At 38.1% G+C, this 230686-nt stretch carries 215 protein-coding genes and 9 pseudogenes (2 of these 224 running past the window's edge); 199 read left to right on the top strand and 25 right to left on the bottom strand.

From position 1 onward, the window contains the following. Positions 1–321, top strand: the final stretch of a protein-coding gene (locus C7E02_RS07920) for a diguanylate cyclase domain-containing protein (protein ID WP_105309257.1). It extends 1722 nt beyond the left edge of the window; only the last 321 of its 2043 coding nucleotides appear in the window; its start codon lies off the left edge, out of view; the stop codon is at positions 319–321. A 299-nt stretch (positions 322–620) separates the two neighbouring features. Here C7E02_RS07920 and C7E02_RS07915 read toward each other — a convergent pair whose 3' ends face one another. After that, positions 621–1895 (bottom strand): dihydroorotase, encoded by a 1275-nt coding sequence (locus C7E02_RS07915; protein ID WP_105309256.1) that lies wholly within the window; start codon positions 1893–1895, stop codon positions 621–623. Between the two features lie 356 nt (positions 1896–2251). On the opposite strand from C7E02_RS07915, the gene C7E02_RS07910 reads away from it, so the two are divergent. Beyond that, positions 2252–2785: a DUF3877 family protein gene (locus tag C7E02_RS07910; protein WP_105309255.1), complete on the top strand. Its 534-nt coding sequence runs from the start codon at positions 2252–2254 to the stop codon at positions 2783–2785. 12 nt (positions 2786–2797) lie between these two features. Here the strand turns inward: C7E02_RS07910 and C7E02_RS07905 are convergent, their stop codons facing one another. From C7E02_RS07905 to C7E02_RS07895, 3 genes are all read right to left on the bottom strand, one after another. Continuing rightward, positions 2798–3898 carry a uroporphyrinogen decarboxylase family protein gene (locus C7E02_RS07905; RefSeq protein WP_105309254.1) on the bottom strand — a complete coding sequence of 367 codons (1101 nt, stop codon included), beginning with the start codon at positions 3896–3898 and terminating at the stop codon, positions 2798–2800. Positions 3899–3919: 21 nt separating this feature from the next. Continuing rightward, positions 3920–5245: a Na+/H+ antiporter NhaC family protein gene (locus C7E02_RS07900; RefSeq protein ID WP_005340129.1), complete on the bottom strand. Its 1326-nt coding sequence runs from the start codon at positions 5243–5245 to the stop codon at positions 3920–3922. 297 nt (positions 5246–5542) lie between these two features. Further along, positions 5543–6283, bottom strand: a complete 741-nt coding sequence (locus tag C7E02_RS07895; RefSeq protein ID WP_005340116.1) for a GTP pyrophosphokinase — start codon at positions 6281–6283, stop codon at positions 5543–5545. Positions 6284–6624: 341 nt separating this feature from the next. Here C7E02_RS07895 and C7E02_RS07890 point away from each other — a divergent pair, with 341 nt between their 5' ends. The 51 genes and pseudogenes from C7E02_RS07890 (at position 6625) to C7E02_RS19385 (ending at position 67151) form a co-directional block, all read left to right on the top strand. Then, positions 6625–7206, top strand: a complete 582-nt coding sequence (locus tag C7E02_RS07890) for a M48 family metallopeptidase (protein WP_005340114.1) — start codon at positions 6625–6627, stop codon at positions 7204–7206. 149 nt (positions 7207–7355) lie between these two features. Next, positions 7356–8453 (top strand): sugar kinase, encoded by a 1098-nt coding sequence (locus tag C7E02_RS07885; RefSeq protein ID WP_105309253.1) that lies wholly within the window; start codon positions 7356–7358, stop codon positions 8451–8453. A 40-nt stretch (positions 8454–8493) separates the two neighbouring features. Beyond that, positions 8494–9888, top strand: coding sequence for an MATE family efflux transporter (locus C7E02_RS07880; RefSeq protein WP_105309252.1), 1395 nt, complete (start codon positions 8494–8496; stop codon positions 9886–9888). 35 nt (positions 9889–9923) lie between these two features. Further along, on the top strand, positions 9924–11408 hold the full coding sequence (locus tag C7E02_RS07875) for a DUF512 domain-containing protein (RefSeq protein WP_105309251.1): 1485 nt from the start codon (positions 9924–9926) through the stop codon (positions 11406–11408). 124 nt (positions 11409–11532) lie between these two features. Next, the gene (locus C7E02_RS07870) at positions 11533–12873 is read left to right on the top strand and encodes a uracil-xanthine permease family protein (RefSeq protein ID WP_105309250.1); all 1341 of its coding nucleotides are present in this window, start codon (positions 11533–11535) and stop codon (positions 12871–12873) included. Positions 12874–12994: 121 nt separating this feature from the next. Then, the gene (rsmH, locus tag C7E02_RS07865; RefSeq protein ID WP_005335670.1) at positions 12995–14071 is read left to right on the top strand and encodes a 16S rRNA (cytosine(1402)-N(4))-methyltransferase RsmH; all 1077 of its coding nucleotides are present in this window, start codon (positions 12995–12997) and stop codon (positions 14069–14071) included. Between the two features lie 95 nt (positions 14072–14166). After that, complete coding sequence (locus C7E02_RS07860; RefSeq protein WP_105309249.1) at positions 14167–15183, top strand: tRNA dihydrouridine synthase; 1017 nt, start codon at positions 14167–14169, stop codon at positions 15181–15183. Between the two features lie 110 nt (positions 15184–15293). Further along, positions 15294–16199: a CPBP family intramembrane glutamic endopeptidase gene (locus tag C7E02_RS07855; RefSeq protein ID WP_005340101.1), complete on the top strand. Its 906-nt coding sequence runs from the start codon at positions 15294–15296 to the stop codon at positions 16197–16199. 136 nt (positions 16200–16335) lie between these two features. Further along, on the top strand, positions 16336–20874 hold the full coding sequence (gene gltB / locus C7E02_RS07850) for a glutamate synthase large subunit (RefSeq protein ID WP_022278763.1): 4539 nt from the start codon (positions 16336–16338) through the stop codon (positions 20872–20874). Between the two features lie 12 nt (positions 20875–20886). Beyond that, the gene (locus C7E02_RS07845; protein WP_005340097.1) at positions 20887–22386 is read left to right on the top strand and encodes a glutamate synthase subunit beta; all 1500 of its coding nucleotides are present in this window, start codon (positions 20887–20889) and stop codon (positions 22384–22386) included. Positions 22387–22585: 199 nt separating this feature from the next. After that, the gene (locus tag C7E02_RS07840; RefSeq protein ID WP_005340091.1) at positions 22586–23719 is read left to right on the top strand and encodes a coiled-coil domain-containing protein; all 1134 of its coding nucleotides are present in this window, start codon (positions 22586–22588) and stop codon (positions 23717–23719) included. Between the two features lie 237 nt (positions 23720–23956). Beyond that, positions 23957–25054, top strand: coding sequence for a coiled-coil domain-containing protein (locus C7E02_RS07835; protein ID WP_105309248.1), 1098 nt, complete (start codon positions 23957–23959; stop codon positions 25052–25054). Between the two features lie 413 nt (positions 25055–25467). Continuing rightward, complete coding sequence (rpsB, locus tag C7E02_RS07830; RefSeq protein WP_022278765.1) at positions 25468–26217, top strand: 30S ribosomal protein S2; 750 nt, start codon at positions 25468–25470, stop codon at positions 26215–26217. Positions 26218–26267: 50 nt separating this feature from the next. Continuing rightward, positions 26268–27203, top strand: coding sequence for a translation elongation factor Ts (tsf, locus tag C7E02_RS07825; protein ID WP_105309247.1), 936 nt, complete (start codon positions 26268–26270; stop codon positions 27201–27203). A 424-nt stretch (positions 27204–27627) separates the two neighbouring features. Beyond that, positions 27628–28398: a hypothetical protein gene (locus C7E02_RS07820; RefSeq protein ID WP_005340077.1), complete on the top strand. Its 771-nt coding sequence runs from the start codon at positions 27628–27630 to the stop codon at positions 28396–28398. Between the two features lie 118 nt (positions 28399–28516). Then, entirely contained in the window at positions 28517–29344 is an 828-nt protein-coding gene (locus tag C7E02_RS07815; RefSeq protein WP_105309246.1) for a ParA family protein, read from the top strand. Then, on the top strand, positions 29298–30233 hold the full coding sequence (locus C7E02_RS07810; RefSeq protein ID WP_005340073.1) for a ParB/RepB/Spo0J family partition protein: 936 nt from the start codon (positions 29298–29300) through the stop codon (positions 30231–30233). The genes C7E02_RS07815 and C7E02_RS07810 overlap by 47 nt, the downstream gene beginning before the upstream one ends. A gap of 271 nt (positions 30234–30504) precedes the next feature. Continuing rightward, positions 30505–33579, top strand: coding sequence for a VaFE repeat-containing surface-anchored protein (locus C7E02_RS07805; protein ID WP_105309245.1), 3075 nt, complete (start codon positions 30505–30507; stop codon positions 33577–33579). A 62-nt stretch (positions 33580–33641) separates the two neighbouring features. Beyond that, the gene (locus tag C7E02_RS07800) at positions 33642–33848 is read left to right on the top strand and encodes a hypothetical protein (protein ID WP_005340071.1); all 207 of its coding nucleotides are present in this window, start codon (positions 33642–33644) and stop codon (positions 33846–33848) included. After that, a complete protein-coding gene (locus tag C7E02_RS07795; RefSeq protein ID WP_005340070.1) occupies positions 33845–34186 on the top strand; it encodes an LPD28 domain-containing protein in 342 nt (113 codons plus the stop codon). Before C7E02_RS07800 ends, C7E02_RS07795 begins: the two co-directional genes overlap by 4 nt. A gap of 822 nt (positions 34187–35008) precedes the next feature. Beyond that, on the top strand, positions 35009–35407 hold the full coding sequence (locus tag C7E02_RS20450) for a TnpV protein (RefSeq protein ID WP_319017411.1): 399 nt from the start codon (positions 35009–35011) through the stop codon (positions 35405–35407). 586 nt (positions 35408–35993) lie between these two features. Next, positions 35994–37277, top strand: coding sequence for a group II intron reverse transcriptase/maturase (gene ltrA, locus C7E02_RS07785; RefSeq protein ID WP_029731837.1), 1284 nt, complete (start codon positions 35994–35996; stop codon positions 37275–37277). Between the two features lie 83 nt (positions 37278–37360). Then, positions 37361–42493: pseudogene (locus C7E02_RS07780) on the top strand (DUF6908 domain-containing protein); the annotation flags it as partial. After that, positions 42474–42848 carry a TnpV protein gene (locus tag C7E02_RS07775; RefSeq protein ID WP_105309244.1) on the top strand — a complete coding sequence of 125 codons (375 nt, stop codon included), beginning with the start codon at positions 42474–42476 and terminating at the stop codon, positions 42846–42848. The pseudogene C7E02_RS07780 and the gene C7E02_RS07775, both read left to right, overlap by 20 nt. A 365-nt stretch (positions 42849–43213) precedes the next feature. Continuing rightward, complete coding sequence (tet(O), locus tag C7E02_RS07770; RefSeq protein ID WP_105309243.1) at positions 43214–45133, top strand: tetracycline resistance ribosomal protection protein Tet(O); 1920 nt, start codon at positions 43214–43216, stop codon at positions 45131–45133. 51 nt (positions 45134–45184) lie between these two features. Then, positions 45185–45358 carry a cysteine-rich KTR domain-containing protein gene (locus C7E02_RS07765; protein WP_002779755.1) on the top strand — a complete coding sequence of 58 codons (174 nt, stop codon included), beginning with the start codon at positions 45185–45187 and terminating at the stop codon, positions 45356–45358. Positions 45359–45846: 488 nt separating this feature from the next. After that, positions 45847–46356 carry a sigma-70 family RNA polymerase sigma factor gene (locus C7E02_RS07750; RefSeq protein ID WP_105309242.1) on the top strand — a complete coding sequence of 170 codons (510 nt, stop codon included), beginning with the start codon at positions 45847–45849 and terminating at the stop codon, positions 46354–46356. A 95-nt stretch (positions 46357–46451) separates the two neighbouring features. Next, on the top strand, positions 46452–46877 hold the full coding sequence (locus C7E02_RS07745) for a sigma-70 family RNA polymerase sigma factor (protein ID WP_105309241.1): 426 nt from the start codon (positions 46452–46454) through the stop codon (positions 46875–46877). An 84-nt stretch (positions 46878–46961) separates the two neighbouring features. After that, positions 46962–47435 carry an RNA polymerase sigma factor gene (locus tag C7E02_RS07740; RefSeq protein WP_105309240.1) on the top strand — a complete coding sequence of 158 codons (474 nt, stop codon included), beginning with the start codon at positions 46962–46964 and terminating at the stop codon, positions 47433–47435. Between the two features lie 153 nt (positions 47436–47588). Beyond that, positions 47589–48620 (top strand): AAA family ATPase, encoded by a 1032-nt coding sequence (locus C7E02_RS07735; protein WP_105309239.1) that lies wholly within the window; start codon positions 47589–47591, stop codon positions 48618–48620. A gap of 437 nt (positions 48621–49057) precedes the next feature. Next, entirely contained in the window at positions 49058–50023 is a 966-nt protein-coding gene (gene mobV, locus C7E02_RS07725; protein ID WP_105309237.1) for a MobV family relaxase, read from the top strand. Positions 50024–50030: 7 nt separating this feature from the next. After that, positions 50031–50885: a ParB/RepB/Spo0J family partition protein gene (locus C7E02_RS07720; RefSeq protein WP_105309236.1), complete on the top strand. Its 855-nt coding sequence runs from the start codon at positions 50031–50033 to the stop codon at positions 50883–50885. A gap of 76 nt (positions 50886–50961) precedes the next feature. Beyond that, positions 50962–51192 carry a YdbC family protein gene (locus tag C7E02_RS07715; RefSeq protein WP_105309235.1) on the top strand — a complete coding sequence of 77 codons (231 nt, stop codon included), beginning with the start codon at positions 50962–50964 and terminating at the stop codon, positions 51190–51192. A 70-nt stretch (positions 51193–51262) separates the two neighbouring features. Next, a complete protein-coding gene (locus C7E02_RS07710) occupies positions 51263–51454 on the top strand; it encodes a stage II sporulation protein R (protein ID WP_105309234.1) in 192 nt (63 codons plus the stop codon). A 54-nt stretch (positions 51455–51508) separates the two neighbouring features. After that, positions 51509–53512 (top strand): recombinase family protein, encoded by a 2004-nt coding sequence (locus C7E02_RS07705; protein ID WP_242978773.1) that lies wholly within the window; start codon positions 51509–51511, stop codon positions 53510–53512. Further along, positions 53509–54303 carry a hypothetical protein gene (locus C7E02_RS07700; protein ID WP_105309233.1) on the top strand — a complete coding sequence of 265 codons (795 nt, stop codon included), beginning with the start codon at positions 53509–53511 and terminating at the stop codon, positions 54301–54303. Before C7E02_RS07705 ends, C7E02_RS07700 begins: the two co-directional genes overlap by 4 nt. A gap of 157 nt (positions 54304–54460) precedes the next feature. Continuing rightward, entirely contained in the window at positions 54461–55273 is an 813-nt protein-coding gene (locus C7E02_RS07695; RefSeq protein ID WP_005340068.1) for a PD-(D/E)XK nuclease family transposase, read from the top strand. A 170-nt stretch (positions 55274–55443) separates the two neighbouring features. Beyond that, positions 55444–57084, top strand: a complete 1641-nt coding sequence (locus C7E02_RS07690) for a P-loop NTPase fold protein (RefSeq protein WP_005340067.1) — start codon at positions 55444–55446, stop codon at positions 57082–57084. Between the two features lie 121 nt (positions 57085–57205). Then, on the top strand, positions 57206–58192 hold the full coding sequence (locus C7E02_RS07685) for a DUF3991 and TOPRIM domain-containing protein (protein ID WP_105309232.1): 987 nt from the start codon (positions 57206–57208) through the stop codon (positions 58190–58192). 25 nt (positions 58193–58217) lie between these two features. Beyond that, the gene (locus C7E02_RS07680) at positions 58218–58529 is read left to right on the top strand and encodes a hypothetical protein (RefSeq protein WP_105309231.1); all 312 of its coding nucleotides are present in this window, start codon (positions 58218–58220) and stop codon (positions 58527–58529) included. A gap of 195 nt (positions 58530–58724) precedes the next feature. Beyond that, a complete protein-coding gene (locus C7E02_RS07675) occupies positions 58725–58817 on the top strand; it encodes a DUF3789 domain-containing protein (RefSeq protein WP_005343171.1) in 93 nt (30 codons plus the stop codon). A 117-nt stretch (positions 58818–58934) separates the two neighbouring features. Beyond that, positions 58935–59906 (top strand): DUF5688 family protein, encoded by a 972-nt coding sequence (locus C7E02_RS07670; RefSeq protein ID WP_105309230.1) that lies wholly within the window; start codon positions 58935–58937, stop codon positions 59904–59906. Continuing rightward, on the top strand, positions 59903–60241 hold the full coding sequence (locus tag C7E02_RS07665; protein ID WP_005342533.1) for a plasmid mobilization protein: 339 nt from the start codon (positions 59903–59905) through the stop codon (positions 60239–60241). The genes C7E02_RS07670 and C7E02_RS07665 overlap by 4 nt, the downstream gene beginning before the upstream one ends. Continuing rightward, entirely contained in the window at positions 60232–61674 is a 1443-nt protein-coding gene (locus tag C7E02_RS07660) for a relaxase/mobilization nuclease domain-containing protein (RefSeq protein ID WP_105309229.1), read from the top strand. The genes C7E02_RS07665 and C7E02_RS07660 overlap by 10 nt, the downstream gene beginning before the upstream one ends. Beyond that, entirely contained in the window at positions 61649–62533 is an 885-nt protein-coding gene (locus tag C7E02_RS07655) for a PcfB family protein (RefSeq protein WP_005342530.1), read from the top strand. The genes C7E02_RS07660 and C7E02_RS07655 overlap by 26 nt, the downstream gene beginning before the upstream one ends. Positions 62534–62538: 5 nt before the next feature. Further along, positions 62539–63513 carry a hypothetical protein gene (locus tag C7E02_RS07650; RefSeq protein ID WP_005342526.1) on the top strand — a complete coding sequence of 325 codons (975 nt, stop codon included), beginning with the start codon at positions 62539–62541 and terminating at the stop codon, positions 63511–63513. Between the two features lie 27 nt (positions 63514–63540). Further along, positions 63541–63744 carry a hypothetical protein gene (locus tag C7E02_RS07645; protein WP_005342524.1) on the top strand — a complete coding sequence of 68 codons (204 nt, stop codon included), beginning with the start codon at positions 63541–63543 and terminating at the stop codon, positions 63742–63744. Beyond that, positions 63731–65527 carry a VirD4-like conjugal transfer protein, CD1115 family gene (locus tag C7E02_RS07640; protein WP_105309228.1) on the top strand — a complete coding sequence of 599 codons (1797 nt, stop codon included), beginning with the start codon at positions 63731–63733 and terminating at the stop codon, positions 65525–65527. Before C7E02_RS07645 ends, C7E02_RS07640 begins: the two co-directional genes overlap by 14 nt. Positions 65528–65557: 30 nt before the next feature. Next, entirely contained in the window at positions 65558–65923 is a 366-nt protein-coding gene (locus C7E02_RS07635) for a hypothetical protein (RefSeq protein WP_005342521.1), read from the top strand. Positions 65924–66008: 85 nt separating this feature from the next. Next, positions 66009–66845 (top strand): hypothetical protein, encoded by an 837-nt coding sequence (locus C7E02_RS07630; RefSeq protein ID WP_005342520.1) that lies wholly within the window; start codon positions 66009–66011, stop codon positions 66843–66845. A 63-nt stretch (positions 66846–66908) separates the two neighbouring features. Then, on the top strand, positions 66909–67151 hold the full coding sequence (locus C7E02_RS19385) for a hypothetical protein (RefSeq protein WP_195657790.1): 243 nt from the start codon (positions 66909–66911) through the stop codon (positions 67149–67151). An 85-nt stretch (positions 67152–67236) separates the two neighbouring features. Here the strand turns inward: C7E02_RS19385 and C7E02_RS07620 are convergent, their stop codons facing one another. Then, positions 67237–67617, bottom strand: a complete 381-nt coding sequence (locus tag C7E02_RS07620) for a hypothetical protein (protein WP_005342515.1) — start codon at positions 67615–67617, stop codon at positions 67237–67239. 80 nt (positions 67618–67697) lie between these two features. On the opposite strand from C7E02_RS07620, the gene C7E02_RS07615 reads away from it, so the two are divergent. From C7E02_RS07615 to C7E02_RS07600, 4 genes are all read left to right on the top strand, one after another. Continuing rightward, complete coding sequence (locus tag C7E02_RS07615) at positions 67698–68090, top strand: PrgI family protein (protein WP_005342510.1); 393 nt, start codon at positions 67698–67700, stop codon at positions 68088–68090. Continuing rightward, entirely contained in the window at positions 68071–70410 is a 2340-nt protein-coding gene (locus C7E02_RS07610; RefSeq protein WP_005342509.1) for a VirB4-like conjugal transfer ATPase, CD1110 family, read from the top strand. Before C7E02_RS07615 ends, C7E02_RS07610 begins: the two co-directional genes overlap by 20 nt. 82 nt (positions 70411–70492) lie before the next feature. Further along, a complete protein-coding gene (locus C7E02_RS07605; protein WP_105309819.1) occupies positions 70493–70900 on the top strand; it encodes a DUF6075 family protein in 408 nt (135 codons plus the stop codon). Between the two features lie 25 nt (positions 70901–70925). Continuing rightward, a complete protein-coding gene (locus C7E02_RS07600) occupies positions 70926–72647 on the top strand; it encodes a lysozyme family protein (RefSeq protein ID WP_105309227.1) in 1722 nt (573 codons plus the stop codon). Between the two features lie 188 nt (positions 72648–72835). Here the strand turns inward: C7E02_RS07600 and C7E02_RS07595 are convergent, their stop codons facing one another. The 4 genes from C7E02_RS07595 to C7E02_RS07580 form a co-directional block, all read right to left on the bottom strand. After that, positions 72836–73801, bottom strand: coding sequence for a CPBP family intramembrane glutamic endopeptidase (locus C7E02_RS07595; protein ID WP_005342505.1), 966 nt, complete (start codon positions 73799–73801; stop codon positions 72836–72838). A gap of 210 nt (positions 73802–74011) precedes the next feature. Next, positions 74012–75205 carry a site-specific integrase gene (locus C7E02_RS07590; RefSeq protein ID WP_021391141.1) on the bottom strand — a complete coding sequence of 398 codons (1194 nt, stop codon included), beginning with the start codon at positions 75203–75205 and terminating at the stop codon, positions 74012–74014. 78 nt (positions 75206–75283) lie between these two features. Next, positions 75284–75490 (bottom strand): excisionase, encoded by a 207-nt coding sequence (locus C7E02_RS07585; RefSeq protein WP_032518109.1) that lies wholly within the window; start codon positions 75488–75490, stop codon positions 75284–75286. After that, complete coding sequence (locus tag C7E02_RS07580; RefSeq protein ID WP_021391143.1) at positions 75483–76625, bottom strand: XRE family transcriptional regulator; 1143 nt, start codon at positions 76623–76625, stop codon at positions 75483–75485. Before C7E02_RS07580 ends, C7E02_RS07585 begins: the two co-directional genes overlap by 8 nt. 526 nt (positions 76626–77151) lie before the next feature. Between C7E02_RS07580 and C7E02_RS07575 the strand changes: the two genes are divergently transcribed. From C7E02_RS07575 to C7E02_RS07550, 5 genes are all read left to right on the top strand, one after another. Continuing rightward, on the top strand, positions 77152–77772 hold the full coding sequence (locus C7E02_RS07575; RefSeq protein ID WP_010727155.1) for a helix-turn-helix domain-containing protein: 621 nt from the start codon (positions 77152–77154) through the stop codon (positions 77770–77772). Between the two features lie 341 nt (positions 77773–78113). Further along, entirely contained in the window at positions 78114–78749 is a 636-nt protein-coding gene (locus tag C7E02_RS07565; RefSeq protein WP_022278536.1) for a TetR/AcrR family transcriptional regulator, read from the top strand. 106 nt (positions 78750–78855) lie between these two features. Next, positions 78856–80094, top strand: coding sequence for a macrolide efflux MFS transporter Mef(H) (gene mef(H) / locus C7E02_RS07560; RefSeq protein ID WP_022278535.1), 1239 nt, complete (start codon positions 78856–78858; stop codon positions 80092–80094). 226 nt (positions 80095–80320) lie between these two features. Continuing rightward, positions 80321–80740 (top strand): sigma factor-like helix-turn-helix DNA-binding protein, encoded by a 420-nt coding sequence (locus C7E02_RS07555; protein WP_022278534.1) that lies wholly within the window; start codon positions 80321–80323, stop codon positions 80738–80740. Positions 80741–80744: 4 nt separating this feature from the next. After that, complete coding sequence (locus tag C7E02_RS07550) at positions 80745–80984, top strand: helix-turn-helix domain-containing protein (protein ID WP_008788617.1); 240 nt, start codon at positions 80745–80747, stop codon at positions 80982–80984. Positions 80985–81444: 460 nt separating this feature from the next. Here C7E02_RS07550 and C7E02_RS07545 read toward each other — a convergent pair whose 3' ends face one another. Together C7E02_RS07545 and C7E02_RS07540 are read right to left on the bottom strand one after the other, a co-directional pair. Beyond that, on the bottom strand, positions 81445–83223 hold the full coding sequence (locus C7E02_RS07545) for an ATP-binding cassette domain-containing protein (RefSeq protein WP_105309226.1): 1779 nt from the start codon (positions 83221–83223) through the stop codon (positions 81445–81447). Continuing rightward, a complete protein-coding gene (locus C7E02_RS07540; RefSeq protein ID WP_278336555.1) occupies positions 83198–85645 on the bottom strand; it encodes a lantibiotic dehydratase in 2448 nt (815 codons plus the stop codon). The genes C7E02_RS07545 and C7E02_RS07540 overlap by 26 nt, the downstream gene beginning before the upstream one ends. Before the next feature lie 66 nt (positions 85646–85711). Here C7E02_RS07540 and C7E02_RS07535 point away from each other — a divergent pair, with 66 nt between their 5' ends. Together C7E02_RS07535 and C7E02_RS07530 are read left to right on the top strand one after the other, a co-directional pair. Beyond that, the gene (locus C7E02_RS07535) at positions 85712–86917 is read left to right on the top strand and encodes a lanthionine synthetase LanC family protein (protein WP_278336547.1); all 1206 of its coding nucleotides are present in this window, start codon (positions 85712–85714) and stop codon (positions 86915–86917) included. A 61-nt stretch (positions 86918–86978) separates the two neighbouring features. Then, complete coding sequence (locus C7E02_RS07530) at positions 86979–88283, top strand: lanthionine synthetase LanC family protein (RefSeq protein ID WP_105309223.1); 1305 nt, start codon at positions 86979–86981, stop codon at positions 88281–88283. Between the two features lie 165 nt (positions 88284–88448). On the opposite strand, the pseudogene C7E02_RS20445 reads toward C7E02_RS07530, so the two are convergent. From C7E02_RS20445 to C7E02_RS19185, 3 genes and pseudogenes are all read right to left on the bottom strand, one after another. Next, positions 88449–88610, bottom strand: a pseudogene (locus C7E02_RS20445) (IS256 family transposase); the annotation flags it as partial. Positions 88611–88697: 87 nt separating this feature from the next. Then, positions 88698–89126 carry an IS66 family transposase gene (locus C7E02_RS20440; RefSeq protein ID WP_242978854.1) on the bottom strand — a complete coding sequence of 143 codons (429 nt, stop codon included), beginning with the start codon at positions 89124–89126 and terminating at the stop codon, positions 88698–88700. A 51-nt stretch (positions 89127–89177) separates the two neighbouring features. Continuing rightward, entirely contained in the window at positions 89178–89381 is a 204-nt protein-coding gene (locus tag C7E02_RS19185; RefSeq protein WP_005341598.1) for a hypothetical protein, read from the bottom strand. Between the two features lie 373 nt (positions 89382–89754). Here C7E02_RS19185 and C7E02_RS07515 point away from each other — a divergent pair, with 373 nt between their 5' ends. From C7E02_RS07515 to C7E02_RS07420, 21 genes and pseudogenes are all read left to right on the top strand, one after another. Continuing rightward, positions 89755–89979, top strand: a complete 225-nt coding sequence (locus tag C7E02_RS07515; RefSeq protein WP_158682995.1) for a hypothetical protein — start codon at positions 89755–89757, stop codon at positions 89977–89979. A gap of 204 nt (positions 89980–90183) precedes the next feature. Continuing rightward, the gene (locus tag C7E02_RS07510; protein WP_005341600.1) at positions 90184–90912 is read left to right on the top strand and encodes a flavodoxin family protein; all 729 of its coding nucleotides are present in this window, start codon (positions 90184–90186) and stop codon (positions 90910–90912) included. 79 nt (positions 90913–90991) lie between these two features. Continuing rightward, positions 90992–91333 carry a helix-turn-helix domain-containing protein gene (locus C7E02_RS07505; protein WP_005341602.1) on the top strand — a complete coding sequence of 114 codons (342 nt, stop codon included), beginning with the start codon at positions 90992–90994 and terminating at the stop codon, positions 91331–91333. A 1-nt stretch (position 91334) separates the two neighbouring features. Next, positions 91335–92066, top strand: coding sequence for a LytR/AlgR family response regulator transcription factor (locus tag C7E02_RS07500; protein ID WP_105309221.1), 732 nt, complete (start codon positions 91335–91337; stop codon positions 92064–92066). A gap of 77 nt (positions 92067–92143) precedes the next feature. Next, complete coding sequence (locus C7E02_RS07495; protein WP_158682993.1) at positions 92144–93343, top strand: sensor histidine kinase; 1200 nt, start codon at positions 92144–92146, stop codon at positions 93341–93343. A gap of 531 nt (positions 93344–93874) precedes the next feature. Continuing rightward, positions 93875–94021, top strand: a complete 147-nt coding sequence (locus C7E02_RS07490) for a cyclic lactone autoinducer peptide (RefSeq protein WP_005341607.1) — start codon at positions 93875–93877, stop codon at positions 94019–94021. Further along, positions 94018–94578 carry an accessory gene regulator B family protein gene (locus C7E02_RS07485; protein WP_005341609.1) on the top strand — a complete coding sequence of 187 codons (561 nt, stop codon included), beginning with the start codon at positions 94018–94020 and terminating at the stop codon, positions 94576–94578. Before C7E02_RS07490 ends, C7E02_RS07485 begins: the two co-directional genes overlap by 4 nt. 585 nt (positions 94579–95163) lie before the next feature. Further along, positions 95164–95634 (top strand): RNA polymerase sigma factor, encoded by a 471-nt coding sequence (locus C7E02_RS07480; protein WP_005341610.1) that lies wholly within the window; start codon positions 95164–95166, stop codon positions 95632–95634. 588 nt (positions 95635–96222) lie between these two features. Further along, positions 96223–96744: a type II toxin-antitoxin system PemK/MazF family toxin gene (locus C7E02_RS07475; RefSeq protein WP_044912293.1), complete on the top strand. Its 522-nt coding sequence runs from the start codon at positions 96223–96225 to the stop codon at positions 96742–96744. Positions 96745–96753: 9 nt separating this feature from the next. Then, complete coding sequence (locus C7E02_RS07470) at positions 96754–96936, top strand: excisionase (protein ID WP_005341614.1); 183 nt, start codon at positions 96754–96756, stop codon at positions 96934–96936. A 100-nt stretch (positions 96937–97036) separates the two neighbouring features. Next, complete coding sequence (locus tag C7E02_RS07465; protein WP_005341615.1) at positions 97037–98284, top strand: tyrosine-type recombinase/integrase; 1248 nt, start codon at positions 97037–97039, stop codon at positions 98282–98284. Between the two features lie 645 nt (positions 98285–98929). Continuing rightward, the gene (locus C7E02_RS07460; RefSeq protein ID WP_105309220.1) at positions 98930–99220 is read left to right on the top strand and encodes a hypothetical protein; all 291 of its coding nucleotides are present in this window, start codon (positions 98930–98932) and stop codon (positions 99218–99220) included. Between the two features lie 718 nt (positions 99221–99938). Next, positions 99939–100502, top strand: a complete 564-nt coding sequence (locus tag C7E02_RS07450) for a DNA topoisomerase (protein ID WP_330406797.1) — start codon at positions 99939–99941, stop codon at positions 100500–100502. Positions 100503–100532: 30 nt separating this feature from the next. Beyond that, complete coding sequence (locus C7E02_RS19695) at positions 100533–100916, top strand: recombinase family protein (RefSeq protein ID WP_242978772.1); 384 nt, start codon at positions 100533–100535, stop codon at positions 100914–100916. 22 nt (positions 100917–100938) lie between these two features. Beyond that, positions 100939–101397, top strand: a pseudogene (locus C7E02_RS20195) (recombinase family protein); the annotation flags it as partial. A gap of 39 nt (positions 101398–101436) precedes the next feature. Continuing rightward, complete coding sequence (locus C7E02_RS19685; protein WP_242978852.1) at positions 101437–102237, top strand: DUF4368 domain-containing protein; 801 nt, start codon at positions 101437–101439, stop codon at positions 102235–102237. Between the two features lie 22 nt (positions 102238–102259). Next, a complete protein-coding gene (locus C7E02_RS07440) occupies positions 102260–102532 on the top strand; it encodes a hypothetical protein (RefSeq protein ID WP_005341623.1) in 273 nt (90 codons plus the stop codon). Positions 102533–102830: 298 nt separating this feature from the next. Then, on the top strand, positions 102831–103349 hold the full coding sequence (locus tag C7E02_RS07435) for an RNA polymerase sigma factor (protein ID WP_055215998.1): 519 nt from the start codon (positions 102831–102833) through the stop codon (positions 103347–103349). Next, on the top strand, positions 103339–104100 hold the full coding sequence (locus tag C7E02_RS07430; protein WP_105309219.1) for a hypothetical protein: 762 nt from the start codon (positions 103339–103341) through the stop codon (positions 104098–104100). The genes C7E02_RS07435 and C7E02_RS07430 overlap by 11 nt, the downstream gene beginning before the upstream one ends. Then, positions 104084–104959 carry an ABC transporter ATP-binding protein gene (locus C7E02_RS07425; protein WP_105309218.1) on the top strand — a complete coding sequence of 292 codons (876 nt, stop codon included), beginning with the start codon at positions 104084–104086 and terminating at the stop codon, positions 104957–104959. The genes C7E02_RS07430 and C7E02_RS07425 overlap by 17 nt, the downstream gene beginning before the upstream one ends. Before the next feature lies 1 nt (position 104960). Then, entirely contained in the window at positions 104961–106172 is a 1212-nt protein-coding gene (locus C7E02_RS07420) for an ABC transporter permease subunit (protein WP_105309217.1), read from the top strand. Positions 106173–106458: 286 nt separating this feature from the next. Here C7E02_RS07420 and C7E02_RS07410 read toward each other — a convergent pair whose 3' ends face one another. Together C7E02_RS07410 and C7E02_RS07405 are read right to left on the bottom strand one after the other, a co-directional pair. After that, the gene (locus tag C7E02_RS07410; RefSeq protein WP_105309216.1) at positions 106459–107139 is read right to left on the bottom strand and encodes an ExeA family protein; all 681 of its coding nucleotides are present in this window, start codon (positions 107137–107139) and stop codon (positions 106459–106461) included. Further along, on the bottom strand, positions 107129–107392 hold the full coding sequence (locus tag C7E02_RS07405) for a Mu transposase C-terminal domain-containing protein (protein ID WP_005341633.1): 264 nt from the start codon (positions 107390–107392) through the stop codon (positions 107129–107131). The genes C7E02_RS07410 and C7E02_RS07405 overlap by 11 nt, the downstream gene beginning before the upstream one ends. Positions 107393–107537: 145 nt before the next feature. Between C7E02_RS07405 and C7E02_RS07400 the strand changes: the two are divergent. The 4 genes and pseudogenes from C7E02_RS07400 to C7E02_RS07385 all read left to right on the top strand — a co-directional run. Then, positions 107538–108426: pseudogene (locus C7E02_RS07400) on the top strand (UDP-glucose--hexose-1-phosphate uridylyltransferase); the annotation flags it as partial. Beyond that, positions 108420–109126: pseudogene (locus C7E02_RS07395) on the top strand (helix-turn-helix transcriptional regulator); the annotation flags it as partial. The pseudogenes C7E02_RS07400 and C7E02_RS07395, both read left to right, overlap by 7 nt. 204 nt (positions 109127–109330) lie before the next feature. Further along, the gene (locus C7E02_RS07390; protein ID WP_105309214.1) at positions 109331–109519 is read left to right on the top strand and encodes a hypothetical protein; all 189 of its coding nucleotides are present in this window, start codon (positions 109331–109333) and stop codon (positions 109517–109519) included. Positions 109520–109625: 106 nt separating this feature from the next. Next, positions 109626–110366 (top strand): peptidylprolyl isomerase, encoded by a 741-nt coding sequence (locus C7E02_RS07385; RefSeq protein ID WP_181975539.1) that lies wholly within the window; start codon positions 109626–109628, stop codon positions 110364–110366. 68 nt (positions 110367–110434) lie between these two features. Here the strand turns inward: C7E02_RS07385 and C7E02_RS07380 are convergent, their stop codons facing one another. Further along, positions 110435–111619, bottom strand: a complete 1185-nt coding sequence (locus tag C7E02_RS07380; protein ID WP_105309212.1) for an SLC13 family permease — start codon at positions 111617–111619, stop codon at positions 110435–110437. Between the two features lie 97 nt (positions 111620–111716). Here C7E02_RS07380 and C7E02_RS20435 point away from each other — a divergent pair, with 97 nt between their 5' ends. The 14 genes and pseudogenes from C7E02_RS20435 (at position 111717) to C7E02_RS07310 (ending at position 120343) form a co-directional block, all read left to right on the top strand. Continuing rightward, the gene (locus C7E02_RS20435) at positions 111717–111854 is read left to right on the top strand and encodes a DUF3791 domain-containing protein (protein WP_081472185.1); all 138 of its coding nucleotides are present in this window, start codon (positions 111717–111719) and stop codon (positions 111852–111854) included. A gap of 143 nt (positions 111855–111997) precedes the next feature. Continuing rightward, positions 111998–112261: a PrgI family protein gene (locus tag C7E02_RS07370; RefSeq protein ID WP_081472186.1), complete on the top strand. Its 264-nt coding sequence runs from the start codon at positions 111998–112000 to the stop codon at positions 112259–112261. After that, positions 112170–112538 carry a hypothetical protein gene (locus C7E02_RS20660; RefSeq protein WP_442873152.1) on the top strand — a complete coding sequence of 123 codons (369 nt, stop codon included), beginning with the start codon at positions 112170–112172 and terminating at the stop codon, positions 112536–112538. Before C7E02_RS07370 ends, C7E02_RS20660 begins: the two co-directional genes overlap by 92 nt. Before the next feature lie 45 nt (positions 112539–112583). Continuing rightward, positions 112584–113021 carry a hypothetical protein gene (locus C7E02_RS20655; RefSeq protein ID WP_442873149.1) on the top strand — a complete coding sequence of 146 codons (438 nt, stop codon included), beginning with the start codon at positions 112584–112586 and terminating at the stop codon, positions 113019–113021. A gap of 175 nt (positions 113022–113196) precedes the next feature. After that, positions 113197–113460 (top strand): type II toxin-antitoxin system prevent-host-death family antitoxin, encoded by a 264-nt coding sequence (locus C7E02_RS07360; RefSeq protein WP_005341650.1) that lies wholly within the window; start codon positions 113197–113199, stop codon positions 113458–113460. Further along, the gene (locus C7E02_RS07355; protein ID WP_105309211.1) at positions 113453–113755 is read left to right on the top strand and encodes a type II toxin-antitoxin system RelE/ParE family toxin; all 303 of its coding nucleotides are present in this window, start codon (positions 113453–113455) and stop codon (positions 113753–113755) included. Before C7E02_RS07360 ends, C7E02_RS07355 begins: the two co-directional genes overlap by 8 nt. Positions 113756–113942: 187 nt before the next feature. Next, positions 113943–114413, top strand: coding sequence for a JAB domain-containing protein (locus C7E02_RS07350; RefSeq protein WP_005341654.1), 471 nt, complete (start codon positions 113943–113945; stop codon positions 114411–114413). A 188-nt stretch (positions 114414–114601) separates the two neighbouring features. After that, a complete protein-coding gene (locus C7E02_RS20070) occupies positions 114602–114736 on the top strand; it encodes a hypothetical protein (protein ID WP_278336546.1) in 135 nt (44 codons plus the stop codon). Next, entirely contained in the window at positions 114708–114956 is a 249-nt protein-coding gene (locus C7E02_RS07340) for a hypothetical protein (protein ID WP_105309209.1), read from the top strand. Before C7E02_RS20070 ends, C7E02_RS07340 begins: the two co-directional genes overlap by 29 nt. Positions 114957–115323: 367 nt before the next feature. Beyond that, positions 115324–115437, top strand: a pseudogene (locus C7E02_RS07330) (PrgI family protein); the annotation flags it as partial. A 131-nt stretch (positions 115438–115568) separates the two neighbouring features. Then, positions 115569–115682, top strand: a pseudogene (locus tag C7E02_RS20650) (lysozyme family protein); the annotation flags it as partial. Between the two features lie 119 nt (positions 115683–115801). After that, positions 115802–117913: a penicillin-binding transpeptidase domain-containing protein gene (locus tag C7E02_RS07320; RefSeq protein WP_105309207.1), complete on the top strand. Its 2112-nt coding sequence runs from the start codon at positions 115802–115804 to the stop codon at positions 117911–117913. Beyond that, on the top strand, positions 117903–119102 hold the full coding sequence (locus tag C7E02_RS07315; RefSeq protein WP_242978771.1) for a DUF6070 family protein: 1200 nt from the start codon (positions 117903–117905) through the stop codon (positions 119100–119102). Before C7E02_RS07320 ends, C7E02_RS07315 begins: the two co-directional genes overlap by 11 nt. Before the next feature lie 8 nt (positions 119103–119110). After that, positions 119111–120343, top strand: a complete 1233-nt coding sequence (locus C7E02_RS07310) for a DUF6070 family protein (RefSeq protein WP_105309206.1) — start codon at positions 119111–119113, stop codon at positions 120341–120343. A 64-nt stretch (positions 120344–120407) separates the two neighbouring features. Here C7E02_RS07310 and C7E02_RS07305 read toward each other — a convergent pair whose 3' ends face one another. Together C7E02_RS07305 and C7E02_RS07300 are read right to left on the bottom strand one after the other, a co-directional pair. Further along, positions 120408–122207 (bottom strand): BlaR1 family beta-lactam sensor/signal transducer, encoded by a 1800-nt coding sequence (locus C7E02_RS07305; RefSeq protein ID WP_105309205.1) that lies wholly within the window; start codon positions 122205–122207, stop codon positions 120408–120410. 18 nt (positions 122208–122225) lie between these two features. Next, the gene (locus C7E02_RS07300) at positions 122226–122594 is read right to left on the bottom strand and encodes a BlaI/MecI/CopY family transcriptional regulator (protein WP_005341664.1); all 369 of its coding nucleotides are present in this window, start codon (positions 122592–122594) and stop codon (positions 122226–122228) included. 225 nt (positions 122595–122819) lie between these two features. Here C7E02_RS07300 and C7E02_RS07295 point away from each other — a divergent pair. From C7E02_RS07295 to C7E02_RS07175, 27 genes and pseudogenes are all read left to right on the top strand, one after another. After that, a pseudogene (locus tag C7E02_RS07295) lies at positions 122820–123089 on the top strand (DEAD/DEAH box helicase family protein); the annotation flags it as partial. 158 nt (positions 123090–123247) lie between these two features. Further along, complete coding sequence (locus C7E02_RS07290; protein WP_105309204.1) at positions 123248–124072, top strand: DUF2971 domain-containing protein; 825 nt, start codon at positions 123248–123250, stop codon at positions 124070–124072. Between the two features lie 93 nt (positions 124073–124165). Then, positions 124166–126700, top strand: a complete 2535-nt coding sequence (locus tag C7E02_RS07285; protein ID WP_105309203.1) for a DEAD/DEAH box helicase — start codon at positions 124166–124168, stop codon at positions 126698–126700. Between the two features lie 176 nt (positions 126701–126876). Then, complete coding sequence (locus tag C7E02_RS07280; protein ID WP_105309202.1) at positions 126877–127704, top strand: ParA family protein; 828 nt, start codon at positions 126877–126879, stop codon at positions 127702–127704. After that, entirely contained in the window at positions 127682–128593 is a 912-nt protein-coding gene (locus tag C7E02_RS07275; RefSeq protein ID WP_330406796.1) for a ParB/RepB/Spo0J family partition protein, read from the top strand. Before C7E02_RS07280 ends, C7E02_RS07275 begins: the two co-directional genes overlap by 23 nt. Before the next feature lie 264 nt (positions 128594–128857). Further along, positions 128858–131926 (top strand): VaFE repeat-containing surface-anchored protein, encoded by a 3069-nt coding sequence (locus tag C7E02_RS07270; protein WP_105309200.1) that lies wholly within the window; start codon positions 128858–128860, stop codon positions 131924–131926. After that, on the top strand, positions 131898–132212 hold the full coding sequence (locus C7E02_RS07265) for a hypothetical protein (protein ID WP_105309199.1): 315 nt from the start codon (positions 131898–131900) through the stop codon (positions 132210–132212). Before C7E02_RS07270 ends, C7E02_RS07265 begins: the two co-directional genes overlap by 29 nt. Next, complete coding sequence (locus tag C7E02_RS20065; protein WP_278336545.1) at positions 132196–132321, top strand: hypothetical protein; 126 nt, start codon at positions 132196–132198, stop codon at positions 132319–132321. Before C7E02_RS07265 ends, C7E02_RS20065 begins: the two co-directional genes overlap by 17 nt. Continuing rightward, positions 132311–132784: a JAB domain-containing protein gene (locus C7E02_RS07260; protein ID WP_021740723.1), complete on the top strand. Its 474-nt coding sequence runs from the start codon at positions 132311–132313 to the stop codon at positions 132782–132784. Before C7E02_RS20065 ends, C7E02_RS07260 begins: the two co-directional genes overlap by 11 nt. Positions 132785–133016: 232 nt before the next feature. Beyond that, positions 133017–134372 carry an AAA family ATPase gene (locus C7E02_RS07255; RefSeq protein WP_105309198.1) on the top strand — a complete coding sequence of 452 codons (1356 nt, stop codon included), beginning with the start codon at positions 133017–133019 and terminating at the stop codon, positions 134370–134372. 2 nt (positions 134373–134374) lie between these two features. Beyond that, positions 134375–135076: an RloB family protein gene (locus C7E02_RS07250; protein ID WP_105309197.1), complete on the top strand. Its 702-nt coding sequence runs from the start codon at positions 134375–134377 to the stop codon at positions 135074–135076. An 86-nt stretch (positions 135077–135162) separates the two neighbouring features. Next, a complete protein-coding gene (locus C7E02_RS07245) occupies positions 135163–135588 on the top strand; it encodes a TIR domain-containing protein (protein WP_105309196.1) in 426 nt (141 codons plus the stop codon). Between the two features lies 1 nt (position 135589). Beyond that, the gene (locus C7E02_RS07240) at positions 135590–136243 is read left to right on the top strand and encodes a hypothetical protein (protein ID WP_105309195.1); all 654 of its coding nucleotides are present in this window, start codon (positions 135590–135592) and stop codon (positions 136241–136243) included. A 6-nt stretch (positions 136244–136249) separates the two neighbouring features. Continuing rightward, positions 136250–136507: a TIR domain-containing protein gene (locus tag C7E02_RS19680; protein ID WP_242978770.1), complete on the top strand. Its 258-nt coding sequence runs from the start codon at positions 136250–136252 to the stop codon at positions 136505–136507. Beyond that, positions 136470–136682, top strand: coding sequence for a hypothetical protein (locus C7E02_RS19675; RefSeq protein ID WP_242978769.1), 213 nt, complete (start codon positions 136470–136472; stop codon positions 136680–136682). The genes C7E02_RS19680 and C7E02_RS19675 overlap by 38 nt, the downstream gene beginning before the upstream one ends. Positions 136683–136798: 116 nt before the next feature. Beyond that, positions 136799–137785, top strand: a complete 987-nt coding sequence (locus C7E02_RS07230) for a DUF3991 and TOPRIM domain-containing protein (RefSeq protein ID WP_105309194.1) — start codon at positions 136799–136801, stop codon at positions 137783–137785. A 15-nt stretch (positions 137786–137800) separates the two neighbouring features. Next, complete coding sequence (locus tag C7E02_RS07225) at positions 137801–138112, top strand: hypothetical protein (protein WP_105309814.1); 312 nt, start codon at positions 137801–137803, stop codon at positions 138110–138112. 168 nt (positions 138113–138280) lie between these two features. Then, on the top strand, positions 138281–138388 hold the full coding sequence (locus tag C7E02_RS07220; RefSeq protein ID WP_006426179.1) for a DUF3789 domain-containing protein: 108 nt from the start codon (positions 138281–138283) through the stop codon (positions 138386–138388). Positions 138389–138508: 120 nt separating this feature from the next. Next, the gene (locus C7E02_RS07215) at positions 138509–139495 is read left to right on the top strand and encodes a DUF5688 family protein (protein WP_105309193.1); all 987 of its coding nucleotides are present in this window, start codon (positions 138509–138511) and stop codon (positions 139493–139495) included. Further along, positions 139492–139830 carry a plasmid mobilization protein gene (locus C7E02_RS07210; protein WP_021740716.1) on the top strand — a complete coding sequence of 113 codons (339 nt, stop codon included), beginning with the start codon at positions 139492–139494 and terminating at the stop codon, positions 139828–139830. The genes C7E02_RS07215 and C7E02_RS07210 overlap by 4 nt, the downstream gene beginning before the upstream one ends. Further along, entirely contained in the window at positions 139821–141266 is a 1446-nt protein-coding gene (locus C7E02_RS07205; RefSeq protein ID WP_105309192.1) for a relaxase/mobilization nuclease domain-containing protein, read from the top strand. The genes C7E02_RS07210 and C7E02_RS07205 overlap by 10 nt, the downstream gene beginning before the upstream one ends. Continuing rightward, entirely contained in the window at positions 141241–142260 is a 1020-nt protein-coding gene (locus C7E02_RS07200; RefSeq protein WP_330406748.1) for a DUF3801 domain-containing protein, read from the top strand. The genes C7E02_RS07205 and C7E02_RS07200 overlap by 26 nt, the downstream gene beginning before the upstream one ends. A gap of 5 nt (positions 142261–142265) precedes the next feature. After that, entirely contained in the window at positions 142266–143270 is a 1005-nt protein-coding gene (locus C7E02_RS07195; RefSeq protein ID WP_105309191.1) for a hypothetical protein, read from the top strand. A 26-nt stretch (positions 143271–143296) separates the two neighbouring features. Continuing rightward, positions 143297–143500 carry a hypothetical protein gene (locus tag C7E02_RS07190; RefSeq protein ID WP_105309190.1) on the top strand — a complete coding sequence of 68 codons (204 nt, stop codon included), beginning with the start codon at positions 143297–143299 and terminating at the stop codon, positions 143498–143500. Beyond that, positions 143487–145283 (top strand): VirD4-like conjugal transfer protein, CD1115 family, encoded by a 1797-nt coding sequence (locus C7E02_RS07185; protein WP_105309189.1) that lies wholly within the window; start codon positions 143487–143489, stop codon positions 145281–145283. Before C7E02_RS07190 ends, C7E02_RS07185 begins: the two co-directional genes overlap by 14 nt. Positions 145284–145315: 32 nt before the next feature. Continuing rightward, positions 145316–145681 (top strand): hypothetical protein, encoded by a 366-nt coding sequence (locus tag C7E02_RS07180; RefSeq protein ID WP_055171589.1) that lies wholly within the window; start codon positions 145316–145318, stop codon positions 145679–145681. 85 nt (positions 145682–145766) lie between these two features. Beyond that, positions 145767–146603, top strand: coding sequence for a hypothetical protein (locus C7E02_RS07175; protein ID WP_105309188.1), 837 nt, complete (start codon positions 145767–145769; stop codon positions 146601–146603). Positions 146604–146631: 28 nt separating this feature from the next. Here C7E02_RS07175 and C7E02_RS07170 read toward each other — a convergent pair whose 3' ends face one another. Continuing rightward, on the bottom strand, positions 146632–147012 hold the full coding sequence (locus C7E02_RS07170; protein WP_105309187.1) for a hypothetical protein: 381 nt from the start codon (positions 147010–147012) through the stop codon (positions 146632–146634). 81 nt (positions 147013–147093) lie between these two features. Here C7E02_RS07170 and C7E02_RS07165 point away from each other — a divergent pair, with 81 nt between their 5' ends. The 4 genes from C7E02_RS07165 to C7E02_RS07150 all read left to right on the top strand — a co-directional run bounded on the left by C7E02_RS07165 (position 147094) and on the right by C7E02_RS07150 (position 152188). Further along, positions 147094–147486 (top strand): PrgI family protein, encoded by a 393-nt coding sequence (locus C7E02_RS07165; protein ID WP_105309186.1) that lies wholly within the window; start codon positions 147094–147096, stop codon positions 147484–147486. Continuing rightward, positions 147467–149806 carry a VirB4-like conjugal transfer ATPase, CD1110 family gene (locus C7E02_RS07160; protein ID WP_105309185.1) on the top strand — a complete coding sequence of 780 codons (2340 nt, stop codon included), beginning with the start codon at positions 147467–147469 and terminating at the stop codon, positions 149804–149806. Before C7E02_RS07165 ends, C7E02_RS07160 begins: the two co-directional genes overlap by 20 nt. 89 nt (positions 149807–149895) lie before the next feature. Then, positions 149896–150303, top strand: a complete 408-nt coding sequence (locus C7E02_RS07155) for a DUF6075 family protein (protein ID WP_105309184.1) — start codon at positions 149896–149898, stop codon at positions 150301–150303. Between the two features lie 25 nt (positions 150304–150328). Next, on the top strand, positions 150329–152188 hold the full coding sequence (locus C7E02_RS07150) for a lysozyme family protein (protein ID WP_105309183.1): 1860 nt from the start codon (positions 150329–150331) through the stop codon (positions 152186–152188). Between the two features lie 104 nt (positions 152189–152292). Here the strand turns inward: C7E02_RS07150 and C7E02_RS07145 are convergent, their stop codons facing one another. Continuing rightward, entirely contained in the window at positions 152293–152649 is a 357-nt protein-coding gene (locus tag C7E02_RS07145; protein WP_105309182.1) for a helix-turn-helix domain-containing protein, read from the bottom strand. A gap of 164 nt (positions 152650–152813) precedes the next feature. Between C7E02_RS07145 and C7E02_RS07140 the strand changes: the two are divergent. From C7E02_RS07140 to C7E02_RS07020, 23 genes and pseudogenes are all read left to right on the top strand, one after another. Next, positions 152814–153000 (top strand): annotated as a pseudogene (locus C7E02_RS07140) (helix-turn-helix domain-containing protein). Further along, entirely contained in the window at positions 152997–153659 is a 663-nt protein-coding gene (locus tag C7E02_RS07135) for a response regulator transcription factor (RefSeq protein ID WP_005337964.1), read from the top strand. The pseudogene C7E02_RS07140 and the gene C7E02_RS07135 overlap by 4 nt, the downstream one beginning before the upstream one ends. 81 nt (positions 153660–153740) lie before the next feature. Beyond that, the gene (locus C7E02_RS07130) at positions 153741–154655 is read left to right on the top strand and encodes an ATP-binding cassette domain-containing protein (RefSeq protein ID WP_105309181.1); all 915 of its coding nucleotides are present in this window, start codon (positions 153741–153743) and stop codon (positions 154653–154655) included. After that, positions 154648–155436: an ABC transporter permease subunit gene (locus C7E02_RS07125; RefSeq protein ID WP_105309180.1), complete on the top strand. Its 789-nt coding sequence runs from the start codon at positions 154648–154650 to the stop codon at positions 155434–155436. Before C7E02_RS07130 ends, C7E02_RS07125 begins: the two co-directional genes overlap by 8 nt. Positions 155437–155449: 13 nt before the next feature. After that, positions 155450–156340, top strand: a complete 891-nt coding sequence (locus C7E02_RS07120) for a sensor histidine kinase (protein ID WP_105309179.1) — start codon at positions 155450–155452, stop codon at positions 156338–156340. A 428-nt stretch (positions 156341–156768) separates the two neighbouring features. Further along, on the top strand, positions 156769–157239 hold the full coding sequence (locus tag C7E02_RS07110) for an RNA polymerase sigma factor (protein WP_064786979.1): 471 nt from the start codon (positions 156769–156771) through the stop codon (positions 157237–157239). A gap of 593 nt (positions 157240–157832) precedes the next feature. Further along, positions 157833–158354, top strand: coding sequence for a type II toxin-antitoxin system PemK/MazF family toxin (locus tag C7E02_RS07105; protein WP_105309177.1), 522 nt, complete (start codon positions 157833–157835; stop codon positions 158352–158354). 150 nt (positions 158355–158504) lie between these two features. Beyond that, complete coding sequence (locus C7E02_RS07100; RefSeq protein WP_005337954.1) at positions 158505–158732, top strand: helix-turn-helix domain-containing protein; 228 nt, start codon at positions 158505–158507, stop codon at positions 158730–158732. Next, positions 158729–159946, top strand: coding sequence for a site-specific integrase (locus C7E02_RS07095; protein ID WP_105309176.1), 1218 nt, complete (start codon positions 158729–158731; stop codon positions 159944–159946). The genes C7E02_RS07100 and C7E02_RS07095 overlap by 4 nt, the downstream gene beginning before the upstream one ends. A 2-nt stretch (positions 159947–159948) precedes the next feature. Further along, positions 159949–161196 carry a tyrosine-type recombinase/integrase gene (locus C7E02_RS07090; RefSeq protein ID WP_105309175.1) on the top strand — a complete coding sequence of 416 codons (1248 nt, stop codon included), beginning with the start codon at positions 159949–159951 and terminating at the stop codon, positions 161194–161196. A 355-nt stretch (positions 161197–161551) separates the two neighbouring features. Continuing rightward, entirely contained in the window at positions 161552–163531 is a 1980-nt protein-coding gene (gene uvrB / locus C7E02_RS07080; RefSeq protein ID WP_105309173.1) for an excinuclease ABC subunit UvrB, read from the top strand. Between the two features lie 247 nt (positions 163532–163778). Continuing rightward, positions 163779–166622, top strand: coding sequence for an excinuclease ABC subunit UvrA (gene uvrA / locus C7E02_RS07075; RefSeq protein WP_105309172.1), 2844 nt, complete (start codon positions 163779–163781; stop codon positions 166620–166622). 101 nt (positions 166623–166723) lie between these two features. Further along, entirely contained in the window at positions 166724–167722 is a 999-nt protein-coding gene (locus tag C7E02_RS07070; protein ID WP_005337949.1) for a rod shape-determining protein, read from the top strand. 30 nt (positions 167723–167752) lie between these two features. Next, on the top strand, positions 167753–169984 hold the full coding sequence (gene recD2 / locus C7E02_RS07065) for an SF1B family DNA helicase RecD2 (protein WP_029732383.1): 2232 nt from the start codon (positions 167753–167755) through the stop codon (positions 169982–169984). A gap of 95 nt (positions 169985–170079) precedes the next feature. Next, a complete protein-coding gene (locus C7E02_RS07060) occupies positions 170080–170784 on the top strand; it encodes a ComF family protein (RefSeq protein WP_330371135.1) in 705 nt (234 codons plus the stop codon). 57 nt (positions 170785–170841) lie between these two features. Next, positions 170842–171237 carry a hypothetical protein gene (locus C7E02_RS07055; RefSeq protein ID WP_029732381.1) on the top strand — a complete coding sequence of 132 codons (396 nt, stop codon included), beginning with the start codon at positions 170842–170844 and terminating at the stop codon, positions 171235–171237. Then, a complete protein-coding gene (locus C7E02_RS07050; RefSeq protein ID WP_105309171.1) occupies positions 171237–172355 on the top strand; it encodes a hypothetical protein in 1119 nt (372 codons plus the stop codon). Before C7E02_RS07055 ends, C7E02_RS07050 begins: the two co-directional genes overlap by 1 nt. A gap of 67 nt (positions 172356–172422) precedes the next feature. Next, entirely contained in the window at positions 172423–173295 is an 873-nt protein-coding gene (cdaA, locus tag C7E02_RS07045; RefSeq protein ID WP_005330488.1) for a diadenylate cyclase CdaA, read from the top strand. Further along, complete coding sequence (locus tag C7E02_RS07040) at positions 173273–174511, top strand: CdaR family protein (protein ID WP_105309170.1); 1239 nt, start codon at positions 173273–173275, stop codon at positions 174509–174511. The genes cdaA and C7E02_RS07040 overlap by 23 nt, the downstream gene beginning before the upstream one ends. Before the next feature lie 11 nt (positions 174512–174522). Then, positions 174523–174786: an HPr family phosphocarrier protein gene (locus C7E02_RS07035; RefSeq protein WP_005337938.1), complete on the top strand. Its 264-nt coding sequence runs from the start codon at positions 174523–174525 to the stop codon at positions 174784–174786. Between the two features lie 4 nt (positions 174787–174790). Continuing rightward, entirely contained in the window at positions 174791–176323 is a 1533-nt protein-coding gene (locus C7E02_RS07030; RefSeq protein ID WP_105309169.1) for an amino acid adenylation domain-containing protein, read from the top strand. After that, the gene (locus C7E02_RS07025; protein ID WP_105309168.1) at positions 176292–177515 is read left to right on the top strand and encodes an alanine racemase; all 1224 of its coding nucleotides are present in this window, start codon (positions 176292–176294) and stop codon (positions 177513–177515) included. Before C7E02_RS07030 ends, C7E02_RS07025 begins: the two co-directional genes overlap by 32 nt. A gap of 17 nt (positions 177516–177532) precedes the next feature. Then, a complete protein-coding gene (locus C7E02_RS07020) occupies positions 177533–177760 on the top strand; it encodes an acyl carrier protein (protein WP_005330499.1) in 228 nt (75 codons plus the stop codon). Positions 177761–177856: 96 nt separating this feature from the next. Here the strand turns inward: C7E02_RS07020 and C7E02_RS07015 are convergent, their stop codons facing one another. Next, on the bottom strand, positions 177857–178237 hold the full coding sequence (locus C7E02_RS07015; protein ID WP_005330501.1) for a sporulation initiation factor Spo0A C-terminal domain-containing protein: 381 nt from the start codon (positions 178235–178237) through the stop codon (positions 177857–177859). A gap of 92 nt (positions 178238–178329) precedes the next feature. Here C7E02_RS07015 and C7E02_RS07010 point away from each other — a divergent pair, with 92 nt between their 5' ends. The 4 genes from C7E02_RS07010 to C7E02_RS06995 all read left to right on the top strand — a co-directional run bounded on the left by C7E02_RS07010 (position 178330) and on the right by C7E02_RS06995 (position 181755). Further along, positions 178330–178734, top strand: a complete 405-nt coding sequence (locus C7E02_RS07010) for a helix-turn-helix domain-containing protein (protein ID WP_242978768.1) — start codon at positions 178330–178332, stop codon at positions 178732–178734. A 146-nt stretch (positions 178735–178880) separates the two neighbouring features. Next, positions 178881–179228, top strand: a complete 348-nt coding sequence (locus C7E02_RS20430; RefSeq protein ID WP_105309167.1) for a GBS Bsp-like repeat-containing protein — start codon at positions 178881–178883, stop codon at positions 179226–179228. Positions 179229–179231: 3 nt separating this feature from the next. Then, on the top strand, positions 179232–179642 hold the full coding sequence (locus tag C7E02_RS07000) for a GtrA family protein (RefSeq protein WP_005331747.1): 411 nt from the start codon (positions 179232–179234) through the stop codon (positions 179640–179642). A 205-nt stretch (positions 179643–179847) separates the two neighbouring features. Next, positions 179848–181755 (top strand): L,D-transpeptidase family protein, encoded by a 1908-nt coding sequence (locus C7E02_RS06995; RefSeq protein ID WP_105309166.1) that lies wholly within the window; start codon positions 179848–179850, stop codon positions 181753–181755. A 68-nt stretch (positions 181756–181823) separates the two neighbouring features. On the opposite strand, the gene C7E02_RS06990 is transcribed toward C7E02_RS06995, so the two are convergent. From C7E02_RS06990 to C7E02_RS06980, 3 genes are read right to left on the bottom strand one after another with little or no spacing between them, the layout of a single operon-like run. Beyond that, positions 181824–183344, bottom strand: a complete 1521-nt coding sequence (locus C7E02_RS06990; protein WP_105309165.1) for a BCCT family transporter — start codon at positions 183342–183344, stop codon at positions 181824–181826. Then, positions 183345–184181 carry an NTP transferase domain-containing protein gene (locus C7E02_RS06985; protein ID WP_242978767.1) on the bottom strand — a complete coding sequence of 279 codons (837 nt, stop codon included), beginning with the start codon at positions 184179–184181 and terminating at the stop codon, positions 183345–183347. It abuts the gene before it with no gap. A 10-nt stretch (positions 184182–184191) separates the two neighbouring features. Next, a complete protein-coding gene (locus C7E02_RS06980) occupies positions 184192–185955 on the bottom strand; it encodes an NTP transferase domain-containing protein (protein WP_105309163.1) in 1764 nt (587 codons plus the stop codon). 362 nt (positions 185956–186317) lie between these two features. On the opposite strand from C7E02_RS06980, the gene C7E02_RS20060 reads away from it, so the two are divergent. The 38 genes from C7E02_RS20060 to C7E02_RS06795 all read left to right on the top strand — a co-directional run. After that, a complete protein-coding gene (locus C7E02_RS20060; protein WP_278336544.1) occupies positions 186318–186449 on the top strand; it encodes a hypothetical protein in 132 nt (43 codons plus the stop codon). Beyond that, positions 186446–187621 (top strand): hypothetical protein, encoded by a 1176-nt coding sequence (locus C7E02_RS06970; protein WP_330406795.1) that lies wholly within the window; start codon positions 186446–186448, stop codon positions 187619–187621. Before C7E02_RS20060 ends, C7E02_RS06970 begins: the two co-directional genes overlap by 4 nt. Then, a complete protein-coding gene (locus tag C7E02_RS06965; protein ID WP_105309160.1) occupies positions 187578–191030 on the top strand; it encodes an N-acetylmuramoyl-L-alanine amidase in 3453 nt (1150 codons plus the stop codon). The genes C7E02_RS06970 and C7E02_RS06965 overlap by 44 nt, the downstream gene beginning before the upstream one ends. Positions 191031–191223: 193 nt before the next feature. Then, positions 191224–193845, top strand: a complete 2622-nt coding sequence (locus C7E02_RS06960; RefSeq protein ID WP_242978836.1) for a hypothetical protein — start codon at positions 191224–191226, stop codon at positions 193843–193845. Between the two features lie 129 nt (positions 193846–193974). After that, positions 193975–194358, top strand: coding sequence for an ISAs1 family transposase (locus C7E02_RS06955; RefSeq protein WP_105309158.1), 384 nt, complete (start codon positions 193975–193977; stop codon positions 194356–194358). After that, positions 194351–194773 (top strand): ISAs1 family transposase, encoded by a 423-nt coding sequence (locus tag C7E02_RS20645; RefSeq protein WP_158683041.1) that lies wholly within the window; start codon positions 194351–194353, stop codon positions 194771–194773. The genes C7E02_RS06955 and C7E02_RS20645 overlap by 8 nt, the downstream gene beginning before the upstream one ends. A gap of 158 nt (positions 194774–194931) precedes the next feature. Beyond that, entirely contained in the window at positions 194932–195792 is an 861-nt protein-coding gene (locus C7E02_RS06945; protein ID WP_105309156.1) for a LicD family protein, read from the top strand. A gap of 30 nt (positions 195793–195822) precedes the next feature. Further along, entirely contained in the window at positions 195823–196257 is a 435-nt protein-coding gene (locus tag C7E02_RS06940) for a glycosyltransferase (protein ID WP_105309155.1), read from the top strand. A 73-nt stretch (positions 196258–196330) separates the two neighbouring features. Next, entirely contained in the window at positions 196331–196759 is a 429-nt protein-coding gene (locus C7E02_RS06935) for a hypothetical protein (protein ID WP_105309154.1), read from the top strand. Continuing rightward, on the top strand, positions 196759–198036 hold the full coding sequence (locus C7E02_RS06930) for a lipopolysaccharide biosynthesis protein (protein ID WP_105309153.1): 1278 nt from the start codon (positions 196759–196761) through the stop codon (positions 198034–198036). The genes C7E02_RS06935 and C7E02_RS06930 overlap by 1 nt, the downstream gene beginning before the upstream one ends. A gap of 18 nt (positions 198037–198054) precedes the next feature. Further along, positions 198055–199197 (top strand): glycosyltransferase family 4 protein, encoded by a 1143-nt coding sequence (locus C7E02_RS06925; RefSeq protein ID WP_105309152.1) that lies wholly within the window; start codon positions 198055–198057, stop codon positions 199195–199197. A 2-nt stretch (positions 199198–199199) separates the two neighbouring features. Continuing rightward, on the top strand, positions 199200–199892 hold the full coding sequence (locus C7E02_RS06920) for a glycosyltransferase family 2 protein (RefSeq protein WP_105309151.1): 693 nt from the start codon (positions 199200–199202) through the stop codon (positions 199890–199892). A gap of 3 nt (positions 199893–199895) precedes the next feature. Then, complete coding sequence (locus C7E02_RS06915; protein WP_105309150.1) at positions 199896–200246, top strand: DUF2304 domain-containing protein; 351 nt, start codon at positions 199896–199898, stop codon at positions 200244–200246. Between the two features lie 192 nt (positions 200247–200438). Further along, complete coding sequence (locus tag C7E02_RS06910) at positions 200439–202805, top strand: DUF2142 domain-containing protein (RefSeq protein WP_105309149.1); 2367 nt, start codon at positions 200439–200441, stop codon at positions 202803–202805. 25 nt (positions 202806–202830) lie between these two features. Beyond that, positions 202831–203931: an acyltransferase family protein gene (locus tag C7E02_RS06905; protein ID WP_105309148.1), complete on the top strand. Its 1101-nt coding sequence runs from the start codon at positions 202831–202833 to the stop codon at positions 203929–203931. A 20-nt stretch (positions 203932–203951) separates the two neighbouring features. Beyond that, positions 203952–207368 (top strand): glycosyltransferase, encoded by a 3417-nt coding sequence (locus C7E02_RS06900; RefSeq protein WP_105309147.1) that lies wholly within the window; start codon positions 203952–203954, stop codon positions 207366–207368. 19 nt (positions 207369–207387) lie between these two features. Beyond that, positions 207388–208344 carry an acyltransferase gene (locus tag C7E02_RS06895; RefSeq protein WP_158682989.1) on the top strand — a complete coding sequence of 319 codons (957 nt, stop codon included), beginning with the start codon at positions 207388–207390 and terminating at the stop codon, positions 208342–208344. Between the two features lie 69 nt (positions 208345–208413). Further along, positions 208414–210120 (top strand): glycosyltransferase family 2 protein, encoded by a 1707-nt coding sequence (locus C7E02_RS06890; RefSeq protein ID WP_158682987.1) that lies wholly within the window; start codon positions 208414–208416, stop codon positions 210118–210120. An 8-nt stretch (positions 210121–210128) separates the two neighbouring features. Next, on the top strand, positions 210129–212303 hold the full coding sequence (locus C7E02_RS06885) for a glycosyltransferase (protein ID WP_105309144.1): 2175 nt from the start codon (positions 210129–210131) through the stop codon (positions 212301–212303). Between the two features lie 83 nt (positions 212304–212386). Continuing rightward, positions 212387–213163 (top strand): ABC transporter permease, encoded by a 777-nt coding sequence (locus C7E02_RS06880; protein WP_105309143.1) that lies wholly within the window; start codon positions 212387–212389, stop codon positions 213161–213163. An 11-nt stretch (positions 213164–213174) separates the two neighbouring features. Then, positions 213175–213909: an ABC transporter ATP-binding protein gene (locus C7E02_RS06875; RefSeq protein ID WP_105309142.1), complete on the top strand. Its 735-nt coding sequence runs from the start codon at positions 213175–213177 to the stop codon at positions 213907–213909. Positions 213910–213925: 16 nt separating this feature from the next. Beyond that, positions 213926–214531 carry a hypothetical protein gene (locus C7E02_RS06870; RefSeq protein WP_105309141.1) on the top strand — a complete coding sequence of 202 codons (606 nt, stop codon included), beginning with the start codon at positions 213926–213928 and terminating at the stop codon, positions 214529–214531. A 47-nt stretch (positions 214532–214578) separates the two neighbouring features. Further along, entirely contained in the window at positions 214579–216180 is a 1602-nt protein-coding gene (locus C7E02_RS06865) for a glycosyltransferase family 2 protein (RefSeq protein ID WP_105309812.1), read from the top strand. 4 nt (positions 216181–216184) lie between these two features. Further along, a complete protein-coding gene (locus C7E02_RS06860; protein WP_105309140.1) occupies positions 216185–216790 on the top strand; it encodes a GerMN domain-containing protein in 606 nt (201 codons plus the stop codon). Positions 216791–216948: 158 nt separating this feature from the next. Next, complete coding sequence (locus C7E02_RS06855; protein ID WP_105309139.1) at positions 216949–217908, top strand: glycosyltransferase family 2 protein; 960 nt, start codon at positions 216949–216951, stop codon at positions 217906–217908. A 57-nt stretch (positions 217909–217965) separates the two neighbouring features. After that, a complete protein-coding gene (locus C7E02_RS06850; protein WP_105309138.1) occupies positions 217966–219507 on the top strand; it encodes a hypothetical protein in 1542 nt (513 codons plus the stop codon). A gap of 197 nt (positions 219508–219704) precedes the next feature. Continuing rightward, positions 219705–220838 (top strand): acyltransferase, encoded by a 1134-nt coding sequence (locus tag C7E02_RS06845; RefSeq protein ID WP_105309137.1) that lies wholly within the window; start codon positions 219705–219707, stop codon positions 220836–220838. Positions 220839–220947: 109 nt separating this feature from the next. Further along, a complete protein-coding gene (locus tag C7E02_RS06840) occupies positions 220948–221208 on the top strand; it encodes an AAA family ATPase (protein WP_330406794.1) in 261 nt (86 codons plus the stop codon). A gap of 53 nt (positions 221209–221261) precedes the next feature. Continuing rightward, positions 221262–221408, top strand: a complete 147-nt coding sequence (locus tag C7E02_RS19180) for a hypothetical protein (protein ID WP_158682985.1) — start codon at positions 221262–221264, stop codon at positions 221406–221408. A gap of 18 nt (positions 221409–221426) precedes the next feature. Continuing rightward, positions 221427–222611 (top strand): MerR family transcriptional regulator, encoded by a 1185-nt coding sequence (locus C7E02_RS06835; RefSeq protein WP_105309136.1) that lies wholly within the window; start codon positions 221427–221429, stop codon positions 222609–222611. Positions 222612–222689: 78 nt separating this feature from the next. Further along, complete coding sequence (locus C7E02_RS06830) at positions 222690–223985, top strand: AAA family ATPase (RefSeq protein ID WP_105309135.1); 1296 nt, start codon at positions 222690–222692, stop codon at positions 223983–223985. A gap of 23 nt (positions 223986–224008) precedes the next feature. Beyond that, entirely contained in the window at positions 224009–224434 is a 426-nt protein-coding gene (locus tag C7E02_RS06825) for a hypothetical protein (RefSeq protein ID WP_105309134.1), read from the top strand. Between the two features lie 170 nt (positions 224435–224604). Further along, the gene (rfbA, locus tag C7E02_RS06820) at positions 224605–225501 is read left to right on the top strand and encodes a glucose-1-phosphate thymidylyltransferase RfbA (RefSeq protein WP_005331718.1); all 897 of its coding nucleotides are present in this window, start codon (positions 224605–224607) and stop codon (positions 225499–225501) included. Between the two features lie 68 nt (positions 225502–225569). Then, a complete protein-coding gene (gene rfbB / locus C7E02_RS06815; RefSeq protein ID WP_005331716.1) occupies positions 225570–226601 on the top strand; it encodes a dTDP-glucose 4,6-dehydratase in 1032 nt (343 codons plus the stop codon). Then, positions 226601–227551 (top strand): dTDP-4-dehydrorhamnose reductase, encoded by a 951-nt coding sequence (gene rfbD, locus C7E02_RS06810; RefSeq protein WP_105309133.1) that lies wholly within the window; start codon positions 226601–226603, stop codon positions 227549–227551. Before rfbB ends, rfbD begins: the two co-directional genes overlap by 1 nt. A gap of 137 nt (positions 227552–227688) precedes the next feature. Further along, complete coding sequence (gene rfbC, locus C7E02_RS06805) at positions 227689–228297, top strand: dTDP-4-dehydrorhamnose 3,5-epimerase (RefSeq protein ID WP_105309132.1); 609 nt, start codon at positions 227689–227691, stop codon at positions 228295–228297. Between the two features lie 16 nt (positions 228298–228313). Continuing rightward, positions 228314–229846 (top strand): MBOAT family O-acyltransferase, encoded by a 1533-nt coding sequence (locus C7E02_RS06800; RefSeq protein WP_105309131.1) that lies wholly within the window; start codon positions 228314–228316, stop codon positions 229844–229846. Next, a protein-coding gene (locus tag C7E02_RS06795) for a hypothetical protein (protein ID WP_105309130.1) crosses the window boundary here: on the top strand, positions 229833–230686 show its 5' portion. The gene runs 118 nt beyond the window's last position; only the first 854 of its 972 coding nucleotides appear in the window; the start codon lies at positions 229833–229835; its stop codon lies off the right edge, out of view. The genes C7E02_RS06800 and C7E02_RS06795 overlap by 14 nt, the downstream gene beginning before the upstream one ends.

Raw genomic sequence — 230686 nt, 5'->3', positions numbered from 1 at the left:
TATCCGGATGGGCTTGTGGGAGAGGAAATTCCAATTTCTGCTCAGGTCGTATCACTGGCGGATGCCTATGATGCGTTGATCAGTGACCGTGTGTACAAGAAAGCTTATTCTCATGAACAGGCTGTGAAGATGATTCTGAATGGAGAATGTGGTGCGTTTAATCCGGTTCTTTTGGAATGTCTGACCGATATTCAGGATCATTTGAAAGAAGTTGTGAATTCGGACTTTGTAGATAATTTTGATGCGGAAGATAACATAGAGCTGGCGGGCAGCCATCGTTCAGAAACAGAGAATATTTCTGTGTGGGGGGCAAATTGCTAAAGCACTTGATGGAAGATATTTAATATCAAAGTGATTATCTCAGTCGAGAAGACTCCAACCTCTTCAGGTGGTGAGTAATAGCAAATTTGTCTCAGTGGGAGTTAGGTCTCCGACTGAGATAAACGCTCCGCGAGGATGCGCAGTGATTCTGATAGGAATATGTCAGCTTCTCTGACCAGAATCACGCGCCAAGTCTCACGGACGTTCGACTTGAATAAAAAGACAGGATAGAGAACTTTTTGTGTAAGTATGGAAGTTCTTTTTCCTGTCTTTTGACTTTTATGAAGTGATTATTTACATTATTTATCAGAATAAACAGTTTTACCGCCACAGATCGTATATTTTATTTTTCCGAAAAGTTCCTGTCCGGTAAACGGGGTATTGCAGGATTTGGAAGCGTAATCGCCAGGTTTCCAGCATTCTTCCGGATCAAAGATAACCAGATCGGCAGCAGCACTTTCTTTGATCTGTCCGTATGGTAGATGGTAAAGCTTTGCCGGATTGACAGTCATTTTTTCCAGAAGTTGTAACAGAGTCAGGTGCCCAGGTCTTACAAGACTTGTGATGCCAAGTGCAAGAGAAGTCTCAAGACCAGTGATTCCGCTTGGTGCTTCTGTAAGAGGTTTATTCTTTTCTTCCATGCTATGTGGAGCATGATCGGTGGCAATGAGGTCAATGGTTCCGTCTGCAAGACCTTCGATGATCTGCTGGCGGTCCTTTGCGGTGCGAAGTGGCGGATTCATTTTGGCTAGCGTTCCGTAAGTCAGAAGTGCCTCATCAGTCAGAGTAAAATGATGCGGTGTTGCTTCTGCGTGAATTTTAGCACCGAGGGCTTTAAAAGTGCGGACCATTTCTACAGAGACACCAGAGCTGATATGCTGGATAACAACATCTGCGCCGGAGCGAAGTGCCAGAAGACAGTCACGGGCAACCAACGATTCCTCGGCAATGGACGGGGAACCATAGACGCCAAGCTTTTCAGATACAGTACCGTGATTGATTCCATTATTCTGAATAAAAGAAGGATCTTCCTCATGGAGACTTACAGGTACACCTAATTTTGCGGCATGTTCCATAGCACGGTAACAGAAATCAGCGTCCAAGAGAGGGATTCCGTCATCAGTGAACCCGCATGCACCGGCATTTTTCATAGCCTCCATGTCGACAGCTTCTTTTCCTTTCAGAGAGCAGGAAATGGCAGCTGCCTGGAAGATACGGATGTCTTCATTTTTCTCGCGGTCGATCAGATCTTTGAGCACAGGGAGACTGTCAACGACCGGTGAAGTATTTGCCATGCAGATGACACTTGTAAATCCGCCTTTTGCAGCAGCAAGTGCACCGGTATGAAGATCTTCCTTATAAGTAAATCCCGGATCGCGGAAATGTACATGAGTATCAATCAGTCCCGGAGCAACGACAAGTCCTGTGGCGTCCAGGACTTCGGTATCATTTGAAACTTGATCTGTATCAATGTTTTTTTCTATTTTCAGAATTGTTCCATTTTCAATCGCAAGATCCATCTTTTCGGAAAGTCCCAAAGCCGGATCAACGACGAGTCCATTTTTTATAATCATAAGAATTATTATCCTCCTGTCATGTATGAATTTCGTATCATTCCCGACATATTTTCAAATGTAATAAATGAGTTTACAGGCATCATATGGGATGTCCTGGCAACATGGAATACCGGGAATATTTCTGTAAATTAGTATAAGGGATAGACAGGGGCCATGTCAAACTTCATGGAAATAATTGCAGTTCATCCTGAAATGTTATAGAAAGAATGGTACAATACAGGTGGATGTAGTATAATGAGCCGGGATTGTGGAAGTGCGAAATGTTCCGTTAGTATCATTTATATACGAAGAAAGCAGGCAGGAACAACTATGTGTCTGATAAGAAATAAAGCAGTAAAAAGGAGATTGGTAGGATGGAATATAAACGTTTGGAACAGAGCCTGATTGATATTGTAAAGGAAGAGCAGGCAAAGCTGGGATATAGAAAAGAAGATGTAAGATTATATTATCCACTCAGCACGCTGAATCATTTCTTTGATACTGAGGATACAGTGGAGGAGATGGCAGAGAGACTGACACATTTACCGGAAGATATGAAAGCAAGACTTGGAGAAATTGCTGTAACACATAAAAAAGATCGTTTCTGCTTCCATATTCCGGAGCAGGGAAGTGAGTATGTGCATGAGCATACCGCTGAAAATGAATTTATCAAAGAACTGATTGAACTGGTGAGAGAACATGGCTGCACGAAGAAAAAGATTCTGGAATTGTTTGGTCAGTACAATGAAAACACAATCACAGAAGAGATGAATAACGGAGAGTTTGATTTCTATGTGAGATTTCCAGAGGGAAGTGAGGACAGATACTATTATTGCTTTAAAGATGAAGGCTGTCATATCATTTATCACAGATTCCTGCCGGAAGATTATGCAGATTTTGAATTTTAAAAGGATGGAGGATTAATCCTCCATCCTTAATAAATCCCGATTGATCGGATAATGCCCGAAGATACGGGCTGCATCCATAAGTGCAGTCATATTTTCTTCTGGTGTGAACATCGGAGTCTGGCATCCGGATGTCAGCACGAAACCTTTCGGGGAGTCATAAGCTTTCCGGATACTTTCTCTGGATGCGCGAAGAACATCGTAAGGAGTTCCAAGACGCATGACTTCTACAGGAGGGACATTTCCCTGAATGCACATATATGGTCCGAGGATTTCCTTGGCTTCTGCCATATCCTCGACATTGTCCGGACCAAATGTACCGATTCCGGTCGGAATAAGGAGTTCCCATAATTTACGGCTTGTACCACAGATATGAAGACCGCATCCCCCACCCTGGCTTTTGATAAAGTCTACATTCTTTTGGAAAAATGGAAGTGAAAATTTCTCATATTGTTTCACACGAAGAAGAGAGGTGGAGCTTACCGGATCTGCAAATCCAATTCCTACGCCCATGTCCAGGAGTCTTTGGATGTAACGGTTATTATTTTCTGTAATGATGTCCATCATTTGAAGGACTTTATCCGGTTGTTTTACCATACCTTTCAGAAGATTTTCTGTTCCAACAAGCATTGAGGCAACGGTAAATGGTCCAGTGACAGTCCCGCTCACAGGGACTTTGTCTCCAAGTCTTTCTTTGACCATTTTCAGACCTTTTAAAATAATAGGAAGGCGTCCGTCTTCATCTACATTTATCAGTTTTAATTTGTCTACTTCATCCAGACTTGAAATGGCAGGAGTCTCAAGCTGGGCAATGTTGTAATCAGAATATTTGATTTTTGATCCCATAGCCTCTGCCATGCCGCGCAAGGTTGTGGACAGGCCGGCTCCGTCAGAGTGGAACTTATTATAAATATATTCCTCGAGTTCACACATTTTCTCGGCAGAAAAGTAATATTCCGGAAGAGTACAGCCAATCAGGGGAGCCAATGTCTCCCCTGAATCTATGCAGCACATAATCCGGTCTACGTCTTTTCCTTCATTCAGCAATTTGTTACGTTCAATTGCGGTCAGTTCATCTTTTGGAACTTTCAGACCTTTTAAGTACTGTTCTATCATATTTTTTTATAACCTCACATATTAGTTTGTTGCTTTTTTCATATCTACACCTTTTGCAAAGAAGATGGACAGGATTGCAAATGCCATCAGGATGAACTGATACCAGCACTGCGTGATTACCTGGAACGGGCTGTTCAGATTCTCCATAAGAGCGCAGGCAAATAAAATCTGTGCACCATATGGCAGGATTCCCTGGAAAGCACAGGCAAAGATGTCGAGAAGGGAGGCGGTACGTTTTGGATCCACACCGTATTCTTTGCTGATATCTTTTGCAATTGTACTGTCGATCAGGATTGCAACTGTGTTATTGGCTGTTGCAATGTTAGTCAGAGAAGTCATGACAGCGATGCCGAGCTCTGCAGTCTGACGGTTCTTGATAACTTTGCTGATTTTCTGAAGAAGCCATTCTAAGCCGCCTTCTTTTTCTACCATTTTAGCAAGACCACCTGTGATCATAGATAACAGGAAGATTTCGAACATTCCGGAAAAGCCGTTATAAACATTGTTGGCAAGTTCCAGTGCGGAAAAGCTTCCGGTTGCAAGACCGATAGCACCGGAGAACAGGATTCCGCCAGTCAGAACTGCGAATACATTGACACCGAGCAGTGATGCAACCAGTACGAAGATGTATGGCAGAACTTTTATAATATTGTAAGAGTACTCCTGTACTGCAGGTAAAGTTTCCGGACGACCGAAAATCAGTAATAAAACAAATGTTACAAGTGCAGCAGGAAGAGCGATCTTAAAGTTGGCACGGAATTTGTCTTTCATCTCTACATCCTGTGTTCGTGTGGCAGCGATGGTTGTATCGGAAATCATGGATAAGTTATCTCCAAACATAGATCCACCGATCGTAGCACCTACCACGAGGAACTGATTGAGTCCACCGGCCTGTGCAAGTCCAAGTGCAATTGGTGTTACAGCAGTAACCGTTCCAACAGAAGTTCCTGTTGAGATGGAAATGAATGATGATATCACGAAAACACCTGCAGCGATGAACTGTGGAGGAATGAAAGTCATACCCAGATTTACAACGGAGTCAACACCGCCCATTGCGGAAGAAACAGATGTAAATGCTCCGGCAAACAAGAAGACCATACACATGATCATGATATTTTCTTCTCCACAACCGTGAAGGAAAACAGATAACTTGTCATCAAATTTTCCCTTGAACATAGCAAAAGCAACAATAATACCGATAAATGAAGCAATTGGAGTAGGCAGCTGATAGAATGCCATCTCAACACCCATTGCATTCAAGGTAATTCCTGTGGCCAGGTAAACCCCTACAAATACTGCGAAAGGAATGAGAGCCAGACCGTTCGCTTTTTTCTGATTTGGTTCCATTTTATAATTCTCCTTTAAAATAACCTTATTTTGTTGTTGTTTAAAAAAGTAGTCTTGATCAAAACGTGTTTTTCTAATGCAAGGCATATTGTACAGGGAAAAGTAAAAAATATCAAATAGATTTGTGTAATAATACTAGATAACATATTGGTGATATTAATAAATATTATATTTAGATATAGGATAAAACTATAATTGAAGGGATGGATGAATAGTATTTGAACAATTAAATGGTGTTGGGGGCAAAACCCCCAACTATGATATAAAGGTAATCGGAATCATTTGGAGAAATCAAGTCTAAATCATCTCTCCGAGAAATGGGATTTTTTCTTCTTTTGGTACATTTTTTGAGATAACATCACGGACATTCTGCATACGGCGGTCGAGGTCGGCGCTGATTTCGGCACATTCCAGCATCTCATTCTGGAGATAGAGAGCTTTGTCTTCCGGAATATTTTTTTTATAGCGGATCTTGTGTTCCAGACTTGCCCAGAAATCCATGGCTATGGTTCGAAGCTGAACTTCTACAGTAACCATGCGCTTTTCGTCCTGAAGAAAGATTGGCACGCTGATAATCAGATGAAGACTTCGATATCCGCCCGGTTTTGGGTTTTTTATGTAATCCTTTTTTTCAATCAGTGTGATGTCATCCTGATTTAACAGGCAGTCGGCAAGCATGTAGATGTCATCAGGAAAAGAACAGACGACGCGTACTCCGGCAATATCGTGAATACTCTCTTCAATAGAAGAGAGTGTCAGAGGGATTTCTTTCCGGCGGACTTTTTTTATAAGGCTCTCCCAGGATTTGACACGGGATTTGATGTCTTCAATCGGGTTGCGGTCGTATTCCAGAGAATACTGATGATCCAGAACACGGAATTTTGTCTCTACTTCCATAATTGCGCAGGCATAGTAAGAGAGCAGTTTGTCCATTGGTTTTTTGTTCTGCTGTATAAAATCAATAAACTCATCCGACATCAGATTGTTGCGGATGAATTCTTCTTTTCTTTTTTCAATGAGTTTTTCTATAGGTCTCAAAATCTTAGTGCTCCTTTCTTTTATCAATACAGCATACATAATTCCAAAATTATGTATGTAGCTAGCCGGCAGGATTTCAGAGGTGCGCAGTAGAAGTATGTCATGCAATTGCATGACGCGCACCTCGCAGCAAGAATGCCAAGGCATTCTTGAATGGATTTTTACAATCCCATCAGGCATCATAATCATACCATGATATGAAAAGATAATCTATCCTACAATTGTTAATTAATGTCAGATTTGGTATGATTATGAGAAGAAAAAGAGAACCTTATCTTAATAATAAAAGGAAGACGATAGATGTGTTGTGTGATTGTGACACTGATATATGGTGGTGAATTATGGATCAAATGAAAATATATAGGGTAGAACAGAAAAATGAAGAACCGGTAGAGGTACAGATCATCCGCTCATCCAGACGTTCGATGGGACTTCAGGTGAAAGCAGATGGGACGGTCTGTGCCAGAGTTCCGATGCAGGTGATGGATTATGCTGTGCAGGAATTTATTGAGGGACATGCAGAATGGATATTTAAGAAGAGAAAACTGGTTCTTTCAAAAGACAACCGCCCGGATATTGTGTATCTTCCGGAAGTGACAGAAGAAAGCGATAGAGAGCGTATACAGACATTTATAGAAGAAAAGGTATCGCATTACGCATCTGTTATGGGTGTCAGTTATGGACGGATCACTATGCGGAATCAGAAGACCAGGTGGGGAAGCTGCAGCAGTGAAGGAAATCTCAATTTTAATTGCAGACTGTTGTTTGTGCCGGACCGGATCGTGGATTATGTAGTGATCCATGAGCTGGCACACCGCAGATTTATGAATCATTCGAAAGCATTCTGGAAAGAAGTGGAGAAGTATATGCCGGATTACAAAGAGCGGAAGAAACTGCTGTCAAGATTTGCTATAAAGCATTAATTTTTATAGAAATTCACGGTTTTTGCAGGTTTTCCCTACTTTCGAGTATTTCGTGCTGGATTTTCCAGAGTGTTGATTGTATAATAGTACCGATGGTGATATATGGATTACTTATAACTTTAATAATTTAATCCTAGGAGGAAATGAAAATGAATCTGAATTTAAGACCAAAAGAGGAGTGCCAGTTTGACGCAGTATCATTAGGTGAGGTTATGCTTCGTCTTGATCCGGGTGAGGGAAGAATCCGTACAGCAAGAAACTTTCGTGCATGGGAAGGCGGCGGAGAGTACAACGTTGTCCGCGGACTTAGAAGATGCTTCGGTATGAAGACTGCAGTTATCACAGCATTTGCTGATAACGAAGTTGGCAAACTGATGGAGGACTTTATTCTTCAGGGTGGAGTAGATACATCTTTAATTAACTGGAAGAAGACAGACGGAATCGGACGTATCTGCAGAAATGGTATCAACTTTACAGAGCGTGGATTTGGTATCCGTGGTGCAGTAGGATGCTCTGACCGTGCGAATACAGCAATCGCTCAGGCAACAGCGGAAGATTTTGATTTTGATTATATCTTTGGTGAGCTTGGAGTTCGCTGGTTACATACAGGCGGAATCTATGCGGCTCTTTCCGAGCAGTCATGTGAGACTGTACTTGCAGCTATCAAGGCAGCTAAGAAGTATGGAACAATCGTATCTTACGATCTGAACTACCGTCCTTCTATGTGGAGTGCAATCGGTGGACAGGAGAAAGCTCAGAAAGTGAACAAAGAGATCGCAAAATATGTAGACGTTATGATCGGTAACGAGGAAGACTTTACAGCATGCCTCGGATTTGAGATTGAGGGTAACGACAAAGATCTCAAGCAGCTTAATCTTGACGGATACAAGAAGATGATCAATGAAGCAGCTAAGACATACCCGAACTTCAAAGCTGTTGCAACAACTCTTCGTGAGGTTAAGACAGCTACAGTGAACGACTGGAGCGCTATCTGCTGGGCAGATGGAGAAATCCACAAAGCAAAAGACTACAAGGGACTTGAGATCATGGACCGTGTAGGTGGAGGAGACTCTTTCGCATCAGGACTTATCTATGGACTGATGACAACAGAGGATGCAGAGCTTGCAGTTAACTACGGAGCAGCTCACGGAGCACTTGCTATGACAACACCTGGAGACACAACTATGGCCAGCAAGAAAGAAGTAGAAGCTATCATGGGTGGTGCAGGAGCACGAGTTCAGAGATAGTTCATACACTGGTTTTAGCAGAAAGAGTAAATGTTATTCTATGAGGGAATTGACGAAGGGCAGTCCGGCAAAGGTCATAATGACCTTTGCCCTGCCCATTATTTTTGGAAATCTTTTACAACAATTATATAATCTGGCAGATGGTAAAATTGTCAGCACTTATGTAGGGACACAGGCATTTGCAGCAGTTGGTGCAACAGCAGTTATTGCGAATCTGATTATTGGTTTTGTGAATGGAGTGACCCAGGGATTTGGAATTCCGATATCCAGATGTTTTGGAGCAGGAGATTATAAGAATATGCGACGTTATGTGGCAGGAAGTTTTATTATGACAGTTGCAATGACGCTGATTCTTACAGTAGGTGCGCTTCTTGGGATAGAAGGACTTTTGCATATATTGGACACACCGGCAGATATTATGGAAGAGGCACTTCAATATATCCGCATTATTATTATGGGGACAGCATTCATTTCTCTTTACAATTACAGTGCCAATATATTGAGAGCGGTCGGAGAAAGCCGGATTCCGCTTTTATGCCTTGTAGTTGCAGTCATTTTGAACATTTTTCTGGATATTCTTTTTGTGCATACATTTTCCATGGGACTTCGCGGTGCAGCGCATGCGACCAATATTGCCCAGTGTATTGCAGGAGTTCTGTGTATGGCGTACTTGCTTTTTAGGTTCCGGGAACTTGTGCCAAAGGGGCAGGAATGGCAGGTACAGAGAAGAAAGTATCAGGAGATGACCGTATTTGGAATTTCACTTGGTATGATGTCCTGTTTTGTGAGTATCGGTACCGTGATTTTCCAGACTGCAGTAAACAGACTTGGTACGAAGATTGTGACGGCGCATATTGCGGCAAGAAGAATTGAGGAACTGACCAATGTTCCGATGCTGTGTACAGGCATGGCTATGACGACTTATGCCAGCCAGAATCTGGGGGCAGGAGAATATGACCGGATAAAAAAGGGAATCCATCAGGCATTTGTGATCGTACTTGTGCAGGGAGTTATATTTACCACATTTTGCTGGATATTTGGACACCTATTGATTCGTTGGATCACAAGCAGTAATGATACCTATATTTTGGATACGGCATACCGTTATCTGACAAGAAATACGTCATTTTATTTTGTACTTGGACCACTGTTTGTATTGCGTTGTTCTCTTCAGGGGCTGGAACATAAAGTCATTCCGGTGGCGTCCAGTATTCTGGAACTTGTGTTGAAAATAGTATCCACGATCTGGATCGTGCCAGTTTTGGGATACACTGGAGTTATCTATACAGAGCCGATTATCTGGATTTTTATGACATTGATGCTGATTGGCGGATATGTAAGGGCTCTGAAGCAGATCAACGAAGCAGAGCACATAAAAAGTGCAAGAAATGCGAAAGCTGAAAATGAAAAGATAAACGTTGATAACAGATTATAAATGATAAATAACGAAGAAAGGAGGATGGAATCCATATGAAGAAGGTAGAACATTTGATTAAGGAAGTCTATCCGGGCTCCATCGCAGAAGAATTGGAGATTGAACCGGGAGATGTACTGCTGTCGATCAATGATCAGTCAATTGAAGATGTGTTTGATTATCGTTATATGATAAAGGACGAATATATAGAAGTGCTTATTCGCAAACCGGATGGAGAAGAATGGGCTCTGGAAATCGACAAGGATTACGATGACGATCTTGGCATCGAATTCGAGAATCAGTTGATGAGTGATTACAAATCATGCAGCAATAAATGCATTTTTTGTTTTATTGATCAGATGCCGCCGAATATGCGAGAGACCTTATATTTTAAAGATGATGATTCCAGACTTTCTTTCTTACAGGGGAATTATATTACGCTGACTAATATGAAAGAAAAGGACGTAGACCGCATTATCAAGATGCAGCTGGCGCCGATCAACATTTCCGTGCAGACTACGAACCCGGAACTTCGCTGTAAAATGCTGAATAACCGATTTGCAGGAGAAAAGTTGAAATTTTTAGATCGGCTTTATGAAGGTCATGTGGAGATGAATGGTCAGATCGTGTGTTGTAAAGGTGTGAATGACGGAAAAGAGCTGGAACGCACGATGGACGATCTGTCAAAATATCTTCCGTTTATGCGCAGTGTCTCTGTTGTGCCTGCGGGTATCACGAAGTACAGAGACAATCTTTATCCGCTGGAACTTTTTACGAAAGAAGAGGCTGGAGAGATTATTGATATGATCGAGAGCCGTCAGAAAAAATATTATGAAGAATATGGACTTCATTTTATGCATGCAAGCGATGAATGGTATATTACCGCTGGACGTGATTTCCCGGAAGAAGAGCGGTATGACGGATATATCCAGTTGGAAAATGGTGTCGGTATGATGCGGCTTTTCATTACAGAATTCACGGAAGCGCTTGAGCAGGTGAAAAGCAATCCTGGATATCTCAAAATGCGTGAAGAAGTGAAGCGCACGGTCACAATCGCGACCGGAAAATTGACTTACGCAACCATTTGTTCATTTGCAGAGCGTATGATGGAGGCATTTCCGGGACTTCAGATCCATGTATTTGCCATAAGGAATGATTTCTTTGGTGAGACAATTACCGTATCCGGACTGATTACCGGACAGGATCTGACTGCTCAGATAAAAGAGTACCAGGAGAATAGTAGGAAACATTTTGTGGGAAAGATCTCTGATGCGAAGAAATTTGTGGATAACATAGGAAGTGCTGATAAAAATGTGCATGGATTAGGAGAAGATCTCATTATTCCATGTAACATGCTTCGTACCGGAGAAAGGGTATTTTTGGATGACTGGACTGTGGAAGACGTGGAACAGAAGCTCGGAATGCGGCTTATTCCAATAGAATCTGGTGGAGGAGATTTTGTTGAGGCAATTCTGAATCCGGAATATAGTATGGAGCGTACCAATGATAATTTTGTCTATGTAAAGGCGTATGACAGATAATGTAATTGAAAAATAAGTATGACTAAAAAATAACATTAAAAAAAGTAATGAGCCAGAGGGTGCCCAAATAGAAGCGTTGCATTATATAATATATGAGTTGAAAAAATGACTCAGGAGGAAAAGAATGAATACAAAAGAAGCAAAACAGTCTGTTCAGATGGACAAAGCATTGTTTGATTTTTACGGGAAGCCTTCCATTGGACAATCACTGCCGCTTGCGATACAGCACGTACTGGCTATGATCGTCGGCTGCGTAACGCCTTCTATTATCGTGGCAGGCGTAGCAGGTCTTTCACAGGAAGATTCTGTGATTCTTATTCAGGCAGCACTTGTGATGTCTGCATTGACGACATTGATTCAGTTATTTTCGTTTATTAAGACAAAATGGTTCACTATCGGAGCAGGACTTCCGGTCATGATGGGAATCAGTTTCGCATATGTGCCAAGTATGCAGGCAATTGCTGCGGATTTTGATATTGCAACGATTCTTGGAGCGCAGATTGTTGGTGGTATCATTGCACTTTTAGTGGGATTAAATATTAAGAGGATCCGCAAGTTCTTCCCGCCACTTATTACCGGTACGGTAGTGTTTTCTATTGGATTATCTTTGTATCCGACCGCGATCAATTATATGGCTGGAGGAGCCAGCAGTGAAAATTACGGTTCATGGAAGAACTGGCTCGTAGCAATTATTACATTGATTATTGTAACGACACTTAATCATTTTGGAAAAGGTATCTGGAAACTGGCATCTATCTTAATTGGAATTATTGGTGGATATATTGTAGCACTTTGTTTTGGAATGGTAGATTTTTCTTCCGTTGCACAAGCGGCAATCTTCCAGCTTCCGAAGCCGATGCATTTTGGAATTAAGTTTGAGCCTTCATCTTGCGTAGCACTTGGTATTTTGTTTGCTATTAACTCTGTGCAGGCAATTGGAGATTTCTCTGCAACTACAACAGGTTCTATGGATCGTATGCCGACAGATACGGAATTATCCGGTGGTATTGTAGGCTATGGAATCAGCAATATTTTTTGCGCATTTTTTGGTGGACTTCCGACAGCAACTTACAGCCAGAATGTAGGTATTGTGTCTACAACAAAAGTTATCAGCCGCAGAGTGCTTGGAATTGCTGCTGCGATTCTGATGGCGGCCGGATTGATCCCGAAATTTTCATCAATACTGACTACGATTCCTTATTGCGTGCTGGGAGGTGCAACAATTTCTGTATTTGCATCAATTGCAATGACAGGTATGAAGCTGATTACAACAGAGCCGATGGATTTCCGCAATACAACAGTTGTTGGACTTGCAGTTGCAGTCGGCATGGGTGTGACTCAGGCAAGTGCATCACTGGCACAGTTCCCGGACTGGGTAATGACTATATTTGGAAAATCACCGGTAGTTCTTGCAACTATCGTAGCGATTGTGTTAAACTTAACTCTGCCAAAAGCAAAGAAGTAGATTTTGAGTTTGTTGGACGGGGGTTTTTAAAAGAGGGTAACCCTTTTTTGAAGACCCCCGTTTTGTAATGTTTGACTTGAATGATTTTAGGGAAAGTAACAGTTTGTTGGAGAATGTGAATATGGAAGAACAAAAAAGCGGACAAGAATCAGGAAAACAGGGGCAAAAGCCTCATAAGAGAAGAAAGCGTTATTCCGGGACGCATCCGAAAAAGTATGAAGAAAAATATAAGGAATTAAATCCTGAAAAATATGGGGATACGATTGAAAAAGTCATAGGAAAGGGCAGCACTCCGGCAGGTATGCATATTTCCATTTGTGTGCAGGAGATTCTGGATTTTCTGGACATCAAACCGGGACAGCATGGACTGGATGCAACACTTGGCTATGGAGGACACACAAGAAAGATGTTGGAAAAGCTGGAAGGACATGGTCACATTTATGGTCTTGACGTAGATCCGATTGAGTCCGAGAAGACAAAAAAGAGACTGCGTGATCTTGGATATGGAGAAGATATTTTGACTGTGAAATTATGCAATTTTGCAGACATTGACAAAGTGGCAGAAGAACATGGAAAGTTTGACTTTGTACTGGCAGATCTTGGTGTATCCTCTATGCAGATCGATAACCCGGAACGCGGTTTTACTTACAAATTTGACGGACCTTTGGACCTGCGCATGAACCCACAAAAAGGAGAAAGCGCGGCACAGCGTTTGAAAAGCATGGACGCAGAAGAAATAGAAGGAATGCTGGTGGAAAACTCTGATGAACCATACGCAGCAGAGATAACAGAAGTGCTGATGAATTGGAGAAAACACGGGAAATCTCCGGAAACTACAACAGAATTAAAAGAAGCAATCGAAGAAGCTCTGACATTTCTTCCGGAGAAAGAGAAAAAAGAGGCAGTCAAGAAATCATGTCAGAGAACATTCCAGGCACTTCGCATCGACGTGAATCAGGAATTTGAAGTGTTATATGCATTCTTAGATAAACTGCCACAAGTCATGAACCCAGGTGGAAGAATTGCAATCCTGACCTTTCATTCCGGGGAAGACAGACTTGTGAAACGAGCTTTTAAAGAAGGAAAAAAAGCAGGAATTTACAGCGAAATCTGTAAAGACGTGATTCGTCCATCAGCACAGGAATGCGCAAGAAATCCACGCGCAAAATGCACGAAAATGAGATGGGCAATTATTTAACAAAGGACGTAGTGAAATGTTAAAGTACTACGTCCCCATCATTGATTTGCGGTGTCGCCTTTGTGCATTGTGAATAAAAATGGGAAGGATTTTTTATGAAGTATTACCTTGCTCCGCTTGAGGGGATTACAACTTATATATATCGTCGGGCTTATCATCAGCATTTTGCACCGATGGATAAATATTTTACGCCCTTTCTGGTACCACATACGAAGAAGGGGTTCAGTATGAAGGAGAAGAATGATGTGATGCCAGAGCACAGTCCGGGCATGAATCTTGTGCCACAGATTATGAGTAATCAGGCGGAGTCATTTTTACATACGGTTGAGAAACTGAAGGTCTATGGCTATGAAAAGGTGAATCTGAATCTGGGCTGCCCTTCAAAGACAGTTGTGTCTAAAGGGCGTGGTTCTGGATTTCTTGCAGATCCGGACGGATTGGACCGGTTTTTGGATGAGATTTTTAAAAAATGTGATGTGAAAATTTCTATTAAGACAAGAATTGGAAAAGATGATCCGGAAGAATTTGCGCGGCTTCTTGATATTTACAATCAGTATCCGGTAGAGGAACTGATTATTCATCCGCGGGTACAGAAGGATTTTTATAAAAATCAACCGAATCTTGGCGCGTTTCATGATGCGGTGGAGGAAAGTAAGATTCCGCTTTGCTATAACGGAGATATTTTTACGCCAGAAAGTTATGAAGAGATGAAACGGGAATTTCCGAAGGTAGATACCTTTATGCTTGGAAGAGGGATTTTAATGAATCCGGCTCTGCTTGATCTGATCCGTATGAGAGAAAAAACAGATGTGAAAAAGACAACTGATATAGATGTGACTGAGTGGAAAAAAGAAGAAACGTTACGAAAAATGCAGAGTGCAGACAGATATAAAAAGGAAATCCATGCATTTCTTGAACAGATTAAATGTGATTATCTGGAAGTGGGAATGGGTGAGAAAAATACGTTATTTAAGTTAAAAGAGCTGTGGGCATATATGGGACAGAACGCTCCGGAAGCGAAGAAGGCGCTGAAAAGGATCCGGAAATCTCAGAGTATGGCAGATTACGACAGTGCCAGCCGGGAAGCGTTGGAAGATTTCATACTTTTTTAATTGCATATGCTGTAGAAAAGAAGTACAATTAACATCGTGCCGAATAGAGGAGTTTTCGGTGAAGGTACAATGAAAAGTGGATCAGCAGCAAAAGGAAAGGAAGTAAATAGATGGAACAGAAAACAAGAGGCGGGAGAGGCTTCTGGTATATCTGGGGATCTGTGCTTATCAAACTGGGAATTGCATATCTTGTATATATGGCGGCGGTATCACTTCTTGCAGGCGTACATCTGATGCAGATGACAGGTGGAGATGCAGATGCGATGATGCAGATTGCGCAGAGTACAGCACAGTCCGGCAAATTATATGATCAGATCACAAATGAGCTAATGAACTGGGCTGTTTATATTGAGGGCGTGGCAGCGCTGATTACGATTCCAGTCATGTTATTTTTATTTCACAGAGACAGCAGAAAAGAAAAAGAGCTTGGGATTGTAACGGAAAAAGCGTCAATTTGGAAATATATTGCAATTATAGTGATGTTTGCAGTTATGGCACTTGGGCTTAATAATCTGATATTTTTAAGTAATCTGTCAGCAGCGAGTGAAACTTATTCCGATACAATGCAGACTTTATACGGACAGGGATTTGCAGTGCAGATTCTCGTGCTTGGAATTTTGATGCCGACATGTGAAGAACTGGTGTACAGAGGACTTGTCTATAAAAGATTACGTTATACTTCACCGTTTTGGGCAGCGGCTTTGTATTCATCACTCGTATTTGCATTTACCCATGGCAATCTTGTCCAGGGACTTTATGGTTTTATCATGGGCATGATGTTCTGTTATGTGTATGAAAAATATGGTTCTGTGAAAGCACCGATACTTGCGCATATTACAGCGAATATCCTGTCAGTGGTTGGAACGCAGTTCCAATGGTTCGACTGGTTGTTCAAAGATCCGATGCGTGTCGGAATTTCAACAGTGTTATGTGCATTTATTACATCAAGTATTTATGTTATGATTCAGAGATTGAACACAGATACAACTAAAAATAATAGCCAAAACGAGGGGTAGTTATCAGACTACTCCTTTTGCAATCGTAAAACGTCTAATTATCTGACAATTTAAAAAGAAGTTTTTATTTACAAATTTGAAAAATGGGTGTATAGTAGGAAAAAATAAAAAAAATGTAAGAAAGGACTCAGATATTATGAACGGGCAACAGCGACAGAAAAATGCTGGCTTGTATCGTCCTTCGTTTGAACACGATAACTGTGGTATTGGAGCAATCGTCAATATCAAGGGCCAGAAAAGTCACGATACCGTGGCGAATGCATTAAAGATTGTGGAACAATTAGAACATAGAGCGGGCAAAGATGCCGAAGGTAAGACAGGTGATGGAGTAGGAATTCTGTTACAGATTTCTCACAAGTTTTTCACCAAAGTCTGTAAACCTTTCGGCATCTTTTTAGGTTCTGAGAGAGATTACGGCGTAGGTATGTTTTTCTTCCCTCAGGACGAACTGAAAAGAAATCAGGCAAAGAATATCTTTGAAGTGATTGTGGAAAAAGAAGGAATGGAATTCCTGGGCTGGCGAGAAGTACCGGTACATCCGGATGTGCTTGGAAGTCGTGCAGTAGAGTGTATGCCATGCATCATGCAGGGATTTATCAAGCGGCCGGAAAAGGTTGAAAAAGGAATTGACTTCGACAGACGTCTGTATGTGGTACGCCGTGTCTTTGAGCAGAGCAGCGATGATACTTATGTAGCTTCACTGTCAAGCAGAACGATTGCTTATAAGGGAATGTTTCTGGTAGATCAGTTACGTCTCTTTTTTGCAGATCTTCAGGATAAGGATTATGAATCTGCCATTGCACTGGTTCATTCCAGATTCAGTACGAACACGAATCCAAGCTGGGAGAGAGCACATCCGAACCGTTTTATTGTACACAACGGCGAGATTAATACAATCCGTGGTAACCGGGATAAGATGCAGGCAAGAGAGGAAAATATGGAATCTGAAGCTTTAAAAGGAGAACTTCACAAAGTCCTTCCGGCAATCAATGCCACAGGTTCTGACTCCGCTATGCTTGACAATGCCATTGAATTTATGGTCATGAGTGGCATGGAACTTCCGCTGGCAGTTATGATTTCTATTCCGGAGCCGTGGGCAAATAATAAGAGCATGTCCCAGAAGAAGAAAGATTTCTATCAGTACTATGCAACAATGATGGAACCATGGGATGGTCCGGCGTCAATTCTGTTCAGTGATGGAGATTGTATGGGAGCAGTTCTTGATAGAAACGGACTTCGTCCGTCCAGATATTACATTACAGATGATGATCAGTTGATTTTATCATCTGAGGTCGGAGTTATGGATATTGCACCAGAGAAAATCATAGTAAAAGAAAGACTTCGTCCAGGTAAAATGCTTCTGGTCGATACGGTTCAGGGACGTGTCATCGGAGACGAAGAGCTGAAAGAAATGTATGCGGACAGACAGCCTTATGGTGAGTGGCTGGACAGCAATTTGATTGAGCTTAAGAATCTGAAAATTCCGAATCAGTTAGTACCGACCTACAAACCAGAGGATCTTAAGAGACTTCAGAAAGCATTTGGTTATTCTTATGAGGAAGTAGAAACTTCTATCAAAAATATGGCACTCAACGGTGGAGAAGGAACTGCTGCCATGGGTATTGATATACCACTTGCGGTACTTTCGGATAAGCATCAGAACCTGTTCAATTATTTTAAACAGTTATTTGCACAAGTTACGAATCCGCCGATTGACGCAATCCGTGAGGAAGTGGTAACATCCACGACTGTATACATCGGAGCAGACGGAAATCTTCTGGAAGAAAAAGCAGAAAACTGCAAGATGCTCAAGGTCAATAATCCGATCCTTACAAATGTTGACCTTCTGAAGATTAAGAACATGAAACAGGATGGATTCAAAATTGCAGAGATTCCGACTATTTATTATAAAAATTCCAGTCTGGAAAAAGCAATGGATTACCTGTTTATCGAAGTAGATCGTGCAATCCGTGACGGAGCGAATATTTTGATCCTTTCTGACCGTGGTGTTGACGAGTATCATGTGGCTATGCCGTCACTTCTGGCATTGTCCGGACTGCAACAGCATCTGGTGCGCACGAAGAAGAGAACTTCCGTTGCAATCATTCTTGAGACTGGAGAGCCAAGAGAAGTACATCATTTTGCGACATTACTTGGATATGGAGCATGCGCAGTCAATCCATATCTTGCACATGAGACAATCCGTCAGCTTATTGATACAGGTATGCTGCAGAAAGATTATTACGCTGCAGTTGATGATTACAATCACGGAATCTTAAGCGGCATTGTAAAAATTGCTTCTAAAATGGGTATTTCCACAATTCAGTCTTATCAGGGAGCAAAGATTTTCGAGGCCATTGGATTAAAAGAAGAATTTATTAACAGATATTTTACAGATACAGTCAGCCGTGTTGGCGGCATCGGTATTGAGGAGATTGCACAGGATTATCTGGCAAGACATTCTCAGGCATTTGATCCACTTGGACTGGAAGTAGATCTGACACTGGACAGTCTCGGACAACACAAATCCAGAAGCTGTGGCGAGGAACATCTGTACAATCCACGTACGATTCATATGCTTCAACAGTCTACAAGACTTGGCAATTATGAAATGTTTAAGCAGTACACAGATATGGTAAATGAAGAAGGTGCCCACATTAATCTGCGAGGTCAGCTTGATTTTAATTATCCGAAGAAAGGTATTCCGATTGAAGAAGTAGAGAGTGTGGATGAAATCGTTCAGCGATTCAAGACAGGTGCTATGTCCTACGGATCCATTTCCAAGGAGGCACATGAGACGCTTGCAATCGCCATGAACCGTCTGCATGGTAAATCCAACAGTGGTGAAGGCGGTGAAGAAATCGAGCGTCTGGATACAGAAAAATGTTCTGCAATTAAGCAAGTCGCTTCCGGACGATTTGGTGTAACGAGCAGATATCTTGTCAGCGCAAAAGAGATTCAGATTAAAATGGCACAGGGTGCAAAACCAGGAGAAGGTGGACATCTTCCAGGAGGAAAGGTCTATCCGTGGATTGCCAAGACAAGACATTCTACGCCAGGTGTCAGCCTGATTTCACCACCACCGCATCACGATATTTACTCTATCGAGGATCTGGCACAGCTCATTTATGACTGTAAAAATGCAAATAAAGACGCAAGGATTTCCGTAAAACTTGTATCTGAAGCAGGTGTTGGAACTGTCGCAGCCGGTGTTGCAAAAGCAGGAGCCGGACTGATCCTGATCTCTGGATATGACGGAGGAACCGGAGCGGCGGCTAAGAGTTCTATCCACAATGCAGGACTTCCTTGGGAGCTTGGACTTGCGGAAACACATCAGACATTGATCCAAAATGGACTGCGTGAACGTGTCCGTATTGAGACAGATGGAAAATTGATGAGTGGTCGTGACGTGGCAATTGCAGCAATCCTTGGAGCAGAAGAATTTGGATTTGCGACAGCACCACTTGTAACTATGGGATGCGTTATGATGCGGGTATGTAATTTGGATACATGTCCGGTTGGTGTGGCAACACAGAATCCGGAACTTCGCAAGAACTTCCGCGGAAAACCGGAATACGTCATCAACTTTATGAGATTCATCGCACAGAATCTGCGCGAATATATGGCAAAATTAGGTGTTCGTACGATTGATGAACTGGTTGGAAGGACTGACCTTCTGAAAGTCAAAGAAGTGCCGACATCTGATCGTGCAGCAACACTGGATTTAAGTCAGATCCTGCAAAACCCTTATGAGGGAACAAAGACACCAATGACTTATAATCCAAAGAAGATTTATGATTTCGAACTGGAGAAGACTCTGGACGAAAGAGTCCTTGTAAAAGAACTGCTTCCGGCACTTGAAAAGCATCAGAAGAGAAGCCTGGAAGTCGATGTCACGAACACCAACCGTACATTTGGAACAATTTTCGGATCAGAAATTACAAGAAGATATCCGGAAGGCGTAGAGGAAGACAGTTATGTGATCAAATGTACCGGAGCAGGCGGTCAATCATTTGGTGCATTTATTCCAAAGGGTCTGACACTGGAACTTGTAGGAGACGGCAATGATTATTTTGGTAAAGGTCTTTCAGGCGGAAAACTGATCGTGTATCCACCGAAGGGTGTTACATTTAAACACGAAGAGAATATTATAATAGGAAATGTTGCACTTTACGGAGCAACCAGTGGTAAAGCTTTTATCAATGGTGTGGCAGGTGAGCGTTTTGCAGTCCGAAACTCTGGCGCAAAAGCAGTTGTAGAAGGTGTTGGTGATCATGGATGTGAGTACATGACCGGCGGATGCGTTGTTGTTCTTGGCAAGACTGGAAAGAACTTTGCAGCCGGAATGAGCGGCGGTGTCGCTTATGTACTGGATCTGAACAGTGATCTTTATAAGAATATTAATAAGCAGATGGTAAATATTGAACGAGTAACTTCGAAGTTTGAAATCAACGAGTTGAAAGAAATGATCGAAGAGCATGTGGCTTATACGAATTCTGAGAGCGGAAAAGAAATTCTGGATCACTTTACCGATTATCTGCCGAAATTTAAGAAAATCATTCCGATTGATTACGAGAAAATGCTTTCTACTATCGTTCAGATGGAAGAACAGGGCATGAGCAGTGAGCAAGCTAGAATTGAAGCATTTTACGCAATTAAAGAAGGAAGAAGATAGGGGGCGGACAACGTGGGAAAACCAACAGGATTTATGGAATATGAAAGACAGGATAAGCCGGCAGAGTCACCGAAGGAGCGAATCAAGCATTTCCGCGAATTCCACACACCTTTGTCAAAAGAAGAACAGGAGCGCCAAGGTGCAAGATGTATGGCGTGTGGCGTTCCGTTCTGCCAGGCAGGACAGATGATTATGGGGATGGCAAGTGGCTGCCCTCTCCATAACCTGGTGCCGGAGTGGAATGATCTGATTTACCACGGCAACTGGGAAGAGGCTTATTATAGGTTAAAAAAGACGAATAATTTTCCGGAATTCACTTCCAGGGTATGTCCTGCACTTTGTGAGGCAGCATGTACATGTGGACTCAACGGAAATGCAGTATCATCAAAAGCGAATGAGTACAGTATTATTGAAAATGCTTACGAAAAAGGATACGCTGCGGCAAGACCGGTGAAAGTCAGAACCGGAAAGAAAGTAGCTGTTGTGGGATCAGGACCGTCTGGACTTGCTGTGGCAGATATGCTGAACCGCAGAGGACATAGCGTGACAGTGTTTGAACGGGAAGACAAAGTCGGAGGACTTCTTCGTTACGGAATTCCAAACATGAAACTGGAAAAACAGTATATTGACCGTAAGGTAAATATTATGGAAGAAGAAGGAATTACGTTTGTAACAAATTGCAATATTGGTAAAGACAAAAAAGCTTCTTCTATATTAAAAGAGTTTGACCGTGTAGTTCTCTGCTGTGGAGCTTCTCATCCAAGAGATATTAAAGCACCGGGACGGGACGCAAAAGGAATTTATTTTGCAGTCGATTTCCTGAAGTCCACGACAAAAGCATTGTGGGCAAATGATATGAAACTGGTGGATGGCACATACATTTCTGCAAAGGGAAAACACGTTATCGTTATTGGCGGAGGTGATACGGGAAATGACTGTATCGGAACTTCTATGAGACATGGCGCAAAATCTGTTCTTCAAGTAGAAATGATGCCCAAAGCACCAGACACTCGTGCAGATAACAACCCGTGGCCGGAGTGGCCAAAAGTCTGCAAAACAGACTATGGCCAGGAAGAAGCAGCGGCAGTCTTCGGACATGATCCGCGTGTATATCAGACAACGGTCAAAGAGTTCATCAAAGATAAGGAAGGAAATCTCTGCAAGGTCACACTTGTGAAGCTGGAGCCGAAGAAAGACGAGAAAACCGGACGCATGATGATGACTGAGATACCGGGAACTGAGTATACAGTACAGGCAGATCTTGTACTTATTGCAGCAGGATTTCTTGGAAGTGAAGAATATGTGACAAAAGCATTTGGCGTGGAAGTCAATGCGCGTACAAATGTGGCAACACCGGCAGGTGAGTATCATACAAATGTGGAGCGGGTGTTCACAGCGGGAGATATGCACAGAGGTCAGTCACTGGTTGTATGGGCAATCCGCGAAGGAAGAGAAGCCGCACAGGAAATCGATGTCAGCCTGATGGGATATACGAATATGAATGTACAGTAACAAAATAAGTATCGGGTGAGAACTTCAAACAAGCTTGATTTCTCACCCCATATTTATTTTCCTGCATGGCTTGACTGATCCAAATGTTACAAAAATGTTAAAAAATATTGCAAATATGTACTGACTCATGTATAATAACATCTAGATGTAGTAGCAAAACTATATAAAATTGTATACATTTGAGTGAGGAAGTTTTTATATGAATAAATTTGGAAGAAGAATACTGACAGCATTAATTACGAGCAGTTTAGTAGTTACACCGGTTTTGGCAGCACCTTCAGTAGATGATCTTCAGAAGAGTAAGGCATCAGCGCAAAGTGAAGTGAACTCACTTCAGTCACAGCTTCAGAGTATTGTAAGTAAGATTACTCAATTGGAAGCTGATCTTACAACAAAGGGTGAAGAGATTATTCAGGCGCAGGCAGATCTGGAGCAGGCACAGGAAGACGAGAAGACACAGTATGCGGCTATGAAGCTTCGCATCAAGTATATGTATGAGGCTGGTGATGCAACAGCGCTTGAATCACTGGTAAGCTCAGAAGATTTTTCGGATCTGTTAAGTAAAGCTGAGTATGTTCAAAGTGTACATGGATATGATCGCGACAAGCTGGAAGAATATGTTGCAACTAAGCAGAAGATTGCTGATCTGAAGGAACAGCTTGAGACAGAGCAGTCACAGCTTGAGAGCATGCAGACAGAATATGAGACAGAAGAGTCTAATCTGACAACTCTGATTGATTCAAAACAGGCAGAAGTAGCAGATCTTGATTCACAGATTCAGGAAGCGGCAGAGAAGGCGGCGAAAGAAGAGGAAGAGCGTCAGAAGAAAGCAGAAGAGGAAAGACAGAAACAACTTCAGGCAGCATCTCAGAATAGTACAACAACGAATAGTAATTCTGGCAACTCCAATAGTTCAAGCAGCTCCAATAGTAATAAAGGCAACAGCAGCTCGAATCCAAGCAGTTCCAGTAACAAAGGAAACAGCAGTTCATCATCAAGCAGCAGTTCTGGTAGTTACGTATCCGGAAGTACAGTATCCCGTGCATATTCAGCACTTGGAAAACCGTATGTATGGGGAGCGGCAGGACCGAATTCTTTCGATTGTTCCGGACTTGTAAGTTTCTGTCTGACAGGAAGATATTCACATACATATAGCTCCAGTGATTTCGTTGGATTGACTAAGGTAAGTAATCCACAGCCAGGAGATATTTGTGTAAGAGTTGGGCATGTAGGTGTTTATATAGGTGGAGGTCAGATGATTCATGCACCACACACAGGAGATGTAGTGAAAATATCTGCAGTACCATCTAATATGTGGTACGTTCGTCCATAAAGTATATAAGAAAATGAATAATTTAATGCCAGTTTTTTTTGAAAGGACTGGCATTTGTCATATACAAGATCATATCTAGACATATTTGATGGAATTGTATCTGAAATGGTAAAAAAATGAACACAAAATGATAAAGATTGCGTCAAATTTGTAGCGGGTTGCGTAAACTATGAAAAATGTGTATAATAACGATGGGGCGTTTTCGAAAGAAAAATAATTAAAAGAGGGAAGATGAATATGAACAAAATAGGTAAGAGAATTCTGGCGGCGGCAGTTGCCAGTTCTGTACTTGTGACACCGGTTTTTGCAGATCCATCTGTTGACGATTTGAAAAAGAGCAAAGAGTCCGCACAGAATGAAGTAAGTTCACTCCAGACACAGCTTAATACAGTAGTGGGAAAGATTACGGAGCTGGAGTCTCAACTTAGCAGTAAAGGTGAAGAGATTATTCAGGCACAGTCAGATCTGGAAGATGCCGAGGCAGAAGAACAGAAACAGTATGCAGATATGAAGGTTCGTATTAAGTATATGTACGAAGCTGGTGATCAGAGTGCTGTAGAAAGCTTAGTTGGTTCAGAGGATTTCTCTGATATGGTCAACAAAGCGGAATATGTAAGTAATGTACATAATTACGACAGACAGAAATTACAGGAGTACGTAGAGACAAAGCAGAAGATTTCTGATCTGAAAGATCAATTGGAAGAAGAACAGTCACAGCTTGAAAGTATGCAGACAGAGTATGAGTCACAGGAGTCGAAACTTGATAACCTGATCGCATCTAAGCAGGCAGAGGTGTCTGATCTGGATCAGCAGATCGAAGAAGCTGAGCGTAAGGCGGCGGAAGAAGAGCTGAAGAGACAGCAGGAAGAAGCAGCAAGACAGGCAGCGGCAGCAGAAACAGCAAGACAGCAGGCTGCATCGAACAGGAATAATTCTTCCAGCTCATCAAGCAATAGCTCAAGTAATAGCAATAAGGGAAATAGTTCCAATAAAGGAACAAGCAACAATGCTCCAAGTTATGTATCAGGAGACGCAGTGTCCCGTGCGTATTCTGCACTTGGAAAACCGTATGTATGGGGAGCGACAGGACCGAATTCCTTTGACTGTTCAGGTCTTGTAGGTTTCTGCCTGACAGGTAGATATTCACGTTCCTGCACATCAGCGTCATTGAATGCCCTTCCGACAGTGAGTAACCCACAGCCTGGAGATGTGTGTGTAAGATCCGGACACTGTGGAATTTACATTGGAAATGGTCAGATGATCCATGCACCACATACAGGTGATGTAGTAAAAGTAGCAAGTGTCCCTTCTAATATGAGAATCGTACGTCCTTAATAAAAGAATATTGAATTTATTTGCCAGGATTTCTTTTGAATCCTGGCATTTTTAATATCATGATGCCAGTGGGAGTGCAAAGCACGGAACAATCCGCAGGAATCATAGTTGGGGCTTTTGCCCCCAACATCTTTAGAAAATTACAATTTCCATGATATAAAAACTCCGAGGCATTCTTGAATTGAGTCATATTTGAACCATAGGTGAGTCACATTTGAAAATATAAAATATACAAAAATCTAATATGATGTTTTTGAAAAACCCTTGCATTCGCAAGGGTTTTATGATATCATTTTAAGGTCGCAAAAAAGCACGCACATGGCTGTCTGAGACGGTGCCAGTCAAAAGAAAGAGACTGGTTTCAAGGACGTATACCGGTGCGGAAGTAAAAAAACCAATTGGAGGAAAGAAACATGAGCGTTATTTCAATGAAGCAGCTTTTAGAAGCAGGTGTTCACTTTGGACATCAGACAAGAAGATGGAACCCTAAGATGGCTCCTTACATCTACACAGAGAGAAATGGTATCTATATCATCGACTTACAGAAATCTGTAGGAAAAGTTGATGAGGCTTACTATGCAGTATCTGATATTGCAGCACAGGGCGGAACAATCCTTTTCGTAGGAACAAAGAAACAGGCTCAGGATGCAATCAAAGTAGAAGCAGAGCGCTGCGGAATGTATTATGTAAATGAGAGATGGCTTGGAGGAATGCTTACAAACTTCAAGACAATCAAGAGCAGAATTGCCCGTCTCAAAGAGATTGAGAGAATGTCTGAGGATGGAACATTTGATGTACTGCCTAAGAAAGAAGTTATCCAGATCAAAAAAGAGTGGGAGAAACTTGAGAAGAACCTTGGCGGAATCAAAGAGATGAAGAAAATCCCGGATGCTATCTTCGTAGTAGATCCTAAGAAAGAGAGAATCTGTGTTCAGGAGGCTCACACACTTGGAATTCCACTTATCGGTATCGCTGATACAAACTGTGATCCAGAAGAGCTTGACTATGTTATCCCAGGAAATGACGATGCAATCCGTGCAGTAAAATTGATCGTTTCTAAGATGGCAGATGCTGTTATCGAAGCTAATCAGGGCGAGGCTGGCGCTGACGTATACGAGGAAGCTGAAGCAGCTGAAGAAGTAGCAGAGGCAACAGAAGAGTAAGAACCAGATAATATTGATTAATTACATTAATTAATTGGAGGACAAAAAAGATGGCAGTTACAGCTAGTATGGTAAAAGAATTAAGAGAGATGACCGGAGCAGGAATGATGGACTGCAAAAAGGCACTTTCTGCAACAGATGGTGATTTTGACAAAGCTATTGAATTCCTTCGTGAGAAGGGACTTGCTACTGCTGAGAAGAAAGCAGGAAGAATTGCCGCTGAAGGACTTGTAGCAACAACTATCAAAGATGGTGATAAAGTTGCAGCAATCGTAGAAGTTAATGCTGAGACAGACTTCGTAGCAAAGAATGAAGTATTCCAGACATTTGTTAAAGAAGTTGTTGAGCAGGCAGCAGACACAGATGCAGCTGATATCGATGCATTCAAGGCTGAGAAATGGGCACTTGATACATCTATGACAGTAGATGAGAAACTTGCAGCTATGATCGCTAAGATTGGTGAGAACATGAACATCAGAAGATTTGAGAAAATCGTATCTGAGGATGGAATCGTTGTATCTTACATCCACGCAGCAGGAAAGATCGGCGTTTTAGTAGAAGCTAAGACAGAGAGCAATGACGAGAGAGTTAAAGAGGCTCTTAAGAACGTTGCTATGCAGGTAGCAGCTCTGAATCCGAAGTATGTATCTACTGATGATGTACCGGAAGAGTACAAAGAGCACGAGAAAGAGATTCTTATCGCTCAGGCTAAGAATGATCCTAAGAATGCTAACAAGCCAGAGAACATCATCGAGAAGATGATTACTGGACGTCTTGCAAAAGAGCTCAAAGAGATCTGCCTGTTAGAGCAGGAGTATGTAAAAGCTGAGAACAAAGAGACAGTTGCTAAGTATCTTGAGATGGTATCCAAAGAAGTTGGAACACCTGTAGAGCTTAAGAGATTCGTTCGTTTCGAGACTGGTGAAGGTCTTGAGAAAAAGAATGAGGACTTTGCAGCAGAAGTTGCAGCTCAGATGAACGCATAATCTTACAGTTCGCATAAGAATTTGAACCGTATGATTATCATGTAAATCAACGAAAAACCTTGAATTTCCTATGAAAATGGGATAATTCAAGGTTTTTTTGCGTATTGGGGAATAAATTTTGACTTATCGTAAATTATCGCTATTTATGCATGGAATTGGGTAAAAGTTGGGGAGTGAGTTGGGGAATTTCAATTCCCCAACTGGAGTATGAAACTTTGCCTCATTCTTCTGAAATAAAAGGGCGAAGATTGCTTGTTTTATTTTATTGGGGGATAGCGTAGTTCCCCAACTTTTGGTGTATGATAATATGAGATGTCTTAACATTTTGTAAGTTGTTATGAAAATATTTTTCAATTGATGAAATTAAATATACAGATTATAATAGAGATAGATGAAAACTATTTGTAGTAGAAATGGAGAAAAAATGAAATATAAAATTATTGCTGTTAATAATGATACAACAATTAAAACAATTGTAGCTGAAATATCGGAGGAAGAATATGAAACTATTATGTCTAATATAAAACAACTTCAAATATCTATGTTGAGTAAAGATTATTATGTTGTAGTTAGAGATAATATAAAAGAGTTACTTGCGTTTTTGCCTACAATAAAGATGCAAGATAAGTATTCAATTGATACAATTAATCGATATACATACAATGTATTAGGCACTTTTTATGCATGGATTGAATATTATGAAAGCCATTATAAAAAAATTTTTGAACCCATTAAGAAAAAATATTATGATAAATATTTTGAGTATCGAATGATGTATAATCTTCGGATTTATATGACTCATTGTGAAATGGCGATTACAAAAATAGAGTTTTGGCCTGGAAAATTGGAAATGTATATATATATTGAACCAGAAAATTTGTTACAAAATTCGAGCAGATTGCAAAAAAAGATTATTACAGAGTTGCAGAAAATGCGTGATGATAATGAAAAAATTGATTTATATGAATTAATGTTAGGATTTGAAAAAATATTTACATCTATGCATAAAGAACTTTTAAAAGCATTAGAACCAGAATTACAAAACGTATTAAATGAAATAAATCCATATCTTCAATTTACATCTGAAGGAAAAGCAAAATTATGTTATATATATGAAAAAGAAACGGATAAGAGAGTATATTCATTAACGGCATTTATAGGAGCTTTTATAAATAAAATGTGTAATCCATATTAAATGTACATAGCCGATTGGTTCACTAAGAATCAGTCGGTTTTTCTATGCCCACTTTTATACATAGCCAGTCCCGTAAAAAGGATTGGCTATTAAATTTTTCGAGGAAGGAGGAAACCATATGACCAAGTGTAAAGTAATCGCCCTTGCAAATCAGAAGGGAGGAACCGCAAAGACTACAACTACATTAAATCTTGGAATTGGTCTTGCACATCAGGGGCGAAAAGTATTATTGGTTGATGCTGATCCACAGGGAGATTTAACAACTGCATTGGGTTGGACGAATGCAGACAGTCTTCCGATTACACTGGAAACGCAAATGAAGAAGATATTACAAGACGAACCATTTGTGTATAATGAAGGCATTTTGCATCATAAAGAAGGAGTAGATATTGTTCCGACCAACATTGAGTTATCGGGTATGGAAATATCACTGGTAAATGCCATGAGCAGAGAGCAGACATTAAAGCTGTATCTGGCAAATTTGAAAAAAGATTATGATTATATCCTGATTGATTGTATGCCTAGTCTTGGTATGCTGACAATCAATGCATTAGCTGCCGCAGACAGTGTAATTGTTCCAGTGCAGGCTCATTATCTTCCACTAAAGGGCATGACACAGTTAATGAAAACAATTGGTAAGGTACAAAGACAGCTAAATCCTAATCTGAAGATTGATGGAGTATTGCTGACACTTGCAGATATGCGGACAAAACTTGCAAAGACAACAGAGGATAGCCTTAGAGAGAATTATGGAAAGCATATTCGGATTTTCAAAACGATTATTCCAGTGGCTATCACAGCAGCAGAAAGCAGTGCAGCAGGACAGAGCATTTATGAGTATGACAAGAATGGAACTGTTGCAAAGGCATATGCAGAATTTACGAGGGAGGTGATTCAATGTGGCGAAAAGCAGAGAAATAAACATGAATCTTCCCTCAGCCGATGACCTTTTTACCACTCAGGAAGAAAGGGACCATAAGAATCAGGAATATGTAAAAAATATTTCTCTTTTTGAGATTACTGATTTTCCTAATCACCCATTTAAGGTAAGAATGGATGCTAAGATGGTGGAGACTATCGAAAGTGTTCGTGAACATGGTGTATTGGTTCCTGCTCTTGTCAGAGAGAAGCCAACAGGTGGGTATGAAATGATTTCTGGACACCGTAGAAAAATGGCAAGTGAACTGGCAGGGTTAGAAAATATCCCTTGTATTGTAAGAAATCTCAGTGATGACGAAGCAGTTATTGTCATGGTTGACAGCAATCTTCAAAGGGAAGAAATATTACCATCAGAAAAAGCATTTGCTTACAAAATGAAGTTAGATGTCATGAAAAGACAGGGACAAAGAACTGATTTAACTTCGTCGCCATTGGCGACAAAGTTGAAAGGGAAACGTTCTGATGAATTATTGGGTGAGGAGGTTGGAGAAAGTAAAGACCAAATAAGAAGATATATTCGATTAACCTACTTGATACCGGAAATTCTTGATATGGTCGATAACAAGAAAATTGCCATGCGTCCGGCGGTGGAGCTGTCTTATTTGCCAAAAGAAGAACAGGAGATATTGTACGATACCATGGAATCGGAAGATTGCACTCCAAGTCATGCACAGGCAATCAAAATACGCAAATTTTCAGCAGAAGGTAGATTGAATGAAGATGTGTTACTGTCGATTATGGCAGAAGAGAAGCCAAATCAGGTAGAGCAGTGGAAAATCCCGAAGAACCGACTGAAAAAATACTTTCCATCGGGAACTACACAGCAGAAAATGGAAGAAACCATTATCAAAGCACTGGAATTATACCGGAAACGGGAAAAAAGCAGGGAACGATAGGTATTTTGACACCAAGGGAGAAGTCTATCTGTTGGTGAACAATGAGAAATCAGCCTTTTTCTGTTTTCCCCTCCCCACACCCTACCCCTTTGGTTTACCAGCAGATTACCAGCCGAAAAGACAATAAGGAGCCGGGAACATCTTCTCTTTCGGCAGGTTAGATATTCCCATTCCTCTGCATGACAGCAGGAAGTAAACAGCATAAAGCAACAGCAGGCGTTCCAGACGGACGTCTTTTTTTATTGGATTGAAAAGAAAGGAATTGTAGAAAATGAAGAAGATATGGAAACGAGTGTGTACAGGGATTCTTGCCCTGACCACGATTTTAACCGCATTACCGATCACATCGGTTCAGGCAGCGGAAACACAGTATTGGACAGAATCCGCAGAGAGAGTTGGACATGTGGAACATTTAATGAATGACGGAACAATTAAGAGTACCTTCAACGAAGGACATATGAAAGTAGAGGGAGAAACTGCCTACTGTGTAAATATTAACATGAAATTTAAGAATGGCTATAAAACCAGACATAATGCAAGTGCCAGCATGAGTGCAGATCAGATTGAAGATGTGGCATTGTCGATTGAGTATATGAAACAGTATGCAGGCAGTCACAGTAACCTGAGTGCAAATCAGGCATATCTCTTAGAACAGTGTCTTGTGTGGCAGCGTTTAAGTGAGCATTTGGGTTGGCAGTGTGATAATGTCCGGGTAGTCTATTCCGAGATTTCACAGGATATTCAGAATGAGGTGTATGCCGGAGCAAAATCATTTGTGAAGGCAAATAAGGGACGATATAAATGCGGCGGTTACATTTACACCGGAGAAGGACAGGACATCGGACAGTTTTGGGCAGAACTGAATGTCGGAAATGCGAAGGTAAAAAAGACAACCACCAATGAGATTGTCACAAATGGAAATGCGATGTATTCCATTGCCGGAGCGATTTTTGGCATATTCTCAGACCAGAATTGCAGTAATCAGATTGGAACACTTACAACAAATGAGAATGGTGAGACAAATGAAGTTGAAGTGACTGCAGGGACTGTTTATATCAAAGAACTTTCTGCACCGAAGGGATATAAGCTGGATACGACAGTGCACAGTCTGAAAGTTGAAGCCGGAAAGACAGCCGTATTAAATGTTTCCGATGTTCCGAAAGTGACAGAGACATTGGTAGACCTGTTCAAGATTGATATGGAGACGGGAAAAGCAACCGCACAGGGGGATGCAGCACTGGCAGGAGCAGAGTTTACCTGGCATTATTATGACGGACTTTATACAAAAGACAATTTACCAGAGAAAGCAACACGTACCTGGGTTACAAAGACGGTAGTTGAAAAAGACAATAATGGAAATATTCATTATGTGACAAAACTGGCAGATGCTTACAAAGTATCCGGAGATGCATTTTACACCCAGAATGAAAAAAGCGTATTACCACTTGGAACACTGACTGTTGAGGAGACAAAAGCACCAGACGGATATTTACTGGACGGAGCTTATATGCAGGCAGGAGACAGTACAGAACAGATAAAAGGAATGTATCTGACACAGATCACAGAGGACGGAGAATTTGCAGTTCTTTCCGGAAGCAACCAGTATTCCGTATCTGATCAGGTAATCCGAGGTGGTGTGAAGATTCAGAAACGTGATTTGGAGACAAAAGAAACCAAAGCACAGGGAAGTGCCACATTAAAAGATGCAGCATTTGAAATTATTTCACTGAACGAGAATCCAGTTCTAGTAGAAGGAAAGCTGTACAAGAAGAATGAGACAGTTAAGATGATTCAGACAGGAATTGACGGAATTGCAACAACGACGGCAGATTTACTTCCGTATGGTAAATACAAAATGGAAGAAACCAAAGCACCGGAAGGTTATCTGACTGACGGGGCAAAAGCGATTGAATTTTCGATTACAGAAAATGGAAAAATCGTGGATTTAACAGACGAAAGTCATTCCATTTACAACCAGATTAAACGTGGAGATCTGGAAGGCGTAAAGATTGGAGCAGGTACACATAAGAGACTTGCGAATGTTCCTTTTAAGATTACGAGTAAAACAACCGGAGAGAGCCATATCGTAGTGACAGATAAAAATGGTCAGTTTTCAACCGCTTCCGATTGGGCGTCTCATAAGAAAAATACAAATGCAGGAAAATCCAGTGAGGACGGTATCTGGTTCGGAACTTCTGAGCCGGACGATAGCAAAGGTGCATTGCTTTATAATACTTATGAGATTGAGGAATTATCTTGTGAATCCAATAAAGGCATGAAGCTGATCCCTGCATTTGAAGTTGTTGTCAGCAGAAATAAAGTGAAAATCGACCTTGGAACACTGACCGATGAGTATGAGAAAGAGATTAGCATTCATACAACCGCAACAGACAAGAAAACGGGCGAAAAGATAATTGTTGCAGGAAAGAAAGTAACGATTGTGGATACAGTTACTCTGGACGGTCTGGAAGAAGGAAGAAAGTACCAGTTAAAAGGCTGGCAGATGCTGAAAGAGGAAAATGCTGAACTGCTCATTGATGGAAAGCGTGTGGAAAGTGATTATACTTTTGTTGCTGACAGCGAGAAAATGAAAGTAGAGATTTCTTATACGTTCGATGCATCAGAACTTGGCGGACAGAATCTGGTTACATTTGAAGAATTATATGACCTGAAGAATCCGGAAGAACCTGTAAAAGTTGCAGAGCATAAGGACATTGACGATGAAGGACAGACGGTCCTGATTACAGAGCGAAAGATTTCGATTCATACCACAGCAACTGATAAGAACGGTAAGAAAGAAATCGAAGCCGGAAAAGATCTGACGATTGTAGATACAGTTACTTTAGATGGATTGGAAATCGGTACAAAGTATAAATTGTCTGGTTGGCAGATGGTTAAGGCAGAAAATGCAAAGCTGATTATTGATGGCAAAGAAGTTACCAATGATTATGAATTTATTGCTGATAAGGAAAACATGGAAGTGCAGGTTGAGTTTACTTTCGACGGCAGCACTCTTGGAGGAAAGCAGCTTGTAACTTTTGAAGAACTGTATGATATGACAAATCCGGAAGAACCGAAAAAGGTAACAGAGCATAAGGATATCAACGATGAAGGACAGACCGTAACCATCAAAGAAGTACCGGAAACACCAACCCCAGAGACACCGGGTACTACTACAAAGACAAGCAATCCTCCAAAAACAGGAGACACCGCAAAAGCAGGATTGTGGCTAGCCATTGCTGCATTGTCTGCAATGGGCGTTGGTGGGGTGGCTATCCATGCAAGAAAAAAGAAGAAAGCACCACTGGCGATTGAAGAAAAGAAAGAAGAAAGCGAGGACGAATAAGGATTACAGGGTGGTGAAATACCACCCTCTTACATAGTGAAACAGGCAAGGAGGACAAAAGAATGGTAGTGAACCAGAAAGCGGTAAAAGTTATCAATAAGATATTTGAAGCAGGAATTACAGAGGAAAAAGATATTTCTGCAATGACCTTGGACGAGATTTTGGAAATTCAAGGGATTACGGTTGCAGAGATTGGAATAATCAATGATTTGCAGAAAGCAATCAAAGCCAATAAAGTGATTACTTTTTTGGGAGGTGGAGCAGTATGAGATATGACGTTATGAATGAGTATTATACGGAAATCCGTTTGTTTGGAAAACCTGCATTATTTAACGATATGCGTTTGGATCAGGAGACAGTTCCGAAAGGGTTATATTTATATGAAGTCAGATATGATGATGAAACGTGGGAACCAGTCCAGATTGCAAAAGGCATTTTAGCGAATCATTTGGGTTCGGTTCTTACACGCGAACGGTTAAAAATACCAGCGAATGGTTATCTTGACCTAGAAGCGAAAACGGACTGGAAATATAAAGATAAGGGGTGCCGGACAGTGCAGGAGTTTTTAGAAAAATATCCAATCAGACAAAAAGAAAGAGAACGATAGGAGGAAGGTACGTGGTAAAGAAATTTGATGTCATTACAAAACTGTATGAGGAAGCAACACAGGAAGTGACAGAGTCACCGGAAAAGTGGATAGCCTTTCTTCAGTCAGCCAGTAAAAATTACCGATTGCCATTTGATGAACAGCTTTTGATTCATGTGCAGCGTCCAGAAGCAACCGCAGTACTTCCTATGGAAAAATGGAATGAAAAGTTTGGACGGTGGGTAAAACGGGATTCTAAAGGAATTGCTGTATTTGATAAGAGTTCCGATAGATTAAAGTTAAAATATTATTTTGATGTATCCGATACCAGAGAAGGAAAGTATAAGCGTCTGGTGCGTCCGGTCTCTTTGTGGAGTGTGGCAGAAGAACAACAGGAACCAGTAAAAGAAGCCTTGGTAAATACATTTGGCGTGACGGACGGAGACAGAAAAGAGTTTGCGATGGTGATTCTGGAAGCGTCTCTGAATATTGCAGAGGATAACATTGGAGATTATCTTCCGGATATCCTACTTGCAACAAAGGATAGTCCGTTAGAAGAAATTGATGAGTTTAATATCCGGTTGAAAATGAAACAACTGCTTGCAAACAGCATTTCTTATATGCTTTTTTTGCGTTGTGGAATTGAACCGGACATTTATCTGGAGACAAGGGACTTTCAAAATATTCGGGACTTTCATACAAAGGAGTTAGTCAATCTCTTTGGCGTGACTGCGAGTGATATGTCAGAAATGGCATTAGGAGAAGTTGCGGACACAATACGAAAGTTAAAGATACAGGAACGGAAGCAACGCACATTTGTTGAACAGAAAACAACAGATTATAATGTGGATAACAAACAGGAAATCGCAACAGAAAGGGGACAGGACAATGGCAGCAATCACATACAGCAGACAGGGAGATTATCTCCTGCCGAATCTTACAATTCCAGAGGGCGAGGAAGTTCACCTTGGGAAGTACGCATATCTCCGAAAACAATATCTGATGAAGAATCGGTACGGAATGTATCTGAATCTTCTGACAGCGGGAACATTGAACCAGCATCTGATTCAGACGGAGGAAGAAGCACAGAACAGAATGGAGACACTTATTCAGCAGATGGCAGAGAACGAGGGCGTGACAGAAGAACTGAAAGCCAGAGATCAGATGGAGTGGATCGGGAGAATGAACAATATCCGGCAGAGAGCGCAGGAAATCGTGAGGAACGAAATCCTGGAGAATTAGAAGAAAATAATAGGAGTAGTGACATACTTCCAAGTGAGGAAGAACAACTTCAAATATTAGAAGAGAAGGCAGAGGAAAAATCCCCTGCTTTTTCTTTGTTTGCGCGCCATGGGCGCGCTCTAACGGGTGTAAGTCCCGAACATGCCCAGGTAGTGGGAAATGTATAGCCGAACAGCAAGGGTGTCTACCGTGAGGTGGAATCTGAAGGAAGCTGTAAGCAAATCTCTGGTCCGACGGACAGAAATCGCATATAAGGCTAGGCTTCGAGTGATAAGCTGGCAAAGAACAGCGAAGTCTAATAACTACCACGTTTGTAGAAGCAGAGTAAATGCGGCGGATATATGGAGAGAAAGAGCGTGCACCTTAAGCGTGGAGGTCTCACAGAGGTTTCATTAGCCTAGTAACAACGAACTGTGAGAAGTCAGCCGAGCCCATAGTAGTGAAGAAGTCTCTGTAATGGGGATGGAGCGAAGGGGCGAACAATCAATCAGTTTGAGTATGTCTCGTATTGCAGAAATGACAACATCTGCCGTAACCAATCGGGTAAAAGGTGGTCAAATCAAGCGAGACGGAAAGGAAAGAACGCATGGACACAAGTAATCTAATGGAGCAGATATTATCTAGTGATAATCTCAACAGAGCATATCTGCAAGTCGTACGAAACAAAGGTGCTGAGGGAGTGGACGGAATGAAGTACACAGAACTGAAGGAACACCTTGCAAAGAACGGCGAAACCATCAAGGGACAGTTGAGGACAAGAAAATATAAGCCTCAGCCAGTACGAAGAGTGGAGATACCAAAGCCTGATGGCGGTGTCAGAAACCTGGGAGTACCAACAGTAACAGACAGATTCATACAACAAGCCATCGCACAGGCGTTAACACCAATCTATGAGGAACAGTTCCATGACCACAGTTACGGATTCAGACCTAATAGATGTGCACAGCAGGCAATTCTAACGGCACTTGATATAATGAATGACGGAAATGACTGGATTGTAGACATCGACTTGGAAAAGTTCTTTGACACAGTAAACCATGATAAGCTAATGACTTTAATTGGAAGAACAATTAAGGACGGAGATGTCATCTCTATTGTAAGGAAGTATCTAGTGAGCGGAATTATGATAGACGATGAGTATGAGGATTCCATTGTGGGAACTCCACAAGGCGGAAACCTTTCTCCATTGCTGGCAAACATCATGCTCAATGAACTTGATAAGGAAATGGAAAAGAGAGGGCTTAACTTTGTACGATATGCAGATGACTGTATTATCATGGTCGGAAGTGAAATGTCTGCGAATAGAGTTATGAGAAATATCTCACGATTCATCGAAGAAAAGCTAGGGCTCAAGGTCAACATGACTAAGAGTAAAGTAGACAGACCAAGCGGACTTAAATACCTTGGATTTGGGTTCTACTTTGATTCAAGAGCGCATCAGTTTAAGGCAAAACCACATGCAAAATCAGTAGCGAAGTTTAAGAAGAGAATGAAAGAACTCACATGCCGTAGTTGGGGTGTTAGCAACAGCTGTAAAGTGGAGAAGCTCAATCAGCTCATAAGAGGTTGGATTAACTACTTCAAGATAGGCAGTATGAAAACACTATGCAAGGAATTAGATTCAAGAATCCGTTATCGGCTTCGCATGTGCATTTGGAAACAATGGAAAACACCACAGAATCGAGAGAAGAACCTTGTAAAACTTGGAATAGACAGAAACACAGCTAGACGAGTTGCATACACAGGTAAAAGAATAGCTTATGTATGTAACAAAGGCGCAGTAAATGTTGCTATAAGTAACAAAAGATTAGCCTCATTTGGACTAATCACAATGTTAGATTACTACACCGAAAAGTGTGTTACTTGTTAAGTTGATTGAACCGCCGTATACGGAACCGTACGTACGGTGGTGTGAGAGGTCGGAATTTCTCATTTAAGAGAAATTCCTCCTACTCGATTTCACAGGAACTGATTGATGAGGTTCTTCAAGACGGTCCGCATTTTGCAGATGGAAAATACGATATCTATTCTTATCTTAAACAGGAACATAGCACATCAGAAAATGTGAAATTCTTGCAGGGTGCATATGGCATAGGTGGAAGAACATTAAATATAAATGGAATAAAACTTGATGAAAACTATGACAGTAAAGGAATAAAACTACGGAAAGGATATGAAGTAGATTCACCAGAAATTTTACTGAAATGGAACGTAGTCGTAAAAAGAGTTGGAGAACTTATTGCTGTTGGAAGGTATCTTTCAGAGCAGGAACAGAAAGAATTTCCAGAGTATGAAAAAAGAAAAATTGCCAGAGGAAGACCTTTGCAGGAAGAATCTGAGCAACAATTAATATCAGACAGAGCTGTAACAGAATCGGAAAACGAATCGGCAGATTATGACATTTCTGAGGATACTGTTGTTACGATAGGAATGAAAGATTATGAAGTTGAGTTCCTGTCAGCAGAGAGAGTGGTACTTCGGGATCAGCAATATCCGATTTTTAGCGAAGAACTATCCAGAGAAGAATTTGACCGTAAGATATGTGAGAATCCGGCAAATGACCATTTGAAAATCAAACGGCCATTGCCGGAATTACCAGCCGAAGAAGAAAAAGAGGCACAGCCGACAGATGTTCCATCAGAAGAAACAGAGACAGAGCTGAGTATTCCGGAGCAGAATTATCAGTTTGTGATGAAGATGGCAGGCGAAGTTTTACGGGGAGAAGTGGATTCCAAAACCTTTGAGGCAGGAGCAGGCTTCATGCCCCTTACGATTGAGCAGGTTGGTGACAACTTTATTGCAATCTCTCATTACTATGAGCAGAATGGAGATGCCATGGCAGATCCGGATATGGAATTTGCTTATGATAATGACAGGAAAACGCTTCAGGCAAGAACTTATCAGCAGGACGCATTACAAAGATACGATGAAGTTTATGGCGATGACGGATATAATGAGGAGCTGGAAGAAGAACTGAATCTATTTGCACATGAGTGGTTCCAGACAATCGAGAAACAAGGATATGTTCCGGTACAGGAAGCAGCGGAATTGGAAGCAGGCGAATTACCAGCCGAAGAAGAAAATACTTTGGAATTAGCCCCTTCCTGGGAACAGGGCGAACCTGCAAAGAAAGCGCAGAGCTACGATTTGTATCCGGAAGTTTCCGGGCAGAACAGACATCAGTATCAGATTATGGAGGAAGTGCCGGAGTATGGCTCAGCCAAAGAAAAGTTCAGGGCAAATATTGCAGCGATTCAACTTCTGAAGAAATGTGAAAACGAACATCGTTATGCAACACCGGAAGAACAGGAAATACTGGCAAAATATGTTGGTTGGGGCGGTCTTTCAGATGCATTTGATCCAAAGAAATCCGCATGGGCAGCCGAGTATCTGGAATTGCAGACTGTATTAAGTGAAGAAGAATACGAATCTGCAAGAGAATCAACGCTGACAGCGTTCTATACTCCGCCGATTGTAATCAAGAGTATGTATCAGGCACTGGAAAACATGGGACTAAAGAGTGGAAATATTCTGGAACCAAGTTGTGGTGTCGGTAACTTTATCGGTATGAAACCAGAATCTCTTTCGGACTGTAAGATGTATGGTGTGGAATTGGATTCTGTTTCAGGAAGAATTGCTGCACAACTTTATCAGAAATCCAAGATAGCGGTTGAGGGTTATGAGAAAGTAAATCTTCCAGACAGTTTTTTCGATGTTGCAATCGGCAATGTACCGTTTGGGGAGTTTAAAGTATTTGACAGCAGATATGACAGGTACAATTTCTTCATTCACGATTATTTCTTTGCGAAAACATTGGACAAGGTAAGACCGGGCGGTGTGATTGCATTTATTACTTCATCAGGAACCATGGATAAGAAGAATCCATATGTCAGAAGATACCTGGCACAGAGAGCAGAGCTGATCGGTGCAATCCGTCTGCCGAATGATACCTTTACTAAAAACGCAGGAACGAAAGTAACATCGGATATTTTATTCCTTCAGAAGCGTGACCATATGACACTGGAGGAACCGGACTGGGTATATCTGGATTATGATGACAACGGCATTGAACAGAACCGCTATTATGTACAGCACCCGGAAATGATACTGGGAGAAATGGTTATGGAATCCGGTCCGTATGGCATGAGAAGTACTTGCAGACCGTATGAGGGCAGAGAACTGTCAGAACTTCTTTCAGTTGCAGTTGAAGCGTTAAAGGGTACGATTGAAGAAGTAGAAATGGAAGAACTGGTGGAGGAAGAAGACCATACGATTCCTGCAGATCCATCGGTGAGCAATTATTCTTACACATTGGTAGATGGAAAGATTTACTATCGGGAAAACAGTCGTATGAAGCCGGTAACACTTCCGGTGACTGGAGTAAATCGTGTGAAAGGTATGATTGCAATCCGGGATTGTGCAAGAGAACTGATCCGGTATCAGACAGAAGGATATTCTGATGCAGTAATCGAAGGACAACAGAAGGAATTAAACCGTCTGTATGATCTCTTCCGCAGTAAATACGGACTGTTAAATGATCGTGCCAATATGCGTGTATTTGCAGACGATAATAGTTATCCATTGCTGAGTTCACTGGAGATTCTTGCAGAAGACGGAACACTGGAACGGAAAGCGGATATGTTTTCTAAGCGGACAATCAAAGCACATAAGGTAGTGAACAGTGTGGATACTGCCAGTGAAGCATTGTCAATTTCTCTTGCAGAAAAAGCAAAAGTGGATATGCCTTTCATGGCGAAACTGACCGGGAAAACAGAAGAAGAACTGGAACAGGAGTTGTCCGGCGTTGTTTTTCGTTTACCGGAAAGTGATACAGAGAATCCAAAGTATGTTTCCGAAGACGAATATTTGTCAGGGAATGTAAGAGAGAAGTTGAAAGTGGCAGAACTTGCGGCACAGGCAGATGTAAGGTATCAGGTCAATGTAACTGCTTTGCAAAAAGTACAGCCAAAGGATTTAAGTGCTTCAGAAATCAATATCCGACTGGGGACAACGTGGCTTCCGGAGAGTGATGTTGAAGATTTTATGTTCCAGTTATTGAATACGCCCAATTATATGCAGTGGAAAATAAAAGTACATTTTTCTAAATATACGGGAGAATGGCAGGTAGAGGGAAGAAGTCTGGATAAGGGGAATGTAAAGGCAAACAATACCTATGGAACAACAAGAGTCAGTGCGTATCGGATTATTGAAGATACCTTGAATCTAAGAGACGTTCGGATTTACGATTATGTGGAGGACGATGACAGAAAGAAAAAAGCTGTTCTAAATAAGAAAGAAACTGCCATAGCACAGGGAAAACAAGATCTGATCAAGCAGGCATTTCAGGATTGGATTTGGAAAGAACCGGAGCGCAGGCAGAGACTTACTGATTATTACAATGAAAATTTCAATGCAATCCGACCAAGGGAATATGATGGAAGTCATCTGAACTTTTATGGAATGAATCCGGAAATCCGGCTACGGGAACATCAGAAAAATGGTGTTGCAAGAATCCTGTACGGCGGGAACACGCTGCTTGCCTATGTAGTTGGAGCAGGAAAGACGTATACGATGGTTGCGGCTGCAATGGAGAGTAAACGACTGGGACTTTGTCACAAGTCCATGGTTGTTGTACCGAACCACATCATTGAACAGTTTGCAGCCGAGTGGTTACAGCTTTATCCGGCAGCAAATTTACTGGTGGCAACCAAGAAAGACTTTGAAACCAAAAACCGAAAAAGATTCTGTGCCAGAATTGCTACCAGTGATATAGATGCGGTAATTATCGGGCATAGTCAGTTTGAACGTATTCCATTGAGCATTGAACGTCAGCAAAGGACAATCCGCAGTCAGATTGAGGAACTTGTGCAGGGAATTACAGAGGAAAAAGCAAGGAATGGAAACAAATTTACAATCAAGCAGTTGGAAAAGACGAAGAAGTCATTGCTTGTGCGACTGGAAAAACTGAATGACCAGAGTAAAAAAGACCAGGTGATCAACTTTGAAGAATTGGGAATTGACCGCTTATTTGTTGATGAAGCGGATGGATACAAGAATTTGTATCTATATACGAAAATGAGAAATGTAGCAGGCATTGCCCAGACAGAAGCGTTGAAGTCCTCTGATATGTTTATGAAATGCCAGTACCTTGACGAACTGACTGGAGGAAAAGGTGTGGTATTCGCTACAGGAACACCAGTCAGCAACAGTATGGTGGAACTATATACCATGCAGAGATACTTGCAGCATCATACATTGGTGGAGCATAACCTACAGCATTTTGACGCATGGGCATCAACTTTCGGAGAAACAGTGACAGCAATCGAGCTTGCCCCGGAAGGGACAGGCTACCGTCTGAAAACGAGATTCGCAAAGTTTTATAATCTCCCGGAGCTTATGCAGATGTTCCGGGAGGTGGCAGACATTCAGACTGCCGATATGCTGAATCTTCCAGTGCCGAAAGCAGAATACCGGGTGGTATCTGTAAAACCAAGCGAAATGCAGAGAGAAATGGTTGCAGAACTGGGAGAACGTGCGGAGCGTGTGAGAGAAGGACTAGTCAATGCCACCGAAGATAATATGCTTCTGATTACCAATGACGGAAGAAAACTGGCACTGGATCAGCGAATGATGAATGAATTGTTACCGGATTACCCAGACAGTAAAGTCAATGCGTGTGTAGAGGAAGTCTATCAGTTCTGGGAGCAGGGGAGGGAAAAAAGACTGACACAGTTGTTATTTTGTGATTTATCTACCCCAAAAACAGATGGAAGTTTCAGTGTTTATAACGATGTAAGGGATAAGCTGATTGCCAAAGGTGTTCCGCCGGAGGAGATTGCATTTATTCATGATGCTAATACTGAGGTTCGGAAAAAAGAATTATTTTCAAAAGTAAGGAGAGGTGCTGTCCGTATTTTGATGGGCAGCACTTTTAAAATGGGTGCAGGTATGAACGTGCAGGATTTGATTATTGCAAGTCATGACCTGGACTGTCCATGGCGTCCGAGAGATGTAGGACGGATTTTGCGGACATTCAAAATAAAAAAGAATGTGGAGGTAACATACAATGGCAAAATCATTATTTGAGGAACTGGGCGGAAGATACGAAAGACAAGAGGATTATCTAATTCCATGTATGACTTTACCCGCCGAAGAAGAACAGCCGATAGGCATATGGGGACAGCGGCATTTAGATTATCTGAAGCAATACCGCAAAGTTACATACACCAATTTTCTCACAAGCGGCAGGCTCAACGCCTATCTTGCCGACATCGACAGACAGGCGCAGGAACGCTTTGAACGGCTCATAGAGGGCATGAAACAGGCACAGGGCATAACGGAACAGCTAAAGGCAGAAAACGCCTTAGAATGGACAGGATACCTCAATAACATAAGGGCTTGTGCGAGGGAGATTGTGGAAAAGGAAATTATTTTTGCATAAACAGATGATTAGTGGCAGGGGAAATCCTGCCGCTTTTTCTGCTTTAGTTTGTCAGCTTGACAAATAAAGGGTTAAGGAATATAATTAGATTCAGTATTATACAAGGAGTTAATAAATATGCGGCAAGGTATTCTTAAATAAACTGTCAATTTGATAGTGGGAACAAAAAGTAGCAGTCCCGTTTCACTTTTAATATGGGGCTTAGTTTTTTGTACCCAGTTTAAGAATACTTTTATCATGTAATTTTATATGCCCGAAAACATATAAGTGTTTTGGGGCTATTGGAGTTATTTACCCAGTGATAGGAGTATTTATCACTGGGTATTTTTATGCCCTTTTTTGGGTGTTGATAGGAGGAAAATCACATGAAAATAATTAACTTAGGCATTCTGGCTCACGTTGACGCAGGAAAGACAACATTAACGGAGAGTTTATTGTATACCAGTGGTGCAATTGCAGAACTAGGGAGCGTAGATAAAGGCACAACAAGGACAGATACAATGAATTTGGAGCGTCAAAGGGGAATCACTATCCAGACAGCAGTGACATCTTTTCAGTGGGAGGATGTAAAAGTCAACATTATAGATACGCCAGGCCATATGGATTTTTTGGCGGAAGTATACCGTTCTTTATCCGTATTAGACGGAGCAGTATTATTAGTTTCTGCAAAGGATGGCATACAGGCACAGACCCGTATACTGTTTCATGCACTACAGACAATGAAGATTCCGACAATTTTTTTCATCAATAAAATTGACCAAGAGGGGATTGATTTGCCAATGGTATATCGGGAAATGAAAGCAAAGCTTTCTTCGGAAATTATAGTGAAGCAAAAGGTTGGGCAGCATCCCCATGTAAATGTAACGGACAATGATGATATGGAACAGTGGGATGCGGTAATTATGGGAAACGATGAACTATTAGAGAAATATATGTCAGGAAAACCGTTTAAAATGTCAGAACTGGAACAGGAAGAAAACAGGAGATTCCAAAACGGAACGTTATTTCCCGTTTATCACGGAAGCGCTAAAAACAATCTGGGGATTCGGCAGCTTATAGAAGTAATTGCCAGTAAGTTTTATTCATCAACGCCTGAAGGTCAATCTGAACTATGCGGGCAGGTTTTTAAGATTGAATATTCAGAGAAAAGGCGGCGTTTTGTTTATGTGCGTATATATAGCGGAACATTGCATTTGAGGGATGTTATTAGAATATCTGAAAAAGAGAAAATAAAAATCACAGAGATGTGTGTTCCGACAAACGGTGAATTATATTCATCCGATACAGCCTGCTCTGGTGATATTGTAATTTTACCAAATGATGTTTTGCAGCTAAACAGTATTTTGGGGAACGGAATGCTGTTGCCGCAGAGAAAATTTATTGAAAATCCTCTCCCTATGCTCCAAACAACGATTGCAGTAAAGAAATCTGAACAGCGGGAAATATTGCTTGGGGCACTTACAGAAATTTCAGATGGCGACCCTCTTTTAAAATATTATGTGGATACTACAACGCATGAGATTATACTTTCTTTTTTGGGGAATGTGCAGATGGAAGTCATTTGTGCCATCCTTGAGGAAAAATATCATGTGGAGGCAGAAATAAAAGAGCCTACTGTTATATATATGGAAAGACCACTTAGAAAAGCAGAATATACCATCCACATAGAAGTCCCGCCAAATCCTTTCTGGGCTTCTGTCGGGTTGTCCATAGAGCCGCTCCCTATTGGAAGCGGAGTGCAGTATGAAAGCAGAGTTTCACTTGGATATTTAAACCAATCGTTCCAAAATGCGGTTATGGAGGGGGTTCTTTATGGCTGCGAGCAGGGGTTGTATGGATGGAAAGTGACAGACTGTAAAATCTGTTTTGAATATGGATTGTATTATAGCCCTGTAAGTACCCCCGCAGACTTTCGGCTGCTTTCCCCTATCGTATTGGAGCAGGCTTTAAAAAAAGCAGGGACAGAACTATTAGAGCCATATCTCCACTTTGAAATTTATGCACCGCAGGAATATCTCTCACGGGCGTATCATGATGCTCCAAGGTATTGTGCAGATATTGTAAGTACTCAGATAAAGAATGACGAGGTCATTCTGAAAGGAGAAATCCCTGCCAGATGTATTCAAGAATACAGGAACGATTTAACTTATTTCACGAATGGGCAGGGAGTCTGCTTGACAGAGTTAAAAGGATACCAGCCAGCTATTGGTAAATTTATTTGCCAACCCCGCCGCCCGAATAGCCGTATAGATAAGGTTCGGCATATGTTCCACAAGTTAGCTTAACAGCTTGCAAAAGTCATATAAAATGAGATTTGAAAGGATTAGAGACTAATTATGATGAAATGCGAATGGATATTGTGTCCTGTTTGTGGGAGCAAAACCCGTAATAAAATTAGGAAGGACACTGTTTTGGAGAATTATCCTCTTTATTGTCCAAAATGCAGACAAGAAAGATTGATTAAAGTTGACAACTTGAAGATAACTGTCATCAAAGAGCCAGACGCTTAAGACGCAGAGCCGATGAAATTGTGGAACAATTCACGAATCATCGGCTCTTTTTGTTTCGTATTTGAAAGAACAAACTCACCAAATAAAAAAAACGATATTCGGGTGGGTTATTTTGTTATACCCTAAATTACCCTCTGAATTTGTTTTTTAATTTGGAGGGATTTTTTTATGTTCTTTTTTCGGGCGGTTATTTATCTGCTCATACGAAGTAAAATTTATCAATACATAGCATGTCAGAGAACGGCAGGAAACCAGTTAAAAAAATTTCTGCCAGTGCAGCGGTACTTCTCACCTTGAAAGTAGAAGTACAATCTCCATACAACAGAATTACTATTTCCTATAACCGTAAAGGTCACAGAGCCTTTGCGGTTTTTCTTTTGTCGATTTTTGTTGGAAAGTGCCGCAGGGCTGTTTCTTATATTAGGTGTCGTTCGCCGCCTCTCCATCTGGATTTTAGATTTCAAAAATTCAGATGGGAGGTACTTACGGTGAAGTATGCACCAAAAAAAGTATATATCAGAGAAAGCGGTGGCTATGTGGAATTATCTTACACGGACTTCTGCCGCCGCAGGCAAGCCGACCAGACCTATATGGACAAGCTGTTTATTCCCGTTCAGGGCTGTCTGCTTGAAGTCGTGAGGGAGCAATACACAGACTTCTATCGTGACAAGGAACGGTGGCGTTATCTGCAAAAATTAGATACAAAGAACAGCCTGCTATCTCTGGACGGGTTTACAGACAGCGAGGGGAATCCTCTGGACTTTATCGCTGATGAAGCGATGGACGTTGCGGAAATCGTTGTCAATGCGGTCATGGTGGACAGGCTGAAAGCTGCCCTGCCTTTGCTGTCGGATAGTGAACAGGAACTGATACAGGCAATCTTTTTTGACGGACTTTCCGAGCGTGAAGTCGGGGCGAGGTTAGGCATAACCCAGAGCGTTGTGAACAAACGCAAAGCCAAAATCCTAATAAAGCTAAGAAAGATAATAGAAAATTAAAATTTAAGGCGTTCAGCCCCCTTGTTTTTTCCTTTGGGAAGATGAGGGGGGCTTTTCTCTGCCCTCTCAATCAATTCTGATTGGAGGAAGTAAGAATGGCATACAACCACGGACGGGAGGACAGGAAATGGCGTATCTGGAAAGAAGCGGAGGAAAAGCTGCTGCGTGAGTGCGGCGTTGATGAAGCGACCATTGAGCAGATACGAATAGAGGACAGGGCAGACTTCAATTCCAACAGGCGGTTTTACCGATGGACGAATGACGTTGCGGAATACCTTGAGGATATGGCAGACAGGGAGCGGCAGGCGGAAGTGGGTACGGTTGCGGAGTTACTGGACGAGATTGAGAGCGAAAATCTCTATCAAGTATTAGTCACGGTGGACGGGCGTACCTTGAAAATCGTCCTGCTGAAAATGCAGGGGTATTCCACAAAGGAGATTGCCCCGCTTGTGCATTTGACGACTGGTGCCATCTATGCGAGGTTAGACCATCTGCGGAAGAAGCTGCGGAAAATTTTGTAAGCGTCTAATACATCCCATTATCCTGCGGGCTACTGGGTGGGGAGTGGAATCTCCCCGCTTATTTTTTGGCAGGAGGACAGAGGGATGGCATATAAGGCTAAGGCGTACACGCTTTGGGAGGAATCCACGGAAAGCGGCACAAGGTATTTTATCAGCTTTAAGGACGGGCAGGGCAAATCCCACGAGTTGGAAGTGTCGGAACAGTTCTTTATGGAGTTTCGGCAGATGGAGCGCAGGAACAGGAATCTTCTCCAATGGGACGAGCGGCACAGGGAGTTTAACGAGGTATGGGACGAAACCCTTTACAGACGGGCGTTGCGTGTGCCTAAGAGCCTTGATGAACGCATGATTGAGGAAGAACGGAATGAAACGCTCTGTAAGGCGGTTGGGAGCCTGCCAGAGATACAAAGGCGGCGTTTCCTGCTCTATTACGAGTATGGGTTCAATTTTTACCAAATCGCCGCTATGGAGCATTGCACCGCTTCGGCAATACAGAAATCTGTTGCGATTGCAAAGGAGAAAGTAAAGGCGGAAATGAGGAAGTATCTCCAACCGTGACCGACACCGCCCGAAAAAGAAATCTGTTTTTTATTTGTGTGGGATTGGCGGCATTACATACTCTCATTTTTTTCATGGGAGTAAATCTATTTTTAAGGAGGTCAACGCCTATGTGCAACGAAAACAAAGACACCGCCCGAAAGGAGGAAAGCCATGCAGAAGTTACAGACAGTCAACGCCGAAACGCTCCTTTATGAGCCGCTTGAGAAACCGTCCTTTGTGGTGGACAGCCTTATTCCGACAGGTTTATCGCTGTTCTGCGGCTCACAGAAGATAGGCAAGAGCTGGCTCATGCTGAAGCTATGCCTATGCGTGTCGCAGGGACTTCCCTTGTGGGATATGCCGACAATGGAGGGCGACGTGCTTTACCTCTGCCTTGAGGACACGTTCTGCCGCATACAGGACAGGCTGTTCCGATTGACGGACGAAGCGAGCAGGCGGCTTCACTTTGCCGTGGCAAGCTGCAAGCTGTCAGACGGTCTTATCGTGCAGTTGGAGGATTATCTGAAAGACTATCCAGACAGCAGGCTCATTGTGATTGACACTTTGCAGAAAGTCCGTACAGCTTCAAAAGACAATGCCTACGCAAGCGACTATGGGGACATCTCCCTAATCAAAGACTTTGCCGATAGGCATTCTCTGGCGGTAGTAGTCGTACACCATATCCGAAAGCAGAATGACAGCGATGTGTTCAACAAGGTGTCTGGGACGACAGGCTTAACGGGGAGTGCGGACGCTACCTTTGTTCTGGAAAAGGAGAAACGGGCATCCGATACCGCCAAGCTGTATGTGACAGGCAGGGATACGCCTTATCAGGAATACACGCTGCGTTTCCGTGATTGCAGTTGGGAACTTGTGGAGAGGAAAACACAGGAGCAGCTTGCGAAAGAAACGATACCAGACGTCCTTTTTCGGTTGGTGGATTTTATGAGGGATAAGGAAAAATGGGCAGGCACGGCAACGGAACTGTTAGCCGCAATGGGAGAAACGGAAACCATACCCACGGTGATTACGAAATGGCTAAATGAATACCGCACCACATTTTTAAGTGAGAACCATATCGCCTATCAGTACAGCCGCAAAAAACACGGCAGGCAGATTTCGCTTGCAAGGCAGGAGGGTGACAGCGGTGACGGTGGTGACAGCGATATTGGGATACCCCCTGTTACTGTCATTGAAGCTTAAAGCCGTGTAAAGCGGGCGGCTCTGCCCTGCGGGTGACAGCGGTGACGGCGGTGACAGTGATTTTAGGATACCCTGCCGCTGTCATCCCTACGGGAGAACACCCCGCAAACGCAAAGTGCAGGCGTGGGATTTACCCGCCCTTTTCGGCGTGTAAAACCACCCCTGCGGTCAGAAAAATCCTTCTGATTTTTCCGACTGCGTTTACAGGGTGTAACACACTACACTTTGCCCTGCAAAGTCGTGTGCCAGACGTTCCCTCTGGGCTCCCTTAAGGCAGAGCTGTCGCCCTGCTATCCTGCGCCTTGCGGCTTCGGATAAAAGAATGTCGGGGTGACGGTGACGGCTCATGCGAGGGGGTATCCCAATATCGCTGTCACCACTGTCACCGCTGTCACCCAAAGGGCAGTTACCCGCCGAAGAAAGGAAGATGATGGATTATGCCCTATGCAATCCTGCGTTTCCAGAAACGCAAAGCGGGCGGCGTTGCGGCTTGTGAACGCCACAACGAGCGGAAGAAAGAAGCCTACAAAAGCAATCCAGATATAGATATGGAACGCTCTAAAAATAACTATCACCTTGTAAAACCACCACGCTACACCTACAAGAAAGAGATTAACCGTATGGTAGCCGAAGCGGGGTGCAGGACAAGGAAAGACAGCGTGATGATGGTGGAAACGCTTATCACGGCTTCGCCAGAATTTATGAACCAGTTACCGCCCGAAGAACAGAAAGCGTATTTTACGATGGCTCTGGACTTCATTTCGGAGCGTGTCGGGGAGAAAAATATCCTCTCCGCAGTTGTCCATATGGATGAGAGAACACCGCACATGCACCTCTGTTTTGTGCCGATTACGCCAGACAATAAGTTGTCAGCAAAGTCTATTTTAGGCAACCAGAAATCATTATCCGAGTGGCAGACCGCCTACCATGAGCGGATGTCCTCACGGTGGAATCAGCTTGAACGGGGTCAGTCCTCAATGGAAACGAAACGGAAACACGTCCCCACATGGCTCTATAAATTGGGCGGCAGGCTTGATAAACAGTATGAGGAAATCGTGTCTGCCCTCTCCGACATCAACGCCTTTAACGCAGGGAAGAAGCGTGACAAGGCACTGGAACTGATTGCGGCATGGCTCCCAAACGTGGAGAAATTCTCTAAGGAAATCAGTAAGCAGAGTGCCTATATCGACAGACTAAAGGAGCAAATCGGGCAGGAATCAGATTATGCGGGGCGTATGCGTGATGAAAAGTACGAGCAGGAATTAAAGGTGCAGAAAGCGAATCAGAAGATATTTGAATTGCAGAGAACCAATGAGCAGATGGGGCGGCTATTAAAGAAAATCCCGCCAGACGTATTAGAAGAATTGCAGAAAACAGGAAGAAATAAATCAAGAGAAAGGTAAAAAGTGAATGAAGAAACAGGATTTTAAGGTGTTAAAGACCAAAGACTTGTACCCGTTTCCCGACAATCCGTTTCATGTGGCAGAGGATGAAACGCTGTCAGAGTTAGCGGAAAGCATCAAGGAATTTGGCATTGTCACGCCGATAATCACACGCCCGAAAGAGGACGGGGACGGCTATGAAGTGATTGCAGGACAGCGGCGTGTCCGTGCGTCTGAACTTGCAGGGATAAACACAATCCCCGCTTTTGTCCTGCCCTTAGACCGTGACCGAGCCATCATCACCCTTGTAGACAGCAATTTGCAGCGTGAAAATATCCTGCCGAGCGAGCGGGCGTTTGCCTACAAGATGAAATCCGAAGCCATGAAGCGGCAGGGTTTCCGCACGGATTTAACCTCGTCACAAGTTGTGACGAAGTTGCGGACGGACGACAAAGTGGCACAGGGCTTCGGCGTGGGCAGGATGACCGTGCAGCGTTTCATCCGCCTGACGGAACTGATACCGCCGATTTTGCAGATGGTGGACGAGGGGAAAATCGCCCTCACGCCTGCGGTGGAGCTGTCCTTTTTGAAGAAAGACGAGCAGGAAAACCTCTTTGCCACGATGGAGAGTGAAGAAGCAACACCCTCACTTTCACAGGCACAGCGGATGAAACAGTTAAGCCAGAGCGGGCGGCTTGACATGGATACGATATTTGCAATTATGACGGAGGAAAAGGGCAACCAGAAAGAAACCTTGAAAATCAACACAAGCAAGCTGAAAAAGTATTTTCCGAAGAACACAACGCCGAAGCAGATGGAGGAAACCATCATCCGACTTCTGGAACGTGAGTTGCAGAGAAAACGGGGCAGGGACAGCCGCTAATCTTCTTTTTTCGGGAAGTAAATGCAGGAATTTGGAACAGGAGAAAGACAGGATTTTAAGGAAAATGAGGTAAGGAATGAAAGAAATCCAGTATAAGATTGTAAAGGAAATCGCCGTATTGTCTGCGAGTGACAGCGGCTACACAAAGGAAATCAATCTTATCTCATGGAACGGGAGAGAGCCGAAATATGACATCCGCAGCTTTTCCCCGAACCGTGGGAAGTGCGGAAAGGGTATCACGTTGAACGCTGATGAAGCGGCGGCACTCCTTAAAGCATTACAGAAAGAATTAAACAGCGGGGATTGATGGTATCTGATTGACAGGGCGGGGCGTTTCCAGACGTTCTCTCGCCCTGTCTGGAAAGGAAGATTTAAGTATGGGCGAGGATAAGAAAGAAGATAAAAAGAGAAAGCGTGTCGTGCCGAAAGCACCAGTGCAGATGATAATCAGCCGTGAATATGTCGGCACACAGACAGTCACAGAAGCATTTATCCCGATTATCTCCGAGGATATTCGGAAGAAGATTGCCGAGGGCGACACCTTCGACAATGAGGGGCTGTCCGCTTAGAATGTACGCAATGGAACATGAAAACAGATAGGACAGATACGGAGGTTTTATTATATGGCAGGAATAAGAGCGAAAAATATGATTTATGATGTCGGCAATTACTGCCGTCTGTCAAAGGATGACGGGACGGACAATGAGAGTGCAAGCATCGCAACACAAAAATCCATCCTCACAGATTATGTAAAAAAGCAGGGATGGAATCTGGTAAAAACGTATGTGGACGACGGGTATTCTGGGACAAATTTTCAAAGACCAGCTTTTCAGGAAATGCTTAAGGACATTGAAAACGGTCTGATAAACTGCGTTATCACGAAAGATTTATCACGTCTGGGGAGGAACTATCTTGATTGTGGGTTATATCTGGAAGTCTTTTTCCCAGAGCATAACGTGAGGTATATAGCGGTCAATGACGGCGTGGATACGCTCAATAAATCAGCGATGGACATCACGCCTTTCCGCAACATCCTAAACGAAATGTATTCTGCCGATGTGTCGGTCAAGATAAAATCGGCGTACCGTGCGAGGTTTCAGCAGGGGAAATTCATGGGGACGACAGCACCATATGGATATGTCAAAGACCCTGCTGACCATAATCACCTATTGATTGATGATAAAGTTGCACACGTTGTAAGAGAAATATTTGACCTTGCGTTAGCGGGCAATGGAATCTCCAAAATCCGCAAGCACATCAACAAACAGCATATCTTACGCCCCGCCGCTTATGCGGTTACGCAGGGGGCAACAGGCTATGAGCGGCACTTTGAAGATAACGAGGAAAACCGTTATATTTGGAGCGAGAACAGTGTAAGGGGCATTTTAAGAAGCCCGATATATGCGGGAAACCTTGCAGGCTACAAGCGGATTGCCGCCAACATGAAAAGCAAGAAACGCCCCTCTAAGCTGCCTGAAGAATGGGAAGTGATACCAGACACCCACGAGGGGATAGTCACGCAGGAGGAATTTGACACCGTACAGCAGCTTATTACAAGCCGCAGATTACCAGAAAACAAGGGCGGCTTTGAGAACATCTTTGCAGGCGTTATCAAGTGTGCGGACTGCGGCTATGCTATGCGGGCTATGAGTGCCAACAGGAGGAAACGCCCCGACATCATCGACTGCGTGCAATATTCCTGCAATAATTATGGCAGATACGGTAATATCATGTGTACCGCACACAGCATTGAAGCGAGGGACTTGTTCAATGCTGTTCTTGCCGACATCAACCGATTTGCGGATATGGCGGTCAATGATGAAAAGGCGGTGAGGGCGATTGAAAAGCGGCTCACGGAAACAGACCAGAGCAGGGCAAAGGCACTGGAAAAGGAGCAGAGAAAGCTGAACAAACGCCTTGCGGAACTGGACAGGCTGTTTTCTTCCCTTTATGAAGATAAGGTGATGGAGCGTATTACGGAGCGGAATTTTGAGATGATGTCGGGGAAATACCAGAAAGAGCAGCTTGAAATTGAAGCAAGGCTGAAAGAGGTAACGGAAACGCTTAACGACAGCTATGAGAAGTCGCAGGGTGTCCGTGACTTCCTCTCCCTAATCCGCAACTATCAAGGCATTAAGGAACTGGACGCAACCATCATAAACGCACTCATAGACAAGATACTTGTTTCGGAACGTGAGAAACTTATAGACGGAACGGTGCGGCAAGAAATCAAGATTTACTATAAATTCATCGGCTTTGTCGGTGAATTACATATCACACCGACAAAGCGGTGGACAGCGTTAAAGCCTAAGAATTGTACGGTGTGCGGCATTGAATATGTTCCCCGCTCTGCAATATCAAAGTATTGCCCAGAGTGCAGGAAAAGGATAAGAAAGGTTCAAGGAACGGAAACGAAACGCAGGAGCAGGGAGCGAAACAGACAGGCATGTATTGAACTGTCCGCAAAAAATGACCGACTGATCTGGAGCAGAGAGCAGGGCGGACCGTTCGGCAGGGAAACCAAAATCCGAAAGTCGATATTGTCCGTTATGTTACAGAAGGGACGTTCGATGCGTATCTATATCAGATCATTGAGAATAAACAGAAATTTATCTCTCAGATCATGACCAGTAAAAGTCCGGCAAGATCAGTAGAGGATATTGATGAAGTGGCACTGTCGTATGCGGAAATCAAAGCCTTAGCGGTTGGAAATCCGTATATAAAAGAGAAGATGGATCTGGATATTCAGGTATCAAAGCTTCAACTATTGAAGCAGAGCTTTCTTAGTCAGAAGTATGAAATGGAAGATAAAGCAGTGCGATATTTCCCAAATGAGATCAGGCAGTGTGAACAACGGATTGCGGATTATGAATCTGATATTGCACTGGCAAAGGAAAATACGCCGCCAGACCGAGAGGCATTTCCAGAAATGCAGATCCATGATGTGGTATATACAGAGAAGAAAGAAGCAGGACAGGCAATCATCGAAGCGTGTAAAGCAATGAAATCGGCAGATGCAGTGCTGATTGGAAGGTATCGTGGTTTTCCAATGAAGTTGTCTTATGATTCTTTTCAGAAGGTGTTTGTAATCTCCATGTATGGAAAACAAGTGTACCATGTACCGCTTGGAACAGATATTCATGGTAATATCACACGTCTAGATAATAAGATTCAGGAGATTCCAGGCAAAATGTTACGGTGTCAGGATAAGTTGGAAAACCTCAAGGTGCAGTTGGAGAATGCCAAAGAGGAAGCACAGAAAGAGTTTCCACAGGAAGCAGAACTGGCAGAAAAAGTAGCAAGGCTTGGAGAATTAAATGTGCTTTTGGATATGGATAAGAAAGACCAGGTGCTTTTGGATGATGGGGAAGGAGTGGAGATAGAACCGGAACAAAAGAAAAGAGAACATGAGCGGTAAAAGGCATAATGGATTTTTATAATATTTTGACTAAAATAAGATAAATGTTGTTGAAATTCTGGAAGCCGGATAGAACTTGTAAAGGACATAAAACTATGATAAGCTTTATAAACAGACAGAGAGTAAGGAAAATGCGGAACGAGAAAGAGGTGATACTATGGCAGAGAATAATATAAAAGAATTAGATTTTGACCGGAAACATGAAGAAGATTTACAACGTCTTCGGGGACTAAGATTGTTGGACGATGATTTCATGCAAAAGGTATTTGAAGATAAAGCATGTGCGGAGTTTTTGCTTCAGATTATTTTGAATCGAACAGATTTAAAAGTATTGCGCGTGAATGGACAGCAGGATATTAAAAATCTGCAGGGGCGTTCGGTAAGGCTGGATATTCTGGCGGTTGATGCGAATAGCAGAGTTTATAATATTGAGATACAGAGAAGTGATAAGGGAGCAGGAGTAAAACGAGCGAGGTATAACAGCAGTCTTATCGATGCAAATGTCACAGAACCGGGTGAAAAATATGAAAATTTGTGTGAATCCTATGTTATATTTATTACGGAAAATGATATAATGAAAGCAGGATTACCAATCTATCATATCGACAGAATAGTAAAAGAAACAGGTGAATTGTTTGGCGATGAATCACATATTATATATGTGAATTCACAAATTAAAGATGAATCTGCATTAGGAAAGCTGATGCATGATTTTTCCTGTACTGATGCTGATGATATGAAGTATAAAATTTTGGCAGATCGGGTTCGATATTTTAAAGAAGATGAGAAAGGAGTTGCGACTATGTGCAAAGCGATGGAAGATATGCGTAATGAAGCAGTGAAAGAAGAGCGTGTAGAAGTGGCGCGGCAATTATTGGAATTAGGTAAGTTGTCCTATGAAGAAATTGCAAAAATTGCGAAAATGACCACAGATGAAGTCAAAGCTCTGGATGAAAAAGTGCTTGCTTAAGGGAAAATGTTAAATAACTGGATGATTTTCATGCGGAAATCTCCAGTTATTTTTTATAATTTATATGTGGAGAAAACAGTATGAGGTTATACTATATTGAAATATACTGTAGCAATGATATGGAATACAAAATTTTGGCAGATTGTGAATTATTGGAGTATAGATAAAGTATGAAAGCGGACAATATAAAAAGCATAATTCAGGATATGGATAAGCTTCCATATAGAGCAATTTTATTTGATGGAACATGGGGGATTGGAAAGTCTTATGCAATAAATGAGGCATTAACAGAGAATCCAGACGTTTGTAAAATATCAATGTTTGGGTTGAAAGATACTAAACAAATATATCATGAAGCATTCTTTCAGCTGGCTTTAAAGAATAATATTGGTGGAAAGGTAGGTGAGATTGCGGGTAATGTTTTAGAAGCGGTATCAAAAGTTTGGGGAAAAGCAGGACAGGCAAAAGAGGTATTGCAAAGTATTGCTAGTGAAAGAGAATTATTTTTATTATTATCAAAAGAATTTAATACACTTCATATTATTGTTATAGATGATTTGGAAAGAATGAGTGATGATATAAATTTAGAGGATATATTTGGAGTTGTAGAAGAACTCAAGCAATGTAATTGTGTAAAAGTTATTTTAGTCGCAAATACAGAAGAAATGCAAGAGGATAAAAAAGAAATATTTGATAAATATAATGAAAAGGTGATTGAAAGAATTTATCATATAACAGAGCGTGCTGAGCAGGTTGAATGGAATAAGATGAATATCAGCGAAGCGTTTATTGAAAATTTTTTGATAAATCATAAAGTTAAAAATTTGCGGACACTCGAAAAAGCTCAACGTTTTTTCGAAGATGTAAAATTGTTTTGTAAAGGTGATAAAAGTGAGCAATTTATAGAGGAATTAAGATTAATATGTTTTGCTGTTGTTGTTGAGAGTATAGAAAATTTGTATTATAAGGAAATTAATCCGGATAGTACTGATCATACAGAGGAAATGGCAAATACGATTGAAAATATTCTGCAGCATAGAATTGGAAGATATCTTTATGGAATAAAGTGCAGTAGAAATTTGGTAGAAATGATATTGAAATATTATGAAGAAGGAATATTAAATGAAGAACAGTTAGAAGCTGAGTATAGTTTGTTTCTTAAGGCGGGAGATAAAGCTAACTATTATAAATCTGATGCAGAGATAAGAATCGTTTTACCTACTTTGAGAGAAGAAATGCTTGGAGCTAAAAATCTTGCAGAATTAAATCAGTTTGCAGATTCCTATATTGTTTGGAGCGATATTTTAGGAGAAGATAATGACGGGATTTTATCTGAATACAGGGAACTGTTAAATAAAATGCTGAAAGAAATGGCACTGAATGGACAAGAAGAAAATTTAATGTACACATATGATTTGTTTCATATGTCGTCTGGAAAATTAAAAGAGATATATCAAGAAGAAAATGAAGCAGTGATGAAATTCATAATCGAAACATATGTGGAGTGTTTGAAAAATACTACTCATGGAAAAAAGGCTTATGATTATTCATATAAACTCAGAAAATATTTCGATAGCAGCTATTATCATGAACTTATCATGTCGGAAACAGAAACTTTGTATAATAGAATTTCCTTTCCGGTAGATGAGGTGGATGAGGATAGATATCATACTTGTTATAATATAATGTATATTTTGTATCGTTCAAATGCTGATAAGTTCCAAAACTATTGTGATAAAATAAAAAAAGAATGTGATAATATGTCCAGACATCGGATAGAGGTGTTGGTAAATGAGATAATAAAAAAGTAAAAAAATATATTATTGCGTATTTACATAGCCAGGAGATTTCAATTTAGGGATTCCCTGGCTATTTTTGTGCCCAGATATTGCGTTAACAATATCAATTTAGGGCAGGAAGGGAGGGAAAATTATGCCATATATACCACCTCAGGTTGTGCAGGAGGTGAAGCAGATGGATCTGCTCACGTACCTGAAAAATTATGAACCATATGAATTGGTTCACTTTTCCGGTAACACTTACACCACCAGAACGCACGACAGCTTAAAGATTTCTAATGGTAAATGGATGTGGTGGAGCAGAGGGATTGGCGGCAGATCAGCACTGGATTATCTGATTAAAGTAAAAGATTACAGCTTTTTAGAGGCGGTTGAATTGCTTGCTGGACGGGCAAATATTCAACCGCCTCTTTCTGTATCCGAGCACGAACAGATTCCATTAGAAAAACATCTGCTGTTACCAAAAGCAAATCGGTATCACACAAATGTGTTCAGTTACCTTACCGGGCGGGGAATTGACGATGATATTGTTCGATTCTGTATAGAAACTGGACGGATTTATGAAAGTGCGTACCATCATAATGCGGTATTTGTCGGTATGGATCAGCAAAGGAAACCACAATATGCAGCACTTCGAGGAATCGATACAAACTTTATCGGGGAAGCAAACGGAAGTGATAAGAACTATTCTTTTTCAATTCCGGCAAAAGAAATGAGCGATAAAGTCCATGTGTTTGAATCGGCTATTGACCTGTTATCTTATGCAACGATGCAGAGATTGGACGGGAAGGAATGGCAGACAGAGCATTTATTGTCGTTAGCAGGAGTGTATCAACCTGCGAAAGAGATTGAAAAAAGTAAGGTTCCGGCAGCGTTGGCACGATTTTTGAAGGAGCATCCGGACGTGAAAGAGATTGTATTGCATCTGGATAATGATCGGATCGGAAGACTTGCAACGAAAGCAATCCAGACGGTTATTCCGGAAAAATATCATGTGCAAGACCAGCCACCAGTGAAAGGAAAGGATTGTAATGATATGTTGTGCCTGAGATTAAACCTTGGATTAACAAGGCGGGAGAAGTCAAAAAATCAGAAAAGCAACCGCCCATGGGAACGCTGAAGACGAAGAAAGGAGACGAAATTTTATGAAAATAGTGAAGTATGAATTGTCGGTGATCCATAAAAAAGAGTTGGCTTTGACTATGGAAGAGGATGTGGACAGTGAAGATCTGTTGAAGATTTTTCTGGAAACACAGTTGAAAGAAGAAAAAGAACAGAATGAATTGCTTGGAATTATTGCTGAAAAAGTGTCAGAAGAAGGCTGTACGGAGCAGTGTGAAAGTTGTCAAAAGTATTGTCCGGCAAGTGAAGAATGCATGGCAACTGATGAAAATGTACGATGCACAGAGTGTGAATACTTGTGTGAAACTTGCGGGATTTGTGAACTGAAAGAATAAAAAAGCATTTGCTTTTCGGCAAGTAAATCTTCTGATACCCGGAACAGTGAGACGGGTATAGAAGAATACACAATACCAGCAAGCAACGCCTTTGGATTGCCATACAGGTTTCCTGTCTGTCAGTCCTACAGCAGCTTGTCAGGGAGAATCCCTGAAACCCTTACACAATAGTTAAAATATGGAGAAACAGGAGACATGAAGAAAATGATTTTATTTATTGCAGGAATATTTATCGGAAGTGTAGTCGGTGTAATCGCAATGTGCATTTTACAGGTGAATAGAAAGTAAGTGGAGGAGAAAGAAAATGGTAAGTGTTGATTTGACAATCAGAAACAAGAAAAAAGAAGCAAAACGTTACGAAGCGTATTTAAAGAAATTGGGCAAAAAGAAAGGGGAACAGAAGAAATGATAGCAGAGAAAGTATTTGCGGAAGGTGTTGCAAAGGATATTCGTAATTATCTTCCACCAGAGTATGAAGATGCAGATTTTCAGGTCGTGCAGAAAAATAAAAATAATGGAATTCAGTTAATAGGAGTACAGGTAAATCTTCCGGAAAGAAATGCAAGTCCGATTATTTATATGGAACAATTCTTTGATGAAATCCGACAAGGGGAACCTGTTGAGTGTGTAATGAACAGGATTGCAAGTTATATAGAGAAATCGAGCCGGGCTCCATTTATGAATAGCGGGATTGATCTGACAAACTATGATTCGTTAAAAGAGCATCTGGCAATTAAACTTGTGAACACACAGGCAAATCGAAAGATGCTGCAGGAAATGCCTCATGAAAATATTGAAGATTTATCTGCTATCTGCTATGTGGATTTTCCAGTAGATTCAGGAGAAGGAAAAGCAACCTTGGAGGTAAGAAATCAACATCTCAGCATTTGGAATATTGATGCGAAAAAAATATTTCAACAGGCAAGATCAAATACACAGCCTGTAAATACCCCGATTCTCCAGTCAATGGACGAAATGATGTTGAGTATTTTTAATGAAGAAGGACACTCAACAAACCTTTTAAATGAAAGTGTTGAATTTGGACTTCGTTCACATGATATGCTGTATGCACTTACAAATATGGAAAAGCAGTATGGAGCATCTATGATTACTCAACCAGAGGTTTTGAATAAACTAGAGCAGCTTTTTCCAGAAGGGTTTTATGTTCTTCCGTCATCAGTCCATGAAGTTTTGATTGTACCGGATAATGGTGAAGTTGAACCAAGAAGATTGGGCGAAATGGTGCGGGCAGTAAACTGGGCAGAGGTTAAGCGTGAGGAGGTTCTCTCAGACAGAGTTTACAGCTACGATAAAGAAAAACACCAGATTCGCCAGGAACCAGATTCTATACAGAAAGCAAAGGAGATGGAGCGTTGAGAAAACGTAATGTAGCAATTCTTTTTCGGTTGAACAAAAAGGAAGCCGAAGCATTGGATAAGAAAGTAAAGAAAAGCGGACTGAACCGAGAAGCGTACCTGAGACAGTTAATCTCCGGTGTTGTTCCAAAAGATGCACCGCCGCCAGATTATTATTCTATGATGCGAGAGCTTCACAAAATTGGAAATAACTTAAATCAGATTGCACAGAAAGCACATGTGTTAAATGTGGTAGATGTGCAGCGATACGATCAGGAAGTGCGGAAGTTCAATGAAGCAGTCCGTAAGATTACAGAAGCAGTAATACTTCCGGAGAAAAACGAATCATGGCAGTGACATCAATCTGGAGTATCAAAGGTTGGATAGGAAAAGTAATTAAGTATGCGGAGAACCCGGACAAGACGAAAGAGAACAATGAAGGGCAGATATCTGAGAATCAATCACAATCCACACAGGGATTAGAGGATGTAATTACCTATGCGGTGAATACTGAAAAGACCAGACGGGGACAATCTGAATCTATGGAAAGGAAACTTGTCGGAGAATCGGAAGAACTGATGGAACAGTATGTATCTGGAGTTAATTGTGCACCGACAACCGCCAGAGAAGAAATGATCGCAGTCAAAAAGCGTTTTGGAAAAGAGGACGGAATTGTTGCATTTCATGGATACCAGTCTTTTGCACCGGGAGAATGTAATCCGGAAATGGCACATGAGATCGGAAAGAAGCTGGCAGAAGAATTGTGGGGCAGTCAGTATCAGGTATTGATTGCAACCCATTTGGATAAGGCAAATCATCTGCACAATCATTTTGTGGTGAACTCAGTTTCATTCCTTGACGGAAAAAGATACCACAGGACAAATCAGGATTATCGTGATATGCGAATGGTGTCGGACCGTTTATGTAAAGAATATCAGCTATCGGTTGTGCAACAGCCAGAACAGGGAAAAGGAAAACATTATGCCGAGTGGCAGGCGGAACAGCAAGGGAAGCCGAGTTATCACAGCATGGTAAAAGCAGATGTTGACGAGGCAATCCGAAAGGCGAGGACTGAAAAACAGTTCTTTTTTTATTTGCGGGAAAAAGGATATTCTTTTAAGTTCGGGAAAGACATTACTATTCGTCCGGAAGGGCGGGAGCGTGGTCTGAAGTTAAAGAGGAACTTTGGAGAGAATTATTCGCTGGAAGCAATCAGGGTTCGGATTCTGGAAGAAAATGAATTACCTGCCGAGAAGAAACTTTCGGTTCAGAGGCATTACCAGATTCGGGTATCCGGCAACTTCAAGCAGACAAGAAAAATCGGAGGACTTCGGGGACTGTATCTACATTATTGTTATCTTTTGGGAATCCTGCCGAAAAACCATCTATCAATGTCTAACAAACAGGTGCATGTATTGTTCCGGGAGGATTTGTTAAAACTGAATACCATTTCAAAAGAGACGAAGCTGCTCTGCCATTATCACATTGATACTGCGGAGCAGCTTTTTTTGTTGAAAGAACGTTTGCAGAAACAAATGGAGCAGTGTGTGAAGGAACGGAAGCATCTGCGTTATAAGATTCGGGCAGACAGACTGGAAGAAGAAATACAGGAAATGAAAGAGCAGATAAAAGTTCTGACAGAGAAAATCGGAATGCTCAGAAAGGAGGCAGCACTTTGTGATGGAATTGCCGCACGTTCCAAGGTGATCGAAGAAAAATTTAAGATGGTGCGGGAAGAAAAAGAGAAGAAGGAGGAACAAAGCCATGAACACATCAGGCGAAGCCGCTGATCAGGTGGTACGAATGTCGTTGGAAGTCGGTGAAGCAGCATTGAAGATCAGTGGCACAGGAGCGAAGCATCTGGCAGTGATGCTGTATGCGGTCTTAAAAGAGAAGAAAAAGACAAAAGGCAGAGTAAGACTTGAAACACTGGTCAAATCAGGTAGACCACTGACGGTATTTTCAGTGAAAGAAAGTGATTTGAAACAATTTGTTCAGGAAGCAAAACGATATGGCGTGTTGTACTGTGCAGTCCGAAATCCAAGAGGAAGCAGTGACGGACTGGTAGATGTGATTGTAAAGGAAGAAGATGCACCAAGGATCAACCGTATCGTAGATAGATTCCAGTTTGCATCTGTAACAGAAGCAGCGAAGATTAAGACGGAAATTGAGCGGACACGTGCAGAAAAAGCAAAAGCCGGAAAATCAGAGAAGCAGGAAAAGAAGCCGGAAAAAGTACAGGTTCAGCAGGAAAAACAGGGACAGGCAGAACCAGAGAAAGATTATCCGCAGAAATCCAAGGAGGATCAGCTTATGGATAAGCTTTTTGGAGAGCCGGTAAAGAAAGAGGGGAAGGAGCAAAACCCCTCTTTGGCAAAGACGACCAAATCCCGTCTGTCCGAGCCTACCTCAAAGAAGCAAGAGAAAACCGCAGAGGGTACTTCTAAGTTATACGCTCCGGAAAAGCCAGAGAAACCATCGATCAGAAAGGAACTTCGGGAGATACAGAATGCAAGGAAGAAAGAAGCGGAACAGCATGAGCACAGAAATGATCCGGTGAGAAATCATGGCAATAAAGACCGGGAGCAGATTCGCCACCAACAGCCACAACAGAAACGAAAACCAAGTAGAAAAGGGAAAGAGAGGTAAATTTTATGGATAACAGTTTTGATTCATTATTAAATGTATCTGCCGTACCACAGGACGATAAGGTGCAGGCATTTATTGCAGAAAGCAAAAATAATAGGAATCGCTGCTATGAGTTATCGGAACAGGTAACCGCACAGGTAGCGACAGATGGTCAGATGCTTCAGAATTATCTGGATGTACAGAGTACTTTTGACCGCTATGCAGTCAATAATGCACTTCTTATTCTGGCACAGAGACCAGACTCTCAGAAATTAGGTGACTATGGATACTGGAGAGATCATGGAACCTATGTGAAACGTATGGAACGCCAGAACCCGGTTTTGATTCTGGAGCCGGGAAAGACGTATGAGCGAGAGGACGGTTCGATAGGAACGTATTACAATGCCAAAAAGCTGTACGATATTTCTCAGACAACAATGAACGATAAAAGTATAGAAGAAGTTTCGTATGATGAAAGAAGTCTGATTCGGGCGTTGGTGAGCAATCCCCCGGCAAATATTGTCGTAGCAGAGCCAGATCAGATGCCTGATAACAAAGGGGCATATTTTGAACCGGAAGAAAATTGCATTTATGTGAGAAAAGGTATGGACGCACAGGAAATTTTTCAAAGTCTTGTACCGGAACTGGTATTTGCAGGATATGCAGAAGATAATCCTGACTATGACAGGAGTGAAGATGCATTCCACGCATATTGTGCGACGTATATGTTGTCTAAAAAGTATGGAATGGATATTAGCCAATTTGATTTTACTCATGCACCAGAGTTTTTTGAAAATATGGAACCACAGGAGGTAAGAGGAGAGCTTTCTAAAGCAAGAGATGCAGCTAATACAATATCAGGAAGAATGACGAGAGTGTTAGAGCAGGACAAAAATCTGAATCGGCGTCAGCAGGAAAAGAGCGAGGTTGAACAGAAGGAATCTGAAGATAAAACAGGTGAACAGAAAACTCAAGAGCATGATAGAGGTGAAGCACGCTAGGAAAATCCGGGAAAGGAGAAAAACAAAATGAGCAGTGATACGATTACGTTAGAACTGGACAAATATGAGAGCGGCGTAGTGTTCCATTCCCTGAAGGATAAGCGGAATCAGATGCTGAAAGAGGGAAAAGATACGGAGCTTGTCGATGATGTTTTAATGAAAGTCATTGAGAAAATCGAAGTACCGCCGGAGAAGGAAAAGCGAGGACGCAGAAGCCATGAAGAACGATGATGAGCAGAGCAGTCTGATACTGACGGTAATTGGAATTATCCCGGTTATCTGGTTTGCGTTACTTGTCGCACCTTATCTTTCGTCTGGTCTTATGGGGATTCTGGATGGAATCCCGGAAGCAATGAACCATCCGTTTTCCATTCGGTTATGTGGGGACAGTGTAAAAACTGTCCTTATTTTTTTGCTGTCTTACGGCATGGGAATCGGGATTTATATTTCTACCAAGAAACATTACCGACGAGGTGAAGAACATGGTTCTGCTAAATGGGGGAATGTGAAGAAAATCAATCGCAGATACAGGGAGAAGCGGTTTACAAAAAATAAGTTGCTGACCATGCATGTACGAATCAGCTACAATATGCGGAAACATTTGCGAAATGTATTGACGGTTGTGATTGGTGGTTCCGGTTCAGGAAAGACCAGATTTTTTGCAAAGCCGAATCTGATGCAGGCGAATACCTCTTTTGTGGTGCTTGATCCAAAAGGGGAAAATCTGAGAGATACCGGGTATCTTCTGGAAGAAAAAGGGTATGAAGTAAGAGTGCTTGACCTGATCAATATGGAAAAGAGCTACTGTTACAATCCGTTTGTATATCTGAAGGACGATAATGATGTGCAGAGACTGGTAACGAATCTGTTCAAAGCGACTACACCAAAAGGCAGTCAGTCCAACGATCCGTTTTGGGACACTGCCGCTTCCATGTTGCTGTTAGCACTGATTTTCTATCTGAGATATGAAGCACCGGAGGAAGAACAGAATTTCCCGATGGTAATGGAAATGTTACGTGCCGGAGAAGTCAGAGAGGACGATGACCAGTACCAGTCACCACTTGATGAATTATTTGAGCGGTTGGAAATGAAAAATCCAGAACACATTGCAGTGAAGTATTACAAAGATTATCACTCTGGTAGTGCAAAGACATTAAAGTCCATTCAGATTACACTTGCAGCAAGACTTGAGAAATTTAACTTATCCAGTCTGGCAGCACTGACTGCAACAGATGATTTAGACCTGCCATCACTGGGAGAGCGGAAAGTGGCTTTATTTGCGTTAATCCCGGACAACGACACCAGTTATAACTTTCTGGTGTCAATATTGTATACCCAGTTATTTCAGCAGTTGTTCTATCTGGCAGATCATAAATATGGAGGGAGACTTCCGGTTCATGTGCATTTCCTCATGGACGAATTTGCAAATGTTTCACTGCCGGATGACTTCGATAAGATTCTGTCCGTTATGCGTTCCAGAGAAGTGTCAGTCAGTATTATTTTGCAGAATCTAGCACAGTTAAAAGCACTGTTTGAAAAGCAATGGGAAAGCATTATGGGAAACTGTGACGAATTTTTATATTTAGGTGGCAACGAGCAGGGGACGCATAAATATGTCAGCGAACTTCTGGGAAAGGCAACGATTGACACGAACACCTATGGAAAGTCAACGGGACATTCCGGGAATTATTCCACCAATTATCAGAATACAGGGCGGGAGCTGATGACACCCGATGAAGTTCGCATGTTGGATAACCGATATGCGATTCTTTTTATTCGTGGAGAAAGACCAATTTTAGACGAGAAATTCGATATTTTAAAGCATCCCAATGTGGGACTTACAACTGACGGGAATGGAAAGCCGTATCTGCATGGAGCAGTTGACCGGGCAGTGGCAAGTATCTCACTGGGAGACAGTCTGGAGGACGAGTTTGCTGATGATTCATTAGAAAGTGAAGGATACGAATTATTATCTGATGAAGATTTGGAAGAAATTATCCGGAAATATGCGTAAATCAAAAAATATATAGGAGGCTATCAAAAAATGAAGTTAGATATGCGAAAAAAGCAGGAGAAGAAAGAAAGCACAAAAGTAACGAAGAAGCTGCCAATGACAGCAAAAATGAAACGTGCCATGGCAGTGTATATTGTCATGGTATTGATTATGACAGCAGGAGCAAGTACTGTATTTGCGGCAGACGATCCACTGACCGTAATCAATAATCTGTCCACGTTTATCTTTGGACTGATTCGTGCTATCGGAATGATTTTGTTGGGATTTGGAATTGTGCAGGTTGGTTTATCACTGAAATCTCACGATCCAAGTCAGCGAGCCAATGGATTCTTAACATTAGCAGGTGGTGTAATCATTACATTTGCAAAAGAAATCCTGAATTTGATTACGGGTTAAGAAGAATACAAAAATAAAAGAAATGGGACGGTGCAGGCCCACATGGAGCCGCACCGTTCCGACTAAGACAGGAGGTGTTTAGAACGTGTCAGATAACTGGGTAGTACAGAACTTGCAAAATGCCTTGGATACCTGGAACAGTAAACTTGCGGAAATCTGGCAGATACTCACACAGTCACCGGAAAACTTTAAGGGTGGCGGTATCTGGCAGGTGATTGTGCAGATTCATGGAGCGTTGCAGGCAATCGGCTATGCTTTGTTAGTGCTTTTCTTTGTAGTCGGAGTGGTCAAGACTTGTGGAAGTTTTACAGAGGTAAAAAGACCGGAACATGCATTAAAAATATTTATACGTTTTGCGATTGCAAAAGGCGTAGTCACATATGGACTGGAGTTGATGATGGCGTTATTCAACATCATACAAGGAGTGACCAGTACGATTATGCAGACCGCAGGATTTGGAAGTACGGAAGATACGGTTTTACCGGACGAAATTATAGAAGCGGTAGAAGATTGTGGATTTTTTGAAAGTATTCCATTATGGGCAGTAACGTTAATAGGCGGATTGTTTATTACAGTGTTGAGTTTCATTATGATTATGAGTGTATACGGAAGATTTTTTCGATTATATCTTTATACAGCCATTGCACCGATTCCGTTATCTTCCTTTGCAGGAGAACCAAGCCAGAATATCGGAAGAAGTTTTTTAAAGTCTTATGCAGCAGTGTGTCTGGAAGGAGCAATCGTGGTGCTTGCCTGCATTATTTTTTCACTATTTGCATCATCACCGCCAGTAGTCGATCCAGATGCAGCGGCAGTGACTATGGTATGGAGCTATATTGGAGAATTGATTTTCAATATGCTTGTACTGGTCGGGGCAGTGAAAATGTCAGACCGAGTAGTGCGGGAAATGATGGGATTGTAAAATATATAGATTTATGTTTCAATAATGAAAAAGACAAAAATCATTTTTGAGGGAGAAAAGAATATGCTTAATATGAAATCTGGTGAAAATACTGATAGAAAAGAATTGGATAAACAAGAGGCTCTTGATATATTGCAGAATAAATTAAATGAGGCAGAAATATCTATCCAAAAGGAAGGAACAATTTCAGCAGAGGAGCTAGAAGCAGAATTACAGGATATTCTTTTAAGAGTAGAAGATGATGTTAAAAATGAACGGGTGGATTCGATAGAAAATACATTTAGTGATGTAAGAAAAATGTTATAAGACGAGTAGCATTGATTTAAGATAATACGAAATAACAGGGTATGTATGGTAAGAAAACGTACATACCCTGTTGTGCGTTAAGAGCCTATTCTACAATATCTCCGCTATTGTTATACCGCATATTCCCTTGAGAATCGAAATGGATAGAATCTAATGGAATCCCTCTCTGTCTGGCACGAGAAATCTGGAAGGACATATCATCTTTCATAGCTTTGTAGTATTGATGTTCCTGCCACTTGCGTCGCAGAGCAGAAATCCAGCTGAGAACAGAAAAGGCAGTCAGCAGATAGAGGATTGAAAATGCTAGTTTCTCATGGCTTGCTGCCCATGGATTCAGAATCGTGGAAACAGCAAGGAAGTATAACAGCGGTAAGGTCAGATTTAATCTGGCAGCAATCCGAAACAGCAGAGAAATCAGGAATAGAGCAACGGTAACAACAAGTGAAATCATAACAGTGATTGGCATAGGTCAGTCCCCCTTTCATTTACCCAAAGTATAACAGAGCAGAAAAATATAACAAATGTGCGATTTGGAGGTGTATCGTTTTGGAAGTAAAAATTAACAAGGAAATCAGGGATTACACAGAGGCAATCTTTTTCGGATTGTCCCTGAGACAGTTTATCTTTTCAGTATTAGCCTGCGGGATTGCCGTTGGGCTTTATTTTTTGCTTCACCCATACATGAGTATGGAAACAGTGAGTTGGATTTGTGTACTGGGAGCTGCCCCATGTGTAGTGTTCGGGTTTGTAAAATATCATGGAATGACAGCGGAGCAGTTTATCTGGGCATGGATAAAATCAGAAATCCTGATGCCGAAAAAACTAATGTTTCAATCAGAAAATCTTTATTTTGATGCGCTAGAACCAGTCATTAAAAAATATGAGAAGGAAAGTCTGAAGAAGGAGGGACGCAAGAAAAATGATAAAAACGCTGAGTAATATCTTCAAGCAGGATAAAGAAAAATTTGTAATTCCAAGAAGTGTACAGCAGGTAATTCCCATCGAGACCATCTGGTCTGACGGGATTTTTAAAATCGGGAGAAATAAATTTGCACGTACTTATAAATTTACAGATATTAACTATGCGGTGGCAAGCAAAGTAGATAAGGAAACCATGTTTCTGGAATATATGGATTTGTTAAATTCCTTCGATTGCGGTGGAACAACAAAAATAACGATCAACAACCGCCGCTTGAATAAAGTGGATTTTGAAAAAGCAATTCTGATTCCGATGCAGGAGGACGGACTGGATTTATACCGGAAAGAGTACAACAACATGCTTTTAGATAAGGCAACCAGTTCCAACAGCATGGTGCAGGAAAAATATGTGACAGTATCCTGCTATAAGAAAACAATCGAAGAAGCGAGAACATATTTTGCACGAGTGACAACAGAGCTGAACAGTCATTTTGCAAGATTGGGTTCCAAATGTGCAGAGGTAAATGGAGAAGATAAGTTACGGATTCTGCATGATTTTTACCGTACTGGAGAAGAATCTGGTTTCCATTTTGATATTCAGGAGAATATGAGAAAAGGACACAGCTTCAAAGATTATATCTGTCCGGATACCTTTGAATTTGAAAAAGACTATTTCCGTATGGGAGATCGTTATGGAAGGGTACTTTTTCTTCGGGAATATGCTTCTTACATCAAAGACGATATGATAGCAGAACTGACCGACATGAATCGGAATCTGATGTTGAGCATTGATGTGATTCCGGTTCCGACTGATGAAGCAGTACAGGAAGTGGAAAAACGTCTGCTTGGTGTGGAGACAAATATCACGAACTGGCAGAGACGGCAGAATGCCAACAATAACTTTTCAGCAGTGATTCCTTATGATTTGGAACAGCAGAGAAAAGAAAGCAAAGAATTCATGGACGACCTGACCACACGTGATCAGCGTATGATGTTCGGTGTACTGACTATGGTGCATACTGCAGAATCGAAAAAGCAGCTTGACGCAGATACGGAAACACTTCTGACCATTGGACGGAAAAAGTTATGCCAGTTTTCAGTTTTGAAATTTCAGCAAATGGACGGACTGAATACAGCACTACCAATCGGACACCGAAAGATTCCGGCAGTCCGCACGCTGACATCGGAGAGCGTGGCAGTGTTGATGCCATTCCGGGTGCAGGAGATTATGGACGCAGGCGGCATCTATTGTGGAGAAAATGCAATCTCTCATAACTTAATCATGTGCAATAAAGAAAAACTCTTGAACCCGAACTCATTCCTTTTAGGTGTGCCGGGAAGTGGAAAATCCTTTAATGCAAAAATGCAGATTGTATTCCTGGCACTGGCAACGCAGGACGATATCCTGATTTGTGATCCAGAGCGAGAGTATGCATCGTTGGTTGAAGCAATGGGCGGAGAAGTGGTTCGTATTGCTGCAGGAAGCAGGGACCACATCAATGCAATGGATATGGTAGACGGATATGGAGATGGCGGTGATCCGGTAATTGAGAAGTCACAGTTTATCTTATCTTTGTTTGAGCAGTTGGATAAAAAAGGGATCAATGCGAAGGAACGTTCCATTATTGACCGATGTGTAGGGGAAGTTTATGAGGAATATCAGCATGGCGGAGCAGTGCCGACTTTACGGGTGTTGCGTGAAAAGTTTCTGGAACAGGAAGAACCGGAAGCACAGGATTTGGCACTGGTATCAGAATTATTTACCAATGGAAGTCTGGACGCATTTGCACATGAAAGTAATGTTGATGTGAATAACCGTATCATGGTATACGACATTCTGGATTTAGGAAAGCAGCTAAAGACCATGGGACTTCTGGTTATCACTGATGCAATGCTGAACCGGGTAACAGAGAACTGGAAACAGGGAAAGCGAACTCATATTTTCTTAGACGAGTTTCATGTAGTATTTGAAAATGAGTATTCCGGAGCATTTTTTAACTCTGCATGGCGAAGATTTCGTAAGCGTAATGCATTTCCGACAGCAATTACCCAGAACGTGGAATATCTGTTAGATTCTGTTCTTGCAAGTACGATGATTTCCAACAGTGAGTATATCGTGATGCTTAATCAGGCAGAGCCGGACAGAGCAAAGTTGGCAACACTTCTGAATATCTCCACTGAGCAAATGGGATATATCACAAATGCAGATGCCGGTTGCGGTTTGGTGAAATACGGAAGTTCACTTGTACCGTTCGTCAATAGATTCCCGACCAATACAAGGTTGTACAAACTGATGACCACAAAGCCGGGAGAGGACGGTATCAACCGGGGAAGAATGTAACTTCAATAATCAATTTAAGAGAATGGCACCGGAAATCGTCACAATTTGTGGCGTTTTTTTAGTGCCGGAAAAGGAGAAAAATATGTCAGAAATCAGATTTTCATCAAAGGAACACGAAAGGTTTTTTTATCAGATGTTAGCAAAATGCGGAAAGCACGACAGTTATTACAGTTCATTTTTTTATTGTGTGGGAATTTCTGAAGATACCAGAAATCATGTTGACCGCATGTTTGATTTTAAAGAGCGTTTGATTAAACCGGGAGCACTGCATGAAGGGTGGCAGACAGGCGGTTCGGCACGATTGACCAGACTGGCTTTCAACTTGTGGAATGGATATGTGGAGAAGGGAGAAGAAAGTCTGTCTACCCCATATGAGATGTTCGATTGTGGTTATGCACCATATTTCTATGAAGCAATCCGCATAAAGTACCCGGAATACTGTCGGGACTTGCTACAGGTGAGCAAAAAAGAAACTAATCATGAACGCTAGATAAAGATTCAAATGGAGGAAAGCGATGGATCGTAAGATAAAAACACGCCAAGTCCATAAGGATATTAAAGTATTAGATAAGACGGTTACAGTGACAGACCATATTAAGCAGTCTTATGTCAGAACAAAAGAAACTGTCATGCAATCGACGGAGAAATCCAGTGATAGAGAGAATAATCCGGTGGGTTATGCAGAAGATGCGGCCAGCGAGTATGCTGACCGCATCTTTCACGAAACAGGGCATCAGGTACGTAGACAGGCAGGAAAGATTATTGAACGGAGGAAAGAGAAAGCTTCTGTTTCTTTGGCAGGCGAAGAAACAGTTTACCAGCCGAAAGAACAAATCCGACCAGTACCGCCTTCAGGCGGGGAAAAGGCACAGGAGCAGGGGAAAAAACTTGCTGTAAAAAAAATCAAGACTGTTGAGCGGGATAAAAGAACCATTAAGACCGGGAAAGCATCGGAGCAGGTTGTAAAGAATACCGGAAAGGGTACCATCAAGACATCTGGAAAATCAGTCAAGACTGCAGAACAGACGGCAAAGACCAGCATTAAGACATCGGAGCAGACTGCAAATGCTTCTGTCCGGGCAATGCATTATTCTATGAAAAAAGCAGAAAAAGCAGTGCAGACAGCAAGGCAGACTGCACAGAATACCAGGATTGCAGTGAAAAAGACAGCAAAAGCGGTAACACATGCAATAAAAGCGTTGATGGAAGCTACAAAAGCATTACTGAGTGCATTGACTGCAGGTGGTTGGATTGCGGTTATGATTTTGATTATCGTCATTTTATTTGGTGGTTTTCTATGCATGACAGGTGGGGATAATTCCAGTACGGTTTCTTCCGTCAGTGCAGAAGTAGAAGCATACGAACCACTAATCCGACAGTATGCAAATCAATATGGCATTGGAGAGTATATGGAACTGATTAAAGCCATTATGATGCAGGAATCAGGCGGGAGAGGACTTGACCCGATGCAGTGTTCAGAAGGAAGCTTTAATACAAAATATCCCAGACAGCCAAATGGAATCACAGATCCAGAGTATTCGATTTCCTGTGGTGTGCAGGAAATAAAAAGCTGTCTGGAACGTGCAGGGGTAAAAAATCCTCTGGATATGGAAAATATTAAACTGGCATTGCAAAGTTACAACTATGGAAATGGATATCTGGAATGGGCGAAAGCCAGAGGTGGATATACTCTTGCAAATGCAGCAGAATTTTCTGATATGATGGCACAGAGAATGGGGTGGAGCAGTTATGGGGACAAACAGTATGTACCACATGTGCTTCAGTATTATGCATTTGGAAGAATCCCGACAGGCATCGGCAATCAGGCAATCGTTCAGGTGGCAGCATCGCAGGAAGGAAAAGGCGGAACAACCTACTGGAGTTGGTATGGATTTGGAAGCCGGGTAGAGTGGTGTGCCTGCTTTGTGTCATGGTGTGCAGATCAGAGTGGTTATATCCAGAGTGGAGTCATTCCGAAATTTTCTCTTTGCTCGGACGGTGTGAAATGGTTTGAAAGTAAAGGCAGGTTCCGGGACGCCAGTTATACTCCGGCGGCAGGAGATATTATTTTCTTTGACTGGGGAAACAATGGAACGATTGACCACGTTGGAATTGTAGAGAGCGTTAGTGGTGGAACCGTAAATACCATTGAAGGCAACAGTGGGGATAAAGTGGCAAGACGGAGTTACAGTATTGGAAGCAGTAATATCTATGGATATGGTAGATTGGAAAAATAGGAATGCTGTTTTAATTTGTAAAAAGTGATATTGATTTTGTATATCGTAGAATAATTAAGACAAAAATTAATTTATATAGAGTAGTAGAATTTAGAGAGCCTGGTTTCGATTATATATTTGAAACCAGGCTTGTTTTGATACCATTAATAAAGTAACAATATGAGAAGAGTGATAAAGAGATGTTTCTATTATTCTCTGAAAGTTTTTGAAAATATGAAAGAGCCAAATATAACTGTGTAACAGAATGCAGCTAAAGGTGTTGAAAAAGATAAGCTTTTGTCTGTTAATTGCCATAAATCTAATAAATTATTATTAAAATAATGAAGTATTACAGCTATCCATATAGTGGAGGTTCGTTTGTAAATCCAACAATCATAAATATTAGAACTAAAGATTATTAAGGATCTAGTAAAAAGAAGAGCAAATGGTATTGTATTGGGATTTAAGTAATAGTCCAAAGGAAGATGAAAAAATATTTTAATAATCCCTAAAAAAATAATAGATTTGTAAATACCATATTTTTGTGTAAGTAAAGGGAATAGATAGTATCCCCAACCATATTCTTCGCCCCAATATAGAATATAGGTGAGTAAAAAGGTCAATATTAGTTCCGGTAATCTATTCCAATTTGCTAGAGGAATTGTTAATTGAGTTAAATCGTGAGTAGCAAAATAGTCACAAAAGAACTCTAATCTAACCATTAATGAAAAAAGAAAAATAAAACATATTGTATATTTTAAAATTTCTCTAATGGAAATATCATCGGTTAATCCAGTATGCTTCCGATTTTTGTCTGGAAGAGTGAAAAGAATATAAAGGCTAATTAAAGAACCTAAAACGACCAATGTTTTAAAAATTAGCTTATTATTATACGGGAAAAATAAAGAAAATATTGTATATAAAAAAATTAAAATAAAGTAAAAGGTAAAAAAAGTAAAGAAAGTATTGGCTTTGTTATATGGAAATACCGAATTAGTAGCGAACAAAGCACTTAAAGCCGGTAGGAGCATTACTAGAATGTAATTCGATGGGATATATGTCCGATTTGTTATATGGACATATAAATATACAATAATGAAAAAAAACAGTTCAAAACTATATAAAAAAAGTAAAAAACGAAAAATAGGTGATTCTTTGTATTTGAAGTTTTTCATAATATTTTCCTCCTTCAATAGCAACATGTGATTATTTTCTTAGAAATTATATATGTCTTTTTGACTATCTTTTTATATCTTCTCAAATGTCCGCAAAGCCTTATTTTATCGGCTCTACGGGCATTTTGCTTTTGTGGTAAACCTCGCATATCTAGGTCTATCTTCTTATATTTTCCCTGTCAATCGTGGTTAAAATCGTGGTAAATACTTCTATGCGATTAGACGCTGAACCTCTGATTTTGCGGTATCTATGGACGCATGAGCGTACCAGTTCATTGTGATACTGATGTTTGAATGCCCCATGATATACTGTAAATCTTTCGGGTTCATGTTCTTGCTTGCCAGCCTTGTGCAGAATGTATGGCGTAGCGTATGCGGTGTAATATGTGGCAAGGGATTGTCCTTGTGGTGCTTGTTGTATTTCTTTACCATACGGATAAATAAGGCGTTATAATCAATGGCAACTTTTGGATTACCTTTCGGATTGATAAACACAAAACCGCTGTGTCCGTCTACCTCTATCGACTTTATCTTTGGTCGGCTGTTGATAACCCGTTGAAATGCCTGTATCGTTTCTTTGCTTAATGGCACTTGCCTTATCCCGCTTTTCGTCTTAGGCGTTTCAATATAATAGCCCTGTTCCTTACTCTTTAGTAACTGGTGGTCGATAATCACAACTTCATTCTTGAAATCAATGTCGGCTACTGTCAGTCCGCACAGTTCCGAGATACGAAGTCCTGTCTTTAACAGTATCAGCACATCATCATAATGCTTGTGATACACGTTGTCCGTCTTAATAAATGACAATAAGGCTTGCTCCTGTTCCTCTGTCAATGCGACTTTCTCTTTGGTATCATTTTCTATGACTTCACTTAGCTTGAAATCAAAAGGGTTTTTCCTCACATAATCATCTTGTATGGCTATGTAGAATGACGCTTTTAACGAGCGTTTATGGTTGTTAATGGTATTGTAGGAAAAGCCTTTGTCTTTCATGCGTAACGCCCATTCTTTAGCGTCAGAGGGTTTTATCGTATCAATGCTCCTAGCACCTAACTTGTCCTCTTTTAATAACCGCATGAGTTGTTCCCGTTGTTTCTGTGTGCTTTTCTTCACATTTGTCCTCTGTGCGTTCTGTTTGGCATAGAGTTGGCAAAGCGTCATTTTCTTGCCTGTGCTGTCGATACCGTCCTCAATATCCCGTCTTATCTGCTGTTCCAGTTCTCGAAGTGAGGGTTTTTCCCGTTTTCCCTTTGGTGTCGGGTCTGTGGGTGTCAATCTCCAAGCATACACATATTTTGTGTTTCCCAATGCGTCTACATATTTATATAAGTATTTTCCGTCTGTTCGTTGGCTCTCTCCAGTATGCAGGATACGACCTTTGTTATCCCGTCTTTTTTCTTTCATGGTGTCTGCTCCTTTCCTTGTTGGAAAGAGCCTTGATATGACTTGTGTTCATCATAACACATACAAGGCTCATTTGCATTAGATTGCGTCCAATTTATCAATAACCTTTTCAAACTGTCGGCGTTTAATCTGTATGCGGTTGCCATTCATAATGAGCCAGCCAGCGTCCTTGTTTTCCTCTGCCAATCGTCTTAACTTGTTTTCTCCAATGCGGAAATACTTTGACGCTTCTTCAATGGTAAGGGTGTATTTTTCCCATACGGGAATATCCTGTGTATTACTCATAAAACACCCCCTCACTTTCGATTACGTCTGATATGTCCGTACACATCTGTTCCACAAGCATTTCCTGTTTTTCAGAAAGGTGGGTACATTCATCAATCATTTTCATGTAGTTTGAACCTGTCAGCCTGTCGATTTCCTCTATCATCACGATTGACGGCATGACCTGTCTTTCCAGCCATTGCAGAGTGCGTTCCATATTGACAGGTACAGGGTTCATTTCAAAAGGTAAACTGTCATGGGAAATGAATATCTCCCACAATGGATAGTCAGGAAATTCCACAAAATCGGTAATGAGATAAAACACCAGCCCATGAGGGTTATACGTCAATAACAGTTCTTCAACTGCCTGTACCGCCTTTTTGTCACGCAGACGAATTTCAAAACGGTTGATAATATCGGTATGTTTCTTTTTCGTTGCCTGTTCCTTTTGTTTTTCATACAGGCAGAAATATTTTGTGCTTGCCTTTGAGCCGATATAAAGGGTACTTGCTAAATTACGGTTTTTTCCGCTTAATTTTCCACCTTGTACATTTTCATAGTTTTTACAGCGACATTCCGCACCACCATTTCTGTATTTTTCAGATAGCACAGGAATATCCAGCAGACCGCACATATCATTGATTGCCAAGTCAAAACGTCGGATAACACCGCCACAGTCAAGACAGCGGTTTAAGAATGAATACCAGTCCCTGTTCTGTGCCTGTAAGACATATTCCATGTTGCGTGAGCCTGCCCCTTTTAATTCTAAAAATACGCCCATGTGTTCATCATCAGAAGCCATGACCTTGATTTCCCCGTAAGCATAATGCTCCTTATAGCCATAATACCCATAGTCATAATGGATAAAATAATCTGCTTTCATGCCAAGCACCTTTCGGATAACTTCCAATGCGTCAGTCGTTGGAAAACGGACAGACAGATAATCAACGAGCAGATAAAAAGGCTTATCGCAGATATAGTAATTCAGACAACGCAGGATAATGTTCTGTGTTTCCTTGCTGGCGTTAGCTTTTCCGTTCTCAAAGCGGTTGATACTATATCTTGATACATGGGTAAGACTTGCAAGTTCTCCTTGTGAAAGACCGCTGGCAAGACGTTTGTTCTTCATTTCAAGTGCAAATTCTAAATTGTTCATTGTATTCCTCCAATCCCACAATAGCCTTGAAATACCTGTAAACCACCTTTCAAAAAGTGTGATATGTACTATCTTCTTAAAACCTCTCATTACTACTCACAGGTTTGGGGGTGTATGGTTTTTGACTTGTCTTTTGTGAAATAGTGCCCCCCTGTTAGATAACGGGGGCACAGACAAGGCTCGCAGGCTCGCCAGCCGACAAAGCATTTCTTCCCCTTGACACAAGGTGTCATGGCGGTAAGCCTGAGAGGCTTCCGCCACCGTGTCAGAAATACTTTGTCAGCAAGTTCTGTTTTGCCTTTTCTAACAAGTTCCATTTCAACCGATATTCATATCTACGGATTTAATCAGATAGGTATTTCTTTTTGAATGTTTTTATATTTCATTCTATTGTGCTTATTCGATTACAAGAACATAGTAATTCTTATATGCTTATTTGTCAATATCTTTTTTTGCCTTTACAAATCATATTAAGCATGATAGACTTATAATAGCGAAGATATAACGAGATATGGAGGGTTATGCAATGAAAATAAGCCATTTAGGAAATAATATACAGACCATAAGAAAATTTAGGGGAATGAAACAACAGGAACTTGCGGACAAAATCGGTATCAATATGCAGAGCCTTTCCAAGATTGAAAGAGGGTTGAACTATCCTGCCTATGAAACGCTGGAAAAGATAATGGAAGTGCTGGACGTTACGCCCAATGAATTGTTGTCGGGAGAATGGAAGTATGTCAATCAATCTGAAAAGGAAGTCTGTCAGTTTTTAAGAGCCGAAGAACGTCTAAATGCAGAACTGAAACATGGACACTATGATAACTTCTTTGACAGCGAGGAAGAATGGCTGGAATATGAGTTAGAAAAGTTACGGGAATATATTACAGACTATATCAACGGGAAAAGCATTGAAGCGTCCGACCTTTACCCAATCAAAGAATTTATCCAGCATTTGAAGTTTCAAAAATTATTAGACCGCTATGATGATTTATACAGTATGGATATGTTTGGGGAAAGCATAGAGGGACATAAGTATAAGACACCTTATCAAGTCGTGAAAATGATAAACCCGAACTCAAAAGAAGATATGGAACTGTTACGAGAAGTATTAAGGAATAACAATTTTGATGATGAGGACGAGTAACTTTTTTCCTCTTGCGAGAAGATACAGCAAACAAAAAGCCCGATCAAGAGTGCAAAGCACCACCAATGGTGGCAAAGCTCTTGACAGGGCTTTTTCTTTTCTGTTGTGGGCAATCAAGAGGAAGAAAGGGATAAAATCTGATTTGTGGTAAATCAGGCAAAGGCAACGCAGGTATCACAGTATGAATTGACACCGCATAAGGAAAGCAACTGGAAGATTGTAGAATAAATGAAAAAGGCTTGCATTCTGCATTTTTATAAAATTGCAAGTCTTTATATTGACAAGCATAAAATACTAAGATATACTTTAATCAGACCAACGGTTTGTATTGGAGGTAAGTTATGGCACGAAATAAATATCCAGAAGAAACAGTAAAACTCATTTTAGATGTTTCTACAAAAATGTTTTGTGAAAAAGGATATGATAACACATCATTGCAAGATATTATCAATGAAACAAAACTTTCTAAAGGTGCTATTTATCATCATTTCGATTCAAAGGAAGATATTTTAAAAGCAATTTTTCAAAGAATTGGAAATGAAAATGCAGTAATATTTGCTAAAATTAGAGATAACGATAGTTTAAACGGTTTAGAAAAGTTAAGAGAAATATTTAAGACAGCGGTATTCAATTCTAACCAAAGCGTTTTATTGACAGTTTCTCCTCAACTATTAAACAATCCTCGTTTTCTTGCTATGCAAATAGAACAAATGTATGAAATTGTAGTACCTGAATTTGTTGAACCCGTTTTAGAACAAGGTATCAAGGATAAGTCTTTGGAGATTGAAAATTCACATGAAATTGCAGAAGTTATCATGGTATTAAGTAATGTATGGCTCAACCCATTAGTTGAAATGACGGATAAAGAGGGTATGGAAAAACGTTGCAATACATTCAATGCCCTTTTAAATGGAATAGGCATAGACACATTATTAGACGAAGAAACAATTTCTGCATTTATACAGTTTTGTAAATAACTGTATTTGTTATCCCTATACGATAGACTGCTCTATAAAAGAGCAGTTTATTTAAACCATTATATAAACCGACGGTCTGTTTGATTAAATAAAAAGGAGAGATTTTATGCAAGCAGAAAAAAAACTTTTTAATCGTGATTTTATACTTGTTGTTATAGGACAGATAATTTCTTTATTTGGAAACGCTATCCTACGATTTGCATTACCGTACTATTTGTTAAAAGAAACTGGTTCATCAGCTTTGTTTGGTATTGCTACAGCCTGCTCTTTTTTACCTATGGTTATTTTGTCGCTGGTAGGTGGTATTATTGCTGACAGGACAAATAAAAGAAACATTATGGTCATACTAGATTTTGTAACAGCAATCATAATTTTAGTATTTTATTTGTCATTGGGAAAAATTCCTATCATACCTTTGTTTATTGTTGCTTTGATGTTACTTTATGGTATTTCTGGTGCATATCAACCAGCGGTACAAGCAAGTATTCCTCTATTGGTATCATCAGATAAACTTACCGTCGGTAATGCTATAATAAATCAAGTAAATACTTTAGCAAACTTTATCGGACCAGCTATAAGCGGAGTAGTTTTTCAATTTTATGGTATCAATCCCATTTTAATTGTTAGTATTATATGTTTTACTTTTTCAGCCATTATGGAAATTTTTATCCATATTCCACACCAAAAAAGACCTCGTGAAGTAGGTGTAATTGCAGTTGCTAAAAACGATTTAAAAGATAGTTATACCTTTTTGAAAAAGGAGAAACCCATTTTTATATCCGTAATCTTTTTGGTTTGCATTTTCAATTTGGTTTTAAGTGCTGTTTTAATTGTTGGTCTGCCTATCTTAATTTCTGAAGTTTTAAAAATGCCAGATACACTATATGGTTTTTCACAATCAGCATTATCATTAGGTGGTTTATGTGGTGGTATTTTAACAGCTCTTGTTGCTTCAAAGTTAAAACTAAAAAACCTTTATACCTTGTTACTTATTTGTTCTGTTTCTGTTTTACTTATGGGAATTTCGCTATTTTTAGAATTGCCTGCAATAGTTTCCTACTGGGTAGTTACAGTGATGTGCTTTGTGGCTATGGGTGTATCTACTATGTTTGTTGTTCAAATTTACACTCTTGTTCAGACACAAACACCACCGCAATTAGTAGGAAAGATAATGGCTACGCTGGTAGCAGTTGCTATGTGCGGTCAACCTATTGGACAAATGGTTTACGGTATTTTATTCGATGTATTTATACAAGAAACATGGGTTGTTATGTTTGTAGCTTCTATTGCTTCAATCATGATTTCAATATATTCAAAAAGAATTTTTCAAAAGTTAGAGATATAATACAAGGGGTTAAATAGTATGTTAGGCTAAAAACAATATATAAAAGAAAATTTGAAATCTGCTAAAAGGATAGTGTTATAAAAGAAAGAGTAATATTGCAGTATTTAAGGCTCGCACAAATATATGTTTTGTGTGGGCTTTTTTCTTACCATTTTTCTGTATTTCTAAAGGGTATAAACGGTATTCCGTTTATATATTTCAGCATTAGCAGAAAGGGGGTGAGATTATGAGGACATCTTCTTTCGAGCATATCGTCAGATTACAGTTCAATTCTTTAATGCTGATTGTCATTAAGAACAAAGTGAAAAGTCGAAACAGACAGCTTGCAAGACATTCTAAACGTGAAGTATTGTTTTGTGAAATAGCCGAAACGAAACAAGTTGAACGTGGAACGATTGATACCTGTTTTTATGATTGTGTATCATTTAAAGTCTTGCACTTTACAATTTATGTATCTGATGAAACACTTGGTACAGTTTTACATAGACTGTCAGAAAAACAGCGTAGTGCGATTTTATTACGTTATTTTCAAGGAATGAACGACAGAGAAATTTCAGAACTGTACCATGTATCACGTTCTGCTATTTGCAGTAGAAGAACTAGAGGACTAAGGAAGTTAAAAATGCTTTTGAGCGAAAGGAAGTAAAGAAATGAGTAAAGATTATGGCTATCCCTCTTTTGAATTGATTTGCAAAGCGTCAAGCGGAGATGAAATGGCAGTTAAAGAGATTTTGAAGTTTTATGACGGTTATATTTCTAAATTATGCTTGCGTCCTTTTTACCACTCTGAAAGTGGTAAAATCATTATGCAGGTTGATGAAGAACTAAAAGGAGAAATTCATACAGACATGATGAAAGCAATATTGAAATTTGAAATCGGAGTGAAGTAATCAACTGTATAAAAAAATCGGGAGATACACAGTTTCGTGCTATCTCCCTTAGTAGTTTTACGGTCATATCAAGGCTCATTCAATCGTGGTAAATTCGTGGTAAGATGAGTGTTTTTCTATACTTCAAAATGCTTGAATGTATAGTGTTTATGCGGATAATTGAAAATTAGATATAAAATTTATAATTAACTATTATTCATTTTCTTCTTGCACTCCATATTATCAGATGTTTTTTCGATTTAATTTCTATCTTCAAATCGAATTTATATTGTAAATAACGCCTTACAATGGATTCTAATTTTTCATTCCACTCTCCCCATAACTGGGATTGTTAATTTATCTTTCTTTCAGAGATTTTACTTTTTATAACTTGTCAACTGCCCAATCATTCTTGTCCATCTATTATTTTTTCCATCTACTACCGTATCTTTCAACAAATTTACTTTTCATTATACATATTTTAATTTTCTAGACACTCCATATACAGTTCATAATACTTTCCTTTACTATTTTTCAACTCTAATGGCTTCCCTATTTCTACAATTTCTCCTTGTTCTAAGACTATAACCTCATCTGAAACACTTGAAATATAATCTACTTTATGCGAAACAAAAATTCCAATATTTCCAGTAACTAGCTTTTTATATTGCTTCAACATACCCTTTTTAGCATATATGTCTAATGCTGAATCCGGTTCATCAAATACATAAAAATCTGCATTTCTAAAACTTGTTCTAGCCAGCGCAACTTTTTGCCATTCTCCTGCTGATAATTGTCTATCTCCAAACCATAATCCCAATATAGTGTCTAAATTATTCTCGAGTGTATTTAATGGAAAATTCACTTGATATAAAATATTTTTAATCAATTTTTCATCATTTTCTTTTTTCCAATTTTCTAATGCAACATTTTCTTTTAAACTCAATTCATATTTCACAAAATCTTGAAAAAGACATCCTATTTTCCCCCAATATGAGCTATAATCTATTTCTTTCAAATTAATCCCATTTACCAAAATCTCACCTTCATAATTATGATAAAATCCTAAAAGTATTTTTAAAAGTGTTGATTTTCCAGCGCCATTTTTTCCAACTATACCAATTGTTGTCCCTCTTTCTATTTTCATATTTATTTTTTTCAGCACTGGTTCTTTTGAATTTTGGAAATAATATGATACATTTTTTAATTCTATACTTTCTATACTTGCAATTTTCTTTTTTCCTCCATATGAGTTCACTGGTAAATCCAAAAATTCAAACAATAAATTAATAAACAAAGAATCTTTTATTATGGTACTAATTGTCGTAAGAATCGTCGTCATTTCATTTTTCACTAAAAAAATACATCTACTATATGTTATTACATCTCCTATCATTATATATTTTTTTATACCACAAAATAACAAATAAGCAAAAAGGCTACCATTTACGATTTGATCACATAGCATAATAATTGTTTTCCCCTGAAAAACTTTTTTTATTATTTTTATATCAACTTTATTAAAAGAATCCTTTTTTTCTTCATATTGTTTTATTAGTTCCTGCCCAAAATTATACAATTTTAATTCTTTATAAGCATTTCCAGTCATAATCAAATAATCAATATACCATAGCTTCCTTTCTTCACCAGTTCTATGTATTTGAATATCATATTGCATTTTTCCAACTTTAACTAAATAGCAATATTGTAATATTGGCATTATAAGTATAATAGGTAGAATCCATATATTAAATCGGCTAACTATTAACACTGATGATACAATTTTTATTATGGTCCCCAAAATTTCAATTCCCGTATTATAAAATGTTAACACATCCTGCCCGTTTTTTAGTTTTGCTCTATCTATCACATCATATATCTCACTATTCTCATAATCTTCTAAACTTAATAGCATAGATTTTTCAAACAACTTGATTTTTATTTTTTTTTCAAATTGTAAACTAAATTTTGAATTATACACTGAATAAATAGAGTTTACTAACTCTTCAAATATATCCAACAATATATATGCTAACAATAACTGTTTTAAATAATAAATTTTTTCAAATGTTTGTAAGACATTTACCATATTTTGCATTATCAACATCGAAATAGCAGGCATAATACTACTTATACTCATACTGACTATAGATACAGGTATGTACGTTTTACTATATTTGAAAATAAGTTTCATACATTTAGCATATATAATTATCATATTATCTTTTTTTTTATTATTTTCCTTTTTTATTTTTGCCATAATTTTTTTCCCTTTGATTAACTACATGCAAAGAATTTCTAATTATTCCATATATTTGTTCTTCAAAATTTAAATCTCCTTGTAATCTATTACAAAACATATGCGAAACGGAATAAATTATATTTTTCAATGAATTAGTTAATTTTCCCTGTTCGTCTTCTTTTTTTAATTGCATGTAATAATTCTCTAGAAGTTGTTTTCTATTTTCGTATAAACTTTCTATTTTTCTTTGTCCTATAATCTCCTTATAGTCTGTAATCAATTTTATATATCTTTTATCCTCTCGTCTAAAAATTTCTCGGTATTTTTTATAATCTATTGTTTGATTCAAAAATGTTTCTATTTCTTCATTGCTTTCTAAAATATTATAAAATATAGTATATACACCTATTATTCCTAATTCTTGTTTATTCCAATCCTGCTCTAATCCTTTCATAACCAAACAACTATCAGCCATAAATACCTGTTCTGCATACTCAATAGAATTAATACCACCATACCTTTCAATCTCGCGTTCATACGTATCAATTATAATGCGTCCTATTTTCTCAGCTTTTTTTATCTTTTCTATCCACTCTGAAATTTCTAAAAAAAGTTTTCCAGCTTCAATTGCTTTTATTCGTAATCTGATATGAAAATCTGGATCTGAATACCTAATAAAAAACCATTGTTTTAATATTTTTTTATCTTTTAAATTATTTATAAATCCACACATTTCAGAATAAATAAATTCATCTGCTACTTCTTCACAAATATATATTTTTAAATAAATCCATCCCTGCATCCCTGGCTGATAATTTCTCATTTCCGGCAATATTGTTAAATTTTGCTTATTTAAATGAATATTACTTTTAGTAACAGGATGCTCCACTATGTTCTTAAAATTCTTTTTTTCATTTCCCATACATTCAAAAACAAACTCTGCATAATATTTTTCTCCATGTTCATCTATCACCCAACATTCATTATCCACATTACTTTTCTGAATTATGCAAACTCCTGTTCTTTCGATAATTCTTTTCATCTCTTGATATAAATCTTTCCAGCATTCCATTAACTCAAGATCAAATTCTAAGTAACGATCTCCTTCTAAAAGATTTATTTTTTTAGGTATTTTCCATTTTCCCATATATTTGTCGAATTCTTTTCTAAAATCGTCAAATATATTCCAGTTTAAAATGTCTTGTTTATAAACTTTCCAAGTTTCAGGATATATAATTATACAATTATACATTATCTCAGGAATATACCTATAATCTAATTCCGAAAAAAGACTCCAAAAAAAGCTTGGATGCTTTTCATTCGCAAATGTAACCTCTCTCAAAAATCTTACAACATAATGTTCTACATTCATTGTAAGCATATTATCAGACACAATTCTCAGTTTCTTCCCAGATATTTTATTTTTCAAATAAAGTCGATTAGTTATCGAATCATACCCCACCGATATTTGTGATAACTTTAATTCTTTATTTTTATCTTCCTCCGCTGTGCCAATACTAACAGAGTACCTATAATTTCTTTTTCCACTACATATATTCCCTGTTCTCAATTGATGTGACAAATAAGTTATATCTGCATTATCTACATCATCATACATTTTTTCTTCTAATTCTTCATAAATTTTTTTAAGCTCATTTTTCCCTTCGTCATTTATTGTATTATAAAATCTATTAATCATTCTCCCAGCTCCTTCCGAAGCACAACATGGCGCAATTCTAATTTTATAATTGCCATTGTCTATGTCTTCAGCCGTTTTTGCCAGAATACTAGCATTAATTTCAAATGATTTCGAGTATTCTATAGTTTTCTCAGAATACTGATCATTTATAGCAACTATATCACTTTTTGAAAGATATATTTTGTTTTTCTTTTCTTTTACTGCCCAAAATATTTGATTTTTTATATAATCTTTTAATGCTTCAGTCTTTTTATATGAATTTTCTATAATATTTTCATAATATTTATATGGATTCCCTAATCCCATATGTTCATCCATAAGCTCAAGCAAATTGATTTCCCTATTTTCTCCATATTTTTCTGTAAATTTCATTTTGAATTGCTTTAAATATTTACTTTCATTGTCATCAATTACTGACATCACCAAAATATCTAAAAAGTCTTCTAATTCTTTCTTTATATTTTTAGAAATATTATTAGTAAATGTATCAATTCCCAATAATACATTCAAAGAATTTTCACTCTTCTGTATTTTCTGCATTTTATCGTGCAATTCATCATATATCTTTATACTTTGGATTGAATCTGCGTTATCATATCTTCTATGTAGCAGATCAATTTGCTTTAAACTATCTACCATTTTTTTTACAACATCTATATCGTTATATTGTTCTAACACTTTTATTAATTCTTTCAACAAATCTTTTTCTGTTATTGCAATTCTACATTCTGAAATTAATATTTCATTTCTAAGAAAATAGTTGAATTCTTTTTTGGTAAGTTAGAAGAAAATATTATAAAAAATGAGGTGAAAGCTGAAGGGGTTAGTAGCTTTATTATGGTAGTAAGTGAATATTGGGATTTTTTGAATCAAGAAAAATGGCTGCACTATTTATATAATCTATTAGTATTGGTACGGGATAGAGTTGAAAAAAATTTTGAATATATAATGGATACAGGTATAGGGGAGTTACTGGAAATACTATATGCTACAAAAATGGTATGTAAGAAAACTGGAACATTTGAAAAGTTTTATAACTCTTTAAAGGAAATAGCATATCAGATATTTGTAGAATTTATGAATAGATGTGAAAAGGAATTAAAAATAAGAGAACTAAGAGTAGAACAGTATGATTTAATAAATGGTGCGTCAGGAATAGGAATGTATTATTTATCAAGGGATAATTTGAATACTAAAGAGAAGAAACTAGTGAAAAGAATATGCAAGTATTTGATACATATTCATTATAGCTATAGGCAAAAGGGTGAAGGGTGGGTAATTAAATGTAAAAACCAAATTAGAGAAGAGGATAAAGTAATATTTCCGGAAGGAAGTATAGATTTTGGAATGGCACATGGAATTATTGGAGTTGCTCTTTTTTTGTCTAAAGCATATTCAAGCGGGATAATAGAACAAAAACAAGAAGAGGTTATAAAAGAAATTCTGCAAATATATGAGAAAGTAAAAAAACAAGGGATAGATGGAAGATATATGTATCCATCTCAATTATCAAAACAACAGTTTGTTAATCGAGAGTGGGATTATGATATACGTAATAATCGTATGAGCTGGTGCTATGGAACAATTGGTATATTGAGAGCACAATTTTTAATTGGGGAATATATTAATAATTGTAAAATAACAAATTATTGTGTAAAAGAAATAATGAAAATTACTCATGTTGATATAAAAAATTATAAGCTAGAATCCCCCATTATATGCCATGGATATGCAGGCGTAGCAGTTATACTAGATGCATTTAATAGAAAATTGAAATGTAAACAAATAGAAAAAAGAGTTGAAGAGTTAATGAATATTGTATATGGATTTTTTAATCCCAAAACAAATTATGGGTATATGGATAGAGGAATAGTTAATGTAGGAGGAGAAACATATTATGAGGAAGTAGAACAGTTTGATTTATTTTCAGGTTCAGCTGGAATCATATTAGCGATAGCGGCAATAATGAACGTAGGAGTTATGTGGGAAGAAAGAATCTTTGTTATAAAATAAAAAATGATATTGAAGAGAGGAAAAGTGTGGAATTGAAGTAAATATCACACAGCACATTGATATGATAAATGTAGTTAATAATAATGAAATTAATATAGATAAGAGGTATATTGACAAGATAAATGATATAGTAAACGAATATTTTAACAAGATAGATAAAATGATAAATACGAATGTATCAGGAAAAGAAGATATGTTATTACCGATAGCTGAGTGTTTTGAATTATTTGATGATCAGAATAGGTGGTTGGAAAATACTTATTTAATATTACAAGAGTTAAAGAGTAATCTATATTCTGGAAATTATAATGACGGAATAGGATATTTAACAGGAATTTGTAATATTTCATTTGCATTGTCATTATTAAAGAACAAAAGTAATCATTTTAAAAAAATCAATATAACTATTGAAAAATATATATATGAAATACTTGAAATTACAATATATGAATATCAAAAAAAACGATATCAATTATTAACTACTCACTATGATTTGTTATATGGGTTAGCGGGAGCAGGGATGTATTTATTACAATGTGACAAGTGCGAAAAAAGAAATAAAATTTTAAGGCAAATAATAAATTATTTGGCTGGTATTATTTTAGAAGAACACGATTATAAGGGGGAGAAAGTACCTAATTGGTTTATTTTACCAGAAAATCATTATACAGATAATGATAAAAGATATTATAAAAATGGAAGTTTAGATTTTAGTGTATCACATGGAATAGCAAGTATTTATGTTTTTATGGGAAATGCATATTTACAGTTAATCGAACCGACAATATGTGCCGGCGTAATGGAAGCAATAGAAAACACGTATCAAATGTTCAGAGTATCAGAAAATGGGATATATTATTATCCAGGTAAATTAAGATGGGAAGAATATAAATTAAACAAAACAGATTTTATGAATTATAGACAAAGTTGGTGTTATGGGACGATCGGTATTGAAGGAACATTTTTTAAAATATCATGTCAACTAAAAAAGTATAAAAAATCAAATGAAATATATCAAAATATTATAAAAATATCAGAAAAAAATATTGAAGAATACGAATTAGAATCGCCAATTGTATGTCATGGATATGATGGAATATTAGCTATCTTTTTGTTTACATATAAAGTAAAACCAAATATAAAATTAAAAAATCAAATCATAAAATTAACAGAAATTTTGATTGAGTTGTACGATAAAGATGCGAAATTTGGATATAAAGATATTTTTTATAGTGAGAAAAAAGGGAATTGGGAAAAAATATTTAGAGAAGATAATAGTTTTTTAGAAGGATCAAGCGGAATTATTTTAGTATTAGTGAGTTTATTAAAAAATGAAACTAACTTTCAGAAATTATTATTACTATAATATAAGAGTGGAGGGTGAATAAAACTCTGTAATGTATCCTCTATGATAACTGGGCTGAAGGCTCCTATGGGAGCATTCAGCCCTTGCTTTATATATAACAGTGTTGATTTAAGCATGTCAAGAGCAGGCAAAATTTCACCCGTAAAACACATACTTTTAAAGCTTCTATTCAGGTAGTCGTCCTTCGTACATGATGCTCAGCTTGCCATAAACCTGGCCCCAGTTCCGCAGTGGCATCGTCCATTTCTTGGTTGCTTCAAAAGTCGATAAATAGAGTGCCTTTAATAATGCAGTAGCACTAGGAAAGACACTTCTCTGGCGATTAAGTTAAAAATATACTAGGCGAGTTTTGTATACGGTAAACCATTCGTACTACTATATTAATTTTATGCCACTGCTTTCGGCGGCATGATTTTAAAGATTGCATGTTTTTACTTTACTCCGACATATATCAGGAAGTTTTTCCGACCATAGCAGAATGTCATTTATAAAACTGTATTTCTTGTCATCCTGATGCTCTTTTAATACTGTCAGGATATATTTCAGATATCTGAATGGATTTAGTTCATTCGCTTTTGTAGTTTCAGTGATGCTACAAATAATGGCACTGGCATTGGCACCATCCAGACTATCAATCAGCTTCCATGCGTGTTTATGAAGACAAAAGCTGTGGAGAGCACTTCCTATTGCATTGTTGTCCATAGGAATCTCTCCGTCTTTGAGAAATGCTTTTAAAGATACCTCCTGATTGATGCAGTAGTTAATGCCGTCCAGTGTCTTCCCTCGTGAGAGCTGATTTTTAGACTGGATGTCTTTTGCCCACGTGAAGAAGGCCTCTACCAGAGGTTTGATGTTGGCTTGACGATACTTTTTTCTGACATTTGCAGGTTGTCCCTACATCTTGTTATCCAGATGATAGATTGCTGCAATACGGCTGACTGATTCATAAGCTACTGTCTCTTTTGCATTTTTCTGAGTTGCTTTCGGCAGGGATTTCAATGCTTCTGCAAACCTGCGTCTTGCAGGGGACCAGCAGCCTGCAATGATGATATCTGGATTTTCTCGATCCAGTTTCTTGTGTGCAGAGTTAACCGTCACAGATCACGATTCCCTTGTAGCCTTTCAGGAATTCTTCGAGATGGTCTGCCTTCCTGGTACGTTAGTACTCATACAGAAGTATATGGTATTTACTGGATACATAGAACATATGGAATTTCACAGTTCATGTATTCATAAACAGGTAATTTTTGATACAATCTTCGTCCGAAGTTCAAGAATACATTTCAATAATGTTTGCGAATATTATTAATATAAGAAAAATATTGTATGTTTTTACTGGAGTTTGGGTGATTTGTGAAAAAATTACATTGACTAGGGTGAATATTACAATAATCATGAATATAGTTTGGCTTGGTCTATAATTAATTTATCACAAAGGTGATCAGGGGGTATGAAAAGGAAGGAGTTAATTATGGGAAAATATGATGAGTTTGATCTCGATATAAAAGAAGTAAAAGCAAATAGTAGTAAAGGTACCGCACGTTCGACTTGGGGATGTGTTGAGAAATCTATTGAAATAAGTCAATTTGTTACAAATGCATTGAGTTGTCAATCATGTGGAGTGTGTTCAGCAGGAGGTCGATCTCAATGTGCTCCATGTACAGGGTCAAGTAAAGGATCGCAAGCAAGATGTTAAATGTTAACTAAATAAATATTAAGTAATAAATATAATCATACACCCTGAAATTATAAATGGTATTTCGTATAAATTTGATAATTGGAGCTGTGGCATTAAAGGAGAATTTAGTTTAATAAAACGTAATTGAGAAAATTGAAATAAGTTTGGTCGCAGATAAATTATTGGTAATTCAAATATGTAACTAGAAGAGGAAAATGATTTATGAAAAAAGCAATTGCTATAGTAGGAAGTCCTAGAAAGCAAAAAGCAGTTAGTTATCAAATATGCTATTCGTTATTGAAGGAAATAAAAAAACAAATTGATGAATTAGAATATAAAATATACTGCTTAAATAGTTTAAAAATAATTAGATGTAAAGGGTGTATGCAATGTTTTATGGATGGAAGTTGCCCTATAAAGGATGATATGAACAAAATTAAAAAAGAACTTTTGGCAGCAGATTTGATAATTTTAGCATCTCCAGTATATATGCATAATGTTACAGGAGACATGAAGAATTTTATTGATCGTTTGGCATATTGGTCGCACTTGTTAAGGTTAGTTGGAAAATATGGAATTATTATTTCAGTGTCAAGTACAAATGGGAACTTTTTTGTTAATCAATATTTAAATACTGTTTCAGATTATTGGGGAATAGATATTATAGGAAATATTGAATATAGAGAAAATGAAGATTTGAATATATTGGAGTATAGACAACTAATTAATAGAATAGTTGAATGTTTCCGTGAAAATAATATATTAATTAATATAGAAGCGAAAGAAAAAATATTTCAATATTATAAGAATAAATACATGGATTACTATAAAAAATATACTACTGATGAAGTACTATATATAACACAAGAAGCAAAATTCTGGCATGAAAATGGGTATTTTGAATATGATTCATTTAGTGAATTGTTTAAATCTAAGCATACTCTAAAATAAATATATAGCAACTCTAAATAGAGTAATAATTGTAATAGAATTAGATACACTTATACAAAAAGTATAAGAGGTATTAATTATGGAAAACCGTATAAAAGAATTGAGAGAACAGAAAAAAATTTCGCAGGTATGTTTAGCAACCTATGTAGGGTGTTCACAAAATATGATAAGTAAAATAGAATTGGGTATATCAGAACCTAAAGCAGGATTGTTACTGGAATTGTCAAAGTATTTTAATGTTTCTATTGATTATTTGTTGATGAATTCATCTTATAAACATATTCAAGAAGTTTATGGAATAATTAAAAATAAAGATAATGATTATTATGATTTTTATCAAATATTTAGTAAATTAACAAGCGAAGATAAGGAATTTGTTCTTGCTATGATGAACAAATTGTATAAAGAAAAAGAGGTATAGTATGGTAAACATAGGAATATGTGACGATGATAAATATACAGTGGCAGAATTAGAACGGTTAATATATGATATTGCTACCGAAAAGAGGTTAAAAGTGGAAGTGGAGGCATATTATGATGGCAGTAGCATAGAAAATGATATTGTGAAGGGTGTAAAATTTGATTTGGTTTTTTTGGACATTGAAATGAAACAAAATGGGATTACCACAGCAAAAAGAATACGTGAATTGAAAAATGATTTTCTTATAATTTATATTTCGAATTATGAAAAGTATTTTAGAGAATTGTTTGAAGTTGGTGCATTTAGATTTTTAGATAACCCCATTGATAAAATAAAATTTACGCAATATTTTCTAGAAGCTATAGATACAGTTAATAAAGAAGACAGTTATTTGCTGTATAAGTATAATAGACAAATAAATAAAGTGAAATTAAAAAATGTTATTTATTTTGAAAGCAACAGAAGAAAAGTATTAATACATAAAATTGATGGAACAGTTTTGGAATATTATGGGAAATTAAATGATTTAGAATCATATTTAAAAAAATCAGAGATTAAATTTATGCGAACGCATCAATCGTTTTTAGTAAACTGTGAATATATTATTGGGTGGAAATATACGAATTTAATTTTAGAAGGACAAATTTATATTCCAATAAGTGAAGATCAGCAAAAAAGAATACAAATACAGTATGGAGAATATATTCGAAAGGATATTTTAAAAATAATATGATTATAATGTTTTTTTTAGGAATAATTTCAGTAATAATTATTAGAAATTATTTGAGCATTTTTTTAGAAGAAAAAATAATGAAAAATCAGAAAATATTTGTGGGAATTTGTCTTGTGTGTTCTATACTTTTAGAAACCAATAGTAAAATTCCTTTTTTTAATTTATTGATAAATTTTTTTTGTATTTTGCTAATTAGTTTTATTGGATATAAAGGAAAGAAACAAGAAAAAATAGTGGTTGTAATATCTTTGTTGATTATATGGGCGATTGCTGAAATATTTATAGGATATTTCTCAATGATGACTCATACATATTTTGTATTACCGGAAATACAGGGATCAATATTATCAAAAATGCTTATGCTTTTTTTTATTGTTTTAATAAAGAGATTGACAGTAGAGAGAAAACAGATTGAAGAGGTTCCGGAATATTGGTGGATATTGATGATTTTTCCGTTATGTAGTATTGGAATTATATATTTTATATTTAAATTGGTAGAAAATCAGAGTAATAATCAAATAGTATTAGAAGCTATGATAGCGAGTGGTCTTTTTTTGCCTTTAAATATGTTGATTGTTAATATATACGATAGTTTACAAAAGCGATTTGTTTTAGAACAAGAAAATATTATTTATAAAGAAAATATTCGATTTTTTACTCAGGAAATAAAATCGAAGGAAGAATATGAAGAAACGAGAGCATTAATACATGATATGAAAAATCATTTTTTGGTAATTCAAAGAATGGCTCGCAATAATCAAAATATGGATATATTAGGATATTTAAAAGATTTAGATATTCATTATTCAGTTCCACGGCTAGTTAACAGTGGAAATTTCATAATAGATACAATGATTAACTCTCATTATACAGAAATAAAAGAAAATAAAATTAAATATAAAATAAATGTTATAGTTCCTGAAAAAATATATATAGATGATGCTGATTTATGTATTTTACTAGGAAATATATTAGATAATGCAGTTGTAGCGGCAAGCAAATCAGAAGAAAGAGAATTGATTATTTCAATAATTTATAAAAAACATAAATTACATATAGGAGTTAAAAATTCACATTCAGAAAAGATTATAAAAAATACGAAAAATTTATTTGTATCTACGAAAAAGAATAAGATGGGGCATGGTATAGGGCTAACTTTGGTGAAAAGAGTGTTAGAAAAGTATGATGGATTCGAAAATATAGAATATGATACTAATTATTTTGTGTTTATAGCAGAATTGAATGAAAAATGTGATGAAATGCATAATTATGAGTAAAAATTATTAATTCATGTTGAAATATAGTATGGATGTAAATGCTATGGTGAGATAAAGATGTCTGCTTTGTCCGGTGTAAAGTAAGAGCTATAGTTTCGGAGGAATAAAGTATTTTGATTTTGCCTGATTACTTAGAATCCTTATAGATTCATTGGGTGTCAGAATCAGAGGCTACTTTAGTGGGTCATTAGTGGTCTCTATAAAAAATATATAAAGCAAAGGCTGCATTTGTAGCTAGCAGCTTTCAAATTTACAGCCAGGTGCTTCAAAGTGCTGCTAGAACAATCATACATTTGTGGTGTATAGGGACAAAAAATATTAATTCGTGACAGGAGAAAATTATAACCTAAAAATAATTGTATTCGAATGGGATTTAGGAGAAATTAAAATAATACTTTAATTAATTTTGAGTAGTATTGGAAAAAATTACGTAAATTAACCTAATTGTTACATGAAGCTATAAAAGAAGAAAAAAAACTTATAATAATAACCAGATTGGAAAATTAATTGCAAACTTATGGAGGAAGAGCAATGAAAAACAAAATGAAAAAGAACATATCAAAAATATTGGCAATATGTGCAATGGTTATGAGTGTTACAATAGCTAATCAGAATTGTGTATTTATTTATCATCAAGAAGAAAAACCTGACGAATTAAGAAGGCTGAGAAGATTTTGATAAATAAAATGGCTGATATACTTGCTTGTTTTGTAATAAAAAATAGCGAAAAATATAATGGGAAAGATGAGTATGTCATACTTAAATATGGATTTCAAACAATACTGGAAGTTTTAATTTGCAGTGTATCATGTATTACAATTGCATATTTCTTAAATATGTTTTGGGAATGCATTATGCTTTTGGGAATATTTTTATTGCTTAGATCATATAGTGGAGGCATTCATTTAAAAAAGTTTTATCAGTGCTATATATGTTCTAATATAGTAATTATTACCATATTATTACTTTCTAAATCAAAAATTTTATCATGCAGAGTAAGCATGGCTATTGACACAATATTTTCAGTTTATATTTTGTATACAAAGCCAATTGGTGTATTAGATGAAGAGGAGCTTGCGTATTTCAAAAAGAAAATAGAAAAAAGAATAATTATTATAAATTTGATAAATATGTTATTTCTTTTAAAAAATAAGTTAATGTATTGTTCAGTAATAGCATATGGGTTAATTGGGATAACGGTGTCAATGTTTCTTGGGAAAATTAGTGATTTGTAGCATAAAGCGGTAAATTAAAAGACACTTTATTGAAATTTCAAAGCTAGTTTTTGGTATACGTTGATATACGGTAAAATATTTGTGTTATCTCATTGATGAATAACGAAGAGAGGGAGTATAGTTAATGATTAGTGTTTTGGATGAAATAATAATATATTAAAATAAATATGAAATAACTCCTTTTGAAAAAAACTTTGAATACAACATATAAAAAAACGTAGTATTCAAAGTTTTTTTTGTGTGCGTTTTTCTTTGAGTAAGTTAGAGAGAAAATGGGTTTTAATTAATGAAAGACTTTTGGTAGTGCTCATATTCAATCTTACAAGATGCGTGGAAAGAGGTGATACATAGATTACGCTTTAGTATATGTGACTGTTTATGTAAGAAAGCATGAGTTATATTTAATATTTAAAGTATGCGATAAAAATTTAATATTAAATTATGAGAACGTTCTGAAGATTTATGTCTATCAGAGCGTTTTTTACTATCTAATTGTTTGGAATGAACAATTACGGACCAAGAATAATTTTTGTATTCGTGCTCCACCATTGGTCTGAACTAAAAATTCAGATCGGAGGAAAGGACATGGAAAGCAGAAGGCCAAAAAGAAGAAAAGATAAATACAATCCATATGAAATCTGTGAGAAGAATGGAAAATATTATATTTCATTTAAAAGTAATGAAGAAATACAGAATTGTATAGAAATAGAAAGAACACTGTACGATGAGTTTAATAGCTTTGAATTGCAGGATTTGTCACATATGAATGTTGTGGATAGGCATCTGGAACAGTCAGAAGTCCGGGATTCCAGTTTATATGAAAGAGCAATCGAGAAAGAGGAAAGTGTAGAAGATACTGTTCTGAAGAAACTGGAGGAGGAACGGCTACATAATGCAATTCAGAAGTTGTCAGAAATTCAAAGAAGACGCTTGATTAAATACTATTTTGAAGAAATGACTTATGAACAAATTGCGCAGGAGGAAGGATGCTCTTTTCGGAGAGTAGCAAAGTCCGTAAAAGCAGCAATTGAAAATTTGAAAAAAATTTTAAATTGATGGGGGAAAAATAGCGTCTAAGTGAGGAAACAGATGGAAGGAGAAATATTCTGATCCGTCTGTTTCTTCTTTTTATTTTCAAGAAGTTTTAGGACAGACTGAACCTTGACAAATACATATCCATTCATCAGACACATTCCTGTTGTTATCGTGATGAGCGTAAGCTACATTAACAGATACGCCATGACAAAGTCTGGGTAAAGACAGCGAAATCCCACCCGTATACTTCCTTTTGGTTTCAGTTTGTATTACCCGGACTGTTGAGCGAAAAAATATTTGGTTATAACTGTCAGATTGCTTCTGACAGAGCGATGACAGACAACAGGTATAATGATACTCCTGTCCGGTCATAAAGTCGTGTATATAAAATATTTCTTTGATGCCGCAACAAGTGAGGGCAGCTTCAGGAGATCCCTGGAGAGGAAAAATCCCATATATTTATTTTAAATAAAATCCTGTGGAGCTGATTAGCAGTCAGCCGTCTGATGATTTCCCTATTACAAGTCGGGGTGTCGGGGACAAATAGGCTTGTATTTTACATATTTAGGGATAACAACAGTTAGAAAGACGAGAGGAGATAAAGCAAAGATGGAAGATAGAAACGTCAGGCGTGGGGATATTTATCACGCCGACCTTGATCCTGTATTTGGAAGTGAACAGGGCGGTTATCGTCCGGTGCTGGTGATTCAGAATAATATAGGAAATAAATACAGTCCGACAGTGATCGTGGCAGCAATTACTAGTAAAGAAAAAATGAAACTGCCGACACACATTGCAGTCCCGGAAATGGAAGGTTTGGAAAAGGATTCTGTAGTGCTGTTGGAGCAGCTTAGAACTTTAGATAAAAGACGGTTGGAAAATTATGTGTGTACCTTAGATCGTACTGAAATGGAGAAAATCAATAAAGCAATCCGAAGAAGTACCGGGATACCGAAGATAATTGAAAAACCGTTAGTCGTGAGCCTGTGCAGAATATGTGCAGGCAATTTTTATGATGTGCCGGAGCACTATATCCGACGAGTGAATCCAGAACAGCGATATAAGGATACATGTATGTTTTGCAATGTCAGAAAAGGATATGACTATTATATAGGAAAGAAGAAAGTGTGAGGGTAGTATATGGAGCAAGAAAAGGTACTATTGAATGTAGAAGAAACGGCAGCCTACTTGAATCTTGGGATGACAAAAACTAGAGAATTGATGAAGGAAAATGAAAAAATATTTGTTGTTAAAATTGGCAATCGCAATTATGCACATAAGCTCTTACTGGATAAATGGCTGTTGGCACAGGTCAGAAAGTAAGTCAAGAATGCGAAACAAAAATTCGCATGTTTGTTTTGCACGTTTATGAATGGTAATTTGAAGGAGCAACAGATAAGGAGTTTTTCAGGAGGAAATAATTATGGCAAAAGCATTACCAAGAGGAGTTAGAGAGAAGAACGGTTCATATGAAGCAAGAGCGGTTGTAAACGGAATTAGAATCAATTTATATGGAACAGATCTAAATGAACTGATGGAAGAATTTGAAAAGGCAAAAGAAAATGCCAGGGATACATTGGATTATAGAAAAACCAGAATCACATTGAATGAGTGGTTTGAAGAATGGTTTTCAGAGGTAAAGCAACACCGGGTGAAGGAAACGAGTATTGCACCGATGAAAAATAATTTCAAAAGAACATTTGGTTTTTATATTGGTTCAATGAAGTTGAAAGATATTAAACCGTTGGATGTTCAGAGAGCATTAAATGCAATGGAACAGAATCATGTATCGCACAGTGCAATGCGAGAAGCATTGGGGCGTTTAAGAGAATGCTTAGATTTTGCATTAGGAAACCAATTGATTAAAGTAAATCCATGTTTGATTGTAGAAGTACCATGGACATTTAAACAATCAAAAGAAGAAATTGCATTAACCCAGGAAGAACAGGACAATTTCCTGAGTGAGATGGAGGATAGCTGGTATAAAGAAATGTTTTATTTCATGTGTCTGACAGGTGTCCGAGTTGGAGAACTTGGTGGAATGAAATGGAGCGATATAGATTTTAAAAAGAAAGTAGTTCACGTCAGACGTTCCTTGAGTTGTAGTTATTATAATGGAGAAAAGAGAATGATGCTTGTAACTCCTAAAACGGTAAATTCAATCAGAGAGATTCCGTTTTTAGGAGAAATGGAAGAAATATTAAAAGCTCAGAAGAAAAAACAGAATAAGCTAAAAGAGGAACTGGGCAGTCGCTGGAGAAGTACGGATGATTTAAAAGATTTGGTATTTACAACAGGCATGGGAAGTCCCTGCGTCAGATATGTTGTAGAGAAAGAAATAAAAAAGGCTTTAAAGAGAATGAGAGAAAAAGAAGGAGTTCTGGCAGTACAAGAAAATAGAGAACCCAGAGAGATCAGGGACTTTCACCCACATAGTTTACGACATACGTTTGCTACAAGATGCTTTGAAAAGAAAATGGAACCGAAGGTTGTCCAGAGGTTGATGGGACATTCGAGTATCAGCATCACATTAAACATTTATACACATGTCTTGGATAATATAATGGAAGAAGAAATTAAGAAATTTGGAGTGGCGAAGACACAGACACCGGAAGAATATTATAATGAAGAAATTCGAAGGGCTAGAATTTCGGCTATGAGTCACTGCTGATTATAAAGTTGGGGTGCGAAAATACTCCCCAACTTTATAAAAAGGATTCCCCAAATAAGAAAAAATGAAATTGAAATCAAGCAACAAATGCTCAGAATCATTCCCCAACTTAAAAAATTGGGGAACACAGGAAATCGTCAATAAGCTAGAAAGAGAAATTCCTTGAAAGTGGTGATAAATACATAGCTGTATTATATATAGGTAGTAATACAGGCAGGAATCTAAATTCAGAAGTTCGCAAATCATAGCTGGAATGTAATCCAAAAGTCGCAAATCAGATGAACGCATAATCTTACAGTTCGCATAAGAATTTGAACCGTATGATTATCATGTAAATCAACGAAAAACCTTGAATTTCCTATGAAAATGGGATGATTCAAGGTTTTTTTGCGTATTGGGGAATAAATTTTGACTTATCGTAAATTATCGCTATTTATGCATGGAATTGGGTAAAAGTTGGGGAGTAGTGTAATTACCCAATATTTCCCCAACTTTTGATGTATGATAGCGAAGGATTCCCCAACTTTTCATAAGCTATCGTGGAAAATAATAAATTGAAATATTAAAAAAGAGAGATTATAATGAGGACACAGATTTTCGATTATTTGCATAAAGAACCATCTAGTAGTAAAAAGGGGAATAGAATTGATTTTATATCATGTAACATTATTTAATAAGCCAACACAGGAAATACTGATTCCACGAATACCAGGAGATACTTCTATAGGGGAAGAAGTTAAAACAAATAGAATATGTTTGGCACCAAGTATTATTCAATGTTTGCGTGCATTGGAGATATATAAGTATTTTCAAGAAGATACGCTAGATGTTAAAGTTTATAAGATAGTCGTTGATGAAAATGATGAACAGTTAATTTCATGGGAACAGTTATATTTAAATGGTTTGGTTGATGATGCTGCACTTACACGCACATGAATATTGGTATAAAAGTAAGCTTATTCCAGTAGAATATAATGAATATAGAATTAGTGAATGTGTAAAAAAGAGGTATATTATTATTCCCTCAAAAGAGAAAATGCGGATAAAAGAAATCATAGAAACAATGGGAGTATGTTTTGATAGACTGGAGAAATATAATGCATTTCAAATTATGAATGAATGGCTTCCACGACAATCAGAAACATTTCAAGAGCAAGTAAAAAGAAATTAACACATAAAGTTGAAGAATATACAGAAGGGTCTGCTGAAATTTATAAGACAATATTTGGAAATATTCCAGAACGTTTTCGTGAAGAAAAAGATTTTCGAGAAATTGAATATCTTGAAAAATGTAAAATAGAATATATTACATAGCCGATTGATTCAAATTGAAAATCAGTCGGCTTTTTTCATGCTCATTTTTATACATAGCCAGTCTCGTAAAAAGGATTGGCTATTAAATTTTTCGAGGAAGGAGGAAGCCATATGACTAAGTGTAAAGTAATTGCCCTTGTTGGACGATGGAGAAGGAGTGGAGATAGAACCGGAACAAAAGAAAAAAGAGCGTGAGCGGTAGAAAGGATTCAGTCTGCCAGAGAGTTTCTGGCAGATTGAATGTGAAAATCGCACAGTCGTTTTCTCCTGAGAAACTTGTTATAGTTAGCAAAAAGAACAGGAGGAATATCAGACTTTTTGTGCAAAGAGAAAAGAATTACTGAATCGGTATCCAACCTATCCGAGAACGGACAGCCAGTATTTGACGAAGGGCATGCAGGCAACTGCCGCTTCCATGATCCTGTGGCTGCGTGACAATATGCCCTTCGGAAAAGGCTGTGCCGGCGAGCCGGATATTGACCGGGTAACAGACGACAGCAAAGTGACCGACCACCATGCCATCATCCCAACTGTGGAGATTGCACGGACAGACCTGTCAGAGCTTCCTTCCAGGGAGAGGGACGTGCTTACCCTGCTTGCCGTCAGACTGCTTTGTGCCACAACGCAGGCAAATCGGTTTGAAGCGGTCACCGCTATGTTGGACTGCCAGGGATATACTTTTACAGCAAGAGGAAAGACCATCTTACAGTCCGGCTGGAAAGAGGTGGAACGGATTCACCGTATGAGTATCAGGCAGAGTGAAACGGAACATAGAGAAAACGAAGATGCCGCTCTCCCTGTGCTGAAGGAAGGACAGACTTTTGAAACTGTGTCAGCAAGTCTCCGTGAATGGAAAACTTCACCGCCGAAACACTATACGGAGGACTTATATTGTAAAGGGTAGTTAAGAAAAAAGCACAAGAAAGGACAAAAAATGAGAACAAAAAAAGCAGAAAATGAAAAGATTACTGCCCTCTACGAAAGACTTTCTCGTGATGATGAAATGGTAGGGGACAGTAACAGTATCGTCAACCAGAAGAAGATGCTTGAGGATTATGCAAAACAGAATGGCTATACTAACATAGAGCATTTCACAGATGACGGTTATTCCGGCGGTTCATTTGACAGACCGGACTGGAAAAGAATGATAGCAGGAATTGAGGACGGAAGCATTGGCACAGTTATTGTAAAGGATATGAGCCGGATAGGGCGTGACTATCTGCAGGTGGGCTTTTATACGGAGGTCATGTTCAAGGAAAAGGAAGTCCACTTTATTGCGATTGCAAACGGAGTTGATAATCAGAAAAGAGAGCAGTGAGTTCGCCCCGTTTCTAAACATCATGAATGAGTGGTACATTCGTGACTCCAGCCGGAAAGTGACTACGGTGCTTCGTGCAAGGGGAATGAAGGGAAAACACACCACCAATAATGCCATTTACGGTTACCGGAAAAGTGAGGAAGATAAAAACCAGTGGGTAATTGATGAAGAAGCTGCCGAGGTGGTACGCAGGATATACCGGATGTCTCTGGAGGGGAAAGAACCCTATGAGATTGCAAGGATACTTTCGGAGGAACAAATCGAGCGTCCATCCTATTATCTTGCCAAGCGGGGACTTGGAACCTGCCGTTCCAACAATAATACTGCACCCCCTTATGTGTGGCGTGGGGCAACGGTGAGGGATATTCTTTCCAAGCCGGAGTATATGGGACATACCGTAAATTTCCGCTCTTAGAAAGAGTCCTACAAGGATAAGAGGGCAAAAAAGACACCAAAAGAGGACTGGGTTATTTTCAAGAGTACACAGGAAGCAATCGTTTCTGAAGAAATGTGGAATAAGGTGCAGGAACTGAGAAAGACCGTCCGCAGGACGGATACAGTCGGCGAAGCCAATCCGTTTACGGGACTTTTGTATTGTGCTGATTGCGGTGCGAAAATGTACAACCATCGTGGCGGAGCAGGAAGGGCAAGAAATTGGAAAGGGGAATTAAACGGAAAACGCAGACCGGGTCGTGATGAGTATAACTGCTCCACCTATAACTTAAGCAGACAGAGTTATGACAAACAGTGCAGCCAGCATTATATCCGGACAGAGGTTGTAAGAAAGCTGGTGCTGGAAACCATCAAAGCGGTCAGTGATTATGTGATTACCAATGAGGAGGAATTTATCAACAGGATATATTCCTTTTCGAGAGACAAGCAGAAAGAGAGCATAAGGTCTTTAAAGCGAAAAATTGCACAGGACACCATTGAAATATCTATGGAAAATGCCAAAGCCGAGATTGAAAAATATGAGAGTGATACAGTCCGGGCAGACAAATTTATAGAACTTGTGAAACGCTATACGGATTTCAGTGAATTAACTACCCCCATGCTGAATGAATTTGTGGAAAAGATACTTGTCCATGAAGCGGATTATTCCAGCGGAGAAAGGGTACAGGAAGTGGAGATTTACCTGAACTTTATCGGGAAGTTTGAACTGCCTGTAAAAGAACCGACTGCGGAAGAAATTGCAGAGCATGAAAAGCTGAAAGCACGCAGGGCAAAAAAAGCAGAATATAACCGCAGATACATGGAAAAGCGGAGAAAGCGTATCGCAGGGGAAGAACAGAAATCAAAGGAAGTCACAGTAAACGGTTAAGGGTATGGAGGATAGAGAGCTTATGAAACAGGAAGAAATCAGAAAGTGTACAAAGGTTGTGGAACTGTTCCGCAGTATGATGGATGAATTGGGAGATATGTGTGTGGTATATGATGTTAGGTTCGGCTTTATTGTACTGGAGTATTACATGGATGGATATTTTGAGAATAATTCCAACTACGACAATGCAGAGGACTTGTATCATCACTTGTTGGATAAATGGAAATTCTGCTGGATTGTGGATAAGGCTTTAGCACATTTTGAAGCAGCATTCCGGCAGATACAGACGGAATAAGAAAGTGTCACAACATCTGAGGGGGCAATCGGTTTGAACACTGATTGCCTTTCCTGACAGGAAATTGACGATTTAAGGCGTTCCTGATGAAGTGACAGGGAAATATGCCTTGCATATCTTTTGATACGATTAAAGGGCATAAAAACGAAAAAAGGCTACATAATTTGAACATTTTGAAGGAGGGTATCGCAGTGTCTAGGATGGGCAAAAAAGAAAAAATGAGGAATCTTTTAATCATTTTAAGTGCATAACCCGTTATTATATATATATAGATATTCAATGGAAAGGAGTCTGATGCGTGTTGAGTGATGACGAATTAGTGGAACAGATTCTACTTGGAAATGAAAATGTAGCAGAAGAATTGATAAAACGCTATTATACATCTATTTTACGTTACTGTAGGTGGCATTGCTCTAATCTGGAAAAAGCAGAAGACCTGACTCAGGAAACATTTTTGAAGTTGTTTAAGAATTTATCCGGATATAAAGGGAAAAAGAAATTTAAGGCTTATCTATACACGATTGCAAATCATTTATGTATTGATGAAAGTAGGAAAGTTGAGTTTTATCCATTAGAAGATGAAGAAAATATAGTGCATGAGTATAACGACATAGTTCGGCTAGAGGATAGGGCAGAGATAAGCTATTTTTTGAATTTTTTATCATCAGAACAAAGGGAGGCAGTCATTCTACGCTTTGGAGAACAACTTAGTTTTGGAGAGATTGCAAAAGTGATGGGATGCAATATGCGAACAGCACAAAGCAGGGTTCGTAATGCTTTAAAAATTATGAGAAAGGAGCAGGAAAATGAAAGATAAAAATTTGAAGGGCTATTTAAAGCAATCTTTAGGAGAGGAAGTACATCCTAAAAGATTAGAGGAAACGATTAAGCTTTGCACTGAAATTGTACGAGAACAGGAAGTGACTAGGGCAGAACCGAGGACAGGTTTCTTTCACTATCTTTCAGATGTATTTCGCTTTGAAGGTATTCCAATATTTGGTTTGCAGGCAGTAACGTTATTTATAGTTTGTTTAACAATTGCCAGCATTGCAGACGTGCCAAAGAATATACCAATTTTTATGCCGCTGTTTGTATTGGCTATCATACCAGCAATTTTTAAAAGCCAGTATTATGGAATGAGCGAGATTGAAGCGGTAACAAGAGCTTCTGGTGCCCAAATCACGTTAGCAAAGCTGGTTTTGGCTGGGGCAGCTAATTTGGTGTGTATAACAATTCTTTTGTGTATGGAAGTTTATTTGCAAAATTCTTATAAAGAGATTGGACAGATGGTCCTATACTGCCTGGTTCCGTACTTAGTGTGTATGGTTGCGTTGCTACGTTTGATCCGTTTGCAAAAGAAACAGAGTTTACAGATATGTGCGATTGTAATGCTGGGTTCCTGCATTTGTTGGGGTATGTCAGCAAGAATATTGCCATGGTTATATGAAACATCAGCAGTGGGGGTGTGGATTGTTACATTTTTGATTTTTGCTATGTTCTTTATAAATGAAATTCATTATATTGCAGAGATGAGAAAGGAAGGAAAAATGTATGGAATTGTCGCTTGATCGTTTAACAAAACAGTATGGCAGGAAAATAGCGGTAGATTGTGTTAGTGCAACCTTAAAGCCGGGAGTATATGGTCTTTTGGGGGCTAACGGTGCAGGTAAAACAACATTGATGCGTATGCTATGTGCTATTTTGGAGTCAACCTCAGGGGAGGTATTGCTGGATGGAAAAGAAGTAACTTCGATGGGGGCATTTTACCGGAATGTGTTGGGTTATTTACCACAGGATTTTGGATATTATCCAAATTATACTGCGGTGGAGTTCTTAATGTATATTGCAGCACTGAAAGGAATACCGAAGAAGGTTGCAAAAAAACGTGTGACTGAATTGTTGGAAGTAGTTGATTTAAGCCATGTGGCAAACAAAAAAGTAAAAACTTTTTCCGGTGGTATGAAACAAAGAGTAGGAATTGCACAGGCGTTACTTAATAATCCGAAAATTTTGATTTTGGATGAGCCGACTGCAGGACTTGATCCGAAAGAGCGTGTCCGTTTTCGTAATCTGCTCTCAGAGTATGCAGGTGATAAAATTGTGATTCTTTCCACACATATTGTATCGGATATAGAAGCAATAGCAGATGAAGTGCTATTGATGAAAAAAGGAAAATTTATATTGCAGGGTACGGTTCCAGAGTTGATTCACAAGGCAAATGGTAAGGTTTGGGAACTTTCTGTTTCTCCACAAGAAGCTAGACAATGGCAGACAAAAACAACGGTTGCTAATTTACGGCATGAAGGAAAAGAAATTATATTGCGTATTATTTCAGACAATATGCCTAGTGAGCGAGCGGTTCCTTGTGAAGCTACATTGGAAGATCTTTATTTATTTTATTTTCCTACAAAGGAAGGAGTGAAATAGAATGGAGCTATTTTGGTTAGAGCATAAAAAGTTATGGCGAAAGAAAATCGTTAAAATATGTGTGTTGTTGTGTTTTGTTTATTATGTAATTTTTGGCAGCATACTTTCGTTTCAATGGTTTGGTTTTGGCAGCTCAGATGACTATACAAGCGCTTTTGGCAATAATTTTGATGGATATACAGTAATAAAGGATAGTCAGGAATATGCACTTTCATTTGGTGGAGAATTGACGGATGAAACCTTGCAGCAAATAGTAAGTGATTATCAGCAAATGGAAGCTGACGGTATGGAGGAAGAACTGGAAAAGACAGACTGGCAGATAGTTAATAGTTGGCTCGGAACATTGTATCCGGAGCTTCGAGATACCAGTAATTATAAAACGATGATAAGCTATGTTGATCCGGATAAGTTAACAGGCTTCTATGAAAGAAGACAGCAGGTGATTGATGAGTTTTTGGAGGTCAGTGGTCAGGTAGGAGCTGAAAAAGAGTTTTTACATCAGATAGAGAGGAAGGTAGAAAAACCATTTCATTATGAGTGGGTAGAAGGATGGTCAACGCTTCTTGGTAGTACGGTTGCGGATCTGGGAGTTGTGATGGCTTTGTTTCTCGGTATTGTTTTATCCTCTTTATTTGCTGGCGAATGGCATGATAATACAAGCGCATTAGTATTGACGACTCGAAATGGTTGGGGGAAAATCGCTCTTGCCAAAATTCTTACTGGTTTAGCGTTTACAGTGGAGCTATTTGTATTACTTGCTGTTTCAAGTGTTATATCACAGTTGTTTTTTATGGGAACTGCCGGATGGGATATGCCGATTCAGAATATCAAGCTGATTGCTGTTGCACCTATGAATATGCTGCAGGCAGAAATTTATGAATATGCTTTTGTATTGCTTGGAGCAATAGGTTTTGCTGGAATTGTTATGTTTATATCAGCGGCTGTAAAAAATAATGTACTTACCTTACTGCTTAGTCTGGCTGTTGTATATGGACCAATGATGATTGCAGAATATCTTCCTTATGGAATGCAAAAAGCATTAGATTTAATACCAATGGTAGGAAGTTCAACAGATATTTTTAGAACCAATACTTTTCGTATTTTTGGGAAGCTTATCTGGTCACCATATCTACTTATTACAATTCCTGTCTTGATTGGTATTCTATGTATGCCATTCGCTATAAAGAGCTGGTCAAGAAGGATGAAGGCATAAATAACAATATGGCAAAGAAAAGAGATAAAAAAATAAGTTGCGAGGGAAATGGTTGAGAGGAATTATCATAGTTTACTTGCTTTTGATACTATGTAATCTATTTCACGAATTTCCTTCTCGATTAGGGAATTTACATAGTATTCCAGTTTCGGAGGAGTGGTATTTAATTGTAGTAAACCGTTGGAATGGAATACTGTCGAGCGACACTTTATAATCGCCAACTTTTACAGATAAAAAGCACAATCGCATCTCAACGACACAATCATGCCTCTTTTCTTGCACTTTATCAGCTCAATGTCTGGTTGTTGATTGCTGCGGTATCTATGATGTCTTTCCTTCCTCCGGCTGCTCGAATCTTCTTTCTGATATAATCTGGTACTTCCTGATCTGTCAATCCATGAAAATTATAATGTACTACAATTCTCTGACGCAGTGCTTCATTTACCTGCTTCTCTAAAATGTGATTCAGATAAGGCTCACCACAAAGAATCAATGAAAAGCAGTTTACAGAATCATATTTCTGGTTCATTAACATTTTTAAGTCTCTTAAGATGTTACTGTTTAAATACTGCGCTTCATCCAGAATGCAGATAAATGGCTGCCTTTTTTCTTTATATAGATAATACAGTCTCTCCTGAATCGACCGGAACATCTGGCTTTTTCCAAACCCTGATTCTAATCCCAAAGCCTCGCATAACTGCCTGTAGAATTCCTGCACACTTACTGTTGACAGGCATAGATATGCACATTGGTATAGGTTGGGATTCAGCCCTTTCGAAAAACATCTCAGGGCAAATGTTTTCCCCATCCCTGGACTAGCTGTAAAAACTCCGATTCCCCGGATTTCTTTCAAGTACTCTAATCGCGCTGTCATTTCACGGAAATCTTCCGACTCAAATGCATCTTTTTCTTTTACCATCTGTTTATCAAAAGGATTAAAACTTAAGCCATAAAAATCAGTGTACATTCTTTCCACCTCCAAGGACTGTGCTATAATCAATCGCTACTTGATTCTCACGTTTTGTTTTTCCATTTTCAATTCGATTTGTCAGACGAGCCTGATATCTTTTCCCTTCTGAGAATACCCATACTTTTTCTGGATCATCCGGCAGATAACGTACTTCTACTTTCTGTCCAATCAACTGCATTGGGGCATCATAACACCTGCAGTCTAATTCCAATGTTGCATCTCTGGATATCCTACGGGTTGTACGATTCAAAAAGCATTCATCCAGCCATTCCGGGGATTTTGGCTTTCTGATCGGATGCACACTGTGGAGATAACGTGAAAGAGGCGTTTCTCCTGTAGCAGAATGTATGGTTGTGTTATGTTTCCGAATATATGCTGCGAGAAGTTCCTTAAATTCATCCCCAAAGGCAGCAACTGAATTTTATTATCATTTCAGCCAGGCAACAAACTATATCCGCACAGATCGGATTATAAAGGATGAAAAGTGGGAGACGGATACAGAATTTGGCAAGATGGATATCACAATTAACTTGTCAAAACCAGAAAAAGATCCAAGGGATATTGCAAAAGATGGAACTGCAAAAAAATCTGGATACCCGGCGTGCCTGCTTTGCAGGGAAAACGAAGGGTATGCAGGTCACCTCTCACAACCGGCAAGACAAAACCACAGGATTATACCAATCACTCTGTGTGGAGAGCAGTATTATTTACAGTATTCACCATATGTGTATTACAATGAACATTGCATTATCTTTAATGAAAAGCATATTCCGATGGCAATTAACCGTATGACTTTTAATAAGCTCCTTGATTTTGTTAAGCAGTTTCCACATTATACGGCAGGTTCCAATGCAGATCTGCCAATCGTAGGAGGGTCTATTTTGAGTCATGATCATTTCCAGGGGGGAGGTTATGTCTTTGCTATGGCAAAAGCACCTTACGAACTGGAATTTGACTTAGAGAGATATCCAGATATACATGCAGGAATTGTAAAGTGGCCGATGTCAGTGATTCGTTTACAGGGAAGAGCAATGGATAGTATAGTATCACCATATCAAAAAGGAAAATATTGGACTGATTGAAGTTATGGGACTGGCTGTATTACCCGCCAGATTGAAGAAAGAAATGGCAGAACTAGAACAGGCAATTCTAAATCATGAAGACCTGAGACAGAATGAAACAATGGCTGCCCATGCTGAATGTGCAGAGGGATGGATACCAAAATATAAGATTACAGATAGTAATATTCATTCTATCATACAGAAAGAAATTGGAATTGTGTTTGTGTAACAAGTGGAGCATTAGAACTTGGTGTCGGACAGGAACTATACCATATGGAAAAAGAGATATAGGCTTTGTATTTCCAGATGTTATTCATCACTATCAGGTACTGACACCCGGTGTAAATAAAGCGGCTTATCTGATTGCATCGCCATTTACGATAGCCAAATTTGCAGATATCATGCAATCCATGGCTCCTGAATACCCAATCATCGAAGCGGAAAAGGTTGAACCGGAGGTATATAGGGTTATAAATGCAATTTTAGAGACAGAACAGTCGGATATTACTGTTGCACAGGCATATCTTCAAATTGTGTTGGCACGCTGCATAGGAAAATTAAATTTGGTAGAAAAGAGCAGTGTGGGGAGCAACGATCTTATTTACCAGACAGTTTCCTATATATCAGCAAATTTCAAGAAGAAGTTTTCGTTGGAAGAGATGGCAAAAGACCTGGGGGTGAGCAAATATGTTTTATCCAGACTCTTTTCCAAGACATTCCATAGAAACTTTAATCAATATCTTAACGATGCAAGGCTGAACTATGCATGCCATCGCTTGGAAAATACGAGTGATTCTATTACAAACATTTGTCTGGATAGTGGATTTGAAAGTCAGAGAACATTTAACCGAGTATTTAAAGAAAGATATAAAATATCACCGAGTGATTACCGGAGTACTTGTGTGAAAGAGATGTTGTCATAAAAGGTTTTGTTGATAGAAATATTTACTTCGATTTCACAGTACTATGTATTTGATTTTATGTGTGGATGATATAATATAAAAATATTTGTAGAAAATAGCGCTTTATTTTATTATGAAAAGAGCACGATATGAGAACAACATATCAGAACATATGAAAAATGCATGACTTCTTGCGTTCGGAAGACTTCCACGGACACTGCTTTTATGGAGAATCTGGGGACTTCCGGTTGGGATTGTCGCCTTTTATCCAATCTGGATGGTAGCGTTTGGCTGGTTCTTTATCACAATAGGCGTGGCAGTGCTTCTGTGGATGTCCTGGCTGGTGCAAAGAGGAGCTGTGGCGTGAGGAGCAGTGGTGGAAAATTAGACTGGTATTCAGGTACAGGTATGTAGTATAATATACAGGAGTTGTCCGCTTTACGTACATGAATGAAATGTCAGGGGCGGCGGACAGATTATGAATAAGACCCTTGACATGATAAAAGGAGAATATAAGATTATGAATCAGAAAGTATTAGCCGTTGTAGGCGGACACGAAATTACAGATAAAGAGGTCGATGCATTTATAAAGAGCCTTCCGAGAGAGCAGCAGGCATATGCATCTAATCCGCAGTTCCGTGCACAGTGCCAGGAGCAGTTGGAAGCACTTTATTCATTTGCAAAATACGGAGAAGATCTGAAGTTAGATGAGACGGAAGAATACAAGAGTGTAATGGAGAATGCAAGAAAAGATATTCTTGCACGCCTTGCTATGAAGCAGTTATTTGATAGTGTGAAAGTGACTGACGAGGAAGTCAAAGATTATTATGAAGCAAATAAGTCTCAGTTTAAAAAAGGGGCGACTGTTCACGCAAAGCATATCCTTACAGATTCCGAGGAAAAATGTAATCAGATTCTGGAATCTATTGTAAGCGGTGAGAAAGTATTCGAAGACGCAGCAAAAGAATTTTCTACATGCCCTTCCGGACAGAGAGGCGGAGACCTTGGAGAATTCGGCAAAGGACAGATGGTCAAGGAATTTGAGGATGCAGCATTTGCAGCAGAGATCGGGCATGTAGTCGGACCTGTGAAAACTCAGTTCGGATATCACCTGATTAAAGTTGAGGAGAAAAAAGATGCTGCAGAATCCAGCTTTGACGAGGTGAAAGAACAGATCAAGAGCCAGCTCAAACAGCAGAAACAGGGCGATGCTTACAGCAAAAAAGTAGCAGAACTGACAGAGAAATATAAAGAAAAATAAAGTGAAAAATTATGGTAACTGCTCAACAAAGGCGGCAAAATAAAAGTATAAGATCCAAAATGGCTGGCTTAAAATGCTGTAAGGCATTTGATTAGCAAAAGTAAAATTGCCAGGAATAGAATATTTGCAACTGTAAATAAAGTAAAATATTTTCCACGCAGGTGAGGATTCTCTTTTGCAATGTATTTAAAGCTAATGAGGCTTGCCATAGAGGCAATCAGTGTTCCAAGCCCGCCGATATTGGTGCCGATGATCAAGGATGTGTAGTTATTCGCAAAACCAGACAGCAGAATCGCAGCTGGCACATTGCTCATGACCTGGCTTGCCAGAATTGCAGTGATTGTCTCACGTCCGGTCATAATACTGCTGAGGAAATGGCTGAACTGAGAAATACGTCCAAGGTTTCCAATAAAAATAAATAATGCAGTAAAGGTTGCCAGAAGAGAGTAATCGACTTTCCCAAGCAAAGTGTGGTTGCGAATTATGACATAAAGAACAACCAAAAGGAGCGGAATCCGAAAGTCGAGAATATGTGCAACGGTCAGGAGACAGGCTGCAAAAAGTAACAAGTATGCAATGAGATATTCTGTTTTTCGGTTTGCAATACTTTTCAGAACATTTTTCCTATGATGTTCGGAAGTATTAGAAAATGACAGGGATATATTGTTCTTTTTGCTCATTTTTGGAGCTTTGGATGCGGCAAACCTAATCCAGATCAGTAACAATATCAAGGAAACGACAGAATAAGGAAGCATTAATCGTATTAATGCGAAAGCAGACATATCAGCCTGGGCGTAAAGATAAAGATTCTGTGGATTTCCGATAGGAGTCAGCATACTTCCGAGATTTGCAGCAATCGTCTGCATGACAACTACTTTTATAAGCCAGTATTCGGTCAGTTCTTCCGGCAATTTATGCAACATGATGAGTGCTAAAGGCACAAATGTAATCAGAGCAACATCATTTGTAATTACCATAGAAAAGAAAAAACACAACAGTACGAGCAGTGTTACAATTGCTTTTGTTCCGTGGGCTTTTGACAACATTTTTTCTGTCAGAAAATCAAAAACGCCAATCTCTTTCAGCCCTGCTACAATTGTCATCAGACAAAATAAAAGACCGAGGGTCCGAAAATCAATATAAGAAATATAAGTGTGGTCTGGTTTTATCCAGAACATCGAAAAAACAGCCAGAATCACAGAGATAGATAAAACAGTCTCTTTCTGTAAAAATGTGTATAATTTTCGTATCATTTGTAAAAATCCTCTCTTAAAATGAAATCACCAGATGCAAGTATAACATAGGGAGCAAAAGAAGTCATGTGGATTCTTGAATTAACGGAAATTAACGATGAAGAGGTTTTGTGACTTTTCATTGCCTGCTTTTTTGGATAATTATATCATTAAATGCTATGATGTTCTTCATACGCAGGGAAAGGAATATTTGGTAGAAGATTTGATTGAGAATGAGCCAGAACTTTTTAGATAAATAATGTAAGAAAACAAAATAACAGATAGAGTGTAGCCGATTGGTTCAATATGAGTCAATCGGCTTTTTTTGCTCATTTTTATACATAGCCAGTCCAGTAAAAAGGATTGGCTATTAAATTTTTCAAGGAAGGAGGAAACCATATGACCAAGTGTAAAGTAAAAATTAACAAGGAAATCAGGGATTACACAGAAGCAATCTTTTTCGGATTGTCCCTGAGACAGTTTATCTTTTCAGTATTAGCCTGCGGGATTGCCGTTGGGCTTTATTTTTTGCTTCGCCCATACATGAGCATGGAAACAGGGAGTTGGATTTGTGTACTGGGAGCTGCCCCCTTATGTGGTGTTTGGATTTGTAATTCCAAGAAGTGTACAACAGGTAATTCCCATCGAGACCATCTGGTCTGACAGGATATTTAAAATCGGGAGAAATAAATTTGCACGTACTTATAAATTTACAGATATCAACTATGCGGTGGCAAGCAAAGTAGATAAGTCAACCAGTTCCAACAGCATGGTGCAGGAAAAATATGTGACAGTATCCTGTTATAAGAAAACGATCAAAGAAGCGAGAACCTATTTTGCACGAGTGACAACAGAGCTGAACAGTCATTTTGCAAGGCTGGGTTCCAAATGTGCAGAGGTAAATGGAGAAGATAAGTTACGGATTCTGCATGATTTTTAACGTACTGGAGAAGAATCAAGTTTCCATTTTGATATTCAGGAGAGTATGAGAAAAGGACACAGCTTCAAAGATTATATCTGCCCGGATACTTTTGAGTTTGAAAAAGATTATTTCCGCATGGGAGATCGTTATGGAAGGGTACTTTTTCTTCGGGAATATGCTTCTTACATCAAAAATGATATGATAGTAGAACTGACCGACATGAATCGAAATCTGATGTTGAGTATTGATGGGATTCCGATTCCTACTGATGAAGCAGTACAGGAAGTGGAAAAACATCTGCTTGGCGTGGAGACAAATATCACAAACTGGCAGAGACGGCAAAATGCAAACAATAACTTTTCTGCTGTCATTCCGTATGATTTAGAACAGCAGAGAAACACTTCTAAATATCTCCACAGAACAGATGGGATATATCACAAATGCAGATGCCGGTTGTGGTCTGGTGAAATACGGAAGTTCGCTTGTACCGTTCGTCAATAGATTCCCAACCAATATAAGATTGTATGAACTGATGACCGCAAAACCGGGAGAGGATAGTGTCAACAGGGGAAGAATGTAAAATAATATTATTTTCAGATGTTGAAAAAATGGGTTTGCAAATTGATAAACGTACAATATTCTGTTATAATAATGTACAAAGAAAGGAGGAGTTACAATGCCGGTAATAAGACCAATTACAGATTTAAGAAATACAAATGAAATATCTGAAATATGTCACAAACAACAGCAACCAGTATTTATTACAAAAAATGGTTATGGAGATTTAGTAGTTATGAGTATGGAAACTTATGAAGAATTACTCAGCACAAATCAGATTGATAAGGCAATTTTTGAAGCAGAACGGGAAGTCGCAGAAGGTGCAGAATTATTAGATGCACGTGAGGCATTGGGAGAACTCAGGAGGAAACATTTTGGATAAATATACCGTAAAAATGTTTCCACAGGCATATAGAGATATTGATAAGATATACGATCAGGCACTTCTTGTTAGTAATTATGCTGATGCTGCAATTGCACTGGCAGAAAAACTTGAAAAAGCAATTTTAAGTTTGGAAGAACAGCCATATCGAGGGGCAGAAAGAAAATATGGATTTTATGCTTTTAAAGGATATAGGCAGTTGATTGTAGAAAATTATATTATCATTTATGAAGTGTTTGAAAATGAAAAAGTTGTTGCAGTGGTAACTGTAAAATATGGAAAAAGTGAGTTTTAGAATCAAGAAATCTCACTGAAATATAAAGGGTACTAAAAAACGTCACAATTTGTGGCGTTTTTTTAGTGCAGGAAAAAGTAGACCAAGAGTGAAAAATAAAGCGGATTTTAGAGCGCACTTGTATAAGGGTTCATAAGCTATTTGTCAGGGAAAACAGAAGTAAAGGAAGAAACGAAAGGAGCAGATTATGGTGGAACAACCTAAATATTTGGAAATGACATTATCACAATTGAAAGCATATGTGGAATCTTCAGAGAGTAAGGTTCTTCTGGTTGTAGAATTGATGGCGAAGGAGTTATCTCAATATGACAGAGAGGTATTTTGCATTTTGAATATGAAAAATAATGGACAGGTAATCAATATGAATCTGGTCAGTGTGGGAACAATCAACGCATCATTAGTAATTCACAGGGAAGTTTTTAAGAGCAGTATTCTGGCAAATGCTTCTGCAATTATCGGACTTCATAATCATCCCAGTGGTAATGTGAAACCATCAAAAGAGGATATGATTGTTACGAGAAAGCTGCAGAAGTGTGGACAACTATTGGGGATAGAATTGCTGGATCATATCATTGTCGGTGGAACTAATGGGAAGATGCTCAGCTTCCGAGAAGAAAAGATGTTGAATGTGACAGGAAGGATGGATTGGGAGAGATAGAAGAAAAAAGAATTAGAAGTTTTTATTTATTGTAATATTTCATGTAGCGACATTAGTAAAATAGTGTCGCTACAAAAAGCTGACTTATTTCGGATTTAAGAAATTATACAACAGTAATCAATGAAGTCACCTATGGTAATAGAGTTTATCTTACAAGAAACGGACATGGACAGTGTGCAATTATAGATATGAAAGAGCTGGACGAATTAGATAAACAGAAAGCACTTTATACATTAATGAGCAAACTAAACGAAGCAGAAGTGTCTATTCGAGAAGAAGGAACGATATCAGCAGATGATCTGGAAGCAGAACTGGGGGTATAATTGTATTGAAAAAAAGGGAATTGCCGTATCTGCAATGTATAATATAGAATGCGATTATCGCTATTTATATGTTAGTCACAATTATGTTTTTTATAGAATTGAATCAGAAAAAATAATTATTGTTGAAATGTTTGATGAAAGAAAAGATTTTATGTATAAGCTATTCGGAATTTCAACAAGAACACAGGAATCAATAGATTACTGGGGCGATGAAGATTAAATAACAACAGGGTATGTATGGTAAGAAACTGTACATACCCTGTTGTGCGTTGTGAACTTATTCTATAATATCTCCGCTATTGTGATACCGCATATTCCCTTGAGAATCGAAATGAACAGAATCTAAAGGAATCCCACTTTGTCTGGCACGAGAAATCTGGAAGGAAATTTCATCTTTCATAGCTTTGTAGTATTGATGTTCCTGCCACTTGTGTCGTAGAGCAGAAATCCAGTTAAGAACAGAAAAGGCAGTCAGCAGATAGAGGATTGAAAATGCTAGTTTCTCATGGCTTGCTGTCCATGGATTCAGAATCGTGGAAACAGCAAGGAAGTATAACAGCGGTAAGGTCAGATTTAATCTGGCAGCAATCCGAAACATCAGAGAAATCAGGGATTACACGGAAGCAATCTTTTTCGGATTGTCCCTGAGACAGTTTATTTTTTCAGCATTAGCCTGCGGGATTGCCGTTGGGCTTTATTTTGATGCGGTAGAACAACAAAAATAACGATCAATAATCGCCGCTTGAATAAAGTGGATTTTGAAAAAGCAATTCTGATTCCGATGCAGGAGGACGGACTGGATTTATACCGGAAAGAGTATAACAACATGTTTTTAGATAATCAGGCAATCGTTCAGGTGGCAGCATCGCAGGAAGGAAAAGGCGGAACGACTTATTGGAACTGGTATGGATTTAGTAGCCGGGTGGAATGGAGTGCCTGCATATTAAAAGGCAGGATTTGCTGATCCTAAATCTGCTATATATAATGCCTGAGAAAAGACTTGACTTTCAAATATTACAAGTGTAAGATTTAAGAAAATAAAAGCGTTGAAAGAAAGGGGTATCTATGAAAAAAAGACGGAAAAAACAAAGCACTAAAAAATCTTACACTTGTAGGATTTTGAGATTAATAATGGCTATAACAGTAATTGCTGTTTCAGGAGGTGTTTTATTAAAAAGGACGATAACGGAATCACCAGAAGACACACTTATGGAATATATGAACCATATTGAAAAAAAGGAATATGAAGTAATGTATACTATGATAGATTCAGATGAAAAAGTTTATTTGACAAAAGAAGAATACATACAACGAAATTCTAAGATATACGAAGGAATAGAGGTCAGTGACATTAAAATCAGTCATATAGCTGTGAAAGAGAAAAAAGCAGATACAGTTACGCTTTCGTATGAAACATCATGTAATACAATTGCCGGAACAATACAATTTGACAATATGGCGGAACTGAAGAAGACGAAACAGGGATATAAATTAGTATGGCAGGATAGCCTGATTTTTCCAGATTTAGAGAGTGATGATAAAATAAGTGTTACTACATCAAAAGCGGAGAGAGGAGAAATATTAGACCGAGATGGTAAAATGCTTGCAGGAAAAGGAGTGGCAACATCAGTTGGCATTATACCGGGAAAGCTGGAAGACAGGAATGTATCTCTTGAAAAAATAGCAGAGTTATTGAAGATAGACGTAGAAACAATAAATAACAAACTTACAGCAAAGTGGGTGAAAGAAGATTCTTTTGTACCAATTGAAACTATTCCGAAAGTAGAAGAAATAGATTTAATGAAAATACAGCCAGAAGAAAAGACACTTGAGGAGCAGGATTGCCAGAATAAACTTTTGGAAATTCCAGGGGTTATGCTATCAGATGTGGAAGTTAGAACCTATGAGTTAGGGGAAGTAGCAGCTCATTTAATTGGTTATGTACAGTCTGTAACAGCAGAAGATTTGGAAAATCATCCAGGGGAAGGATATTCAGCTGAAAGTGTAATCGGAAGATCTGGGGTGGAAAAATTATACGAAAAGCAATTAAAAGGAAAAGATGGTTGTGATATAAAGATTTTGGATAGTGATGGGGAAGTAAAAGAGGTTCTTGCAAGTATTTTTAAAGAAGATGGTATGGATATAAGATTAACGATAGATTCCGATTTGCAAAAATCATTATACGAGCAGTTTAAAGAAGATCCGGGGTGTTCTGTCGCAATGAATCCTTATACGGGAGAAGTATTGGCTTTGGTAAGTACCCCATCTTACGATAATAATGAATTTATACGGGGCTTATCATCAGAGAAATGGACATCATTAAACGAAGATGAAAAGAAACCATTATATAATCGTTTTCGTCAAGTATGGTGTCCTGGCTCAACATTTAAACCAGTTGTGGCAGGAATTGGGTTGAAAACGGGAAGCATAGATCCAAAAGAAGATTTTGGAAATGAAGGTTTGGCATGGCAGAAAGATTCGTCTTGGGGATCTTATCAAGTGACAACACTTCATGAATATGAACCGGTTATTATGAAAAATGCAATTATCTATTCTGATAATATTTATTTTGCAAAGGCAGCTCTTAAAATTGGTAGTGAGAATTTTATGAATACTTTAAATGAAATAGGATTTAATCAGAATATGCCGTTTGAGATTGCGATGCAGGAATCAACATATTCCAATACAGATAAAATAGAAACAGAAATACAATTGGCAGATAGTGGTTATGGGCAAGGGCAGATTCTTGTAAATCCATTACATCTGGCAAGTATTTATACTTCATTTTTAAATGAAGGGAATATGATAAAACCGTATTTGAAATACAAAGAAGAAGCATCTGGTGAAACATGGATAGAAAATGCGTTTAGCAAAGAAAATGTAGAAGAAATTATGCAAGGGGTGGAAGGTGTTGTAAATGATCCGGAAGGAACCGGATATGCTGCACATCGTGACGATATTTTGCTGGCTGGAAAAACAGGGACAGCCGAGTTGAAGGCAACGAAAGAAGATACTTCTGGCAAAGAAATCGGGTGGTTTTCGGTGTTTACGGCAGATAAAAGCGTGGACAAACCAATTCTTCTTATCAGTATGGTTGAGAATGTGAAAGGAATCGGTGGAAGTGGTTATGTTGTTAAAAAGGATGCAACCGTATTGGAGGAATATTTTGAAAAATAAAAAAATTTTTACGGGGAATTATTACATATGTAAGAAATTTGCGATGATATTGATAGTTCTTATTGTTTTTACAGGGTGCGGACAAAATCGAATTACGGAAAAAGGAGAAAAGAAAGAAACCGTAGAATCTGAAATGAATGCAGAAGCAAAAAAAGCAGCGCAAACTTTTCGGTCTGTTTATATGAAGGAGAAGTCGGAGTTAAATACATTAAAGGCGAAAAGAAAAATTATCAATTGTCTGGAAGAGAAAGGATATGCGGCAGTAGATTGTGATAATCAGATTGATATGGTCAATCGTGAAAAAGTAGAAGAATTTTGCAAAGCAGCGGAGAAAGAAGAACAGGCAGCAGTTGATATTGTTGTTGTATTTGATGAAGGGGAAATTATACAATATCATTTAGAGTCAATGAATGGAAAGATAAATGTTCGATTATGTCAGGTTAAATGGAAGGATAATAGTCCACAGGCTAATTATTATGATGAATATGAAGCATATGAGTGGAAATATACAGAAAAAGGATACTTGTTTCTGGAGGAATATCACCCACCGGGATTTGATGGAGCACCGGGTGAAACTGGATTCAGAGTGCAGCCATTAGATAAAACATGCCGGGAATTGAATCGAAAATATGTTATGCCGTTGGGGTATGCACTTAATAATCTGTTGATTACAAATTGGGATGACCAGAATTATACGGAACTTGATTTTTATGATCTTTATGAAAAAATGTATTATATGAAATATGGAAAGCAAGTTCCATATGAAGCAAATTATGGAGGAGTAGAATATGAAGTTCCAGAAGATGAGTTTGAAGAGGTTATAAAGACCTATTTACCATTTAGTAATACTGAGATTGAAAAGGGAACTTTTTATAACTCTGATAATAAAACTTTTAGATACAGACCGCGAGGGTTATATGATTGTGAATTCCCGTATGAGCCATATCCGGAAGTTATCTCATATGAAAAATTACAAGATGGAACATTAAAACTTACGATAGAAGCAGTATGGGAAATCAGAATGTTAGATCAGGCAATCACCAGTGAATTGATGATAAAACCTATGGAAGACGGAAGTTTCCAGTATTTATCAAATAAGGTAATCAGGTCAGATCAAAATGCAAATGCAGGGTGGTATATGCCAAGGTTAACAGAAGAAGAGTGGGAAGAGAATTACAGTAATAATTAGGGGGCAATATGAAAAGAAAAAGTATTTTGTTAGTACTTTGTATAGGAATGATTCTGACTTCCTGTGAAAGTAAGATATCGTTAAACAGCACAGATGTAAAAAATGAGAAGAATCAAAAAAACACTACCATGGAAAATCCGGATAAGGGATATAATCTACCAATCGATGAAGACAAGAAAAAGGAAGCTGTGAACGATTGTGAAGAAATTATGGGCATTATCCGAGATATTTATTCTGAATATAATGGAATACAAGAAGCAGATCAGAATACTGCTGAGCAAATGATGAATCGGATGAAAGAAATTATCAAACAAAATGGGAATCCGGTCATTGGTTCCGATCATTATTCTGTTATGGATAATTATCAGAAGATGGAACAATTTTTAAAATCTGCAGAACAAGAAGAAAAAGGAAGTGTAATTTTATATGAAGCAGATACAGATGGTGGAATTACCAGAAAAGAATATAGTTATGATGGAAAAGAAATGAGTGTGATGTCCGCAAAAATGATCTGGAGTGAGGATACAGAGCCTGTACTTACATACATATCGCTATCAAAAATAAAAGAATGGGCATATACTGAAAATGGGAATTTCTGTTATGAATTATGCGTACCTGAACCACCGGAAGTGACAGAGATTGTAGATGGAAGTTGTATTATCCGGGTAAAGCCTTTGAGTGAGGAGTGTCGGGAATATTCAAAAAAATATGTGAGTACGTTCGGCTATCAGGGAAACAATCTGTTATGTTCAAACTGGAATGCGGAGGATATGCAGGGGTTGGATTATAATGGACTTTATGAATATTTTTATCAAATGAAATATAGAGAAAAATTTACTGCAGAAAAAGAGGTTGTGGGAATTCCAGCAGAAGAGTTCGAAAATGTAATTATGACATATCTTCCTGTTACAAAAGAAGAATTGAAAGAATGGGCGGTCTACGATGAACAAAGTAATATGTTTATCTGGGAACGATTGGGATGTGGTAATTATTCACCAACACATTTTGGCTTGTCTTTACCGGAAGTAACAGAAGTCAGGAACAATGAAGATGGAACCATTGTTTTGACAATTCATGCAGTATGTGATTCTGTTGTATGTAATGATGTTGTTATTACACACGAACTTACGATGAAAATTCAGGATGATGGAACGATTCAGTATGTTGGAAACAGGATTTTAGATAATGGTATTGATAATATACCGAGGTATCAGTACCGGTTAGGTAATTTGCAGAATTGATCAGTAGAGAAGAATGAAATAAAGAGAACTGATAACGGGAAATTATGCTATCAGTTCTCTTTATTTATTTCCAAATACCAAGATTAGAAAGTACAGATTCTGTTATTTCGGTAGCCTGACTTCCAGTTGCACCAGAAGAGGATTGAATATTTGTTGCGAAGTAGTAAGTATTATTCGATGTTTCAATGTATCCGATAAACCAGCCATTGACATCTTTACCATTGACACGCCCAGTTCCTGTTTTCCCGTAAAGAGAACCGGAAGAAGTAGTGGAAAGCAGCAGAGTTTTTTTTACTGCCTGGATATTTTTACTGTCAAAATGAAAATTATTTTGATAGAAATTCTGTAACAATTCCACCTGTTCTATAGGTGATATCTTCAGAGAGAAATCTGTCCAATAGAGATTTAGATTTGTTCCAGTATTCTGATTCCCATAGTTTATTGTCTGTAAAAATGTTCTTACGGCTTCAAAACCTGCCTGTGAATCAATTGCCTGAAAATACCAGTTTACGGAATTATGTATAGCCGAGGTTAAATCTTGATCGGCTTCCCATGAATGAAAAGGATATGGTTCTCCATTCCATGTGAAAGTGGAATGTTCTGGTGTAATAATTCCAGATTCCAAGCCAAGTAATGCATCATATATTTTATAAGTCGAATTCGGTGATACACGTGTGGAAGCATGCTCCATATTATAAATATTCCATTTATCAGCAGACTGATCATATAAAACAAAACTTCCAGTGTAGTCCCCAAAATTGGAAGAAAGATTTAGCTGAGTAATATTCTTTTCGGTTGTGTCAAAATGATACCCAGTCTGATCAGAAGCATAAACAGAAAGTATGGGAATGCATCCAATGATGATAGTAGAGACGAATATGCATATAAGATATCCACGAATTTTTTGTTTAAAAGTAGGTTGGTGGAATGATGCAATATTTAAAATGCGTCCTTTTAACTGTTTTATATTTCCACTGATTCCCATAGTAAGAGGGAATGGAGACAGAGCTATTGTTTCGGCAAAGTTAATCAGTGTATTTCCATATGACTTGTATTCTGTTTCTTTCAATAATTGTAATACAGCACTGTCGCAGGCAAGTTCCCGTTCCTGTCGTATTCTTTTTAGAAAATACCAGATTAGGGGATTGAACCAGTAGAAAACATTTACTGTATTTATCAAATATCCAATTAGAATATCTTTATGCTTGTAGTGCTGCAGTTCATGAAGAAGCATATAGCGAATATCAGTTGCGCTTATAGTTCCAGCGTTAAAATCTGAAATCAAGTGAATTGGAAGATAAATGCGAGGATGCAGGAAACCAGCCAAAACAGGAGATTTCAAAAATGCTGTACTATAAATCGGAATGGTATGCTTGCTGTTCACTTCGTTTAAACATTCTATATAAAGAGCGTTGAGTTCTTCATTTTGAAGAGGTAAAGCAGAACTATGTAAGGCTTTTACTTGTTTTACTGAGCGGTAGAGAAGAAAAAACATTATGAATATACCGATACTCCAGAAAAATACAAGTAATGTGTGAATAAAAGTTGGTATTTGGGTGCTGACAGAGACAGCAAAATCATTTATTTTATCCAAATTATAACCATTACCAGAAAGAAAAGTGGTTTGAATGTCACCATTGGTACTTGAACTGGCTGTCAGCAAATGGCTCCACGATATAGAAGATGGGGCAGAGTTTATCGGTAAAAAGGGAACAATTAGAACGGCAAGAAATATAATCGAAAGATTATATTGCATACGTGCGGATAATTGCCTTTGCAATAAATTTTTTAATCCCAGTAAACTACCTAAAAAAATACAAATGATGGCATTACACAGTAAAAAACGAAAACTAAAATATATCAAAATATGCTCCTCCCATGGTTAATGATTGGAAAGAAGATTCCGTAAGCTGGCAATGTCTTCTTCAGACAATTTATCATCCTCAATGTAAGAGGCAAGCATAGAAGTGATATTACCATTATAATATCGCTTTAAAAAAGAATTACTTTCCTGCCGAATATATTCGTCTTCCTTGACCAATGGAGTATAGACAAAAACCCGGCTTTGTTTTTCATAGGTTAGTGCTTTTTTAGAAACGAGACGTTTAATCAATGTCTGAATTGTTTTAGGACTCCAACTGGAAATTTGTGTTAATTTTTCAGTAATTTCATTGGTGCTGATTGGTGCGTATTTCCAAACGATTTTCATAACTTCAAATTCAGCTTCTGAAATTTGAGGCAGATTGCTCATGTGATATTCCTCCAAATCTTACAAATGTAATAAAAATATTATATGTCTTAAAAGGTTATTCTGTCAACGCGAGAGTGAACAGCAACACAAATACAAAAGTACAGAACAAACATTCGGTTTTGTTCTGTACTTTTTTTATATTGAATGATATACTAGACAAGTAACAATACTAGAAATAATATTACTACATTCCAAAATAAATTAGATTCAATCAGGAGAAATCATATGGATTATTTTGAATTAGTATCAGAATATAAACCAACAGGAGACCAGCCACAGGCAATCAAAGAACTAGTCGAAGGTTTTAAAGAAGGCAATCAGTGTCAGACATTGCTTGGCGTCACCGGATCTGGTAAGACATTTACGATGGCGAATGTCATCCAACAATTGAATAAACCAACGCTGATCATAGCACACAATAAGACACTGGCTGCGCAGCTTTATGGGGAATTTAAAGAGTTCTTTCCAAATAACGCAGTGGAATATTTTGTCTCCTAGTATGGCTTTGACCGATTTTGAGTACTGAAACGTCCATTTTATCCATATTTTCCGTATAATTTGGATGTAAAAACACGGTTTGGACGGAATAACACGAATCGGATTTGTGACCTAAATTCGTGTAAGAGAAAGATGAAATACGAAAAGGGGAAACTATGGAGGATTGGAAAAAAACATATATAAATATGTTAGAAGATAAAAACATTTCATATCAACAGGTAAGGGAATTTGTATTTCCTAATATACCAAAACGATTATATAGGTATCGAGAATTTGATGAGTATTATATGAATAATGTAAGTGGGGAGGTGTATTTGTCGTACCCATGCAAATTCAATGATCCATTTGATTCTGCAATAGAGATTGATTATTTGAAGTATACTAAGCTGTTTTTTCAAAGGGAATTACAAAAGGAATTTCCAATAGGAAAAGTGGAAGATATATTTAAAAATAATGATGTGATAAAAAAGGAATTTGACAAGCATTATCAAGATACATATAAACAATTTCAAGAGTACGTTAGTATTGCGTGTTTTACAACAAGTTTTAATAACAGATTGATGTGGAGTCATTATGCGGATAATCACTCTGGATTTTGTATTGAATATGATATGACTCAAGATTCATCTATTAAAAATGCGATACTACCAGTAATATATGATGAGCAGCGTTTTGACTGTACAGAAGTATTGCTGGATCATTCTCCAAACATAGCAATCAATCCAGTATTTTATAAAGATAAAGTATGGGAATATGAAGAAGAATGGAGAACTTATGGAACAAAGGATTATTTTCAAGTATATAAAAATCCGATAGATGCGAGAAAAATTATATCTGCAATTTATCTGGGGGCAAAAAGTGAAGAACATTCACATGAAGTGGAAGAAGTAAAAGAATATGCTTTAGATAAAAAAATCCCAGTATATAAAATGGAAATGTCACAACGAAGATATGAATTAAATCCTAGAAGAGTATGTTAGATTATGTAATAAAGCGTAAATTTTAGATGAAAAAGAATATCTTCAGTACAAGTAGCCTATTACAAATAAGTACGAAAGGGGAGTATGGAAATAATGGTTGATTTCAAAAAAAAGTTAAATTCCGCTAAAATAGCAAGAAAGACAGAACCTTGTGAGCTGTATTCTACATTGGACAGAAAGAGTGTAGCTGGTCCGTTGCGTCCTGCACAAGAGTACATTTTAAAGGAATGGTACGAAAGACATCATGATGATAAAGACTTGATTATAAAGTTACATACGGGAGAAGGGAAAACATTAATTGGGTTATTGCTGTTACAATCCATGATTAACTCAAAAAATGGTCCATGTTTGTATATTTGTCCTAATCTATATTTGACTACACAGGTATGTTCTGAAGCAGAAAAATTTGGTATACCATATTGTGTAATAGAGAGTGATAATCAAATACCAGATGAATTTGTTTGTGGTGAAAAAATTCTTATAACACATGCGCATAAAGTATTCAATGGAAAATCTATTTTTGGAATAGATAATAACCATATCAATGTTGGTACAGTAATACTAGATGATTCACATGCATGTATAGATGTAATAAAAGAAGCTCAGACGATTACTATAAAAAGATCAGAAAACGAAGATGTATATTCAAAAATAGTATCACTGTTTTCTGACGAATTGATAGGACAAGGAGAAGGAAGTTTCCTGGATATAAATAATGGTGATTTTGATACATTTATGCCAGTTCCTTATTGGAGTTGGTACGATAAAAAAACAGAGATGTTAAAGATACTGGCAGATGCAGGTGGGGTAACATCAGTTCAGTTTGTATGGCCATTAATGAGAGATAGAATTAAAGACTACAGCTGCTATATTTCGGGAAGTGAAATAGAGATTGTTCCCTACAATGCTAATGTAGATGTATTTGGCTCATTTTCTAAGGCAAAACATAGAATATTAATGTCAGCTACCACACAAGATGATGCGTTTTTTGTTAAGGGGTTATCGTTTAGTACAAATGCTGTGAAAAACCCATTAGTATTTAAAGAACAAAAATGGTCTGGAGAGAAGATGGTTATTATACCATCATTAATAAATGAATCATGCGATAGAGATTTAGTAGTTACTGAATTTTCAAAAATGACAAATAAAAAATTTGGAATGGTTGCATTAGTTCCGAATACTCGAAGAGCAAATCACTATAGTAATTTAGGAGCAATTTGTGCTGATAGAGGTAATATTTTTAACGTAATTGAATTACTTAAAAAGAAAGAGTTTGAAAAAATTGTTGTGATTAACAACAGATATGATGGCATAGATTTACCGGATGAAAGTTGTAGAATACTTATAATGGATTCAATGCCATTTTTCAATAGTTTATCTGACAAGTACGAAAAGAAATGTAGACCTAATAGTGAAATAATTAATAAAAAAATTGCGCAGAAAATTGAGCAAGGCTTGGGAAGAGGTGTTAGAGGGGAAAAAGATTATTGTGCTATATTAATAATTGGTTCAGATCTTGTGAAATTCATGAGAAGTGTTACTACCAAAAAGCATTTTTCTGTACAGACACAGAAACAAATAGATATTGGGCTGGAAATTGCGGAGATGGCAAGTGAAGAACAGAATCAAGATGAACGAGCAATAAAACCAGTTATTTCTTTGATCAAGCAGATGCTTACTAGAGATGATGGTTGGAAAGAATACTATAATAGTGAAATGGAATTAATTGAGCAGATAGAAAATGAATCTAGCATATATGATCAACTATTGGAAGAGTCAGAAATTGAAAAATTGTATACGCTAGAAGAATATGAGAAGGCTGCAACTGCAATGCAAAAATTTATCGATAAATATGCAAAGGATATATTGGAGAAAGGATGGTATTTGCAACAACTTGCAAGATACTATTATCCAATTAGAAAGGAAGAGGCTGTTAAGCTTCAAAAAGTTGCATTCAAATCAAATTCACAATTAATGAAACCCAAAGTGGGGATTGAATACACAAAGGTATCATTTATTCATGAGAATAGAATGAATAAAATTCGTGAATATTTGAATCGATATAGTAATTATAATGAATTTTTATTAGCAGTTGATGAAATATTGGATAATTTGTCATTCGGAAGCGAAGCAGATAAATTTGAAGCAGCTTTCAAGGAAATTGGAGAGTTACTTGGCTTTATGAGTCAGAGACCCGATACTGAAATAAGAAAGGGACCTGATAATTTGTGGTGTGGAACAAATAACGAGTACACATTTTTTGAATGCAAGAGCGAAGTAGACGAATCAAGACAAGAAATAAGTAAACACGAAGCAGGACAAATGAATAGTCATTGCGCATGGTTTGAGTCGGAGTATGGAAAAAATGTAACAGTTAATAGATACTTAGTGATTCCAACTAAAGAACTTTCCTTTTATGGTGATTTTACTCATGAAGTCAGAATCATTAGGAAAGGAAAATTAAGAAAATTTAAGGAGTCGATAAAGAGATTTATTAAAGAATTAAAACCATATGATTTACAGGATATCTCAGATGAAACACTTCAACGATTAATTAATTCATATAATTTGAATATGAGTGATATTCGAGAAAAGTATTCGGAGGAATATTACCACAGAACAAAATAGTCCAAAATGAATTTTTCGTAATATCCGTTGATATACTATTAAAAAATCTTGCAATATAATACATAGCCGATTGATTCAATTAAGAGTCAGTCGGCTTTTTTCATGCTCATTTTTATACATAGCCCATTCCGTAAAAGGGATTGGCTATTAAATTTTTCGAGGAAGGAGGAAACCATATGACCAAGTGTAAAGTAATCGCCCTTGCAAATCAGAAGGGAGGGACAGCCAAGACCACAACGACATTAAATCTGGGAATTGGTCTTGCACATCAGGGGCGAAAAGTATTATTGGTCGATGCTGATCCACAGGGAGACTTAACAACCGCATTAGGGTGGACTGATGCAGATAATCTTCCGATTACATTGGATACGCAAATGAAGAAAATATTACAAGACGAACCGTTTGTGTATAATGAAGGTATTTTACACCATGAAGAAGGAGTAGACATTATTCCGACCAACATTGAGTTATCGGGTATGGAAATCTCACTGGTAAATGCCATGAGCAGAGAGCAGACTTTAAAGCTGTATCTGGCAGATTTGAAAAAGGATTATGATTATATCCTGATTGATTGTATGCCTAGTCTGGGAATGTTGACCATCAATGCATTAGCTGCAGCAGACAGTGTAATTGTTCCGGTGCAGGCTCATTATCTTCCACTAAAAGGCATGACACAGTTAATGAAAACAATTGGTAAGGTGCAAAGACAGCTAAATCCTAATTTGAAGATTGATGGAGTATTGCTGACACTTGCAGATATGCGGACAAAACTTGCAAAGACAACAGAGGATAGCCTTAGGGAGAATTACGGAAAGCATATTCGGATTTTCAAAACCGTTATTCCAGTGGCTATCACAGCAGCAGAAAGCAGTGCAGCAGGAAAAAGCATTTATGAGTATGACAAGAATGGAACTGTTGCAAAGGCGTATGCAGAATTTACGAGGGAGGTGATTCGATGTGGCGAAAAGCAGAGAAATAAACATGAATCTTCCTTCAGTAGATGACCTTTTTACGACGCAGGAAGAAAGAGACCAGAAGAATCAGGAATATGTAAAAGATATTTCGATTTATGAAATTACAGATTTCCCGAATCATCCGTTTAAGGTAAAAATGGATGATAAGATGTTGGAAACTATCGAAAGCGTGCGTGACCATGGCGTATTAGTCCCAGCACTTGTCAGGGAAAAGCCAACAGGCGGGTATGAAATGATTTCTGGACACCGCAGAAAAATGGCAAGTGAACTGGTTGGAAAAGAGACAATGCCATGCATTGTAAGAAATCTTAGCGATGACCAAGCAGTCATTGTCATGGTTGACAGCAATCTTCAGCGAGAAGAAATCTTACCATCCGAAAAGGCATTTGCATATAAGATGAAGCTAGAGGCTATGAAGAGACAAGCTGGACGTTCAAGAAAAAATTCTGTGCCAGTGGCACAGGAATTTCGTGGAAAGACTTCAAGAGAAATATTAGGTGAACAAGTTGGAGAAAGTCAAGACCAAATCCGCCGCTATATCCGCCTTACGGAGCTTATCCCGGAAATCCTAGAAATGGTCGATGACAAAAAGATTTCTATGCGTCCGGCGGTGGAGCTGTCCTATTTGACGAAGGAGGAACAGGAGATATTGTACGACACCATGGAGTCGGAGGCTTGTACCCCAAGTCATGCACAGGCAATTAAAATCCGTAAATTTTCAGCAGAAGGAAGGTTAAATGAAGATGTTTTATTGTCGATTATGGCAGAGGAAAAGCCGAACCAGGTAGAGAAATGGAAAATTCCAAAGAATCGACTGAAAAAATATTTTCCATCGGGAACTTCACAGCAGAAAATGGAAGAAACCATTATCAAAGCACTGGAATTATACCGGAAACGGGAAAAAAGCAGGGAACGATAGGCATTTTGACACCAAGGGAGAAGTCTATCCGTTGGCGGTCAATGAGAAATCAGTCTTTTTGTGTTTCCCCTCCCCACACCCTACCCCTTTTGTTTACCAGCAGATTACCAGCCGAAAAGACAATAAGGAGCCGGGAACCTCTTCTCTTTCGGCAGGTCAGAGATTCCCATACCCTGCATGACAGCAGGGAGCAAACAGCATAAAGCAACGGCAGGCGTTCCAGACGGACGTCTTTTTTGATTGAAAAGAAAGGAATTGTAGAAAATGAAGAAGATATGGAAACGAGTGTGTACAGGGATTCTTGCCCTGACCACGATTTTAACTGCATTACCGACTACATCGGTTCATGCAGCAGAAACACAGTATTGGACAGAGTCCTCAGAGAGAGTCGGATATATTGAACATGTGATGAATGATGGAACCATTCATTCGACATTCAATGAAGGTCACATGAAAGTAGAGGGCGAAACAGCCTATTGTGTAGATATTAACACCGGATTTAAAAATGGATATAAAACCAGACACGATGCAAGTGCCAGCATGAGTGCTGCACAGATCGAAGATGTGGCATTGTCACTGGAATATGTAAAGCAGTATAGGGGCAGTCACAGTAACCTGAATGTGAATCAGGGATATCTGCTGGAACAGTGTGTAGTATGGCAGAGACTCAGTGAACAGTTGGGCTGGAAGTGTGATAATGTCCGAGCTGCATATTCTGAGATTTCACAGGATATTCAGAATGAAGTGTATGCAGGAGCGAGAGCATTTGTACAGGCAAACAAAGGTCGTTATAAATGTGGCGGATATATCTATACTGGAGAGGGACAGGATCTCGGACAGTTTTGGGCAGAACTGAATGTCGGAAATGCGAAGGTAAAAAAGATTACAGCAAATGAAAGTATCACAAAAGCAAATGCAATGTATTCCATTGCAGGAGCAACTTTTGGCATATTCTCAGACCAGAATTACAGTAATCAGATTGGAACACTTACAACAAATGAGAATGGTGAGACAAATGAAGTTGAAGTGACTGCAGGGACTGTTTATATCAAAGAGCTTTCTGCACCGAAAGGATATAAGCTGGATACGACAGTACGCAGTCTGAAAGTTGAAGCCGGAAAGACAGCCGTATTAAATGTTTCCGATGTTCCGAAAGTAACAGAGACATTGGTAGATCTGTTCAAGATTGATATGGAGACAGGAAAAGCAACCGCACAGGGTGATGCAGCACTGTCAGGAGCAGAGTTTACCTGGCATTATTATGACGGATTTTATACAAAAGATAACTTACCAGAGAAAGCAACACGTACCTGGGTTACAAAAACGGTGGCAGAAAAGAGCAGTGACGGAAGTATTCATTATGTGACAAAACTGTCAGATGCTTACAAAGTATCGGGAGATGCATTTTACACTCAGAATGAAAAAAGCGTATTACCACTTGGAACACTGACTGTTGAGGAGATAAAAGCACCAGACGGATATTTACTGGATGGAGCTTATATGCAGGCAGGAGACAGTACAGAACAGATAAAAGGAATGTATCTGACACAGATCACAGAGGACGGAGAACTTGCAGTTCTTTCCGGAAGCAACCAGTATTCCGTATCTGACCAGGTAATCCGAGGTGGTGTGAAGATTCAAAAACGTGATTTAGAGACAAAAGATACCAAAGCACAGGGAAGTGCCACATTAAAAGATGCAGCATTTGCAATTATTTCTCTGAACGAGAATCCGATTCTGGTAGAAGGAAAGCTGTACAAAAGGAATGAGACAGTTAAGATGATTCAGACAGGGATTGATGGTATTGCAACAACATCAACAGATTTACTTCCATATGGTAAATACAAACTGGAGGAAACAAAAGCACCGGAAGGTTATTTGACTGATGGGGCAAAAGCGATTGAATTTTCGATTGCGGAAAATGGAAAAATCGTAGATTTAACAGACGAAAGCCATTCCATTTACAACCAGATTAAACGTGGAGATCTGGAAGGAGTCAAGATTGGAGCTAGCACACATAAGAGACTGGTAAATGTTCCTTTTAAGATTACAAGCAAAACAACCGGAGAGAGCCATATCGTAGTGACAGATAAAAATGGTCAGTTTTCAACCGCTTCCGATTGGGCATCCCATAAGAAAAATACAAATGACGGAAAGTCCAGTGAGGACGGTATCTGGTTCGGAACTTCTGAGCCGGACGACAGCAAAGGTGCATTACTTTATGACACTTATGAGATTGAGGAGTTATCTTGTGAATCCAACAAAGGCATGAAGCTGATCCCTGCATTTGAAGTTGCTGTGAGCAGAAATAAAGTAACTATCGACCTTGGAACACTGACTGATGAGTATGAAAAAGAGATTACTATTCATACAACTGCAACAGACAAGAAAACAGGCGAAAAAGTAATTGTTGCAGGAAAGCAAGTAACGATTGTGGATACAGTTACTCTGGACGGTCTGGAAGAAGGCAGAAAGTATCAGTTAAAAGGCTGGCAGATGCTGAAAGATGAAAATGCAGAACTGCTCATTGATGGAAAGCGTGTGGAGAGTGATTACACTTTTGTTGCTGACAGCGAGAAAATGAAAGTAGAGATTTCTTATACGTTTGATGCATCAGAACTTGGCGGACAGAATCTGGTTACATTTGAAGAATTATATGATCTGAAGAATCCGGAAGAACCTGTAAAAGTTGTAGAGCATAAGGATATTGATGATGAAGGTCAGACAGTCCTGATTACGGAGCGAAAGATTTCGATTCATACCACAGCAACGGATAAGAACGGTAAGAAAGAGGTGGAAGCCGGAAAAGATCTGACGATTGTGGATACGGTTACTTTAGAGGGATTGGAAATTGGTACGAACTATAAGTTGTCCGGTTGGCAGATGATTAAGGAAGAAAATGCAAAGCTGCTCATTGATGGCAAAGAAGTTACCAATGATTATGAATTTACAGCGGACAAGGAAAACATGGAAGTGCAGATTGAGTTTACTTTCGATGGCAGCACTCTTGGAGGAAAGCAGCTTGTAACCTTTGAAGAACTGTATGATATGACAAATCCGGAAGAACCGAAAAAGGTAACAGAGCATAAGGACATCAACGATGAAGGTCAGACTGTAACCATCAAAGAAGTACCGGAAACACCAACCCCAGAGACACCGGGTACTACTACAAAGACCAGTAACCCTCCGAAAACAGGAGATACGGAAAATGTAGCTTTATGGATAGCCATTCTGGTATTGTCAGCAGCCGGAATCACCGGAGTTCGTATCTGGAATAAAAAGAAACAGGTTAAGCGATTAGGAATTGAAGAAAAGAAAGAAGAGGAGGAGTAAAACAAAGGGCGGCGATAAACTGCCCTTTGATGATGAAATGGGAAAAAATCAGAAAGCAGTAAAAGTATTACAGCGTTTATTTGATGCTGGGTATGGAACGGAAAAAGAGATTGTCAATATGACGATGGATGAGATGTTTGCTTTGCCGGGAGTGAATGTAGCAGATTTGTGTATTATCAGTGAGTTACAGAAAAGAATTAAGACAAACAAAGTGATAAGCTATTTGTCAGGAAAAACAGAAGCAAGGGAAGAAACGAAAGGAGCAGATTATGGTGGAACAACCTAAATATTTGGAAATGACATTATCACAATTGAAATCATATGTGGAATCTTCAGATAGTAATGTCCTTCTGGTTGTAGAATTTCCAAAAGGAGATCAGAACAATGGAGAATGAATTGGAAGTTGTGAATATCCGTCTGGTAAGAGAACCATCTCTTTATAGTGAGCAGATATTGGATAGTCCACAGGCTGTTGTAGAATTGATGGCGAAGGAGTTATCCCAATATGACAGAGAAGTATTTTGTATCCTGAATATGAAAAATAATGGACAGGTAATCAATATGAATCTGGTCAGTGTTGGAACAATCAATGCATCTTTGGTAATTCCCAGAGAAGTTTTTAAGAGCAGTATTCTGGCAAATGCTTCTGCAATCATTGGACTTCATAATCATCCCAGTGGCAATGTGAAACCGTCAAAAGAGGATATGATTGTTACGAGAAAGCTGCAGAAGTGCGGACAGCTACTGGGGATAGAATTGCTGGATCATATCATTGTCGGTGGAACTAATGGAAAGATGCTCAGCTTCCGAGAAGAAAAGATGTTGAATGTGACAGGAAGGATGGATTGGGAAAGATAGAAGAAAAAAGAATTAGAAGTTTTTATTTATTGTAATATTTCATGTAGCGGCATTAGTAAAATAGTGTCGCTACAAAAAGCTGACTTATACATTGATATTATATGCATAACTCAAAATAAAATTGTTAAAAATAGAAAAAGAAACAATATATAACGAAAAAATCTCTAAATAAGAGAATTTACATTGACTGAGAGAAGAGTAAAACATATAATAAAGGTGGAGGTGTATAAGAATGTTAGTAAAAGTAAGTGTTGAAAATTTTAAATCTTTTGATAAAGCAGCAGAGCTGACAATGATTTCCTCAAATAAAATACGAACAAATGCAAATCACAGGTTAAAGATAAAAAGTACCCAGTTATTAAAATATGCAGTAGTTTATGGAGCAAATGCATCTGGAAAGACCAATTTGGCATTGTTCTTTAAATTTTTTAAAGATAGTGTCTGCAATGGTATTCCGATAGAAGCTACACAGATGTTTTGTAAGAATCGGCAGGAGAATAAGGAACGAGAAAGTAGTTTTGAAATTCAGATTACTGTAGGTGACAAATTTTATGCCTATGGTTTTTCGGCAGTTTTAAGCAGACGAAAAGTAACCGGAGAATGGTTATATGAACTATATCAGAATGGTTCAGCAAAATGTCTCTTTGAACGAGAAGGAAGTAAACGTCCGGTGTTAAATGATGGTATTACGCTGATAAACACAGAAAAAAATAAATTTGAAACCTATGCAGATGATTTTGAAGGAAATGAAACATCTTTGTTCCTGACAGAAATGAATCGTGGAAAAAAATATAGCACACGATCTAAATTATTGTTCTTCCGGGATGTATATGATTGGATTCAGAATCATATTTCGATTATCACACCGGATACGCCATTGATTGATTTGGAATATTATTATGATGATAATTCGCTGAAGCTGATTAACAAATTGATCAAAACATTTGATACGGGTATCAGCCAGGTAAAAATTGAAGAAATTACATTGGATGAGTTATCAAATGCACTGCCGAAATCAGTATTTGATAAGATGATGCAGCATGTAAAAAATAGAATGGAAGAGCAGGAAGAACCATCATTCAGAATGACAATGAGGTCGAAGGAAACTTTCTTTAATATCGAAGTTGAAGGACATTCTGAACCGAAGGTCACAACAATCCGATTGCATCATAATAAGTCATTTTATGAGTTCGGTTTTGATGAAGAGTCTGATGGAACAAGAAGATTATTCGATTTGATGGATATGCTGTTGAATAAACGAGAAGATGTTCTTTATGTTGTGGATGAATTGGAGAGAAGCTTACATCCGAAATTGACAGAACGATTTTTGCAATTGTTTATGCAGTTACATGATGAGCAGCGTATGCAGCTATTGTTCACTACACATGAATCATCTATTATGGATCAGGCTATTTTTAGAAGGGATGAAATCTGGTTTGTAGAACGTAACGCAGAAAATGCAAGCTCTATTTATTCCTTAGATCGTTTCAAGGAGAGATACGATAAAGTGTTGAGCAAGGCATATCTGGAAGGCAGGTATGGTGCGATACCAGTATTTTCAACATTTGACTTTAGAGAGGAGGAGTAGCCTTGGCTCCAGTAAGAAGTTATACGAATTGGAATAGTAGAACTACAGATGAAGAAGAACAGATTGAGCCTTATCGTAAGTACTTTTTCATATGTGAGGGTGCAAATACTGAAACATGGTATTTCAAAAAGTTAATTGATATCCGAAAAGAGTTAAATATTCATCCATTGATCGATATCCGGTTACTTGAAAAAACAGAGGGAGACAGGGACATTTCATTTCCAAGACGTTTGATTGAGTTTGCAGAAAATCAAAAAGAAAATCCGGAAATAGCATTTGATAAAGAACGGGATAAGATGATTGTTGTATTTGATGGAGATATTTTTGAAGAGAAAGTACTTGATTATGATGAATTGGTAGCAGAAGGTGAAAAGAATAATATATTAGCGGTCAGCAATCCAGCATTTGAATTGTTCCTGCTGTTACATTATGAAAATTCATATGAAGATGATATTGGGCCGAATGTTGAACAGATTATCCAGAATGAAAAAGATGGACATCAGACATTTATCTATAAATTGTTACTTGCTAGAACAGGAATCAATCCAAAGAAGAATTCAGCGATTGGAGAACTGGCAAAGAATATAGAGATTGCTATTGTGCAGGAAAAGAAAATCAATGAGGATATTCATCAGTGTAAAGGACAGATTACGTGTAATATAGGTCGGATTATTGATGAGATTCGGAAGGATGATGGAAAATAAAAAGAACATTCGTTCTAATATATTGAAAAAGTACAAAAAAGACATTATAATACAAATATAATATAAAAATGAAAGGACGATGAATTATGTCAAAACCACAAATATTTGTATCATTTGATTTTGAAAAGGATAGGAATTATAAGTATACTTTAAATATGTGGAATGCAAACTCAAGCTTTGAATTTACATGTAATGACAAATCGCCAAGTGAAATTCAAAGCTGGAATATTCCAACGGTTAAAAGAGTTCTTTCTAGAAAGATTAATGAAGCGACTCATGTAATTGTAATTGTTGGTAAAGAAGCAAATAAATTACATAAGGATAGGGAGTTGATTGGATATCGTAATTGGCAGAATTTTGAAATTGCTAAAGCCAAGGAGTTAGGAAAAAAACTTATTGCTGTGCAATTAAATTCATTATATGAATATCCAGAGGAACTAAAAAATTGTGGTGCTACAAGAGTTTATAGCTTTACTCATGATGAAATCGTTAAAGCGATAAGAGGATGGTAATATGGATTCGTTAGAAATTTCATATGATCATTATAAAGAGACGTGTGAATTAAGTAGGCAAGCGCAAAGTAGGAGAAATAAAAATTTTGTAATTTTATGTGTATTAGAGGCAACGTCATTTTTATTTTTAGTAGAACCTGAAAAAACTTATGAACTTATTCAGGAAGGAATACATCAAAAATTAAATATGACTGTACAATTAAGTAATACACTTATACAGACATTGCTATGGCTAATAATTACTTATGTGATGATTCGGTATATACAAGATATGTTGTATATAGAACGGCAATATAAGTATATGGAGAAGTTGGAAAAGCATATTGCTAATGAATTGGGAGTATTTGAACGAGAGGGGAAAAATTATCAAAAAAATTATCCAATGGTTCTTAATTTCATTGATTTGTTTTATAAGATGTTAATGCCGATATTCTTTTTGGCAATTAATATAGTGAAAATATATACAGAGTGGAAAATTTCAAAAAACAAATCTATAGCGTTGGTGAGTGATAGTATTTTATTTGTGGCAATTTTTATTATTGTATGGTTTTATTTCTTTGAAATACATTCTAAAATAACAAAATTTTGCAAGAAACATATACCGCTTGTAGAACGGGCTACAAATATTTTGAGAAAAATTCTTGAGGAGGTTTAGACGATAATGGCAAAGAAAAAAGTATGTTGTTCATTTGATTATGAAAACGATAGGCATTATTATAATTTGTTGGAAGCTTGGAATGAAAATGAAAATATAGATTTTTCAATAAATGATTGTACTCCGAGTGAGATTCAGAGTGAATCTATTTCAAAAATAAAGCAGGTTTTAAGTACGAAAATCGGCCAGGCAAATTATATGATAGCTATTATAGGAGAACATTCTAATGATGAGCATTCAGATAGCGAAGAAAATAGGATATAAAAATTGGCAAGCATATGAAATTGATAAAAACAATGAGAAAGGCAATGGTTTAGTAGTTGTCAGATTAGACAGCTCATATTCAGTACCAGATGAGGCATATGGAATAGGTGCGAAGTGGGTGTATTCTTTTAATTTAGATGATATTTTAGAAGCATTAGAAGAACTGAAAAATTAAAATAGATCATTTATACATAGCCAGTTGGTTCCAACTCAAGGAATCATCTGGCTATTTTCATGCCCGGATATTATCCCCAATAATATCAATCTAAGGCAAGAAAGGAGATGAAAATTATGCCATATATACCACCATCGGTCGTGCGGGAGGTCAAGCGGATGGACTTGCTCACATATCTGAAAAATTATGAACCATACGAATTGGTTCACTTTTCTGGTAACACCTACACAACCAGAACACACGATAGTTTGAAAATATCAAATGGAAAATGGATGTGGTGGAGTCAGAGAACCGGTGGCAGATCAGCACTGGATTATCTGATTAAAGTAAGAGGATACAGTTTTTTAGAGGCGGTTGAATTGCTTGCAGAACAGGCAAATATTCAGCCGCCTCTTTCTGTATCTGAGAATGTTCCGATGGAGAAACAGTTACTGTTGCCAAAGAAAAATCAAGATGATCAGAAAGTGATTGCGTATCTTTCAGGCCGTGGGATTGATAAGGAAATCATTCAGTTTTGTTTAGAGTCTGGAAGAGTTTATGAAAGCGCATTTCATCACAACGCGGTGTTTGTAGGGATGGATGAGAAAGATAATCCGAAATATGCAGCTCTTAGAGGAATCGGAACCAGCTTTATAGGAGAAGCAAATGGAAGCGATAAGAATTATTCTTTTTCCATTTTTGCAGAGAAATCCAATGATACGGTGCATCTGTTTGAGTCAGCCATTGATTTGTTATCTTATGCGACGTTGCAGAAATTAGACGGGAAAGAGTGGAGGAGAGAACATTTATTGTCACTGGCAGGTGTCTATCAGCCAGCAAAAGAAATTGAAAAAAGTAAAGTCCCTGCAGCGTTGGCCAGGACATTAAAAATGCATCCAGAGGTGAAGACAATCGTTCTGCATTTGGACAATGACCGTATTGGAAGACTTGCCACAAAAGCAATTTCTGCAGTGCTTCCAAAGCAATATCAGGTAAAAGATGTACCGCCAAAACAAGGAAAAGATTACAACGATCTGCTCTGCATCAAGTTAAATCTGGCAATTACAAAGCGAGAAAAACGCACAAAAAAGAATATGTCTGGTCATGAAAAATATGAGAGATAGAAGGTGAAAAAAGATATGAAAATTGCAAGATATGAACTGAAGGTCGTGTATAGGAAAGAGCTGATTTTGACGATGGAAGACGATGTAGACAGCGAAGAACTGTTGAAGATTTTTCTGGAAACACAGTTGAAAGAGGAAAAAGAACAGAGTGAATTACTTGGAATTATTGCTGAGAAAGTGTTAGAAGAAAGCTGTACGGAGCAGTGTGAAAGTTGTCAAAAGTATTGTCCGGCAAGTGAAGAATGTATGGCAACTGATGAAAATGTACGATGTACAAAGTGTGAATACTTGTGTGAAACTTGCGGGATTTGTGAACTGAAAGAATAAAAAAAGCAAGTGCTTTTTCGGCAAGTAAATCTTCTGATACCCGGAACAGTGAGACGGGTGCAGAAGAATACACAATACCAGCAAGCAACGCCTTTGGATTGCCACACAGGTTTCCTGTCTGGCAGTCTGCGGCAGCTTGTCAGGGAGAATCCCTGAAACCCTCAGAAAATGAAAAAGGAGAAAGTAACAATGTTGAAGTTTATTTGTGGAGTATTAGTAGGTGGCATTATAGGAGTAGTGTTGATGTGCCTGTTGCAGATTAACAAGATTCAGTAGACAAAAAGAAAGGAGATACAAGATGCAGGTTGAAGTATCAATGAAAGACAAAAAGAAAGCAGAAAGACGATATCAGGAATATTTAAAGAAAATGAACAAGAAGAAGGGAGAACAGAAGAAATGATTGCAAGAGAAATGATAGCAGAAAAAGTGTTTGCGGAAAGTGTAGCAAAGGACATCAGGAATTTTCTCCCAGAAAAATATGAGAATGCAGAATTTCAGGTAATGCAGATGAATAAAAATAATGGAGTCCAGATGATAGGAGTACAGGTAAGACTACAGGAAGAAAATGTGTGCCCAGTTGTTTATGTAGGGTCGTTCTTTAATGAAATACGTTTGGGTGAACCTGTTGAGAAAGTGATGAATGAAATTGCAAAATGCATGGAAGAAGCAGGCAATGCTCCGTTTGTGCACAACGGTATCAACCCAATGGATTATGATTCAGTGAAGGAACATCTGGCAGTGATGCTTGTAAACACGCAGGCAAACAAACGAATGTTACAGGAAATGCCTCATGAAAATATCGAAGATCTGTCGGCTATCTGTTATGTGGATTTTCCGGTAGAGTCTAACGATGGAAAAGCGACTATGAAGGTGAAAAATGAACATCTTAAGATGTGGAATGTGGATGCAAAAGAAATGTTCCATCAGGCCAGAGCAAATACCCAACCTGTAAATACACCGATTCTTCAGTCAATGGACGAAATGATGTTGAGTATTTTTAATGAAGAAGGACATGCAACGAATCTTTTAAATGAAAGTGTTGAATTTGGACTTCGTTCACATGATATGTTGTATGCGCTTACGAATGTAGAAAAGCAATATGGAGCATCTATGATTACGCAACCAGAAGTTTTAAATAAACTGGAACAGCTTTTCCCAGAAGGATTCTATGTTTTGCCGTCATCGGTGCATGAAGTTCTGATCGTTCCGGATAATGGAGAGATGGAACCGAAAATGCTTGGTGAAATGGTACGGGAAGTAAATAAAAATGAAGTGGAACGGCAGGAGGTTCTCTCAGACAGAGTTTACAGCTACGATAAAGAAAAACACCAGATTCGCCAGGAACCAGATTCTATACAGAAAGTAAAGGAGATGGAGCGTTGAGAAAACGTAATGTAGCAATCCTTTTTCGATTGAACAAAAAAGAAGCAGAGGTATTGGATAAGAAAGTAAAGAAAAGTGGACTGAACCGGGAAGCTTACCTGAGACAGTTGATTTCCGGTGTTGTTCCAAGAGACGCACCGCCACCAGATTATTATTCCATGATGCGGGAACTTCATAAGATTGGAAATAACTTAAATCAGATTGCACAGAAAGCACATGTGTTAAATGTGATAGATGTGCAGCGTTACGATCAGGAAGTGTGGAAGTTCAATGAAGCGGTCCGTAAGATTACAGAAGCAGTAATACTTCCGGAGAAAAACGAATCATGGCAGTGACATCAATCTGGAGCATCAAAGGTTGGATTGGAAAAGTAATCAATTATGCGGAAAATCCAGATAAGACCAAAGAACAGACGAGCCAAGAACTGATTTCAGAAAGTGAAACCGGGCAATTACAAGGACTTAATGATGTGATTACCTATGCGGTGAATGCAGAAAAGACCAGACTGAGACAATCTAAATCAGTGGAAATGGAAGTTGTCGGAGAATCGGAAGAACTGATGGAACAGTATGTATCGGGACTTAATTGTGCACCGACAACCGCCAGAGAAGAAATGATTGCAGTCAAAAAGCGTTTTGGAAAGGAAGGCGGGATTGTAGCGTTCCATGGATACCAGTCTTTTGCACCGGGAGAGTGTACACCTGCAATGGCACATGAGATTGGAAAGAAGCTGGCAGAAGAATTGTGGGGCAGTCGGTATCAGGTATTGATCGCAACCCATTTGGATAAGACGAATCATCTGCACAATCATTTTGTGGTGAACTCAGTTTCATTCCTTGACGGGAAAAGATACCACAGGACAAATCAGGATTATCGGGATATGAGAATGGTGTCGGACCGGTTATGTAAAGAATATCAGTTATCGGTTGTCGGGCAGCCGGAACAGGGGAAAGGAAAACATTATGCCGAGTGGCAGGCAGAACAGGAAGGAAAGCCGAGTTATCACAGCATGGTAAAAGCAGATGTTGATGAAGCAATCCGAAAAGCGAGGACTGAAAAACAGTTCTTTTTTTATTTGCGGGAAAAAGGATATTCTTTTAAGTTCGGGAAAGACATTACCATTCGTCCGAAAGGGCGGGAGCGTGGTCTGAAGTTAAAGCGGAATTTTGGAGAGAATTATTCACTGGAAGCAATCAGGGTTCGGATTCTGGAAGAAAATGAATTACCTGCCGAGAAGAAACTTCCGGTTCGTAAGACTTACCGGATTCGGGTATCCAGCAACTTCAAGCAGACAAGAAAAATCGGAGGACTTCGGGGATTGTATCTGCATTACTGTTATCTTTTAGGAATCCTACCGAAGAATCGCCTGTCAATATCTGCTAAACAGGTGCATGTATTGTTCCGGGAGGATTTATTAAAACTGAATACCGTTTCTAAAGAAACGAAGCTGCTTTGCCATTATCACATTGATACTGCGGAGCAGCTTTTTTCATTGAAGGACCATTTACAGAAACAAATGGAGCAGTGTGCGGAGGAACGGAAGCACTTGCGTTATAAGATTCGGGCAGACAGACCGGAAGAAGAAATACAGGAAATGAAGGAGCAGATAAAAGTTCTGACAGAGAAAATTGGAACGCTCAGAAAGGAGGCAGCACTTTGTGATGGAATCGCCGCACGTTCCAAGGTAATCGAAGAAAAATTTAAGATGGTGCGGGAAGAAAAAGAGAAGAAGGAGGAACAAAGCCATGAACACATCAGGCGAAGCCGCTGATCAGGTGGTACGAATGTCGTTGGAAGTCGGTGAAGCAGCATTGAAGATCAGTGNATCGAAGAAAAATTTAAGATGGTGCGGGAAGAAAAAGAGAAGAAGGAGGAACAAAGCCATGAACACATCAGGCGAAGCCGCTGATCAGGTGGTACGAATGTCGTTGGAAGTCGGTGAAGCAGCATTGAAGATCAGTGGCACAGGAGCGAAGCATCTGGCAGTGATGCTGTATGCAGTCTTAAAAGAGAAGAAAAAGACAAAAGGCAGAGTAAGACTTGAAACACTGGTCAAATCAGGTAGACCACTGACGGTATTTTCAGTGAAAGAAAGTGATCTGAAACAATTTGTTCAGGAAGCAAAACGATATGGCGTGTTGTACTGTGCAGTCCGAAATCCAAGAGGAAGCAGTGACGGATTGGTAGATGTGATTGTAAAGGAAGAAGATGCACCAAGAATCAACCGTATCGTAGATAGATTCCAGTTTGCATCTGTAACAGAAGCAGCGAAGATTAAGACGGAAATTGAGCGGACACGTGCAGAAAAAGCAAAAGCCGGAAAATCAGAGAAGCAGGAAAAGAAGCCGGAAAAAGTACAGGTTCAGCAAGAAAAACAGGGACAGGCAGAGCCGGAAAAAGATTATCCGCAGAAATCCAAGGAGGATCAGCTTATGGACGAGTTGTTTGGAGAGTCGGTGAAGAAAGAGGGTAAGGAGCAAAACCCCTCTTTGGCAAAGACGACCAAATCCCGTCTGTCCGAGCCTACCTCAAAGAAGCAAGAGAAAACCGCAGAGGGTACTTCTAAGTTATTTACCCCGGAAAAACCAGAGAAACCATCGGTCAGAAAGGAACTTCGGGAAATACAGAATGCAAGGAAGAAAGAAGCGGAGCGGCGTGAGAATAGAAATGATCCGGTGAGAAATCAGGGAAATAAAGACCGGAATCAGATTCTCCACCAGCAGCCACAACAGAAACGAAAACCAAGGAAAGGGAAAGAGAGGTAAATTTTATGGATAATAGTTTTGATTCTTTATTAAATGCATCGGCTGTACCACAGGATGAAAAGGTACAGGCATTTATTGCAGAAAGCAGAAATAACAGGAATCGCTGCTATGAGTTGTCAGAGCAGGTAACCGCACAAGTGGCAACGGATGGGAAAATGCTGCAGAAGTATCTGGATGTACAGAGTACCTTTGATCGATATACTACCAATAATGCACTTCTGATTCTGGCACAAAGACCAGATGCACAGAAATTAGGTGACTATGGATACTGGAGAGATCATGGATTTTATTTAAAACGTATGGAACGACAGAATCCAGTTCTGATTTTAGAGCCGGGAAAAACATATAAGCGTGAAGATGGTACAGTTGGAAATTATTATAATGCGAAAAAGCTATATGATATTTCTCAGACAACAATGTCCGATACTACAATTCAAAAGTCAGAATATGAAGAACATGATTTAATCCGGGCGTTAGTCAGTACCCCTCCGGTAAATATTGTTGCAGCAGAACCAGAACAGATGCCGGATGAAAAAGGAGCATTTTTTAAACCGGAAGAAGGTTGTATTTATGTAAGAAAAGGGATGAGTGCACAGGAAATCTTTCAGAATCTTGTGCCGGAATTGGTATTTGCCGGATATGCGGATGGGAATCCGCACTATGATAAAAATGAAGATGCATTTCATGTATCGTGTGCGTCTTATATGTTGTGTAAAAAATATGGAATAGATACCAGTCGATATGATTTTTCACATGCACCAGAGTTCTTTGAAAAAATGGAGACTCAGGAAGTGCGGGCGGAACTTTCCAGAGCCAGAGATGCAGCGAATGCAATTTCTGCAAGAATGGCAAAGGTACTAGATCAGAATCGGAATGCAACTTACCGACAGTCAGAGACTGAAAAAACCGGACAAGACAGTTCTGAAAAGGTGAAAGATAAGAAAGAAAATCCAGAGCCTGAAAAGAAAGAACAGAAATCCAGAGGACAACATAGAAAAGAAGCACGCTAGAAAAATCAGGGAAAGGAGAATGCAAAATGAGCAGTGATACGATCACGTTAGAACTGGACAGATATGAGAGCGGTGTAGTGTTCCATTCCCTGAAGGACAAGCGGAATCAGATGCTGAAAGAGGGAAAAGATACGGAGCTTGTCGATGACGTCTTAATGAAAGTCATTGAGAAAATCGAAGTACCGCCGGAGAAGGAAAAGCGAGGACGCAGAAGCCATGAAGAACGATGATGAGCAGAGTGGTCTGATACTGGCAGTAATTGGAATTATCCCGGTTATCTGGTTTGCGTTACTTGTCGCACCTTATCTTTCGTCTGGTCTTATGGGGATTCTGGAAGGAGTCCCGGAAGCAATGAACCACCCGTTTTCGATTCAGTTATGTGGGGACAGTGTAAAAACTGTCCTTATTTTTTTGCTGTCTTACGCCATGGGAATCGGGATTTATATTTCTACCAGGAAACATTACCGACGAGGCGAAGAACATGGCTCTGCCAAATGGGGAAATGTGAAAAAAATCAATCGCAGATACAGGGAGAAGCGATTTACAAAAAATAAGTTGCTGACCATGCATGTACGAATCAGCTACAATATGCGGAAACATTTGCGAAATGTATTGACGGTTGTGATTGGCGGTTCCGGTTCAGGAAAGACCAGATTTTTTGCAAAGCCGAATCTGATGCAGGCGAATACCTCTTTTGTGGTTTTAGATCCAAAAGGAGAGAACTTGCGGGACACTGGGTATCTTCTGGAAGAAAAAGGATATGAGGTAAGAGTGCTTGACCTGATCAATATGGAAAAGAGCCATTGCTATAACCCGTTTGTATATCTGAAGGATGATAACGATGTGCAGAGACTGGTGACGAACCTGTTCAAAGCGACTACACCAAAAGGCAGTCAGTCCAACGATCCATTTTGGGATACCGCAGCTTCCATGTTGTTACTGGCACTGATTTTCTATCTGAGATATGAAGCACCAGAGGAGGAGCAGAATTTCCCGATGGTAATGGAAATGCTTCGTGCCGGAGAAGTCAGAGAGGACGATGACCAGTACCAGTCACCGCTTGATGAATTGTTTGAGCGGTTGGAAATGAAGAACCCGGAACATATCGCAGTAAAGTATTACAAAGATTATCACTCTGGTAGTGCCAAGACATTAAAATCCATTCAAATCACATTAGCCGCAAGACTTGAGAAATTCAACTTATCCAGTCTGGCAGCACTGACTGCAACAGATGATTTAGACCTGCCATCACTGGGAGAGCGGAAAGTGGCTTTATTTGCGTTAATCCCGGACAACGACACCAGTTACAACTTTCTGGTGTCAATTTTGTATACCCAGTTATTTCAGCAGTTGTTCTATCTGGCAGATCATAAATATGGAGGGAGACTTCCGGTTCATGTGCATTTCCTCATGGACGAATTTGCAAATGTTTCACTGCCTGATGACTTCGATAAGATTCTGTCCGTTATGCGTTCCAGAGAAGTGTCAGTCAGTATTATTTTGCAGAATCTGGCACAGTTAAAGGCATTGTTCGAAAAGCAGTGGGAAAGCATTATGGGAAATTGTGATGAATTTTTATATTTAGGCGGCAATGAGCAGGGAACACATAAATATGTCAGCGAACTTCTTGGCAAGGCAACGATTGACACGAACACCTATGGAAAGTCAACAGGACATTCCGGGAACTATTCCACCAATTATCAGAATACAGGGCGGGAGCTGATGACACCCGATGAAGTTCGCATGTTGGATAACCGATATGCGATTCTTTTTATTCGTGGAGAAAGACCAATTTTAGACGAGAAATTCGATATTTTAAAGCATCCCAATGTGGGACTTACGACTGACGGAAACGGGAAACCATATCTGCATGGTACGGTTGGCCGGGCGGTGGCAAGTATCTCATTGGGAGACAGTTTAGAAGGTGAACTTACAGACGATTCACTGGAATCGGAAGATTACGAATTATTATCCGATGAAGATCTGGAAGAAATCATACAGAAATATCAGTAAATCCAAGAAAAATATATAGGAGGCTATCAAAAATGAAGTTAGATATGCGAAAGAAGCAGGAGAAGAAAGAAACAACAAAATCAACGAAGAAGCTGCCCATGACAGCAAAAATGAAACGTGCCATTGCAGTGTATATTGCAATGGTACTGATTATGACAGCAGGAGCAAGTACTGTATTTGCGGCAGACGATCCACTGACCGTAATCAATAATCTGTCCACATTTATCTTTGGACTGATTCGTGCTATCGGAATGATTTTACTGGGATTTGGAATTGTGCAGGTTGGTTTATCACTGAAATCTCACGATCCAAGTCAGCGAGCCAATGGATTCTTAACATTAGCAGGTGGTGTAATCATTACATTTGCAAAAGAAATCCTGAATTTGATTACGGGTTAAGAAGAATAGAAAAATAAAAGAAATGGGACGGTGCAGGTCCACATGGAGCCGCACCGTTCCGACTAAGACAGGAGGTGTTTAGAACGTGTCAGATAACTGGGTAGTACAGAACTTGCAAAATGCCTTGGATACCTGGAACAGTAAACTTGCGGAAATCTGGCAGATACTCACACAGTCACCGGAAAACTTTAAGGGTGGCGGTATCTGGCAGGTGATTGTGCAGATTCATGGAGCGTTGCAGGCAATCGGCTATGCTTTGTTAGTGCTTTTCTTTGTAGTTGGAGTGGTCAAGACTTGTGGAAGTTTTACAGAGGTAAAAAGACCGGAACATGCATTAAAAATATTTATACGTTTTGCGATTGCAAAAGGCGTAGTCACGTATGGACTGGAGCTGATGATGGCATTATTCAACATCATACAAGGAGTGACCAGTACGATTATGCAGACCGCAGGATTTGGAAGTACGGAAGATGCCGTTTTACCGGACGAAATCATAGAAGCGGTAGAAGATTGTGGATTTTTTGAAAGTATTCCTCTATGGGCGGTGACGTTGATCGGTGGACTTTTTATTACAGTTCTGAGCTTCATTATGATTATGAGTGTATATGGAAGATTTTTTCGATTATACCTATATACAGCAATTGCACCGATTCCGTTATCTTCCTTTGCAGGAGAGCCGAGCCAAAATATTGGAAGAAGTTTCTTGAAATCCTATGCAGCAGTGTGTTTGGAGGGAGCGATCGTGGTACTTGCCTGCATTATATTTTCATTGTTTGCATCATCACCGCCAGTAGTCGATCCGGACGCAGCTGCAGTGACCATGGTGTGGAGCTATATTGGAGAATTGATTTTCAATATGCTTGTACTGGTCGGAGCAGTGAAGATGTCAGACAGGGTAGTGAGAGAAATGATGGGATTGTAAAAAGGACGCCCGAAAGCATCCTTAAAATTTATTCTACAATGTTGTTGCTGTTGTTATACCGCATATTCCCCTGAGAATCAAAATGAACAGAATCTAAAGGAATCCCTCTCTGTCTGGCACGAGAAATCTGGAAGGACATATCATCTTTCATAGCTTTGTAGTATTGATGTTCCTGCCATTTGCGTCGCAGAGCAGAAATCCAACTGAGAACTGAAAAGGCAGTCAGCAGATAGAGGATTGCAAATGCAAGTTTCTCATGAGTTGCTGTCCATGGATTCAGAATTGTGGAAACAGCAAGAAAGTATAACAGCAGTAAGGTCAGATTTAATCTGGCAGCAATCCGAAACAGCAAAGAAATCAGGAATAGAGCAACGGTAACAACAAGTGAAATCATAACAGTGATTGGCATAGGTCAGTCCCCCTTTCATTTACCCAAAGTGTAACAGAACAGGAAAAAGATAACAAATGTGCGATTTGGAGGTGTATCGTTTTGGAAGTAAAAATTAACAAGGAAATCAGGGATTACACGGAAGCAATCTTTTTCGGATTGTCCCTAAGACAGTTTATCTTTTCAGGATTAGCCTGCGGGATTGCCGTTGGGCTTTATTTTTTGCTTCACCCATACATGAGTATGGAAACAGTGAGCTGGATTTGTGTACTGGGAGCTGCCCCATGTGTAGTGTTCGGGTTTGTAAAATATCATGGAATGACAGCGGAGCAGTTTATCTGGGCATGGATAAAATCAGAAATCCTGATGCCGAAAAAATTGGTGTTCCGGTCAGAAAATCTTTATTTTGATGCGGTAGAACCAGTCATTAAAAAATATGAGAAAGAAAGTATGAAGAAGGAGGGACGCAAGAAAAATGATAAAAACGCTGAGTAATATCTTCAAGCAGGATAAAGAAAAATTTGTAATTCCAAGAAGCGTACAGCAGGTAATTCCCATCGAGACCATCTGGTCTGACGGGATATTTAAAATCGGGAGAAATAAATTTGCACGTACTTATAAATTTACGGATATCAACTATGCGGTGGCAAGCAAAGTAGATAAGGAAACCATGTTCCTGGAATATATGGATTTATTAAATTCGTTCGATTGCGGTGGAACAACAAAAATAACGATCAATAATCGCCGCTTGAATAAAGTGGATTTTGAAAAAGCAATTCTGATTCCGGTGCAGGAGGACGGACTGGATTTATATCGGAAAGAGTACAACAACATGCTTTTAGATAAGGCAACCAGTTCCAACAGCATGGTGCAGGAAAAATATGTGACAGTATCCTGCTATAAGAAAACGATCGAAGAAGCCAGAACGTATTTTGCACGAGTGACAACAGAGCTGAACAGCCATTTTGCAAGATTGGGTTCCAAATGTGCAGAGGTAAATGGAGAAGATAAGTTACGGATTCTGCATGATTTTTACCGTACCGGAGAAGAATCTGGTTTCCATTTTGATATTCAGGAGAGTATGAGAAAAGGGCACAGCTTCAAAGATTATATCTGCCCGGATACTTTTGAATTTGAAAAAGATTATTTCCGCATGGGAGATCGTTATGGAAGGGTACTTTTTCTTCGTGAGTATGCTTCTTACATCAAAGACGATATGATAGCAGAACTGACCGATATGAATCGGAATCTGATGTTGAGCATTGATGTGATTCCGGTTCCGACTGATGAAGCAGTACAGGAAGTGGAAAAACGTCTGCTTGGTGTGGAGACAAATATCACGAACTGGCAGAGACGGCAGAATGCAAACAATAACTTTTCTGCTGTCATTCCGTATGATTTAGAACAGCAGAGAAAAGAGAGTAAAGAGTTTATGGACGATCTGACCACGAGAGATCAACGTATGATGTTTGGAATACTGACTATGGTGCATACGGCAGAATCAAAGAAACAGCTTGACGCAGATACGGAAACACTTCTGACAATCGGACGGAAAAAGTTATGCCAGTTTTCGGTTCTGAAATTTCAGCAGATGGACGGACTAAATACAGCACTACCCATCGGACACCGGAAGATTCCGGCAGTCCGCACACTGACTTCGGAGAGTGTGGCAGTGTTGATGCCATTCCGGGTGCAGGAGATTATGGACGCAGGCGGTATCTATTGCGGTGAAAATGCAATCTCCCATAATTTAATTATGTGTAATAAAGAAAAACTGTTGAATCCAAACTCATTCCTTTTAGGTGTGCCGGGAAGTGGAAAATCCTTTAATGCAAAAATGCAGATTGTATTCCTGGCACTGGCAACGCAGGACGATATCCTGATTTGTGATCCAGAGCGAGAGTATGCATCATTAGTTGAAGCAATGGGCGGAGAAGTGGTTCGCATTGCTGCAGGAAGCCGGGACCATATCAATGCAATGGATATGGTAGACGGATATGGAGATGGCGGTGATCCAGTGATTGAGAAGTCACAGTTTATTTTATCTCTGTTTGAACAGTTGGATAAAAAAGGAATCAATGCAAAGGAACGTTCCATTATTGACCGATGTGTGGGAGAAGTTTATGAGGAATATCAGCATGGCGGAGCAGTGCCGACTTTGCGAGTGCTGCGTGAAAAATTTTTAGAACAGGAAGAACCGGAAGCACAGGATTTGGCACTGGTATCAGAATTATTTACCAATGGAAGTCTGAACGCATTTGCACATGAAAGTAATGTTGATGTGAATAACCGTATCATGGTATACGACATTCTGGATTTAGGAAAACAGTTAAAGACCATGGGACTTCTGGTAATCACTGATGCAATGTTGAACCGGGTAACGGAGAACTGGAAACAGGGAAAACGAACCCATATTTTCTTAGACGAGTTTCATGTAGTATTTGAAAATGAGTATTCCGGAGCATTTTTTAACTCTGCATGGCGAAGATTTCGTAAGCGTAATGCATTCCCGACAGCAATCACACAGAACGTGGAATATCTGTTAGATTCTGTTCTTGCAAGTACGATGATTTCAAACAGTGAGTATATCGTGATGCTTAATCAGGCAGAGCCGGACAGAGCAAAACTGGCAACACTACTAAATATCTCCACAGAACAGATGGGATATATCACAAATGCAGATGCCGGTTGTGGTTTGGTGAAATACGGAAGTTCGCTTGTACCGTTCGTCAATAGATTCCCAACCAATACAAGGTTGTATAAACTGATGACCACAAAGCCGGGAGAGGACAGTATCAACCGGGGAAGAATGTAAAACTAAAAATATTTTGAATAATGAAAAGCAACGCACTGGAAATCGTCACAATTTGTGGCGTTTTTTTAGTGCCGGAAAAGGAGGCAACTATGTCAGAAATCAGATTTTCATCAAAGGAACACGAAAAGTTTTTTTATCAGATGTTAGCAAAATGCGGAAAGCACGACAGTTATTACAGTTCATTTTTCTATTGTGTGGGAATTTCTGAAGATACCAGAAATCATGTTGACCGCATGTTTGATTTTAAGAAGCGTTTGATTAAACCGGAAGCACTGCATGAAGGGTGGCAGACAGGCGGTTCGGCACGATTGACGAGACTGGCATTTAACTTGTGGAATGGATATGTGGAGAAAGGAGAAGAAAGTCTGTCTACCCCATACGAGATGTTTGATTGTGGTCATGCACCATATTTTTATGAAGCAATCCGCATAAAGTATCCAGAATACTGCCGGGAACTGCCACAGGTGAATAAAAAAGAAACTAATCATGAACGCTAGATAAAGATTCAAATGGAGGAAAGCGATGGATCGTAAGATAAAAACACGCCAAGTCCATAAGGATATTAAAGTATTAGATAAGACGGTTACGGTGACAGACCATGTCAAACATTCCTATGTCAGAACAAAAGAAACTGTCATGCAATCGACGGAGAAATCCAGTGATAGAGAGAATAATCCGGTAGGTTATGCAGAAGATGCGGCCAGCGAGTATGCTGACCGCATCTTTCACGAAACAGGGCATCAGGTACGTAGACAGGCAGGAAAGATTATTGAACGGAAGAAAGAGAAAGTTTCTGTTTCTTTGGCAGGCGAAGAAACAGTTTACCAGCCGAAAGAACAAATCCGACCAGTACCGTCTTCAGGCGGGGAAAAGGCACAGGAGCAGGGAAAAAAACTTGCTGTAAAAAAAATCAAGACTGTTGAGCGGGATAAAAGAACCATTAAGACCGGGAAAGCATCGGAGCAGGTTGTAAAGAATACCGGAAAGGGTACCATCAAGACATCTGGAAAATCAGNGGAGCAGGGAAAAAAACTGGCTGTAAAAAAAATCAAGACTGTTGAGCGGGATAAAAGAACCATTAAGACCGGGAAAGCATCGGAGCAGGTTGTAAAGAATACCGGAAAGGGTACCATCAAGACATCTGGAAAATCAGTCAAGACTGCAGAACAGACGGCAAAGACCAGCATTAAGACATCGGAGCAGACTGCAAATGCTTCTGTCCGGGCAATGCATTATTCTATGAAAAAAGCAGAAAAAGCAGTGCAGACAGCAAGGCAGACTGCACAGAATACCAGGATTGCAGTGAAAAAGACAGCAAAAGCGGTAACACATGCAATAAAAGCGTTGATTGAAGCTACAAAAGCATTACTGAGTGCATTGACTGCAGGTGGTTGGATTGCGGTTATGATTTTGATTATCGTCATTTTATTTGGTGGTTTTCTATGCATGACAGGTGGGGATAATTCCAGTACGGTTTCTTCCGTCAGTGCAGAAGTAGGAGCATACGAACCACTAATCCGACAGTATGCAAATCAATATGGCATTGGAGAGTATGTGGAACTAATCAAAGCCATTATGATGCAGGAATCAGGCGGGAGAGGACTTGACCCGATGCAGTGTTCAGAAGGGAGCTTTAATACAAAATATCCCAGACAGCCAAATGGAATCACAGATCCAGAGTATTCGATTTCTTGTGGTGTGCAGGAAATAAAAAGCTGTCTGGAACGTGCAGGGGTAAAAAATCCTCTGGATATGGAAAATATTAAACTGGCATTGCAAAGTTACAACTATGGAAATGGATATCTGGAATGGGCGAAAGCCAGAGGTGGATATACCCTTGCAAATGCAGCAGAATTTTCTGATATGATGGCACAGAGAATGGGGTGGAGCAGTTATGGGGACAAACAGTATGTACTACATGTGCTTCAGTATTATGCATTTGGAAGAATCCCGACGGGAATTGGCAATCAGGCAATCGTTCAGGTGGCAGCATCGCAGGAAGGAAAAGGCGGAACAACCTACTGGAGCTGGTATGGCTTTAGAAGTCGGGTAGAGTGGTGTGGCTGCTTTGTGTCCTGGTGTGCAGACCAGAGCGGTTGCATTCAGAGTGGGGTCATTCCGAAATTTTCTCTTTGTTCGGACGGTGTGAAATGGTTTGAAAGTAAAGGAAGGTTCCGGGATGCCAGTTATACTCCGGCGGCAGGAGATATTATTTTCTTTGACTGGGGAAATAATGGAACGATTGACCATGTTGGAATTGTAGAGAGCGTCAGTGGTGGAACTGTAAATACCATTGAAGGCAATAGTGGGGATAAAGTGGCGAGACGAAGTTACAGTATCGGAAGTAGTAATATTTATGGATATGGTGTTCCGGCATATTAGAGAAAAATGTTGTTTGGAATAATAGCGGAGATATTTATAAAAGTAAATCTCTTTTTTAAAATGAAAAGAACCAGTGAGAGAATCATTAAACTTCACTTACTGGTTCAATTCGTTTCAAATTTCTCGGACAACTCTGTCAGTTCTTTCACCGTTTCCTGGGTGTGATGCAGCAGGGTGTCACGCATTTCTGGCGGACAGCTGGAATAAAGCATTTTCATCTGATTGACACCCTCATCCTCCAGAGAAACATCTGGATTTATAAGTGTATCTAAAGAGATATGCAGGACCTTGGCCAATGCTCTCAAAATCAAATAAGAAGGATTCATTTTCCCCTTTTCGATATTGGCGATTTGCTTTACAGAAACATGGCTCAGATCAGAAAGCTCCTGCTGCGTCAGATCTTTATTCTTTCGGGCTTCCCGCATTTTTTGCCCTAAAGCAGTTAAATCATCAATCGGCATAATCGTTCACCTCAATAATATTGTATCGTTCCGGTTTGCGCAAAGGAATAACCTTATTATGCCTGATGAACGGTATGATTATGCTGATTTTATAAATCTGCGATTGGTGATAAACTTGTATTGTTCGAGACAAAGAACTATAATGTACTCTGTGGAGGTGCAGAATGGATTATATGACACTAAAAGAGGCCACCGAAAAATGGGGTGTGACACCTCGTAGGGTAAACTACTATTGTGCCGGTGAGCGTATACACGGTGCTGTGAAGATGGCTGGTGTTTGGCTGATACCCAAGGGGGGCGGAGAAGCCGCTTGATGGCCGGACAAAACAAGGGAGAGAACATAGAAAATGAAAACAATAGCAGTTATAGAGGACGATCAGCATATTGGAAATATCATAGAGAATGCTTTGAAAAAAGAAGGTTATGGGGTTCTTCGGGCTTATTCTGGGACAGAAGCCTTGTATCTTTTATCCCACAATACTCCAGATTTAATTCTTTTGGATTTAATGCTCCCTGGTTTAGCAGGAGAAGAAATATTATCGAAAATGGATGGTATTCCAGTTATTGTTGTCAGTGCTAAAGTTGGTATTGATGATAAAGTAAACCTACTATTAAGTGGTGCGGTGGATTATATAACTAAGCCTTTTGAAATAAGAGAATTACTGGCTCGTATTTCTGTACAATTTCGCAAAGAAGAAAAGCAAAGTCTTATCTCAATCCTAAAGGTTGACAATCTTGTGTTAGATTTGACTTCACATGAGGTTACTGTAAACGATACTCAAGTACATTTGACAAAAACAGAATATGCTATTTTTAAGCTATTGATGCAAAATCCTAATCAGGTAATTTCAAAGAGTGTAATACTTGAAAGGATTTTTGAAGATACTCCAGATTGTACTGAGAGATCTCTTAAACAACATATTTCTAATCTTCGCAAAAAATTGCGTGATGCAGGCGATAAAGAATACATAGAGGCAGTATGGGGTATTGGATTCAAAATTACATTTTGACCATTTCTTGACGGTTTTCTTGACCGCTATCTTGACCATACAATAGTACAATGAAGTTAGAAAGGATAAGGAGGTAAAGAGATGGGTTATTGTTTAGAAACCATTTCGCTTTGTAAAAAATATGGAGATTTTCAAGCGTTGAATGGACTTTCAATGCACATTCCAAAAGGTGCAATTTATGGACTTGTAGGTAAAAATGGTGCAGGTAAAACTACGCTTATTCGTTTAATTACTGGCATTCAGAATCCTACTTCCGGCGAATACAGTTTATACAATATAAAAAACACTGATATGGCAATCAATAAAACTCGTCGCCGTATGGGAGCTGTAGTTGAAACTCCAGCGGTTTATTTAGATATGACGGCAGAAGAAAACTTGATAATGCAATATCAAATTTTGGGGATACCGAATTATAACGGGATTACAGAATTACTAACATTAGTTAGCTTGGCCGATTGTGGAAAGAAAAAAGTTAAAGATTTTTCATTAGGTATGAAGCAAAGATTAGGAATTGCTGTTGCTTTATGTGGCTCTCCTGATTTTTTGATTTTAGATGAACCTATAAATGGTTTAGATCCACAGGGAATTGTTGAAATTCGAGAACTCATTCTAAAACTCAACCGTGACTATCAAATCACTATTCTTATTTCCAGTCACATTTTGGGAGAGCTATCCAAACTGGCTACTCACTATGGATTTGTCGATGGAGGAAAAATTGTAAAGGAAATAGATGCCACAGAGCTGGAATTAAATTGCCGTAAATGTACCCATCTCTCTGTGACTGACACAAAAGCATTGTGTCGGGTACTGGATGGTTTGAATATTGAATACTCTCTGACATCGGATACAGAGGCAGATATATTTGGGAAAATCAATATTACACAACTGACCTTGGCACTAGCAAAAGAAAATTGTGAAATCATGCTCATACAAAAGCAGGATGAAAGTTTGGAAAATTATTATATGAACGTGATTGGAGGTTATACAAATGCGTAACCTTATATTTGCAAACTTCACTCGGCTGAAAAAAAGCAAGCTTTTTCGGGCTGGCATAATTGTATCATCTTTATATACTGTGTTCCTTTTAATAATGAATTATCTGGAAATGACAGCTTCGGTCGAAATTACAACCGTATCATTAAACTGGTTTTTCTTCTCGGCAATATCAGTTGCTGCTATCTTTTGTCCCATATACAGTGGTTTCTTTATCGGGACAGAGTATAGTGATGAAACTATTCGTAATAAGTTAATTGCCGGTCATAAAAGAAGTAATATTTATTTCGCAAATGGAATTACAATTTTTTGTGCAGAAGGTTTGCTGTTTCTTGTGAATGCAGCGCTCATTATTGTTTTGGGAATCCCACTGTTCGGATTGAATATTGAATACCCGTCATATTTTATCATTTATCTGCTTGCTGGTATTCTCATACTTGCCGCATTTGCGAGCCTGTTTACAATGGTTTCAACACTAATCAGTAATAAGACTTCTTCGGTAGCCACTTGCCTGATTATCTATGTGATTTTATTTATAATAACTAATTATTTGAGAATTGCAGTCTTTAGCTATTACGGAGACGTGACATTAGACATCATATCTAATAAGATAACAAGAATTATATTGGAGTTTCTATATGATTTTCTCCCTACGGGTCAAAGCCTGCAAATTTCGAGTGGTATCATACTTCGCCCATTTAATGTCATTCTGTATTCTTCATTGAATATTATTTTGACCACAGTATGGGGGTTATTTGTTTTCAAAAAGAAAGATATAAAATAGTGGAGGTTTAAACATGGCTATTCCTTGGTTTCTATGCGGTTTTCTTTTATGTATCAGTGTACTTCTTGTTTTGAAATTATATTTAATAAAAAAGGATTTGAACAACCTGTCCATAGAATTTAGGAATAATCTGGAGAGCGACACAAATAATTTGCTTACTGTTTCTACATGCGATCGTAATGTTCGGAAACTAGTTGCAGAAATTAACATAGGAATTGAACGGCTGCGGTATCACAGGCATAGATATATGAACGGTGATAGAGAACTCAAAGAGGCGATTACAAATATATCTCACGATCTTAGGACACCACTAACGGGAATATGCGGATATTTGGAGTTATTGAAAGATGAGAATGACTTAACGGCCATCAAATCCTATATCTCCTTAATTCAAAATAGAGTAAGCTGTCTAAAGCAGTTGTCTGAAGAACTCTTTTGCTATTCCGTGGTTACATCATCATGGGTGACCACACAGGAAAATGTAATTCTAAACAAGGCGTTAGAGGAAAACCTACTTGCTTTTTACGGAACTTTTAAGAAACGAAAAATCGAACCAGTTATTGAAATTCCCGATACTTTTATTCCGTGTTATATTGATCTGCCTGCCTTTAATAGAATTGTCAGTAATATTTTGAGCAATGTCTTAAAGTATAGCGAGGGAGATTTGTATGTAAAACTCTATGCCAACGGTCTAATTACTTTTACAAATTCTGCCCGTAGTTTGACGCCTGTAATGGTGGAACGATTGTTTGACCGATTTTATACGGTAGAAACTGGGCAGAAAAATTCCACAGGGTTAGGGCTTTCTATTGCAAAAACTCTTGTAGATCAAATGGGTGGTGAAATACAAGCTACTTATCAAGACAAAAAACTAACTATAGCTCTTAAATTAAATATTGTATAACCTGCCGCGCGACGGCAAAAGAAAAAAAGCCGTCGTAGAGCAGACAATTTGACACGCTCATTTAAAACGGCGGCTTTGATTTTCAGAGCCGCCGTTTCTTTGCGTTTACACAAACCTATGACGACTTGCAGGGACACGGTAGCCGATTGGAGGTTATTTTGTCGTGTCTCGTTTGCTTTTTCAAAGCTCACATGATCTACATCAGTTAAAAAAAGCATTACTCCTCCTCTGGGCAAGTATACCATTGCATCGGCACTATCGTTCCATGTAATTCAGTATAATAGTGGCTGTTCTTGGCGCGCCAGTTTTCCATCGCGGAAATCTGGCGTTTTTTGTTTCCAATTTTTAGAAAATACTCGGACAATATGTCGATGTCGTGCCCCGCCTACTGATCTGAATTCAAAAAAATTCAGATTGGAGGAAAGGACATGGAAGGCAGACAGCCCAAAAGAAGAAAAGATAAATACAACCCATATGAAATCTATGAGAAGGACGGAAAATATTATGTTTCATTTCGCAATGGTGAAAAAGAGTACAAGGATTTGGAAATAGGAAAGAATGTATATGAGGCTTTTAATACGTTTGAATTGCAGGACGTGTCGCATATGAATGTTGTGGACAGGCATTTGGAACAGTCAGAAATCTGGGATTCCAGTTTATATGAACGGGTATTTCAGAAAGAGGAAGGTGTAGAGGATACTGTTCTGAATAAACTGGAAGCGGAACGTTTACATAGTGCAATTCAGCAGTTGTCGGAAATTCAGAGAAGACGATTGATGAAGTATTATTTTGAAGATAAGAATTATGAGCAGATTGCACAGGAAGAAGGCTGCTCTTTTCAGATGGTAGCAAAGTCTGTAAAAGCAGCAATCAGAAATTTGAAAAAGATTTTGAGATAGTGGGTTGAAAAATAGCGTTTAAGTGAGGAAACAGGTGGAAAGAGAAATATTTTGATCCACCTGTTTCTTCTTTTGTCACGAAAAGACTGGGGAGCGGGAAGAACCTTGACAAATTCATATACATTCATCAGGCACATTCCTGTTGTTATCGTGATGAGCGTAAGCCACATTAACAAATACGCCATAACACAGGCTGGGTAAAGACAGCGAAATCCCACCCGTATACTTCCTTTTGGTTTCAGTTTGTATTACCCGGACTGTTGAGCGAAAAATATCTGGTTATAACTGTCAGATTGCTTCTGGCAGGGCGATGACAGACAACAGGCATAATGATACTCCTGTCCGGTCATAAAGTCGTGTATACAAAATATTTCTTTGATGCCGCAACAAGTGAGGGCAGCTTCAGGAGATCCCTGGAGAGGAAAACTCCCAATCCCATATATTTATTTTAGATAAAATCCTGTGGAGCTGATTAGCAGTCAGCCGTCTGATGATTTCCAAATTACAAGTCGGGGCGTCGGGGACAAATAGGCTTGTATTTTACATATTTAGGGATAACAACAGTTAGAAAGACGAGAGGAGATATAGCAAAGATGGAAGATAGGAACGTCAAGCGTGGGGATATTTATCACGCCGACCTTGATCCTGTATTTGGAAGTGAGCAGGGCGGTTATCGTCCGGTGCTGGTGATTCAGAATAATATAGGAAATCAATACAGTCCGACAGTGATCGTGGCAGCAATTACAAGTAAAGAAAAAATGAAACTGCCGACACACATTGCAGTCCCGGAAATGGAAGGTTTGGAAAAGGATTCTGTAGTGCTGTTGGAGCAGCTTAGAACTTTAGATAAAAGACGGTTGGAAAATTATGTGTGTACCTTAGATCGTACTGAAATGGAGAAAATCAATAAAGCAATCCGAAGAAGTACCGGGATACCGAAGATAATTGAAAAACCGTTAGTCGTGAGCTTGTGCAGAGTATGTGCAGGCAATTTTTATGAGGTGCCGGGACGTTATATCCGGCGGGTGAATCCGGAGCAGCGATATAAGGAATTATGTATGTTCTGCAATGTCCGGAATGGGTACGACTATTATATAGGAAGAAAGAACAAGTAACACGTAAAAGTCAAGTGTGCGATTTGAAAATTCGCACATTGGACGATGTAGACGAAAATGGATATCTTAGTGGTGTACCGTTTTTAGATGTTACACAGCTAAAAACTACCGGTAGTAAAGCGCAAAGATTAGGACGAGGAGGATAACGTCATGGCAATGATAGAGAATGAAATGGAAAAGAAAGTATATAAAGTAGAAGATGTTCAAAATTTGCTTGGGCTGGGACGCTCCAAGGCATATGAATTTATAGAAAATGTTTATTATGACAGAAAACCATTCCGGGTGTTGAAGATTGGCAGATCTTATCGTATCCCATGCAATTCTTTTGATAAGTGGCTGAATGGAGACGAGGAGAGAGAAAGAGTGAGAGCAGAATGAAACAGAAAGAAACGCAGCAAGAGACAATGTCAAAGGAAAAGAGAGTTGTCTTTTTTGAAGGAAAATCATGGTATCACAGAACCAAAGAGCTGCAGGACGATCTGACGACAAAATATGGGAAAAAAGGTGGCTTTGAAACGTCGGAAGAAGCAGAGAAAAGTTACTGGGAATATGAAAAAAGATACCAGAAGAAGCAGAGAGATCTCCAGATTGCAAAAATGCAAAAGACAGATGTGATGCTTGGGGATTATCTGGAATACTGGTTTGAAAATATTTTCAGTCCGAGAATTGAGACAACCACGAGAATGGTTGGAGCATATACCTTATATAATCTGATTCTTCCGAGTATGGAAGCGGATATCAAATTAAGGTATGTTTCAGTAGAGTATTTAGATGCTCTACTGGAACGTGTTGCGAAAATCTGTCCTTCAGCGGGAAATAAAGGGCGGGAGCTTTTGAGTATCGCCATGAAAGATGCAGCAGGAGATAAGTTCATAAGCTATAATCCAATGCCTGAGACAAAGCCATATCCGAGAGCAAAACCAAAGGTAAGGGTATTAGGCAAAGAAAAATTGAAGGTTTTTCTTGAAGCTGCGAGCAAGAATCCTTGGTATCTGGAAATTTTACTGGGACTGTTTTGTGGATTACGAAAAGGAGAAATCCTTGGATTGAAGTTTCAGGACTTTGATTTTGAAAAGCAGACGGTCAGAATCAGCAGACAGATTGTCGGAAATCTTAAAGTGAAAGAACAGGAATTTACGATTACGGAATATGCTGTTATCGAACGGAATCCAAAGACGGAGAACAGTTACCGGATATTAAGAGTTCCGAAAGTGGTGATGCGGGAAGTGAAACACAGACAACAGTTGATTGAACTGCGTAAAAATGATCCGGGCATAGAATATAAGGATTTTGATTATGTATGTTGTCAGGAAAATGGCGAACCCCGATCATTGACGGCAATGAATCAGGCACTTACAAAAATCTGTGACAGAAATGGATTGCCAAATATCACCGTACATGGACTCAGACATATGTTTGCGACTATTTTAATCGAGCTTGGAGTTCCTTTGTTTAAAATATCTGGTCTGTTAGGTCATAGTTCCGTTCATACGACTTACGAATATTATTGTGAGATTATGGACGAGCAGGATAAGATTATTGCGTTTGTAAATAATACATTTGTACCACAACGAACTGGAACGGAGGGATAGCCATGCATAAGACCTTTGACTTTAAGCAACATGTTGAATATAAGGTCTATTCGGTGACAACAATCAAAAATGGATATGGGCAACATGCGGGATTCACAACCAAAAGAGAAGCTAATGCATTTCGTGATGAAGTAATCGGACAGCTACATACCGGAACCTATATTGTGTATGGAAAAATCCGGGTAGAGGAGTTTATGATCTTCTGGTTGGAAGATATTATGCGTCCCCGAATAACAGACGACACTTATACAACTTACAAAAGTGCCATTAAGAATTATATTGTTCCACAGCTTGGAAAGATGTATATGTCTACACTAAATCAGGGGTATATCAGAAAATTATATAATGCAGTTGCAGAGAAATATGAATCAGTTGCGAAAAATGTCAGGACGATCATGAAAACATCATTGGAGTATGCATTTAACAAAAATGTACTGGCAACAAATCCAGCGAAGGGAATCAATTTACCGAAAAAAATAAAAAAGACAGAGTATCGTGTCCTGAAAATTGACGAGAAGAAAACATTGACACTTCCGCAGGTGCTTCGGTTGATTGAGGCAAGCAAGGAGACACCGATTCATATGCAAATTCTGTTTGCGGTATTGATGGGGCTCAGAAGAAGTGAAATCAACGGTTTGAAATACAGTGATGTCGATTACATTCACAGGACGTTGAGAGTCGAGCGTCAGTTGGGAAAGAAGCCAAACAGTAAAGCAGAAGACTGTGCACCTAAGATGCTGACAAAGCAGGAAATTAAAACAAAAACACCTGCAGGTGTGCGTGAACTTCCAATACCGGATTATGTATTTGAAGCCATTCTGGAAGAACGGAAAACTTATGAGAAGAACCGCAGACGCAGACCAAAAGAGTTCCGGGACTGGAATTATATTTGTTGTTCTACATATGGGAATCCAAGGAGTAAAGGTTTTCATCAGAAATACTATAAAGACTTGCTGAAATCTTTGGACTTACCTGATATTCATTTTCACCAGTTGAGAAATACCTATGCAACTATTTTGCTGAAGAATAGTTTTAATTCAAAAGGTGTTTCGCATTTATTGGGACATGCCAAGGAAATTATATCCGTAGATGTCTATGGAGATACGCAGGAAATCATAGAAGACTGTCTGGATGTATTGGAACCATTTATTGAAGAAGTTATTCCAAAAGAGCGGAAAGATCAGTATTATGATTATTCAGAAGTGATTGAAATAGACTTAATCCTGGAGGAATATTTCAACGCAGCATGATAAAAAATAGAATAGTAGTAAGAGAGAAAAGTACAAATAAGAATCGAACATTTGTACTTTTTTCTTGCTTTCATCTATATACTTTCAAAAAAATGTTTGATATAATAGGGACTGTTACAGGAACAAACAGTAAAAATATGACAGAACCGGAGCCTAGTATCATCAGGCATTTCCGAGTGCTGTTTTATCCGCAAAAATCAGTTTTCCCACAGGGATACTACGTAATGTGACTTTTATTCGTAACGAGGTGAAAAGGACGTTTATTCACCATAAAATAAGCTTTTTGTTACGAATCTGATTACGAATTTTTGGCTGATAGTGGTCATAGTAAAAGTCACAAATGGAGGGATTTACCATGAATGAGTTCAAATTGAAAGCCCCATACGAGCCAACCGGAGACCAGCCACAGGCGATCGCAGAGCTTGTGAAAGGGTTCAAGGAAGGCAATCAATGCCAGACTTTACTAGGGGTTACGGGTTCTGGAAAGACTTTTACGATGGCAAATGTGATTCAGCAATTACAGAAGCCGACACTTGTCATCGCTCATAATAAGACGTTAGCGGCTCAGTTATACGGAGAGTTCAAGGAGATGTTCCCCGATAACGCAGTGGAATATTTTGTCTCCTACTACGATTACTACCAGCCGGAGGCTTATGTCCCATCTTCAGACACCTACATTGCGAAGGATTCTTCTGTCAATGAAGAGATTGATAAGCTGAGATTATCTGCGACAGCAGCATTGATCGAGCGGAGGGACGTAATTGTAGTTGCCAGCGTTTCCTGCATCTATGGTCTTGGTGAACCGGAAAATTTTGAGCAGATGATGGTATCGCTCCGTCCGGGGATGGAGAAGGACAGAGATGAAGTGTTACGCCAGCTGATAGATATTCAATATGACAGAAATGATATGGATTTCAAGCGGGGAACATTCCGGGTGCGCGGAGATACAATAGAAGTTGTACCGGCAGACCGTGGCGATACGGCTATCCGTGTGGAATTTTTCGGAGATGAGATTGACCGGATTTCGGAGATAGACATGCTTACCGGAGAGATTAAAAATACATTGAATCATATTGCAATATTTCCGGCCTCCCATTACGTTGTACCGAAGGAGCGTATGGAAAAAGCAATTAAAAATATTGAGATTGAACTGGAAGAACAGGTGAAATATTTCAAAGGTGAGGATAAACTTCTGGAAGCCCAGAGAATTGCGGAACGAACGAATTTTGATATAGAAATGATGCGTGAGACCGGATTCTGTTCAGGGATCGAGAACTACTCCAGGCATCTGGCAGGACTTGCTCCAGGGCAGCCACCGAATACATTGATGGATTATTTCCCGGATGATTTTATCATAATGATCGATGAGTCGCACAAGACGGTTCCGCAGATTGGCGGTATGTACCACGGAGATCAGTCCAGAAAGAGAACGCTGGTGGACTATGGATTTCGGCTGCCGTCTGCGCTGGATAACCGTCCACTTAGTTTCGAAGAATTTGAAAGTAAGATTGATCAGGTACTGTTCGTGTCTGCGACACCTGGACAGTATGAGGAAGAGCATGAACTTTTACGTGCACAGCAGGTAATCCGTCCGACAGGACTTCTGGATCCTGAAATCGAGGTGCGCCCGGTTGAGGGACAGATTGATGACTTGATTGGTGAGGTGAAGAAGGAGATTGCAGGAAAACATAAGATTTTGATCACTACATTGACGAAACGAATGGCAGAAGATCTGACCGATTATATGCGGGAACTTGGTATTCGTGTCCGCTATCTGCATTCGGATATTGATACGCTGGAGCGGACAGAGATCGTGCGGGATATGCGTCTCGATGTTTTTGACGTTCTGGTCGGAATCAATCTTCTGCGGGAAGGACTGGATATTCCGGAAATCACGCTTGTGGCGATTCTGGACGCGGATAAAGAGGGATTCCTGCGTTCAGAGACATCTCTTGTGCAGACAATCGGACGTGCAGCACGTAATGCAAAAGGTCATGTTATCATGTATGCAGATAATATGACAGATTCTATGAAGAATGCGATTGAAGAGACGAAGCGTCGCCGCAAGATCCAGATGGCATATAATGAGGAACATGGTATTACGCCAACTACGATTCAGAAGAGTGTCCGTGACCTGATTAGCATTTCTAAGAAGGTTGCTGCCACAGAACTTCAGATGGATAAAGATCCGGAATCTATGAGTGAGAAGGAGCTTTTGAAGTTGATTGCCGATGTGACAAAGCAGATGAAGAAGGCAGCAGCAGAGTTGAATTTCGAAGCAGCAGCAGAGCTGCGTGATAAGTTGATCGAGCTGAAGAAGATGCTTAAAGAGTAGTAAAGGTCATTCCACCATTGTGTAAGCATAGGAAGTTTCGAATCTTTTAAACCGATTATCAATAAATGAACAGATATAGCCTACGGCAGGGCGCACATTGTCCGGTGGACAATGGTTTTGCGCCGACCGAAACGGAGTGTAGACTTGCAGAGGTGCGCAGTAGAAGTATGTCATGCAATTACATGACGCGCACCTCGCAGCAAGAATGCCGAGGCATTCTTGAAATAATAAAAGGAAATTAAAAAATATGGCAGCAAAAAATGAAAAAAGACAATTTATTAAAATACGAGGTGCAAATGAGCATAATTTGAAAAATATAGACTTGGATATTCCAAGAAATGAACTGGTAGTTCTTACCGGACTTAGCGGTTCAGGAAAGTCCTCTCTGGCGTTCGATACCATTTATGCGGAAGGACAGAGGAGATATATGGAGTCTCTGTCTTCTTATGCAAGACAGTTCCTGGGGCAGATGGAAAAACCGGATGTGGAGAGTATTGAAGGACTTTCTCCGGCAATTTCCATTGACCAGAAATCCACGAACCGCAATCCAAGATCTACAGTAGGAACAGTGACGGAGATCTATGATTATTTTCGTCTGTTATATGCGAGAATCGGAATTCCACATTGTCCGAAATGTGGCCGTGAGATTAAGAAACAGACGGTAGATCAGATGGTAGATCAGATCATGGAACTGCCGGAGCGCACGAAGATCCAGCTCCTTGCGCCAGTTGTCCGTGGAAGAAAAGGACGCCATGAAAAGCTTCTGGAGAGAGCGAAGAAAAGCGGATATGTACGTGTGCGTGTGGACGGTAATCTGTATGAATTATCCGAAGAGATCGCATTAGATAAGAACATCAAGCATAATATAGAAATCATCGTGGATCGACTTGTTGTGAAGCCGGGAATTGAGAAGCGTCTTACGGATTCGATTGAAAATGTACTGCATCTGGCAGAGGGGCTGATGATTGTTGACATTATTGACGGGGAGCCGATGAATTTCAGCCAGAGCTTTTCCTGCCCGGACTGTGGAATCAGTATCGATGAGATAGAGCCGCGAAGCTTCTCTTTCAACAATCCATTTGGCGCATGCCCGGAGTGTTTCGGACTTGGATATAAGATGGAATTTGATGAGAATCTGATGATCCCGGATAAGAGACTGAGCATCAGCGAAGGAGCGATTACCGTAATGGGATGGCAGTCTTGTACGGATAAGAAGAGTTTTACCTATGCGATTCTTGATGCACTTTGTAAAGCATATGACTTTTCTCTGGACACGCCATTTCAGGACTATCCACAGGAAATCCAAGATGTGATCATCCACGGAACGAATGGCCGTGAGGTGAAAGTTCATTATAAAGGCCAGCGCGGAGAAGGTGTCTATGATGTTGCATTTGAAGGACTAATCCGCAATGTGGAACGAAGATACCGGGAGACTTCATCTGAGACAATGAAGGCAGAATACGAGGAGTTTATGAGAATCACTCCGTGTAGAAAATGTGGCGGCCAGCGACTGAAGGCAGAAGCGCTTGCAGTGACGGTCGGTGGTAAAAATATTGCAGAAGTGACAGAGATGTCCATTGAAAACCTGCAAACATTTATGGGTAGTCTGGAGCTTACGCAGCAGCAGAAGATGATCGGAGGACAAATCTTAAAAGAGATCCAGGCAAGAATCAAGTTTTTGATGGACGTAGGTCTGGATTACCTGACGCTTGCCCGTGCTACCGGAACATTATCCGGAGGAGAAGCGCAGAGAATCCGTCTTGCGACACAGATTGGTTCCGGTCTGGTGGGAGTGGCTTATATTCTGGACGAGCCGAGTATCGGCCTGCACCAGAGGGATAATGACAAACTGCTCGGAACACTGAAGCATCTGCGTGATCTTGGAAATTCTGTCATTGTCGTGGAACATGATGAGGATACGATGCGTGCGGCAGACTATATTGTGGACATTGGACCTGGTGCCGGTGAGCATGGAGGAGAAGTGATTGCATGTGGAACCGCAGAGCAGATCATGAAGAATAAAAAATCCATCACAGGGGCTTACCTTAGTGGAAGAATGCAGATTCCGGTACCGGAGCACCGCGCGGATCCGTCAGGCTGGATTAAGATCAGAGGAGCAAGAGAGAATAACTTAAAAAATGTGGATGTAGAGATCCCGCTTGGTGTGATGACCTGTGTGACAGGTGTGTCTGGATCTGGAAAGAGTTCGCTTGTAAATGAAATCTTGTACAAACGTCTTGCAAGAGATCTGAACAGAGCAAGAGTGATTCCGGGAAAACATAATGCCATTGATGGCCTGGAGCAGCTGGATAAAGTGATTGCCATTGACCAGTCTCCGATTGGAAGAACACCGAGATCAAACCCGGCAACCTATACGGGAGTATTTGATCTCATCCGTGACCTTTTTGCATCTACAGCAGACGCAAAAGCACGTGGGTACAAGAAAGGAAGATTCAGTTTCAATGTGAAAGGCGGACGTTGTGAAGCCTGTGCCGGAGACGGAATCCTGAAAATCGAGATGCATTTTCTGCCGGATGTTTATGTACCTTGCGAGGTTTGCCACGGAAAGAGGTATAACCGGGAGACACTGGAGGTAAAATACAAAGGAAAGAGTATTTATGATGTACTCAATATGACCGTGGAAGAGGCATTGCATTTCTTTGAAAATGTACCAAGTATCCGAAGAAAGATGGAGACACTTTATGATGTGGGACTTTCCTATATCCGTCTCGGTCAGCCTTCCACACAGCTTTCCGGAGGAGAGGCGCAGCGGATCAAGCTGGCGACAGAACTGAGTCGGAGAAGTACGGGAAAGACCATCTATATACTAGATGAACCTACGACAGGATTACATTTTGCAGATGTGCATAAACTGACAGAGATTCTGCATAGATTATCAGCGGACGGCAATACAGTCGTAGTCATTGAGCATAATCTGGATGTGATCAAGACAGCAGATTATATTATTGATATGGGACCGGAAGGCGGTGACAAAGGCGGAACTGTTATTGCAAAGGGAACGCCGGAAGAAGTGGCTGAAAGTCCGGTATCATACACCGGAAAATATATCAAGCCGATGCTTGAAAAATAAGTATCTTCACAAATATTTAAGGAAAAAAGGGTTGCACTTCCTGAGAAAACGAAAGATAATGATATGGATAAAAGGGATAGCAGAAAGAAAGAGGTTATATCATGGCAGTAGATATTGGAATAGATCTGGGAACAGCCAGTATTCTTGTATATGTGAAGGGAAAGGGAGTCATACTCAAAGAACCTTCTGTCGTTGCATTTGACAGAGACAGCAATGAAGTGAAGGCAATCGGCGAGGAGGCACGTCTGATGCTGGGAAGAACGCCAGGCAATATTATCGCAGTGCGTCCTTTGCGTCAGGGAGTTATTTCCGATTATACTGTGACAGAGAAGATGATCAAGTATTTTGTTCAGAAAGCACTGGGAAGAAGAACATTTCAGAAACCACGTATCAGTATCTGTGTGCCAAGCGGTGTGACGGAAGTTGAGAGAAATGCGGTACAGCAGGCGACATTTGCGGCAGGAGCCAGAGATGTCTATCTGATCGAGGAACCTGTGGCGGCAGCAATCGGTGCAGGTATTGATATTTCCAAAGCATGTGGTAATCTGATCGTAGATATCGGGGGAGGTACGACCGATGTGGCCGTGATCTCTCTTGGAGGTACGGTAGTCAGTACCTCACTGAAAGTTGCCGGAGACGATTTTGACGAGGCAATTGTACGTTATATGAAGAAAAAACACAATCTGCTGATCGGAGACCGAACCGCAGAAGACATCAAGATTAAGATTGGAACGACGTATCCTCTGATCGAAAATGAAGCGATGGAGGTCAGTGGACGGAATCTGGTTACAGGACTGCCAAAGACAGTTACGGTGACTTCGGCAGAGACAGAACGGGCACTTCAGGGAACATCCAACCAGATTATTGAAGCAATTATCAGCGTTCTGGAGCGTACGCCGCCGGAACTTTCCGCAGATATTCTGGAACGCGGGATCATGCTGACCGGAGGTGGAGCAAAGCTTCGCGGGCTGGAAGAGATGATCGAGGAGAGAACCGGAATCAATACAATGACTGCAGAGGAGCCTACGCAGGTCGTAGCAATCGGAACCGGAGAATATGTGGAACTTATGAGCGCAAGACGGGAACTGCAAAGAATATGATATACCTGTCGGGCAGATTTGGGACAATAGATGGAAGAGATTAAGGGATATGTAGAGCACATTGTATACCGGAATGAAGACAACGGGTATACAGTATTTAATTTGAATAATGATGACGGAGACCTGACCTGTGTAGGAAAGTTTCACTACATTGAAGAGGGAGAACTGTTGGAGCTGACGGGAGAGTATATTGTACACAAAGTGTATGGAACCCAGTTTCAGGTAGAGACTTCGAAGGTATGTCAGCCGGAAGATAAGGTGTCGATTGAACGTTATCTTGGTTCCGGAGCTATCAAAGGTGTCGGACCGTCGCTGGCAGGACGGATCGTGAAGAAGTTCGGTGGTGATACATTCCGCATTATTGAAGAAGAACCGGAGCGTCTTGCCGAGGTAAAAGGAATCAGCGAGCGGAAAGCCAGAGAGATCGCCATTCAGGTAGAAGAAAAAAAGGATATGAGGGAAGCCATGATCTATCTGCAAAAATATGGCATTTCTACGACACTGGCGGCAAGGATTTATCAGCATTATGGTCAGAGCGTTTATCGCGTAATAGAAGAAAATCCATATCAGATGGCAGATCATGTGCCGGGAGTTGGCTTTAAGACGGCCGATGAGATTGCGTCGAAGGTCGGGATACACACAGATTCCGATTACCGGATTCGAAGTGGTATTTTCTATACATTGATTCAGAGTGTCAGTGAAGGACATGTCTATCTTCTTCAGGAGGTTCTGCTATATCGTGCCAGTCAGCTTCTTGATGTAGAGGTTCAGCACATTGAAAAGTATGTGATGGATCTTGCCATGGAGAAAAAAGTTGTTCTGAAAGAGTCGGATGAAGGGCTTCGTGTTTATTCCTCCCATTATTATTATATGGAACTCACGGTTGCAAAGATGTTGCATGATCTGAATGTAGATTTTGATGTGACACCGTCTGTTTTGGAGCATCGCATCCATATGATAGAAGAACAGGCAGAACTGGCACTGGATGACAGACAAAGAGAAGCTGTAATGGAAGCAGTGCGGCACGGAATTCTGATCGTGACTGGAGGACCGGGAACCGGAAAAACGACGACAATCAATGCAATGATCCATTTCTTTGAGGAAGAAGGAGCAGATATCCTTCTTGCAGCACCGACTGGACGTGCGGCGAAGCGCATGACAGAGGCAACCGGCTGTGAGGCTCAGACCATTCATCGCCTGTTGGAAGTCAGTGGCAATCCGGAAGATGATGATAAGAGAGATAATGTCGGATTTGGAAATGGATTTGGAAGAAATGCAGAGAATCCGCTGGAGTCAGATGTGATTATCATTGATGAAATGTCCATGGTAGATCTGCCGCTTATGAAGGCACTTCTTGACGCGATTATGCCGGGGACCAGACTGATCATGGTCGGAGACGGAAATCAGCTGCCAAGTGTAGGCCCTGGAAGAGTGCTTAAAGACATGATCGCATCGGATTGTTTCCCGGTTGTAAAGCTGGAAAAAATCTTCCGGCAGGCAAAAGAGAGTGATATTATCGTAAATGCACATAAAATTAACCGTGGAGAACCAGTCATATTGGACAATAAAAGTATGGACTTTTTCTTTTTAAAACGGTCTGATCCAAATGTGATCATCAGTGTTGTAATTACGTTGATCCAGAAAAAACTTCCAAAGTTCGTAGATGCCTCACCTTATGACATTCAGGTGCTGACACCGATGCGAAAAGGAAATCTGGGCGTGGAGAGGCTGAATAAAATCCTTCAGCAGTATCTGAATCCGCCATCACCCCAAAAGCAGGAAAAAGAAGTGGGAGACCGCCTGCTGCGTGAAGGTGACAAGGTGATGCAGATTAAGAACAATTACCAGCTAGAGTGGGAAGTCTGCACGAAATACGGAATGACCATTGACAAAGGACTGGGCGTATTTAACGGCGACATGGGAATCATCAAGAACATCAACGCTTACGAGGAGACGGTTACGGTTGAGTATGACGAACAGCGCCAGGTGAAGTATCCGTATGCGATTCTTGATGAGTTGGAGCTTGCTTATGCAATCACGATACATAAAGCTCAGGGAAGTGAGTATCCGGCGGTTGTCATCCCGCTTCTTCAAGGACCAAGACAGCTTTACAACCGGAATCTGATCTATACAGCAGTGACAAGAGCAAGAAAATGTGTCACACTTGTGGGCAGTGATTCAGTATTTCAGGAAATGATCCAGAATACCAGCGAGCAGCGGCGAAATACAAGTCTGGCGGAGCGAATCCTAGAACTTGCATAGTGATCATAGAAAAATATAATAAAAAAAAGAATGTAAAATATAATATAAAGTATGAAAAAAGCAGAGAAAGACAAGGAGAAATATGGTCAGAAAAGGTGTTGGATATTTTCTGGCCTTCGATCTGCCCTTTTTGTGGAAAGGTAAATCGTGGGGGAGTATGCCCTTTGTGCAGAAAAGCTGTGGAAAAATTAGAAATCCATGAACCGCGATGCCTGAAATGTGGGAAACCAATCCGCTGTGAAGAGAGGGAATTTTGCCATGACTGCTATAACACAGAACACATTTATGAAAGAGGGTTGTCGGTGTGGCTTCACAAACCTCCGGTGAACCAGGCAATTTACCAGTTAAAATATCATAATCAGAGATATGTTGCGAAGTATTTTGCACAGGAAATCTGCATAAAATATGCAGAAGAGATCCGAAGATGGAGACCGCAGGCACTTGTCCCGGTGCCTCTGCACAGAAAAAGGCGCAGGAAGCGTGGTTACAACCAGGCGGAGCTTCTGGCAGAAGAGATAGGGAAAATACTTGGGATTCCGGTCGTTGCGAATCTGGTAAAACGGGTTCATTACACTGGTTATCAGAAAAAGCTGGATCCCATCGGGAGAAAAAAGAATCTGGAACATGCATTTGCTCCGGGAGGAGATCCGGACAGACTTCCGACAGATTTTCGACGTGTCATTATTATCGATGATATTTACACAACAGGGAATACCGTGGATCAAGTTGCAAAAGTATTGAAAACTATGGGGTTCCAAAAAGTTTACTTTTTGACTATAAGTATTGGACAAGGGTACTGAGATTTGCTATACTGAAAATGATGTTTCATCGATAAAAAAGGATTTTGAGGTGCATATATGTTAGATGAGCGAAAAGTCAAGCTAATGACTCAGCTTGCTCTGTATGATCAGACGCAGGGAAAAGAGGATTTTAAAATCAGTGAATACTATCGAAAAGATTATGCCGGAGTGCACATTTTATATACGGTTCTGTGGGTGACAATAGGCTATATAGCAGCCTGGGCAATTGCGATGATCGCAGGACTTGATACTCTGATGGAGAAGATGTCAACAGCATTACTGATTACGTTGGGTCTCGCGGCAGTTGTCGGATATGTGGTAGTTCTTGTGTCTTATATTGGAATTGCAAGCCACCTGTATAATAAAAAGCATCAGGAAGCGAGACAGCGGGTAAAGAGATATAATCACATTCTGACGAGACTGTTGAAGATGTATGAAAAGGAGACAAAGTAATGGACAGTTTATATGTAATACGGGAGAGAATGCAGGATTTGTATTCCAGATACTCAATTGTGGCGGATAAAGCAATACAATTTGTTCTGGCGGTCATGACATTTTACATGATCAACAATAATGTAGGATTTATGAAGACACTGGCATCGCCGGTGGTGGCATTGGCACTTGCGATTATTGCAACTTTCTTTCCACCGATCATTACAGTGATTCTGGCAACAGCACTGATCCTTGTACATATGTATTCAGTATCCATCGCAGCACTTGTTGTAACAGCATTGATTTTCCTGATCATGTATATTTTTTATCTTCGTTTTACACCGAAGATGGCAATTGTTGTACTTTTGACACCACTGGCATTTGCACTTAAGATTCCGGTTGTTGTTCCAATCTCATGTGCGCTTTTAATGTCACCGATTTCCATGGTGGCAGTGGGATGTGGAACGGTTGTATATTATATGATGGCTTATATGAAAAAAGCAGCCTCCGGTATGCAGGGCGGTTCTGTGAAAGGTATGATGGGACAGATTGGGAAATATGCAAAACAGGTCTTCCAGAATAAAGAACTGTGGATTGTCCTTGTTGCATTTATTATCTGTACACTGGTTGTTTATACGCTTCGCAAACAGGCAATCGCACATGCATGGACTATTGCAGTTATAACGGGAGCTGTTGTGAATATTGTAGTAGTGGCAATCGGAGATGTTGCTATGGGAGTCCATGCATCTTACGGTTCACTGATTTTTGGAAGTATCGGAGCAGCGGTTATCGGAGTGATTCTGGAATTGTTCTTCTTCTCCGTAGATTATTCAAGAAGTGAGAATCTTCAGTACGAAGATGATGAATACTATTACTATGTAAAAGCAGTTCCGAAGATTGTAGTATCTACACCGGAGAAGACGGTGAAGCGGATCAATGAACGACAGGAAACGGAGATCATGGATACTGCGGAAGTTAGAAAAAAAGCAAAAAAACAGGCACAGGAAAAGGTACGTCAAAGCGAGCAGGGACAAAAAAAGAAAAAACGTCCGGCATCAAAAAGACGTAATGTTATGGACGCTGATGTGGATCAGGAGCTTTTAAGAAGAAGTTTTGAAAATGATCCTGATATGAGATAAAAAAGAATTTTAAATGGGAAGATAAATAATTATAGCAAAAGGGGGTGACCGGGTGAAACAGTATATTATGCATGTATTAGGAGCTGTCAGTCAGGAACTGTATTTTCCAGATGCGCATCTGACAGATATTATTGAAATCCTGATTTTGACATATCTGATCTATCATATTGCAATGTGGCTGATCAATACAAAAGCATGGATGCTGATGCGAGGAATTGTTGTACTTGGTATCTTTGTATTGCTTGCAGCAGTTTTTAAGATGCATACAATTTTATTTCTGGCAAGGAATTCGGTAACGGTACTGGCTACGGCGGCAGTTGTAGTATTTCAGCCGGAACTTCGAAGGGCTCTGGAAAAGCTTGGGGAGAAGCAGTTCCTGAGTTCGATCGTACCATTTGAGACGAACAAAGAAAGCAGCAGGTTCAGTGAAGATACCATGGACAGTATTATCGATGCAGCTTACAACATGGGACGCGTGAAGACAGGAGCGCTGATCGTGGTGGAACAGGCAATACATCTGACGGAGTATGAAAGTACAGGGATTAAGATGGACTGTCTCGTATCCATGCAGGTACTGATGAATATATTCGAGCACAACACACCACTTCACGATGGCGCTATCATTATCCGTGGTGACAGAATTGTATCTGCGACATGTTATCTGCCATTGTCTGATAACATGGGGCTTAGCAAGGAGCTTGGAACAAGGCACAGAGCAGCGGTAGGCATGAGTGAGGTCAGTGATGCTCTGATCATCGTTGTGTCTGAGGAGAACGGCAAGGTATCTGTAGCACAGGGAGGTGTGCTTGATCGGGCAGTAACGAGGGAAGAACTTCGCGAGAAGCTGACTTATATACAGAACAGAAAGCCGGAGAATAAGAATTTCCTGCAACATATATGGAAAGGAAGGAATAAAGATGAAAAAAGGACTGATGAATAATTGGGGCCTTAAGATATTATCCTTCCTCCTGGCAGTGATGCTGTGGCTGATTGTGGTAAATATCGATGACCCGGTAACAACCCAGACATTTAATAATATACCGGTAGCGGTAACGAATGCAGAGGTGCTTGCGGCGACCAATCAGACTTATCAGATTGAGGATGGCACGCAGAATGTCTCTGTGACAGTACGGGCAAAGAGATCTGTACTTAATAAGATAAAAGCAGATAATATAAAAGCGACTGCAGACATGAAAGAGCTGACGCTTCAGACACAGATTCCGATCAGCGTTGAGATTACAGGAGTCAACTATGAAAGTGTAGAAGTATCTCCACGTAATCTTCAGGTAAAACTGGAAGATGAAGAGACGAAGAAATTCCCGATTGTTCCAAAGACGACAGGAACCGTCCGAGATGGCTATACACTTGGAGAGATTCAGGCAGTGCCGGAGATGGTATCTATCCGGGGACCGAAGTCTGTCATTGATTCCATCAGTAAAGTTGAGGCATCTGTCAGTGTGTCCGGATTATCTGAAGACGTTGTGACAAAATCAGAGCTTGTATTATACGATAGTGATAACAATGTGATCGACCAGTCACTTCTTGCCAATAACCTTGGTACGGAAGGTGTATCTGTCAGTGTACAGGTGCTTGAGACGAAGAGCGTTAAGGTTGAATTTGATACTTCACAGATTACAGCAGCAGACGGATATTCTGTCAGCGATATCAAGTATGAGCCGGATCATGTAAATGTGACCGGCAGAGCGGAAGAACTGAAAAAGTTGAAGAAGATCTCAGTTCCGGCATCGGCACTCAATATGTCCGGACTGACTTCTAAGACAGAGAAAGTTGTGGACATCACAGAATATCTTCCAGAAGATATTTCACTGACAGATGAAAATGCCGGATCTGTAGTTGTGACTGTAGGAATTGACAAAAATGGAACAAAATCTTATGATATTTCTATGGGAGCCATCAAGGTAAATAACCTGGCAAATGGATTATCACTAAGTTATGAATCAGCAGATGTACTGGAGATTCAGATCCGTGGGCCGGGAGATATACTGGATCAATATAAGATCAGTGATAATGTAAGCATTGATCTTAAGAACTACCAGACGGCTGGAACTTATACAGTCCCGGTAACGGTAGGCGTTCCGGATGGCTGTGTGCTTGAGAGCACGGTATCTGTAAATGTTATACTGGAAGAGAAATAAGGAGCAGAGCTATGGTAAGTCAGAAAGTACAAATCACAAATCCAACAGGACTGCATCTGCGTCCGGCTGGAATTTTCAGCAATATCGCAAACAAATTTGAGTGCCGGATCACATTTGAGTATGAGAATTCTATTGCCAACGCCAAGAGTGTACTAAGTATCCTTGGTGCCGGAATCAAATCCGGAGATGAGATCCTGCTGATCTGTGAAGGGGAAGAAGAAGAAAAAGCATTAAAAGCAATGATAGAAGCTGTAGAAAGCGGGTTAGGGGAGTAATAAATTGATTCGAAATATTTTATGCTATGCAGAGGAGTCTGCCCGGAGATTTCCGGGTAAGACTGCCTTTGCAGATGAAGAGACAGCGTGCACATACGACGAACTGATCAAAAGTGCCAGAGCAGTAGGAACAAGACTGGGAAGGGAAGTAACTCCTGGAAAACCGATTCCTGTACTTATGGATAAAGGCGTAAAAGCTATTTATGCATTTATGGGAATCGTATCCGCAGGCTGCTTTTATATTCTGTTGGATCCGAAACTTCCGACAGAACGTCTGAGATCAGTGTTGGATACATTACAGGCAGAAGTCCTGTTGACGGATCCAGCATATGATAAACCAAGAGAGCGTCTGGAATTTGACGGCAAAGTCATTATGATGGAAGAGGCACTTCAGACACAGGTAGATGCGGAGTATCTTGATAATGTAAGAAAACAGAGCCGGGATGTGGATCCGCTCTACGCAATCTTCACTTCCGGTTCCACTGGTGTGCCAAAAGGTGTAGTTGTAAGCCACAGATCAGTCATTGACTTTATAGAAGAATTTACGAGATTATTCAACATTACAGAACATGATGTTATTGGAAATCAGGCACCATTCGATTTTGATGTGTCGGTAAAAGATATTTACTCTACTTTAAAATGTGGAGCAACTATGCAGATCATTCCAAAGAAGTTTTTCTCATTTCCGACAAAACTTCTGGATTATCTGGTCGAGCGGGAAGTAACGACTCTGATCTGGGCGGTCTCTGCACTGTGTATCATATCAACATTAAAAGGATTTGATTATAAAGTGCCACAGAAGATCCGTAAAGTCATATTCAGTGGAGAAGTCATGCCGGTGAAGCATCTGAACATCTGGAAGAAATATCTGCCGGAAGCTATGTATGTGAATGTTTACGGTCCGACTGAAATTACATGTAACTGTACGTATCATATTATTGACCGTGAATATGAACCAGGAGAAAATCTTCCGATTGGAAAACCATTTCCAAATGAAAAGGTATTTCTCTTAGATGAAGAAGACCGGGAAGTGACAAAACCTGGAGAAAAAGGAGAAATCTGCGTATCCGGTACTGCTTTGTCACTTGGATATTACAATAACCCGGAACAGACGGCAAAAGCATTTGTGCAAAATCCATTGAATCAATCTTATCTGGAGCCAATCTACCGGACAGGAGATCTGGCATATTACGGTGAAGATGGGAATCTGTACTTCGCATCACGAAAAGATTTCCAGATTAAGCATATGGGACATCGTATTGAACTTGGAGAGATTGAGACTGCACTGGAGACAGTGGAAGGACTAGGTCGGAGCCTTTGCATGTATGACGAGGTAAAGGGGAAAATTCTTGCATTCTATGAAGGAGACCTGGAAAAGAAACAAATCGTCCGGGCAATCGGGACAAGACTTCCGGGATTCATGATTCCGAATGTATTTGTGAAAGTAGAAGAATTTCCACTTACGAAAAATGGAAAAATCGACCGTAAGAAACTGGAGGAAGCTTATGAATCAGGAAATCTTACAAGCTTATCTTAGACAGGAAGAGACTCCTGCGTATATCTTTGATCTGGATATGTTAAAATCCAGAGTTCAGATGATGAAAACGATACTGGGCGAACGGACAGAAATCTGTTTTGCAATGAAAGCCAACCCATTTCTGATCGGACCGTTAAAGGATACGGCAGACAAATTCGAGGTATGTTCCCCGGGAGAATTTCACATTTGTGAGACAGTCGGAATTCCAATGGAGAGAATTGTACTGTCCGGTGTGAATAAGGAAAAATGCGACATTACCCATGCGATGCATACTTACGGAAATGCAGGCGTGTATACAATCGAATCCAGGAAGCATCTGGAACTCTTGGAAATGTGTGCAAAAGAAGAAAACATTACGATTCATGCACTGATCCGTGTGACAAGTGGAAACCAGTTCGGCATAGATGAAGAAGAAGCTTTTAATATTGTTTCTAAAAAGAACGACTACCCACATGTGCGGATTGAAGGGATTCAGTGCTATTCCGGTACTCAGAAAAAGAAGTTCTCTAAGATTGAAAAAGAGCTGCATTGGCTGGATGACATACTTACACGTCTGAAAGAAACATGCGATTATGATGCTGAAGTTCTGGAATATGGACCGGGATTTTATATCCCTTATTTTGAAAATGAAGATGAGGTAGATGATGAGTCATTGCTGCAGCAATTTGCAGATACACTTGCAACATTAAAATTCCAAGGGAAAATCACTTTGGAAATGGGACGCTATATTGCAGCATACTGTGGTTATTACGTGACTCGTATCGTAGATCAGAAAGTCAACCACGGACAGAACTACTGTATCGTAGATGGAGGACTGAACCATCTGAATTACTACGGACAGGCAATGGCTATGAAGATGCCGCATCATAAACACATTCCGGATGCTCCATTGGAGACATCGGACGAACAATCAGAAGAACAATCAGAAGTTCTTTGGAACATCTGTGGCTCTCTGTGTACGGTCAATGATGTACTGGTGAAACAGATGCCGCTGAAACATGCAAAGATTGGCGACGCTCTTGTATTTGAACGGGCGGGTGCTTATTCTGTAACAGAAGGAATCTATCTCTTCCTGAGCCGGCGCATGCCAAGGATTCTGTTCTGGTCTGAAAAAGACGGATTTACAGAGGCCAGAAAAGCAACAGAAAGCTACCCGATCAACACGGAATGTACAGAAAAAATGAAAAAATAGAAAAGGAGATAATAACTATGGAAAAATTAATTGAGATTTTAGAGGATATTCAGCCGGATGCTGACTATGAGACATGTACAACATTGATTGATGATGGAATCCTGGATTCTTTTGCAATCCTGTCTATCGTAGGAGAATTGGAAGACGAGTTCGATGTATCAGTAACACCTGCTGACATTATTCCGGAAAACTTTAACTCAGCGCAGGCACTTTGGGCTATGGTACAGAGACTGCAGGCTGAATAAGAGAACAAACGGGGACACGAGAATGACAAAAAGTACCATGTTGACACGAGAAAATGCCTGACATGGTACTTTTTTATGTTTTGCGATAACATTCTTTTATCGCAGATAGTCCGGCCAGTCTTTGGCCGGATGATACATCAGAAAAGTGGAAAGGCTGGCTAAAAAGTCTCCGACAGATGGTCTTGCGGTCATGCGATATCCAACAACAATCTGGAATAAAAATTGGTTCTTCTCCCAGATGACTGCAATCATTGTACGGATATTCCGTTCAACGCAAGGAAGCGCAATTTCGCAGGATTCGGCAACTTTTGGGTAAAGTCTGGTGGTAAGAGATGTCAACAGCTGTTGGTCCGCCAGAACATATTGAAGAGCTGTTACGGCTGGCGTAAAGCCGGCATAGACCGGAGAAGCACCAAGAGTCCGAAGCAGCTGTTCAATATCCTGTGCTGAGACATCAGAACCAGATAAAGGAACCAAAAAAACCCCTCCTTTTCAACAAATCTAATCTTATTATAACAAAAACGAATAGGTATGCAACATTTAAACTAGAAAAAGAATAGTTCCGTATTATGAGACAAAATGTTATAATTGAAGCAGTGCCAGAGGATTTGGTTCATAAATTGACGAAAGAGAAAACAGGTGACAGCATGCAAGTAGGATTGAACATTAAGATTAAAAGAATCGGAAGAGGGTATACACAGGAAGAGATTGCAGATGCCATCGGTGTCGCCCGTTCTACATACACAAGATACGAGTCAGACAAGAGACTGCCGGACATATACAAATTATGTGCACTGGCAGATTATTTTGATGTATCATTGGACGACCTGGTGGGAAGAGACTGGAAACCGAAAAAAGATCACAAAGGGCGGAACATTGCGATCAAACCACAGCCGAAATGCCGAGGCATTCTTGAAAAGGTAAGTGGCGGAAGCAGAATAAAGGCAGAGGGACATGATATCCAGCGATTGTAAAAAGACATTCACTGGATATGTTTTATTGCGGGAAAATACAGTGTGTGGTATAATCATGGAAGTTTAACAGGTGTTTGTGGAGGAAAAAGAATTTTATCATAGAAGCACAGTGAAACAAGTACCTGAAACGATAAGAAGTATTTGAAATTAAAGATATAAATAACGAGGAACTTTTATTAAGACAAGGGGAAGTACCAACAGGTGAAATAGCAGTCGGAGAGTATGATTATCATACCGCGGCGTTACCTGTTATTGCTTATAATATTGCAAATGATGACAGTATTGCATCTGTAACAGCAGTGGTTTGGCACAACGAAGATCAGAGTGATTTGCAATGGGTGGAGTTACCACAGAACGAAGATGGGACATATTCGACAAATGTGAACATTGCCAATTTTAATTTTGTATTGGGAGAGTATCATATACATGTATATGCTGTAAACACAGATGGACAGCAGTATGTCCTCGGAGAAGGAATGGGAAGTGTGCAATAAAAGATGAAAAATATAAAACAGTATTTAGACTTGACTTTTTGGAAATTTATTTTAGTTGGAATTATAAACACACTTGTGGGGACAACAGTAATGTTCGTAGCATATAATCTGTGCCATCTGAATTACTGGGTATCGTCAGCATCCAATTATGTTGTGGGCAGTATTGTGAGTTACTTTTTGAATAAATATTTTACTTTCCAGGACAAGAAAAAATCCTGGAGACAGGTGGGAATATTTGTAGTTAATATTACAATCTGCTATTTGCTGGCATATGGTCTGGCAAAACCGTTTGTCAACTGGATACTTGCAGGGCAAGCTACAGTTGTTCGTGATAATGTATCGATGTTGGTCGGAATGGGAGCATTTGTAGTGTTCAATTATTTGGGACAGAGGCTGGTAGTTTTTAAAAGATAATGTGGGTGTTTTGAGGTGTTATTATATCTTTTATATTAATGTGTGGTCATTAGTCACAGAAAATGTGGCTTTTGATACCTACATCATTAAATAGATCAATAAAAAAGTTTTTATAGAAATTGCATATAAAGATTCGCGAAATTTTTTCTAATATGATACACTATATACAAGAAACTTGTACTTGATAGTACGGAGAGGAGAAAGTATGAGGAAGAGGAAAATTTTAAAAAAAGTTGCGCTTTTTCTTGCTCTTGCAGTCGCATTGAACACATCATCATTGTCTGTTCGCGCATTAGCGGAAGAAAATGATGAGGAGGTTCAGGAGATAAGTGCAGAGCAGCCGGATAAGCAGATTATGGATGGTCAGGAGCAGAAAAAAGTGGAAGAACCTGATCAGAATGAAAATCAAACAGTTGTTTTAGAAGGTGAAGCACAAAAACCAGATGAAGGTGAAGGAGAACTGGAAGATGGTAATAAGGATAAAGTGATTCCGGAAACTTCAACACCGGGCTGGTATCAGGAGGAAGAAGACTGGTACTATTATGATGCAGATGGAAATCGCGCATCAGGATGGCGTTACATAGGAAATTGCTGGTATTATCTGAATGGAGAAGATGAGCAGAAACCAGGAGTTATGAGTGCTGATACGTTTCAGGTGATTGCTGGTAAAACATATGCATTCAGTGCCAGTGGAGCGATGCAAAAAGGTTGGATACATGAAACCGAAGGCTGGTATTACGCAAAATCTGATGGAACGTTTGCTGATGGTTGGGAATATATCAATGAATCATGGTATTATTTCGATGAAGCAAATGAAGAATTCCCGTATCTTATGGTAGAGAATACTAGAAAAACTATTAATAGTGCAGATTACTATTTTTCAAACAGTGGAGCAATGAAGAAAAATTGTTGGATACATGAAGCCGAAGGGTGGTATTATGCATTAAGTAGCGGAGTAATTGTAAGTGGATGGAAGTACGTAAATGGTACATGGTATTTCTTTGATGGAGACAATGCAGAGCATCCATATTTAATGATTTCAGATTGTAAAAAAGAAATTAATGGTGCAGAATATTTCTTTGATAAAAGTGGAGCAATGAAGAAAAATTGCTGGATTTCAGAACCAGAAGGCTGGTATTATGTACTAAGTAATGGAGCAAAAGTAACTGGCTGGGTAAAAGTTGGAACAAAATGGTATTATTTTGATCCGGATAACATAGATTATCCGGGACTGATGATCTCCGGTACAGAAAAAACAATTGCAGGTGTAGATTATATTTTTGAAGCAAATGGTTCTATGCGTGCGGGCTGGTATAAAGTTGATGATGACTGGTATTATTATGGGGAGACATCAGGACAGATTTGTTCGGGTTGGCAGAATGTTGGCGGATATTGGTATTATCTTGATCCGGCCAATGGAAATAGAGCATTTTTAGGTGGCTGGAAAGTTGTTAACGGAGCATGGTATTATTTTAATCAAGGCGGAGCAATGGCAACAAATTGGTTATATGTAGGTGGTAATTGGTATTATCTGGCTGGAAATGGAGCCATGAGAACCGGCTGGCAATGGATTGATAATAACTGGTATTATTTTTATTATGAAAACGATTCACATGGAGGAAGCCATGGAGCAATGGCTAGGGCAAGGTCTATTGATGGATGGCAGTTACAGGCTAATGGCAGTATGTTATCCGGAAAGCAGGCTGAGATGCTCGCGAAGGCGCAGGCATATACCAGTAATACAAATTACTTGATTCTGGTAGATCGTGCTGCATGTAAAGTATCTATATTTGCAGGCGGATTTGGTGCATGGAATAATATTAAATATTGGGATTGTGCGCCTGGAAAAGCATCTACTCCAACTGTTTCTGGAACATTTACAGTACAGGGGAAAGGATATTATTTTGATTCTGGATCAGCCAGATGTTATTGGTATACACAGTTCTATGGAAATTATTTATTCCACAGTGTACTTTACAGTAAATATAATGGTTCTTTGATGGATGGAAGAGTGGGTATTCCGCTTTCACATGGATGTGTACGACTTCAGATTGATAATGCAAAATGGATTTATGATAATATCCCAAGAGGAACAAAAGTAGTTATTTATTAATTTTAACCTATAAGAAAAAGAGTCTTTCATATTTTTTATGAAAGGCTCTTTTTATAATCGGGGTGTTATTATTTGCCTGTAGTTACATATGTTTTAATATCTTTAAAGAATCCTGCAATCATTATTATCATGATAATTCCAATCGGAAATGCTGATATAATGCTGATGCTTTGTATATTGTTCATGGAACTTTCAGAGAAGACCAGTGCAATTGGAAGTACTATTAATAATACACACCACAGTAATTCAATTAGTTTATGAGGATGTTCATTTTCTCCAAGTTCTTTGTAGCTATAGCAAGCTGCTGTATAAGCAATTGAATCAAATGAGGTTGCATAAAATGCAATCATACATAAAACAGTGATTACAAGAATTACTTTTGAAATTGGCATTGTATCGATAATATTTAGTATCAATCCATAGAGATCTCCATCTGTAGCATACTGTGCAATAAAATCTGTGGCTCCACTTGTCTGAATTCCGAGACCGTAATTTCCAAGCACAATAAAGCTTATGATTGTTGAACCAACGCCAAAAACATATCCTCCAAGAATTGTCTGTTTAATTGTTCTTCCACGTGAGATATTTCCGATAAAAAACGGAGCTGCAACGGACCATACCATCCAGTAAGCCCAATAATAAATGGTCCAATCTTGAGGAAAGTTATTTGTACGTTCAGGATCAGTATAGGTACATAATCCAATAAAATTCTGAAACATTATTCCTAAACTTTGGAAACCATTCTCAACAATAAATTTTCCCTGTCCTCCAGTAACTAAAACAATTAGTAAAAGACCAAAGAAAAGGTAAATACACAGTTTAGCTAAAAAGCTGATTCCCTTAAATCCATGTAATACAGCATATGTATATACAACACAGGTGATAAGAAGAATAATAATTGTAACAACAGTTCTGCTAAGCGTAATGCCAAATAATTTTACAATAATTGCAGCTAAAAGTGGGGTAGCTACACTGAAAGTAGTGGCTGTACCAGCTAAAAGTGCAAACAATGCAAATAAGTCAATGATACGTCCGAGAATTCCATCGGCATGTTTTCCAATAATCGGGCGGCAGGCTTCAGAATAGCGCTGTCGATTTCTTTTTTTAACATGCAGCATAAATCCAAATACAACTGCAAGTACAAGATAAAATGCCCATGGAATAAAGCTCCAGTGAAACAGTGGGAAAACACCAGCCCATTCCGTGACTGAACCAAGTTCCTCAAGGTGAGGATTTGTTGCATACATGACCCATTCAGCAAATGAATAGAATAAGATATCTGCTGCCAGACCACATGTAAACATCATGCTTCCCCACACAAAAAAAGAATACTTTGGTTTTTCATTTGGCTCGCCAAGAACTACATTTCCATATTTGGAAAAGGATAGGAAAATGGAAATCACTAATACACCTATACCAATAATTAAATAATAGATTCCCATTGTGTTCCCAAAGAAATATCGGACTTTGCTGATAATATCATTTGATGCATCTGGGAAGGTGAAGAGTACACCTGCCAATGCCATAATTATAATAAATGGCGCTAAGGTAACTAACCAGTCTATTCTACTGCTTTTTAATTTGTTCATTTAAATTTCCTCCAATTTCTGAGTGGCATAATAATATTTATAGTTCTGTCCAGCATGAAAGGTAAAACCTGCTGCTGCGTTATTATTATCTTTAAAAGCTTTTATTTCTTTTATCTGCCCTTCGTTGATACCTAAATTAGTAGCAATTTTTTTTAATATTTCTGACCGGGTGTTTGTTGTGTACGACTGGTCAAAAATTCGAAGTTCATCCAAAGTATCGAATTCAAAAATGAAATCCGATGGATATTTACGAATCTTCATTTGAAGTTCGGCAATGTGTTCAATATAAATGGATTCCCACAGTTTATCAGCGGTTTCCGGATTGTTATATTCATTTTCAAGGATTGATAAAAACTTTTTACTGAATTCTTGTGACCAAAATACATGACCAAGCATTACCCAGGAATTGTTACCGCCGACAACGACATTTTGTATTATACCGTCCTTTTCGGTGATGCACCATTCTTCAGTTCTTCCGTTTATGTACACTGCTGAATAGTAGCTGGCGTCAACGTCAGTTTCAAATGGATTTTCCAGAAAGTAATTATCGGAGGAACAGATATAGCTGTTTTTTAAATAATTTTTGGCGGCATGAATACTGGAATTATTGTTACGGATTAAATAATCCGGATTGTGAATGAGAATTACTTTATATTTTTCTTTCAGATATTCAAATTGTTCTGCCATATATCCAGTGATTATAACAATCTCTTCAATTCCAGCTTCTCGAAGTTGGCGGATCTGTCGTTCGATTAAGATTTCTCCCCGGACTTCGATTAATGCTTTGGGTCTTTCAAATGATAATGGCGCAAAACGACTTGATGTTCCTGCTGCCATAATAATTGCATTATCTACCTTCATTTGTCTCCTCCATAAAAATTTTATAGTAATCTTTAGCATATCGATACTGGCGTAAAGAATATTCTCCAAAATCTACACCAAGATTGCGCTTATATTCACACCAGTTGCTCCAAAGAAGTCCACCAGCAGCGATGTAACAATAGATTTTAATTCTTGTTTCTTTGTTACAGCCTTCAGTAAAGTACATTCCGATTAATTCGTCAATCTGTTCTTTGTTATAAAGTGAATAGATAGCAAACATTGCGATATCAACATGAGGATCTTGCATTCCAGCATATTCCCAATCAATAAGCCGGATATCTTCCTGACCTTGGTCATCGGTGACAAACAGGAAGTTGTCAGGAACTGCATCAATATGAGTTAATACTTTTTTGGCAATATGTGCATCAATATAAGATTTTAGAGACAATACATTGTCTTTTGTATTCTGATAATCTCTATAGATAGAAGGTTTCCCATTCCAGAGATTTTCATAAAAATTAATTTGACCAAAGATATCGAAATCATGGTCAACTGATAAATGCATTTCGTGAAATTGACGGAGCCGATTCATACATTTTTGCACATCATTTTGATCATTTGGATTACAAACTCTTGCGTGGTTTAAAAATTTTGTAATCTTATAACCATTTTCCGGATTAATATATTCAATGTCATCACAGAGATGCTTATCTTGGATAACATGATAAACCTGTGCTTCTTCACGTCTGTTAATCAGTTGATCGGTTCCTTCACCTGGAATACGCATAATGTGTTTAAAACCACCACATTCAAACAGGAAAGAACGATTTGTCATGCCTTTTTTCAGGACGGTAATGTTTGTAATCTGTTCAGGCTCTGTATGGAGCGCATCAGCAGCAATTTGCAAAACATCAGATTGCAAGTGATTAGAATTGCTGTCCAATTCACGCAACTGCTCGAAAGTATTGATTTCTACAATATTAGAAGAGAGTACCTCCCTTGCCATAACGATCATCTTATCGTGGTCGTATAAGGTCTCTTCCCAAAAACTTCCATCATAGCGAGAATCTTTATCTAATTCTTGTAGTCGTTTCTGTACAATGGAAGCTTCATCTTTGAGCAAATAACTGATACCGATCATGGAGTTTCCACCGGAAGAAGGGGAAACGGTTGTCAATTCCATCTTGCGGTTGATGCGTACTGAACTGTCGTTGTCAATTAAGTCACTGACCATATACCAGGAATAAAGTTCATGCTTGGAAAATGGATTCTGATCGCACCAAATATCACAAGGAACAATATATGAATTGGATAAAAAATCAGATGCCAGTTTCAAAGAATGAAGATTGTTCTTCGAGGCATATTCTGAATTTACAACTAACTCTACATTATATTCATCAATCAAGTATTCGTATTGTTCTTTCATAAAACCTACAACAACATAGATATTGTGAATATTCACTTCATGGAGTTGTTTGATAAGACGTTCAATTAATGGCTCTCCATGTACTTCTAAGAGTCCTTTGGGAACTTCTGTATTGATTGGAACCATACGCATTCCAAAACCCGCTGCCAGAATAATTGCGTTTTTAGGCGCGGATGCATGTATCATATCCAAAGCCTTTTTGGTTGGCTGTATTTCTTCATTTATATACCCTTCCTGGAGTAAATTTTTAATAGATCGATTAACAACTCCGAGAGAATGGCCAGATGTTTCAGAAAGCCGTCTCTGATTTGTGTAAGGAAAAGATATGATGTTGTTCAAAATATCACACTCTTGAATGTTCATGTACTAACCTCCTTTTAAATCTATGAACAACATTATATATATTGTAAAGAAAAAAGTCAAAGAAAAAATTAATCCAAAAATTAATCAATTAATAAAATCTGGTGAAAAGCTGGTAAAATTGCGTATATGTGGTATAGTATATAATTGAGTATTAATATTTAACTATAAATTGGAAAAGTGAGGATGTGAAATGAAAAAAAGCATAAAGTATAGTATGTTTATAATGATGTTTTGCATTGTAGTGTTATTTTGTTTTGGAGTAAGAACGGAGGCAGAGGAAAAAACAGGGACTTAAAATCCATTTTATTTCGTTGAATGGAGTTACTGATGCTATTTTATTAGAGAACGATGGGCATTTTGGGATGGTAGATTCAGGAGAGGACTGGGACTATCCAAATAGTGAACAATATCCATTAAGAGAAGGAATTACTATAAATGAAGGTTATGAGCAGCAAGTGATTCATTATTTAAGAACTATGGGGGTAAAAAAATAGATTTTTATATTGCCACACATTCACATAGTGATCATATAGGTAGTGGGGATGAGATAATGAATTATTTTCCGGTTGATAGATTATATATAGACCGGTATGATGATTCTTATATGTTAGATTCTCATGGAAAAGATGCACAGGATCCATATTATTATCCACAGGCAAATGAAAATTATCTTTGGGATAATCAGTATGTGTATGATTGTTTAATAAAAGCGGCAAATGATAATAATGTAAAAATAATTACAGATTTAGATCTTGATGAAAATGATAATGCATTGGTTGTAAAAGTAAATGCATACGGGAAAAACGCTCTTTTAACATCGGATATAGACCCGAAAAATGGAGATACAAAAAAGGTGGCAGATCAATTAGTTGAAGAGTTATGGAATGATGAAGGTCTAAAAGAAAAGGAAGCAAAAAAAATTGAAAAAAAGAATTATGATTTTGAATATAACATGTCTTCCAATTATGAAGAATATAATGTGTTTGTACCAGATGAGCGACAAGTAGAGGAAAATATTGAGGATGAATCGCAACCTAATTTGGGGAAAAAGATACAGATAGATTTGATGAAAATGGTGCATCACGGGGTGGATTATAATAATACAACATATTTTTTAACATCATTAAATCCTAAAACTGTTGTTATTACTGGACCTCAGAGCTTTTTTAATGATCGAATGAAACAATGCTTGTCAGGGACAGAAGTTTATTCTACGATGACAGATTCAGCAGCAATAGTTGCAGAGTTTTCAAAATCAGGGATAGACACAAAATATAATAAAATAATATCAGGAACAGAAGAAATAGATGGAGAAACATATTGGTTTGATGAAAACGGACGCAGTATAACAGGTTGGAAATATTTTGATAATGCATGGCATTATTATAATGAAAAAGGAATATTAGAAACAGGTTGGCAAACTATAAATGGATCATTGTATTATATGAATTCTGCAGGAATAATGTTAACAGGTTGGCAGTATATAGATGGCAGTTGGTATTATATGGATGATTCCGGAGCAAGGGTAAACAATTGTTGGCACTGGGTAGGAACAAATTGTTATTATTTTAATGAAAATGGAGAAATGGCTGCAGATGCATGGATAGGAGATTGGTATGTAGATGGAAGTGGAGCATGGATACCTGAAAAAGTGTATGATAAATAATGAACTTAAAGAAAGAAAGGAAGGAACTAGCATGAAGGCGAAAAAGATAATTAGTATAGCATTGACAATTACAATGTTGCTTATGACACCAATGCAGGCAGTTTTTGCAGAGGGACAGCAAGAGGTGACAGAGGGTGCAAATATAGAGATGAAATCTAATGATGATTCTCAAAAATTGGAGACTACTGAAAACGTGCCAGATGTTACTTTACATGATGAAAAAATAAACAATGATACAGTAGAAGAGAATCAAGAAAATGAAATTACACAGCAAACTGATAAATTGAATTATGTTGTTGTTAATAAAAAATATATTGAACAGGGTGATGAGCAGCAGATTGTGGTTTCTGTAGGAAACGGAATTATAGTTGAGGCAGCAACATTGAATTATCATAGAGTATCTGATGGTAAGACCTATCAGGCTGAAATGACACAGAGTAATGAAGAGGCGTTGATGTTTGATATGTCTTATGTGAAAAATGCTGAAACAGGAGAATATCAACTGGATTCTTTAGACTATAGTGTATCTGGAGAAAATCGTAAAATCGAATTTTCAGAAGCTGGGATTGATGCTAAATATGGTGTTAATACAGAGGTGGAGACAGATGCAGATGCACAAATAAGTAATCCGGATTCATCAAGTGATAATGAAATAGTAGAAGATGTTGTTTCGTTTGATGAGGAAGGAAATCAAATTTCAGAAAATTCAATTGAAGAAGCAATTGCAGCTCAGCAGGAAGATTCAACAAAGAGTAGAGCAGTAGCATCTGATGCAAAGACTAAAAATGTTGTTGTAGTGTTGGATCCAGGCCATGATGCAACGCATGCAGGGGCAATTGGAGTTAATGGGTTAAGAGAAGAAGTATTGACTTTAAAAATAGCACGTTATTGCAAGGAAGAATTACAACAGTATAGTGGTGTAACGGTATATATGACAAGAGAAAGCGAAGCTTGTCCGAATCCGAGAACATCTTCTACAAATGATAATGCAAAAAGGGTAGCCTATGCAAAGAGTGTTGGTGCAAATGTATATGTTAGCATTCACATGAATTCAGGTGCATCTGGAGCTCATGGCGCAGAAGTATATTATCCAAACTCGAATTATCGTAGCGATATAGGCGCAGAAGGAAATAAACTTGCATCGAAAGTATTAGAACAATTGGTTGCATTAGGGTTATATAATCGAGGTGTGAAAATTGAAAATTCAGGTACAGGTGATACATATGCAGATGGGAGTTTGGCTGATAAGTTTGGTGTGATCAGAGGAAGTAAAAATGCAGGATTTCCTGGAATTATAATTGAGCATGCATTTATTACGAATTCTTCGGATGCGGCATTTTTGTCAAATGAAAATAATTTAAAAAGACTTGGACAAGCGGATGCGGCGGGAATAGTGAATTATTTTGGGCTGACAAAAGGAACTTGGATTCAAGATTCCACAGGTTGGTGGTTCCGGTATCCGGATGGAACGTGGCCGGCAGATAAATGGGCATATATTGGTGGATACTGGTATTATTTTGGAAAAGATGGTTACCGAAAGACTGGATGGCTTGATCTGAATGGAGTAAGATATTATCTGAATGAAGAAGGTCAGATGGCAGTTGGCTGGAAAAAAATGGATGATACATGGTATTGGTTTAATAGTTCAGGAGCTATGAAGACAGGATGGTTATATTTAGGAAGTACATGGTATTATCTGGAATCTGATGGGAAAATGGTAACAGGATGGAAAACAATAGGCGGCGTTACATATCATTTTAATAAGTCAGGAGCTATGTGTACTGGTAATGTAACGATTGATGGGAAATTATATCGTTTCAGCAGTAGCGGAGCAGTTTTAGCAAGTTGGATATTCCAGAACAATCGGTGGTATTGGTTAAATGCAGATGGAACTTATACAAAAGGCTTTAAAATTATCGGAAATGCAACTTATTATTTTAATGATAATGAGCAAATGGTAACAGGCTGGCAATATATCAATGATAACTGGTACTGGTTCAATGGTTCGGGAACAATGAAAATTGGTTGGTTGCAACTTGGAAGTACGTGGTATTATCTGAAATCTGATGGAAAAATGGTAACAGGCTGGAAAAAAGTAGGTTCTTACTCTTATTATTTTGGACCATCAGGAAATATGTATACTGGAAAACAGACTGTAGACGAAAAAATATATGATTTTGGAACAAGTGGAGGAATTCTTAGTGGTTGGTATCTTAAGAGTAATATTTGGTATTATACAAAAGAAGATCTGACATCGGCAATAGGCTTCAATCAGATTAACGGACAGACATATTACTTTGATGAAACAGGAAGAATGCAGACGGGTTGGAAGTATGTAGATAATACATGGTATTGGTTTAATAGTTCGGGAACTATGAAGACAGGGTGGTTATATTTAGGGAGTACATGGTATTATCTGGAATCTGATGGGAAAATGGTAACAGGCTGGAAGACAGTTAACGGTTCTCGATATTATTTTGAGGCTGGTGGAGCGATGGTTACAGGTTATCGTGTAATAGATGGAAAACCATATGATTTTGGGACTGATGGCAGATGTCAATCAGTACTACAAGATGGCTGGAATTTCGAAGAAAATGCATGGTATTATGTATCGGGCGGCAAGTTGGTAAAAGGATGGTTGCAACTTGGAAATACGTGGTATTATATGGATAATAACACTGGAAAGATGCAGACTGGTTGGGTCAAAGTTGGTAATTACTGGTACTGGTTTAATACTTCCGGGGCTATGCTTACTGGTTACCAGCAGATTAATGGAACATGGTATTACATGAATAAAAAAGGAAACAAAAATGGACCAGAAGGTGCGTGGACTTATACCGGAGTAACTAGTATTATGGGAACCAGTATGCTTGGAACTGACAAAGCAACAGTTGTACAGAAGATGGTAAACCAGTATGTAAAAAGCAACGCAATATATCCGGGAGAGGCATTGGCTGTTGGTGGAGCACCAGATATAGTTACATTTTGTGGAATTCTTTATGATGAAGCTGTAGCAGAAAATATAAAACCAGAGATTATGTATGCACAGGCTATGCTGGAGACAGGCTATCTTAAGTATGGAGGAATTGTACAGGTATGGCAGTTTAATTTTGGTGGACTTGGAGCAGTGGATGGAAATGCGTCAGGAGGGTGTGCAACCTTTCCGGATGTTAGAACTGGGCTTCGGGCTCAAGTTCAACATTTAAAAGCATATGCATCAAAAGAGACACTTAATAATAGTTGTGTTGATCCAAGGTTCAATATGGTGACAAGAGGAACTGCACCATATGTCGAATGGCTTGGACAGAAGGAAAATCCGAACGTTAATTCAAAAGGAGATAGCTATGGCTGGGCAAGTGGAGAAAGTTATGGTTTTAATATTATGTCTATGATAAATAGAATGAATTAATGATAAGTCAAATATAAATAAGTGAGGTGTCAATAGGGCACTTCGCTTATTTTTTTTGTCTGAAATATAGTAAAAATGCTGAAAAAAAGATACTTTTGATAAATAAAATGAATATATATTGCTGAAAAATAAAATGATGATACAATATATAGTATATAAAATTCTTTTATGAGGAGGCGATTGTGTGAAAAAGATGAAAGTATGTGCATTATTATGCGCAGTTGCTTTAAGTGCGAATACAGCACTTCCGGCAATGGCAGCAGAAAATGTAGAAAACACACAGGCAATGGAAACAATGACAGAGGTTGAAGAGAATCAACCAGTCGAAGAACAGAATGTGGCAACAGGGAATGAGACAGAAAGCAAAAGTGCAGATGAGCAGCAAGAACAGGAAAATGCCGGGCAACAAGATGAAGTGAATCAGCAGGAACAGGCAAGCGACGCTGACGATGCTAAGAGTGAAGTGAAAGAAGAAACTCAGGGAATGCCTGCTGCTAATGAATTAGAAGCAGATGCTCCAGACGAAGATGGTATTCCAGAAAATGGGTGGTATTATGAAAATGAATCTACCTATTATTATGAGAATGGTGTGAAAATTACAGGCATGATAAAAGAAATCTCAGACGAAGATGGTAATACATATGGCTACTATTTTGACTGGGATGGAAGGTTACAAATAAACTGTAGAAATTATGTGAATCATATTTTTGAAGATTTAACATATATACAGGGCTGGGTTCGTTCTGATGAAAATGGACATTTATATCAAGATAGTTGGTATAATAACGGAGGCCGGAAAGAATATTATGGACATGATTATGTGTGTCCAACGAGAAAGACAGTTACAATTGATGAGAATCTTTATTACTTTGATGAAAATGGATATTTAGTTACAGATAACCAAGTCATGATTGGTGATCAGCTTTATAAAGCTGATGAAAATGGTGTCCTAAGCTTAATTGATACTGAAAAAGAGACTCGTTGGGTATTGGGTAATGGTAATTGGTATTATTTAGAAGATGGAGTTCCGGTTAAAAATAGTTTTAGAGAGATTAATGGCTCAAAATATTATTTTGATGGTACTGGAAAGATGCAAACGGGATTGTTCTCTCTCTGGGGTGATGCTGATGGAAGTATGGTACAGAAGTATTACTTAGCAGAGTCAAGCGGGGAAATTATTGAAAAATCAAATTCCTGGTATTATTCGAATGATAATCAGAAATGGTACTATTTTGATCAAGATGGAAATCCTGTAAATAATAAGATTGAAAAAATAGCTGGCAAAGAATACTATTTTGATTATGAAGGCGAAATGAAAATAGGCTTTTTCTATTATAATAATCAGAAATTGTTTGCTGATGCATCAGGTGCAATTTGTAGAGAAAATAAATGGTACTACAATGATGGAAAATGGTACTATGTGACCGAAAATGGAGAAAGTGCGCAATCTGGCATCTATACGATTGGTGGAAAAAAATATTATTTTGATTTCAACGGTGTGATGGTAACGGGGAAATTTAATGTTTGGAATGGAAATACTAATGACTTCTACTATGCTAATAGCTCCGGAGAAATTGTATGTAATCAGTGGGTAAAGAGAGGATTTGATTGGTTTTTTGCTGGCGAAGATGGGAAACTTCTGACTTCACAGTGGATGAATGATGATTTTTATTTTGGTGAGACAGGGCTTATGGCTGTCGGAGTTGTTGAAACAGATAAAGGAACTTATCTGTTTGATGATAATGGACATAAAAAAGAAGAGGTTGGAACAGCAAAAGGATGGCAGTTGGTTGATGGTACTTGGTATTATTATGATGAACCGGGTGAGCCACACAACGGATGGTTAGATAATAAATGGTACATTGAAGACGGCAAAATGCTAACAGAAGCAATCGTTGTCTCATATGATGGTGAAGGCGATTCTTATGTTGGAGTAGACGGTTTGATTCAAAATGGCTGGATTTTTAATCGCTATGAATGGCTTTATTCCGAAAAAGGGAAAATTGTTAAGAATTGTTGGAAAAATATAGGTCATACCCGGTATTATTTTAGTGGTTATTGTATGGTGATAGGTCTTCAAGAGATTGATGGAAAGATACATCAATTTAGTGATAATGGTACATGGTTAGGTGAAGTTAAAACAACAGGATGGTTCAAATCAGCGGCCGGAGCTTGGTATTGGATTAATGAAGATGGTACGATAAACAAAGAAGAAAAGAAAAAAATTGGGGATTTAGAGTTTTATTTTTCGTCCTATAGTGGAGCGATGATTTCCAATAATGCTTTCAATAATCAGTGGATAAACAGCAATGGTAATTTAGATACGACGAATGGCTGGAAACGAAGTAGATATGGTGACTGGTATTATCAAGAAAATGGTAAACTTGTTACGGGTAAAAAAGTTATTGATGGAATAGAATATGAATTTTCTCCAGCTATGCGAGCTGAACAAATAGCATGGATGCAGAATGTATATTATGATGAGAATGGTATTAGAACTGTTTTAACAGATGGATGGTATCATTTGAAAGAATACGGTGAATATAGTTGGTATTATTTTAGCAATGGTACTCCAGTAAATGGTTGGTTAAATGGATATTGTTTTGAGTATGGAAGAATGGCTGATGGTCTATTCAGGGATAACTTAGATAATATCTATATGTTTGATGATAATGGACATTTGATTAAAAATCGGTGGATTTACCGTTGGGGAAAATGGTATTATGCATCAGCAAGTGGAAGATTATACACTGGTCAAAGAAAAATTGGTGGAACTACATATTGGTTCGATTCAGAAGGAGTTTGGGTTCGATAAAATTAAAAACTTGTGATGAAAAGAGACTGTTGCGCTAACTTGGTTAGTGCAACAGGGTAACCGCATAAAAAATAATTAGTATTCGAATCACCACTTTTCAGGTATAATAAAAGAAAAGTAGTGATTTTTATGATGGAAATGAAACTGTATTTTACGAAATTGGTAGACAGTAGGGACAAACGAGGACTAAAACATGAACTTGGAAATATTATTGTCATGAGCATATACGCTGTCTTATGTGGTTACACGGATGCAGAAAATATGGCATTCTTTATGAAACTTCAAGAAGCGTATTTCACCGAGAGGCTGGATTTGAAGCATGGCGTTCCTTCGGCAGATACATTACTTCGAGTGTTTGCGATTATAGAACCAGAAAGCTTTATGCAAATGTTTTATTGCTGGATTAAAGATGTGCTTACAGTAATACAAAAAAATAATATTTCAGAAGTACAGCGGATTGCAATTGATGGAAAAGCCGTTCGAGCAGCGGCAATAAAAGGCGGAAATATCTGATTTCAACGGATATAGAATATTTGACAGGAAAAGAAAACTGGAAAAATTTAAAAAGCATTGGGAAAGTAGAAAGTGTTCGAGAAATCAATGGGAAAAAAGTTGTGAAACAAGGTATTATATACTGGATCAAAACATGACTTCGGAAGAAATGTCTCATATCGTACGAGGTCACTGGGAAATTGAGAACAATCTACATTGGGTATTAGATGTACATTTTCGTGAAGGTGCATGTAAAGTTAAATTAGAAAAAGCGATGCAAAATCTGGCACTAATCAGAAAGATTTGTTATAATCTGATGAAATTAGACAAGAGATTTGATAAAAAGAAAAAGATGACGTACAAAAAGATGAGTATGATGTATACGTGTAACTTGGAATATATAGAAGAATTACTTTTTCAAATAATAGAATTATAAAAAATCCATCTAAAGAAGTTTCTACCCTTTAGATGGATTTTTTATGCGTTTGCCCTGTGTAGTGCGATGGTCTTTCTTTACCTATTATAAAAAATATGATATAATAATTTAGATCGTACATTGTGAACGAAAAAATATGATAGAAAGATGAAAAAATAATGAAAAATATAGAAAGAAATAAAGAATATGAACCTGAAATACTTAACAAACTTCATGAATTACAACTTGAGATGTTGCAAGATTTGCAAACGATTTGTGAAAAGTATAATTTGCAATATTTTGCTGTTTTTGGAACAGCATTAGGGGCAGTAAGACATAAGGGGTTTATCCCATGGGATGATGATATCGATGTTGGAATGTTAAGAAAAGATTATGAGGTCTTTATTCAGGTTGTTGAGAAAGAAATAGGTGATAAATATCAGATTATGACCCCAGAAGTTGATAAGAATTACGCATGTTGTGTTACAAAATTTCAACGAAAAGGAACAAAGTTTATTTCGTATTTGAGTGATAAACTTGATTGTGAGCAATGCATATTTATTGATATTTTCCCGTTTGATCGTATTGCACCAACAAAGAAGAAAGCAAAACAGCAACAGCTAACGACACTGTTTTTAGATCGGTTAATATATTTATGTGGATCTGCTCATCCGATTATTCCGTATACTGGAATAAAGTATCATATAGCCGCTGGAATATGTTGGTGTGTTCACTATATAACAAAAATATTTCACATATCTCCAAAAGTTATTTATAGAGCATTTGTGAAGCAATGCACGAAATACAACAAAGCAAGTACGAACATTGTGACATCTTTTGGAGATGGAAGCTCGTTGAAATATCGTTCTGCAGTTAATAAAATGTTTCCATTAAAGGAGACAGAATTTGAAAATATGAAAATTAAAATAATGAATAATGATGATGAACATTTGAAACGGACATATGGTGATTATATGCAATTGCCACCTGTTGAGCAGAGAATTAATCATGCGCCATATATTATTGAGTTTGGTGATTGATAATGAAAATTAAGAATATGGAGAATATGATTGAATGGGAAAAAAGTAAATATATTATTATCGGTGTATAATCCTAATGTTACATATTTAGTTGAACAGTTAAAGTCTATAGATAATCAGACATATCCCAATATTGAATTGTTGATATTTGATGATTGTGTGAGCAAAAGATGTGATGTTGGTATATTCAAAAAAACATTGAATAATGTGAAATATCGCATTTTACCATATAAAAAGAAAAATATGGGTTATGTAAAAGCGTTTGAATATTTAGTAGAACAAGCAGATGGAAATTATATTGCATTTTGTGATCAGGATGATATATGGGATAAGACTAAAATTGAAAAATGTATCCAATGCATGGAAAAAGAACATACGATATTAGTAGTAACTGATAGAAAAATAATTGATGCAGAGGGAGAAGCTACATGTAATTCTGTAAGACATACATCTAAAAAAGTTTAATACTTGGAAGTCGTATGAAGATATGGGTATATACAATTTTTTCACAGCTTGTGCGCCTAGAATGAGTATGGTAATGGATACTCAATTTGTGAAAGGATGTCTGCCATTTTCTGATAATACAGGTCATGACAAATGGATAATTGCTTGTGCTTGTGGAAAAATATCCTATTTAGATGAAGTGTTAGTATCGTATCGTAGATATGGAGGGAATGTTTCAGGAATCTTGACTGGAATTGAGTCTAAGAAAGACTATATGCAACAGCGCGTTTTGCCGCATTTAAAATTAGTTGAAGAATTTGCAAAGCGTTATCCGCAATATTCAGGAAACGCAATTGCATTACGTTTCGCAGTTGCTCGTGCAAGAGGAAATGTTTTGGAACTATTAAAATATTATTATATAGCACCAGATATTGCAAAATTTGAAATTTTTATATCTTTAATGCTTGATAGAATAATAAAGATAGGAATTAATATCTTGAAAAAGATGAATGGTGGAAAATGATGAATTCAATAAATAGAGAACCGAGTGCAAAATCCATTTACGTATGGAATATTATTGGGAGCGGTTGTAATGCTTTACTTTCTGTTGCCTTGTTGATGTTAGTTACAAGAATGAATGATGACGCTCAGGCAGATATATTTAGTTTGGGCTGGTCGATAAGTCAACTTATGGCAACAATTGCAACATTTCAAATCAGAACATATCAAGCAACCGATATAAAAAAAAGGTTTTCATTTGCTCAGTATTTAGAATTTAGGATTATTACGATATTAGTTATGCTGATTAGTAGCTATATTTACATAATTTCAAGAGGTTATACTGGCAAAAAAGCAGTTATTATATTGGTGTTATGTTTGTACCGTGCATTTGACTCTTTGTCGGATGTGTATGAAGGTGATTTTCAGCAAAAAGAAAGACTAGATCTTGCGGGAAAAGCATTGACATATAGAATTGTTATAGGAAGTATTGCGTTTGGAAGCAGTTTATATATTAGCAGAAATCTTTTGACTTCTTGTGTTATATTAATGATAGCATATGGAATTTCTTTTTTTGCATATAACGTACGCTATAATTTATGTATTGAAAAAATAAAAGAAAAAATAGTATTTGACGCTAATATAAAATGGATAATTCAATTGACGATGGAAGGGGCACCGCTTTTTATAAATGCTTTTTTAATGAATGCTATTATGAATGCACCTAAAATGTATATTGATTCAGCGATTAGTGATGGAATGATAAAAGCGGGTAGCCAAACGATTTTTAATATTTTATTTATGCCAGCTTCTGTTTTGAACTTAGTATATATTGTGTTTCGTCCAATGCTTACCAAAATGGCAATTGCATGGGAGGAAAAAAAGAAAAAGAATTTTTTGAAAATACTTTTTAAGATTTTAGGCGGATTATTAGGAATGACTTTCTTTGTTATAATTGGTTGCTGGATATTGGGAATTCCAATTTTGACATTGATTTATGGTATTGATTTGCATGTATACAGATTGCATTTATTATTAATAGTAATTGGAGGATGCTTATATACATTTGCAGCAGTTTTTGATAATGCTTTAGTTGTGTTACGAAAACAGCACATACTAGCCGTTTCTTATGTTATTACATGGATATATGTAAAAGTAGTTGTAAAAATACTCATAGAGCAATGGTATATGTTAGGAGCGGCAATGGCATATTTGACATCTATGATACTTTTTATTACTATTACTGTAGTAATGTTTATTTATTTTTATAAAAAAGAAAATAAGATAGTGAAGAAAAAATGAAATGGAGCTGAAGACGATATGAAGAAATATTGTATATTTTCTGCTCAATATCTTCCTCATATGGGAGGAGTAGAAAGATATACGCATAATTTGGCAAAAAAATTAATTGAAGATGGAAATGAAGTTGTTGTTGTTACATCAAATATATATAAATTGCAAGAATATGAGCGGATGGATGGTATACCTGTTTACAGACTTCCATGTTGGAGTTTATTGGAAGGAAGATACCCAGTGCTTAAAATGAATTCTAGATTTTTTAAAATAAATAAAGTGCTAAAAAATAGAAACTTTGATATGATTATAGTTAATACAAGATTTTATCCACATTCATTGTATGGAATGATATTAGCAAGGAAAATGAAATCTAAATGTATTACATTAGATCATGGGACAAGCCATTTGTCAGTACATAACAAATTTTTAGATTTTGTGGGAGCAATTTTTGAACATACTTTAACAAAAGTGGACCAAATATTTTGCAAAGATTACTATGGCGTTTCTAAGGCTTGTAATGAGTGGCTGGCACATTTTCATATTAAGGCTAAAGGAGTTTTATATAATTCTATAGACCTTGAAGAAGTTAAAACAGTGCAGAAAAACATTAGTGAGTTGTATAGAAAGAAATATGACATACCAGATAAGGCCATTGTAATTACATTTACAGGTCGTCTGTTAAAAGAAAAGGGGTTGCCAAGCTTATTAAATGTTGTAGAAAGAATTAATAAGGAACGAAAAGATGTATATCTGTTTATCGCTGGAGATGGAGATATGGGAGATGAAGTGAAATCTCGCAGCAATGAACAGATTATTCCAGTTGGAAGAATTGATTTTGAACAAATCGTTGCGTTGTTGACAGATTCAGATATTTTTTGTCTACCATCATTTTCGGAAGGTTTTTCTACATCCATATTGGAAGCAGCTGCTTGTGGTTGTTATATACTTACGACAGCCAGAGGCGGGGCAAGAGAACTTTTAATAAATGACGAATATGGATGCGTGATACAAAATAATGATGAAGAATTATTGTATAATGCATTGATAGAAACAATTAATAATCCAGAAAAACGAAAAAGAGGAATAGATCTTACATATAAAAGAATTGAAAAATGTTTTACTTGGGAAATATTATCGAAACAAGTAGAAAGAATCTGTGAGGATTAAAAATGAAAAAAGAATTATTAATAGTGATACCTGCTTATAATGAGGAAGAAAATATAGAAAGAGTAGTTCGGACAATTATAGATAAGTATAGTCAATTTGACTACATAGTTGTTAATGATGGATCAAAGGATAAAACGGCTGATATATGTCGTAAAAATAATTTTGAATTATTGGATCTGCCAATCAACTTAGGGCTTGCTGGGGCATTTCAGGCAGGACTCAAATATGCATATGCGAAAGGATATTCATACGCGATTCAATTTGACGCAGATGGACAACACCGACCAGAATATATAGAACCTATGCTTGCAAAGATAAAAGAAGGCTATGATATAGTCATAGGATCTAGATTTGTAAATGAAAAAAAAGATAAGTCACTTAGAATGTTTGGAAGCCGTATGCTAACTTTGACGATAAAAATTACAACTGGAGTTAGAGTTTCTGATCCGACTTCTGGAATGCGAATGTTTGCTTCTAATATGATAAAAGAATTTGCGCAGAATCTTAACTATGGACCGGAACCGGATACAATATCATATTTGTTGAAAAATGGAGCTAAGATTGCTGAAGTACAGACAGAAATGGATGAAAGACAATTTGGAGAAAGCTATCTTAATATGATGAATTCTATAAAATATATGGTGAAAATGATGCTTTCTATTATTGTTGTTCAAAATGTAAGAAAAAGGAGATAAATTATGTCATATTTGTTACGTGTTTTATTAGTAGTAGGTGCAATTTTGTCAATGTTTTTTATGCTGAAAAAGATTAGACAAGCAAAATTAAAAATAGAATATATTGTATTTTGGACATTTTTCTCATTTGCTTTGGTTATAATGGGGCTTTTCCCAGAATTGTTTTATATAATATCTGATTTTTTGGGCTTTCAATCTCCTATTAGTATGATTTACCTTGCAATAATATTTGCATTAATAGTGAAATTATTTTTTACAACCATTCAGATTTCACAGCTGGAAAATAAGGTGGATAATCTTACTCAGCAAATTGCGATAGATTCCAAAATTGATAAAGATAGACCAAAAAAATAGAGTTCTTTAAAAAAATTAGGAATATAGAAATAAGTTTAATTTGAATAAATTATTTATGATGTTTTAGAGTAAAAATATCAAAAACAATAAATATGTTATGAGTAATTAATAACGTGAAAATGAGAATATATAAATTATAAAGAACTTAATGGAGGGAATATCATAATACAAATTATGATATGAAAATATAAAATGAAAAGATGTATAAATACGAAAATACAGGGTGTATTTTTTAGTATTATTGTTGGATTAACAATTTTTATCTTCTTGCTTGTATCTGGAAAAATACAATACGGATTCGTTGATGAAAAATATGCGGATACGGATGTTTTTTCTTCATTTGACAATAGAGAATTGAATATAGAGCAAAAGGATATTATAGAACAGGAAATAACACTTCCACAAGGAACATTAAAATCTTTTTCTTTAAAGTATCATAGAGATTTATTTGAACCTGGATTAGAAATTGAAATTGAATTGTGTGATGAGAAGAGCGGAAAGGTTTTGCGAAAATGGGTAGAAAACGGGAGTGATATAGAAGAAGATGGATTTAGAGAGTATAGTATTTCTACTCAGATAGCGAAAAAGATTAATAAGGCAGAATTAAAAATAAAAGCAAATAAAAATACAAACGTGTTATATTGTTCGCAGACGGATTCTTTAAATGGTGAAAGGTTCTACATTAATGGTGAGGAACAACAAGGTGATCTTATTATTAGGTTAGTGCAAAATAAATATGTAGTTAATACATTATTTTTTGGAGCAGCTATTTGTGTTTTTGTGATGATACTATGTTATTTGATAATATATTATAAATTATATAGAAAAATATTAAAAGCTATAAAAAAAATAGTGTGTGAAATACAAAAACTTGATAAAGTTACAATGTTGAAAGAAATACTAAGTATGATAGCTATTTTTCTATTGAGCTTTTTGATAGAAAAAATGATTTCTCACTACAATGTTAATACGATTAATGATTTTAATGAATATCGTCTTTTATTTTTTGTAGCTTTTATAATGTTTATATATCTGTTTGTAAAAATGAAAGCGTATATTGTTCAACGACCGGAATGTGTATTTATTACTCTGTTATTTATTGTTGGAGCGCTATATGTAATTATAATGCCTGCAGAGGCAGAAATTTCGTGGGATGAAGCAATTCATTACTGGAGAGCAGTGGGAGTATCACATGCCCTGACTGGAAAAACAAATATTGCAGATAGTTGGGTATATTGGCATTCTGGAATTGGATATATGCTTCCTAATAGTATTGAAAACTTAAGAATTGGTCAAAGCAGTGTCCAAGCATTGTATGATTCAGGAAAGATGGTTGCAGCTAATACAGATATTTTAGGACAGATGAAAGTGGTGGCATATCTTCCATCTGCGATAGGATTGATTATTGGTAGAGTACTACACTTACCTCATATGATAATATTCCATTTAGGGGCAGCAATGAATATGTTGTTATATATTATATTGGTATATTATTCAGTTAAGAGATTGAAGTCAGGAAAAATGATTTGTATTACTGTGGCAAGTGTATTGAATTGTGTATTTTTGGCATCTGTGTATAGTTCAGATAGTTGGATTACAGGTTTTTGTATGTTAGGAACAACGTATTTTATTGGAGTAATGCAGGAAGAAGGAACATTATGTAAAAAAGATATGTTGATTATGCTAGGTGCTTATTCATTAGCATTCATGCCAAAAGCAATTTATTTTCCACTTTTTTTAATATTTATGCTGTTACCGAGAGAAAAGTTTGAAACTAAAAGACAATATGTACTGTTTCGAGTAACATTACTGGCATTGTGTGCAACATTTTGTTTGGAAATGGTAGTTAGTTTTAAATGGTTTGCGATTATATTTTTAACTTTATGGATATTCATATATTATGGCTATAGATTAATAATGAAATTGAAAAAAAAGCAGTTAATATATTTGATTGTTTTTGCTGTAATCGTAGGAGGAATTATAGGATATTTTGTGATAGCTTATCTTTTGCCTAAAATGTTAGGAACAGGAGACTTACGAGGGGGTTCGGAAGTTAATTCGGCAGGTCAGGTACAATTTGTTATGATGCATCCTATACAATATACAAAAATATTAACGAAATTCATTTTAGGTAAATATTTGTCATTTCAAAATGATTTGCAGATGGTATTTAATACATTTGGATATTTGGGACAATCTTTCTTCGGAACGATTTCATTTATATTTTTATGGTTCGTTGCCTTTACAGATAAAAGAAAATATGATTCATGGGTAATATATAATCGGGTGAAAATGTGTATGATAGTTTTGCAAACAGTCATTATGCTTCTTATAGCGACAGCTTTATATATATCATTTACTCCAGTGGGATACGAATCCGTCAATGGATGCCAGGCGAGATATCTCCTACCGCTTTATCCAGGATTCTTTTTGATGATAGGGACTAACAAGATGCGGAACGAAATATCAGAAAAGATTTATAATGGAGGAATTATTGTTGTAAATATATTGATTTTGTTATTGAGTGCATGGCAAGTAGTAGTTAAGTGTTATTATTGAAAAATATGTAAATGGAGGATGTGTAGTGAAGAAAAATAAAGGAATAGATATTGTAAGAGCAGTTGCTATAATGTCAGTATTAATTTATCATTTTTACGTGTTGATTGATGGAAACAGATATGTAGATCATCAAGTAATTCATAGACTGATTCTTGTTGGAGGAGAGATTGGAGTAACATTATTCTTCATAATTAGTGGATATGGTATTTTTTTCTCTATTGATAGAATGGAAAATAAAGATGGATTTCAATTTTCAAAATTTATGAAAAAAAGATGTGTGAGAATATTGCCTCAGTATTATCTATCTTTACTGATTATTATTTTTATTGGCTCACAAGGATTTGTGCTTAGCAAAGATGGAATTTGGCACATAGTAACACATGCATTATTGATGCATAATTTTTTTCCATCTACTTGTGGATCAATTAGTACGGTATTATGGACAATGGGAGTTATATTTCAATTTTACTTAATAGCGTATTTTTTATATAAATGTGTGAAAAAAAACGCTATTATTGCAATGATTGCTTCTTTTGCTTTTACAATTATATGCAAAATAGTAATTTTCCACTTTATATTTCCGTATATACATATTGAAAATTCGTACTATTTTATCTATGGACGACAATTATTTACGGCACTTGATAATTTTGTAATAGGTATGTTTTTAGCATATTATGAAGAAAATATAAAAGCAAATAAGTCGACAAAGATAGTTGTTACGTTAATGGTTTTGATACTAGGAGGAATTTGGTGCATTATGCCACAGGCTGATTTAAGGCATAGTGATTGCTTGATAGGTTATATTTGGAGCTCCGTTTTAGCTTTGGTGTTGGGGGCAGGAGTATGGATTCTGGAAAATATTGAATACAAAAATGATATGAGATGGTTAAGATGTGTAATGTTTATTTCAAAGTATCAATATGGAATATATTTGTGGCATTTTGTAATTGCAGCTAATTTGATACAGAACAGCTTGACAATTAATGAACTTGCTCAAAAGAGCTTTTTAGGATTAACAGTTATATTGAGTGCAATATGCATCTTGGCAGGATATATATCTTCAATAACATTGGATGCACCGGATTATGTTAAATTACTTAGCAGTAATAAAAGTAAACAGTAAGAGCTGTAAGGAGAATATAAATGTTTTCAAAATTTCAACAGAAAATATTAGGAATTTACTATATTGTGGATGAGTGCAGACAAGATGGGAAAATATTAACAATAAGAGGATGGCTATGTTCATCGAAGTATCAATTAAAAAATGTGCATTTTCTTATTGAAGATAAAGCTAAAAATAGATTTTCAATAAAAGGAAGATATGGAGCTACAAGGAATGATGTATATCAGGAATTAAAGATTGAAAATGCTAAAAAAAGTGGATTTTATGTGCAAGCTATTGTAGAGAATATTAAGGAATATGATGTTTGGATTGTATTTTCATATCAGAATAAAAAATATAGATTACGTCTTGGAAAAATCATAAATGATGAAATTGACTCTCAAAAAGAAGAGGGAAGAGTAAAAGAAATCGATTCTACAGAAAAAGTAATTGATCTTATTCAGAATTTGGACGAAAGAGAAAGCTACACATACCATTTTCCAGAAGAATACTATTCAGAGATGGTTGACATTATTATTCCGGTATATAATGGTTATCAGTATTTGGAAAAATTATTTGCATCTATAAAGTTGACAGATATGAAATATCGTTTGATTTTGATAAATGATAAAAGCCCGGATGAGCGGGTGGGGGAATATTTAAATACATTTGCTAAAGAAAATGATAATGTTATTTTATTAAATAATGATGAGAATCTTGGATTTGTTCAGACAGTAAATCGTGGATTTTCTGTTAGTGAGAATCATATCGCGTTGGTAAATACTGATGTGGAATTGCCAAATCAATGGCTGGAAAGATTGATGATTCCGATTTTTGAAAATAAAGAGATAGCTTCAACGACACCATATACAACTTGCGGTACAATTTGCAGTTTTCCGAAGTTTGGAGTCGATAATCATTTATTTTTAGACTTAAACGTAGGGCAGATAGATGATGAGTTTAAGAAAGTTCAGCCAAGATATATAGAAATGCCGACAGGAGTTGGTTTCTGTATGGGAATGAACCGAGATGTACTTCAAGAAATAGGTAATTTTGATGCAAAGACATTTGGAAAAGGATATGGGGAAGAAAATGACTGGTGTCAGCGTGCAATAGAAAAAGGATATAAAAATGTTCATGTTGAGAATTTATTTGTTTTTCATAATCATGGTGGCAGCTTTAAGAGTGAAGACAAAAAGAGATATTTGAAAGAGCATGAGAAAAAGCTGATACAGAAGCATCCTGCATACAACAGTGATGTTGCGAAGTATTGTGCGGAGGATTCGAATAAAGATATTCGACAAAGTGTAGAATTTCATCTGTTAAGAAAATATAAAAATGGAAAAACTATTCTTGCGTTTGATCATATGCTTGGGGGAGGAGCAACCAAGTATTTGGAAAATAAGAAAAGAGAATGTCTGGATGAAGGAAAGCAGTTTGTAATTATTCGCTATGACTATTTAAAGGATTTGTACCGGGTAAGTTATTATTGGAAAAATGATGAATTAAAAATGCAGTATAATAAACCAAGTGATTTGCCTAGAGTGATTGAATGTCTGGCTGTAGACGAGATTTGGATTAATGAATTAGTGACATATCCAATGCTATATGAGCAGTTAAAGAATATAAGAGAGACAACTTGTAAGAATCATATTTCTGTAAAAATGTTATTTCATGATTTTTTCGCAGTTTGTCCGACAATTAATTTGCTTAATAATCGAGACCAGTATTGTAATTTGCCAGATTGCTCAGTATGTAATCAATGCTTGAAAAATAATAAGTCGTTGCAGGCATTGGATTATGGTACAATGGAACAGTGGAGAGATGAATGGAGAACATTTTTACAGTCATGTACAGAAGTTGTTGTTTTTTCAAATAGTACAAAAGAGATTGCCGAAAAGACTTTTGGAAAAATGGATAATGTTGTTGTAATTCCTCATCAAATTGGTTATATGCCGCAGATTGAAAAGAAAAATAAAACTACTGAAACATTGAACATTGGACTTTTAGGAGTTTTAACGAAGCATAAAGGTGGAATGATAGTTGCTGATCTAGTAGACAAAATCGAAAAAGAACATTTAAATGTGAAGATAAGATTAATAGGAACTTCTTGTGTCGATATTGACAGTCCAGTATTTAGTCAGACGGGGGCATATACAAGAGGTGCAATTCCAAGATTAACTTTACAAAATGACATAGATGTATTTTTGATTCCATCCATATGGCCGGAAACGTTTTCTTACACAACAGAAGAAATAATGAAAATGGGAATGCCTGTTATGTGTTTTGATATTGGAGCTCCTGCAGAAAGAGTAAAAAAATATGAAAAAGGTATTATTATTCCGGAAATTTCAGCAGAATTAGTATATGACACAATTAGAAACAATAAGCTTATTAAAGAAATAGCTAACAAAAAAGTAAATGCGAAGAAAATACTTTTTGTTGTTCAAGAAGAGACTTTTTCTTCTAGATATCGGATTGATCATCTGAGAGAGCAATTGATTAGAAAAGGAATTGCATCAGATTGTATATCAATTAAGGATGTAAAAAAATGTGATTTGAAAGAATATTGTAATGTGGTTGTATACAGGATTTCTGATTATGAAAAAATGAAGAAATTAAAGAATAAAATACAAAAATGTCAGACAAGCCTGTACTATGATATAGATGATTATATTTTTAATTATCAAGCAATTAAAGATATAGGATTTTTAAAGGGCAAGGAATATAGAAATTACGAAAATTATACAAATCAAATTAGAAAGTGCATGGAAATTAGTGATGGATATATTGTATCAACTGAGAGTTTGAAAAGAGTAATTGAAAATCAATTTCCAAATAAAGAGGTTATTGTTAATCGAAATGTTGCGAGTATGGAGATGACGATTTCTTCTTTAACCCTTGAAAAAGTTCAAAAAGATTATATTACAATTGGATATTTCAGTGGCACCAAAACACATAATGATGATTTTGAAAGTATAAAAGAGGAATTGATTTCTATTATGCGTCAAAATAAAAAAGTTCATTTATTAATTGGTGGACAGATAGAATTGCCTGCTGATTTTAACGAGGTAAAAGATCAAGTTGAGACATTCAAATTTGTTTCATGGCAGGAGTTACCACATCTTATTTCAAAAGCTGATATTAATTTAATGCCATTGGAAAATACGATTTTCCATGAATGTAAATCAGAGAATAAATGGATGGAGGCTGCACTTGTAAATGTTCCAACGATTGCAAGCTGGAATCGTGAGCTTGCATTGGTGATTCACGATGGTGAGGATGGCTTTTTGTGCAAGAATTCTGAGGAATGGACAGAAAAGTTATGTCAATTGATTGAAGATAACGAATTGAGAAATCGAATGGCTCAGAATGCACATGAAAGAGTAATGAAAGAATATTTGACAGATGATATTGAACCAGAGATAGTAAGAAGTGTAGTTGATGATGTAAAGTAATAAAATGGGGAATTGCATTATGAATGAGATAAGTGCTGAAAATCGTAATTTTATAATGATAAAAAAAATTACGAAAAATATTATTATTGATATAGAAGGTGATAACAACCAGCTGTCTATTGAGTCAGAAAAGTTAACGCATATGTTAAGAATTACTATTAGGGGAAATAACAACCATGTGCGAATAGCGGATGACATAGTAATAACGAAGGAATTAGATATTTTTATTGGAGGATCCGACATTTCTATAGAAATAGGAAAGGGAACTACAATAGGACAGGTTATAATTCGTTTTGCAGAAGATGGGACTAGATTGAAAATTGGAGAGGATTGCATGATATCGGATGGGGTTGAAATTTGGGGAACAGATATGCATGGAATCATCGATAATACAACTAAAAGTGTAGTAAATAATGCGAAAGACATAATAATAGAAAAGCATTGTTGGCTTGGTTCAAGATGCATGATTATGAAAAATACACATATTAATGAGGGGTGTATTGTTACAGCTGGAGCAATAGTTGCATCGGACGTTCTGATTGATAATGTTATGATAGGAGGTGTGCCGGCTCGAATTATAAAAAAAGAAGTGGAATGGGTTCGGGAATCACCAAAAACACTGACTAAAACGAAATGTGATAATTTTACTGATGTTGCAGAGGACGATAATATAGTTGCATATATGGAAGATTGTTGCAATAATAGCATGATTAAAGGCTGGTGTTTTTTGAAAAATGTAGATAGTAAAAACACAAATATATATTTGGAAATTGTAACAATTGAAAATCAATGCATAACATTTCTTGCGAACAAAGAGAGAAGAGATGATGTTGCAGCAGCGTATGGAGAAGAAAAATATTCCGATACAGGCTTTTGGTTTATGATACCGGATTATTTAAAATCTGAAGATATTCAAAGTTGCAGAATTATATGTAAAAATGGAAATATAATTAGTGCTAAAAAGATTGAAATGTAAAGTGCACTTGATGTATATTAGCAGTATCAGTAGATACTGCTAATATACATTTTAAGGAAAGGAACAGTTGTGCAAAATATATTAATAAAGGTTATTCTAAAAATAAAACATGAAGGAATAAAAAAAGCAATTTGTAATTATGTGCGTAAAACTAAAACTTTAAAAAAAGAATTGGCAATCATCCAAAAATATCATCTTATAGATGAAGAAGAAAGATTAAGACAGAAAAATTATACTTTTAAATGTAAAGAGAAAATAAGCATAATAACTCCTTTATATAATACGCCTCAAGATTATTTGATTGAATTAATTGAATCATTAAAAAAACAGACTTATTCAAATTGGGAATTGTGTTTAGCTGATGGAAGCGATGAGAGTCACAAATATGTTGGGGCTATATGCAAAAACTATATAAAATCAGATGAGCGGATTTTGTATAAGCATTTAGAAGAAAATGAAGGAATTGTGGGGAATACTAATAAGTCTATACAGATGGCAACGGGAACATATTTAGGCCTTTTAGACCATGATGACATATTACATGAATCTGCACTTTATGAGTGTATGAGAGCAATACAAGATAAAGCTGATTTTATATATACGGATGAAATGAAATTTAAAAATGATATTGAAAATTCAGTGGATATTATTTGTAAATCTGGTTTTGGAAAAGACGAACTTAGATCACATAACTATATCTGTCATTTTGTTGTTTTTAAAAGAAGCTTATTAGATGGAATGAATGAATTATATCGAAAAGAATGTGAAGGAAGTCAAGATTATGATATGGTGCTTAGATTAACTGAAAAAGCAAAGAAAATTGTTCATATTCCGAAAATATTGTATTATTGGAGGGTTCATGCTGGTTCAGTTTCTCAAGATTTGTCAGTAAAGCGGTATGCTGTAGATTCGGCAATAAAAGCAATTTCAGAGCAATTAAATCGAACAGGAGATAAAGGAAAAGTGCATTGTAATTTGCCGTATGAGACTATATACAGAATACAGTATGAATTTACCGAGCATCCATTAGTTAGTATTTGCCTTTGGGGAATACAAGGAATAAATGTTAAAAAATATATTGAAAATCTTTTAGATAAGACTAGCTATAGACCACTTGAAATAGTAGTGTCAACAGGAGAAGAGATTGATATTAATGATGAAAATATTCAGATAAAAAATATAAAAATAAAAACTGATAAAAATCGATATGAATGGTTTGAAAAGGCAAGAAAATACATGTGTGGAGAATATCAGCTGTATTTAAAAGGCGCATGTATTCCAGAAAATGAAAATTGGATTGAAGAGTTAATGATGTATGCGCGTCGGCAGGACGTAGGGGTTGTTGGAACAGCCATAAAAAGTAAATGGAATAAAGTTGATTTTGGAGGTGCTGTACTTGACCGGGATGAAGGGATTCATATTATTGATAAAGGCTTGGATTGGGGAAACCAAGGCTATGAAGCGAATATGCGCTATGTGCGTAATATAACGGCACTGACAAGTATGTGTATGATGATCAGCAGAAAACGAATGGAAGAAATTGGCGGTTATAGTATAGAGCTTGGAGATTGTGCAGATATTGATTTTTGTTTAAGATGCCAAGAAAAAAAATATTGGAATGTATGGAATTGTTTTAGTGCTGTGTATTATTCTGAGAGCGAAAGTGTGATAGATTTTTGGAAAAATGTGAATGAATTTAAAATAAAATGGAGAGATAAAATTTTGCAAAGAGATGAATTCTACCATCCATTATTAAAAGAACTTAAAAAAATGTAGGTGATGAAATGAAAGCAATATCTTTAGTCAATAAAGCATTAAAAGCAGTAAAGGAAGAGGGCATACAAGGTTGCGCCCAGAAAACAAAAGGGTATATTGAAAATCAGAAAAGATTAAGAAGAAAACTTGACAGAAAGTATGCAGATGTATTGTTCATAAGTGGCTGCGGAGAAGATTTGCCACATCCATGGCGTTATCGCGTAAAGCATCAGAGAGAACAATTGGAAGCATACAATTATTCCACAGACGAGGTATATTTTACACAATTAGATATTGATCAAATCAGATATTATCGGGCATTTGTATTTTTTAGATGCCCAATGACAGAGACAATCGGCACATTTGTCGATTTGGCAAAACAGTTAAATAAAACAATCATTTATGATATAGATGATCTGGTAATAGATACTCAATATACAGATCAGATAAAATATGTGATGGCAATGCCAGAAGAAGATAAAAAGGCATATGATAATAATGTTATGAATATGCAGAAGTTGCTTAGAAAGTGTGATTTTGCAATTACATCGACAGATTGTCTGGCAGAAGAGTTGATAAAATATATTCCGAAGGTATATATTAATCGTAATGTCGCTTCTGAAAAAATGATTCAATTATCAAAAGAAGCAATTGTTAAGATTAAAAAAGATAATACAAAAGTAAAAATAGGTTATTTTAGTGGAAGTATTACTCATAATGCAGATTTTGAAATGATAAAACCGGTTCTTATAGAAGTCTTGAAAAAGTATGAAAATGTTGAGTTATACTTGGCAGGAGAACTGGATTTGCCGGTAGAGTTAAATCCATGGAAAGAAAGAATAAAAAAATATCCATTTGGAGACTGGAAAAAACTTCCTGAGATATTAGCGGAGATGGATATTAATCTTGCACCATTGGAAGATACAATTTTTAATAAAGCAAAGTCGGAAAATAAATGGACGGAAGCTGCACTGGTAAAGGTTGTGACAATAGCTAGTGATATTGGAGCATTTCATGATTGTATCAAAAATGGCGAGACAGGAGTTTTATGTAAAGATAATGACGAATGGAAAGTAGAGTTAGAGCGTTTGATTACAGATTCGTTATATCGAAAAAAATTGGGAGAACAAGCATATCAATATTGTATTACACAGTCTTCAACTGTTCGTAGCGGCAGCTATTTGACAAGAATCATGGGGAATGAATTGAATGATAACTATATATTTGTATTGCCGGGGCTGGAAATCAGTGGTGGAATAAAAGTAGCACTGAAACATGCCACTATGTTACAAAAAGCAGGAAAAGATGTTGGATTATTTTTATTAAGTGGAGAACAGAAGTGGTGCGAATTTGAAGGATATAAAATTCCAGTAATTAATTTGGAAGATACAGAGATACGTGGGAAAATAAGATATATGATAGCTACGATGTGGACAACGGTAGATATTGTAGAGCAATGTATTGGAGCAGAAATCAAGATGTATCTTGTGCAAAATTGGGAAACAGGATTTTATACCGAAGGAGATCCGTTAAGAATAAGAGCAAATCAATCCTATATGCCAGGGAAAGATATGAATTTTTTAACTATTTCAAAATGGTGTCAGCAGTGGTTAAAAGAGCAGTATGGACATGAATCAAACTATGCTCCGAATGGTCTGGAGACGGAACGATTTGCATGTCATAAAAGAGAGCTGACAGGAAAAATCAGGATACTTATTGAAGGGGATTGTGCGGTAGATTATAAAAATGTGGACGAGGCTTTTGAAATAACAAATGAATTAGACCGAAATCAATATGAAGTATGGTATATGTCTTATAATGCAGAGCCTAAATCATGGTATAAAGTAGAACGATTTCTGCACAAGATTCCATATGAAAAAGTTCCAGAGATATATACCCAATGTGATGTGCTTTTAAAAACGAGCTTATTAGAAAGCTTTTCTTATCCCCCCCTTGAAATGATGGCTACAGGTGGATATGTTATTGCTGTGCCGAATGGTGGAAATGTTGAATATTTAAAAGATAGAGAAAATTGTCTATTATATGATGCTGGGAATATAGAAAAAGCAAAACTGTTATTACAAGAGCTGCAGGAGGATCGAGTATTACAAGAAGTATTATACGAAAACGGTCAAAAAACGGCGCAAGAGCGAAAATGGGAGAATATTGAAAATAATATTTTAAGTATGTATCGTGTTAATTAAATTGAGAACTTGTTAAATGAGAGGAATAATGATATACTAAAAAAGATTGTTTGACCATATTAAGAAAAAGTGGAGGAAAGAAAGTGTCAATATATATACAGAATTTTAAGAAGTTTCGTCCATTGCTGGGAGAACTTATTGCACGTGATATAAAAACAAAATACAGAAAATCAGTGTTAGGAGTATTATGGACATTGTTAAATCCACTGTTTATGATGATTATTTTGTCAGTAGTGTTTTCTAATTTGTTTAAATTTGATGTGGAATATTTCCCGGTTTATTTATTAAGCGGACAATTGATATTTAACTTTTATTCAGAAGCCACAACGGCATCTATGTCAGCAATTATGGACAATGGACCATTGTTGAAAAAAATATATGTACCGAAATATTTGTTTGTATTATCTCGAGTATTTTCAAGTACAATTAACTTGTTGGCATCATTTACAGCTTTGATTTTAGTGATGCTTGCAATGAGAGTAGAATTGCATTATACAGTACTTTTAGTACCTATTCCACTGATATTTATTGTGTTATTTTCATTGGGAGTAGGATTAATATTATCAGCGATTACTGTGAAATTCAGAGATATTATGCATTTATATTCTGTGTTTGTGACAGCACTTATGTATTTAACACCAGTTATTTATCCAATGTCAATTTTACCGGCATGGTTAACACCGATTGTAAAATTGAATCCTATAACGAACATATTGCAAATGTTTAGAAATGTTATGATATATAATTCATTACCAAGTATTGCATCAATGATAATTGCCATTGTTGAATGTTCGATTATGCTGGTATTTGGACTATATGTGTTTTACAAAAATCAAGATGACTTTATATTGTATATATAAGGAGAGAAAGTATGGAGAATCAAGAAGTGATTCGTGTTGATCATGTATCGATGCGTTTTAGTCTTGCATCAGAAAGAGTAGATAATTTTAAAGAATATGTTATTAAAACGATAAAGCGACAATTATCGTATGGAGAATTCTGGGCTTTGAAAGATGTAAGCTTTAGTATTAATCGTGGAGACGCATTAGGATTAATTGGTTTAAATGGTAGCGGAAAAAGTACAATGTTAAAAGTTATAGCCGGAGTGCTAAAACCAACAAAAGGAAGCGTATCTGTGAATGGAACTGTTGCACCGCTAATTGAATTGGGTGCAGGATTTGACATGAATCTTACTGCAGAAGAGAATGTTTTTTTGAATGGAGCATTGCTTGGATATTCAAGACAAACGATGGAGCAGTATTACGATGACATCGTTGAATTTTCAGAGCTTCATGATTTTATGAATGTACCTGTTAAGAATTTTTCTTCAGGAATGGTTTCAAGACTAGGATTTTCAATTGCAACAATTGGTACGCCAGATATTTTAATTGTAGATGAAGTTTTATCAGTAGGTGATTTTAGATTTCAGGAAAAATGCCAAAACCGTATAAAACGTATGTTGGATGCGGGCACAACATTATTATTTGTTTCACATAGCATTCAGCAGGTAGAAGAACTGTGCAATAAAGTAGTGTGGCTGGATAAAGGTATAGTGAAGATGTTTGGTGAATCAAAGAACATTGCTGAGATATACAGTGCTTCATAGGATAGGAGTTAAAAAGATGAAATCAAAAATAAAAGTTATTGTGATTGGTTTGATTATTCTTTGTCTGGCAGGTGTATATGCAATTATTGATAAAGCAGTATCTATTTATGATACATCTTGTGATACAAGTGCATTCCAATCAATTACCTTAGAACAAGGGAAAAAGTTAGAACAATCATTTGTATGTAAAGAGAATCATATGGATGGTATTTCGTTGAAAGTTGCGGCAGATGGAGTTTTGGACAAGAGCCAGGTGATAATGGCGTATAAAATAATAGAAAAGGATTCAAAAGAAGTAGTTGCACAAGGAAAAACAGATTTAAAGAAAGTGCGAAATGGTAAATTTTTTAAAATTAAATTTGATAGAATTGATGCAACTAAAGATAAAAAGTATATGTTGGAGATGTCAGCGCAGGAATGTCCGACAGGAAGTATTCGAGTATTTTATACACCAGGTTTCAATGAGAATGCAACACTTATCTATGCTGGTCAAACCATAGAAGGTGTTGGTGTTATTAGGTCATTAACACATCGATTCGATTTAGAAACATTTATTGTGACATTATGCTTTGCAGCATATATAATATTATTTATGAGATGGCTTTATAAATTATTTGAATAAGGAAGAGGGCAGAAGTACTTCTGCCCTTGTTTTGCATAGGTGAAAAAGTGAAAAAAGGAATTATAAAAAAGGGAATTCAGTTTTATAAAAGATATGGAATACGTGGTGGAATTGCTACTTTAACAGGACAAGGTCAGATAAAGGATAAAAATTATGCTGCGTGGTATGAAAAAAATAAAGTTAGTGAGGAAGAACTGACGAAACAGCGAAATAAAGAATTTCCATACATGCCTCTATTTAGCATTTTAGTTCCAGTATATAATACACCAATCCCTTATTTGCGGGAAATGCTTGATTCAGTTCGAAATCAAACTTATCAAAAATGGCAATTGTGTATTGCGAATGCAAATCCGGAGAATGAAGACGTTGCCCGAATTTTAAACCAATATATAGAAATGGATATAAGAATTCAAGTTGTAAATGTGCCTGAAAATCTGGGAATAGCACAAAATACCAATAAAGCTTTAAGTATTGCAAAAGGAGATTATATTGGGCTTTTGGATCACGATGATATGCTTGCTACGGATGCATTGTTTGAAGCGGCAAAAACTGTCAATGACGAAAATGCGGATGTTATTTATACGGATGAAGATAAAATAACCATGTCTGGAGAAAAACATTTTCAACCGAATTTTAAACCAGAGTATAATTTAGATATGCTAAGATCTAATAACTATATTTGTCATTTTTTTATAGCAAAGGCATCTCTAATGAAGGAGATTGGAGGATTTAGAGGTGAGTATAACGGGGCTCAAGATTATGATATGATATTTCGATGTACAGAGCGAGCAGATAATATTGTTAGAATTCCTAAAGTATTATATCATTGGAGAATGCACGAGCAATCTACAGCAGAAAATCCTGAAAGTAAAAGGTATGCATTCGATGCTGGCAAGAAAGTTATTGAGGATCATTTGAAACGTTGTGGAGAAAGTGCAGAAGTAGAGATGACAGAATACCCAGGATTCTATCGGGTAAAATATGCAATTAAAGAAAAGCCAAGAGTGTCTGTTGTGATAGTCAAAGATACAAAAAATATGATTCCTAAAGATACATTGATAAAAATTGCTGCTGATTATGGAAGTGACAGGGTAGAGTTCTATGTTGTAGATGGAAACTACAAAGGGGATATCGAATTTGATGGAATCTCAATCAATACTTTACCATGGAAAAAGGAATGTAATAATACGGAGATGTTAAATTACGGGATTGAAAAAACGAAAAATGAATATATATTAGTTTTATCTTCCTATATAATAAAAGTGTCAGATAATTATATTGAAACATTTGTTTCCAATATTATGAGAAAAAATGTGGGAGCCGTTGGTGGAAAAATGTATTTTTCTAATGGAACAATCAAAAATGCAGGTTTATTGATAAAAAAGGACGGAACTATTGAAGAAGTATTTAAAAAACTACCTCGATTATGTGGGGGGTATATGAACCGACAATCTATGCAACAAAATATGCAGGCAATAACATTTGATGACATTATGTTCAAGAAAAGTTTGTGGGAAAAAATAAAAAATGGAATATCAAAATCTAAAAGTTTGCAAAGAGATGTAGAAATATGTACCAAAATTCGTAGGAATGATTTATTATTGGTATATACACCATGGGCGGAATCAGTGGTTAGAAAGGAAGGATAACGTAATGAAAAGGAAAATGCTTATTGTTTTATTAACAGGAGTTTTATTGTCAGTTTCAGCTTGTAGCAATTCTTCAAGTACAGATGCATCGCAGTCTGATAACCAGAAAAATGAGCAACAGAAATCAGATAATGATAACCAGAAGAATGAAAAACAAGATGAACAGAGTGAGGCTGATCAGATGGAAGATGATTCTGACAAAAAAGAAGATCAAACAGTACAGGAAGATGAATCAACAGAAATTACTATTTATACTAGCAATGATGATGCAACTGCATTTGTATCTGAGAGTGTAAAAATTGATGAACTGACACCGGAGCATATAGTGAATGCTCTGGTTCAGAAATCTGCGTTATCTTCAGACATTCAGGTATTAAAATGTGAAGAACAGACAGTAGACGGAGTGAAGAGCCTAAATGTGGATTTCAATGAAGCATTTGGCACATATGTGGGCAGTATGGGGACGACAGGAGAGTATTACACAATCGGAAGTGTTGTAAATACGTTTTTAGATGCTTATGGCTGTGAACAGATAAAGATTACTGTAGAAGGAAATACATTAGAGTCAGGACATGCAGAATATCCTGGATACATGAATCGTTTTGAATAAATCAAGAATTGAAGACAATTAAAAAACAGATTATTATTTGTCCGGAGAGTTCTCGTATATAGAATATGTGGCTATTCGGATAATTTTATCACTCGACAAAGAGAATAAACTTAACAATTTTAAGTGAATACACAATGAAAAATAGAAGGTGGGTAATTATGAAAGATAATGCAATATTGTATATTATTATTCCATGCTACAATGAGGAAAAGGTTCTGCAAATTACTAGTACCATGTTTCTTGAAAAGATAGAGAGCCTCATTAATAAAGGAAAAATAAGTGATAAAAGCAGAATTATGTTTGTTAACGATGGAAGTAAGGATCGGACATGGGAGATTATTTGTGAGCTGGCAAAGACTGATGAGCATTACATAGGGATTAGCCAAAGTCGGAATCGGGGACATCAAAATGCAGTTCTTGCGGGACTTATGGAAGCAAAAGATAATTGCGACATTACAATATCCATTGACTGTGATGGTCAAGATGATATAAATGCCATGGATAAAATGGTGGATGAATACTTGAATGGATGTGAAATAGTTTATGGTGTTCGCAGTAGCCGCCAGACAGATACGTTTTTTAAACGTTTTACGGCACAAGGATTTTACAAATTGTTAAATGCCATGGGGGCAGAGGTTGTCTATAATCATGCAGATTACAGGTTGGTATCTAGCCGGGTATTAAAGGAATTTGAAAATTTTAAAGAAGTAAATTTATTCCTTCGTGGAATGTTCCCATTAGTTGGATTTAAAAGCACCTCTGTATATTATGAACGACACGAGCGCATTGCAGGTGAGAGCCATTATCCACTTCGGAAAATGCTTGCTTTGGCATTTGATGGAATTACCAGTCTAAGCATAAAGCCGATTCGTATGATTACCGGGCTTGGAACTGCAATTGCAATGTTAAGTTTTGTAGGGGTGATTTGGTCAATTGTTATGGCAGTATTAGGAAAAACAGTTGCAGGATGGGCCAGTATGGTTTGTATTGTGACCTTTATTGGTGGTATACAGTTAATTTGCTTAGGAGTTATTGGAGAATATATAGGAAAAATTTATATGGAAGTAAAGCATCGACCAAGATATATTATTAGCGAAAGAACGAATGACGATAAATAGAATATTGCTGGTAAGATATTTTTTATGAAAAACTTTGTGTAATCGAGGAATAAGAAAGTGAATAATATAAAAGAGTATTTACAACGAACAATTAATATTATCCTATTGTTTTTATTTATATGGATCATAGTAGCTCTTTGTATTGCAAATAGAATTGACTATGCATGTAAGATTAACTGGAAGATAAGTAATATAGGATTAATTATTGCTTCATTATTGATTATATATTTATATTGTAAAAAAGTAAAAGAAAGAGCATTTCAAAGAATAAATATGAATAGATTGGTACTAATAGCAACTATAGTTTTGTTTTTTTTGGAAGTGTATATTTGTTATAATATTTTTTTTGAAACAGGTTGGGATTCAGGTGCTTATATTATTCCGGCTGCAAGAGCATTGCTTGGAAAACTAGATGTTACTAGTATGAATGAAGCATATTTTAAAACATATCCGAATAATTTATTTCTTGTTCATATATATTATGCATTGTTGCGCATAAATGAAAAACTGGGGGTTTTTACTGGTGCATATCAATTGATGGTTATAATTGTTTTTAATTGTGCAATTTCATCAATGAGCTGCTGGTTAACTTATATAATTGCTAGAAAATATGCATCAATCAAGTATTCTTTGTTAGGTTATATATTAGCGGTTGCTTTGTTAGGTGTATCACCGTGGAATGTAATCTGTTATTCGGATGCAATTGCACTCTTTTTCCCTATTTTTATTATGTATATATATACAGAGGATAGAATCAATATATATGTTAGGAATTTTATTATATTGGTTGCAGGATATCTGGGATATTGTATAAAACCTCAGGCAGCAATTGTTATAATAGCAATTATAATAGCTGAATTATTAAAAATTACCCACAAATATGAGAAGTCATTTTGGATTAAAGAAGGTGCGGTAATATTGTGTTCGGTTACTTTGATAGCTGTAATTGCAGGTGGATTGAAGAATCTGTATAATACAGAAGGATTTGAACAAGATAAAAATCGTCAATTTGGTCTGACACATTTTTTTATGATGGGATTAAATCCTGAATATAGAGGAGTATGGTCAGGGGAAGATGTTGAAATTTCTGCAAATTGTAAAACTGCAGAACAAAGGAGAGAAACCAATCTAGAAGTTTCGAAAAAAAGATTAAATAATTATGGGATAACAGGATATGCAAAATTTCTTACGAAAAAAATGTTGACGAATTATAATAATGGTACATATGCATGGGGAGCTGAGGGAAGTTTTTACGCTATTGTGCCAGATAATAATTCCAGGATGTCACATTTTTTGAAAAATATATATTATAATGATGGCAAGTATTATGGAATATATTCGCAGGTAGTACAATTGTTATGGGTTATGGTTTTAGCGGGAGTAGCAATTTCCTCAATCTTAGGATTGAAAAGAAAACCTTGCCAAAGTAACATACAACTGATTTTGCAATTATGTATTATAGGTATTACATTATTTGAATTATTATTTGAGGCAAGAGCAAGATATTTATATTTATATGTACCTGTCTACATATTGTTATTTGTATTAAATGGAGATTATCTAGAAGGATATTTGAAAAAGAAATCAACTAAAAAATAATTGAATAGAAATCATTTTATTTCTTCAGGGAGTTCATACGCATAGCGCATATGATATATTATCCTGTCATAATAGTCAATTCAGTATATCTACGATTGGTATAAAGAGTTTTAGACTTATGTGAAAAAGATTCTTGATTAGGATAGATGGGAAATAGAAGTTAATTTATTTATAGTTGATATGATACAGGAGGAAAAGTGAAAAAAAGAGATATTGGATTAGACTTAACTAGAATAGTTGCATTTATATCTGTTGTAGCTATTCATTTTTTCTTGAATTCAGGATACTATAATGAGCCTGTTGTTGGAAAAAGAATGTATATAATGACATTGGGAAGAACATTTTTTGGAATATGCGTACCTTTATTTATGCTTTTAAGTGGTTATTTAATGGTTAATAAAAGTATTTCAATAGAGAAAAAGACACTTTTAAATTATTATAAAAAAATATCTAAAGTACTGGGTACATATATTATTGCAACAGGGTTCATTATTGTTTATAAAATGGTAATATCACATGATATTGTAAACATAAAAGGGGCATTGTTAAATTTACTAGGATATAATCAATATTCCTGGTATGTGAATATGTATATCGGGTTGTATTTATTGATTCCATTTTTGAATTTATTATGGAATAATATCGAAGATAAAAGTGGTCATTTTATATTGGTGGTAATACTAGTTATAATGACAATTGCACCAAGTGTTTTTAATATATATAATTTGGAAGAAGCAGGAATGCTGGTCAGACCATATTTAACTGCAACATACAATCGGATAATTCCAGATTGGTGGATGGGAATATATCCGATAACATATTATTATATAGGTGCATATATAAAACATTATGTGGAGACTAAGAAAATCAGTACTAAGAAAGTATTCATTTTATTAATAGGCGCAATTTTCTTATTTGGAGCCAACAATATTTGGCGAAGCTATTCAAGAGAATTTTTCTGGGGAACATGGTGCGACTGGGGAAGCCTTCAAGATACTGTAGAGACAATACTGGTGTTTTTGCTGATAAATTCCATAGATTATAAAGTAAATGATAAAAAGGGCAAAGTAATAGCTAAAATATCTAATCTTACATTTGGAGCATATTTGTTATCATGGATTCCGGATAATATATTTTATTCTAGAATGAGTGAACGAATAGTAGAAGTGCCATCAAGGATGAAATATTGTGTATTGATGGTCATAATTGTAGCAACAGTGGCATTAATGCTTTCTTGGGGAGTTCAGAGAGTTCAACAAATTTTGAAATTTATGCATCAAAAGGTATGCGGAATGATATATAAAGCTAAAGAAGAAAAGAAGAATGCATGATAAAATAGTATAGAAACTTGAATTCCCGGTTTTCCGTTGTGGAAAGCCGGGAGTTGCTTTATAATAAAAATAGATTTTGCATGGAGGTGGAAAAGTGATTTGATATAATATCCCGATTGGTATTTCTAAATTTGAGAAGATTAGGAAAAATGATTATTACTATGTGGATAAGACAGAACTGATTCATGCTTTGGTGAAGACAGAACCTGCGGAGATTACACTTTTTACAAGACCGCACAGATTTGGAAAGACATTTGTCATGAGTATGCTGGCTTCTTTCTTTGATATTCGCAGAGATAGCAAAGCCTTGTTTGAAGGTTTGAAGATTGCTGAAGATCAGAAACTGTGTGAATTGTGGATGAATCAATGACCTGTGATTTTTCTTAGTTTTAAAGATGCAGGTGGGGAATCTGTGCGGAGAGTATGCAAAAGGAAGAAGAAAGGGCGCTGAACCAGATAGAAGAGATGCATTATGCGAATGGTATGTATGCTCAGGGGTGTCAAAAAGTGCTAAAGTATGGTGCAGTATTTTATCGGAAGAGTTGTCTGATTGGCAGATGTGAAGAATAAAGGTGTAACAAAGGTAGAATGAAAAAGCCAGGTTATTATTCGTCCGGAGAGTTTGCGCGGATGGCGCATGTGACACTTCGGACAATCAGATATTATGACAAACAGAATATTTTAAAGCCATCGTATGTGTCGGATTCAGGGGCAAGATTTTATACAGATGAAGATTTTGCCAGATTGCAGCAGATTCTTCTTTTGAAGTACCTGGGATTTACGCTGGATGATATCAGAGAGATGACCATTGATGATGCGGATTATCATTTTATGTTGAATTCATTGAATATTCAATTGAAGCTTGTGAGAGATAAGATTGAGCAGATGCAGCTTGTAGAAAAAGCAATACAGGATACATCTGAGTTGATTCAGAAAGAACATACCATTGACTGGAGCCAGATGCTGAATCTGATTCATCTGACAGGTATGGAGAAGAGCATGAAGAACCAGTATCAGGATGCGTCCAATATATCAGCAAGAATTAATCTGCACAGCCTTTATTCCGTGAATAAAGAGGGATGGTTTCCGTGGATTTATGAGCAGCTTTGTGTGAGAGATGGCATGAAGGTGTTGGAAATTGGCTGTGGTGATGGAACGCTTTGGAAGGAGAATAAAGATAAACTTCCAGAGAATATAGAGATTACATTATCAGATACATCAGAAGGAATGTTAAGAGATGCGAGACGTAATGTAGGGATTGGAGACCACAGGTTCCGGTTCCGGCATTTTGACTGTCACAGGATTCCATATGAGGATCAGAGCTTTGATCTGGTAGTTGCCGGACATGTATTGTTTTACTGTGAGGATATACCACAGGTGTGCCGGGAAGTAAGACGGGTGTTGAAACCAGGTGGAAGATCTGTGTGCAGTACTTATGGCGGCGAGCATATGAAAGAAGTCAGTGAATTGGTACAGAGCTTTGATGATCGGATCGTACTTTCAGCAGAAAAACTGTATGAAAGATTTGGAAGAGAGAATGGGTCTGAGATACTAGAGCAATATTTTACGGCTGTTCATTGGAGGACATACGAGGATGAACTCGTAATTCCAGATCCAGAACCGTTGATATCATATATATTGTCCTGTCATGGAAACCAGAGCCAGTATATATTGGAGCGGTATAAAGAGTTCCAGACTTATGTGCGGAAAAAGACGGAAAAAGGCTTCCGGATTACAAAAGACGCGGGAGTGTTTGTAGCGGAAATATGTTGAGAAGTAAGAGTAGTTGATATATAATCATAATATATATATCAACTATTTTAATATTTGCAGTGCGAAAGGATTATGTGAATGCAGAAATTATATATAAAACATCTAGGACCGATAGAGGAATGTGAAATTAATATTGATGAATTTATGGTGTGCACAGGTCCGCAGGCATCTGGCAAAAGTACAATTGCCAAAAGTATTTTCTTTTTCAAAAATATAAAGAATATTTTGTTTGTGGAGTATAAGAAGAAATATTTGTTGAACAGACACGTAGCAGAGTCAAGAAATGCAACGGTTAAGCAACGTTTTATGAAAGAAGTCCGGGCTAATTTCTTGCAGATTTTTGGAATAACAGGAAGCTTGGATGGAGATATGTTTTTACAATATCAATATACGGAAAAGAAGATATTGAAAGTTTTTCTTGAAAAGAACAAAGAAGGACTGTATGAAGTTAAAGTGGATTTTAGCAAAGATTTTAATGAGTTATTTGAAATGCTTGAAAATCGAAGTAAAGAAATTCACAATCACCCAGATCCGATATTAGAATTAACGGAACGTGAAATCAAAGAATTTTTTAATGATAAGACGGATGTTGTTTATATCCCGGCTGGAAGAAGTATGATTACACTTTTGAGTAATCAGATGAATTATATTTACAGTTCCATGGATGATATTCAAAAACGCAATATGGATTATTGCACAAGAAGTTATCTGGAAAAGATATTGCAGATGAAATCAGTATTTACAATCAGTCCGGTTGAGATGCTGAATGATGTAATAGCAATGACATATATAAAAATTGATGAGGAAAGAGCGAAAGAATCTATTTCTTTGATGAAACAATTGCTACAGGGAGAATATATTAACAAAGACGGAGAGGAACGATTGCAGGTATCCAATAATCGATATGTGAAGTTGAACTATGCGTCTTCTGGTCAACAGGAAGTTGTGTGGATATTAAATGTTTTATTCTACTATTTGCTAAATGGAGAGAGCGCTTATTTCATTATTGAAGAACCGGAATCACATTTATTTCCAAATTCACAGAAACTGGTAATGGAATTTATTGCTCTAGTGTGCAATGGTAATGGTAATCAACTATTTTTGACAACGCATAGCCCGTATATATTAGGAACAATTAATAATTTGTTATATGCAGATAAGGTTTCAAAAGATGTAGATGAGAGCCAATTAAGTCGAATTATTAGTAAAAATAAATGGCTTAATTATGATAAAGTAAATGCAATATTTGTGCAGAATGGAAAAATAAAATCTTGTCTTGATGAAGAGTTCAAGTCTATTGAAAATGAAGTGATTGACGGGGCTTCAGAACAGATTAACGAAGATTATGATAAGATGTTAATGTTGAAAGAATAGATACAGGAAGATAAGGAGGCAATATGTTACTTACGGCAGAAAAGTCGGAATGTGAAAAAAATCAGAAAATTATTGTGTCTCGTGATAAAGGAAGCAGTTGCCAGCATCGGGCAATTAATGATAAAGGACAGTCGGATGTGCGACAATATCAATTGGATGGGAAATTGGTAATTGATGAGACGTGTTGCGATTATTTGGTTTTGAATGATTCGGCTAAGTCAGCGTATTTTATAGAACTTAAAGGTAGTGATATTAGGACGGCTGTTTCACAATTAGAGGTTACGGAAAGAAGATTCAGAGCAGAATTAAAAGGATATGCAATGTTTTATAGAATTATAGCTAAAAAAATGCGAACACATGAATTGAAATCTAATACGGTCAGGAAGTTTCAGGATAAGTATGGAGCAAAATTGCAATATGCTACTGAAAAGATGGAAGAACGGATTTAGATTCACGAATTCCTGAAGATTTTCTTAAATATTACAAAAAAGTTACATTTTTTGTAAAAAGTACTTGAAGGTGACCTAGGGTCACCTTTTATAATGCAATCATGAACATGCCATAACTTTAGAAGATATGGTAAAACTATGTATTGTATTTATTACAAGGAGGTTCCTATATGAAAGGAATTATTTTGGCAGGAGGATCTGGAACACGTCTTTATCCTCTGACTATGGTAACATCAAAACAGTTATTACCTATTTATGATAAACCGATGATTTATTATCCGATGTCTGTACTGATGAATGCAGGTATCCGTGATATCTTGATCATCTCTACGCCACAGGATACACCGAGATTCAAAGAGCTACTAGGAGACGGACATCAGTTTGGTGTACATCTTTCTTATGCAGTTCAGCCAAGCCCGGACGGACTTGCTCAGGCATTTATCATTGGCGAGGAGTTCATCGGTGATGATACAGTTGCTATGGTTCTTGGAGATAACATTTTCGCAGGACACGGACTGAACAAGCGTCTGAAGGCAGCAGTAGAAAATGCTGAGACAGGCAAAGGTGCTACAGTATTTGGTTACTATGTAGATGATCCGGAACGTTTCGGTATTGTTGAGTTCGACCACGAAGGAAAAGCAATTTCCATCGAGGAGAAGCCGGAGCATCCAAAGAGCAACTACTGTGTAACAGGACTTTACTTCTATGACAATAAAGTTGTTGAGTATGCAAAGAGTCTGAAACCAAGTGCCCGTGGAGAATTGGAGATCACAGACCTGAACCGTGTATATCTCGAGAAGGGTAATCTGAATGTAGAACTTCTCGGACAGGGATTCACATGGCTGGATACTGGTACACATGAGAGCCTTGTAGATGCTACAAACTTTGTAAAGACAGTTGAGACACATCAGCATCGTAAGATTGCATGTCTGGAAGAGATTGCATACTTAAACGGATGGATTTCAAAAGAAGAAGTTCTGGAAGTTTACGAGGTATTGAAAAAGAACCAGTATGGTCAATATCTGAAAGATGTCTTAGACGGAAAATACCGAGAGGATCTGTACTAAGATATTAGAATAAAAAATGAAGAATTTTTATAAATTTTGACTAAGTAATTCAAAGGAGATTTTTAATTATGACAATTATCGTAACCGGCGGAGCTGGATTTATCGGAAGTAACTTTATTTTTCACATGTTAGACAAATATCCGGATTATCGTATCGTTTGTCTGGACTGCCTGACATATGCAGGTAACTTATCTACACTTGCACCAGTGATGGACAACCCGAATTTCCGTTTTGTCAAAGAGAGCATCACAGACCGTGAGGCTGTTTACAAATTATTCGAGGAAGAGCATCCGGACATGGTTGTAAACTTTGCAGCAGAGAGTCATGTAGACCGTTCTATCGAGAACCCGGAAGTATTCCTGGATACAAATATCAAAGGTACAGCAGTTCTTATGGATGCTTGCAGAAAGTATGGTATCAAACGTTATCATCAGGTATCTACAGATGAGGTTTACGGAGATCTTCCACTGGACAGACCAGACCTGTTCTTTACAGAGGAGACACCAATCCACACAAGCAGCCCATACAGCTCATCAAAAGCTGGCGCAGACCTTCTTGTTCTTGCATACCACAGAACATACGGATTGCCTGTAACAATCAGCAGATGCTCTAACAACTACGGACCATATCACTTCCCGGAGAAGCTGATTCCGCTTATGATTGCAAATGCACTGAATGATAAGCCGCTTCCGGTGTATGGAAAAGGTGAAAATGTGCGTGACTGGTTATATGTAGAGGATCACTGCAGAGCCATCGACCTGATCATCCATAACGGACGTGTCGGAGAAGTTTACAATGTTGGTGGACACAACGAGATGAAGAACATTGACATCGTCAAGATGATCTGTAAAGAGCTTGGAAAACCGGAAAGCCTGATCACATATGTGGCAGACCGTAAAGGACACGATATGCGTTATGCAATCGACCCGACAAAGATTCACAATGAGCTTGGATGGCTGCCGGAGACAAAATTTGCAGATGGTATCAAAAAGACAATCCAATGGTATCTGGATAACAAGGAGTGGTGGGAGACGATCATTTCCGGAGAGTATCAGAATTACTATGAGAAAATGTATGCAAACCGGGAGGGAATGAAATAATGAAAGTACTGGTAACTGGAGTAGCTGGTCAGCTCGGACATGATGTGATGAATGAACTGGCAAAGCGTGGCTATGAAGGAATCGGTTCTGATATCGCGGAAAGCTATAATGGAATCCAGGACGGTACACCGGTTGTATCTATGCCATATGTGCAGATGGACATTACAGATAAAGCATCTGTAGAGAAAGTTCTTACAGAAGTAAATGCGGACGCAGTGATACATTGTGCAGCATGGACGGCAGTTGACCTTGCAGAAGATGAGGATAAAAAGGATAAGGTTCATGCAGTAAACGCAGAAGGAACGAAAAATATTGCGAAAGTATGTAAGAAGCTTGACAGTAAGATGGTCTATACTAGTACGGACTATGTATTCAATGGTCAGGGAGAAGAACCATGGCAGCCGGACTGTAAGGATTATCAGCCGTTAAATGTTTACGGACAGTCAAAACTGGACGGAGAGCTGGCAGTGTCTGAGACACTGGACAAATACTTCATCGTGAGAATTGCGTGGGTATTTGGAAAGAATGGTAACAACTTTATAAAGACCATGTTGAAAGTTGGAAAAAATCATGATAAACTTCGTGTAGTGAATGATCAGATCGGTACACCGACTTACACATTTGATCTGGCAAGACTGCTTGTCGATATGATCGAGACAGATAAGTATGGTTATTATCATGCGACCAATGAAGGCGGATACATCAGCTGGTATGATTTCACAAAAGAAATTTTTCGTCAGGCTGTAGAACAGGGACATACAGAGTACGGAGAAGACAGAATTACAGTTGATCCGGTTACAACTGCAGAGTACGGAGTGTCCAAAGCTGCAAGACCATTTAACAGCAGACTGGATAAGAAAAAACTGGTGGAGAATGGCTTTACACCACTTCCGACCTGGCAGGATGCACTTGGACGTTATCTGAAAGAGTTGAACATAGACGAACTCTAAAAGCTTTGTGAAGATTCGCATAGACTCAGATAAGAGGCATTGTAAGACGAATAAAAAGAGTGAAAATGAAATGGACGGGTACACATAATATATGTGTGCCCGTATGCATCATAATCGTAAAAAAGGAGATATGCAAGATGGGACAGATTAAAGTAGAAAAAAATGCAGGTGGAATAAAGGGACTTTGTGTCATTGAGCCAACGGTTCATGGTGATGCAAGAGGATACTTTATGGAAACATACAATCAGAAGGATATGGAAGAGGAAGGACTTACGATGCAGTTCGTACAGGACAACCAGTCTTGTTCTACAAAAGGTGTTCTTCGCGGATTACATTTCCAGAAAGAGTTTCCGCAGGGAAAACTAGTACGTGTCGTAAAAGGTTCAGTATTTGACGTAGCTGTTGATCTTAGAAGTGACAGTGAGACATACGGAAAATGGTTCGGTGTAGAACTGACAGAAGAGAACAAGAAACAGTTCTATATTCCGGAAGGATTTGCCCATGGATTCCTTGTTTTAAGTGAGATTGCAGAGTTCTGCTACAAGTGTACAGACTTCTATCATCCGGGAGATGAAGGTGGTCTCGCATGGAACGACCCTGAGATCGGCGTAGAATGGCCACAGCTTGTAGGGGAGTATAAGGGCAATGCTTCCGCAGAAGGATATCATCTGGAAGATGGAACAGCACTGAACTTAAGTGACAAAGATCAGCTTTGGGTAGGACTGAAAGATACATTTCATTTTTAAGTAAGAGGAAATATTTATGTCATTAACATCAATAGAATTTCTGGTATTTGTGATTTTGGCAGTAGTTGGATATTATATCATTCCGAAACGCTGTCAATGGATGTGGCTGTTGCTTTTCAGCTACATTTATTATGCATCTGCCGGAATACAGTATTTAGGGTTTATTCTATATACAACACTTGTGACATATGGAACAGCGCTTGTAATTCATCGAATAGACCAGACAGATGAAGCACATAAAAAAGATGCGAAGCAAAAAAAGAAGGGCGTGTTAATACTTGCCCTTCTATTTGTGTTTGGTCTGTTAGGAGTATTGAAGTATACGAATTTTATTGTACAGAATATTGATCAGTTATTTCATACAGATTTTGGCCCATTTCATTTATTACTTCCGATTGGATTGTCTTTTTACACATTTCAGTCAGCAGGGTATATTTTAGATGTTTATTGGAACCGTTGTGAACCGGAAAAAAATGTATTTCGTTTTGCTTTGTTTGTTTCTTTCTTCCCTCAGATTTTGCAGGGACCGATTGGCAGATTTGACCGATTGACAAAGACCTTGTACGCAGAACATGAATTTGACTGGCAGAGAATTGAACGTGGTGTTCAGCGGATAATTTGGGGATTTTTTAAGAAAATGTTGATTGCAGATACAGCAGCAGTATTTGTTGATGCAATTTTTAATCAGTATCAGACTTATAATGGAATTGCAATATTAGGTGTACTGGCATATTCTGCACAGCTCTATGCGGACTTTTCAGGAGGTGTAGATGTAGTTATTGGTGTGGCAGAATTATTTGGCGTAGAGATGGATGAAAACTTTAAACGCCCGTATTTTGCGGTTTCTATTACAGATTTCTGGCATCGCTGGCACATTACATTGGGAACATGGATGAAAGATTATGTATTCTACCCGGTATCATTATCTGGCTGGATGGGAAAATTCGGTAAATTCGCAAAGAAGAAGTTTGGAAAAACTTATGGAAGAGCATTACCAATCTGTGTAGCGAATCTGATCGTGTTCCTTGTGGTAGGAATCTGGCATGGAGCAGCCTGGAAGTTTATAGTGTATGGTATTTATAATGGAGTGATTATTGCATTTAGTGGTCTGATGACAAAAAATTACAGAGAGTGGAAGAAGAAGCTTCACATTAATGATAAATCTACAGGCTGGCATATATTTCAGATTATCCGGACATTTCTACTTGTGAATATAAGCTGGTACTTTGATCGGGCAGACACAATTCCACAGGCTCTTACAATGATGAAAAATTCTGTAACATATTTTGAACCTGCACAGATATTAAATATACAGTTTGGGCAGATGAATTTAAAGTATACACCTGTATTTATTGCTGTGCTGTTAGTATGTTGTGCAATTTGCTTTGTAGTCAGTTTTTTACAGGAACGAGGAACGAAGATTCGCCAGTCTCTTTCTACAAAGATATGGGTAATTCGTTGGGCAATTTATCTTGCAATGATTTTTGCAATGCCATTGCTTGGCAGAATGCCAGATACAGCAGGAGGTTTTATTTATGCACAATTTTAAAAAACTTGTCAGTCCGGTAATTTTGATGATAATTATTATTTGTGTGAATGAAATGCTTTGCTTTGCGGCAAAACCGTATAGCTTTTTTCGGTTTGATATGCATAATCTGGAAAACGGCGAGGAGTACACAGATATATTTGTAGGAACTTCTCATGGAAAAGCTGCAATTGCGCCGGAAGTTGTAGATCAGTATACTGGCGGTAACAGTATCAATATGTGTCTTGGGGGCGAGTATCTTTCAGATAGTTATTTTATCGTAAAAGAAGCAATACGTGTCGGTCATCCGAAACGAGTGGTTTATGAACTGGATCCAGGTTATTGGGTGGCAGAAAAAAGCAAGGGTGCAGAATATAGAGAAATGTATGATGAGTTTCCAAAATCATTGGTAAAAGCAGAGTATTATCATCAACTGCTGTGGGGACAAGACTGGAGAATGACAATTTTCCCATGGTATCTTTGTAGAACCGGATTGAAAAACCCATTTGAAAGAATCAGGACAAAGCTTGGGGAAGCATATAAAAACTTTGACGATTCTTTCTGGAATAGTGATGTTCAGAACTATGGAGGAAAAGGGCATGTCAGCATTCATAGAACAGATGCTGTGAAGACAGAGGATAATTTGAAACTCTGGGACAAACAGGAAATTTTGCCGGAAGTGAAAGAATATTTTGAAAAACTTAAGAAATTATGCAAAGAAAATAATATAGAGCTTGTGGTAATTACAACACCGATTCCGCAGGAGACAATGGAGAAGTATCAGGACAACTTTGAAGAGGCGAATGCATATTTTGCGGAATATATGGCAAAACAGGGGATTCCATATTATAATTACAATTATAT

This window comes from Dorea sp. Marseille-P4042 (assembly GCF_900290215.1).
GTDB lineage: Bacteria > Bacillota > Clostridia > Lachnospirales > Lachnospiraceae > Dorea > Dorea formicigenerans.
This window is presented reverse-complemented; position numbering and strand designations above follow the sequence as displayed.

Excerpts from the sequence above, each read along its gene's own strand:
- C7E02_RS07855 (WP_005340101.1), top strand. The coding sequence starts at position 15,294 with ATGGAACAGAAAACAAGAGGCGGGAGAGGCTTCTGGTATATCTGGGGA.
- C7E02_RS07230 (WP_105309194.1), top strand. The coding sequence starts at position 136,799 with ATGCCATATATACCACCATCGGTCGTGCGGGAGGTCAAGCGGATGGAC.
- recD2 (WP_029732383.1), top strand. The coding sequence starts at position 167,753 with ATGGAAGAGATTAAGGGATATGTAGAGCACATTGTATACCGGAATGAA.
- C7E02_RS07600 (WP_105309227.1), top strand. The coding sequence starts at position 70,926 with ATGGATCGTAAGATAAAAACACGCCAAGTCCATAAGGATATTAAAGTA.
- C7E02_RS20450 (WP_319017411.1), top strand. The coding sequence starts at position 35,009 with ATGTGGATAACAAACAGGAAATCGCAACAGAAAGGGGACAGGACAATG.
- C7E02_RS07635 (WP_005342521.1), top strand. The coding sequence starts at position 65,558 with ATGAAGTTAGATATGCGAAAAAAGCAGGAGAAGAAAGAAAGCACAAAA.
- C7E02_RS07815 (WP_105309246.1), top strand. The coding sequence starts at position 28,517 with ATGACCAAGTGTAAAGTAATCGCCCTTGCAAATCAGAAGGGAGGAACC.
- C7E02_RS07915 (WP_105309256.1), bottom strand. The coding sequence starts at position 1,895 with ATGATTATAAAAAATGGACTCGTCGTTGATCCGGCTTTGGGACTTTCC.
- C7E02_RS07475 (WP_044912293.1), top strand. The coding sequence starts at position 96,223 with ATGGAAGATAGAAACGTCAGGCGTGGGGATATTTATCACGCCGACCTT.
- C7E02_RS07380 (WP_105309212.1), bottom strand. The coding sequence starts at position 111,619 with ATGATACGAAAATTATACACATTTTTACAGAAAGAGACTGTTTTATCT.
- C7E02_RS06960 (WP_242978836.1), top strand. The coding sequence starts at position 191,224 with ATGAAAGTATGTGCATTATTATGCGCAGTTGCTTTAAGTGCGAATACA.
- C7E02_RS19385 (WP_195657790.1), top strand. The coding sequence starts at position 66,909 with ATGCTTAATATGAAATCTGGTGAAAATACTGATAGAAAAGAATTGGAT.
- C7E02_RS06800 (WP_105309131.1), top strand. The coding sequence starts at position 228,314 with ATGTCATTAACATCAATAGAATTTCTGGTATTTGTGATTTTGGCAGTA.
- C7E02_RS07465 (WP_005341615.1), top strand. The coding sequence starts at position 97,037 with ATGGCAAAAGCATTACCAAGAGGAGTTAGAGAGAAGAACGGTTCATAT.
- C7E02_RS07215 (WP_105309193.1), top strand. The coding sequence starts at position 138,509 with ATGATTGCAAGAGAAATGATAGCAGAAAAAGTGTTTGCGGAAAGTGTA.
- C7E02_RS07350 (WP_005341654.1), top strand. The coding sequence starts at position 113,943 with ATGGTGGAACAACCTAAATATTTGGAAATGACATTATCACAATTGAAA.
- C7E02_RS07800 (WP_005340071.1), top strand. The coding sequence starts at position 33,642 with ATGGTAGTGAACCAGAAAGCGGTAAAAGTTATCAATAAGATATTTGAA.
- gltB (WP_022278763.1), top strand. The coding sequence starts at position 16,336 with ATGAACGGGCAACAGCGACAGAAAAATGCTGGCTTGTATCGTCCTTCG.
- C7E02_RS07685 (WP_105309232.1), top strand. The coding sequence starts at position 57,206 with ATGCCATATATACCACCTCAGGTTGTGCAGGAGGTGAAGCAGATGGAT.
- C7E02_RS07410 (WP_105309216.1), bottom strand. The coding sequence starts at position 107,139 with ATGTACACTGATTTTTATGGCTTAAGTTTTAATCCTTTTGATAAACAG.
- C7E02_RS07310 (WP_105309206.1), top strand. The coding sequence starts at position 119,111 with ATGAAAAGAAAAAGTATTTTGTTAGTACTTTGTATAGGAATGATTCTG.
- C7E02_RS07055 (WP_029732381.1), top strand. The coding sequence starts at position 170,842 with ATGTTAGATGAGCGAAAAGTCAAGCTAATGACTCAGCTTGCTCTGTAT.
- C7E02_RS07505 (WP_005341602.1), top strand. The coding sequence starts at position 90,992 with ATGGAAAACCGTATAAAAGAATTGAGAGAACAGAAAAAAATTTCGCAG.
- C7E02_RS20655 (WP_442873149.1), top strand. The coding sequence starts at position 112,584 with ATGAGAAAAGGACACAGCTTCAAAGATTATATCTGCCCGGATACTTTT.
- C7E02_RS07870 (WP_105309250.1), top strand. The coding sequence starts at position 11,533 with ATGAATACAAAAGAAGCAAAACAGTCTGTTCAGATGGACAAAGCATTG.
- C7E02_RS07605 (WP_105309819.1), top strand. The coding sequence starts at position 70,493 with ATGTCAGAAATCAGATTTTCATCAAAGGAACACGAAAGGTTTTTTTAT.
- C7E02_RS07370 (WP_081472186.1), top strand. The coding sequence starts at position 111,998 with ATGACCAAGTGTAAAGTAAAAATTAACAAGGAAATCAGGGATTACACA.
- C7E02_RS07155 (WP_105309184.1), top strand. The coding sequence starts at position 149,896 with ATGTCAGAAATCAGATTTTCATCAAAGGAACACGAAAAGTTTTTTTAT.
- C7E02_RS07550 (WP_008788617.1), top strand. The coding sequence starts at position 80,745 with ATGAGTAAAGATTATGGCTATCCCTCTTTTGAATTGATTTGCAAAGCG.
- C7E02_RS07580 (WP_021391143.1), bottom strand. The coding sequence starts at position 76,625 with ATGAACAATTTAGAATTTGCACTTGAAATGAAGAACAAACGTCTTGCC.
- C7E02_RS07185 (WP_105309189.1), top strand. The coding sequence starts at position 143,487 with ATGAAGAACGATGATGAGCAGAGTGGTCTGATACTGGCAGTAATTGGA.
- C7E02_RS07225 (WP_105309814.1), top strand. The coding sequence starts at position 137,801 with ATGAAAATTGCAAGATATGAACTGAAGGTCGTGTATAGGAAAGAGCTG.
- uvrB (WP_105309173.1), top strand. The coding sequence starts at position 161,552 with ATGAATGAGTTCAAATTGAAAGCCCCATACGAGCCAACCGGAGACCAG.
- C7E02_RS07180 (WP_055171589.1), top strand. The coding sequence starts at position 145,316 with ATGAAGTTAGATATGCGAAAGAAGCAGGAGAAGAAAGAAACAACAAAA.
- C7E02_RS07025 (WP_105309168.1), top strand. The coding sequence starts at position 176,292 with ATGAATCAGGAAATCTTACAAGCTTATCTTAGACAGGAAGAGACTCCT.
- C7E02_RS07715 (WP_105309235.1), top strand. The coding sequence starts at position 50,962 with ATGAAAGAAATCCAGTATAAGATTGTAAAGGAAATCGCCGTATTGTCT.
- C7E02_RS07100 (WP_005337954.1), top strand. The coding sequence starts at position 158,505 with ATGGCAATGATAGAGAATGAAATGGAAAAGAAAGTATATAAAGTAGAA.
- C7E02_RS07515 (WP_158682995.1), top strand. The coding sequence starts at position 89,755 with ATGGGAAAATATGATGAGTTTGATCTCGATATAAAAGAAGTAAAAGCA.
- mobV (WP_105309237.1), top strand. The coding sequence starts at position 49,058 with ATGCCCTATGCAATCCTGCGTTTCCAGAAACGCAAAGCGGGCGGCGTT.
- C7E02_RS07835 (WP_105309248.1), top strand. The coding sequence starts at position 23,957 with ATGAACAAAATAGGTAAGAGAATTCTGGCGGCGGCAGTTGCCAGTTCT.
- C7E02_RS06990 (WP_105309165.1), bottom strand. The coding sequence starts at position 183,344 with ATGAACAAATTAAAAAGCAGTAGAATAGACTGGTTAGTTACCTTAGCG.
- C7E02_RS07130 (WP_105309181.1), top strand. The coding sequence starts at position 153,741 with ATGGGTTATTGTTTAGAAACCATTTCGCTTTGTAAAAAATATGGAGAT.
- C7E02_RS07340 (WP_105309209.1), top strand. The coding sequence starts at position 114,708 with ATGATCTGGAAGCAGAACTGGGGGTATAATTGTATTGAAAAAAAGGGA.
- C7E02_RS07795 (WP_005340070.1), top strand. The coding sequence starts at position 33,845 with ATGAGATATGACGTTATGAATGAGTATTATACGGAAATCCGTTTGTTT.
- C7E02_RS20065 (WP_278336545.1), top strand. The coding sequence starts at position 132,196 with ATGGTGGAACAACCTAAATATTTGGAAATGACATTATCACAATTGAAA.
- C7E02_RS07390 (WP_105309214.1), top strand. The coding sequence starts at position 109,331 with ATGGAGAATCTGGGGACTTCCGGTTGGGATTGTCGCCTTTTATCCAAT.
- C7E02_RS06945 (WP_105309156.1), top strand. The coding sequence starts at position 194,932 with ATGAAAAATATAGAAAGAAATAAAGAATATGAACCTGAAATACTTAAC.
- C7E02_RS06920 (WP_105309151.1), top strand. The coding sequence starts at position 199,200 with ATGAAAAAAGAATTATTAATAGTGATACCTGCTTATAATGAGGAAGAA.
- C7E02_RS06935 (WP_105309154.1), top strand. The coding sequence starts at position 196,331 with ATGGATACTCAATTTGTGAAAGGATGTCTGCCATTTTCTGATAATACA.
- C7E02_RS06870 (WP_105309141.1), top strand. The coding sequence starts at position 213,926 with ATGAAATCAAAAATAAAAGTTATTGTGATTGGTTTGATTATTCTTTGT.
- C7E02_RS07145 (WP_105309182.1), bottom strand. The coding sequence starts at position 152,649 with ATGCCGATTGATGATTTAACTGCTTTAGGGCAAAAAATGCGGGAAGCC.
- C7E02_RS07880 (WP_105309252.1), top strand. The coding sequence starts at position 8,494 with ATGAGGGAATTGACGAAGGGCAGTCCGGCAAAGGTCATAATGACCTTT.
- C7E02_RS20070 (WP_278336546.1), top strand. The coding sequence starts at position 114,602 with ATGAAAGAGCTGGACGAATTAGATAAACAGAAAGCACTTTATACATTA.
- rfbB (WP_005331716.1), top strand. The coding sequence starts at position 225,570 with ATGACAATTATCGTAACCGGCGGAGCTGGATTTATCGGAAGTAACTTT.
- C7E02_RS07095 (WP_105309176.1), top strand. The coding sequence starts at position 158,729 with ATGAAACAGAAAGAAACGCAGCAAGAGACAATGTCAAAGGAAAAGAGA.
- C7E02_RS07655 (WP_005342530.1), top strand. The coding sequence starts at position 61,649 with ATGAACACATCAGGCGAAGCCGCTGATCAGGTGGTACGAATGTCGTTG.
- C7E02_RS07735 (WP_105309239.1), top strand. The coding sequence starts at position 47,589 with ATGCAGAAGTTACAGACAGTCAACGCCGAAACGCTCCTTTATGAGCCG.
- C7E02_RS07000 (WP_005331747.1), top strand. The coding sequence starts at position 179,232 with ATGAAAAATATAAAACAGTATTTAGACTTGACTTTTTGGAAATTTATT.
- C7E02_RS07020 (WP_005330499.1), top strand. The coding sequence starts at position 177,533 with ATGGAAAAATTAATTGAGATTTTAGAGGATATTCAGCCGGATGCTGAC.
- C7E02_RS07285 (WP_105309203.1), top strand. The coding sequence starts at position 124,166 with ATGGTTGATTTCAAAAAAAAGTTAAATTCCGCTAAAATAGCAAGAAAG.
- C7E02_RS07670 (WP_105309230.1), top strand. The coding sequence starts at position 58,935 with ATGATAGCAGAGAAAGTATTTGCGGAAGGTGTTGCAAAGGATATTCGT.
- cdaA (WP_005330488.1), top strand. The coding sequence starts at position 172,423 with ATGCATGTATTAGGAGCTGTCAGTCAGGAACTGTATTTTCCAGATGCG.
- C7E02_RS07240 (WP_105309195.1), top strand. The coding sequence starts at position 135,590 with ATGGATTCGTTAGAAATTTCATATGATCATTATAAAGAGACGTGTGAA.
- C7E02_RS06910 (WP_105309149.1), top strand. The coding sequence starts at position 200,439 with ATGAAAAGATGTATAAATACGAAAATACAGGGTGTATTTTTTAGTATT.
- C7E02_RS07545 (WP_105309226.1), bottom strand. The coding sequence starts at position 83,223 with ATGGCAAAAATAAAAAAGGAAAATAATAAAAAAAAAGATAATATGATA.
- C7E02_RS06900 (WP_105309147.1), top strand. The coding sequence starts at position 203,952 with ATGTTTTCAAAATTTCAACAGAAAATATTAGGAATTTACTATATTGTG.
- C7E02_RS07640 (WP_105309228.1), top strand. The coding sequence starts at position 63,731 with ATGAAGAACGATGATGAGCAGAGCAGTCTGATACTGACGGTAATTGGA.
- C7E02_RS06915 (WP_105309150.1), top strand. The coding sequence starts at position 199,896 with ATGTCATATTTGTTACGTGTTTTATTAGTAGTAGGTGCAATTTTGTCA.
- rfbA (WP_005331718.1), top strand. The coding sequence starts at position 224,605 with ATGAAAGGAATTATTTTGGCAGGAGGATCTGGAACACGTCTTTATCCT.
- C7E02_RS07110 (WP_064786979.1), top strand. The coding sequence starts at position 156,769 with ATGGAAGGCAGACAGCCCAAAAGAAGAAAAGATAAATACAACCCATAT.
- C7E02_RS07430 (WP_105309219.1), top strand. The coding sequence starts at position 103,339 with ATGAAAGATAAAAATTTGAAGGGCTATTTAAAGCAATCTTTAGGAGAG.
- C7E02_RS19675 (WP_242978769.1), top strand. The coding sequence starts at position 136,470 with ATGATGAGCATTCAGATAGCGAAGAAAATAGGATATAAAAATTGGCAA.
- C7E02_RS06835 (WP_105309136.1), top strand. The coding sequence starts at position 221,427 with ATGAAAAAGCCAGGTTATTATTCGTCCGGAGAGTTTGCGCGGATGGCG.
- C7E02_RS07700 (WP_105309233.1), top strand. The coding sequence starts at position 53,509 with ATGACCAGTAAAAGTCCGGCAAGATCAGTAGAGGATATTGATGAAGTG.
- C7E02_RS07765 (WP_002779755.1), top strand. The coding sequence starts at position 45,185 with ATGATGAAATGCGAATGGATATTGTGTCCTGTTTGTGGGAGCAAAACC.
- C7E02_RS07905 (WP_105309254.1), bottom strand. The coding sequence starts at position 3,898 with ATGATAGAACAGTACTTAAAAGGTCTGAAAGTTCCAAAAGATGAACTG.
- C7E02_RS07645 (WP_005342524.1), top strand. The coding sequence starts at position 63,541 with ATGAGCAGTGATACGATTACGTTAGAACTGGACAAATATGAGAGCGGC.
- C7E02_RS07490 (WP_005341607.1), top strand. The coding sequence starts at position 93,875 with ATGAAAAACAAAATGAAAAAGAACATATCAAAAATATTGGCAATATGT.
- C7E02_RS07650 (WP_005342526.1), top strand. The coding sequence starts at position 62,539 with ATGGATAACAGTTTTGATTCATTATTAAATGTATCTGCCGTACCACAG.
- C7E02_RS07260 (WP_021740723.1), top strand. The coding sequence starts at position 132,311 with ATGGAGAATGAATTGGAAGTTGTGAATATCCGTCTGGTAAGAGAACCA.
- C7E02_RS06885 (WP_105309144.1), top strand. The coding sequence starts at position 210,129 with ATGAAAGCAATATCTTTAGTCAATAAAGCATTAAAAGCAGTAAAGGAA.
- rsmH (WP_005335670.1), top strand. The coding sequence starts at position 12,995 with ATGGAAGAACAAAAAAGCGGACAAGAATCAGGAAAACAGGGGCAAAAG.
- C7E02_RS07105 (WP_105309177.1), top strand. The coding sequence starts at position 157,833 with ATGGAAGATAGGAACGTCAAGCGTGGGGATATTTATCACGCCGACCTT.
- C7E02_RS06855 (WP_105309139.1), top strand. The coding sequence starts at position 216,949 with ATGAAAGATAATGCAATATTGTATATTATTATTCCATGCTACAATGAG.
- C7E02_RS07585 (WP_032518109.1), bottom strand. The coding sequence starts at position 75,490 with ATGAGTAATACACAGGATATTCCCGTATGGGAAAAATACACCCTTACC.
- C7E02_RS06995 (WP_105309166.1), top strand. The coding sequence starts at position 179,848 with ATGAGGAAGAGGAAAATTTTAAAAAAAGTTGCGCTTTTTCTTGCTCTT.
- C7E02_RS07090 (WP_105309175.1), top strand. The coding sequence starts at position 159,949 with ATGCATAAGACCTTTGACTTTAAGCAACATGTTGAATATAAGGTCTAT.
- rfbD (WP_105309133.1), top strand. The coding sequence starts at position 226,601 with ATGAAAGTACTGGTAACTGGAGTAGCTGGTCAGCTCGGACATGATGTG.
- C7E02_RS06955 (WP_105309158.1), top strand. The coding sequence starts at position 193,975 with ATGATGGAAATGAAACTGTATTTTACGAAATTGGTAGACAGTAGGGAC.
- C7E02_RS19695 (WP_242978772.1), top strand. The coding sequence starts at position 100,533 with ATGAGAACAAAAAAAGCAGAAAATGAAAAGATTACTGCCCTCTACGAA.
- C7E02_RS07420 (WP_105309217.1), top strand. The coding sequence starts at position 104,961 with ATGGAGCTATTTTGGTTAGAGCATAAAAAGTTATGGCGAAAGAAAATC.
- C7E02_RS06895 (WP_158682989.1), top strand. The coding sequence starts at position 207,388 with ATGAATGAGATAAGTGCTGAAAATCGTAATTTTATAATGATAAAAAAA.
- C7E02_RS07190 (WP_105309190.1), top strand. The coding sequence starts at position 143,297 with ATGAGCAGTGATACGATCACGTTAGAACTGGACAGATATGAGAGCGGT.
- C7E02_RS07530 (WP_105309223.1), top strand. The coding sequence starts at position 86,979 with ATGATAAATGTAGTTAATAATAATGAAATTAATATAGATAAGAGGTAT.
- C7E02_RS07840 (WP_005340091.1), top strand. The coding sequence starts at position 22,586 with ATGAATAAATTTGGAAGAAGAATACTGACAGCATTAATTACGAGCAGT.
- C7E02_RS06985 (WP_242978767.1), bottom strand. The coding sequence starts at position 184,181 with ATGGCAGCAGGAACATCAAGTCGTTTTGCGCCATTATCATTTGAAAGA.
- C7E02_RS07680 (WP_105309231.1), top strand. The coding sequence starts at position 58,218 with ATGAAAATAGTGAAGTATGAATTGTCGGTGATCCATAAAAAAGAGTTG.
- C7E02_RS07900 (WP_005340129.1), bottom strand. The coding sequence starts at position 5,245 with ATGGAACCAAATCAGAAAAAAGCGAACGGTCTGGCTCTCATTCCTTTC.
- C7E02_RS07300 (WP_005341664.1), bottom strand. The coding sequence starts at position 122,594 with ATGAGCAATCTGCCTCAAATTTCAGAAGCTGAATTTGAAGTTATGAAA.
- C7E02_RS06860 (WP_105309140.1), top strand. The coding sequence starts at position 216,185 with ATGAAAAGGAAAATGCTTATTGTTTTATTAACAGGAGTTTTATTGTCA.
- C7E02_RS07510 (WP_005341600.1), top strand. The coding sequence starts at position 90,184 with ATGAAAAAAGCAATTGCTATAGTAGGAAGTCCTAGAAAGCAAAAAGCA.
- C7E02_RS07555 (WP_022278534.1), top strand. The coding sequence starts at position 80,321 with ATGAGGACATCTTCTTTCGAGCATATCGTCAGATTACAGTTCAATTCT.
- C7E02_RS07720 (WP_105309236.1), top strand. The coding sequence starts at position 50,031 with ATGAAGAAACAGGATTTTAAGGTGTTAAAGACCAAAGACTTGTACCCG.
- C7E02_RS06930 (WP_105309153.1), top strand. The coding sequence starts at position 196,759 with ATGAATTCAATAAATAGAGAACCGAGTGCAAAATCCATTTACGTATGG.
- C7E02_RS07590 (WP_021391141.1), bottom strand. The coding sequence starts at position 75,205 with ATGAAAGAAAAAAGACGGGATAACAAAGGTCGTATCCTGCATACTGGA.
- rpsB (WP_022278765.1), top strand. The coding sequence starts at position 25,468 with ATGAGCGTTATTTCAATGAAGCAGCTTTTAGAAGCAGGTGTTCACTTT.
- tsf (WP_105309247.1), top strand. The coding sequence starts at position 26,268 with ATGGCAGTTACAGCTAGTATGGTAAAAGAATTAAGAGAGATGACCGGA.
- C7E02_RS07070 (WP_005337949.1), top strand. The coding sequence starts at position 166,724 with ATGGCAGTAGATATTGGAATAGATCTGGGAACAGCCAGTATTCTTGTA.
- C7E02_RS07820 (WP_005340077.1), top strand. The coding sequence starts at position 27,628 with ATGAAATATAAAATTATTGCTGTTAATAATGATACAACAATTAAAACA.
- C7E02_RS07040 (WP_105309170.1), top strand. The coding sequence starts at position 173,273 with ATGAAAAAAGGACTGATGAATAATTGGGGCCTTAAGATATTATCCTTC.
- C7E02_RS19680 (WP_242978770.1), top strand. The coding sequence starts at position 136,250 with ATGGCAAAGAAAAAAGTATGTTGTTCATTTGATTATGAAAACGATAGG.
- C7E02_RS07360 (WP_005341650.1), top strand. The coding sequence starts at position 113,197 with ATGCCGGTAATAAGACCAATTACAGATTTAAGAAATACAAATGAAATA.
- C7E02_RS07480 (WP_005341610.1), top strand. The coding sequence starts at position 95,164 with ATGGAAAGCAGAAGGCCAAAAAGAAGAAAAGATAAATACAATCCATAT.
- C7E02_RS07620 (WP_005342515.1), bottom strand. The coding sequence starts at position 67,617 with ATGCCAATCACTGTTATGATTTCACTTGTTGTTACCGTTGCTCTATTC.
- C7E02_RS07120 (WP_105309179.1), top strand. The coding sequence starts at position 155,450 with ATGGCTATTCCTTGGTTTCTATGCGGTTTTCTTTTATGTATCAGTGTA.
- C7E02_RS07575 (WP_010727155.1), top strand. The coding sequence starts at position 77,152 with ATGAAAATAAGCCATTTAGGAAATAATATACAGACCATAAGAAAATTT.
- C7E02_RS07280 (WP_105309202.1), top strand. The coding sequence starts at position 126,877 with ATGACCAAGTGTAAAGTAATCGCCCTTGCAAATCAGAAGGGAGGGACA.
- C7E02_RS07565 (WP_022278536.1), top strand. The coding sequence starts at position 78,114 with ATGGCACGAAATAAATATCCAGAAGAAACAGTAAAACTCATTTTAGAT.
- C7E02_RS07205 (WP_105309192.1), top strand. The coding sequence starts at position 139,821 with ATGGCAGTGACATCAATCTGGAGCATCAAAGGTTGGATTGGAAAAGTA.
- C7E02_RS06980 (WP_105309163.1), bottom strand. The coding sequence starts at position 185,955 with ATGAACATTCAAGAGTGTGATATTTTGAACAACATCATATCTTTTCCT.
- C7E02_RS07050 (WP_105309171.1), top strand. The coding sequence starts at position 171,237 with ATGGACAGTTTATATGTAATACGGGAGAGAATGCAGGATTTGTATTCC.
- C7E02_RS07500 (WP_105309221.1), top strand. The coding sequence starts at position 91,335 with ATGGTAAACATAGGAATATGTGACGATGATAAATATACAGTGGCAGAA.
- ltrA (WP_029731837.1), top strand. The coding sequence starts at position 35,994 with ATGGACACAAGTAATCTAATGGAGCAGATATTATCTAGTGATAATCTC.
- C7E02_RS07220 (WP_006426179.1), top strand. The coding sequence starts at position 138,281 with ATGAAAAAGGAGAAAGTAACAATGTTGAAGTTTATTTGTGGAGTATTA.
- C7E02_RS07695 (WP_005340068.1), top strand. The coding sequence starts at position 54,461 with ATGGCAGAGAATAATATAAAAGAATTAGATTTTGACCGGAAACATGAA.
- C7E02_RS07425 (WP_105309218.1), top strand. The coding sequence starts at position 104,084 with ATGGAATTGTCGCTTGATCGTTTAACAAAACAGTATGGCAGGAAAATA.
- C7E02_RS07010 (WP_242978768.1), top strand. The coding sequence starts at position 178,330 with ATGAGACAAAATGTTATAATTGAAGCAGTGCCAGAGGATTTGGTTCAT.
- C7E02_RS07195 (WP_105309191.1), top strand. The coding sequence starts at position 142,266 with ATGGATAATAGTTTTGATTCTTTATTAAATGCATCGGCTGTACCACAG.
- C7E02_RS06965 (WP_105309160.1), top strand. The coding sequence starts at position 187,578 with ATGGAAGTGGAGCATGGATACCTGAAAAAGTGTATGATAAATAATGAA.
- C7E02_RS07320 (WP_105309207.1), top strand. The coding sequence starts at position 115,802 with ATGAAAAAAAGACGGAAAAAACAAAGCACTAAAAAATCTTACACTTGT.
- C7E02_RS07255 (WP_105309198.1), top strand. The coding sequence starts at position 133,017 with ATGTTAGTAAAAGTAAGTGTTGAAAATTTTAAATCTTTTGATAAAGCA.
- rfbC (WP_105309132.1), top strand. The coding sequence starts at position 227,689 with ATGGGACAGATTAAAGTAGAAAAAAATGCAGGTGGAATAAAGGGACTT.
- C7E02_RS07035 (WP_005337938.1), top strand. The coding sequence starts at position 174,523 with ATGGTAAGTCAGAAAGTACAAATCACAAATCCAACAGGACTGCATCTG.
- C7E02_RS19180 (WP_158682985.1), top strand. The coding sequence starts at position 221,262 with ATGCAAAAGGAAGAAGAAAGGGCGCTGAACCAGATAGAAGAGATGCAT.
- C7E02_RS07675 (WP_005343171.1), top strand. The coding sequence starts at position 58,725 with ATGAAGAAAATGATTTTATTTATTGCAGGAATATTTATCGGAAGTGTA.
- C7E02_RS07740 (WP_105309240.1), top strand. The coding sequence starts at position 46,962 with ATGGCATATAAGGCTAAGGCGTACACGCTTTGGGAGGAATCCACGGAA.
- C7E02_RS07875 (WP_105309251.1), top strand. The coding sequence starts at position 9,924 with ATGAAGAAGGTAGAACATTTGATTAAGGAAGTCTATCCGGGCTCCATC.
- C7E02_RS07270 (WP_105309200.1), top strand. The coding sequence starts at position 128,858 with ATGAAGAAGATATGGAAACGAGTGTGTACAGGGATTCTTGCCCTGACC.
- C7E02_RS07290 (WP_105309204.1), top strand. The coding sequence starts at position 123,248 with ATGGAGGATTGGAAAAAAACATATATAAATATGTTAGAAGATAAAAAC.
- C7E02_RS06875 (WP_105309142.1), top strand. The coding sequence starts at position 213,175 with ATGGAGAATCAAGAAGTGATTCGTGTTGATCATGTATCGATGCGTTTT.
- C7E02_RS07885 (WP_105309253.1), top strand. The coding sequence starts at position 7,356 with ATGAATCTGAATTTAAGACCAAAAGAGGAGTGCCAGTTTGACGCAGTA.
- C7E02_RS07610 (WP_005342509.1), top strand. The coding sequence starts at position 68,071 with ATGATAAAAACGCTGAGTAATATCTTCAAGCAGGATAAAGAAAAATTT.
- C7E02_RS07745 (WP_105309241.1), top strand. The coding sequence starts at position 46,452 with ATGGCATACAACCACGGACGGGAGGACAGGAAATGGCGTATCTGGAAA.
- C7E02_RS07245 (WP_105309196.1), top strand. The coding sequence starts at position 135,163 with ATGTCAAAACCACAAATATTTGTATCATTTGATTTTGAAAAGGATAGG.
- C7E02_RS07440 (WP_005341623.1), top strand. The coding sequence starts at position 102,260 with ATGAAACAGGAAGAAATCAGAAAGTGTACAAAGGTTGTGGAACTGTTC.
- C7E02_RS07860 (WP_105309249.1), top strand. The coding sequence starts at position 14,167 with ATGAAGTATTACCTTGCTCCGCTTGAGGGGATTACAACTTATATATAT.
- C7E02_RS06830 (WP_105309135.1), top strand. The coding sequence starts at position 222,690 with ATGCAGAAATTATATATAAAACATCTAGGACCGATAGAGGAATGTGAA.
- C7E02_RS06925 (WP_105309152.1), top strand. The coding sequence starts at position 198,055 with ATGAAGAAATATTGTATATTTTCTGCTCAATATCTTCCTCATATGGGA.
- C7E02_RS07710 (WP_105309234.1), top strand. The coding sequence starts at position 51,263 with ATGGGCGAGGATAAGAAAGAAGATAAAAAGAGAAAGCGTGTCGTGCCG.
- C7E02_RS07135 (WP_005337964.1), top strand. The coding sequence starts at position 152,997 with ATGAAAACAATAGCAGTTATAGAGGACGATCAGCATATTGGAAATATC.
- C7E02_RS06825 (WP_105309134.1), top strand. The coding sequence starts at position 224,009 with ATGTTACTTACGGCAGAAAAGTCGGAATGTGAAAAAAATCAGAAAATT.
- C7E02_RS07470 (WP_005341614.1), top strand. The coding sequence starts at position 96,754 with ATGGAGCAAGAAAAGGTACTATTGAATGTAGAAGAAACGGCAGCCTAC.
- C7E02_RS07690 (WP_005340067.1), top strand. The coding sequence starts at position 55,444 with ATGAAAGCGGACAATATAAAAAGCATAATTCAGGATATGGATAAGCTT.
- C7E02_RS07660 (WP_105309229.1), top strand. The coding sequence starts at position 60,232 with ATGGCAGTGACATCAATCTGGAGTATCAAAGGTTGGATAGGAAAAGTA.
- C7E02_RS07385 (WP_181975539.1), top strand. The coding sequence starts at position 109,626 with ATGAATCAGAAAGTATTAGCCGTTGTAGGCGGACACGAAATTACAGAT.
- C7E02_RS07910 (WP_105309255.1), top strand. The coding sequence starts at position 2,252 with ATGGAATATAAACGTTTGGAACAGAGCCTGATTGATATTGTAAAGGAA.
- C7E02_RS07160 (WP_105309185.1), top strand. The coding sequence starts at position 147,467 with ATGATAAAAACGCTGAGTAATATCTTCAAGCAGGATAAAGAAAAATTT.
- C7E02_RS07775 (WP_105309244.1), top strand. The coding sequence starts at position 42,474 with ATGGCAAAATCATTATTTGAGGAACTGGGCGGAAGATACGAAAGACAA.
- C7E02_RS07705 (WP_242978773.1), top strand. The coding sequence starts at position 51,509 with ATGGCAGGAATAAGAGCGAAAAATATGATTTATGATGTCGGCAATTAC.
- C7E02_RS07495 (WP_158682993.1), top strand. The coding sequence starts at position 92,144 with ATGAAAAATCAGAAAATATTTGTGGGAATTTGTCTTGTGTGTTCTATA.
- C7E02_RS20435 (WP_081472185.1), top strand. The coding sequence starts at position 111,717 with ATGAAGAGGTTTTGTGACTTTTCATTGCCTGCTTTTTTGGATAATTAT.
- C7E02_RS07275 (WP_330406796.1), top strand. The coding sequence starts at position 127,682 with ATGAATCTTCCTTCAGTAGATGACCTTTTTACGACGCAGGAAGAAAGA.
- C7E02_RS07595 (WP_005342505.1), bottom strand. The coding sequence starts at position 73,801 with ATGAAAAACTTCAAATACAAAGAATCACCTATTTTTCGTTTTTTACTT.
- C7E02_RS20060 (WP_278336544.1), top strand. The coding sequence starts at position 186,318 with ATGGTAGATTCAGGAGAGGACTGGGACTATCCAAATAGTGAACAATAT.
- uvrA (WP_105309172.1), top strand. The coding sequence starts at position 163,779 with ATGGCAGCAAAAAATGAAAAAAGACAATTTATTAAAATACGAGGTGCA.
- C7E02_RS07125 (WP_105309180.1), top strand. The coding sequence starts at position 154,648 with ATGCGTAACCTTATATTTGCAAACTTCACTCGGCTGAAAAAAAGCAAG.
- C7E02_RS07805 (WP_105309245.1), top strand. The coding sequence starts at position 30,505 with ATGAAGAAGATATGGAAACGAGTGTGTACAGGGATTCTTGCCCTGACC.
- C7E02_RS07170 (WP_105309187.1), bottom strand. The coding sequence starts at position 147,012 with ATGCCAATCACTGTTATGATTTCACTTGTTGTTACCGTTGCTCTATTC.
- C7E02_RS07890 (WP_005340114.1), top strand. The coding sequence starts at position 6,625 with ATGGATCAAATGAAAATATATAGGGTAGAACAGAAAAATGAAGAACCG.